This window comes from Vibrio sp. Vb1337 (assembly GCF_033338715.1).
Taxonomy (GTDB): Bacteria; Pseudomonadota; Gammaproteobacteria; order Enterobacterales; family Vibrionaceae; genus Vibrio; species Vibrio alginolyticus.
In genome coordinates this window covers 57,672-288,357 of record NZ_JAWOTD010000001.1, presented here as the reverse complement: position 1 = coordinate 288,357, position 230,686 = coordinate 57,672, and the positions used below count along the sequence as shown (strand labels likewise).

Here is a 230,686-nt window from a genome sequence, read left to right as displayed (position 1 = left end):
CAGCGAGTTCATTCGAGCGAAGTTACAGTCTCAGTAAAGTGACGAGATGAGTATATAAGTCGCTGGCTAACTCTAAGCTACCCCTAGAATGACAACAGATATCGCTTCTGTAGCCATAAAAAAACGCGCACTCTGCGCGTTTTTCAATAAGCCAACGACATTGTTATTAAAATACTGGTCAAGGTATGTGTTTAGCTCTTTCCACACTAAACAGACTGCATGACAAAACAACAATGGTTGGATGATTATTTAATTACAAGCTAGCTAGGTTCGAATAACTAAAACATGGTCAAAGCAAGCTTAGCTAAGTTGTATGCATCTACATAGCCAGAGTGTTGACGCCCTTCCCAGTCTATTCCTTTTGCTTCTTGAGCGGCTCGATGGCCTATACGTTTATCTTTAAGACGATTTTGAATACGGTAGAGTGTCGCTAAGTTGATGAACTCTGTGAACGGTGCTTCAATACCTTTTTGCTTACACTCTTCTAGAAGAATGAGGTCATCTCGCCCCCAAGATGCAAAGATTTTGTTGCGACCACCGAAGTTCTTAACCATGGATTTAAGCACTTCTTCTAGTGGGCGTCCTTGTTTTTCAATCTTACGTGGTGTGATGCCCGTTAACTCAGCGCAGAACAGAGACACTTCATCGTGTTCTGGTTTCACGTAGTATTGAGCACGCTTGACTATCTCACCTTTAGACAAATCTATTTCAGCTAACCCCACTTCGATAATTTCACCCGTGCTGCCGACGCCATTTTCGTTCCAGCAACACATTTCTAAATCGAAGCATACAATACGGTTATGGTTCATAGTTTGCCTTGGTTCCTAACATAAAAATTTAAAGCGTGCGATTCTATCGTAACACGGCGTAAAACTCGAATTTGTGCGCCCATTTAATCGCCGATCGACACATTATTACGGCCGTTTTTTTTACTCAAATAGAGTTGACTATCCATTTTGTGATACAAGCTCTCAGGATCTTCTTCTTTATGGATAACCGCACCGATACTCAACGTACAGATGATTGACGCATCACCATAATCAAAAGCCGTACTTGCCACAACACTCCGTAATTTTTCTAGGTAAGCTTCTAGCACTGCTCTATCAATGACTTTAGAAATAATACAAAACTCGTCACCACCAGCTCGGTAAAACTTATCTCCCGGTTTTAAATTAGCACTGACCAGCTTAGTAACATGTTGTAACGCTTCATCTCCACCTAAATGGCCGTGTTTGTCATTAATCACTTTGAAGTGGTCGATATCAAAACCAACCAAGGCGAAGTTAACACCTTTGTTTATCTGATTAAGCAAATGATCGTTGAATGCTCGGCGATTCAGTAGTTGAGTTAGAGGGTCTCGCTCTGCCATTCTTTTTAATTCAACGGTTTTGAGCTCCAACATGACCGCTAAGCGCTCTTTTTCTCGAGACTGTAAATTCACAATCCAACTGATCAAAAAGGCGATTACCAATCCGGCTAGCGTCGTGCCCGCTAAAATAGAACGCTCCCAAGCTGAGACTGCGTCAGAAAGCTTAAAGTCAATACGCCATTCACGGTTAGGCAGTTGAATGGTTCGGCTTATAACGGTTCCTCGAATGTTATCCCAGCTAGCACTTTGAAAGAGAACAGGGTCATCTGCTGCGTCGAATCCCAAGTCTTCTACGCGCACCGACATATCGAGCTCCGTCGCGGTTTTCGTAATCAAATCCTCAAAGTAAACCGTACTTCGGATAACGCCGGTCACTACTCCTAATAAATATTTGTTCTCGAAGTCGAACACTGGATGGAACACCAGCAACCCAGTCTTAGGTATGGACTTGTCATAACCATCTTGCAGTAAGCGAACTTTATCCGAGACATTCGCTCGCCCATTTTCGGAAATATCATCCAAGATTAAATCGAAGCGTTTGCGCGAAAAATAGAAACCCAATAGAGAAAGGTTTTCCGGTGTTCTTGGGTAGATATCCGACGCGATAAAAATTGGCTCATTGTGTTCAAAAATGTACCCGTAGGTTTTGGGACCATCTTTAGGAACGGTAAACGGTTGGAAGTTTGGAAATTTTTGACGGGTCTTTAAAATATGTTCATCAAGATCTTCGAATTCGACCTTTTGCATCCATTGAAGTCCAATGAGACTTCGCGAGCTATTAATCACTTGTTCCGCATACATGGGAAACGATGGCCAATAGCTTCGCTCAATCGAATGGAAAAAGTTTGCGCCCGCACCAATGAACTTTAGATCATTCTCGACGTTTGCTTTAAGTGATTCTGCTTGTCGGTCGGCTAAAGTATCAAACGTCGTCTGTGTATACCGTTGCTGCATTGTATAAGCAGCACCTACTACACCAGCAGTGACACATAAAGTCGCCAAAAAAGCTAAAATAGAGTCTGAATGTCGTTTTATAAAGCTCTTATGAGCGGTGCTTTGTGTCATATCGTAATTTTTGATACTTCCGTAAGTTAAACTTCGGGATCTATTGAAATACTGCGTTAGCAACGCACAAACATCAAGCAACAACCTATATTGGGGAGTCTGATCGTCGATTTTTCACGCTGTTCGTACGGTATAGTCACGAATTATTACAGCCTTAAGCCTTGAATATGCTACCATCCGTCATCATTTTAATGTCTAAACTTGGTGCAAGATCGCAAAGACGATCGTTTTAGTGAACAAATATGAGCCAATACTGAGCACCAATAAATCAATAGAAAGAGAAAAAACGTCATGAACATTGATTTGAACCTAATTCCTCAAACGTTCGATATGCTTCACGCTGGCCTAACCGCATCGAGCGTTTTGCTTCTTCTAGTTGCAGTGTCGCGCAAATCAAAAGTGGTCGAGAAAGTGGTAGAAAAACCAGTCGAGAAAATCGTCGAGGTTGAGAAACCAGTTGAGAAGATCGTTGAAGTAGAAAAAGTAGTAGAAGTAGAGAAAGTCGTAGAGCGTGTTGTAGAAGTTGAATCAAAACTTGCAACAGCATCAACGGACTCTGCAATGCAGCTGCTTTCTATCATGCAACAAGAAGCTCGTCTGATTGACTTCTTAAAAGAAGACCTAACGTCATTCTCTGATGAAGAAGTAGGCGCAGCCGCTCGCGTAATCCACACTGGTGGTCAGAAAGTACTGAACGACTACGTGACGCTAGCGCACGTTCGTAACGAAGACGAAGAAACTCGCATTACGGTTGAAGAAGGCTTCAACCCACAAGAAATCCGCCTAACTGGCAACGTAACAGGCAGCGCGCCATTTAACGGCACGCTAGTTCACAAAGGTTGGAAGGCAACATCAATGACGTTGCCTAAACTGGCTGAGAACTACGACGCATCTGTGATCGCTCCAGCTGAGGTTGAGCTGTAATGGAACACATGAACCAAGAAAACCATTCTCAAGAAGTGTCTGTTGAAACTCAACAGACGCCTAAATTCAGTGTTGGTATCGACTTAGGTACAACACACTGTGTGATGTCTTTTGTTGATACTCACGACGAAGACGCTCGCGTTGAAGTGATGCCTATCCCGCAGTTGACTGCGCCGGGTACGGTAGAGACTCGCAGCCAATTAGGCTCTTTCCTTTACCAACCACACGAACACGAAATGAACCCGCAATCACGCGTTCTTCCGTGGTCGAGCGAGCCAAAAGCTCTAGTTGGTGCAATTGCACGTAACCTAGGTTCAAAAACACCAATTCGTCTTGTTGCAAGTGCGAAATCTTGGCTTTGCCACGCAGGTGTGAACCGTCGTGATGCTTTCCTGCCAGCAGGTAGCCCAGAAGAAGTGGAAAAAGTATCCCCTCTTCGTGCGACAGAGCTTTACCTAGAGCACCTAAAAGACGCTTGGAATCACGCGAACCCAAATCACAACCTTGCCGATCAAGACGTAACCATTACGGTTCCTGCTTCTTTTGATCCTGCTGCTCGCGATCTAACTGCAGAAGCAGCACGCAACGTTGGTTTTGTGCACCTAACACTTCTAGAAGAGCCACAAGCTGCACTTTACAACTGGATCGATAACAGCAACGACAAATGGCGCGACGAAGTTGAAGTTGGCGACATCGTGCTTGTGGTCGATATCGGTGGTGGTACAACCGACCTTTCTTTGGTTGAAGTAACTGAAGACGACGGCAACCTAACTCTGAACCGTATTGCGGTAGGTGAACACATCCTACTTGGCGGTGACAACATGGACCTTGCACTTGCGTACCGCTTGAAGATGAAGCTAGCGCAAGAAGGCAAAGAGCTACAGCCATGGCAAGTTCAGGCAATGACGCACGCATGTCGTGACGCTAAAGAAGCGCTATTGAACGACAGCGAGCTTCAGTCAGTGCCAATCGTGGTACCAAGCCGTGGTTCTAAACTGCTTGGCGCAACGCTAAAAACAGAACTGACTCAAGAAGAAGTACAACAAACACTGGTTGACGGCTTCTTCCCTCAAGTTGCGATTACGGACCACCCTGTTCAACGTAGCCGTGGTGCACTAACGCAAATGGGTCTGCCTTACGCACAAGATGCGGGCATTACTCGTCACATTGCAGCGTTCTTGTCTAAGCAAGCTAATGCCCTTTCTACTTCAGGAAATGGCGCAGAAGCAGCAGCTCAAGATTTCAACCCATTCGCTAACATGCCTGGTATGCCAGGTTCGGATGCAGCGCAGTCAGCTGACTTCATCAAGCCAACAGCAATCCTATTCAACGGTGGTGTTCTGAAATCGAAACTTCTAGCAACTCGTCTAGAAGACACGATCAACGAATGGCTACTAGAAGCAGATGCTGAAATGGCGAAACGCCTAACAGGTGTGGATCTAGACCTTGCGGTTGCTAGCGGTGCGGCTTACTACGGCTCTGTGCGTCGTGGTCAAGGTGTTCGTATCCGTGGCGGTATTGCTTCAGCGTACTACGTGGGTATCGAGAGTGCGATGCCTGCGATTCCGGGCATGGCGCCTCCAATGGAAGCACTGTGTGTTGCACCATTTGGTATGGAAGAAGGTTCAAGCGTTGACGTACCAAGCCAAGAGTTTGGTTTGATCATCGGTCAGCCAGTTAACTTCCAGTTCTTCGGCTCAACGGTTCGTCGTGATGACCTAGCAGGTACTCACCTAGACTACTGGGCACCAGAAGAGCTTGAAGAGCTTCCAGAAATCCAAGTAACTCTGCCTGTATCTGAAGGTCGCCGTGAAGGTGAAGTGGTTCCTGTAACCCTAGCCTCTCGCGTCACAGAACTTGGTACGCTTTACTTAGAAGCCATTGCCGCTGATAACGGTCAAAAATGGCATGTTGAGTTCGATGTGCGCGAAGACGCGAAAAGCAACTCAAACGAAGAAGAATAAATAGAAATCAAACGGCATCCAATCGGGTGCCGTTTTTAAATACACGAAGGTTTGTATGGCATCTCCTCGTTTTCTTGTTGGTATTGACCTTGGCACCACAAACACTGTGGTGGCGTATTGTGAAATCACCGACAACCTTGAACAATCCGAAGTATCCCTATTCGACATAGACCAATTGATTGGTCCGGGTGAAGTGGTTCGTAAACCATTGCTGCCCTCTTTCCGCTATCACCCTGCAGTTGGTCAAATCTCCCCTTCTGACCTAACACTTCCTTGGGAAAACGAACCTGTCTCTGGCGACATTAGTAATGTGATCGTGGGTGAATGGGCTCGTGAATTAGGCGCTAAGGTGGAAGGACGTCAGGTATCCAGTGCTAAAAGCTGGCTATCGCACCAAGCAGTGGATCGTAGTTCAGACATTCTTCCTTGGGCTGGTGCGCAAGACGTAGATAAAGTCTCACCCGTTATTGCCAGCGCAAGCTACCTCAACCACATTCGTCAAGCATGGAACTACCGTCACCCTAGCAATAAGCTAGAAGACCAAGATGTGGTTGTGACCGTTCCAGCGTCGTTCGATGAAACCGCTCGTAAACTCACGCTTGAAGCCGCTGAGTTGGCAGGTTTGAAAAAAATCGTCCTGCTCGAAGAACCACAAGCCGTATGTTACGACTGGTACGCACGCCACCAGCAAACCGCAGCTGACGAATTAAAAGATCTGCCACTAATCCTTGTTTGCGATGTGGGTGGTGGTACAACAGACTTAAGCCTGATAGAAGCTAAGTTCACCAATAGCGACTTAGCACTTGATCGTATTGGCGTTGGTGAACACTTAATGCTAGGGGGTGATAACCTCGACTTAGCGTTAGCGCACCTTGCTGAAAGTCGCTTCAGTCAAAACAAAAAACTCACTGCAGCAAGCCTAACTAAGCTGATTCAGCAAACTCGCAAGGCGAAAGAAAGCCTACTTTCAGCAAGTGCACCTGAAGAAGTGAAGATCACCATGCTGGGTAGCGGCTCGAAACTTCTTGGCGGAACAAAGAGTATTGGGCTGAGCAAACAAGAAGTGCACCAAATCGCTTTAGATGGCTTCTTCCCGCTTTCTGATTTCAGTGAAGTACCAGACAAGCGCCGCAGCGCCGTCGTCGAGTTTGGTCTTCCATACGTTGCTGACCCAGCTGTGAGCAAACACGTTGCCGAGTTCTTAACTCAGCACCAACAAGTTGCTCGTGCCGCTCTTGGCATTGAAGACGACAAACAAAATGCCATTCCAGTCGGTTTGCTACTCAACGGTGGTGTGTTCAACAGTGAACTTGTGACTGAACGAGTCACTACCCTACTGTCCGATTGGCGAGGCGCTCCGGTTACGGTATTAGATAACCCACATCCAGATTGGTCTGTTGCACTGGGTGCCGTTGCGTTTGGTAAAGCGCGTCGTGGTGCACAGCTAAAAATTGGTGGTGGCGCAGCGCGTTCTTACTTCTTGCACCTTCAAGAGAAGAACAAGATGGGCAAAGCGCTCTGTTTGCTTGCAAAAGGTACAGAAGAAGGACACGAGATCCGCTTAAGTGGTCGTCGCTTCTCACTTACCCTAGGTGAGCCCGTTCGCTTTAACCTGCTGACTTCTACCCACGACACCTTAACCAATAACACTGCCATTCAAAACGGTGTGATGGTGGACGTTGATCCTGACTTATTTGCTCCTCTGCCGCCTTATATCACCACCCTTGAAGGTGAAGGTGCCGAACTGCAAGCCAACCAGAAAGAGCGCGTAGAAGTGCAACTGGCGTGTCAGTTGACCGAAGTCGGTACGCTTAAGATGGAATGTGTCAGCGCAGAAGACGAGAGCAAACGTTGGGAGCTGGAGTTCGAAGTTCGTAACAAGCAAACCGATGACAGCGAGCAAGTTAAGCTTCACCCTAAACTGAATGAATGTAAGGAGCTGATCGCTCGCCTTTACAGCGGTAATAAGAAAAGCGCGGAAAGCAAAGAGATCAAAACCTTAGCCAAAGATCTTGAGAAGAAACTGGGCAAACGTGACGAGTGGGATTTCACTACCCTACGTCAACTGTTTGATACCTTTGCGCAAGGTCGTAAGCGTCGCCGTCGTTCTGAACAACACGAGAAAAACTGGCTTCGTTTGGCGGGCTTTGCACTGCGTCCGGGCTTTGGCGATCCAACAGACTCTTGGCGTATTGAGCAAGTTTGGGGACTGTATCAACAAAATATTCAGTTCAAAAACCATCAAGGTTGGACAGACTGGTGGGTATTCTGGCGACGTATCGCGGGCGGTCTAAGCCAAGAACAACAAGAAACCATTTTGGCAGACATCGCAAAATATCTGCATCCCGGCGCGATGAAAAACCCACAATCCGCCAAAGCGGCACAAGACATGGGTTACGAATCCATGGTGCGTCTTTCAGCCTCTCTAGAGCATCTAGAAGTGGAAGATAAAGTTCTATTGGCAACGTGGTTCTTGAGTAAAGCGATCAACCAAAACCAGTTTGAACAAGCACACTGGTGGGCAATGGGTCGCTTGGCATCACGTACGCCTTTATATGGCAGTCAGCATAACGTCGTTCCTCGTGAACAAGCGGAACAGTGGCTGCCTAAACTGTTAGAGCAGAACTGGCAGAAAGAGCCAATGATCGCGTTTGCAGCCGTAATGATTTGTCGTAAAACAGGCGACCGACTATTTGATATCTCAGACGACTACCGTGAGCAGGTACTGGCTAAGTTGAAGCAAAGTAAAGTGCCTGAATCATGGGTATCATTGGTTGAAGAAGTCAAAGAGCTATCTGAGAGTGAATCGAAACGTATCTTCGGTGATGCACTGCCAAGCGGTTTGACGCTGGTAAACAACTAAGCTCCCATGCTCATAAACGCAACAAAGCCCTTCTCGTGAAGGGCTTTGTTTTATCTGATTCTAATAGCTCACGAAAAACGACTCGTTAGTTCATTTCCGTATTGATTACCACATCACGCGTTTCATTATCCATATCACTGATGCCGACCACTGAGATTTCACGGTCAGATAAATTCTCAATCATGCTGTCTTCCAACCCACCGTCCGTCATCCACGCATAGAATTTTTCCGCAATACGATCCGAACCTTCTCCGACAAACGTTAATGTGACCTTCTTCATTTGTGACACTCCATCAATTTACGATTCAGCCACTTAAGCGTAGTATGTTTCGCAAATATCGACATAAACTAGGACTAACTTCTTTTATGAGTATCGAAAAATTTGACGCGATTTATCAGCGTGCTGCAGAGCGTAAAGGTGGTGAAGATCAACTTGAAGCGCTTTTGTCTCATCCACTAAGCAAAGAGGAACTGGCTGCGATTCCCGATGACCGTTGGCTGGCCGCTTTTTCAATGAAGGTATTCCAAAGTGGGATTTCGTGGAGCGTGGTTCGCAACAAGTGGCCGAACTTCGAAGAAGTATTCTTCGGATTTAAGATTGAGCCGCTGTTGATGCTGTCAGACGAGCAATGGGAAACCAAAGCAACCGACAAACGCATCATTCGCCACCTCACTAAAGTCATGTCGATTCCTGCCAACGCACGTATGATCCACGAAGCAAAAATCGAATATGGCTCGTTTGGCAAAATGGTTGCCGATTGGCCGCAAGAGAAAATCACCGACCTGTGGGCGTATTTGAAGAAACGCGGTAATCGCCTAGGCGGAAATACAGGCCCTTACACACTGCGTCAAATGGGCGTTGATACCTTCATCTTGTCTAGCGACGTTGAAGCTTACCTGCGTAATTGCAAGATCATTGAAGGTGGCAAAGATACGAAAAAATCGCTCGATGCAACCAACAAAGCGTTTGTTCAATGGCAGCAAGAAAGTGGCAGAAGCCTGTCTGAGATCAGCCAAATCATTGCGTTCAGCACCGGCGATAATCGCATTTAATCCAGACTGAACACAAAATAAAAAAACGGCGCACCAAATATTGTATTTAGTGCGCCGTTTTTATGTTCATTGGTTCAAGTACACACTTACTTTGAAGCCAGTGATTCCCACTCAGTCAGTAGCTGCATAATACGGTGAGAGTCTTCCCATGTTGCACAAGGGTTTTCTAACGAGGTACGCCCTGCTTCAACCGCTTGGCGAATATTGCGCACTTGATAGAAGAAAGCGTCCCCTGCAGCCGGTACAGACACTTCACGCTTCGACGTCTCGTAAATTTCCACACTAAACTGGTTATCTTGCGTTGGTAGCCATGGGTTTGAATCTAGCGTAATACAGCCTTTGCTACCCAGGATGGTGAACTGGTGTTTCAATCCATGATCTTCGGCAGTATGTACGCTCACCGTTTGTTGCTCACCAAATTGCATCATCAAACTCGATTCACAGATATTCCCATCGTTACCTTGTCGACCAATCGCTGTCATTGAACGGTTCTCAAAGGTTTGCTGACCCAACATGGTTTTCACAACCAAATGCACCAATGACATTGGGTAACAACCTAAATTATACAAAGCACCTTTACTGTCTGGATTAACAAACTGCGCAATCGACGCAATATAAGACGTATGGATGGAGCGAAGTTCACCAACCTCTCCCGATTTAAGCACCGAAACCAACTCGCTGATCAACGGGTGATGCAAGTACATCAAACCTTCAGCAAAGAATACCTGGTGCGTTTCGACTGCTTTTAGTGCCAACTCGGTTTTTTCCATATCTACCGACAGTGACTTTTCACACAGGATCGCTTTTCCCTGCTCTGCCGCTTTAACGATAAAGTCATGATGAAGGTGATTTGGCAATGCGATGTAAATAATGTCGACTTGCTCATCGGCAATCAACGCATCGTAATCGTTGAACGTATTCTCGATGCCATATTGCTCAGCGAATGTCTTTAAGTTCTGCTCCGAACGCCCAGCAACAGCGTACAGTTCACTCTTGTCATCGCCTTGGATTGCCTCAGCCATGACACCTGAGATAAAGCTTGTGCCTAAAATGCCCCATTTCATGTTCACGTCTCCTATTGAGCTTGGGTTTCGAATGCTTGGACTAACTCTGCCATTTCAGCTGCAATGAACGCTTGTGTATGCGACATAGCAAAATGCGCTTCAATCGCGGTGCGGTTTTCATATCGCTCCCAAATAATCACACGTTGTGGATCTTTAGAATCGTAGGTCGCATTCGCTTGCAAGCACCCCGCTTCGCTTTGCATATCAAGGCAAAATTGTTCAATGGCTTCAACCACTTGTTGTCTTGGCTTATCGGCATTCATTTTCAGTTCGGCGGTAACAAAAATCGTCTCGCTCATGATGGATCTCTTTCTCCATTCTTAATCATACGCCCACTGTAATTAACCTCATTTGATTGATAAACTCTGCTTTAGTTATTTCTTTATCAACTCTGGGTGTGCAATGGATAAATTAACAAGCATGAAAGTTTTCGCTTACGTGGTCGAACACGGCAGCTTTCGTAATGCAGCACACCACTTTGATATTTCACCGACCATGGTTGGCAAGCACATGAGCTTTCTTGAGCAAAGCTTAGGTACGCAGCTGATTCATCGCACCACGCGCAAACAGTCCTTGACCGAAGCTGGCAGACTCTACTATCAAGAGTGCCACCGCATTATTGAAGACATCACCAACGCAGAGAACCTAATCCAGACGCTGATCAACCGCCCAACTGGAACAGTAAAAGTTAACTGCCCAGTTACCTATGGTAAAAAGGTGATTGCGCCCATCGTGGCTGACTTCTTAGCAGAATTTCCCGAACTGAACGTTGAGTTAATGTTGGATAACAGTTTGATTGACCCATATCGAAGCGAAGCAGACGTGATTATTCGTATTGGTGAGTTGGTCGATTCATCGTTAGTTGCAAGAAAACTCGGGCAATACGACATGACTTACTGCGCCTCACCCTCTTATCTTAAGCTGCATGCCCCTATCCAATCGCTTGATGACCTTGAACATCATCATTGTTTGGGATTTCAGTACCACCAAGGGGAAAGCCAACAGGTGGTGAACATGCCATCTAATACCTTTGGAAACAGCAACACCCGATTAACGTCTAATAATGGTGATGTGCTTAAGTTTGCCGCGTTAAAAGGCTCTGGTGTTCTTCTTCAACCAAAGATCTTAGTTGAACAGGAAATTCAATCTGGTGCCTTGGTAGAAATTCTCCAGCAACATACTCCCAAGCCAAAACCGATCCACCTGCTTTACCGTTCAAAACAGCTTTCCCTTAAAAACCGCACCTTGGTTGATTTTGTTCTTTCGCATGTGAATCCGTAACACCACCTCATAAAGCGGCGACAATTTAACCACTCAATCAACTTTTATTGTCGATATGACAAATATTATTTCTTGTTAATTGTCTTTATTTTTCAGGCCGTTAGTATAGAACGCTCATTTAGTGAACACTATTTGTTGATTCCCATCAATTGCATTGCTCTGACAAAGTGACTAGGATTGCCGCCTTTCCTGAGTGAACTATCAAAATAACATCGAGAAATTTCATCAAATTTCTCTTCCTGTTCGTGTGCAATCACAACATTTACACTCATTTCAAATTGCATAAGCACATTCCTTTGCTTATGAAAACGACATTGATTTCTCAACGCTTTTAGTCACGTATGTGGCTTTTTGGCTTGAGAGAGATTTTTATTCAAGGTAGGTCACAAGGACGCTACCCCTTGACTGCATTTACTGGAGGATAAGATGCCTAAAGGTCTAATGCTGACTGACTTAGCCATCGCTGGCTTACTATTGATTTTGGCAAAAGTCATTCGCGTTCACGCGCCATTACTACAGCGTATGTACATTCCATCGGCGGTTCTCGCAGGATTATTCGGTCTAATTTTTGGACCAGCCCTGTTAGACGTACTTCCTTGGACCGATACGTTTACCGCTAACGCAAGCCTATTAACTGCTGCACTTTTTTCTGCGTTAGGTCTGGCAACGGATGTTCCATCACCTAAAACCGTCGCACAGCGTGCTGGCTCATTGTGGGCGTTTAACCAAATCGCTTCTGTTTCTCAGTGGTTGTTTGCGGCAATGTTTGGTCTAGTTCTCACAACCTTCTTCTGGCCAGAGATTAATCCTGGCTTTGGTGTGACAATGTCTGCGGGTTTTATGGGCGGACATGGCTCTGCATCTGTTGTTGGTGAAATCTTCACGGGGCTTGGCTGGGAAGATGGCTTCACACTTGGCTTAACGTTCGCAACCGTGGGTATTTTCATCTCGATTTCTGTCGGCATGCTCATGCTGCAATTCGCATTGAAGATGGGTTGGATTCGTAGCTTTACGACCTTCGACAGCATGGACGAACACGAACGCAAAGGCCTTGTTAAGCCTGATGATCAAGAACCGGTAATGAAAGACACCATGTCTTCCCTGTCGGTTGATTCTTTTGCGATTCACGCGGCGTTGGTTGTAGTGGTAACAGCTTTCTCGTATGTAGCGGCTAACTACTTATCTTCTTTCCACGATAAGGTACAAATCCCTACGTTCGTAACTGGCTTCCTTGGCGGCATGCTCGTGCGAATCGTCGCGAAACAAACGAAAGCTTCACGCTATCTTTGTGACGGTGCATTCAAACACGCTGCGGGCATCAGTACCGATTATTTGATTATCTTTGGTATCTCAGCCATCAAGATTACCGTCCTAGCCCAGTATTTAATGCCGATGGTAGCGCTTGCAATCGGCGGTATCGCCTTCACACTATGGCTAATCTTCTGGGTTGCCCCACGTATCATGGGAGAAGATTGGTTCGAGAAAGGCATTTTCTCTTGGGGTTGGTTGACCGGTACGGTAGCTATGGGCATTGCTCTACTTCGTATTGTTGATCCAAAGATGCGTAGCAAGGTACTTGATGATTACGCCATCGCTTATGTCCCAGGCTCAATCACTGACATCTTCATCATCTCTTTGATGCCAATCGCAATGTATAACGGCATGCACTGGCAAGCGCTTGGTGTAGGATTAGGTTACATCGCAATTGTCTTATTTATTTGGCGATTCATTTTTAAACGTAACAGCAGTGCTCTGACACACGAATCTTAGTCGCTTTACTCGGGAGGATTTTATCCTCTCGAGTTCATTCCTTGGTTTTTATCAAAATCACTCCCCCACCACGAAAATAAGCAACTTGTTTTATATTTGAGATTTGCAATCCCGATCTCTTATTACCATTCTTTTTTAATACTTGACCTGAAAGTTTCTATATCAGAATAGCCGCCTATTCGTTTCTAAACATGGAGAAAGGCTGTGCGTCGCTCTCAAGGATTTACTCTTATTGAACTCATTGTGTGCATCATCATTCTTGGTATTGTAAGCGTCGTTGCATTTCCTAAATTTCTTGGCTTACAAAAAGATGCCAGAGTGGCGGTTCTATATGGAGCCAGAGAAGCACTCATGACCGCCAACAACTTTGTCTACACCAAAGCAGTGATTCAATCTCAAGAGACAGTTGATGGCGGCATACAATATAACATTGATCTAGATAATGACGGCCATAACGACCTAATTGGTTACTTTGGATTTATCAAAAATGTTATTCCAGCAAAAGAGCTAGCAGGCTTTGATCCGCAACTCACTATTAACACTTGGTATGGGGTAGATAGCCCAGACGAGCCCTACTTCCTTATTGGTTTTGCAAACAAGCCTGTTGGTCCAGAACATATGTGTTATGTCGAAGTTTACTACCCAGAAACTCCTGGTGGCCAAGTGAAATACAAAATACAAACTGACGATTGCTAATTCCCATAGAGAGTGGCAGTAACACTTTTACTTTTGGTGTCTTCATCGTTATTGCAAGGTAATGGCTCCAAAACCACCATTAACAACTATTTCACATAATGTCGTCGCACAGTTAGCTCATAGAGATAAAACCAGTAATTTGCGCCGACACATGGCTATAATTGAAACAATCTATCGTTTTTAAACCCGCCTATAACTTGTGCTTGTAAACTCATCATTTCGCTCAATAATAGTTCTATAACAAATTCAATAATTTAAAGCGGGAGGCGTAATGAGAATATTCTGGCAGCTACGTTGGTATTTCCAACAAAAGTGGAGGCACTATGTCGGATCCATTCTGCTTTTCGCTGTGATATCAGCACTACAGCTTGTTCCGCCCAAAGCAGTTGGCATCATAGTTGATGGCGTCGTAGACAACACTTTAGATACAAATACGCTGATTCTATGGCTCTCAGGGTTAACTGTACTGATCTTTACTATTTATGGGTGTCGCATCTTATGGCGAATTTGGCTTTTCGGCGCAAGCTGGGAGCTCGGGACCATTCTACGTAACCGTCTATATAGGCATTTATCGACACAGCCACCTCGTTTTTTTGAACGTTACAAGACGGGGGATCTGATGGCTCGTGGCACTAATGATGTGCGTAATATCGTTATGACAGCCGGCGAAGGGGTTTTAACCGCCGCAGACTCTTTGATCACTGGTATTGCGGTTTTAATCATTATGGTAACGCAAGTAAGCTGGAAGCTCACCGTAATGGCGCTTCTTCCAATGCCATTTCTTGCCATCATCATCTTCTTTATTGTGCGTATCCTACATCAACGCTTTCGTGTCGCTCAGGAAGCCTTTTCTACCATGTCAGACATGACACAAGAGTCACTTAATGGCGTGCGAATGCTGCGTGCTTTCGGATTAGAAAACCAAGAGCAGCAACGTTTTGAAGAGGTTGTGGATGATACTGGCGAAAAGAACATCGCTGTCGCAAGAGTCGATGCTAGATTTGACCCGGCAATTCAGTTAACCATCGGTCTTTCTTTCCTTCTTAGTGTCGCTGCTGGTGCTTACCTTGTTGATAAAGGTGAGATCACGCTTGGTGATCTGACCGCATTTACGATGTATTTAGGGTTGATGATATGGCCGATGCTGGCATTCGCATTCCTATTTAACATTTTAGAAAGAGGCTCTGCTGCATGGAATCGATTACAAGAGATCTTTGATGAAAAGCCAGAAATTATCAGTGGCAATAAGCCAATAGAAAATAAACCACTTCCGTTAAAAATTGATATCGCCGATTTCCATTGGTCTAGTGATTTACCGCCCGCTTTGACGGAAGTAAACATCGAACTGGAACCCGGAAAAATGTTGGGAGTTGCAGGGCCGGTAGGAAGCGGAAAATCGACCCTGTTAACACTACTTTTGCGTCAACATGATTTAGAAAACGGCTCAATTAAATTCGGTGATGTCGAGATCAAGGATGCCCTACTTCCACAGTGGCGAAACCGCTTTGCTGTCGTTAACCAAAGTCCGTTTCTATTCTCCAAATCTATCTTCGACAATATTGCCTTAGGCAACCCTAATGCAGAGAAAGAAGAAGTCTATAGAGCAGCAAAGTTAGCCTGTATACATGACGATATTGAAAAGTTTCCTGAAGGCTATCAAACAGAAGTTGGTGAAAAAGGCATTACACTCTCCGGCGGGCAAAAACAACGTATTGCGATAGCACGCGCTATGCTGCTGAATGCTCAAGTGTTGGTTTTGGACGATGCACTTTCCGCTGTTGATGGACGGACCGAACATCAAATCCTTAAGAATTTGGAAACATACTACCGTAATCAAGCCCTAATCGTTATTGCGCACCGCCTCACCGCTTTGGAAGCAGCAGACGAGATCATTGTATTGAATCACGGACACATTACTGAACGTGGGCAACATAGCGCTTTATTAGCGCATCAAGGCTGGTACGCCGAGATGTTCGAGTATCAGAAACTAGAGCAGGCGATGGAGGAATAATGAATGAACCAGACCAGCACGTTTAAACGGTTAATGTCTTACCCATTATCTCAACCAAAGCCAATGATTAAAGGACTCGCCTTGCTGTTTATTGCTGCGTTAGCCAGCGCCGGCGGCCCTTGGTTGATTCAATATTTCATTGATGAGCACATCGCTAAAGGTGACTATTCACAAAATGTTCTGATTTCGCTAGCAGTAGGTTATATCGCTTTTCAGATCGTATCGGCAACATTCCAGTATTTTCAGTCATTGCAATTTAGCATTGTCGCGGCTAACACGATCAAAGCGATTCGTAAGCAAGTATTTTCTGGCGTGATTAAGCAGCCGTTATCTGCGTTTGATTACACTCCTGCTGGAAAATTGGTGTCGCGAATCACCAACGATACGGAATCTTTACAGCAATTTTATGAGCTTTTGATCGCGACCGTGGTGAAAAACGTGGTCATGATTGTCGTAATGCTTGGAGTTATGTTTTTCATGAGTTGGAAGCTCACACTCGTTGTGCTTGTATTGCTGCCGATCGTCATCGGCTTTATGTACTTGTTTAAGCAGCTAAGTACAGAAAGCTACCGAAAGATGCGTGACCTATTGACCAATATAAATGCGAATCTGAGTGAATCCATTCAAGGGATGAGTGTCATCCAGTTAATGCAACAAGAAGAGCGTTTTAATAAACAGTTCAACGAGCTAACCGCAGAGCATCTGGTGGCATCTAAACGAGTGATTCGGCTAAACGGCTATCTGCTAAGACCATTAATGGACTTACTCGCTGGTCTTGCGTTGCTTTGCTTGGTTGCGATCTTTGGTTTTAATGGTATTGAGTTGATTGGTGTGGGGGTACTGTATGCATTTATCAGTTATCTTGCGCGAGTTACTGAACCACTAATTGAGATGACTCAGCAACTTGCTCTACTTCAGCAGGCGTTAGTATCAAGCGAACGTGTTTTTGAATTGATTGATGCGAAAGAACAAACTTACGGGGGCGATCATCAACCATTAAGGTCAGGTGCTATCGAACTTAAAGACCTCACATTTAGCTACGATGGTAAACAGGACGTCCTAAAAGACATTTCGTTGAAGGCCAACCACCAAGACTTTATCGCGCTTGTCGGGCATACAGGAAGCGGTAAAAGCACATTAGCGTCACTGTTAATGGGCTTTTATCCAACGCAATGTGGTGAACTGCTCATAGATGGTCGTCCACTTAAAACATTAGGGAAAGACGTACTTCGCAAAGATGTGGCAATGGTTCAACAAGATCCACATATTCTCCCTGCTTCAGTCAGAGAAAACATCTCTCTCAGTCGGGCGGTTGATGACAATCAAATATGGGATGCGTTAGACAAGGTAGGTTTGGCAGAACAAATTCATCGTTACCCTAACGGGCTAGACACGCAGTTAGGTCAAGGCGAAACTAATTTATCTGCAGGTCAGAAACAGCTTTTGGCGTTAGCACGTGTGCTTGTGGTAAAACCTAAGGTATTGATATTAGATGAAGCAACCGCAAATATTGACTCAGGAACAGAGGCTTTAATCCAAAAGAGCTTGGCGGTACTCAGACAAGACATGACGCTCGTTGTTATTGCTCATCGGCTTTCAACTATCCTAGATGCAGACCAAATCATTGTTCTTCATCATGGGGAGTTAGTCGAGAAAGGTACACACAGAGCACTCTTAACGCAAAATGGTCGTTATGCTCAAATGTATCAGTTACAGCAAGCAAACCGACACCTACAACAGATTGAAGAAGACACCAAGCAACTCGAAGAAGCGGTGTGATTTTATGCCCGTGCCTTCTTTTTATTTAGTCGGCATGGGCATAATTGGTGTAACTTCAAAATTTAGCCTTGTTAGCTTCCAATTTCTTCATAATGTGAACTAATTTTCTATTTCTTACCTATTATTGACATAACCCCTCGCTATATCACGCAAGGTCGTTGTAAAATCGTACGGTACTTAAGTCTACTGCCTGTGGCATTGGGCTGAATTCCGCTTTCTAATTATGCACATTAATCTCATGACACAAGTCCATGGACAAAGATAAGTTTACTAACATCTATCGCTTGCCTGGTTCGATTCAAATTCGTATCGGTAAATGGCAAAAGACGTTCCGCGGCACCTCTGATTTAGTTTTACATCAGGCGCTAATGGAGCGTAATAAGCAATTTAAGAAGCCAGACTTTTTACCTAAAGGCTGGTGTGTCACTCCTATTGATGAAAACGACATTACCATTACGCATCACGGTAAATATATCCAAACCGTTATGCGCACAATGCTGGACAGAAAGGTCTCATACAAGCGACTGTTCCTATCTCGAATGACTCTCGAAGAAGGTGAAAAAGTGCTCCACAATTACAAGCTGGAGTGGGTAAGAAAACATAACCAGATCGCCAAAAAGTACAATCAAATTAAAAAGAAACAATATATGAACTTTGCAAGAGAAGAAGAGGAAACCCTCTACCCTTCGATTCCAAAGGGTGAGTTTGACAAAACGTTATGGAACAAACTTGTCGTATCATCGTTTGGCCCGCAGAAAAAGTACAAAAACCCGCACTTTGTCCGTAAAGCCGATTTCTAAATAAACACCCCTAAAGTTAGGGGTGTTTATTTATACGTTAACTCACCAGTCGTAAGTTAAACTTGCAATAACATTTTGTCGGTCGCCATACCAACAAAAACCATCACATGTCGCTATGTACTTTTTATCCGCGATGTTTTTAGCTGCGACTTGTAGCTTGTAATCGCCGATTCGATAACTGACCGTCGCATCCATTAAGAAATAACTTGGTACTTTTAGTCTCTCTTCATTGTCTCCGTATGACTCACCTGTATAGCGCGCGCCTAAGCCAACAGCAAAGCCATCAAGAGGTCCATCAAAGAAACGATAATGTGCCCAAGCTGATGATACGGTATTCGCCACTTGGGAAGGTGTTTTGCCAACCCATGCCTTATTGATGTCTTCTTTTATCTCTGCATCAACGTACGCAATGTTCCCGATCAATGTTAAGGATGGTGTCACATTAGCTACAGCTTCAAACTCAACGCCGTTATTTTCTATTTTTCCTATTTGCGTTAATTCACTCAAGTAGATACGAGCCAAGTTTTCTTTTGTTGCCCGATACGTTGCAATATTGAAATAACCATCAAATGAATCCGGTTGGTATTTCATACCGATTTCAAATTGATCACCGCTTTCAGGCTTCGCTGGCTTACCATTGCTGTCTTCTTGAATAATTGGATCAAAGTACTGAGAGTAACTAAAGTATGGCGTGAAGCCAGAATCAGAAATATAAGCCGTTCCCACGCTAAACGTCCACTCTCCATTATCGACTTTCGTGCGAGCACCCGTGGTAACATTATGTACTTCATTACTTGTATCGTCGTAACGTGCGCCCAATAACATCGCCCATTTATCGTTGATCAGCATATGATCTTGAAAGTAGACGCCGAGCTGCTGATTATCGATTTTCGTTCTTTGCTTATCGGTTTCGCTCAATGGTTGTAGCGTATTCGGATCGAGTAACATTATGTTATCCGAATAAGTAGGATTAAATACATTAAACCTAGGATCGGGCAAAGCTCCCATTGGTGTGTTTAATAATGCATTACCATTAGCAACTATAGGGTCATTGGCAAAATCTTTACCATCGATACTGATCATTTGAAAATCTATGCCCAACATCAAGTTATGCTCAACACTTCCCCAATTTACTTGGTGCATCAAACGATTATCGATATTAAAAGCATCAGATGACCCATCTTCTGTTGAAGCACCCCGAAGTATGGTTTTGCGTTCATTTGATGGGTCCAAAGCCGGCCCCAACGCAGGCACGTCAGCCGAGTAAACGTACGAATACATTTGTCTTAGCTTAACATCCATTTCGCTGTAACGAGCTGCTTGAACAAATGAAGTGGTATCATTAAATGCATGAGAAAACTCATAGCCTAAAGACACCTGCTCACGCTCAAACGTCTCCCAGTTAGGATTGCCTATCGCTAAACTATCACTGATCTTTCCATTTTTGTTTGGCGTTAACGTTCCTTCAACTGGCAAAAATTGCAGATAAGGATCTGAGTCGTCTTTTTGATAGCTCGTTAGAAAGGTAATTTCAGACGTCTCATTAAATTTGTACGTCATCGATGGAGAGAGAAGAATGCGCTCTGCTTCTACCCCACTAATTCTCGTCCCATTTTTTCTCGCTAACCCTTGAAAGCGGAAAGCTAGCTGCTCACTCACCTCAGAGTTTACGTCAAGAGAAAGTTGTTTACGGTCTTCAGAACCGTACTCCAAAGATACAAGTCCTGACCCCCCATCAAATTGAGGTCGCTTACTGACAACATTGATAACCCCACCTGGAGGGTTTTGCCCATAAAGAACAGACGCTGCACCACGTAAAACTTCAACCCTCTCTAACGCAAACGGATCTATTTGCCAACTATAGAAGCCAGAAGAATATAAACGGGTACCATCTTGATACAACCCGCTGTTCGCCTGTTTAAAACCACGAATAATAAACCAATCTTGCTTGTTATCTTCGCCAAAATAGTTAGTTTGAATGCTTGGTGTGTACTGTAGCGCGTCAGAAATGCTAATAGAGGCACGATCATCCATTTGCTCTCGCGTAACAACAGACACCGCTCTTGGAGTCTCATTGATGGCAATATCAGTTTTCGTCGCTGCCCGACTCTTCGCTCCAAGATAACTAAAATCAGGACCAACTGCACTGTCTTGCTGCTGTCCAATCACAACTATATTTTCATCTTCCAGAGCCAAGACATTTGGCGTTGATAAAGCTAATACAACCGCTATCGACGTTGGTGTCAGCATAAACTGCCGAGTCATATTCTTCTCCTTTTTGTCGGCAGCCAAACCAACCCTTCATGACTTCAGCGACCGCTGAAAGAAAAGCGAGTTACGGCATCGCCAGTTGTTTCCGTAAAAGACAAACCAGAGGTTTTGCATAAAGCACTCGCATAGGTTACGAATGCCACTACGAGTGCTTATTTGTATAAGTACTTTCTTGGTTGAGGCTTAACTCATCTCTATAAACGGCGTAAACCCCACATTAAATACAAACCGCCAATGAGAGACGCCATAAGTCCTGTTGGTATTTCTTGCGGGTAAAGGACCTGTCGTCCCAACCAATCAGCCAACAACATCACCCCTGCCCCCAGTATCGCGGCGCATAACATGTGTTGTGACGCTTTGTTAAAACCAAATAAGCGAGCTAAATGCGGAGCCAACAACCCAACAAAGCTAATCGGGCCAACAACCAATGTCGCACTGACCGTGAGACAAGCAACTAAAAGAAGCAGTATTGCGCGTGAACGATCAACTCGAATTCCAAGTGCTTTAGAGGAAGCGGCACCGACAGGAAGAATATCTAGCCATCTTACGCAGAGAAAACTCAACCCTATAAAGACAAGCGCAGATAAAGACAATGGGAGTAACGTTTCAACCGAGACATAGTAGGTAGACCCAGACAACCAAGCCAATGCTTGATAACTTCTTGGGTCACCAGTGGCTAGAATAAAGCTCTGTATTGCATTCATCAGTGCGGTTATCGCAATACCAGTCAACAAAATACGCTCCGGCTGAAAGCCTGACTTACGGTTTAGCAGCACAATGACTAATACCGTCGCTAATGCGCCTACGAGCCCGCCTAGAGAAAGAGTGAAAATTGACGAACCAAACCCAGTAAACATCGCGATGATCAATCCCATCGCTGTCCCTGAACTGATACCGATCACTTCAGGACTTGCCATTGGGTTTCCACTTAGGCGTTGAATCATGGTTCCAGCAATCGCCAACATTGCCCCCGCAATTGCTGCTGCAAATAATCTAGGTGCGCGCCATTCCAAAAAAATCCAATTTTGGCTAGCAAATAAGTTTGTCCACCCTTCATTTTGCACAGCAACCGTGGCAAAAAGGACAACGGAAATTAACGTACCGATCAACGCCAATGAGATCGCTTTAGGGTTTAGCTTGTAAACATGTTGACGGTGTCGAGTTAACACTGTTTGAGTATGGCCCTGCGTCTTTTGTGATAAACGAGGTAACAGCCATAACAGTAACGGAGCGCCCAATGCAGCCGTTGCTGCTCCCGTTGGTATAAAACTCGCCATTAGCCCTGGCAGTTGCTGAATAACCAAATCGGTTAAAGTCAATAACATGGCACCAATTAGCATTGATACCCAAAGCTTATGCTGGACTTTATTGATACCTATCAATCGAGTAATCGCTGGCGCCGCTAACCCGATGAAACCGATGATTCCTACGGCAGAAACCACCCAAGAAGTGATTAACACCGCAAGCCCAAGACAGACAAAACGCAACTTAGCTAGCGAGACACCTAAACTCTTGGCACCTTGCTCGGAGAGTTCCAACAGACTTAACGGCTTTGCAATCACAAATGCAACGACCGTAGCAAGTGCGATTCGAGGGGCAAGATACGAGAAATCTCCCCATCCACTCTGAACAAGCGAACCGGCTCCCCATATCATTAACCCATTCAGCTTTTCGGTATTCATCATCAGAATAACCGTACTTAATGATGCAAAGTACAGGTTTATCACTAACCCAGAAACGACGACAACCGTTGGAGATAACGCTCGTCGCCATGACAACAGCATCACCAACCCCATCGATATCACACCGCCGATGAGAGCAACCAAATTAGGCGCGATATCCAACATCCAAGGTGCGAATAGCGTTGCTAACATCAAAGCAAAACTTGAACCGCTCGCCACACCAAGTGTCGTGGGTGAAGCGAGAGGGTTACGCAGCACTTGCTGCATCAATACCCCAGCAACCGCTAATCCAGCACCAGATATAATCGTGGTGAAGACTCGAGGCCACCAGCTAAAGTGAAGTAAAACAGAATCGATAGATTGAAAGTTAGGCTCCCATAAACTGCTTAGAGCTAACGAAAATGAGCTTACTTGGTACAATTGGAAAGCACCAATAGAAAAGGTAAATGCCGAAAGTAACACCACAAAGCTTAAAGGCATCGTTTTCATTGTGTTAACTCCTCGACCTTACTCGCCGTAACTAACTCTGCGAAACGGAGGGCTGAAGGCATAGAACCAAAACTCCAAACGGGCGCGACTTGCATGACCTTTTCACCAGATTGTTGAACAACATATTGCCAAAATGGGTCTTGAGAGAGCTGCTCCGCTCCACCGTAAGGTAATGGCTCTACGATAACAATTTGAGCTTTTATGCCAGCTAACTTGTCGATGCCAACTAGGCTAAAGCCCCAGCTATTCGTCTTTTCATTCCATGCATTACTCAGCCCAATCTTTTCGATAGCCTGAGAGTAAAGACTATTTTGACCAAAAACACGAACGTGCTTCGTATCCATAAACTGAATCATTAAAAGCGGCGGCTGGTCTTTGTTTATGCGCTGTTTTAATAAAGAGAAACGTTTTTCATATTGTTGGATAAGCGCCTCTGCTTCCGCTTCTCTTCCCAGCTCTTCACCAAACCTCCGAGTGAAACGAGTAAGTACCGACCAATCTGTGATCCCGCTTTCATATAAGTCAATCGTGGTAACGGGGGCAATATCGACTAAACGATGCTTCATTGAGGAGAAGTACGGGGCAATAAAAATACGGTCAGGTCTGAGCTCGTAAATACGCTCTATATTGGGTTGAGTTCTTAACCCTACATCCTTAGTTTGAGGTGGTAACGGTGGCGATTTTACCCAAGCATCGTAATCTTGCCCTTGAGCGACGCCTACGGGCACAACCCCTAACGCCAACATCGTTTCAGTTTGTGTCCAATCAACCGACATCACCCGAGGTGATGCGTCAGCTAGTGCTTGAAAAGAACTGACCAAAAGCGCACTAAGTGAGAGAGCGAAAGAGAAATGTTTAAGTCGAGTGTTTGTACTGCTCATTATTCCAACCTTTAGCTTGGCATCGCCACCGGGTAACCCGCAGGGTGGTCAGAGATCATCATCTCTATCCCATATATGTCCCTCAACTTAGGTTCAGTAAACACCTGTTCAACATTGCCTTGTGCAATCAAATCACCTTGATGTAATGCAACGATGTAGTCGCAAAATCGTGCAGCCAAGTTGATGTCGTGTAATACGATAATAACGCCCAAGCCCAGTTCTTGACTGAGTTTAGAGATAAGCTTCAACATATCGACTTGATGGCTGATATCTAGCGCAGACAAAGGCTCATCAAGAAGCAAATACTCGGTTTTTTGGGCTAACAGCATAGCTAGCCACACACGTTGACGCTCTCCTCCAGATAACGTGTCCACTAAGCGATCTGCGTATTTTAGTGTGCCTGTCATCGCCATTGCTTCTTCAACAATGTCGTGATCTTTCTTACTCAAACGTCCAAGTAAACCATGCCATGGATAACGACCAAAAACGACTAAATCTCGACCTAAAATACTGTCGGTCACTGGAAGATGCTGAGGCAAGTAGGCAATGTGTTGGGCGAATTTTTTCGCTGAGAGATCGTTAATGCTCGTTCCATGCAGAACCACGTCACCAGCGGTGTATGGCTGTTGCTGTGCCAGCAACTTTAACAATGTGGATTTTCCTGAACCATTGTGTCCAACAAGAGCGTATGTTTTTCCGGGTTCAAATGTCACATCAAACGCTTTTAGCAATGACTTGCCTTCAATCTCAAACTGGAGTGCTTTAGCTTCCAACATCCCTACTTCACCTAATAGCCATTTACGAATAACAGTTATTCAGAGCTCTCATTCGTTGATCACGTTTGCCGTTCTTATTCAACAGAACGATTAATAAGGGAGGTTTTATATAACAACAAAGATACAAATGCAAACCGTTGTCATTATCATTACATCAACAAGATCATTGAGAGAATTGCTAAGTGTTAGTGATAATTTGCTCTGCTGAACTTCATTAGTAAATTATAGGCAGGTCAACGAGAGCAGCGGTCTCCCACTGCTCTCGCATAAATTTGAACGAATACTGCAGCGTATGAAGAAATGAAAAATGCCGCAGTGAATACATTAATGACGAGCGTCAGCGCCAAACTCTACTTCTTTATAGATATCGGCCAGCGACTTTTTACCTTGTTTGTCTTTGGCTGAACGCTTTTTCTTAGTTTGATAATGGTATTCTTGCTCCTGAAGTGCTTGTTCGTGCTCTTTTGCTGACTCAACAAACTCAGGATTTGCAAGTGCTTGTTGGCGTAAGCGGTTTACTCTTTCAAGGGTTTCCCACAACATACTTCACCTCCAAACTCATTGCTGTATATAAAAACAGTATTGTTTAAATATTCCTCCTCGTCAACATTTCAACTTTGTTACTGCTCTTCACATTAACCCCAAGCCTGTATAGTGCTCGGGATATTTGTGGATGATTTGCTTTATATAACCTTGATGCTCTCGCAGAGCATCAACACATTCTCGAGATAACCATCCCTGATATACCCATTTTTCAAGTTCTAACAATGCGTATGGGATGGACCACGCTTGTCTATACGGATGGTGCGTTGTCATAAAATCAAAGGCATTTGCGGCAGCCGTAATTTGGGCGGCTATTGGTATATCATCACTGGTTAAACCATACGGATAACCAGTGCCATTTAAATTTTCGTACTGATAAATAATCATCTGCAAAAACAAAGTCACACTCGGGTGAACCGGATTTCCGATACGGGCAACTATGTCATCCGCTGAATCGATACAACGCTCAATATGTTGAATCAATATCGCCTCTTGTTCTTGAGAGTAATTTGTTCGGCGGCTAGCAATTTCAACTGGCAGCTGACTATCACCGAGCGCATGGAACTGAGCAAAAATACCAATATCTTCGACCATTTCGTCATTCAGGTGATAACGATCCGCTAACTGCGTTGCGATAATTTGACTGTAGTACTTCATGCGTTTGGTATGCGCGTAATACTCAGGTGAATAGCCTGGCATCATACATTGCATTCGGTTAGCTAGCGTTTCTATCGCATTGACTACTTGAGTTTCTGATTCAACCGCAAATCGAATCATTTCGAAATAAGGTTTAAGACCATTCAGCGCTTCTAAACTAAACGCATCACGTTGAGTGGAGTTCAAAAATACAAAACCAGTAAAAGCTTTATTGTCATAACAAGGAATAGCAGCCGACGACTGATATCCGTGTTTGAGTAAAATTTGAACCCGAGGACAGTGCTTAATATCATGAAGGTCTTCGACGATACGAGGAACCGCGTTTTTAGAGGCAATATTGAGGTGGTGGAGTTTACGGAATGCTGATTCGTGATGGGCTAAACACCAAGTGTCGAACTCACTTTCTGCAAATGATTTGAGCACATCTTGGTCTGGGTGATATTTTGCAAATGACACCCTATCAATACATGGCAAGTGCGCCTGCATCCTGCCTTTTAGCGTTTGCAGTTGCTCGTTAAGCGGTTTTGCAAACGGGTAAAAACTCCGGTGCGCCATGCTTCACCTCCACACCAAAGCAGAGAAACAAGAAAAGCTCATTGTGTTGCAAATTCAATGGTATTTTGAGCGGTTTTCTCCACTTAAATTATCGATATACCACAACTTAAGTGTACGAAATAAAAGCACATTTCTACCAATTTTTTCACCGGATATCTTACGGTAATTTGATCCAGATTAAAAAAGCCAACGAGCGAAACTCGTTGGCCTAACAATACTGATTGATTACGATGGATTCAGTAACTAGAAGTTATTCAAAGAACGTTCTAAACAACTAGCCTAGAGCAGGAAGCACACCCAGCGTAATTAACACCTGAGCGAATACGATGCCAGTGCCAGCGATGCCCGTTATCACTAACGCACCTTGACCACCTGCGACGCGGTACTCCCCAGTAAAATCATCCGATTTACGAACCTTGATCACCATAACCAAAGGCAAAAAGATGGCTAAAATCGCTAAGGCAATCGCTGCATAGCCCAAAGCCATAATAAAGCCTTGAGGATAGAAAAGTGCGAAGCCTAGCGGTGGAGTAAACGTCACTAGTGCCGCAATCAAACGATTAGGCTTATCGTTACTTCCTTTGATGGTATCACCCAAAAATTCGAATAGACCCAAACTCACGCCAAGGAACGATGTCAACAATGCCAAGTCAGCAAACACACCAACAATGCTACCCAAATTTGATTGGTGTACTGTCTGAGATAGTTGACCAATCAGTGCGCTCAACCCTCCGTTCTCAACAAGCGTACTTTGGCTAACCACACCCAACGTCACGATTTGCCAAAAGATATAAATAACGAGTGGAATCGTCGAACCAATAATAACGGCTTTGCGTAAAGAAGAAGTGTCACCGTCTAAGTAATTCACAATTGCAGGTATACTTCCGTGGAAACCAAACGAAGTAAAGATCACCGGAATCGCCGCTACAACAAGGCCTTGTTCGATTGGCATACTTAACAAGTAAGATTCCGTAACGTTTGGAGCAAGAAAAGAAAGCACCGCAACCATCGCAATGAGCTTCATCGCGAACAGAACTCGGTTTACTTTATCGACCGTACCGGTACCCACTGTCACAACTAAAGTCACAATCAAGGTAAAGATTATCGTTGATGTAGGCCCTGAAATATCGAGGTCAAACCATTGTGCAAGGCGGTCTCCGAACTGAGCACCACCGCCAGCGATATACGCTGCACATAATGAGTAGAAAAGAAACAACATCGCAAAACTTGCCACCCACTTGCCTTTTTGACCTAGGATCTGTTTCGCCAAAGTATGAAGTGTAGCACTACTCTCCGCATGTTGATGAAGCTCAAGCATAAGCAAGGCAGTGAAAGCCATCAGAGCCCATAAGCCTAGCATGATGATAATAGAAGTTGAAAAACCAATGCCGGCAGAGGCAAGTGGAAGCGCTAGCATACCAGCGCCTATTGTAGTGCCCGCAATAATTAGCGTACTACCGAATACTTTAGAACGACTCATTGTATATTAATCTTTACACTTTATTAGAAATTATCAGTATTAGATCGGGCAACGGCGGACCGAAACCAACACCATATTTGTATTGCCGTCGATATTGTAGGATCTTTAGCAGAAGATCAAGCAAAGTGTAAGGATAAAAAACCACACATGTAAACTGTAATTTACACCTTACTGATATTTAACAATAACTGTGTGCATTCTTCCCTGTTCATGAACTTGGGAACAGGGTAATTCCAGTGCGCCTCTTTCAGAATTAAATCAACAAGCGCATCAGCATCTTCACGTTGAATGAGCGCACTGGTTTGCTCAATATCAATAGTTGAAAACAAGGACTCCAGATTCGCCAAAAAATGCTGAGCACTTGCGTTACCTAACTGCCCCTCGGCCGTCAACTCATCGAGCTTTCTTAGTTGAGGCGCAATCTCTGATAATGAAAAGCGCAGCACAGGCAACAAGGCTAATCCGTTTGCCATACCATGAGGTATTCCATATCTCGCACCGAATGTGTGAGCAAAGGCATGAACATAACCCAAACTCGCTTTGGTAAATGCTAAACCCGCGTAATAGGATGCCATAGCCATTTTATGACGAGCTTCGACATCATCCCCTTGCATCACAGCCCTAGGAAGATATTTAAAAATGAGTTTAATAGCGGCAACCGAATGAGCCATCGTTTCTTGAGTAGCGTTTTTCGATACATAGGCCTCAATAGCATGGGTTAATGCATCAACGCCAGTATCAGCCGTGATCTTAGGAGGTAAACCAATCATTAAATTCGCATCTAAAGCTGCCATTAGTGGCACCAACTTTGGATCCATTAAAGGGGTTTTAATGTGTGAGGAGGGATCTGACACGACCGCAGCGATAGTAACTTCACTTCCGGTTCCAGCCGTTGTTGGAATAGCAAAAAGCGGCGCTGGCATTCGCCATACCTTCAATAGTCCAGCTAATTTTTTGATTGGCCGTTTATTGGTAACTTTCGCAGCGATGACTTTTGCACAATCCATTGCAGAGCCGCCACCCAAAGCTAATATGCCCTCACAATGAAAACGATGATAAGCCTCTAGACCGCTCTCAACCTGATCATAGGTAGGATCGGGCTTAACTTGCGAGAAAACATCTAACTGTAAATCGAGTTGTGCTGCTGCCTCAAGCACCTTATCTACAATACCGACTTGGACTAACCCTTCGTCGGTAACTAACAAGACGCGTTTAAATCCCAGCTCGGTCATCGATTCTAATAGCTCATTCATCGAACCAGGGCCGGAAAACAAGGTTGGTCTCGGCATAGGAAGGATAAGGGCTGCTATTTTTAACCCTGCGGTGTAACTCCGATATAAACGATGCTTCAACATACGAAATCCTTTTCATTTAGAGCTATCATTCTAGCTACTTTTACTACCTATGCTTACTTTGCAATCACACATTTTCAATAAACTTATCTCACTAAAAGGGCTAGCATCGCTGGGAAACCGTACCATTTTATTATCTTTCCTCAACAACATGAGCTACAGAGAAAATATTTTCAACGACGCTCTATTGTCATGTTGTTAACAAGCTGCTTTACCTAATACTCTGTTAGTTACAGAGCAAGCCTCGAAGAAGTCTTCTTATTTTTTGCCTTCAAGAACAACAATATAAATTCTTTTAATCACACATCAATACCGTGTGTCTCTGGTTGAGCCCGAACACGATTTACAAAAATAAAAATAAGAATGCGTTACATCATGATTTATTGTCGTTTTCAAATAAGTCAACAAGAGCAACAATAATCTTTCAAAACTTATACTTAGTTCAAATATCTGACTCTTAACCATGAGCTTCAGGTGATATTATTATGCAACTAGGATTATTATCCCGCCCATAATCAAAACTATGTCTAAACGCCCACCTTTTTGGGGTCTATTCGCTGTCGTACCCAATTTTTCCTATCACCTTCTGATTTGGGTTTAGCGTGGGCTAATTAGCAATGTCGGTATAAACCATGAATCATTCTTGCCATTCCCATACGGACATGGGCTTTGAAGTCGATCTGAAACAAGCACTTATCTGGGTTGCTCGAGCACTCGACTATGTCGGTGTTGATGATACGCACCATAGCCATCGTGTCGCTTACATCGCTTACCAATGTGCTCGGGTCATGAACTGGGAACCAGAAAAAGCGGAGTTTTGCTACTTCGCAGGGATGATCCACGATTGTGGGGTCTCCGAAACACAAGAACATAAAATGTTACTTGAGGAGTTGGTGCCACAAGATGTAAAAACACATTGCTTAAGAGGATACCGAAGCCTCAAGCAGTGTCGTTTGTTGCGTCAGTTTGCTACACCTGTTCTTTACCACCATACACATTGGAGTGAACTAAAATATCTTGATTTACCGCCTTTTGAAAAAGAGGTCGCTGCCCTACTCTATTTAGCCGACCGTCTCGATTTTATGCGTTCCAAATACGTCATGAACTGCCACTGTGACATTGTCACACTTCATGAAGAACTAATTGCAGAGTGCATCATGGCAAACGCTGGAACTTTGTTTAATCCAGACATGGCTAAGGCAATGGTTAAGCTCGTTATGACCGACGCATTTTGGTTCGCGATGGAGTCTGAAAATATAGAAACCATCGGATTAAACTTTAAAAGCATTGATTGGCTTCAAAAACAGCTCACCATCCAAGATATGAATAGTTTGGGCATGTTTATCGCTCGAATTGTTGACGCAAAAAGCCCATTTACTTATCAACATTCGCAAAAAGTGGCGGAGTTATCTCGGTATCTAGCCATCAAGCTTGGGCTCTGTGAGCACGACCAAGAGATGTTATTTATTGCTGGGTTGGTGCATGATATCGGAAAGTTAAAAACACCAGATGAGATTCTTCATAAAGAAGGCTCTCTTAATAAACAAGAGTATACGCGTATTAAACGCCATACAATTGATACTCAGCTCGCATTACACAAAGTGTTTCCCAACGCTAAAATAGCGGAGTGGGCCTCTAATCATCACGAGCGTTTGGACGGTTCTGGCTATCCTTATCATAAAACAGGAGACGAACTCGATGTACCTTCGCGTATTGTCGCGGTTGCCGATGTTTTTCAAGCTCTGTCTCAGGACCGTCCCTACCGAGGACGAATGGCTCAAGCACAAATCGCCGCGATTATGGGCGAGCAAGTCGCTAAACAAGAACTTTGTTCTGACGTCTATGCAGTGCTAGAGCGAAACATGACCGAGTGTTACGAGCTATCAACTAATGTTTAATCGATAAAGGGCGTATCTACGCCCTTTGCTGATTTTGTGCAGGTTGCAAACCAATCATTTTGCAATATCAAGTACATTGTCTCGCACACCATTGATTCTGAACCAACCTGCAATACTGAAACGCTCAGCATTGGTCGGTAAAACCTCATGCGGGAATTGCTCAGATAAGAATAAAAGTAAGCGTCCCGATTGAGGAGAGATGGTTGCTATCTTATTATCATTTAGATCGTAAACCACCAATTCACCTGCATCCTTTTCCGTCCAAGATTCGTTCATGTAAAAAACGGTTGTCAATCGACGGTTTTCATTGCCCTTAAAACAATCTAGATGCTTTTGGTAGAAATCCCCTTCCTCGTACTTGGCAAAGTGAGCTTCATACTCAAAAAGTCCTAGAAACAAGTGACGGTTCACTTCTTGGCGTATTTCTTCCATCTTATCTAAGTAAGAAGTAACCGCGTGCCCCATATTGGGCGATAACCATTGAATTTTGTCACTTCGAATTGACTCAATACGAGTCACATCGTCATTACGACCAATACGCGCTTTTTTCCAGTTACTTGGAATGCAGTCTCGTAATTGAGCCACTTCTTGTTCAGAAAGAAAATCATCCCAGATGTAGTAGCCATGGGTTGCTAACGCATCGATCATTTTATCCATTATTGTCGTTCACTCATATTAGTTGGGCGGTCTATATAAAAAATCTTCAACCCCACAACAAATGCGATTTTTTGTCGAAACGACAACAAAATAAAAAGAGAGTAAAAATAGGTGATGACGAATATAAAAATGCCGCTCATATGAGCGGCAATATCTTTTATTATTGACGAGCTTCTAATCTGGTTGGATGAACTCGCAACGGACTAAGACGTTTAATAGTCGGGCGTTGTTTGTTTTTTAACTGGATATGGCAAAGTTCCAGAATTAAGCCGAATGCCATCGCAAAGTACACATAACCTTTGTTGATATGAATTTCGAAGCCTTCTGCCATCAATAAACCACCTAACAAAACGAGGAATAACAAAGCAAGTGTCTTAAAACCAGGGTAACACGACACCAGGTTATTGATTTTTTCTGCTGTCATGACCATCACGATAGCAGAAGAAACAATCGCTGCGACCATAAGTGGGACATCACTTGTCAAACCAACGGCGGTTATCACCGAGTCCATCGAGAATACAGCATCCACGGCAACAATCTGCAACAGAACTACCGCTAAACCAGTACGGGCGTGAGTTGAGTGAGCCGACTCGTTGTGATTTAACCAACTCCACAACTCTTTCAGGCTTTTAGCCAAGAGGAATGCACCACCCGCAATCATGATAACGTCTCTTCCGGTAAACGCTTGGTTCGCCAAAGAAAATAGCGGTTGAGTCAATTGCATGATCCAAGAGATTGAAAACACTAAACCAATACGAGCAATAACAGCAAGACCAATACCAAGGTTTCTTGCCAGTTTACGTTGGTGCAGCGGCAGTCTTTCACATAAGACAGAGATAAAAACGACGTTATCAACGCCTAAGACAACTTCAAGCGCAAACAAAGTGGCGAAAATAGCCCAAGCTTCTGGTTGCATAAAAAGTTCTAGCATGAGCATGTCTCCAATAATAAGAAGACATATGGTGAAGGGTTTTGTCGACTAAAGGGGTCGTCCATTAATTATTTATACCTTTGTTACTGAGGGATCATGAGTAAATCACCAAACAATCAACAAAACAATATCTATTTTAATTAACAAGGAACAAGTTTAATTCGTGTACAAATCAATCAACTCCTCCAAATTGATTAAAATTACATAGAAGCTTTAGAATTGAATAAATGAAAGCATTAAAGTCCAACAAAACTAAGATAAATTTCTAGACTTATAAGCACCATCAATCCTTATGCAACCCATTAAATGCATTGAGCTCAAAGAGAAACAGGCGTGTTTCCGAGATAAACAATAGTAAAAATTTGTTTCATGCTGATATACTGCCAAAAATCATAAGAAACCATGCTATTTATGGACTACATTGCTCTTTCGCGTATAAGCCTTAAACATCTAACTGTTTTACATATGTTGTTAACCACTCACAGCGTCACACTTGCGGCAGAACGCTTGTGTGTAACACCATCGAGCGTCAGTAAAACGCTCGGACAGTTGCGCGAAACGCTAAAGGATGACCTTTTTTACCGTGATGGCACTCGCTTAGTGCCGACAGCATTTGCGCTGCATATAGGCCCGTCAATCCATGGCATACTCTCCAGTATGAATGGGTTATTACATCAAGGCTCTTTTAATCCGGCTTACTATCAAGGTAGTTTTTCATTAGCAATGCGTGAAAGTTCATTTGAGCTCTTTGCGCCAGTTCTACAGCACTTGTCCCAGCAACTGAGCAATCACGCGCACTTGAATGTCCATGCGAAAGAGGAAATGAGCTTCGATGCATTAGCAAGAGGTCAAGTAGATTTTTTGTTGCTTCCTCACGATCTCAGCCAACCACCCACACAAAATAAAGACTTGGTCTGGAAAACCATTTTGAAAGACGAAATGGTTTGCTTAATGAGAGCATCGAACCCACTCGCTGAGCAACCCTTATCTGTTGAAAGTTACCTTTGTGCAAGACACATCGGTATTCATGATAAAGATCTGTCACAACCTTATTTTGAGCAAAATCTCACCCAAAGGCATTCAAAACGAAACTTGGCCATGCGTGTAGCCGACTTTGGTTCAGCTGCGGTGATGTGTCAGCACTCGGATTACTTGTTCACATGCTCCAAGCTTTGGGCAAGAGCGGCAATGCAAGCAAAAGGTTTGGTAGAGCAAGCTCTTCCATTCGATTACGGGCAAGTAGCCTACAGCCTCGTTTGGAACAAAGCGAGCTTAAACGATCCCGCTTTAAAATGGTTACAGCAACAATTACTCGACGCCTGCGCCATGTTAGATGCCTGTGATGCTTAAGCATAGGTAAACAACGGTACTACGTGAGTACTGTCGGCACTGTGATAGGGTTACTCACGTAGCGTCGGAGCTCTGACTTTAAGCGTTCGATATCATGATGAGAGCACGTATCCCAAGTTAACGCCTCCCCCACAACTCCGTGATGTTGAAAGGCATTTAAACGGATAAGCACCGATTTAGGAAGAGTACTCAAGTAACGTCCAATTGCTACGATTTCTATATCTAAATCACTTTTTTGGGGAATATGCAGTAAGCGGACCTCGTACAATTTTTCGTGTTCAGCTAGGTATTGAAGGGTTTTAAATACACGATGATTATCACGCCCAGTTAGCCACTGATGCGTCTCCGTCTGCCACGCTTTCAAATCGATCATTGCGCCATCCAGAAAAGGTAGAATACGCTGCCAACCAGCAACCGCTAAAGAACCGTTACTGTCGATGAAACAAGAGAGGTGCCGTAATTCAGGATCTTGTTTTATCCCTTTAAACAGCTCAATAATGAAAGGAAGTTGTAAGGTAGATTCCCCACCGGATACAGTAACACCACTGATGAAAAAGCGATGTTTGCGTATCAAATCGAGCATTGTTACTACAGAGTAGTCAGTAATTTTTGGATTAGATTGGTTCTGACATATCTCTATACAATGATCGCAGTGGGTGCACTCCTCTTTAAGCCAAACAACGTTGTTGTTTTCGTCGAACTTCAATGCGCCTTCTGAACATTCACTCACACACTCACCACAATGATTACAATGGTTTATCGTGTGAGGATTGTGGCAGTTCAAACACTGATAGTTACAACCCTGTAGAAAGATGACTAGACGATTTCCTGGCCCATCAACACAAGAGAAAGGAAGGATACGAGTGACTTTTGCCAAAAGGCTTCCACTTCGTCTAGACATCTTGTTCTTTCCTAAACCGAACTTATGCCTGCGTGTAAGTCGGTGTTACTTCATGACTCACCACACGTGGCGAGCGTTCTAAAATTTTGGTATTTTTTGCTGCTTCTGCACCTAGAAACGTCGTGTTGGTTCTCGAACCTTCTTTATCATATTTCGCGACATCTGAAAGTTTGATCATGTAGCCTGTCACGCGAATTAAGTCATTTGAAGTGACATTCGCGGTAAACTCACGATAACCAGCATTTAGTGCCCCTTTACATAAATTGAACATCGCTTCTGGGTTAGATTTCACCGTTTCATCAATCGTCAAAATATCGCTGATACCCGCACGATAATACTGATGATGCTTCGCCGTTGCTTGTACATAAGTGACAGGGTCTGGCTCTGCACCATAAGGCAGACGTACACCTGGCGTAACATCATGATCTAAGCTAATGCCGCCTTGTGCATGTAAGAGCGCTTTACCATCTAAACCATATTTCACCGGGGTTGAGTCCACCAGTTTAGCCAGTGTTGCTGAAACATCATGAGCAAAAGTATTTGCTCGATCATTTTTTCCGTATCGCCCTATTTGCCCTTCTTTTTCAAATAGAAGGTTTACCGCTTCGGCCATGCCGTAAACGCCATACATTGGCGCGAAATAGGACTCTTTTATCAACCCTTCTTGCGTCAAAAAGCCTTGAAAGAAGTTCGATTTTTCATGCAAGTGCGTGCTTCTTGCGTTTATGAGCTCGACCATTAATCGATGGTAAGAAGGCAACGCACTGTTTAAGAAGTCGTTACAGTCTGATGCTCGTTTTGCAACTTCTTTTAAATTCATTCGCACCAATGTGTTCGAGCCACCTGCTAATGGAAGCGAGTTGTAGCAACTTACAATACCAAAGCGTGAGCCGTTGTAGGCTTTCGTGTGCATTGGGTAATTGGCGATATGCGGTTTACTGCATTCACAAATGTTCTGTGTCGCTTGACGAAGTAAATCATCAGGTGTAACTGTCTCGTCGTACATAAAGGTGAGATTCGGTGCGATCTGCTTGAGCTCCGCATCTACTTTTAAAACAGTGCGACAAATAATGTTGTCTGTCGGTCCGACATTCACATGCATAAACGCATCTGGCAATGTGCGATCCAGCATGATCCAAAAATGTTTTAACTTTTTGTAAATCTGGCTCTCTGTTAGGTCGCCTATGTAAGGCAACAAGACATCATCTAACTGGCCTAAGTAAACCGGAATGTTCGTTACCGAAGGAACATGATGGTAAATGATGGTCAGCATGTTCAACGCATCATCGAAATCATCAGCCGGAGACAACTCTAAATAGTCTGAGCCTTGCGATAGAAATTTAGCGTAATCAGGCAACACATAGCGAGGTTTAAACGGTGCATGACCTTCAAACATATCGCAGATGATGCCTTCATCCATTGCTTGTCTCAGTGATGGAGATACGGTCATGTAAGGAATGCACGCTTCAGCCTCTAAAGCTAAAAAACTCGACTTCTGTTTTGGAGAAAGACGGACGTCGGTCGCGATATCTAGAAAACGTTGTTGTAGTTTAGAAAGGCTTGTCATCTAAGATATTCCTACAAAGTAACCACAAGCCCACAAGACAAAATACGAGCTCTACCCCTAAAGAGTAACGTGATTTTACTCCTGCTTGGCTGTTGCCACTAATGAAAATAAACAAAACGTCTATTTCCATTCTGGAAATAAGACAAAGCTAAATTAGCGCATTCCAACTTACTATATGGGAAAACCTAACTGCGTACCGAAGTCTGTCTTATTTATCGGTTTGCCGTCGACAACATCACGCCTGCACCAATAAATACTCCCCCAGTCAAACGATTAAACAACTTCGCTCTTCCAGCGACAAACAACCAATCGGAGGCTTTTACCCCTAACAATGCATAAAATGTTAGCCAGCTAAGCTCAAAAACCACAAATGTAGACGCGAAAATCGCGAATTGAGACAGTAGCGGTGCGGAAGGTTCAATGAATTGAGGAAACAAAGCGGTGAAAAAGACTATCGCTTTGGGGTTACTAGCGCCAACAATGAAACCACTAGTGAACGCGCTGAACGCTGTCGCGGAACTTTGAGTCGTTGCCGTTTTATTAAAATCTGTCTGAGATGAGCGCAACGCTTGAATACCTAACCAGATTAAATAAGCGGCACCACACCATTTGATAATATTAAAAACTAACTCAGATGAAGCAATGACAACTCCCAGCCCGGTAAATGAGAGCGTAAGGATGATCGTAATCGCAGACAAACTGCCAAGTGCAGTCATGAAAGCAATACGAAACCCACTACTCACTCCTTTACTTAAACACAACAGTGAGCTTGGTCCTGGTGAAGCTGTGAGCACGAGAATGGCAAGAGTGTAAAAAATCCATGTATCTATTTGCATTGGCATCCCTTCCAGCAAAATGAGGTTTATAGCCCATTGTGTATAGAACTATTTTATCGCCCGGTTTCTATCCATGAAGCCGAGGTCTTAATAACCATCTTGCATCTAAATAACTTAGAAAAAATTAATAGATAGTTATGCAAATAAAATACGATCTACATGCAAGGATGTAAAGCCTGTTGTATAAGCTTATCTATTTCTCTTAATCATAAAAAGGCTTAGGATCGATCTCTAACGATGAAGGCGCTATCGCTCTTTCAATTTTGTACGCACTCGTTTTTAAGTCCACCATCGTGACATCAATGTATCGTTTATACTTGCGGGAGTAAAAACATTTCACTTCTGGCTTTAATGCTTGAGATTCATTTGAAGACCAAACAATACCAACACGCCCATCGTTCAACTCGACAATGGAGCCTACGGGATACATCCCAATGCAATTAATGAATTTGTAAACTAAGTCGGCGTCTAAATGAAATGGCGTTAGACTCAACAAGATTTTAAACGCTTCCGCAGAACTCATGCCTTTTTTGTAACAGCGATCAGCCGTTAGCGCATCGTAGATATCTACAATACAGCTCATACGGCCGTGAATTGGAATCTCCTCCCCCTTCAAGCCTCTAGGATAACCATTGCCATCTAACTTCTCGTGGTGCATCAAACAAACATCACGGCTTACGTCACTAAGTCCTTTTACGTGAAGGATAATCTCACCTGCGAACACTTGATGTAGCTTCATATGTTCAAATTCTTCAGGCGTTAGCTTCGCTGGCTTGTGCAAGATCTTATCATCGACTTTAATTTTACCTACATCATGAATAATGCCACCTACAGCAAGCTGTTTTAGCGTTGGCTTATCCAAGCCCAAGTACTTACCGAATGACACTAAAAGACAAGCGACATTGACGGAGTGTTCCAATAAATAAGAGTCTTTTTTTCGGAGTGCAGAGACACACTGCAACGCATCTGAGTCAATCAAAACACTTTCAATGACATCGTCAGCCCAAGCTTCTACTTCATCAACTTCAATGATTTTTCCTTCAAAAGTTTGATTCAATAGTTTCTGCGCCAAATCTTTTGCTTCGGCGATCAGCTTTTTGGCTCGCTTGTGTTGGATGTCTCTCGAACGATAAGTTCGTTGACCCCTCTTAAAATCTGAGTGTTTCTGCTCTCTCGTCTCTTTAGTGGCATCAGTTGATTCATCTACAGGCTTGAAGACACACTGCTGCGAAGATAATGTTTGATCTACCCAAACATACTTTACGCCACTTGTAGCAAGCTTCTTAATGCCTTCAGGGCTAGATATTCGCCCCGCATTGGCTAAATTGACGCGCTTGTTGTGCTCTATCGCGGTGACAAACATACCAACGCCGATATCAGCGAGCGCAATTTTGATTGAATTTTTCGGATCGTACTGCATATAAAGAAGGCTTACTCGATATTAACGTCCGCATTATAAGAGATTTGATTACTTGGCGTGATAATAAATTTGAATTGATTACAATTAATGAGCATCCTGTCAATTAATAATCGGTCGCGCTCATTAAGTCCTTTTTGTTATTATGGTTTTATCCAAGATAACATATATACAAATGACGTTAGAAAACAGCACATTGATACCGACACAACTGAAAATAACTTTAGGATAATTATTCATAAATATTTATAGATTGCGGACGGCATCAATAACTGTATTTTATAAATGATTTTTACTGTTGACTATTTTTTATAAATGTCGATGATTAGCCGCCTAATCTTAGTATGTTATTAACCTAGTAGCGCATAAAATGATAGCCAAACAATTTGAACTGACACTTTTGTGATTGTAATGTACGCCAGCAGATCAACTCTATGTTATCAACCCCAACACTCATCTCTGATGCTAAAAGGCTCGAGGAGGAAATATCTTGACCACCATATTTGACCAACAAGTCTCAGATAGTGACCGAGAGTTCCTAAAAATCGTCGAAGAACGATTCATTCATATCTTCGATGTATTTAACGAAGGCCTCTTTTACATGGATGAGTTTGGCACCATGGTATTTTATAACAAGGGCTTTTATGAGCAGCTTGGTATCAACGCTGGTCGAATCAGCTTAGAGCAATGGTTAGACCTTGTTCACCCTCTCGATCGAGAAAGACTCTCCACTCGGGTCGATGCTCACATCATTACCAACAACACGAGGGTCACAACGACCTACCGCGTGCGTAAACCCAATGGACAGTACGTCTGGATTGAAGGCGTAGCCATGACCAAAGAAACAGAACATGGTCATTATATGGTTGGTAGCCACCGTGATATTTCTGAACGCAAGCTGATGGAAAGCTACATTCATCAAGTCGCATTTCATGACAATGCGTCAGGTATGGCTAATCGCGCCCATCTCTTGCTGGATATTGAAGATAGTGTGCGAGCCACCGATTCTTGTGCATCTATCTGTTACATTCAGATAGAAGAGATTAAATCTTACTTAAATCAATATGGCAGCGAGTTGGTCGATGGGTTAGTGGAAAAATTGCTACAAACTCTCAGTCACCTACCTTCTCCAAATAGTTCTGTATATCGCGTACATGATGATGACTTTGCGATTTTGATTCACGATGAATGCTCGGTAGAAACGCTGCAAAGTTATGCCGAAAGTTTAAAGGAAACCTACCACGAGGCAGTGATTGAAGAGGGCCAATACTTAGGAAGTAACATTAGTATTGGTTTGTATCCTTGCATAGATCCAAGTCACTCAGCAGAGGAAATATTGCGTAAAGCAGCACGAACTTGTCAGTACGCAAGCGAGCAGAATAAAGACCGTGTTGCGGTTTACAGTGAGAAAACTCAGCATGCCGTAGACCGTTATTTCTTTATTGAACAAGGTCTAAAAAGTGCACTAGAAAAACAGACATTAAGCGTTAAGTTTCAGCCAATTATTGACGCCAAAAGCTCAAAAGTAGTGAGCTTCGAATCTCTGGTTCGCTGGCGTAGCAAAGAGTTTGGCGAAATTTATCCAGACGAATTCATCCCCGTGGCAGAGAACAAAGGTTTGATTGTCGAACTCGGATATCAAGTCTTTGCCAAAGCGTGTGAATTTATCAAAAACTACCGTGAGCGTTACCAAAACCAAGTTCGTGTCAACGTGAATGTTTCTGTACTTCAGTTAATGAACAGTGAATTCCCTGCGCGAATTAAAGCCATGGCGGATGAGGTTGGTGTCGATCCTGAGTCTATTGTGTTGGAACTAACAGAAACGTTTATTTTGGATAATAATCAGACAGCCATTGCCCCTCTGAATACCCTCAGGGAACTAGGATTTGCACTCTCTCTGGATGACTTTGGATCTGGTTACAGTTCATTAAATAGCTTCTTCGACCTCCCGATGACACAAATCAAAATTGATAGGTCGATGGCGTGGAAAACACTAACCAACCGCTCTTCACAAGAATATCTGAAGTTTCTTATCACTATGTGCCAGGAAAATAATATTGAAGTAGTGATTGAGGGAATTGAAGACGCCAAAATGTGTGAATTTTTTACCGAAATGGGCGTCGATTATCTGCAAGGTTATTGGTTCTCTAAGCCACTTTCTGTTGCCAGTGCAAGCCGCTATTCGTTGAGTTAAGCATACTAGAGCAATATTCCCGCACGGCCACGTTAAACATGCTGAACTATTCACTATAGATTTCAGACACTAACTGGCCGTGACGAAAACAAGCTTAATGTCCCCCGATTAACGTAGACGTTCAAACACCACACTCTGATCTAAATGCTCGTGATACTGAGTGTAATCTAAGCCCACATCAAAGATATATTGGGTCACCAAGTTTCTAACACACTCTATTAATTGGCTTGCTTGCCATGGTTTTTCAAAGTAGCGGTCAATGCCTGCGGAGTTGATCGCATTAATCGTATCGGTGTGCGTCGCTTGCCCGGTAAGAAGCACTTTCCTCGTAAAGCCAAAACGACCGTCTTTTGATACATCGGTCAGCAGTTCTACTCCCGTTTTACCTGGCATCACATGATCGGAAATAATCAATGCGATCATCTCGCCTTCTGCATCAAATTCATCCATCAGTTCTAGAGCCTCACCTGCTGATTCGCAGTCTTCGACATTCAACCATTGATTTAACGACTCTAAATCTTGTAGAACCGCGCTTAGTACCTCTCGTTGGTCATCAACGCAAATTACATTAAGCTTCTCCATGTTCACCCTCTACTGGTAACTTGATTCTAAAAATCGTTTTTTCACTGTCGCTCTTTACCACAATAGAGCCGTTATATCCGGCGATAATGCGCTTTACAATCGACAGACCTAACCCTAAACCAAACGACAAGCCCCCCTTTTTAGTGGTGAAGTTTGGCCGGAAAATTTTTCTACGTGTCGCTTCATCAATTTCTGGTCCGTTGTTAGCAATCGTGACCAAAATTTTACCCTTACTCTCCCGAGTATGTATTTCGATACCGGGTTTCTCCGTTTCACCAAGTGCATCGCACGCATTCTTTAAGATATTTACCCAAACTTGGACGAGTTCGGTTTGAGAACCAATAAAAGCAGGTAAATCCGCAGGGCTAAAACGAACACTCACTCGTCTTAAGTCACTTTGCAATAGAGCCAAGGCGCGATTGATTGAATCATTGATGTTAATCGCTTCATCCAAGTCGATATCCGTGCGCCCCAATTGTTTTACGGATCGCACAATGCCAACGGTATGTTTAGAAGCGATGCGTAAGTCATGGAGATCTCGCCCCATTTGCCAGAAACGTATCGCTTCTTCTGGTCTTTTTAGCCAATGTTCTGAAAGGAAGTTATTTGGAACGGCACGTGCAAGATCACGAGCAACCTCCTTGGTTAAACCGTAGTATTTTTCGAAGTGACGCCCCCGCTTTCTCGCTTCGCTAGAAGAGACTTTCTGCCCTTGCATTAAACCAAAATCAAAAAATTGACTCGCTTCCGGATGAACTTCTTCAAGCAGTTCCATGATAACTGTCTCTAGCCGTTCTGATTTACTGCTTACAACGCCTATCGCATTGTTCAACTCATGAGCAATACCCGCTGCAAGCTGCCCCAACGTTGTCATTTGCTCTGCGGTATGAAGCTTTTGTAGTGCTTTTTCTTTAGCCAATGCCTCTTGCATTGCGCGCCGTTGACGACGAGATAATTCGTTAACCATCACAGGCATAAATTGTGTCGTCAATGGTCCGTATGTCGCCTCTTCCACGGCAGGCGTATCACGCTGTATCCAAGCCAATTCAACATCGGTTTGAGCAATCACTGTCGAAGAGGCAGTCCACGTACCAGAAAAGAAACTATGTACGCCAATAAACGCACCTTGAGACGCAGAAAATACCTGAATCGGTTTCTTGTCATCTTCCGCGTAATAGCCCGCCAGTTCTCCCGACAGCACATAGTACAAGCGATCGTTGTAGCCAGCTTGCTCAATAAGCACCGACCCGGATAAAACCGTTAATCGGCGTTCAAGGTGATTAAAGTAGCGTTGTACTAACGCGTCTAACTTCGTTTCGTACATGGGTTATCCAATATGCCCAACAGTATGTAAAATCCACACCATCACAAAGCTGAGTAATACGCCAATCACGCCTAGCACGGCACCGATACGAGCCATTTGGCCGCTCTCGACATGCCCTGTTGCATGAGCTAACGCGTTTGGTGGCGTACTGATTGGTAACGACATACCGAGTGAAGCAGCAAATGTCACGACCAAGATCAGAGTAACTTCACCGCCGAGAGGCGTTAGCGAAGCCATAGAAGTACCCAGCGCAGCCATAATCGGCATCAGCAAGTTTGCGGTGGCTGTATGCGACATAAAGTTTGCCATTAACAAGCACAAGAAAGCCGCACCAAACAAGACAACATATGGCGAGAACTGATCAAACGGAATGCTGTGTACCACCAGCTTCGCAAGCCCGGTTTTATCTAGAGCAAGGCCCAGAGCAATACCGCCTGACACCAACCAAAGCACATCCCAAGAGATTTTCTTCAAGTCTTCTTTGTTGATGATGCCCGTCAATGAGAACACTGCGACCGGAATTAATGCTACTGTGTAAGAATTCATTCCATGTGCAGACCCCATCAACCAAAGAATAATCGTGCCGGCAAAGGTGACGTAAACCATTATTGCTTTGGGTGTTTTCAAAAACTTGCTTTTAATGTTCAGATCGATGGTGGTTTGTTCGGCTTTATATAAAAAGCCAATCAGAAACCAGGCTAACGCCATCATCACAATAACGAATGGCACACCAAATACCATCCATTCACCAAACGTAATTAAGTTGTCACCAACCAAATATTTTAGGGCGATGGCATTCGGTGGCGTGCCGATTGGAGTACCAATGCCACCAATGTTGGCTGCAACAGGAATACACAAGGCGAATGCAATTCGACCTGGGTCTTTAGGCCCGAAAACCGCTATCACAGGGGTTAAAATGGACAACATCATCGCTGTTGTTGCGGTGTTTGACATAAACATGGAAAAAACAGCGGTGATCAGCATCAACCCCAGCATAACGAACTTTGGTTTTTGTCCAAATGGTTTGAGTAACACTCGGGCTAAGTTGACATCTAACCTGTACTTTGTCGCCGCCATAGCCAAAAAGAAACCGCCGAGGAAGAGCATGATAATCGGACTAGCGAAGGTCGCCATTATCTCGTTGTATTGTAATAGCTCACCAAAATGTGGCTGCCCTTCTTGCAAACGAAAGAGCACAATACCTTTATTTGATACAAGCAATAGCTCTAGGACAATGATCACAACCGAAGTGGCGTAGATTGGAATTGGCTCGAATACCCAGCAAAGTGCGGCAAGCAAGAAGATTGCAATCACTCTTTGCTGGACGATAGTAATGCCATCAAATGGGAACGCAGAGAGAGGCATCAACCAAACAAGCAATGGTATCAATGTTGGAACAACGTATTTGAGATAAGGGCGCATAGTACTACTTCTCTTCCTGAGATGGTTAGCCAGACACATTTGGCGTTTGGAACGCTATTACCCGCCGCAAAACCAAAACTTTCAGACTGTTTTTAAGCCTTCAGAGACGAAATGCGGTAATGGCGTTCCAGAGAAGATTATGTACACTGTTTTCAAACAAAACGTTGGTGCGAGATCAATGAACTCGTTTTCACATTGGAAAACATTTTATATCTGTGTTCAAGCTCACTAAATGCTCACTATTTAAGTTAAATATACTTTTCCATCATAAAGTTAGTTAAGGTTTCTCCCCTAACCTCAACACGTTGTCGAGACTTAACTGTGAAACCCATTTTCTCGTAAAAAGGTCGGGCGGTAATACTCACTTCAGAATACAGTCGCTTTATCCCCTGTACTTTCGCCTGTGAAAAAAGAAAAGACATCAAATCACGACCAACACCTTGTCCTTGGTATTCATGATGGCAAAAGAAATGATCAATCAAGCCGTCACCTTGCAAATCACAATAGCCAACGACCTGCCCTTCTATCTCCGCGACGTAGGGTTGAATATCGTCCATTTTTCGTTGCCACACATCGAGGTCAAAATCTGATGGTGCCCAAGCGGAAACTTGTGATTCCGTATAATCACGACGATTAATGATTCGCACAGTATGGTAAAAGAGTGCCCACAGTGTTGGGGCATCCTCGGTGCGATAGCAGCGTATTGAGAGCATCAATTTCCTCATTCCTATTCAATAAATACTAAGTATTAACGCAAAGTGATACTAGTGAACTCATCATTTTCAATGCCAATCACTAAAGGCTTCCCAATCTGATCACTGTTCATCAATACGGTTGTATTCAGTTCTCGGCTTGATCTGCGTATTTTGCTTTTTCTTATGATATGAACATTCACAATATAATCGGAATACTCCTTTATGATTCCGCCGGAAAATTCTACGTGCTCACTTTCATTGTCTCGGACAACATGAAATTTTCGATTGGCTTGAATATCAGTACTGATGGAAGAGTCACCGTAGTCCAGCACAACGGACGTTGGTTCGCTATCTTGATTGGCAAAACAGCCAAATGCGAACACGCTTAATGCGAGTATACTTTTTGATTTAAACATTAATTATTCTATTTCTAGTTATTTTTCTGCTATTTACATGACCAAACAGCACTTGTTCTGTGAGCGCCTATTGTGCCATAGCTGAACGCTGACTCTAAATGCGCAAAAAGATGAACGATGAAAATTCCGCCCAAAACAAGCAAACGTGAGACAAAGTGAGGGTCCCAAACTCACCCAACCAGCAATGACTCACTGTAAATGTCTGTTTTGTAATGCTTTTAATTCATGTAACCGTGTAAGGAATACATACAACCTCTTACTTTTTCATACGCAACTAGACGAATCGTTCGAGAAATACGGCATCGTCTATGCCACATGTTACAAATCGGCTTACCTTATTATTACGTATGAACTGGGGTTATGGCACTAACCTTCCCTCTCTCTTTTAATAAGGAGAGGATTTCAACAATCAGGCTTGCCACGTTTTTATAGCTAAAATCAGTAGAGCGTTACCAACATCGGTTGGTCTAGGAGCAATAAATGAAAGACCTTCTCAACTTTACTCACCTTGTAAAAATTGGGTTCATGTCAATCGCGGTTATGCTGGGTGGATGCACTCAAGGAGATTGGCATACCGCTAGCAGAGAACCTGCGGGTATCGCACCCGATCCTTCCAATGTTAAGCATGCTGTGATTGAGTTTTATGCCGCAGATGCGTTTGGTTGGCGAGGCTGGTTTGCTGTTCATACATGGTTTGCAATAAAGCCTGAAAATGCGAACGAATATACAGTGTATGAAGTAGTCGGCTGGAGAGTGAATCGCGGACAACCCGCTCTATATCAGTACCAAACTGGGACGCCAGATCGATATTGGTATGGTGCAAAACCAGAAAAGATCCTCTCCATACAAGGTGAAAAGGCCCGCCAGCTTATCCCTAAAATACAAAGTGTTATTAACCAATACCCTTGGGCTGAAGAATATACGCTGTTTCCAGGGCCAAATAGCAATACATTTCCGGCTTGGGTGGGTAAACAAATTCCAGAATTAGAGCTGAGCTTGCCGTTTCGCGCAATTGGTAGTGGTTACGCCAGCGATTAACAGCAAAGGTTAGTCACTGGCTCGTTTTATGTTCAGCATAAAGCGCAATATCTATTGTGCGTCGTCACCCAACTCCGTTCTATTTCTTCCATTATGTTTCGCTTTATAAAGTGCATTATCGGCGTCTTTCATTACCGCTTCAATTGGTGTGTCATTGCCTTTCCAGTGAGAAACGCCCAACGAAACCGTGACTTTACCAACCACCTGGAAGTCATGTTGTTCCACGTTGTGTCTAATACGCTCTGCAACATCCATAGCGTGGTTTACGTCTGTTTTTTCCAAAAACATCATAAATTCTTCACCGCCAGAACGACACAGGTGATCATTAGAGCGAGCTTGGTCTTTCATTAACTGCGCAAACTCTCTAAGTAAATTGTCACCCACGTCATGGCCATAGTTATCGTTTACGCTCTTAAAGTGGTCAATATCTAGCGCCAAAACAGAGAACGCGGTATTTTCCTGCTTAAACAAACCAAGAACTTTATCTAATCCACGTCGATTCAATAATCCAGTCATCGAATCTGTTAATGTATCCAGTTGCAGCTTATCAATGGTTTTTGACACGATACCAAATGCTTTAAGAAAGCTAAGCTTCAAATGTGAGACCTCAAAATACCAAGACTTAACCAGTTTGAGATCATCGATAGATGATGAATGTTCTTCGACACCTCGCACAGCACCAGCTAACTGCCAAAGTGGTCTAGAAATAAGAAGGGACAAGAACCAAATTAGCAGCAAAGTTAATAAACCAATTGGAATCGACTTAAGGAAAACATTCCACATCTGTTCATCTAGCACAGATAACGTCATCGATTTCGGGCGCTGAGCAACAATTCCCCACCCTGATGACTTTACTGGTGCATAACCAGCAAGCATTTCGACGCCGCGAGAGTTAACAATTTCTTTGTTACCGCTCTGCCCCATCGTCACCGCTTTGATTGCCTCATTATCGTCGATTACTTCACCAACTCTCGATTGATCTGGGTGATAAATCAGAGTGTTACTCTCATCGACAACGTAAAGGAAAGAACCATCTTTGTATGCGTGCTGGCTGAGTAACTCTGCGAGAATATTTTCTTTTTCTAGATAAATAGTGCCGCCGATATAACCTAAATATTCATTAGATTGAGAAAATATAGGGTATGAGATGGTTAACAAGTAATTTCCAGCGGGCGATATAAATGGTTCAGTAACAACCGGTGCTTGAGCGTTTAAAGACTGGCGTTTTCTTTCACCCACTAACCTTACACCTTTCACCTGAAGTGTTTCAGGGGATACAGAAATAATAACCCCTTTTGCATTAACGACAACCACGGAGTTAAATGATTTGGTTTGCGTTCTTAATCTCTCAGCCTCTTTATCAAGAAGCTGAGCGTCATGCATCTTGTCTTTTAGCACGTTCGCACTGTATTTTAGCTGCGACATTGAGCTTTCTATGAAAGAGTCTGTCATTTCAGACATTTTTTGGGCGTAAACACGGTTTGATTCTAACGTGTTATTGATGATGAGATCCCTTTGAACACGATAAATCGAGTAGAATGCGTTGATCAAAGTGACAAGCACACTGAACACACATAGGGTGACAATAAGATTTCTAAGATTGAGTTTTTCTTTTCTTCTAAAAGACATTGCCAATGGCCAACTTTGAAGGCTTTCTATATGAATGAGCGTATAGGTTATATGAAATTGATTTGATTTTCAGGTAGTAAGTTGGGATCAATGTTAATATTTGCTCACATTAAAGAACACTTTATGAGCTAAAAAGAGAATTCAGTAGCACGATAAAGAAACCGTGCTACTTTCATATTTGGCGTTTAAGAGGGTTTTGTCTCTGTCATCGTTTTTAATATCTCCACAACTAGCTGATGATCATCTAACTGCGGTAAACCCGATACCGTCACAACCCCAACCAAACCAGACCCAGAAAGCCGAATTGGGAACGCGCCACCATGAGCACAGTACTCACGAGCATCGAGATGAGGCTGGTTTTCGAAATCACGTTGCTTTTGCTTGTTGTACAGAGAAAGATAGTAAGAGCTGTGGCCATACCTTAACACTGAGTTTCGCTTCCTACGGACCCAATCTACATGATCAGCGCAGGTTCCTGCCATCGCGTATTGAAATAGCGTTTGTCCAAAGCCGTAAACCTCAATAGCAACAGCCGCGCCGCGAGCTTCAGCCTCTTCTTTTAGAGCGAGGCCGATAGACCACGCAATATGGTGATTAAATTCCGCCAACTGAAGTTCATGCTCTTGCAGGGCCACGAGTTCAAGCGTCAAACTCATGGTTTCACCTGAATCGTTTTACCCGTTTTACTGCTTTCCAATGCCATCTCAATCAGAGCGATATTCTGTACTGCTTGAGCGGCAGGAACCGGGTTATCAGTGCCCAAACGAATGGCGTCTGCCACACCAACAAAGTAAGCTTGGTACGCGCCTCTCTCCGTTTTGATAGTTTGCGCACCGTCTTCGTCGTAACGGACGCCGTATAACGCCTCATCTTCTTCCGACCAAGCATCGTTTTCCGGCAAACGGCCTTCTTTTAAGTAGCCCTCTTGAGGATCTAATCCGAACTTTTCATATTTAGCTTCCGTACCCAATACTTTGTATCGGAGATTCGGCTCTGGGCTATACAAGTTTGAATGCAAGTGCACAATATGCTCAGGGTAATGAAGTATCAAGTTGTAATAATCAATCGTCGTCGCGCCCGGACGCATCATTCGACATTGTGCGTCTATCGCATCTGGCAAGCCAAACAACACCAATGCTTGATCGAGAAGATGAGGAGCAAGGTCGAATAGAATACCACCACCATCTTGAGCTAGCTCTCGCCATCGTTGACGAACTTCAGGGCGGTAACGGTCAAAGTGTGACTCAAACAGCTTTATATCACCTAACTTACCTTGTTCGATAAGAGATTTAACCGTGAGAAAATCTCCATCCCAACGTCTATTGTGAAAAACGCTCAGCACTAGACCTTTCTCTTCCGCCAAGGCGATAAGTTCATTACCGTCTTCTATACGAGTAACAAACGGTTTCTCGACGATGACGTGTTTCCCATTGTTCAACGCACGCTTTGCAAGTTCGTAATGTACGTCATTTGGCGCAGTAATGATTACGAGCTCTGCATCACTATCATCGAGTAAAGTATTCGCATCAGAAAACCACTTGGCATCTGGCCAATCATTTTGAACCGCCTCCTGTTGACGAGAGCTTATCGCGCTCAGCGTTAAATTTGGTAGCGCTTTAATGAAGGGTAAATGAAACGTTTTTGCTGAATATCCGTAACCAATCACAGCGGTTTTTACGGGATCGTAAGCCATTCTAAGATTCCTTATTTCGGTGACACAACAATACATTCAATATCATTGTGATCGAGGAGTTGTTGAAAATCTGATTGAGGGGGATGATCGGTAATAATGATGTCGATCTTTGACAAGTCACATACGTGGTGGAAATTGTCGCTACCAATTTTTCGGGATTCACAAACGACGATGACCTGCTGAGCTTGAGCAATCATCGCTTGTTTCATTGTAGCTTCTAACAAACTATTTGTTGTCAGCCCTCGGGATGTCAATGCACACACGCCAATGAACGCTTTGTTCACGTGATACTGCTGCATTTGCTGCTCTGCTTGCGCCCCTAAAACTGCTCTGGCATAAGGGTCAAAGTGTCCGCCTAAGAAATGAACGTCCATTGTGTCGTTTGTTTCAGCAGCGGTCAGTACATCAATGCTGTTAGTAACGACGTTGAGCTTGTTTTCTCCACAACGCGCTTTTCCTGCATAGAGTGGGAGCAGAGACAAAATGGTGCTGGTATCAATAACAAGATGGTCGCGCTCATCCAACAACGCTGCGGCAGCTTGAGCTAGTCGATGTTTAACGTCACTCACGGGTCGACTCGCGTATGCCTCGGTATGGGAAGAGATCGGCGCAAGCATGACACCACCTCGTATTCTTTGTAACCCAGGTTGCTGACTCAACTTAACTAAGTCTCGACGAGCTGAATCTCGCGAGATACCAAAGTACTCACAAACTTCAGACAACGTTACTTTATTTTGCTGATCCAGCTTCGCTCTGAGCGCTACGAGTCTTTCTTCTTGTGTCACAACTTAAATTCACTTAAGTGATTTTAAGTAAACTTGCCACAATGATAGAAAAATTACCAACAAAACCACTTACAACCAACTCAATTGACCAAAGGTTAACCAAAGATAAATGAGCAGCAAGGCAAAACTTCCTAGGACGGTACGTTCACTCAAGCCCACATAGTTAGGCGTATGAAGTTTATTTATACCCGTTTAAAACAACTGGCTCATCTAGCCCTAACTTCACTCTATTTCTTTTAATAAGCGCTTTTGGTAGTGGAATAAACCCAGCATTTCGTACCTGTTGTGTATTGTGGTCGGTTGTAAGGAGTTCAAATAGCTTTGATTTTTTGATCTTCTGATTAGTGTCGAATTGTTTATTTATATAAACGTAATAGACCACGGAAAATGGATAGCGAAGAGAATAGATGCAATCTGTGCTCAAAGAGCATGAGTCATCGTTATGATGAACAGAGAGAGCCTTGTAGCTCGACCACTGTTCTGAGTATTTAAAATCGGAGTATCGCATATAAGCTTTGGCTGAAAAGTCGTCGCTTAAAGCCCGTTTCAATCGGTCTTCATCAAGCATTTGAATCGATGATTGACAACCATTAGAGCTCACATCTGGGTTACTTAAACGCATCTCCCCGAAAGCATACGTATTTGCATCACAGCGTTTCAATTCACTAACGGAAACACTATCTACCGTACTCTTTTGACTATTGATTACGACAATAGCGTTTGCCATTAAAAACAAACGTGTAGGCCTGTGGCCTCTTTCTCGTTGAAATCGGGAGATGTTTTCATCTGACCATTTCTTAGATGTGATCGCAATAGAGGCTCCGTCATTTAGCATGTCGTTAAAACCACCAGACTGAGATGCAAGCGCTACATTTACACTTGGCTCATCTATCAATGTTTCTATCGTTTCTAATATTTCTGGTTCGACAAAAATCGATGTTCGAGCCTCAGAGTCAGCAAATGCCAGCGGTGAAATCAAACATGAAGCTAGAGCAAAGAAAGGCAATACTTTAATTTTCATAATTCAACTCCAACTTCGAATTAGGTGTCAACTCGCTGTCCGAACTAAATATAGTCCACGCTTGTTCAGTACTTTCAGCTTTCGTGTTTACAACAGCAATTGTGCGCCTTTCCCGTTTTTTTAGTTGTACCGTCAATGCCGTATTCTGATAAAACTCTTGCTCTTCAATTCGATTATCTTGAATGCCGTTTCTCACTAGCAATTCTCGTATAGCTGCCGTCCTTTTCTTTGCCAACGCTTTGTTGTATTCGAGTGACGCTTCAGGGCTTGTGTCTCCTATCAGTATGACTTGCGCATTTGGGTTACTCTGAAGCAGTGCTTTCAACTCGCTTAGCGGCATATCATGAGATGGCGTTACCTGATGCTCATCCATCGCAAAGAAAAAGCTGATCAGGTGTGTCTGCGAGTCGTTGACCCAATTCGCACAGCCTTCACTGTCAACAACCACACCTTTTGGCGTATCTGCGCAGTTATCTCGTTGGTTTATCACGCCATCACTATCATTGTCTTTAAGGTCGTTGTACTGGTAAGTGGTCAACGTCGTATTCGGTGATTCAGCACAGCCTGCTAACATGAAAACTAGAAGACTCGTCACTGCGAATTTATCCATTATTGTTCTCCTTCCAGTTCTCTGGATACTCAACTCGCAACGCATAAGTCAGAATCCCCATCGAGTTGAATAAACGGTAAGTGGCAACCAAATGATCGTACTTTGTTCGGGTATAGTTCCGTCTCGCAACAAACGTTTCAACTTTGGCATCTAATACATCTAACAAACTGCGTCGCCCTACATTGAACTGCTGGATGTACCCTAATTCAGTTACTTTCGCCGCATCAACGTTGACTTTTAAATACTCCATTTGCTGTTGAAGCAATGTATGTGCGTCCCATGCTAGCCTTACACCTTCATTCGCATCTAGTTCTGCATTTGCTCGAATAGCCCTCGCCTCCTCAACTCTCCAGGCGGATGACTCCACTCGGGAGTCTGTAGAAAAGCCGTTAAAAAGATCGTAGTTGACCGTCAGCATAACCTTTGCATCTTCGTTAATGCCTTCAATATTATCAACGTTGTCTGTTTTGTTGGCTGACAGCTCAAGCTTGAGCTCTGGGTAGTAATCCCCCTTTTCTCTTTTTACTTCATGTCGAGCCGCCTCTAAATCTTTCATCGCTGACTGTATGGATGGGTGCAACCTAACCGCTTGTTTGAGTGCTTCGTCAAGCTTATTCGGAAGCAACTCCTGCGGGTAAACAGGTTCAACTAAGTTTTGCGGCGCTCGACCAACTAAACGTACAAATCTTGTTCTAGCATCGGAAAGATTGTTTTGGGCGGCAATCAATGAGGACTGTGTTGTCGCGACACGCGAAGAAACCTGTGCTAAATCGGAGTTGCTGGTTAAACCTTTTTCTTTTTTATCTAGAATGAAACGGTAGATCTCTTGGTGTTCACTTAGGTTTCTTTCTGTCAGTTTCATCAACTCTCGGGCATGTAAAACATCCACATACGCTCTGACAGTATCTAATGCAACATTTTCCGCAGATGCCAATAAGTCCAAGCGTTCAGCTTCAGCCTCGTAAGATAGGCGATCAACATCAGCACTTGTTTTAAATCCATCAAATAACAGTTGGGAGATTCTTACGCCCATCTCCGTTCTTTCTAATGTTCTATCTTCACTGTCGATGTAGTTTCCGTTGTTATATCGAGTACCTTCGTACCCTGCTGCTGCATACAAATTAACCTGAGGAAGAAATGAACCATTTATGGCATTTCGGTCTCGTACCATCGACTCATAGCGAGAATAGCGAGCAAGCAAACTGGGGGAGCTATCGAGAGATAACGTAACTGACTCTTCTAAAGTCAAAGCGTTTGGCGACGATGATACTGCAAACAAGACCAATAACGTTGATTTAAGCCGCATCTTATATCCTTATGTCTATCTTTCTCTGAGCGAATTCTCTTTCGCACGTAATATAGGTTTTAACCAATAATTCAGTACTGTTTTTTCTCCTGTAAGAATGTCTACCACAACCTGCATTCCCGGGATGATCGTAAACTTATCATCAACCTTGAAAGTAACGTTGGCACGGTAGTAGGCATTGCCCTCTTCATTTTGAAGTGCATCGGCGCTTACGTAGGTCACTTCTCCTTCTAGGCCTCCGTAAATGACAAAGTCATAGGCAGACAACTTTACCGTTGCCGGCAGGCCAGGCCTTATGAAGGCGATATTCTGAGGAGAAATTCTCGCTTCAACGATTAACGTGCTATTACGAGGGACTATTTCTAAAATAGGCTCACCCGGCTTAACCACACCTCCGATGGTTCTGACAAAAACATCTTTGATGGTTCCATCGACCGGAGAAAGTAACTGCGTTCGATTCAACTGATCCGCAATCGCCTGACGACTTTCATTGAGCTGCGCTAGTTGCGTCACAACTTCATTGAGCTGCCCTTGTGCCTCTGCCCTAAAAGCAAGCGCAGTACCACGATAATCTGCGATGGATTCAGAATACACAGCCCTTTGCTTTTGGGCAGCAGCTTGTGAACTCGCGATGTCTCCTTTGAGCTTTATAACGTCTCTATTCAGTTTTAATAATTCCACTTCAGCTACCGCGCCACTAGAAACCACCTCTCTCAGCATATCTCGCTCTTTCGAGACAATAACCAGACTGCTTTTTAGTGTTTGAATGGTATTCAAGGTATCTAGATAAGCTTGCGATTGTTGCTCAATTCGCAATTTAGCCTCCTCCAGCTCAGACTCCAGTTGGCTCAACCGCTCAAGATAGTTTGCTTTGGCATTCAGATAGGCAGAGTGGCCGGTCATCGAAATATCAAATGTCTGAGGCTCGATACTCACTTGTTGTTTCCAATCCAGTTGGAGGCTATTCACTTTTACCGTTTCTAATTCAATTTGAAGCCTCTGCTTTCTGGCGAGCAAAGATTCAACTTGTTCAGAGGTCTCCGAATAGGTCGACTTAAACCTTGTATCATCCAGAATAGCGATGGTTTGCCCCTTAGTGACGCTTTCACCAGGCATGACAAGTAACTCCTTTAGAATGCCTCCCTCTAAGCTCTGAATCGTCTGAACAGACAAAGTAGGAACAACCTTTCCTTCGCCGACAACCACTTCGTCTAACCTCGCCCACGAGGCCCAAATAATCACACTTAGCACTAACGCGGCAGACAACCAAATCAACGTTCTCGAACGGTTTGCTAAATGAGCATTACTCCAACGAACTGTGCTCATCATTGACCTCCTTCGCGTACAATTGATACTGCGCGTACTCTGTTCGTTTTCGCGTTAGACTGTTGTTTAGCAAAAATTTCTTGGGGCGATCCTTCCCTCAAAATTGTGCCTTTATCAAGCACAACAATTCGATCACAAAGCGATAATAAGGAATGTTTATGAGAGCTAATAATCATCGTCGTCGAGTGCGGCAACGATTTGAGAGCATTAAACAATGCATTCTCAGCAGGCTGGTCTAAGGAACTGGTTGGCTCGTCTAAAATTAATGCTGCTGGGTTTCGATAAAAAGCTCTTGAAATCGCTACAGCTTGCCTTTGCCCCCCCGACAAATAACGCCCTCCTTCTCCGACTTGCGTTTCTAGACCATGAGGAAGGCGACTCATGTACTGGTTCAAACCCGATAATTCTATCGCACGGCGTAAACGTTCTTGATCAATAACATGATGTCCTAATACTATGTTTTCCATAATGCTGCCGTATATAAGATGCGAATCTTGGCCAACCCAACCCGTTTTCTCTCTTATCAATTCGGCGGGCCAAAGCTGACTGTCAATGTCATCAAAATAAACGCTACCCTGTAAGGTACTGAGTTGATTGGTAATAATAGAAAGGAGTGTAGACTTTCCGGCTCCTGCACTACCAATAACGCCAACGCGTTCGCCTTGCTTGATAGTAAGATTAATATCTCTCAAACATGGCATATCAACATCTGGGTATTGGAAGCTCACGTTTTCTAAACGTATATTCCCTGTAAATTCGGCAGACGTAATGACCTGACTGCGTTGCGCCTCCTGAGGTAAAGACATGATAGAATTTAAGCCTTCAACCGCTGTTTTTGTCTGTTGATAGCGAAGTAACAGCATAGCTAACTGGTTAATCGCCCCTGCAGCACGACCGCTAAGCATGACAATAGCAATGAGCCCCCCCATGCTGAGCAATCCCTCAGAAATTCTGTACACGCCTGTTACAAGTAACATTACGGTAATTATCTGCTGGCTAGATTGAATGGAGTAAGCAACGATATTCGAATAGTTTCGCGATTGATTTTGCCAATCAGAAAGCATGGATACCGTTTGCTCCCAACGCTTTTGTGCTTCTCCCGTAGCGTTATTTTGCTTAATCTCTTTTAAAGAGGACAATGAATCAAACAAGTGAGCTTGTCGCTTCATGGATAGTGCAGCACTTTCCGTATGTGATTGTTCTATTTTTGCTTTTACCGCAAAGCCAAGGATCAGCAGGGTAAACATGACGGCAATAGGTATGAACATCATTGCCCCACCTAGCCAACCTATTAAGACTAAAAATAACAACGTAAATGGGAGATCAACTAAGGTCACAAGAGATGCAGAAGTAAAAAAATCGCGAACACTATCAAAATCTTGTAGTTGTCGAGCGAATGCACCGACTGATGCAGGACGGTGTTCAAGTTTCATCCCCATAACTTTAGAAAAAAGTATCGAAGAAAGCTTGTTATCGATGTACTTACCCGCGGTATCAGTGACAACTCCCCTTGCTTTACGCAATAGCCAATCAAAAATAATGATGACGGAGACACCAGCGACCAAAACCCATAATGTACTGAAAGCTTGATTAGGCACTACACGATCGTAAACGTTCATAGTGAAAAGCGGAATAACTAGCGCTAGCGTATTGATAAGGAAAGAGGCAATCAAAAGATCTCGATACCACGGAGACATTTCTTTCACTACGGCGAAAAGCCAATGTTCATTATAATCCGCTTGAATAGAACTTATCCGTTTGTCCAGCTCTGGACGCATAGAAACTTGCCATGCTTGAGGCTGGAATTGATTATGCAGTTCCTCGCTCGTGACGTATTGCGTTTCACCTTGATCTTCACTAAATAACGTGACTTGATAATCGCTGTTATGTCGCTCAGATATAATAGCGGGTTGTAACGTCTTCCTATTGATTACCACCAATGGAAAGCTCAACATTGCGGTGGATTTTAAATCGATTAATGTGAGTTCAAGATCGGCTCGCTCAGCGGCTCTGATGAATAAGTCACTATCCAATCTACCCTCAACAAGAGGTAATCCAGAAAGCACCTTTTTTGTATGGTGTCTAACCTCAAAATAACGCATCAACCAAGTTAACGATTGCCCCCAAGGATCGTTAGTTAGCTCACTTGATGAGGATGAGTGATGCTTCATGACATACCACCTACTAGCAAGTTGTTGTCATCAATCATCTTCTGTAAGACATTTTCTTCGGCTACGCCAGTCGAGTCACCTTTGTAAAGCTGATCGAGAGTGACGCCCTGCATAAGAATCTGTTGTTTTGTCCCCGTCTCTTCTGGTTTTATGTGAAGCGTTACGCCATCATCATTCTCTGTTAAATCGAGCTTATTATCGACTTCTGTTATCGAGGTAGCGGTGATTATCGAGGCGATGTCAATTGTGTCATTATCATCACCAATAACGGATATTTGGAAATCGTTGATCACATCGTACGAGGGCTTTAACTCGTTACCGAGCCCTGAACTGTCAAACTGGAATACATCGCTGCCACTTCCTCCAATAAGCAAATCATTAGCATCTGTCGCAAGTAATGTTTGGCCCCCCTCTTCCACTAAGGCAACATTGACTACCTGAGCAGAACCTTCTGCGACAGTGGCGCCCAGTGTTGCAATCGGTTTTATCGACAACGTAAAATCACTTGCACCGCTAAACCCGCCAACGATGGAAAGATCAGCGACATCCTCTTGATCAACAGCATAAATGCCGTTCAATCTTTCACCATGACTCAACTCTAGATCTGTTGGTAATCCGCGAATCTCCACACTTCCAAACTCTTCGGGTGCAGGGTTGACTAAATTCATGCTCAACCCTAAAGGAATACTCCCAGACGCTTCAGACACAATAGACTGATAATCGGCCGTTAGTGTTGGCTCATCAGCTTCAGGGGTAACAACAATGGTTAGATCGGTGGTTTGCACATCTCCAAAATCGGTTTCGAGTCTCCCTGACACTATCGCTTGATCAAACGTTCTAACATTGAGAGCAACATCCATCGTTCCAAATGCATCCTTCGGAACGAACTCCAAACCTGACACTTCATTTGCTCGCACTAATACCGTCGCCACGGCATTGCCCGCATCATCGAAGGTAAAGGATGAGAATTGAGTTCCAATACGAATCCTACCTAAGCCTTCCAATGCAGAGGGCTCAGAGCTTGCTTTGATCAACATCGACACTTCTATATATTCGTTGCTATTTGTTTCAAAACCGCTCGCTAAAAAGTCAATCGAAATGGAATCACCTTCATCTCCAGTGAACGTGTTAGAGGTTGTATTCAACGATACATCATCGCCAATCGGTTTTACGCCGACGTTGAACTGAGAAGTGGTATAGTTATAGTCGTTTGATCCAGACTCTTGGGTAATAGCTTGCAGTGTTAGTGAAATATCCCCACTAAAATCTAGTGGCGGTAGAAAGTAAACCTTATCACGTTGTGCTTGAGTTAGCTGCCACTCCTTGCTCTCACCATCCGTTGAACCGTTATCAGGGAGTAATTCGAACGTCCCATTATTGTCCCAAACCAACACGGCTCCGTCTGGCACTCCTGTCATGACCAAAGACATCGACTCAGAACCATCTTGATCGATTAATGATGCAGATAAGTTTCCTAAATAAATATAATTATCTTCATCACCAACTACGTCTTCTGTTTCCAGAACCGCTTTATCAACCACTGGGGCAACGGTAACGGTAACTTCTGTTGATTTAGTTTGAGTATCTTTCGCACTGTCAGTACTTAAACAACTTCCCGTGACTTCATCAGTAATGTTTGCGTCAACGGAAATAACAAGCTCTCCACTGTAGTTTTCAGGTGGGATTAGCTGAATTTCGTTTAGACGCGTAACATCTGTCACTACCCATGTTCCATCACCGTTGTCAATGAGTAGGCTCGGGTCCACGGCAGTAAACCGCGCATTCTCGTCAGACACAGATAAAGAAACCCAATTGACACTTTCAAGGCCAGTCGCTGCGTCACCTTCTCCAGTAATGGACTGCATTGGCCCTTCACTATCGCCCAATACAAGAGCAAGATTCAGGTTGGTTATAGTATCTTCTTGAACCGTAACTTGGCTTGGTGCTATCGCGATATCATCGACAGCAGGAGAGATTTGTACCGTAATGGTCTGAGCGGTTGTTTTCGAGTCACCATCGCATGGGGCCGTTTCTGTCACTTCTAAATTGAAAGTAATGCATCCAGCAAAGTCCTCATCCACGCCAGTAAGCGTCAAGGAAGACAATCCAGCGCTAGAAATTGAATAACCCAACAGATTGCCCGCATTATCATAAGCAGGTATCACCCCTTCGCCAGTAAGCTCGACTCCTTCAGGTAAAGAATCTGCGGCGACAAAGAAGGAAACTAAGTTATCATCACTACTCGCCACATCAGGGTTTAAAAACGCCCCAATTGAGACATCTTCACCTTCTTTACCTACAATATCCCCACTTTGAACGCTTCCTGGTTCACCAGGATCAGCACACTGGTCTCCATCTCCTTCATGGCCAGTAATTTGAATTTGGAACTGACCTGTGATGTATTGAGCATCCGTTCCATCTCGAACATACGCTAACACATTCACATCAAGTATCTCTGTGTTAGATGGGCTATAAATCGATGCGCTAGCAAGCAAATCTTGAGCGGTTTCCAACACGCTATCACTTGTGATTCCTTCCATTGGAATCAGCCAGTTCCCATCGGCATCTTGAGAAGCACCATTCGGATGAGTAACAATGAGGTCTTGACCCTGCGGTATCTGTAAAACGATGTAATCGAGATACTCTGAACCATCAATATCCGCTTCTGTAAATGTAATGCCTCCACTCACGTCGACAGCAGACCCATCGGTACTTGTGAATACTTCAGTCGCACCTTCTAAACGTGTTTTGTCAATATCTTCATTACCAATATCCACTTTGCCAGAAACCACGACGCTCAAAGAGCCATTGATTGCCTTTACATCAGTCTCCATCGTCGGAGACGTGTCTGTCACTTCGTACTGAACTTCCAGGCTAAATGTCCCACTTAGGTCTTCATTAGCTTTTACAGTGATTCGTCCACTGTTTAACAACTCAGATAATGTTGCCGAGCTACCATCAAGTAGTTCATTGAGTTCTAACGGTAAGTTACTTTCCTCTACTGCATTACCATCAAAGTAAAGCGTTAAGCCATCTGGAATGGATACAATGGTGTATCCTGTCAAGGACTCACTAGAATCTATATCTTGATTAACGACAGGCTCAAGATTTAGTGTGATGAAATTGTCCTCAATACCATTGCTTTGTAATTCTTGACCGTCAGTTTGATCAACAATAGGTGAGATTTCCATTTCCACTTTAAGAGGGGTTTCAGCAGAATCACCATCCGGCTCTGTTGAAACGACGATAACATCCATGCTCAGTGTTCCACTAAAATCTTGCTCTGTTTTGAGGTAAGTGTTTTCAAGAACAGCGTTTGAGACCTGATAAACTGGCCCCGTTATTGGGTCCACGTAAGCAACTGGAAGAACAATAGGGTCACCATTTACATCTGTCAGTTGTGTTCCCAAAGGGATGTTCTGAAGCAAGATATTAATTTCTTCTGATAGATCGTCGTCTGATGTCTGGATGATAAAATCCAGTTGTATCAGGTTATCTTCGTCTAACGTAGAGAGATTACTAATTACTTTAGTCGCTTGATCATATTGCCAATTCCCCTGTCCACCATCTAGGACAATTGGTTCATCTACCACACCTTTTAGCTTAATGGCAATGGTTGCAGATTGGCTCTCGGCGCTTTCATTAAGAGGTGCTAAGCCATCAATAGTCGACTCTGTTGAAATGGCCGTTACTTGAAGGGATAGAGATTCAGTAAATGAGCTGATATCCGATTTTGGTTGAAGTAACGCCTCCGAATTGGCTAGGGCATTGGAGGTCACTAGGTAGGTATTAATACCGATAAGCGTAATCCCAGCTCCGACAGGCAGTGTCCAACCATCTTGAACTTCTATGCGATAAGACAGAGACTCCGAGCCATCTGTGTCAGTGAGCCGCCCTAGGATGTACTCTTTTAAGTCAATCGCTTGGTCTTCAAGCCCCTGAATGTTTTTAACGGTCAGCGTAGGCACATCGGCATCTGGAGATATATCGATAACAACTTGCTCAGTGATCTCCGCTGTTTTATCTTGCTCATCGGCAAACACACTACCCGACTCAGTCGTTACTGCCGTCACATCAAAAGTAAATCTTCCGGCTAAGTTTTCGTTAGATGTGATTTCAATTTGATCTAACTCGGATTGGCTATACGCTTTACCTTCCTCAATAGCACTTCCATTAAGTGTTAATATAAGTCCATCTGGAATATTCGAAATTTGGTAGTGGAGCGTTTCAGAACCGTCTTGGTCAAACTTTTCAGCAACAATATTGAGTGAAAGTGATTCAGCGGAATCTTCAACACTTTGATAAGAAAAGTCCGAATCACTAGACCACTCTGGCAAATCTGCAACCGGTAAAACGTTAACATTTAACGTGTTATTGCCTTGTAATACAAAACCATCTGGTTCGACATCAGATACGATTAATGCAGACACTGCTAACGAAACTTTGATAGTGTTGCCCGACAGGTTTAGCGCTGGTTGATAAGTGAGATCACCATTTGGAACGGTGAATATACCCACCCCCATTAGCTCTGTACCAGAAAGACTAATAAATCCGTCATTATCATCATCTTCAAGGCGCACTCCGTCTAAAAACAGAGCCCCTCCTTGTAGAGATTCAACAGAGATCCTTATCGCTTCAACACGCTCATTATTCTCCGTATCCCCAGGAGAAACTCTAATCGGTAACGCGACTGGCGTGGGGTCTCCACTGTTATTCGCGCCATTATCTTCTAACGTATCTACATTAACGGTTCGAATAAAGCCCCTGGCATCATCAAGAATTAATTGAGCTTCACTGCTTGCTTGGTCACCGTCTGCATCCGTCACAGTTATCGTTAGATCATCAAGCAAACCACCTACAGGCGTATTAACAATAAGCTCGGTAGTTAGCGTAAATGTCCCATCTTGAGCAATAGTCAGCGTTCCATATTTTAAGTTACCATCACTACTATTGATTAAATCGATGGTCCAAGCATCATTGCTAAATACCGAACTCGCCGTATCGTATGTTTCACCTGCATAGGTCAAACTTGAAATCAACGTGCCATCTGAACTGATTAAGTCGGCATTATTGCTAAACCAGTTTCCCGAAAACTCATCCCCCTCGGTAAGTTCAATTTCTATTGGTGAGCTTGTGTCTTCAGGGATATCATCTACTACACTAACGGTATATGTCTCAGCTTCAGACTGGTCGCCATCCTTATCAACGGCATAAATTGAAAAACTGAGTTCTAATATGTTCTCGTCCGCTGGAACACCGTCAGGTTCATCGTGTTCAAGTGCACGGTATAGATCAAACTCGACAGTCCCATCGGTATTAAATCTAATTCTAAAGACGTCTTGCTCGCTTTCATCTCTTGCATATAACCAACCATTCGAGTCCGGTGAATCAAGCGCAACCAGGCTGCCACTACTTGTTTTATAGCCGAGCGCATTGAACATATCGATATTCACGCTCACACTGGCGATAGAGTCTGAACCTTGTACTAGCGTAATGGATGGTGACGAGCCCTCGATGCCAGAATCAAGCGAATCATCATTCAGCCCGCTTTCATTGACTGTGATTCCCTCTGTAATTACTAGTTCCGGAAACAAGCCATCATAGACCAGTATGTTGGACTCCGTAGAGATCTCGCTTCCATCAGAATCTCTCGCCACGATAGGCATAGAGATCGACAATTGCGTCCCATCACCTAAAACATGGTCAAGCGAGTGATAAAGCTCTACAGTTACATTAACCGTAGACGTATCATTTGATGGCAAAGAGAAGTCACTAGGTAACGTGACCCTAAATATAACGTCTCCATTGTCTGAAATTGCGTCAAAGCTTCCATCATTGTTATCGTACCAAGTGACAGCCTCTCCGTTGTAAGTAACTGCATCACCAAGTGTAGTTTTGACAGTATCTCCATCATTTATGTCAACACCCAGATACACAATCGGATCGAATGATGACGTAACTATCACATCCGTATTCGCTATGGCTGAAACCCCATCAGAAGCAATGTTTGTATCGACAGGTGTTTCAGTCAACTCGACATTGCCACTATTGATTAGCGCTTGTCCATTGTCGTTATCTATCACATTAATGTCTAAAACGACCGACGTGTTATCTTGGTCTGAGTCCATTGCAGTAACAACGAGAGGTACGTTTGGATCAGTATTTTCTTGTTGGTCGAGAGCCTGAAAAAGCTCAAAGGAGTAGGTAATGTCGCTATTTGCATCAATAGGTAATGAAGCATTGAGGGTAGCTTGAAAGATGGGAATCTGAGTTTGCCCATCTTCGTCAAGAATATAACCATCAAGTGTTTTGCCATCCGCAGAGACTTGATAAAGCACGACTTGTTCACCACTCGTCAACAAGGGTTGTTCAGAGACGATGAACGACAAAGATTCGAGGTAATCACTGCCAACCTCAACTTGAAAATTCCCTGAGCTCAACACACTTCCATTTGCGAGATCAAATTCTTTTGCTTCTACCCCATTCAAATTATTTAAAGTTGGGTCTGTGCCATCCTTTAGAACATAATCAATTTCATTCTCTACAAGCGGTGTGGCATCTAAATCTACGCCACCAATGGTCAACGGGAAGGTTACCGTATCACTGCTATTGAATTGATCGATAGGGTGCTCAAGAGTAAGTGAAATTGAAGCTAATACATCGTTACCCGACTCAACGCCACTCAATGTTAACGTAAATACAGTGACACCATTCGCAAATGCTGTAATTTGCTTTCCACTGGAACTTAACGTGTAGCTAAGCTCACTATCAGAGACTGAGCTTGTAAGCCCTAATGCTTCTAACTTAGTAATAGATGACCCACCGAAATACAAACTACTCGGATCCGGATTGTCAGATCCCGCGACAATATTGACAGTTCCTTCAAAGTTCAATATCGGGCCATCCAAAGGGACTTCTGTTACGTCTATAGTCGCATTGCCTACGTAACCTGCTTGTCCATCAGTAATGTCAATGGTCGCGTTAGCCAAGCCATAGTCTTGGGAGTCATCTGCAGCTAAATAGCTGAAAGAAACACTTTGCTCGACCGAATGATCTAGGTTTCGACCTGCATCAAACTGCCAAGAGCCATCAGAAAATACGGTTAATTCGCCTTTTTCTAAACTAAAACTTACGGATCCCCCCTCTAGAATTGACTTCTGCTCCCCGCCAGCCTCTACAAATTTCACATAAAGTGTTCCATCAAGATCAATATCATTTTCAAGTAGATTGCCCGTAATTGTTTGATCTTCTAAGACTGAGTATGTGTCATCTCTAATCACCGGATCAGAGTCATAAATAGTAATCGTTAACGGTGCCACAACCGTCTCTTGTGTACCGTCAGCATCACTTTGAATGCTTTCAACCAATACGTTAGTCACCAGCTCATCTTGACCTACACCATGATCAATCGCTTCATAAAAAGTAATTTGAACCGTACCATCATCATTGACTTCTGCTGAGAAAACTAATCGGTCGTCAGTCGATGTTCCTTGTAAGCTCAACCCATCTTCTGCAACAACAAGATTTATAGATTGACCGACCGATGTAAGCGCGCTCAAACTTGGTTGCTCTGCATGCAGTGCTGGCACACCATTTTCTATGTTGATGGCTGCCGAGCTGCTTTGCTCACCAAAAAATCCAACGATGTTTTCAGAAAATACCGTTGAACCGGGTAGCACTATTGTCGGCATGGTATCGACCACGTGGTTGCCGGCGGCATCCAACACTTCTGCTTCAATGGTCCACGTGTTGTTTAGATTGAGAGTGTTTACGTCAATTCCGGTTACTGTCCACGAACCTGATGCATCAACGAGGCCAGTAAAATTCAGCGTGCTGTCTCCGTCACTGACCCGAATCGTCACTGCCAGACCTTGCTCTACACCACTGGTTGTCCCTCTCATTTCCGTGACTATACCCTCACGGAAATCATCAATGGCAAGACCACCGCTAATATAAAAATCCGTATCGATATCAATGGTGGGAGCAGTGGCATCTATGGTCGTAGCCTCATCCATCGCTTTCGCTTGGTTGCCCGCCACATCATTCACGGAGGCAGATACGGTTAACGCCCCATCGGCTAACGTGGATAAGTTCGCCCCTTCGACTTGCCACATACCATCAACGACAACGGCATTGAACGAGAGCATCGCCCCCAAGCTGTCTTGAACCGTGACAGAAACCGTCTGACCATTTTCAACATCACTGACTTGCCCTGACAAAGTGACAGATTGGCGCTCTTCAATGTTTAAATAGCCGTCTCCGCCATCGTCAACGTCCACCGTCACACTTGCGAGCGTATCTTTGATGATGGTGTTTTCACTGGTTGCAGGGTTGCCCGCTATATCTATACTCTCAGCAACAACGGTCAGCGTACCTTCAGACAATCCAGAAAGGTCAACGTCGTCCAGAGACCAACTTCCACCAGTCACCACCGTTTCTAAGTTTATGACCGCTCCTAACGAGTCGGTTACCGTAACTTGGATACGCTGGCCATCTTCAATGTTTTCAATCGTCCCTTCGAGGCGAGTAGTCGCGATTTCGTACTGATTTAAATACTCATCCCCTCCACCATCAAAATTGACGTTCACCGTTGCAAGCGTATCTTTAATGGTCGTATCGACGGCGTTCAGGTTATTGCCATAAATGTCAGAAACCACAGAAGTCACCGTAAGCGGCCCTTCAGCAAGAGAAGACAGATCAACGCCTGATAGGGTATAAGCCTCATTCTCTACGGTCGTTGTAACAGTAATGGAATTATTGAGGCTGTCGGTAATGGTGATAGTAACAAGCCACTCATCGCTTATCTTGAGTGCGTCACCTTGAGTCGTGACACTAGGAACTTCAAACTGGTTTTCGTATCCATCGCCGCCATCAAGAATATCCACCGTTAAAGAGGCATCATCGTTCAAACCTTCAATTGCCTCTAAGGTAATATCCAATGTTACGGAGGTGGTGTCACCGTCTGAATCTGTTGCATTAACTAACAATGGTATATCCAGGATTTGATCTTTTGACAGATCGAAAGAGCGATATAATTCAAAGGAATACTCTATTTCACTACTCGACTCTACAGGTAATGTGGATAATAGTTTCGATTGAAAAATATTTACTTCCACCCCACCTTCTAAGATATAGCCAGTAATTGTCGTACCGTCATCAGACAGACGGTAAAGCAACTCACTTTCACTACTCACTAATGTGGGCTGGTTTAATTCGCTAAATCGAAGAGAGTCAACATAATCACTCCCGATATCGAGTTGAAGGCTCCCAGTCTTAAAGATTGCCCCACTTTCTAGATTAATCTCTTCCATTGCAACAACAGTCAAGTTGCTCAACGTAGGATCAACACCATCTTTCAACACGAAATCAATTTCATTCTCTACAAGCGGTGTGGAGTCTAGATCTGTCCCTCCAATGGTCAGCGGGAAAGTGACCGTATCACTACTATTGAATTGATCGATAGGATGATCAAGAGTAAGCGAGATTGAAGCTAGTACATCGTTACCCGACTCAATGCCACTCAATGTTAACGTAAATACAGTGACACCATTAGCAAATGCTGTGATTTGCTTTCCACTGGAACTTAACGTGTAGCTAAGCTCATTATCAGAGACTGAGCTTGTAAGCCCTAATGCCTCTAACTTAGTAATGGATGCCCCACCAAAATACAAACTAGTCGGATCAGGGTTATCAGAGCCAGCAATCACATTAACACTGCCTTCGGTGGTTAATAATGCCTCTCCCAGAGGTACTTCTGCTGCGTTTATAGTAGCGCTGCCTACATAACCCGCTTGGCCATCTATAATGTCGATAGTTGCGGTTGCTACACCGTAATCTTTTGAATCATCGGCTGCGAGATAATCAAAAACGAGACTTTGCTCAACCGTGTGATCTAAGTTGCGACTGGCATTCAACTGCCAAGAGCCATCTGAAAATACGGTTAATTCACCCTTCTCTAGACTAAAACTTACTGAGCCACCATCAGGGACAGACTGGATCTCTCCTCCGGCTCTGACATATCGAATGTACAAGTCACCATCAATATCAATGTCATTCTCCAGTACATTGCCAGAAATGACTTGGCCTTCGGTTACACTATATGACTCATTTTCGATCACTGGATCGGCATCAAGGATGGCGATTTCTAGGGGAGCCACAACAGCCTCTTGTGTGCCGTCAGCATCACTTTGAATGCTTTCAACCAATACGTTAGTCACCAGCTCATCTTGACCTACACCATGATCAATCGCTTCATAAAAAGTAATTTGAACCGTACCATCATCATTGACTTCTGCTGAGAAAACTAATCGGTCGTCAGTCGATGTTCCTTGTAAGCTCAACCCATCTTCTGCAACAACAAGATTTATAGATTGACCGACCGATGTAAGCGCGCTCAAACTTGGTTGCTCTGCATGCAGTGCTGGCACACCATTTTCTATGTTGATGGCTGCCGAGCTGCTTTGCTCACCAAAAAATCCAACGATGTTTTCAGAAAATACCGTTGAACCGGGTAGCACTATTGTCGGCATGGTATCGACCACGTGGTTGCCGGCGGCATCCAACACTTCTGCTTCAATGGTCCACGTGTTGTTTAGATTGAGAGTGTTTACGTCAATTCCGGTTACTGTCCACGAACCTGATGCATCAACGAGGCCAGTAAAATTCAGCGTGCTGTCTCCGTCACTGACCCGAATCGTCACTGCCAGACCTTGCTCTACACCACTGGTTGTCCCTCTCATTTCCGTGACTATACCCTCACGGAAATCATCAATGGCAAGACCACCGCTAATATAAAAATCCGTATCGATATCAATGGTGGGAGCAGTGGCATCTATGGTCGTAGCCTCATCCATCGCTTTCGCTTGGTTGCCCGCCACATCATTCACGGAGGCAGATACGGTTAACGCCCCATCGGCTAACGTGGATAAGTTCGCCCCTTCGACTTGCCACATACCATCAACGACAACGGCATTGAACGAGAGCATCGCCCCCAAGCTGTCTTGAACCGTGACAGAAACCGTCTGACCATTTTCAACATCACTGACTTGCCCTGACAAAGTGACAGATTGGCGCTCTTCAATGTTTAAATAGCCGTCTCCGCCATCGTCAACGTCCACCGTCACACTTGCGAGCGTATCTTTGATGATGGTGTTTTCACTGGTTGCAGGGTTGCCCGCTATATCTATACTCTCAGCAACAACGGTCAGCGTACCTTCAGACAATCCAGAAAGGTCAACGTCGTCCAGAGACCAACTTCCACCAGTCACCACCGTTTCTAAGTTTATGACCGCTCCTAACGAGTCGGTTACCGTAACTTGGATACGCTGGCCATCTTCAATGTTTTCAATCGTCCCTTCGAGGCGAGTAGTCGCGATTTCGTACTGATTTAAATACTCATCCCCTCCACCATCAAAATTGACGTTCACCGTTGCAAGCGTATCTTTAATGGTCGTATCGACGGCGTTCAGGTTATTGCCATAAATGTCAGAAACCACAGAAGTCACCGTAAGCGGCCCTTCAGCAAGAGAAGACAGATCAACGCCTGATAGGGTATAAGCCTCATTCTCTACGGTCGTTGTAACAGTAATGGAATTATTGAGGCTGTCGGTAATGGTGATAGTAACAAGCCACTCATCGCTTATCTTGAGTGCGTCACCTTGAATCGTGACACTAGGAACTTCAAACTGGTTTTCGTATCCATCGCCGCCATCAAGAATATCCACCGTTAATATAGCATCGGGATTCAACCGCTCAGGAGCCTGAGTCTCAGAAGTTGGGTTTTCTCTTTCTTGCACTGCTGGCCTGGTAACATAGCCATTAGAAACGAGTTGCTCAGGTAAAACAGCGCGAATATAGGCAACAAAACTTAACCCACCAGAAGACTCACTAAAATCTCGAACGCTCTGATTAAAAGTGGATTCAATACCGTTTTGAGAAGCAATTAAAAGATCATTCGAACTCGATTCATCCTCACTTGTTGTATCTTCATTAAATGCAATATCGAGAATGTCAGTATTAAGAACAACCACCTCTACTTCTGGAACTAATTGTTCGTTAGGCAACATTTGGATCCAAGAACCGTCACTTAAAACCGCCCAAAGAACATTACCGACTTGAATGTAGAGTATTGGCTGCATAATTCGCCCCATATGAAACAACGAACTTTAAGTATGGTCGACGAATGTGACTGTTCAAATGAAACTAGAAAAAACATGGCCCTAAATGGCTCTAATGAGATATTGAACCAAAAACATACCTCATGTATGCGAGAAAGAGCCATTGGGGTAAACTACTTCTGGCGTAACCCATCCACTGGAAATTGATTGAAATTCCCCTTGCTACAATCGGGCTTATATCCAAATGGAGCAGGGAAAGGAATCGTATCGCAGCTTGTTGCAACGGAAGATTCAAACTTTACTCTCTTTCCTATCATGATAGGAAATAACCATGTGGCATTATTTCTTAAATCAAACTCCTCTTTAGGGTCATCAATCAAATTGTATATTTCAGGGATCTGTAATGGGCGCCCTTTCTCCGGCATGATATCTTGATCAATAAAGTGCATCTTGTAATTTTCCCACTTATAAGCGTAGGTTTCAGATCCATTGTTAACGATGAAACCATCTCGATTAGACTTTTCACTATCTCCCTTTAAAAAGGCCCACTGATCAATACTATCTATTGTTCTATCGCTTGGTAATTTGTATCCACCGACATGAGAAAGTGAGGCAAATAGATCCACAACATGGATAATTTCATCACTCACTCTACCCGGTTTGATGTGGTTAGGCCAAGAGGCAATAAATGGTGTTCGGAGAGACCCTTCAAGAGCCGTAAAGTACGCACCACGCCATGGCCCGCTAGAGCCTTGGTATGGCATATGCCACTCTGGACCGTTGTCAGAAAACCAAATCACTAGTGTATTGTCTTTAATTCCTGCTTTTTCTATTGCACCAATAACTTGCCCAGCTCGAAAATCTATCTCAGCTAACACATCTGAGTAATTTCCTTTGCCTGTTTTACCAATAAAATCAGGATGAGGTAGCGTCGGTAAATGTGGTTGAGTAAAAGTAATTACAGAGAAAAATGGCTTATTCTCTTTCACATTTCGATTTATAAAATCTGTGGCATGTTCAACTAGCTCACTGTCAATCGTTCTACGTGAGTCCAAATTATATTCTTTGACCCCTTTAGGGTCCTGCCCTGCTCTAGCTGAAAGGATTTGAGGTTTAGGTAATATAGCTTTATAACCGGGTTGAGAGCTATATTCTGACTCATCCGTCGTATTTGCAATGCCATACCATTCATCAAAGCCTTGATCCGTTGGAAAGCGCCCTTTTTGGTCTCCCAAATGCCATTTCCCGTAAAGGCTCGTGTTATATCCTTGTTCCTTAAACTTCTCTGCAATGGTTATCTCCCAGTTCACCATACCGTAAGGTACTCCCCAAACAACCTTATCTGTCCCAGATCTAAGCGCTCGCCTCCCCGTCATGAATGAGGAGCGAGTTGGCGTGCATTGCGGTTCCACATTAAAATTAGTAAGGCGTACACCTTCTCTAGCAAGTTGATCTAAGTTTTTAGTTTCAACACCTCTGGTACTCCCATAGGAACTTAGTTCCCCCCACCCAAGGTTATCAACCAACATTACCACGACATTTGGTGCCTCTTCCGCAGCCACTTCTAACGGGATACATAGAAACAGGATAGTTGCTAGTTTATTTTTCATAGTGTCGCCTTTCATTGAAATTCAATCCTGTAAGTGCGTCTTATCACACTTAAAACACACTAAAGTCTAGTCCATGTTAGTTAACATTTTTGAAAAACAGGGATTACTTGGAAGCAACAAAAAACCTCTACTATATTCAACTGACTACATTGTCTCATTTGGTGTCATCTCACTCGACTTCGCCATGATGAACACAATTAGTAACGTTATATAACGATAATGGATTCATTTATCGCGGAGGATTTTCATGCGAAACTCGATTAAAAAGGTAATGGCATTGGTCGGTACATTAGCTGCGTCCACAGCCTTTGCTGCCGATAAGCCCAACATCCTTGTGTTCTGGGGTGACGATGTAGGTGTATACAACATTAGTGCATATCACAATGGTATGATGGGAGGGAAGACTCCTAACATTGATAAAATCGCCAATGAAGGTGCCATTTTCACAGACGCTTACGCACAACAGAGTTGTACTGCCGGACGAGCCTCATTTATTCTGGGTCAACATCCGTTTCGTACCGGTCTATTGACTATTGGTATGCCCGGCGCAAAAGAGGGTATTCAATCGAAAGATCCTACTATCGCAGAGTTACTTAAAAATCACGGCTATGTGTCTGGTCAGTTTGGTAAAAACCACCTTGGTGATCAAGATGAGCACCTACCAACTAACCATGGGTTTGATGAGTTCTTTGGTAACCTATACCATTTAAACGCGGAAGAAGAGCCTGAGTCTGAGTTTTATCCAAAAGATCCAGAGTTTCGTAAAAAATTCGGACCTCGAGGCGTGTTGAAGGCGACTGCGGATGGCAAAATCGAGGACACAGGTCCCCTTACTCGTAAGCGTATGGAAAACGTAGACCGAGAGTTCATGGATGCTAGCTTGGCCTTTATGGAAAAAGCAGTAAAAGAAGACAAACCATTCTTTATTTGGCATAACTCAACCCGTATGCACGTCTGGACACATTTGAGTGAAGAATATCAAGGGAAGTCAGGTTACGGCTTATACGCCGATGGCATGATGGACCTAGATGATCAAGTAGGTGTCATGCTTGATAAACTTGAAGAGCTAGGCGTAGCAGATAACACCATTGTTGTTTTTAGTACTGATAATGGCGCTGAGAAATTTACCTGGCCAGATGGTGGTACTACACCGTTCAAGGGCGAAAAAGGTACGACTTGGGAAGGCGGATTCCGCGTTCCGATGATGGTACGCTGGCCTGGAAACATTAAACCAGGAACGGTTATCAACGATATCTTTTCACAAGAAGACTGGATGCCAACTCTACTCGCAGCTGTGGGCGAACCTGATGTGAAAGAAAAACTATTGAAGGGTCATAAAGCAGCGGGCAAAACCTTTAAAGCACATTTAGATGGCTACAACCAACTTGATCTGCTGACTGGTAAAGCTGATGAAGGCGCACGCAAAGAAATCTTTTACTTCGATGCTGGTGGTAATTTAAACGCCGTTCGTTATAAAGACTGGAAGATCCACTTCAGTATTATGGAGGGTGCCATTAATGAGGCATACCGCAAAACACCTAGTTGGCCTTTGATTGTAAACCTTCGTATGGATCCATTTGAGGTCGGTCCAGATGCAGCACTTTACGTCAGACATTTTTACGCTGATCAAATGTGGATGTTCGTTCCTGCTCAAGCTATCGTGCGTAAGTTCCTAGAGACATTTAAGGAGTTCCCTGCAACGAAAGGTAGCTCGTTAAGTATTGAAAAAGTGGTAGAAACAATGACACAGCAACCTAGAAACTAGACCCTAGGTATCGAAGCTATTGTGGAATTAACTAAGGCCTCAATTGTGAGGCCTTTTATTTCGTTGCAATTGTTTGGTTGCAGCAAGTTATGGTCAAACAAAGATTATCATTTAGTGCTCTCTTTAAACACTTGATTCCAATCTTGTTTCATATCGACAAATAGCCAACCTTGCTCTTCACCTACTTTAAACGATTTATCTAACTTACCAACATGCGAATCTTTATCATACGCCCATTCACGCTTGTCATCCGTGTGATGGATAATCGCAGAAAATCTTGGACCTGAACCTGCTTTCGTCCACTCTAACATCTGTAAATCACCATCAGAATTACCAAACGCCATTACCGGACGTTTGCCAATGAAGTTTTGAATCGTCACAGGCTTTACTGCTTTGTCATTGACAAAGTCTATTTCCGGCATGCGTTGGATGGTAGGTTTTCCATCAACACTTTGATATTCCGCCTTTAACGTCGTTCCCACGATGTTTTGCGTTGGAATGCCGTATACTTCCGGCGCCCAAACGCGCATAAATTCAATTCCGCCTCCAGAAACGATGTAGGTCTGATAGTCGTTCGCTCTTAAATAGTCGAGCAGTTCGAGCATAGGTTGATAGACCATTTCAGTGTATGGTCTACCCGTTGTTGGATGGACAGCCGTTTTCAACCATTCCTTAACTTCTTGATGAAACTGTTCAGTAGACATTCCAGAATGGGTTGCCATAACAAGCTTCATTACACCTTCGAGTCCTTGTTTACCAATCCCCTCCATGTCACCTTTTAATGCGGAAGCAAAGGGTTCGGTTGTCTTCCAATCAGGATGCTCAGAGGCCATTTCTTTTACTCTATCGATCGCAAAAAACAACTGTAGATAAACAGGCTTTTCTGCCCAAAGTGTTCCATCATTATCAAACGTCGCGATTCGTTGGCTTTCAGGAACATAGGAATCCGAACCTTGGGTCGTTGTTTTCGTAACAAACGCCATAATAGCTTGCTTAGCGTCAGTGTTGTTCCATGACGGAAGTGGATCTTGCATATCAGCAGCAACAGCGTAACTAGACAGAGCAAAACCTGTTGCTAAGACAATCGTCTTTAACTTTATAGCCATCTTAATTCCTTATATTGAGGTGCTAGGTGCGAATCCAATCAAAAGTATAGTTCAATTGAAACAGGCGCATATTGAACTGAAATATGCAACGGCCACCAAAAAGTGACAACGTCACTAATCTAGTCCACTATTTTATTAAAATAGAAACATGGAATTTAACGATTAGAGTTTAAATTCATTGGCTTCAACTGATGTAGGGGCACTTTTACGTCCCTTTTTCTGATTGAGCTCTTCAATAACATAGTCGGGAGCGACCTTCGTTAGCTCTGTTAAACAGTCATCCGTTTTAGGGTTGCCGTATCTAACATAGATGTCACACACGGCATACAATTGTTCTGGAGCACCGGATATCAAATACGCTTGCTCAAAAGCGTTGACAGACTTCTTCAAGTCTAACTCTTCTTGCAGAACACCATTTAAGTACCAAAAGTAACTGTTCGTCTTTGCCATCGTCGCAGCTTTGTCTATTTCAAACGCCGCTTCTTTCTTTTTGTCTAATCTAACCAAAGCGAGAGATTTAGAATAATGCAGCGAGGCATCTTCTGAATTTAGCTTGATACCCTCGTCAAGCACGTTGATAGCTTTTTGGTCTAGCTGTTGCGCTCGGAAGTTGTCTGCATAGCTTAACCAAACTTGAGGGTTGTTTGGCTCAAGCTTAGTTAACTCTGGGTATATCAGCGCCGCTTTATCCCAATCACGATGCCAACGGTAAACGTCTGCAAGTAATAACTTGGAAACATTATCGTTCTTACTGGACAAGTGTGCTGTCAGCTCTGAAACAGGCCCCTCAAGTGACTGCTGTTGCTCCGAACTCAAATTGGCGTAATCTCGAACGAGGTTAATCGCTGCTGTAATTCGCACCATGGCGGCGTCATCACTCAATAATGGTGAAATCAAACGCCAACGGTGCTCAATCATATATGGCTGTGCTCCCACGATCGCAGCTTCGCGAATACCTGCATCTTCATCCTGCAACCCACGGGCAACTGCAACCAATGCATTTTGGCTTGGATAGTTGGCTAACTCACGTAAAGCATCAATACGTTTTTCTGAAGACAACTTTTTATTTTGCGCATCATAAGACAGCTTTTCGACTCGTTGCGCCGGTGTCATTTGAGCTTCTTGTGGAGTGACAACCGTTGTCGGCGATACCTGGTCTGGGTCTAGCAATGTTGTTTCTTGTGCCACTGCTGTTTGACTCGCAGCAATGCCGATCGAGATCACGAGTAATGATTTAGAGAGCAGCTTAATTTTTTGCATTCAATAACCTATATTCTTTCATTTCCGGGCCTGTAGCAGGCGTAGTGACTATCTTAAAACTTCGTTTCAAACACAGTCTGTGTTTGAGTAGCTTGCTGGCGTAGAATCTGGTCACTGTATTTACCGTGAACCACTGGGTTACCTGTCGCTCGTAAGATGTACGCCATCGACTGATCAACATGGGTAAAAAACTTCTTCCAACCCGCGCAGAGATAATTAAGACCAGGCTCACCTTGCCTAGTACGGATAAAACGGTTTTTGGGACATTCTCCAAAACATGCAAATTGATAATCACATTGAAGGCACTGTTGGGGCAGCGTACGACTTTTAGCAAACCCAAATTTCTGCTGCTCAGAGCTATAAGCGAGCGTATCGAGCTTTTCGTGATGAATGTTTCCAACCTTATATTCTGGGTACACGTAATGATCACACGCAAACACATCACCATTAGGCTCCATTGCTAAGCCCTTCCCGCAGATTTCACCTAACGTACACAGTGGGTTTTTTCTGCCCATCCAGGTTTCGATACTGGCTTCAAAGTACTGCACAAACACGTTGCCGATATCGTGTAAAACCCATTCATTGAAAATCGCGATCAGAAAATTTCCCCATGCTTCATCCGCAACGCAAAAAGGCTCAATAACGGCATCTTTATGACCTGGGATCAACCGTTTATCTCCTTGCTTTAGTTGCTCGTTTGGCTCCCAAGTTTGAGGGGCGGTTGTTCTGAATGTTTTCTGCTCAACTATTGGAATAAACTGCATTTGAGGGGAGCGTACTTCATCTCGCAAGAATCGGTACACTTCAAGTGGGTTACGTCCGGTCAAGTTGTTAACACAAGTGAGCGTAGCAAACTTTACTTCGTGCTTATGTAATAATTCAACCGCATTCATAACTTGCCGGAATGTGCCTCTACCAGCTCGGTTTGTTCGGTAAGCGTTGTGCATCATTTCTGGGCCATCAATGCTTAAACCGACGAGAAAGTTGTTCGCCTTTAAAAACTCACACCATTCATCGTTAAGCAGTGTGCCATTAGTCTGGAGATCATTGGAGATCGTAATGCCATCGGGACGGTATTTATTCTGTAGCTCAACAATTGTCTTGAAATAATCCAAACCTAGCATTGTCGGCTCACCACCCTGCCAAGAGAAAATGATTTCAGGTGTATTCTGTCCCGCTATATATTGACGGATATAGGTCTCGAGCGTTTCCTCATCCATGACTGGTGAGCAGCCTGGCTTGTACTCAAGTAAATCTTGTTTGCTTAGGTAATAACAATAGGTGCAATCGATATTGCACACTGCACCGATAGGTTTCGCCATGACATGTAATCGCTTGGATGCTTTTCCATTGAACTGCGGACCTTGAGTTATGTGCATTCATCACCTTCTTAGTTGCTAGCCTGTGCCCAACGGCGTTAAGACTAATCATTAAGTTAATCGCCTAGTGTGATGATAATGTTCAATTATTCGTGGCGCTTGTTATAGTGTGTATAACTGTTTTTCATAGACTTGCCTGATAAAATTCTTTGATCATAAATGTTGATGGAGCTCCCCTATGAAGCATTCCAAAAGTAATACTCTTTACCTTGGTGCCGCTATTTCGATTTCGCTAATTATGACTGGATGTGCAACAACACAACCTAGCCCTCTTGCTCAAAAAATCGATCAAGATATGGTTCTTATTGAAGGCGGACAATTTACGATGGGCTCGGATAATCCATCAGCAAATAAATCCGAGCGCCCGGCCCGCACCGTTCGCGTGGATGATTTCTATTTGGCAAAATTTGAGGTAACCCAAGAGTTATTCGAATCGGTTACAGGATCTTCTCTGAGCTATTTTAGAAACCCAAATACGCCCGTAAATAACATTAGCTGGCAACAAGCCAATTATTTTATAAAGAAATTGAATGAAAAAACGGGAGAGCACTATCGTTTACCCACCGAAGCAGAATGGGAGTTTGCAGCGAAAGGGGGGAATCTAAGTCAAGGATTCACTTACGCGGGGTCTGATGATATTAACGACGTTGCCTGGTATGCCAGTAACTCAAACAACAAAGCACACAAGGTAGGTCAGAAAAAACCGAATGAGCTTGGCTTATACGATATGACGGGTAATGTTGGTGAGTTTGTTATTGATGCCTTTGATGAAGGCTATTACAAATCGGCACCAAGTGATAATCCGGTAAACGCAAAAGATGAAAAAGAAAGCCTTGCACACAAGTCTGTACGAGGTGGTAGCTTTGCCTATGATGCTGACGAATCCGAAAACTATCGTCGCGATTTTGCTAGCCAGTCAGTCATCATGTCCGACATGGGGCTGAGATTAGCGAAAGACGCTGATTAAACTAAGTAAGAAAAAAAATGGAGCGATAAAAGCTCCACTTTTGGTAATTAGCTCCTATTGACCCCAACAATAGAGGCTTTAAGCTGATCAATAGCTTGTTTAGGTGCATAGTGACTAAGCTCTTGTATGCACCTATCGAAAGCAAAAGCGACAGCACCTTTTTTATGATTTCTCGCTAGAACCTCGCATTGAGCAAACAAGTGTTGTGGATTGCCTCCGACTTCAAATGCTGTATGCAACGCTTTACTGGCTTCTAGAACATCGCTTTTTTCTAAAGCTAGACCGTACACGTACCAATAATGCGCATTAGTTTCACCAATTTCTGCGGCGCGTTTAAGTAGCTGTTTCGCATCATCAGCTTTGCCTTGACGTAACAAAGAAAGACCTGCGCTGTATGGTAATGTGCTGGATTTAGGTTGAGCTTTCATCCCTTGTTGTAGCACCGTGAGCGCAGCTTCTTCTTCACCTAGGTGGCGATACAAATCTGCTAGGTTAACGTAGCTATTTTCGAAATAGGGTTCGATACTGATCGCTTGTTTATACAGCTCGGCCGCTTTGTCGATTTCACCTAAGCTGCGGTACACATTCGCCAAATTGGTTCTTCCGAAACCACGATCGGCATTAAACTCTTGAATTTCCATGTACTCTTCTAAAGGCGATTTAATGATATCTTTTTGTAAAGGGGTCATTTGTGCGTAGTTCGCTACCAGCACCGAGGCAGCTTCCGCTCTCACTGAAAGCACCGGGTCACCAAGCAATGGCTCTAGAATCCGCCACCGATCATGAAATTCATAACCAGACGAGCCTGAAATTGCCCCTAATCGAACCATTTCATTCTCATTCTTAACGGCCCTAGCCAAAGATACTGTTGTATTTTGGTCAGTATTGCCCCCCATTCTCTCCAGGGCTGAAGCACGAATAATGTCTTTTAACGACGAATCCTGAGCAGAGTATGCCAACGCATTTGCTGCTCCTTGATGACCAATTGAATCCGCATAAAATGCGACAGCAAAATGTTGCTGATTACGATACTTCGAATTCGGGTACCATTTTGCTATCTGTTCATCGGCCCATTGATTGCTTTTATCTTCATGGCATGACATGCAAACATTGGGCGTTCCAATATGTTTGCTCAAATCCGGTCGTGGAATATGCCAACTGTGGTCTCTACGAGGATCGACTTGCATGTAAGTCGTTTCTGGCATGTGACAAGTCGTACATTGCGATGCTTCAGATCCAGCCTTATGAAAGGTATGCTTTTCAGGTGTATATTCCGATGCAATATGGCATTGCGAACATACTGCCTCTTCTGGGATCGTTAACTCTGCCGTGTGTGGATCATGGCAATTAGTGCACGTGACCCCCTTCTCCGCCATTTCAGATTGAAGAAACGAACCATAAACATAATCTTCGTCGTAAATCTGTCCATCATGATAGTAGAGTTCAGGTGTTATAAGACTTAAGCGATATTTATCAAAAAAGGAACCTTTAACATGATCACCTGTTTCATTTAACTGGGTTCGGCGACTATGGCATTGAGCGCATGTTTGCACTTGATTGGTTGCTTCAATTGATTTCGGCTGTAACGTACTATGGCCTTCCTCAAACACCCAATCCGACACTGCTTTAGACAAATTTCGATCAAAGCCATAATGGCTGTCATGCTCAAAAGACGTGCCAGCATTTTTGTATTTCTTGGCCAGTTCTATGTGCTGACTAGCAGGACCATGGCATGCTTCGCATCCCACATTAATCTCTGACCATGAGCTGTTGTAAGTGTTTTTGTCTGCGTCGTAATTCTTCTTTAGGTTCGTTGAATGGCAATCAGCACACATGAAGTTCCAATTTTGCCCGGTATTGGTCCAATAGAATTCATCCGTTGTTGTCGTTTCTGGATAAAGATGAAACCAACGCTGTCCCCCTTCAACTTTAGCTCTTGTGTCCCAAGCAAAAGGAATAAGCTGCACGCGTCCATCTTCAAACTCGACCATGTACTGCTGTAATGGCTCCCAGCCAAATGTATAGCTGATCTTATAGTCATGCCATTGCCCATCAGCACCTTGAATATTGACCCAAAATTCGTCGCCTTTTTTAAAAAAACGATTAGGCATTCCTTTGTGCGTTACAACATGGTTATCAAAATCACCACGTACAGAGGTTGTACTTGCATGCTTCATGGCCATATCGTGATGTGACCCTTTCCAGGCCGCTACCTCGTTTTGGTGGCAATCTATACAAGCTTGTGTGCCAGCATATTCTGGATTTAAGCCTGAAGGAATATTTGGTTTCTCTATTAATAACTCTTGAGAAAAAGCCATAAAACTGACAACAACGTTGACCAGCAATAAAATACGAAACCGGCCTGCCCACTGACTCATAGATATCCTTATATTTATAATGTACAACCTAAATCAATATAGACACTAAATCACTGGTTATACAAATAATTACAAGCAATACATAACGACTTTAGTATTGCTTTAGGACCGTAAAACAAGCGAGCATCCTATTGTTTTTCATTTCCATCCCCTCTTCTACTACGCAATAAAAATAAGGCTCTTCAGTGATCTAAATCTACTTTACGAATCTCTACAAACTAACAGGACAATCCTATTTCTTCTTAATTAACAAATAGTTACCACCCAGCAATAACTTATGGTTATATCGAGTATAAGAGGATTTTTCTATATACATCATTAACTTATGCAGCAACTAAGCATAAGGCTCACTTGTGCTTATCTTTACTCTCAACAATCTGGAGTTTTTATGGCAAATCAATTGAGCAAAATCGCTGTGGGCGCAGGACTGTTAGCGGCGTCCAGTGCTGCTATGGCAGCCGACAAACCGAATATTCTGGCAATTTTTGGTGACGATATCGGCTACTGGAATATCAGCGCATACAACCAAGGTATGATGAGTTACAAAACGCCAAACATCGACCGTATCGCGAATGAAGGTGCGTTGTTCACAGATCACTACGGACAACAGTCTTGTACTGCTGGTCGCGCTGCCTTTATTACGGGTGAAGAGCCATTTCGTACGGGTTTGTTAACAATTGGTATGCCAGGCTCTGACCACGGCATACCTGATTGGGCGCCAACCATTGCAGACCTGTTAAAAGAACAAGGTTACATGACGGGTCAATTTGGTAAAAACCACTTAGGTGACCAAGATAAGCACTTACCGACAAAACACGGCTTTGACGAATTCTTCGGTAACTTATATCACCTAAACGCAGAAGAAGAACCTGAAACTTATTACTACCCTAAAGACCCAGAGTTTCGTAAAAACTATGGCCCTCGTGGTGTCATTAAGTCTTATGCCGACGGTAAGATTGAAGACACTGGCCCGATGACACGAAAACGTATGGAGCACGCAGATGAAGAGTTCCTAGAGAGCTCTTTGGCATTTATGGAAAAAGCAGTTAAGGCGGATAAACCCTTCTTTATTTGGCATAACGCCACTCGTATGCACGTTTGGACTCGCTTGCAGGAAAAATACCAAGGTAAATCAGGCGTAAGCATTTATGCCGATGGTATGCTGGAACACGATGATCATGTAGGTGTTTTACTCGACAAGCTGGATGAGCTAGGTGTTGCAGACAACACTATCGTTATCTACTCAACGGACAACGGCGCAGAAACCATGACTTGGCCAGATGGTGGCGCAACACCATTCCATGGTGAAAAAGGTACAACTTGGGAAGGCGGTATGCGTGTTCCTCAACTGGTTCGTTGGCCAGGCGTAATTAAGCCAGGAACCAAGATCAATGAAATGATGGCACACCAAGACTGGTTGCCTACATTATTGGCAGCTGCTGGCGTACCTGATGTAAAAGAAAAACTGGCAGAAGGCTACAAAGCAAATGGCAAAGAGTGGCGTGTACATTTAGATGGTTATAACTTCATGCCATACTTTGAAGGTAAGGAAGAAAAAGGCCCTCGTGAGTCGCTGCTTTACTTTACGTCTAATGGTGAATTAAACGCTGTCCGCTGGAATGACTGGAAACTTCACTTTGCAACGCTTGAAGGGAACCTAAGTAACGCAGTTCGTTTTGCTCCGAACTGGCCTAAAATCATCCACCTACGCGCTGACCCATTCGAAAAAGGCCCAAGCGAATCACAAATGTACTTGCGTTGGATGGCTGACAACATGTGGCTATTTGTACCTGTTCAAGACGTTGTGGGAGAGTTCTTTAAAACACTTCCAGAATACCCAATGCAACGTGGCACAGCGATGAACCCTGCTTCACTAAACTACGACTCTCTAAAAATGCAAGAGAAGCTGCAACAACTAGACAAAGTTGAACAAGAAATCAGCAAGTTTAAGTAAACTAAGTTAACGTTAGTTAATCAGTAACATTAATCCAGCAGACCATTCTGCTGGCTTATGTGTATCGCTACATAGGAACTTACTTAAATCGCCTGTTTAGCCTATACAAAGTGGGCATTGTGAGTACAAACTGAAAAACAAAAAAGGAGAGCTAACCTGCTCTCCTTTGTATTTTAACCGTGGATAAACTAAGCCACATTAACCGATTTAGCTAAACTGCTACTTTGGAAAAACTCATCATGCAATGCGCAAATCGCGTGCTGGTATTCCTTATCACCGACAACAAATTGAACATTTACATTTCTCAATGATGAGTGCAGTGCAACTGGCGTAACGCCATTATTCATCAATGCAAGCACACCTTTCGCCAACGTCTTGTTGGTATCAATTTGAGAACCGATGGCTGAGATAAGCGCGACCATACGACCTTTAATCGAGGCATTAGGATAACGTTTCTCGGCTTTATACAATACTTTGTTTAAGCTATCTGTACTGCCACCTAGATAGTAAGTAATAGAGTTAGCGTTCATCTCTTTACCAACCAAACTTACACGAGCATCGGAGATGATTTCCATCAATTCGTAACTAACGTTATCGGCTTTTCCTACCATTGCTTGGTCAAACAAATGCAGTGCAAATACTTTCTCTTTACCTGCGATGATCTCGACTTTGTCTTCTTCTGGGCGGTAGCTTGAAGAGATCAAAGTACCTTCGTGTTCAGGTTCGAATGTATTTTTAATCTGTAGCTCAATACCACTTTCACGCAAACCCGCAGCGGCATTTGGGTGAATCGCTTCCATGCCAAGGTTGGCAAGTTGGTCTGCTACGTCATAGTTTGTACTACCAATTGGTAATACTTTTTCAGGGCCAACAACGCGTGGGTCCGCTGAGCTCAAGTGGTACTCTTTGTGAATTACTGCTAAATCCGCTTTTGTTATTGCTGCAATTCGGCTAAATGTCATCTCACTATAACCTCGGTCATAAGTGTGCATTAGGCCCTCTTTACAGTAAGCATAACCTGTCACGATTGGCAGTTCTTTTGATACATCGATATCAGCAAACGCGTCACTGATCGACTCATCAAGGCTTCTTGGCGCTTGATTATCCCAACCAGACAGGTCAACGAACTTAGCGTTAATACCCATATTTTTTAGTTTTAGTGCTGTGTTGTAAGCACTATGTGCCTCACCGATAGACGAGAGAAACTCTCGAATTTGAGGCAAGTACTGGCGCAACGAAAATTGACCGTACTGACAGGTTTCTAAAATATTCGCGATACAGTTTTTCGCTTCAGCAATGCGGGAGCGAATGAATTTATCCGCACGGATACGATTCATTGGGTCCGCAAAAATATTTTCATTGGTCAGCAACATACGGCTTTCAACGTACGCTAACGCTTCTTCCCATTTGTCGTCGCGTTTCGCGATAAGCTGATAAACGCCTGGTTTACTGGTTTTTTTACACTCAAGCAGCGCATCGGTCATACCACCGTATGCAGATACGACAAAAATACGATTGTATGGTGTTTTGGGACGAAGAATAATATTGTCGAGAACAGCATCAAATGCTGTCATTGATGTACCGCCGATTTTTTCTACGGTAAATGTCATGATAAGCCTTTTTTGATTGGTAACTTTAAAAAGAAAAAAGAAGAGATAGTAAAGTGTGGGGTGGCAAAGCACCCCACCATCATCTTTTAGTCAACGAGAGGATAAACACCGTTTTCATCGTGCACTTCAGCGCCAGTAATCGGTGGGTTAAACACACACGCCATTACCATTTCTTTATTCTTATAAGCTCTCAAGTAGTGCTCATCGTGTTTATCAAGGATGTATAATGTACCTGGTTTGATTGGGTACGTTTCTCCACCTACAACTTCAATCTCACCTTCACCACTCATACAAAACACCGATTCAAGGTGGTTTTGATAGTGAATATGAGTTTCTGTATCTTCATAAATCGTTGTGATGTGGAAAGAGAAACCCATGTTGTCGTCTTTCAACAACATGCGGACACTTTCCCAGTTATCTGAAACAACACGTCGTTCGCTGTTGCGGCATTCATCTAGAGTTCTGACGATCATAATTAAAATCCTTATTAAGATGCTTGTTTGAAATGTTTCGCAGCGATAGTCTCTACTGCATTTTCAAAGATGCTTAGTCCTTGATCTAGCTCTGATTCGCTGATGGTTAGTGGACAAAAGAACTTCACAACTTCATCGTCTGGACCCGCTGTCTCTATCACCATTCCATTCTCGAAACAGTTTTTCGCAATTTCAGATGCCATGTCGCCATTGATACATTCAATACCAACCATCATGCCGCGGCCTTTTTTCTGCACAAACATTTGTGGAAAGCGACGAACACAACGGTCAATAACAGCACTTACCTTGTCTGAACACTGCTTGATGTGTGTTTCAAAATCATCGTTTGCCCAGTAAATTTCTAGTGCTTTTGCAGCAGTAATAAAGGCGTGATTATTGCCACGGAACGTACCGTTATGCTCGCCTGGCTTCCACTGGTCAAGCTCAGGCTTAAGTAATACGACAGCCATCGGCAAACCGTAACCACCGATCGACTTCGATAGCGTCACGATATCCGGTTGGATACCAGACGGCTCGAAACTAAAGAAAGTACCGGTACGTCCACAACCTGCTTGAATGTCATCGACAATCACAAGAATGTCATTGGCTTTACAGATTTTGCTCAAACGTTGTAACCACTCGTTTGAAGCAGCATTTAAACCACCTTCACCCTGCACAGTTTCAAGAAGTACAGCGGCTGGTTTATCCATACCTGCAGAGTTATCATTTAGCATGGTTTCGAACAGCGCAAGACCATCTACGCCAGCGTAACCTTCAAATGGAATACGAGTGACGTTACTTAGACTAGAACCGTTACCTTGTCTGTGATGCTGGTTACCCGTTGCAGCCAGTGCGCCAGCAGTACAACCATGGAAACCGTTAGTAAACGCAACGACGCTGTCGCGGCCTTTTACTTTTTTAGCCAGCTTCAATGCCGCCTCAACAGCGTTAGTACCTGTTGGGCCCGTAAACTGAACCTTGTAATCCAAGTTTCTTGGTTTAAGGATGTAAGTATCCAACGCTTCCAGAAACGATGCTTTCGCTTCTGAGTGCATATCCAAACCGTGAGTAATACCGTCCATTTCAATGTACTCAAGCAACGCTTGTTTTAGTACTGGATTGTTATGGCCGTAATTTAGAGATCCCGCTCCAGCAAGGAAGTCTAAGTATCGTTCACCTTGTTCTGTTTCTAGCCAGCAGCCTTTCGCTTTACGAAAAACGACCGGGAAATTGTTTGAATATGAGCGTACGTTGGATTCCTGCTTTTTGAAAATATCCATGATGAGACCGTTTTTAATTCCTATTGTTTGAGGATTATTTGAGAGGAATGCGATACAAATATTCTGTATCGTGTTTGCCTTTAAAGTGGGCTTCTTCATCCAAAAATGTGCTTACTTGGCCAGAATTGCCGTTCATCGCATCTAACTTTTTGAACAGTGCCCAAGAGGCTTTATTATCTTCCGTGATGGTAGTTTCTACCGATTTAACACCGCCTAATTCCTCTCGGGTGAGAAGTTCTTTCAACATGCGGAATGCTAAACCATGACCTCTAAAGCGAGGTGAGACTGCAACTTGCCAGACAAATAAAACGTCTTGCTCGTCTGGTTTCTGATAACCGGAAATGAAACCTGCGATTTCGCCTTTTTGCTCAACCAAAATACTGGTTTTGCTGAAATGCGTAGACTGTAGGAAATTGCAATAAGATGAGTTCATGTCCAATGGAGGACAGTCTGCAATCAAGCTGTAAATGTCGTCACCATCAGAGATTTTAGGCTCACGAAAAATCCATTTTTTACTTGAGTCTTCTCCAATCTCTGGATAAAGGACCCAAGGTGCTGATGTGATCATGTGAAAATACATATCCTTTGAGGTCTAATTAAATTTCCTTTTTATTATGGGCATCCCTCGCGACTAAAAATCAAATAATCCGCCTTTTTATCGGTATTTTTGTGATTCAAATCACAAAAATAAACCTATTAACCAAAAGTTAAAATAGTTCGAGGTCTAATTTATTAAATAGTCACCTAAATGCACAGTACAAAAAACAACCAGAATAAGACCGTTTTCCATGCTGTTCATTTCTCAGAGAAAAATAGAAATCCAAAAAAAAGCGGCATGCTTTCGCATACCGCTTTTATCAATAATTTAACTGCTGATACTAGTTATTTTGATTTCTTAGAAACCGCCTTTGGACGAGGTTCATCCATCAAACCTTTTATCAAAGATACCGTTGCAACAAGTAAAACAATAGTAAACGGTAAACCAGTCGTCACCGCCATTGCTTGAGCAGCAGCTAGACCACCACCCAACATCAATGCAATCGCAACCAAACCTTCAAACGTACACCAGAACACGCGTTGTGGCGTTGGTGCATCGACCTTACCGCCCGCAGCAATAGTATCAATAACCAGTGATCCTGAGTCAGAAGAGGTAATGAAGAACACCACGACTAAGATAATGCCGACAAAAGATGTTATCTCAGCCAATGGCATAACATCTAACATGGCAAAAAGTTTTAAAGGTAGTTCTGCGTTAAACACCGCCTCGTAGCCATCATTAACGTATTGGCTAATTGCGTTACCGCCAAAAGCCGTCATCCATAACACACAAACTGAAGATGGGATAAGAATAACGCAAATAATAAACTCACGAACTGAACGACCGCGAGACACACGTGCGATGAACATACCCACAAATGGTGACCAAGAAATCCACCACGCCCAGTAAAACGCCGTCCAGCCTTGAGAGTAATTCACATCCTCTCGTCCAAATGGCATAGATAAGGCAGGGATATTAGCCACATAGGAAACGATGTTCTCGAAGAAACCAGTTAAAATCGCAATCGTCGGGCCAACAACAATAACAAATAGCAATAGCAGCGCTGCAAGACCCATGTTGATTTCAGATAAGATTTTCACGCCCTTATCGAGTCCAGCCACAACAGAGATTAAAGCGAGCGCAGTAATACCAATAATCAATATAACCTGCGTGGTATTGGTCATTGGGACATCAAACAGGAAGTTCAAACCCGTTGCGGCTTGAGACGCACCGTAGCCTAGCGATGTTGCTAAACCAAAAACCGTCGCTACCACTGCAAGAATATCGATAATATGACCAGTCCAACCCCATACACGCTCACCAAACAAAGGGTAAAAAATTGAGCGCATGGTGAGTGGCAAACCTTTGTTAAATGAAAAGATAGCCAGTCCAAGAGCCAAGAGCGCGTATATTGACCACGGATGAAGTGCCCAGTGGTAAATCGTCGCAGCCATCCCTAATGCCGAAGCTGCAGTTGCATCACCCTCTGCACCACCTAGCGGTGCCCAGTCAGTACGTACACCATTCTCAACGCTCACGCCACCAATCGCAGAACTAAAATGGGACATCGGTTCTGATACACCGAAGAATACGAGACCAATGCCCATACCTGCAGCAAATAGCATTGCCAACCATCCGGCATAGGAGTAATCCGGTGTTGCTTCAGTACCACCGATTCGCACACGGCCCAATGGTGTGAAGATCAATCCGACACAGACAATGACAAAAATATTACCTGAAGCGAGAAAAAACCAGTCTAAATTGTGTAACAAACCCGCTCGTAGGTCTGCAAAAAACGGCTCTACCTGTTCTCGGAATAATAGTGTTATCACAACAAACATGACGATTGCTAAGCCAGAAATTGCAAAAACACGGTTGTGAATATCAAGGCCAAATGGGCCTACCTTTAGCGCAACGTTATCCTGACCAATTTGATAGTCAGTATCTATTGCGTTTACTTTTCCATCGGTGCGTTGAATGCCACCGTTATTATCGGTGCTCACGGATAATCTCCTTAAAAATACGTGACCAAGTTTAAATTACTTTCGTCGGAGTTCGAGTAATGAAACGTCTTCATCACTACCAAGCACATGTTCATAAAACATTGTTCTTATAAGCGGTTACTCAATCCGCCATCATAATCTTAAAGCCCCCTATCTCTCATTGCATTTTATTGTTTTCACCATAAATAACGCCTATTGCCAAACCGAAGATATTGGCATGTTTCGATTAAAGTGATACTGCAGTTGTGCTTGAAACAGCTCCGCAGTTGCTAACGCATCCGTCAGGGCATGGTGAGGTTGATAAGCAGGGAGGCCATATCTTTCACGAGCGTGCCCTAATCGTACAGAACCGGGTTTCTTGCCTTTCAACTTATTGATAAAACCTCTGCATTCACGGCGTTGTATCGCATACTCAATATCTAACGTATCAACAACAGGAAACTGTATCCCCTCTCCGATGCTATTTAGCAAGGCGTTATTAAAGAACTGCCTTTCAATGTTCTTGTAGTGAACAAGTACCACTTTGCCTGACAACGCATCCAATATTTCACCCAAGATCTGAGACAGCTGCGGCGCGTTTTTAACCTCAGAGTCAGTGATACCGTGAATAATGACAGACTCGTGGTTTAACCCTCTGTTTGGGTTAACGACCCAATGAGCAGAACCATTACATTGAACACGATCAATAGTGAACGGCACAAGTCCGATCGTGAGAATGACATCCTCTTCCGAGTTCAATCCTGTTGTCTCAAAGTCTACCGAGACAAATGGCACTTGTTCAATTGGTGTTTTCCCATTAACCATCGGTGTTGAATAGTAGCGTTTGAGCCTCTCGTCTTTCGCTTCTTTAGCGAGTTGTTTGAACAACATTGACCACTCTGGCGTCTGGGATGTATCCAACAACGGCTGTTCTTTTTCTACTTTTTTTGAGAACCACATTATTTGCTACTTCTCTGGTATCGAAACTTAATGAAGTTCTGAGCGTTACTTAGAATTTGAAATGCTGCTTTTAAGTTTCGACGTTCAAATTCAGACATGTTCTCCGGCTCAATATTGTTGTCTGGCTCTTCTCCATTTTCTATATCAAGGGCTTGGTGACGAATTCGAACCATGTAGATTAGCTCCATCGCATCCCTTAAATCCAAACCTCGACCTTTCGGTAAAATGCCAGCATCATTAATGTCATCTAAACGGTCGAAAGAGTTTTGCGATCGCGAACCGATTGCCAGAGAATGCACCCGTATTAAATCGGCCAACGGAGCCGTCCCCCTTCGCTTCAAGTTAATCGAGTTGCGATGACGACCATCTTTCTCCATCACAAAGTCTTTGAAAAAGCCCAGTGGAGGCGTCCTACGTATTGCGTTATACGCCATACAAGCAAGAAAGCGGTTATTTCTTTTCGCTCGTCTCACAATAAAGCTGCTTAATTGCTCCGCCCATTTCACTCGCCCATGCACACCGAGGAGATCAAAAAAGATATTACTATTTAACAATCTCTCAGGGGTTGGATTGTCTATCCAGTTTCCAAAGCATTCTTCCCATTCTGCACGAGTTTTTCGCCATTCTGGGTTGGTAGCCATAATGTCTCCAGTACAATAAGCATAGCCGCATGCCGCTAAACCATCACAAACAAATTTAGCAAACTTTTCAAAGTACTCTCCGTGAATCTCAACGTCATAACTGTTATCGAGAATAAGGGCGTTATCTTGATCCGTTACAATTAGCTGCTCATCCCTCGCCATTGAACCCATTGCGACTAAACAATAAGGAATGGGCGCTGGGCCGAACTCTTGCTCAGCTAATTCAGCGAGGCGTTGTTTGAAACTACTGCCTATAACCGACATGGCTCGACCAATCATGTGCGCGTTGGCATCTTCATTGACCATTCTTACGAAACAGTCTTTTACTTGTTCAGAAACCTGCTTGAGATCCTCGACACTGGTTTGCTGAAAAATAGAGCTCACTAGCAATAGGCTGTTCTGAGATTCGTAACGAACGATGTCCGTCATGCCAATAATTCCTATCGGCTTTTTATCTTTTAAAATTGGTAAATGATGCACGTTGTAACGCAACATGGTTAACATGGCCTCAAACACATAGGCGTTATAATCCAATGAAACCACGTCATAACTCATGACCTCACTCACTGAAATATTGGTATCAATACCTTGAGCTAGTACGCGAATGCAAAGATCGCGATCAGTCAATATTCCAAGCAGCTGTTCATCATCTTCTTCTGTGAGCTCCTCTGTCGGGCGAATAATGAGCAGAGAGGTGACATTTTCCTCTGCCATTAGTATCGCAGCTTCCTGAATTGAAGCCGTTGCCTCCAGAGTTACTGGATCTCTTGCTAAGATTTTACGTGCCTTAGCGGTGGTAAAGTCATTGCTTTCGGAGCGGCTAGATATTGCGCTTCGCAAACGCGCGCTATCTTCCAGTTCCATGTAGTCCGCAAAGTTTTCAAACTCATCACAAAGTTCATTGAAGATGTTTTCCGGAATACAGTAAACGAGAGTGTCTTCTATCGCTTTGGCTGGCATACGTACGCGGTTGTTCATCAACAACCCCATCTGACCAAACAGTCCACCAGCATCAATCCTGTTGTAAAGTTCACCTTTACGTCGATAAATCTCTACCGCCCCACTTCTCACCATATACAAGTCGCGGATCGTATCTCCGAAGTTAAGAATTTTTGTTCCTTGCCGAAAGTATGCAACCTCGGCATTGAGAGCAATTTTTCTAAGCTGCTCTTCAGGTAGGTCATCAAAAGGTGGGTACTGGCTAATGAAATTGAGCACTTCTAACTGTTCGGCTTCCATTTTTTATTCCATACGTTGCCTAAACTACAGCGATAAATATCACCCTGAGTGAAATCAAGCAATAAATAAATCTAAGGATAACAGTACCTAACCGATTTCACAGGACCAAGCCTTAACCAAAAATTAGAGCTCTAACCTTTTTATATGTAGAGTTCTAAGCTATCACAGCTTATATCTATGCAAGCGAGTTGAGTTGAAATGTACAAAAAAATTCAAAATAAATTCAACCCTACGTCAGGGCAACGTTATGGCGGATAAAAACACATCACAAGCAATTGTTTTAAATATAAAAAATAAGAATTGAACATACCTTGCTCAACGAATTCTCTATGCACGGCAGAACTAGTTAACCAACCCCCTTTCGTTGAAAGTTGAACTAAAATTAATTAGAGTACAAATCGTTAAACAGTTATAAACACACGAAAAAGGACAGATAACATGGATCCCATACTGGAAGTTAAGGGACTGTATAAAGTGTTTGGAGAAGACCCAGATAGAGCCTTCTCGCTTATCGACAAAGGCGTCGATAAAGACGGTATTTTTGAACAGACAGGTTTAACAGTCGGCGTAAACGATGTATCTCTCACCATAAATGAAGGGGAAATTTTCGTAATCATGGGCCTTTCTGGCTCCGGGAAATCCACCCTTGTTCGACTTCTTAACCGGCTCATTGAGCCGACTAAAGGTAGTGTTTATCTCAAAGGAAGAGATATCGCCCACATCTCCGAGAATGAACTTCGAGAAGTTCGTCGTAATAATATCTCAATGGTGTTTCAAAGTTTCGCACTCATGCCACACATGACGGTGATTGAAAATGCCGCCTTTGGTTTAGAACTTGCCGGCATCGATGTTAATGAGCGTCAGAAAAGTGCCCTTTCCGCCTTAGAAAGAGTGGGTTTAGACCCTTATGCAGAATCTTTCCCTGACGAATTATCCGGTGGTATGAAACAGCGCGTTGGTTTAGCGAGAGCGTTAGCCTGTGATCCTGACATCCTATTAATGGACGAGGCGTTTTCCGCTTTAGACCCATTGATCCGTTCTGAGATGCAAGATGAGCTTATTCGTCTACAGAACGATGACAAACGCACAATTGTCTTCATTTCTCATGATTTGGATGAAGCAATGCGCATTGGCGACCGTATCGCCATCATGCAAAACGGTGAGGTTGTTCAGGTTGGTACACCTGATGAAATATTACACAGTCCAGCAAATGATTATGTCGAAGCGTTTTTCCGCGGCGTAAACATCGCAAGTGTCTTGACAGCAAAAGATATCGCGCGCAAGAAGCCAGCGGCTGTTTTTAAGAAATCGGAAAATGACGGTCCAGGCTCTGCGATGCAGATTCTGATGGATCACGACCGTGATTACGGTATTGTCGTCGATAAATCTAGCCGATATTCCGGCATCGTATCTCTTGATTCACTACGTTTGGCTCATAAAGAAAACCGTTCGTTAGCCAGTGCTCAATTACCGGATGAAGTTACTCTTCAGCCTGATCAGTCAATTAATGACATTTTGGGTCTGGTTGCTGGTGTTCCTTATGCCGTGCCTGTCGTAGATGAGCAAGGAACTTACTTTGGTGTCGTGACTAAATCACGTCTTCTACAAACACTAGATAAGGATTAACACGATGTCTTCAGAGCAAACTAACAATGATCCCTGGTCAAATACTGCTCCTGCGCAAGATGATCCTTGGTCGCAAGGTACAGAGGCCGCGCCAAGTAATGATTGGCTCAACTCAGAAACTGTAGAGCAAGCACCATTCGATATTATGAACCCATTCCAAGATGCGGTTTTACCCCTCGATAGCTGGGTAGAGTCCGGTTTGAACTGGCTGGTGGAACATGGTCGACCTGTTTTCCAAGCAATACGAGTTCCAATCGACTTTATTCTAACGTCGTTTGAAACTGCTTTGGTGTCTACACCTGCGCCTATAATGGTACTCATTTTATTTTTGCTAGCGTGGCAGTTTTCCAATGTAAAACTTGGTTTTTCTACTCTTGTATCCCTTGTTTTCATTGGCCTAATTGGTGCGTGGTCACAAGCGATGACAACGCTAGCACTGGTGTTAACCGCCGTTTTCTTCTGTTTGCTTATAGGGCTACCAATGGGGATATGGTTGGCAAGGAGCCAAACCGCTGCCAAATTTGTTAGGCCAATATTAGATGCAATGCAAACGACTCCCGCGTTCGTTTACCTTGTACCAATTGTTATGTTGTTTGGTATTGGTAACGTTCCTGGCGTAGTAGTAACGATCATTTTCGCCCTGCCTCCCGTTGTGCGCCTGACTATTTTGGGTATTCAGCAAGTACCTGAAGAGCTTATCGAAGCTGGCCACTCTTTCGGGGCAAACAAAAAACAGATGCTTTATCGCATCCAGTTACCGTTGGCGTTACCAACCATCATGGCAGGTGTAAACCAAACCTTAATGCTGTCACTTTCTATGGTAGTGATTGCTTCAATGATTGCTGTTGGCGGCTTAGGCCAAATGGTACTTCGTGGTATTGGCCGACTTGATATGGGTCTTGCTGCCGTTGGTGGCTTAGGCATCGTTATTCTTGCGATTTTGTTAGACCGTATCACCCAGGTTTTAGGGGTTAATGCGGGCAACACTAAACTTCGCTGGTATCACACAGGTCCTGTTTCATACCTATTAAAACTGAAAACAAAGACGAACCAAGACGATCTAAAACTTAGGAGAAACATCAATGAATAATTCATGGAAGAAAGCGCTCTCTGTTGGAGCTCTAAGTACTATCGCTTTTTCAACTTATGGTGTGGCAAGTGAACTACCGGGTGAAGGTGTCACTGTTCAGCCTGTTCAATCAACCGTTGCAGAAGAAACATTTCAAACGTTGATCGTAAACCGCGCACTTGAAGAGCTTGGTTACGATGTTAAACCGACCAAAGAAGTGGACTACAACGTAGGCTACACCTCTATTGCTAAAGGTGATGCTACTTTCTTAGCGGTTGGTTGGTTCCCTCTTCACGCCGATAAGTACACGATGTCGGGCGGTGATGATAAGTTCTTCCGTAAAGGCCAATACGTAAGTGGTGCTGCGCAAGGTTATTTGATCGATAAGAAAACCGCGGAAAAATATAACATCACTAACATTGGTCAGTTAAAAGATCCAAAATTGGCGAAGCTATTCGATGCAAACGGCGATGGCAAAGCGGACTTAACTGGTTGTAACCCAGGTTGGGGGTGTGAAATGGTTGTTGAGCATCAGTTGGATGCTTTCAAACTTCGTGACACAGTAACACACAACCAAGGTAACTACGCGGCGATTATCGCTGATACGATCTCACGTTACAAAAAAGGCGATCCGATTCTTTACTACACTTGGACACCGTACTGGGTAAGTGGCGTTTTAGTTCCAGGGAAAGATGTTGTGTGGTTAGAAGTGCCATTCTCTTCACTTCCTGGTGAGCGTAAGGACATTGATACGACACTAGAGAACGGTAAGAACTACGGCTTCGAGATGAACTCTATGCGCATCGTTGCCAATAAAGAGTTTACGGAAAAAAACCCTGCTGCTGCGAAGCTATTTGAAATCATCAAACTAAATATCAATGATGTTAGTGCTCAGAATATGATGATGAGCCAAGGTAAGAACAGCTCAGCGGACATCGAGTCTCATGTAAATGGTTGGATCAAAGCGAACCAGAAAAAGTTCGACGCATGGGTCGAAGAAGCGAAGAAAGCCGCAATGTAATCATGCCTTTATCAACCTCTAGAGCCAGTTGGTGTTATCAACTGGCTCTTTTTTTACACAAACGCCCCTCCCCCTTACATAGACATACCAACACTTACACTACTCGACCATAAACCCACATTATAATTCACGTTTATTTCACGCTTGCTTTGCTAAAAACAACACAACATAACAATTAAACTATTCGAATAAATATGAAAAACTTATCAAAGAGCTCTGTGTGGGGGCCTTTGCAGCCAATTGCTGCCTTTTCTTTGTTTTCGCTTCTATTTCTGTCTATCTCAAGAGTTTTGCTAGCTTTTTGGCAGATTGACCGTATTGACTCTCTAAACGACTTAATTTACATCCTAGGTCAAGGTTTGCGCGTAGATATTGCAACGCTTTGCTGGTTATTTATTCTTCCAGTACTGTTTTCAACCTTCATGCCATTAACCGGTAAGATGGGAGAGTGTTGGAAGCGAATATTACGCATATGGATGGTTTTAGGGCTTTGGGTGCTTGTATACATGGAGCTAGCAACAGCGCCATTCATTCAGGAATACGACCTACGTCCAAACCGCCTGTTTGTGGAATACTTAATCTACCCAAAAGAAGTCTTGAGTATGCTCTGGACTGGCTACAAATTAGAACTGTTTATTGGTGCGTTAGGTACAGTTTTAACCATCACTTTAGGTTGGAAGTGGAGTAAGAAACTGACCGATAAGGCGCAGCAGGTCAACTGGAAATGGCGACCACTATTGGCACTTTTCGTTGTTCTTTTTGGGGTTGCAGGTGCTCGCTCATCTTTAGGGCACCGCCCGCTAAATCCTGCTATGGTCGCCTTTTCTAACGATCCACTGCTTAACGACTTAGCACTGAACTCATCTTACTCATTGTTGTTTGCGGTTAATAGCATGAAGTCAGAAAAGAATGCTGAGCAGTTCTACGGAAAAATGGACACTCAAAAGATGTTGGAATTAGTTCGCACTTCATCAACAAAGTCCGACTTCACCCCTTCATTACTCCCAACCATGAACAGTAACCCCGCGACTTACCAGGGTAAACATAAAAACTTAGTGATTTTGCTACAAGAAAGCTTAGGCGCCCAATTTGTCGGTGCTTTGGGTGGTTTGCCTCTAACACCAAACCTTGATGAACTCATGAAGGAAGGTTGGCAGTTCACACAAATGTACGCCACTGGTACTCGTTCTGTTCGTGGAATTGAAGCCGTAACCACGGGCTTTCCTCCATCTCCGTCTCGCGCGGTAGTGAAGCTGAGTAAAAGCCAAACGGGTTTCTTTACCATCGCGGACTTACTGAAAGCTCAAGGCTATCACACGCAATTTATTTACGGCGGTGAAGCCAACTTTGACAACATGAAAACTTTCTTCTTTGGTAACGGTTTTGATCAAATAGTAGAAGAAGACGATTATAACAACCCAAGCTTTGTTGGCTCTTGGGGTGTTAGTGATGAAGATCTATATAACAAAGCAAACGAAGAGTTTGAACGCCTTTCAAAAAGCGACAAACCTTTTTTTAGCTTAGTTTTTACGTCAAGTAATCATAGCCCTTATGAGTATCCAAAAGGCAAAATTGAGCCATACGATTCAGAATATATGACGCGTAACAACGCCGTTAAATATTCCGATTACGCTTTGGGCACTTTCTTTGAAAAGGCGAAAAAGTCATCTTATTGGGATGATACCATTTTCATTGTAATTGCAGATCATGATGCACGTGTTTCTGGCGCTAACCTTGTTCCAGTTAAGCACTTTCACATTCCAGCATTGATCCTTGGTAAAGGCATTCAACCACGTAAAGATGACCGCATAGCAAACAACATAGACATGCCGCCTACACTGTTATCTCTGATTGGGGTAGATGCTAAAACACCGATGATTGGTCGTGATTTAACGAAGCCACTGGCTCGCGAAGATGAACGCGCAATGATGCAATACGACAAAAACTTTGGTTATTTAACGCGCGACAATCTCGTTGTGCTTTCCCCTGGTGAAAAGATATCGACCCTGGCGTACGACTTTAAAGACCAAACCATGAAGCCGCTAGAGGTGGACGAGTCTATTATCGAGCGTGCAAAAGCAAACGCATTATTTGCATCTAAAGCGTATCAAAACAACTGGTATTCTTCCAAACACACTCATTAATACCAATGATTCCGCTGATAAAAAGGAGCTAAACGGCTCCTTTTTCTTATTCTGTCACTTACCTTCGAGAATGTTCTACTGACAACTCCTGTCGTTCCTTTCCGTTAGATTGCCCCTACTATTTCTAATTGATTAAGGAACAAACCATGCTGACTATCAATTCATTCGTTCTCTACGTTGAGGACATCCACATAAGCCAAGTTTTTTATTCGAAACTGTTCGAACGCAAAGTCACGCAGTTGTCTCCAACCTTCGCCGCTATTCCACTGACCGAAGGCTTAACGTTGACACTCAAGCAAAGAGATAATCTTTCACCCTACAGCGGAATTAGAGGTGGTGGCACCGAGTTGTCTTTATCGGTGCCCAATAGTCATATGCTAGAGCGCATTTACAAGCGCTGGAAAGACCTAGGTGTTGAGTTTGTTCAACCACCAGCGACATCAGTGTATGGGTTAAATTTTATGGCTATCGATCCAGATAAGCATCGCATTCGTGTTTTCATAAATGAATAAAAATGCGTTAAAAATGCTTTTTACCCATTCCCAATGTGACTTCAATAAATTAGACTCAAGGAAACATCAAAAGCGGCGTAGTAATAAGAAGGAATGCCCATGAGCTCAAGTATGATCCTTAGCGAATCCCTAATCGAGAGCGGAAGAGATATCCCCCTCAAAGAACTGCTTTATGCAAAGCGCGTGCTGGATAACTACATGGCAGTAGCCAAAGAAAGTAGCCCGCTTGAGCTATTAACTGAGATGAAATCGGCAGCAAAGCAAGTAGAATACTTTACAACGACGAGTAACCCGTGTGAGGCTCGTAATGTCATCAGTCAGATGATTGATAAAATCGACACCGCGGAATCTTTTGCTTCGTTCAAAGCATTAGCAGGTAAGCCATCTCAAGCACTCAATGAACTAATTGAAGATCGAGCTCAGCTGATTAAACACGAACGAGAGCTCCTGCTCGCCTCAGGCTATGACGCCTCACGAATCTAATATACGCGACAGGCTAAAAGTCATAGCTAACAACGAAAAAGGAGCTCTTAAAGAGCTCCTTTTGCTTTTCAAAACCGGATACAAAAGACTTAAAGGCCGATATCTTCCGTTATTGCTTTGATTTGTTTGAGGTCCATTTTATAGACTTCAATCATTTGATCGACCTGACTTAGTCGTGAATTAGCTTCATCATGTTTATCACACGCGTCCGACTTCACGTCCCAAGATTTGCCTTCTAAAAATACGTCACACTCTTTCTTGAGTTTCTCAATCTTAGGTAATAATTTCGACCGTTCTTTCTCGAGAGACTCTAATTCTTGCGAAATTTTTAGCTCTTTCTGGAATACTTCGCGGGACCGCTCAAACATAGTCGCTTGCATATCCGCTTGACGACTCAACTTCTCATTTTCTGACTTCGTCGTGTTGATCTTATCTGCCTGCTGCTTCAATTGAGACTCTAGTGACAAGTTGACCTTCTCGACCTCAGTCAACTGCTTTTGCAACTTCTTAAGTGCTTTCTGATGAGCTTCATCTTTCGCGGCGAGTAACTCACTAACTTGGTTTTGTATTTCTTGGTCGATCGCCTCTTCACGCACTTTTACTTGAGATGCCAACTGGGTTTTATCTTGCGTTAGTGCTTGATACTTTTCTTCTAATACGTGGTAAGTCGATTCCCACTTGTTCGCAGTGACAACCGATCCAACAAGGCCACCAAATGCCAAACCTAACACCGCAGCGATTGCGATATAGATATGCGTACGTTTGTCACGCTCTTCAATGACAACTACGTCGTCTTGCTCTTCCATTTTGTTCTGAGAACTCACCGTATACTACTCCAAGGACTCTTTTACTTTGCTAGCGGATCAATTCCGCAAACATAATTGATGCTGTATAAATCAGAAATGCGCCAATTAATGTTATAACGGTCGCTTTTTGGACTTTTTCATTGGTTCGATAACGAAACAACACAAATGCTACTGCAATCAACACCGCAATGGCTAATAATCTGGTCATACCGCCTCCTTGTCCACTCATGAAAAACTGCCTAGGTCCGTAGACTGTTTCACAAAGGTTCATTGTAACCCATTTATACGTACCATAAGGTCAACTTAGCGTAGATTTTAAAATAAGTGCTCCGATTTTAATCAATTTTGTGTCCTTAATTGAATAACTTATGTCGTAACAATCGAAACACATTTATCGTTCTGAAGTGTTTTTGGGTTCCATTCCCTAACCCAATAAATTTTATTTATGCCGTGACTCGCACAAAAAGATTGGCAAACATACCTTCATGAAAATTGATGAGGTTATTTCATTAAGAATAAATTGACATAGGGTGTTGAAATGGACCAAAAACATGATAAAGTTCACACGTTAATGATGACCAGCATCATTAACTAACCTTTACTCATTTAATTGAGTAATTGTTCCGATGAAGACTGCAGGAGAGTGGTTATTAATCAAATTTTAACATTTGATTAGCATAACTCGCCGAAGAATTAACTATTTCAGGTGCTACCTAGGTAGCGGGGACTGTAGTTGGAGGAACCTCTGGAGAGAACCGTTAAATCGGTCGCCGAAGGAGCAAGTCTTGCACTCACGCAAGGTGAAACTCTCAGGCAAAAGGACAGAGGAGTGGAAAGTTACAACCTAACTATTTTGCTTGGCCTTCCCGCCTACAACCAATAGCTTAGTTCTTTTAGAGATCGTTGATCTCGTCCTTTCCCTCTTCTCCTTATTAGTTGTTTTATTAAGGGGAAATCATGAACAACCTACAATCTTTACTACAAACCATCGATAATTTTGTCTGGGGTCCACCGCTGCTTATTTTGCTAGTGGGTACAGGTGTTTACTTCACTTTTAGCCTTGGCTTGATCCAGTTTAAACACCTCCCAACAGCGCTAGCGATGGTATTCAGTAAAGATAAGTCATCTAATACTCAAGGTGACGTTTCTAGCTTTGCAGCTCTTTGTACTGCACTCTCAGCAACAATTGGTACTGGTAACATTGTTGGTGTTGCCACAGCAATCAAACTCGGTGGACCAGGCGCTCTATTCTGGATGTGGCTCGCTGCCCTTTTCGGAATGGCGACTAAATACGCCGAATGTTTGTTGGCGGTTAAGTATCGAAGAGTCGATGATAAAGGCCAAATGATTGGTGGCCCAATGTATTACTTGCAATACGGTGTTGGCTCAAAAGCTCTCGCGATCATGTTTGCAGTGTTTGCTTTGGGTGTTGCTTGTTTTGGTATCGGTACGTTTCCACAAGTAAACGCGATTCTGGATGCAAGTGAGATATCTCTTGGTGTTAACCGTGAGCTATCTGCCTTTGTACTAACTCTTTTGGTTGCTTTCGTAACTTTGGGTGGCATCAAATCCATTGCTAACGTTGCAGGAAAAGTGGTTCCTACCATGGCTGTATTTTATGTGTTGGCGTGTTTAAGCGTGATCATCATGAATGCAGACCAATTGTTCAATGCCGTTGAATTAGTGCTGGTTTCAGCCTTTACATCAACAGCAGCGACTGGTGGTTTTCTAGGTGCAAGCATCATGTTGGCAATCCAATCAGGTATCGCTCGCGGTGTGTTCTCAAATGAATCAGGTTTGGGTAGCGCGCCTATGGCAGCAGCAGCAGCGAAGACAGACTCTTGTGTTAAACAAGGCCTAATTTCAATGACGGGTACCTTTTTCGATACCATCATTATTTGTACCATGACAGGCCTTGCTCTAATCCTGACCGGTGCATGGCAAAGTGACCTTGCAGGTGCCGCGATGACGACTCATGCTTTTGCGGTGGGTTTAAATGCAGATACATTTGGCCCTATGCTCGTCTCAATCGGTTTGATGTTCTTCGCTTTTACCACCATTCTTGGTTGGAACTACTACGGTGAGCGTTGCGTTGTGTTCCTGTTCGGAACTAAAGCTGTGCTTCCATACAAACTGATTTTCGTCGGCTTGGTGGCATCTGGTGCATTCCTTCACCTCGATATGATTTGGCTACTGGCTGATATCGTAAACGGTCTGATGGCAATTCCTAACTTAATTGGTTTGATCGCACTGCGTCACGTCGTACTGGCAGAAACCAAACTGTTCTTTAGCTCAACATCGCAATCAGGTGAAGTTGAAGCAGTGAAAGCTTAGTGAAACGGCAGGTTTGCGGTCACAAACTGTCAGTCACAGAGAGCAAAGCACATTAGAAATGGTAAAAACATAAAGCCCGCTATTATTTAGCGGGCTTTATTTATCTTCGGTTAAATGGTTAATCTCTCAACCATTGATGCTCAACGTTTTCTCCACGTTCTTCAAAAAACTTCGCATTTTTTTGCTTGAATTGATCCGCTTTCAACTCTGATAGCGGCCAGTCTAAAAATGCTTCTGTTACAAACGAGTCGCCGACACCAACCTCAATCGATTCCAGATGTTTCCCGATGTAGCGATAAAAGTAGCCTTGCCCAAACGCATCGCACACCATAGGTACATGCCTGACACGTTGATGATTGACAGAGACCGAAGCCCAAGTCGTCGTTTTAGGTTCACAGGTTTGCTCTTTTACAACGTCGACCTCAAATTTATTGTCCATAGTTGTCGAAACAAAAACGACAATAGCGTCATGCAAATACACACGCCTGAGCAATAACTGTTTAGTGTCTTGAGTTCGCGTTTGTTGTATTCCATTAGCAAAAGGCTCGAAGTAGCCCCAGTGCCAAGACCAGATCATGCCGCGTTGCGCAAACTGTACTTGTGGCCACGTATGCCAAGCGACAGCGGCACCTATCCCCACAATAAATACAGCGAGTAGTATCAACAATCGATAAATATTACGCATTAAACGGGTTTTTCAATTAATAACTTCACACCAAGTGCGACTAATACTGCGCCCGTCGCGCCTTCCATCCACTTCATAAAGCTTGCATTCTTTAGTAGATTTTTAGCCGAGTTAAGCGCGCCAGCTAAACCACACTGCCAAACCATCGCAATAGCAAAGTGTACAGATGCCATCATCATTGATTGAAGCAAGGGTGAACCTTCTGGATTCACAAACTGTGGCAAGAAAGCCAAATAGAAGACCGCCGTTTTCGGGTTCAAGACGTTAGAAAGAAAGCCCTCTCTAAAAGAGCGCTTACCATTAAACACTTCGTGAATCTGCTCGGTCACGGTCAATCCATCTTTCGACGACATTAGCGCTTTTAAACTGCTCAAACCAAGCCAGATAAGATAAGCTGCGCCAATCATTTTTACGATTTGGAACAACTCTGCTGATTGCGCAAGAATCGCCGAGATACCAACCGCAGAAAAAAAAGCATGTACGAATAAGCCAAAGCAAATCCCTAGACTGGTTGTACATCCATCTTTTAGGCCCGATCGGCTAGTGTTACGGATAACAAGTGCAGTATCTAAACCTGGCGTTAACGTTAAAATCGTAATGGCAATAATAAATGCCTCGAAATTCAAAATATCCATATTATCGTGATAATTAATTGTCAATCCTTCATCAATACCGCCAATCCACAAGATTCGCAAGCTTCTTTTTTAAGAGAGCTATACAACTGGGTGAGTTTATGGACAATGGGTTGGAGTTAATTGTTAATTATTAGTAAATTAACGCAGGTTGCTTAGTGCAACACCATATGAAGGACCCGTTATCGGGTGTTTAGGGAAAGAACAAAAGAATAAGAGTAGTCACATGAACGCATTTACAAAACTCGTTGAACATTCCAAAAAAGTGGCAAATTTTGAGCATCTATCAGCCATCATAGATTGGGATCAAGCGGCGGTCATGCCACCTGGTGGCGCTGAAGCACGCTCGAATGCCACGGCAGAGCTCGATGTACATATCCATTCTTTAATGACTCAACCGCACTTGGGAGAGCTTTTCGCTCAGGCAGAAGAAGAGACGCTGTCTACAAAAGAAAAATCTATCCTAAGAGAAATGAAGCGTGGGTGGCAGCAAGCTAACTTACTACCAGAATCATTAGTTCAAGCTCAATCTCTTGCTGGCTCCAAATGTGAACATGCATGGCGTACGCAACGTGGAGAAAATGACTGGGCTGGTTTTGAAAAGAACTGGGCTGAAGTCGTAAAGCTATCGCAGGAAGAAGCGCAAATTAGAGCCGAAGCAAATGGCACGACTCCTTATGATGCCATGCTCGATGTTTATGAACCTGGCACAACGTCTGCGTCGTTAGACATTCTTTTTGCTGACGTGAAAACCTGGCTTCCTACTTTGATCGATGAAGCGCTTGAAAAACAACAATCAGACAACATCTTATTGCCAACTGCACACTACCCTGCGGAAAAGCAAAAAGCGCTCGGTTTGGAAGTCATGAAGCTACTTCAATTCGATTTTGAACACGGTCGACTTGATGAGAGTACCCACCCATTTTGTGGCGGTGTACCGACAGATGTGCGTATTACGACACGTTATAATGAAAACGAGTTTGTCCAATCATTGATGGGAATTGTCCACGAAACTGGCCATGCTCGATACGAGCAAGGGCTACCAAAAGATTTATCAGGAACACCCGCGGGAGAAGCTCGCTCTATGGGTATTCATGAATCACAATCACTCTTCTTTGAAATGCAAATAGGACGAAGCAGCGCGTTTATCGATCACCTCGCTCGACTGGCTTCTAACCATTTTTCTGGTAGTGAATTCGAAAAAGACAATTTAGCCAAAATTTACACTCGCGTAGAAAAAGGCTTTATTCGCGTAGATGCTGACGAACTAACATATCCTGCTCACGTTATTCTTCGATATGAAATTGAGCGAGATCTCATGAACGGCGTCATCAAACATACAGATGTACCAGAACTCTGGAACGAAAAGATGAAAGCGTACTTGGGGCTATCAACCGAAGGAAACTTCAAAAATGGCTGTATGCAAGATATCCATTGGACAGACGGAAGTTTTGGCTATTTCCCGTCCTACACGCTCGGTGCGATGTACGCTGCACAATTTATGGCAGCAATGAAACAAACCGTCGATGTAGATGCGGTTATTCGTTCTGGCGACTTAGCTCCGATATTCAATTGGCTCTCGGAAAACATCTGGAGTAAAGGTAGCTTATTCACCACTGATGAGTTGGTAAAACAAGCCACGGGTGAAACACTGAATGCTAAACACTTTCAAGCTCACCTAAAAGATCGCTACTTATAAAGCGAAACGAATAGAAAGTAAAAGCCCAAGGTTCGTATGTTCCTTGGGCTTTTTTAGTCTCTACATGCTATGCCAAGCTAGGGATGAGCCTAGGCTTGTACAAACAGTCCTCACCCTCTGGTCTAGTTTTAAACCGACGATGAAGCCACATATACTGGCTCGGACTTGCCATGATTGATGTTTCAACTATTTGATTCACGAATGCGGCGGCGCGTTGATGATCCTCTTTCGGGAAACCTTCGACGGGCGCACTAATGGTTAGGGTATAGTGTCCGTCTTTTCCTCTTACCATCGTAAAAGGCACAATGGCGCAATCTGTAGAATCAACCAACAAACTTGTACCTGTCGTAGTACAAGCATTTTTAACGGCAAATAACGGTGCAAATGTCGAGCGTCGGTTACCATAATCGTGGTCCGGTGCATACCAAACCCGCTCACCCGTTTTAAGTGCTTCAAGCATGGCTTTGACGTTTTTACGATCAATCAGTGTACGATTAGAGCGAGAGCGTCCCTTATACTGAAAATAATCAAAGCACGGATTATTGTTTGGGCGATAAACACCAGTTCCAGACTTTTTAATGCCAAAAGCTCGAGCACCTAACTCTAGATTCATTGAGTGTACGGCCAACATTAATGCACCTTTGCCTGACTTCTCTAAAGCCTCTAGATGCTCCATGCCTTTTATCGTGACGTGTTTGTTTACCCGTTTATCTGACCAAAACCATGCCATTGCGGTCTCAAAAAGTGCGATGCCAGTATTGTCGATGTTGTCTTTTAGAATTGCTTCGCGTTGGCATTTTTCCATATGAGGGAAGCAAAGCTCAAGATTGCGTCTGATCGTAACTTGACGTTTTCTCATGAATCGCATAGCTAAACGACCAATGTTGCGTCCCAAAGCTAGTTGAACTTTAAAAGGAAGGAGGCTAAGTAAGTACATCACGCTAATGATAATTAACGTTCCCCAGTAACGAGGCAAAAGAAATTCGGCCTTGAAAGCAGGCTTTTTGTATTTGTTCATGTAAGTATTGTCAGATGTGCCCATATATAAGTGATAAAAACAATGATAATGGACTGCACTTTTATCATTGATAACGCTAATAACATAAATTAAAGCGCGCGGATTCTATGGTTCTTCGACACACTACACAATAAGAACTTTGCAGAAATATGTAGGGAATGAAAAAGCAGTAAAGATGAGTCGCCACGTTAACATCTATCGGAGTGATTTATCTACTGCCCTTTCCTAAAGTTTGAAGAAACATAACTTTGTATTTTCAATGCGCTAAATAATGTCTATTTTTCAATCACATAATGCGACCGTTATGAATACAACAATAAGACGTCATATCAATACTCGCCATTAGCGATTGAATTTGCACTAAAAAGCCGCAGCAATTTCTCGCTGCGGCTTCTTATTCACTTAACAAGTAGAGTGGCGTTATTCGTGCCCTACTGTTTTGGATAATAAATTTACGATCAACACACCAGCGATGATAAACCCAATACCAACTAGGGCTGGTAAGTCTAGACGCTGTCCGTAAACAAAGTAACCAACCGTCGCAACCAAAACGATCCCAGCACCACTCCATATGGCATAAACAACCCCAACAGGCATTGTTTGCACTGTGACGGAAAGCAAGAAGAAAGCGATGCCGTAACCAATCAAAACGACTGTGCTCGGCATTACTTTCGTAAATTGCTCTGTTTTGGGAATATAAGAAGTGGCAATCACTTCACATACAATCGCGATCGACAGCGCCAACATTGGTGGCATAGAGACAAGCATTTTGAACATAAGGCATTAACGCTCAACAGAAATGTAACCGACAACATGTCCGGATAATTAGGCCGCGCATTATACCCAACTCATCTCACGATGGAATACCACTAACGATGTTTACACACCATCACTTTCGCTTACTTTTTGATGACCAGGTGAAAGGCTGACGTTTTGGTGCTGACGAGAAATTTCAAAGTAGATATGCATATCAATCGGCTCAGGTGTATTGAGTAGCATCTTACCTACTTCACGTTGGAAATGACCATAATTACCTAGCTCATCCGTTAGTTCTAGGAGCTCGTAAGAGGCTTCATCGGCAAACATTCCATACGCATACTGATAATGACTGATATCCTTGCTCTTATCATAACCCAGCTTTTGAAGAGCTTGATCAATCTCTTCCGGCGTATAAATGTCTTTATCACCAAACGAATGCAGTAGCACGCAAGGAGCTTCTTGAGCGATGCCCTGAATCTTTGTCTTTCTCTTGAAAATACCGAACATAATGCCCTCCACTGACGATGTTTCCAAATATGCACATTAATGCAAAATGGTGAGCTGATTGTTTTTAGTATGGCTCATTAATTTGAGACTTCCTTACTACGAAGTCACCTTCACATATTAACGTGATCGCATAATTACCAGCAAATAGTACACACTGCGTTTCAAACCTATCTCATCAGAAACTCTGCTTTAGTCACAATTGTGTGACAACCCCGAGTACGGTTTACCATAATGTAAAGAGTAGATTGAAAAGTCGGATTTCGTATCGACATCTAAACTTAATTAAGTTAGCTTTAGAAGTATAGACGTCTAGATTGACTATACTTAGGGAGAGAAAGTCGTGCCAATTAGAATTCCAGATCAATTACCAGCTACCGATGTATTAAGGACAGAAAACATCTTCGTGATGAGTGAAACGCGTGCAGCGAGTCAGGAAATACGTCCTTTAAGAGTGCTGATCCTTAATCTGATGCCAAAAAAAATAGAGACTGAAACTCAGTTTCTGCGTCTACTCTCAAACAGCCCACTACAGGTTAACGTCGAATTACTGCGCATTGATAACCGCCCGAGTAAAAATACGCCAACTGAACATTTAGACACGTTTTATCGCCAATTTGAAATGGTGCGAGATAAAAACTTCGATGGCATGATCATTACTGGGGCTCCATTAGGTTTGGTGCAATTTGAAGATGTCATTTATTGGGATCATCTCAAAACCATCATGGAGTGGGCAAAAGATCATGTGACATCCACTCTTTATGTTTGCTGGGCTGCGCAAGCAGGGTTAAAGCTACTCTACGATCTACCTAAAAAAACGCGTAAAGAAAAACTTTCAGGCGTGTATCATCATCAAATCCATCATCAGTTTCACCCTATCTTACGCGGATTTGATGACACGTTTTTGGCTCCTCACTCGCGTTACGCAGATTTTTCGCCTCACTTTCTAGAAGAGCATACTGACTTAGACATTTTAGCGACATCGGATGTCGCAGGTGTGTACTTGGCCACCACAAAAGACAAACGCAATGTCTTTGTCACAGGACACCCTGAGTATGATTCTCACACCTTACATAATGAATATATCCGAGATTTAAGCGAAGGTATGGAGCCCGCTATTCCTGTCAACTATTACCCAAACAACAACCCAGATAACCCACCAATTGCAAGCTGGAGAAGCCATGGACACCTCCTCTTTTTAAACTGGCTGAACTACTGTGTTTATCAGCAAACACCGTACGATCTCGATCACTTCAGTGAAGATGCTTTCACTAAAGACGATTAGCTTCAAAATAAGCAAACAAAGCACTCATCATTACCGAAATGTAATATGTGAACCAAGCCGCCATATGGCGGCTTTTTCATAACAGTTTGCAAACCTGATCGCATAGTGTTTTTTCCTCAATAGGTTTTTGCTAAGTAATTCATATCATGCAGAAAGATTCAGGGATGTAGGGATAAAGAATGAAAACAGCAAAGCTCGGTGCACTAATATTATTGTCTCAGTTTGCACTCGTGGGTTGCGTGACGGTGAAAGAAGATGGAAGCCCTGTCGTTAAAGCCGATCCTGTGGCAATGGCAGAATCACGTATCGCACTTGGCTTAGGTTATTTAGACGGCGGTAACATGATTCGCGCGCATGATAACTTACAACAAGCCTTAAACCACGCACCTCAATACTATCGCGCGCAATTATCTATGGCTCACTACTACGAAACGGTTGGTGAAGATATTAAAGCCGAACAGATGTATAAACGCTCTCTACGCCAACACACTAAAAACGGAAATGTGCTCAATAACTACGGTACTTTTCTTTGCAAGCGAGGTGACTTCGAAAAAGCCGATCAGATGTTTAATCGAGCCATTGAGCAGCCTTATTACTACCTTATTCCAGCAAGCTATGAGAATGCAGCTTTTTGTGCGCTAAAATCACAAGATAAAGACAAAGCGAGATACTACTTTACTAGAGCTATCGATCATGACCCTCATAGACCAAAATCGATTTTGCAACTCGCTAAAATAGAAATTGATAGCGGTGATTATACTGAAGCTAGAATTCGATTAATGAGATTCAATCAAATGTATGGCGTGAAGAAGCCCTCTTTGCAACTCATGATTCAACTTGAACGTGCAGCAGGCAATGAAGCTCTCGAGAAAAAGTATCAAAAACAATTGGAAAAATTTTCTTAGTACAAAATAGCGATACATAAGGCGCATTAGCTCACAGCCAATACAGCGCTTGACCAAGAATCCAGTGAATTCAGACTCACGGTGATACATTCATCCTGTACATAAACGTCAAATTCGGTACTATTTGAACGGAATAAGTGACCAAGTCACATTATAAAAAGTGCGCACACAACGAAATTTGTACATCATACTGTTTTTAAGATTGATTTCGGCACATTGATAAATACTAAATATTACTGACATGCACCAGAAGGAAGTTGAAGCCGGATGAAACCTGCCTGCACTCTGTTATTACTCACTTTGCTGAGTTCACCTTTTGTTGTCAGTGCACAAGAAAATATTGAGAAAACATTCACATTTGGCATTGTGTCCAATAAAGCCCAAAGCAAAATCAAAAAAGCGACGCCCCTTACTCAGTATGTAACTGAAAATATGACTGAATATGGTTACGCAAAAGGGGTGGTAAAGGTATTTAAAAATTATCGTCAGCTCGCGGTTGCGCTTGAAAATGGCACCGTTCAAATTGCAACGGCGACCCCCTTTAATGCGATGACCTTAGAAAAGGAGTCTAATAGCCAAGTTCTTGCTATACGATGGAAAAAAGGCCTGCAAAAATATCATACGGTGTTCTTTACTAATAAAGAGAGTGGCATTGAGTCACTTTCTGACCTGCGCGGAAAAACGCTTGTTTTCGAAAAGCGCACGTCTACCAGCAGCTATTACCTACCTGCGATTACATTGCTGAATCACGGAGAAAAACTGCAATACCTTCCCTCTCCTGATGACAAACCGGCCAAAGACAGTATTGGTTATTTATTCCTTGATGAGCAACTCGCTCAGTCAAATGAAATCAACCTATCTGTATGGGTATATAAACAGAGAGTTGCAGCAGGAGCATTCAGTAACTTCAACTGGAACAATCCCAAAGATTTGCCAGAAAACATGAAAGACAAACTAGCGATTTTTTCTCGTTCTGTTGAAATACCCAGGGATTTAATTCTCGCTTCTCCAAGCATGAGCCTAGAGCAACAGCGTAAAATCACGTCCATACTGCTTGATATGGATACAACTCACGAAGGCTCTCTCGCACTTAAAAAGTTTCAGAACACCAAAAAATTCAGCGCGCTTACTCCAGAAATGCGAGCCTCCTTAAGTACAGTGCGCAAGTCAGTTCACTTATTACCGAAGGTGGATTGATGTTTCAAAAGCTCTCACTCGAAACCAAATACATTTGCTCGACAATGTTCGTTGTCTTGTTTGTTGTGGTGATAAATCTTGCGTTATACATGCACGGTTACGATGCGTATTCAAATAGCTTAACTCAACAAATCACGAACAACTCTCAAGAAAAAACAGAATCTTACGTTAAGCAAAAAGGGTTGGTTTATGCAGAGCTATTATCAAAACAGCTTTTTGATCCACTCTATACAGACAATATCAGTCAAGCGTATGAGCAAATTAAGGCAACATTGAGCCAGCCAGATGTCTCGAAAATACATGTTGTTGACAATGAAGGGCTAATCTTTCACGACGGCACTACTCAGCTAAGGATGTTTGCCCAACCTCATTACCGCTCTCCTTTTATTTTGAAAGCAATAGAAGAATCTAGAACTCTCGTTTCCTTTTCCAAGCATCAGTTGGAGATCGCAGCGCCGATTCAGCAATCAAACATTACTCTTGGGGCGGTGTATCTTGAGCTTAACTTGATACACCTACTGGAAGAGAAAGAACAGAACATTGAACAAGTCCAAGCGATTACCTCAAACGATAAACAGAAGATGTTTAACTTGCTGCTAACGATCAGTGGGATATCCGTTCTATTCGGTAGCATCATCGCTTATGCTTTGGGGCGGTCGTTAACTAAGCCACTCAAGCAACTAAAAGATCAATTTTCAGAGTCAAATACCCAAGCGCTGCCAGTCACCGACATACAAAGCAAAGATGAAGTGGGAGAACTTATTTCAGCGTACAACAAAATGTCAAACAAAGTGAACCGATACACCAGCCGAGTTGAGTTCATGGCATACCACGATATTCTGACTTCCCTGCCAAACCGAGAAAAGTTACTCATTGATATTCAAACGCAAATAACTGACCACAAATCCCCCTCACTCGCGGTTGTGTTTATTGACTTGGATGACTTTAAGCACATTAACGATAACTATGGACATAACATTGGGGATAAATTGCTAGGCCATCTTGCCTCAGAGCTTCAAGGCCGTTTGCCGAGTTATTTTAAGCCGCTTTACCGCCTTTCTACCATCGTAAGTCGAGTAGGTGCGGATGAATTTGTACTGGCCTTTCCGTGCTCGGACAATCATGAAGCTAGAGAAAAAGCGAACGATATTCATCGCCAACTACTCTCTCCCTTTAGTTTGGAAGAGAACGATATTCAAATTACGGCAAGCCTCGGAATTGCCGTGTATCCAGAATTTGGTTCAAACGCTGAGTCTCTTTTACAGCTTTCCTCTCTTGCGGCGCAGGAATCTAAAAGACGCGGTAAAGACATTATGACGATATACGATTCCACGTTTGATGAAACGATTAAACAACGTTTATACATAGAACGAGAACTGCGTCGTTCAGTACGTGACTTGTCTCAATTCGAGCTGTGGTATCAACCACAATTTGATCTAAAAACCTATCGCCTAATTGGGGTCGAAGCATTGGTTAGGTGGAATCATCCCGAGAAAGGTTATATCAGTCCAGAATCGTTTATCCCGATCGCAGAACAAAGTGATTTAATATTGGAGCTTGGAGAACATATCATTGAGACGGCAGTTGCTCAGCGGGCAATGTGGGCAGAACATTTCGGTACTGATTTTCACATCGCACTAAACTTGTCCCCAAGACAAATCTATCGCCAAGATTTAAGTCAATTATTTTCTAAGTATTTACGACGACATGATGTCGCCCCTCAAACCATTCATGTTGAAGTGACAGAGTCACTTTTTATTGATGATACAGAGAAAGCTCAATATGTGCTTAAAAAACTACAAAGTATCGGAGTGGAAGTTTGGCTAGATGACTTTGGTACGGGGTATTCAGCCCTTGCCTACCTACAACATATGGCTTTTGACGGGCTCAAGATTGATCGTTCATTTATCGCTCAAATCCGAAAAAGCGATCAAGACGATTCATTAGTTCGCGCGATTGTATCCATGGCTCACAACCTAAGAATGAAAGTAGTAGCCGAAGGCGTAGAAACTCAAACTCAACTCACACGAATGGAGTCTCTCCACTGTGACATCGTACAAGGTTTTTTCTTAGGTAGACCTGTACCTGCCGAGGAATTGATTGCATTTGAATACCAACGAGGGAGTGGCGCTCAAAACGTCAATCACTTTGCTTAGAACGCCGTTTTGTTAACTATTGCCGCTTAGCGCGTTAGTACTCGTAATGCAATATCGGTCACACTTCCCCCACCTCATTAATATGAATTTTCTCTTAAAATCTAACATCTGAGATAAATAAACTACACTTTTCATATCAACTTCTTGGATATGGAAATGCGCGTGGTAGGAATCTTTTCTTGGAACAACCTGTCGGTAAAACAAAAGCTATTTGGGTTGGTTTTGCTGCCAATTTTATTGTTGCTTGTCCTCGCGGGTAAACATGTACAAAGCCTTTCTATCCAGGCTCAGGAACTACAAAAAGCACAGTTATTCTCTGTCTACATAGACCGCGTATCTTCGCTTTATCACCTACCGAATAACCCTGATGTAATAGATAAGCAACTAAAAACTCAGCAGATATCTCAATTGTTACGCGACACCGCTGCACCAGTATTCGGTGAAAACGCTGAGATACTAAACCAGTTGACAAGCTTTGAGGAAGCAACCCTCTCGATGCTCTCTTCGCAAAATCAAGAAGAAAAGTTAGATGCGGCAGAGTGGCGCGCTGATACGTTCAAAGAAATCCTCATGAGCTTAGACAAAGTCTATTTTAGAAATGTGAGTTATGAAACAAACACTCACCTTTCTTCTTTGATGCAACTTGAATGGTTGATGTTTTGGTCCACTGAAGAGCATAGATTAAGCGAATATTTGATTCGATCTTCAGAGGAAAATAACGAGTACGACCTCACAACACAGGCTTCTATCCAATCTTTAATCCAGAACCAACAACTATTTCTAGAGCGTTTTGTGACGCTAAATGCCAATCAACAACAAGTAGATCTGCTCATTGAGACGTTTACGGGTGAAGTCTTTATCAAAAGCCAAGAGTTTCGTGCTTATTTATTGCAACCAGCTCAACTCAAATCATTAACCCCGGATGAGATTGATGCGGGGTTATCTGCACTCAACAAACGCTTATCGTTATTACAAAGTGTTGACGACAAAATGGAACAACAGCTGAGTGATGATATATCAAAGACAATCAACACGACGACACAGCACCGCTTTACCTTTATCGCAATGATGAGCCTTTTAACGCTGTTGGTCGTAAGTTTAACGCTAAGATTGGTGCGAAAAGTTACTGGAAACTTGAATCTAGTCCTCAAATTTCTCAGTAACGAAAGCAATGAACAAAGTAACACTGAAAATTCACCTCTTGCTCAACTAATAAAGGGTAAAGACGAGCTGAGTAAGTTTGCTCGAGAGGTAAAAAAGCTTAGTGATGAGCGGATGTTGTCCAGACTAAAGCTCACACAAGCTAAAGAAGATGCAGAACAAGCAAAAGATGATGCAATTAAGGCGAGTAAAGCCAAAAGTAGCTTTTTGGCCAACATGTCCCACGAGATCCGCACGCCGCTAAATGGCGTTATTGGTATCTCTGAAGTCTTATCCGATACTTCCCTGACTGCCACACAACGCGATTACGTCGACACGATTGAAACCTCCTCCCAACTGCTTTTGAGTTTAATTAATGACGTTCTAGACTTCTCAAAAATTGAATCTGGGATGTTGCTCATTAGCCCACATTCAACTTGTGTTCGAGAGTCTATCTATGACATTGCTTCTATCATTTCACCGAAAGCAAAGGAAAAAGGCATCGATGTGCAAGTCAACATTAGCCGTAACACGCCTTACCACGTAATGTTGGATGACCATCGTATACGCCAAGTTGTCATGAACTTCATGTCTAACGCGGTAAAATTTACCGAACAAGGCAGTGTTGAGCTATCGGTCATCACCCGCGAAATAAAAAATGGTGAAGCGGTCATCGAGTTTTCCGTTAAAGATTCTGGGATTGGTATTGATGCCCAGCAGCAAAAGAAAATATTTGCTCCATTTGCCCAAGAGGATAACTCTACTACCCGACAATTTGGGGGAACTGGACTTGGGCTTGCCATTAGCACGCAATTAGTTGAGCTAATGGGTGGAGAAATTCAACTTGAATCCGAGAAAGGTAAAGGCAGTCGCTTCTTCTTTGAACTAACTGCTCCTGTTGTGACGCAAGAGTTTAACGCTTATCACGCTCTGAATCACAACGATATATGGATTGTATGCAGCAGTACTCAACTAGAACAAAAACTGCGTAACGAGTTAAGTTTTTTCAACATCAATATAACGCAGTCAGTAGATACCTTAAGTGCGTTGCCAACGTGGATTGATAACGAGCGCGTTATCGTTATTCATGTAGAAGCATCACCAAATGCAGCGGCGATGCATATCGATGAGATAGAAAGCCTTTGTAAACGAAACATTCGTGTCTGCCTTATCAAGCACCTTCATAGCCCACAATTCGACTTTAGAAACAGTATCAGCGCCTTGGTCACTCAGCCACTACTAGGGCAGCGCTTAATTAAAGCACTTGAAAGTTGTGCGGCAAATTTCTCGCACGCACAACAAGAGAGCACTTCAGCGCAACATGTTAAATCTCTGCCGAAAATTTTGGTCGTTGATGACAATACGGTCAATCAAAAAATCGCGGGGCTACACGTCACAAAAGCTGGCTTCGACTTTGATGTCGCTGTAAACGGACAAGAAGCGGTTGAGAAATTTCAACAGAATCAATACAGCCTAATTTTAATGGACTGCATGATGCCCGTAATGGATGGATTTGAAGCCACCCAAATAATTCGTCAAATAGAAGTAAAAGAAAAACGCGCTTTCAGAATTCCGATTATTGCTCTAACGGCAAGTGTGGTCGATGACGATATACAAAAATGCTTTGACGTTGGAATGGATGACTATGTGCCCAAACCGTTTAAAGCAGGGTTGCTTAAAGAGAAGTTAGATAAGGCAATTGGGTTACGTGTTTCCAACACGACGCCTGCTGAACCACACCAAGAGAACACCACCCCCGATAAAACTCATGAACTACCTGCAAGTTCTGAGCAACCAGAAGCAACGGTAACGCCTATTCGCTCCGAACGTATCTTGCTTGTCGAAGACAATAGAGTGAACCAGAAAGTGGCTTCTCTATTGCTATCTAAAGCAGGCTATCAATTCGAAGTCGCTGAAAACGGACAAATTGCAGTCGAGATGTTCCAAAAAGATGGAAAGTTTGATGTTATTTTGATGGATTGCATGATGCCCATAATGGATGGGTTTGAAGCTTCTAGGCAAATTAGAGCTTATGAAGCGAGTAAAGGATTAGCTAAGACGCCCATTATCGCATTAACAGCAAGCGTCGTAGATGATGACATTCAACGCTGCTTTGATTCAGGAATGGATGCCTACGTACCAAAGCCTGTGCGCAAAGAAAAACTGTTGTATCAAATTGAACAAGCAATGTAGGTGGATTCTATGAGTAGAAATCATTCTCGCGTTGCTTTTCCTTTGCGTTACATAAAACGCTATCTGTTTATTCTGATTGTCCTTCTTTCATTAAATTGCCAAGCTCTCGCTGCAGAGAGCTACGCCGTTTTCTCATTTAATGACGAATTCTCTCCGCTCACTGTCAATAAAGCGCGAAAGTTGTACAGAGGGAAGACGCAACTTTTACAAGGCCAGCGAATTGAACTCTCTGACTGGCCTGCGACATCAACAGAAAGAGCTGAGTTCTATCGTTATCTTCTCAACAAAAATTTAGCGCAAATGAACGCGCATTGGGCAAGCTTGTCTTTTTCAGGTAAAGCTAGACCGCCAAAAGTGATTGCACGCTCCAGCATTGATGACCTCATAGCATGGATGCAAGAGAAGCCGAATAGAATTGGTTATGCCCCAACATCGAGCGTCCCTAGTAATGCTCATGTTTTATGTGTGGTTAGCTCGGAGAATTGATATGAAAAAATATTTAACCATGTTATCGCTGAGTATCGCGACCTTTCCGAGCTCAGCCACGATTGAACTAACAGAACAACTTTCTTTAAGTGGTTTTGGCTCTACTTCGTGGGCAAAATCCGATAACCCAACTACGTTACTAGTTAACCGCTTTATTGGCGATGAATCTTGTTTCGATTGCGATACCACTTTCGGCATGCAGCTCGATTATTTTCACAAGGCATTTCGGGCATCCGCACAAGTCGTAAAGCGCCCGCAAGACCATTGGAGCTCGCCTCAGCTCGAGTGGGCGTATTTGGCTTATACCTATCAAAACATAGAAATACGAGGAGGACGCTTAAGACTGCCACTGTTTTTGATGTCTGAGTACAACTATGTCGGCCACGCTTTTACCCAAGCCCGCCCACCGAATGAGGTATATGACAGCATTCTAGGTATCACGGCTTATAACGGCCTATCTGCACGCTGGATTCATGACCTCAATGAGCAAGTCGTACTTACCGCCATGCCGTTTGTCGGGTTTAAAGACAATAGTGACGTAACCATCAATGAACGTACTGAATTGGAAATTGAGTCAAACAACACTGCAGGGATGAACTTAACGCTAAGCGGAGAGAGTTATCGTTGGAATTTTTCCTACCTCCACGGCGATTATGATCAAACAACGACGCTCTCTAACATTGAGCAGTCCACTCCCGGTGGCGGAACCACAATCATTGACCGTCTAGTTGAAACAGAAAAAAACAACACGATCGATCTGTTCTCTCTAGGGTTAAGATACGAGCTCGATAACATTGTGATTATGGCAGAAGGACAGACCAGCAATCTTTCCTCATCTTGGTACGCGACAACAAGTTATAATGTAAACAAGCTGACTCCTTATATTGTTTACGGTCAGCAGTTTAATAGTCGGGATAAAAAAAGTGGAGACAGTTTCTTACTCGGGTTGAGATATGACCTAGATTACAACGTTTCCCTGAATGCAGAATGGCAAAGGTTCAACGCCTACAATAATAGCTCTGGCGCGTTTTCATCAGCCCCAAAGGATGACAGTGCGAGCCTTTATACGCTAATGCTCAACTTCGTTTTTTAATGTTTCTTACAGTACCAATTTCCACAACACTGGGGGCTGTTGTATTAAGAAGGCTTTTTGCAACACGTAACTAAACGCTAAACGACTGGAAGGGATAGAATCGATCAGATAGGTAAGTGGCAATCCAAACAGAGACAAAGGTTACTCTATTTCGGTTTGTTTTGATTGCCTTTTAACCGCTTTTCTTTGCGTCGCAGTGCCCGGAAAAACTTTGACTCTTCGTGGTACCAACCAAGGACACTAATTGGGAAGCCCACGAGCATCATAATAAAAACATCCGCAGGGAGTTGTTCCCAAATGTCGCTTAAAGAATGCAGCTCTCCAAAAATGAACAAACCGATGACTTTACCAAGCAGTAATGCACAACAAATCATAAAGAAGGACTTTAATATATAGTGCCATTTGCCTTTTTTACGCTCTTCTCTCCAATAGGCATATTTATATTGTCGGTCGTACATTCATCCCCCTAAAGTAAACTTGCCGTAAGTTTAAGTATCTCGATAGCGTAAAGTGCGTTGGCACCTCTTTAATCATAGTGCGTATCTAAAGTGAATGCTTGTCGTGGCAATAAGAAGGTGAGGTATTCTGTAGTAAGAGCTACATAATCTCTGAACGTTATATGTCTTGTGTAATTCGGATGATGCGTGATTTTGCTTATCGCTAGTGTTTTCTGAACACCCAAATCGGGCCGATGAGTAGAAACTGTAAATCCTCAAAAAACGACGGTTTTTTACCTTCAATCTTGTGACCGATAAATTGCAATATCCACAATACACCAAACAAGAGCATAGAAATATGCAGAACGGGCAACATCAATACCTCTAGAGACCAAATAAGGCCAATGCACGCTAATGTGTAGCCGATCATCATCATGAATACGCTCAGAGACAAACGAAAATAGAAAACCCAAGTGGGGATCACCGCTACCCAAACCCAATTAAGTTCGAAGCCTAATAATGAAATCTGGGGAATCGACCAAATAAGTCCAACCACAGAAAGGTAAATACCTGGAACTGCGATTGTGTGAATCTTTTGGTTGATAGGGTTTTGGTGACTCTCCCCGTATTCTTTTAGCCATTCAGATAATGCTCGCATATCATTCCCCTTTTCCACCTTCTTATTCTTATATAGCCCGAGGATGAAAAAGGTGCGAATTTTTCCGTAAAGGCTACGAGCAACGAGCGACAAAACAACAGAGGCCAGTGCGTTGCCGATTACTCACCAAGCAACGCTCGTTGTGCTTTCGGCAGCTTGGCAACGACAAGAGCATAAGAGCGTTCACACAAGTCTTGAATCAACCCATCCTCGACATCACCGTTAAAATAAACCGTTATCCAATGACGCTTATTTAAGTGATAACCCGGGATAATATCCGTAAACTGCGACGTTAAGACTTCTCCATCTTCTGGTTTTACTTTTACGCTGACATACTCCCGACCGTTTCTCTCTGCAATGATGGCAAACATCTTGCCTTTGATTTTGTATACAAGCGCTTCAGGCCCAAATGGGAAATCGCTTTCTGCACACATGAAGGTACTTAAGTATTGTTCTAGTTCTTTGCTTTTCATATCCCCTGCCTCCTTCTGCGTTCTCATTCAAATTGTGGCAATAGCAATTTTAACGCCTGGTTAACCTGCTCTTTTTCATTGCCTTCTAAACCATGCAATAACGATTGCTGAACGTCTACATGCTCCAAAATTAGCTTGTCAATTAAGGTTAAGCCTTGCCCTGTTAGTTCAACGGTGACGCTACGTCGGTCTTCTTTACTATGGGTTCTGGTGATAAACCCTTTCTTCTCTAGTTTATCTAAGCGATTAGTCATCGCACCCGAAGTGAGCATCATCGACTCTATTAACGCTGAGGGAGTAAGACAATATGGTGAACCAGCTCGACGCAGTGTCGCTAACACATCAAATTCACCCATTTTCAGATCGTACTTCTTATGTAGCTCGGCGACCCTAGATTCCATGTGTTTTGCAATTCGCATTAGTCGACCCATTATTGCCATCGGTTCAGTGTCGAGGTCTGGCTTCTCCCTAGCCCACTGCTCTACCACTCTATCAATTGCATCCATTATTTCTCTCCAAACATCATATATTTTTTATTTTAACATAAAGATACTTTACAAAAAGCCACCTTACCGATATCGTTACATTTAATTATCTCTACATAAAGATATTTAACATGAACATTTTACTTGCGATGATTCCTGCCTTTTTTTGGGGGACGACTTACGCTGTTACTCAGTTTACTCTACCGGATTGGCCTCCCGTTTTACTTGGCGCTCTAAGGGCACTGCCTGCGGGTCTTTTGTTGCTGGCAATAAAGCCGTCGTTTCCGAAAAGAAGTGAGTGGAAGGTGCTGCTTGTTTTAGGAACCATCAACATCGCTTGCTTCTTTGGTCTCATTTTTGTCATGGCGTTGACGCTTCCTTCTGCCATCTCTGGTGTTGGTATGGTTTCGGTCCCCGTTTTTGCGATGCTGTTTGGTTGGGCGGTCTACAAACGCCAGCCTAGTGGCATCCAAGCTATAAGCGGCGCAACTTTGATTGCTTTAGCTTGGTTCTTATTTGATCCTAGCTCTATTTCTCTCGACCCCGTGGGATTACTTGCGATGATCTCCGCCATTATGTGCATCGTGATAGGAAGTAGCGTAACAAAGTCACTAGGTACAAAAATGCACTGGTGGACAGTGTTAACATGGCAGCTCATTTTGGGTGGCGTGATTATGTCTATCGCAACAAGTGTGCTGGCGATAAACAATCCAGAGCCATATGTTACTGTCGTTCAGGACGTATCCATGACGAATATTCTAGGGTTACTTTGGGTAATTATTCTGAACACCGCATTAGGGTATGGCATGTATGTATGGTTATTACAGCGGATGTCGGTCGTAGATTTTACCTTTGGTGGTATTGCAAACCCAGTCGCAGGCATTGTTTCGGGCCTACTGCTATTGGGGGAAACGTTCACTCCTCTGCAATACAGCTTAATGCTAGGAATGATCGTAATGTCATTACTACCTCAGCTCATTACGTCAATCAAAACGAAAAGAGCCGCGCTAACCTAGGAAACTGGCACCTTTAAAGCGGGATGTTATGACGTTATGGCTGTTAAGCGCTTGCAAGGTTAGTCAGGGGCTCTGGTTTAGCGTAAACATAACCTTGAATAAGGTAAATCGCATGCTGAGCCAGATATTCGACTTGAGCCTGGCTCTCTACACCTTCTGCAATCATCTCACATTCCGCTTTGTTCGCTGCAGACACAATTGAGTCCAGCACTTTCAACTTTTGATCGTCAGATCCTATTGGATCAATGAACATCTTATCCACTTTTACACACCGGATGCCCAAATCTTGTAGGTAAGAAAAGCCACCATATCCGGTACCAAAATCGTCAATTTTGAACTTGTAGCCTTTATTCGTTAAATACAAAATCTCTTTTTTCGCGGCCTCAGTGTCTTTTACTGGTATTCTCTCGGTCAACTCAAAATGAATTCTATTCGAGATTGGCCAATTTAACTCCGACAGCAACTTCGTTAATACGCCTGACTCTAAATGGGAGGAAACAATATTGATGCTGACCCACGTATGCTCGGGCAAGTCACTTAAGTCTTGTATGATTTTACGAATGAGCTGATTGGTCATCGGGATAATCAGGCCACTTTCTTCTGCAGCACCAATAAACATATTTGGTGGCACCATTCCATCACGTCGCGACCATCGAATCAGAGCTTCATATCCTACTGTCTTACCATCGCGACTATCGACAATCGCCTGGTAGTAAGGAATAAATTCTGTATTACTAATCCCATTTTCAATTAGACCTGTAATGGATTTTCTCAAGCTTTTACCAGATATGTATGCAAAGGCAGTCACAAGACCAGCAAGCACACTTACAAGACCGCCCCACAAAAGTACTCTTTCCTGAGCATAATGTTTAAGTTTTTCACCGCTGTATATCTTTATGAGCATGTTGGCTTGAGAATCTCCTGAAAAGAAAAACTCTTTTGACAGTGCGTTTTCTTCTCCTGCAATATTCGCTTTGCCACGGCTTATCGTTAAATCACCAAATATTGGTTCATCATACTTAAACTCTACAAATAGGCAGTCTTTGCAAGGCGTTTTTATTACCTCGTTAACCCAACTGTTATCAAGTACCCAGAAGACTTCAACGTGTTCATTATCATAAATGACCATCCACTCTATTTGGTCATTCTGTTGCGGCAAAATAAGTGATGCGAAAAAGTTTTCATCCATCTGAAATCGTTCACTACTAGATGGGCGAGACACTTCACTACCAACCGTGGAACACGTTTTTCCGCCTTCTGTGGTCATCGCAATAAAACGAATGTAACGGTTATAAAAACGTGGGTCGCGTAAAGTTCTTACATCACTATCACTACAAGTAAAATCTAACTGAGCAATCTGCTTCACTATTGCTCCGTCCAAATAGGCAGACCTTTGATTTAAATAATCTACGTAAGCATCTATTTTCGACGCTTTTACCGAGTTGACGTAAAAGTTGGTTATCGAATGAAAGGCCACTACAAATATGGCGATGGGAACTAAGCCGAGTAAAATGGCATACCTTGTATTCTTTGTTATCAAAGTTCGTCCTGCTAATCTGTCAAGCAACCTAAGTGGGATATGAATACTATCTCATTTTTATAGTCCAAAAAGTGAGGAATGACGCTCAATAAAATTATAGACTCAAGTGGCTTTCAGATGTCGGGATTTAGAATGTGAGCACCAAACCACATTCGAGGAGAACAAAGTAGCGACTAAGTGGAAAGTAAGAACGAGCCCAATTGTTAAGTCATCCGTAATAAAAGTGACGACTTGGAGCTTGAGCAATACTTTTTAGATAGGCAGCAGATACGCTAAAAAACAAAAAGGAAACGATTGATACCAACCGCTTCCTTGATTTGTTATTGCTATTTAAAAGCGCGTGAATTACGCCACTTCAAGAATCACTTTTTCCAACTTATCTAAACCTTCACTAAGCACTTCAGGCTCAATGGTTAGCGGCGGCAACAAGCGAATCACGTTCGCTTTTACCCCACAAGAAAGCAAAATCAGACCATTTTCTTGCGCTTTAGAAATCACCGCTTTGGTCATCTCTTGTAGCGGCTCACCCGTTTCAGGATCAGTAAATTCAATCGCCATCATCGCACCTGTAGTACGGATTTCACCGATAGCAGGCACTGACTGTTGCAGTTTTGTCATACGAGCATTGACCACTTCACCGATACCCATTGCTTTAGCACACAAGTCTTCTTCTTCGATAATTTTCAGTACTTCAAGACCAGCAACACAGCCAAGTGGCGAGCCCGCATAAGTGCCACCTAAACCACCAGGTAGTGCAGAATCCATCACATCCGCTTTCCCAACTACCGCTGAGATTGGGAAACCACCAGCAATGCCTTTCGCCATTGTCATTAGGTCAGGTTCAATGCCTAGGTATTCTGTTGCAAACATTTTACCGGTACGAGCAAAACCCGTTTGGATTTCATCGGCAATCAGCATAATACCGTGCTTATCACACAGCTGACGCAAGCCTTGTGCAAACGCTTCAGGTGCTTTGTAGAAGCCGCCCTCGCCTTGTACTGGCTCGAAGATGATCGCCGCAACGCGTGAAGGTTCAATATCGCACGCAAATAGGTCGTCGATCGCTTGTAAGCTTTGCTCAATGCTGATGCCGTGGAACGCATTTGGGTACGGCGCGTGGTAGATTTCATTCGGGAAAGGACCAAAACCTGCTTTGTACGGCGCTACTTTACCGGTTAACCCCATCGTCATATTTGTGCGACCGTGAAAGCCGCCTTTGAACGCTATCACGCCGCTACGACCAGTATGAGCGCGCGCTACTTTCACTGCGTTTTCGACCGCCTCGGCGCCAGTGGTTAGAAAGATCGCTTTCTTCTTAGTCTCACCCGGTGCAAGTTCTGTCAGCTTTTCAGCCAGCTCTACGAATGACGCGTATGGCGTAACCATCGCACACGTGTGTGAGAAATTGTCCAGCTGAGCTTTTACCGCTTCGCTAATGCGCTTGTGAGAATGCCCGGTGTTAGTTACCGCGATGCCCGCTGCAAAGTCGATGTATTTATTGCCTTCAATATCCCATACGTAAGCGTTTTCTGCTTTCTCGACGTAAAGTGGGTACAGTGCGCCCATACCTTGAGCGATAACTTGGCTTCTTCTTTCGTGTAGTTGTTGGTTTGTCATTGTTTTGTCCTTAATTAGTTGCCGCCAAAGCAGAGATATTTCACGTCCATGTATTCATCGATACCTTGTTTTGCACCTTCACGTCCGATACCGGACTGCTTAACACCACCGAAAGGAGCCACTTCAGTAGAGATCATACCTTCGTTAATGCCGACCATGCCGTATTCGAGCGCTTCTGCGATTTTCCAAACACGGTGAATGTTTTGGCTGTAGAAGTACGACGCGAGACCGTAGATGGTGTCGTTCGCCATTTCGACTAGCTGTTCGTCGCTGTCAAAACGAATCACTGGCGCGACAGGGCCAAAGATTTCCTCGGAAACAATCTTCATGTCGTGAGTAACGTCTTTGAGAACCACTGGCTGCATAAATAGACCATCGAGCTTTTTAAGCTCTGAAACCGGCTTCGCGCCTTGCTCGATAGCACCATCAATAAGCGTCTGAATGCCTTGCTTCGCTGACTCGCTGATCACTGGACCAATGTTGACCCCCTCTTCCAATCCGTTACCAACTTTGAGCTGCTGAACCGCAGCGTCAAACTTAGCAACGAATTCGTCATACACTTTGCTGTGTACATAGAAACGGTTCGCACAAACACACGTTTGACCTGCGTTACGGAATTTCGACGCCATCGCGCCTGCCACAGCTGCATCAATATCCGCATCATCGAATACGATAAATGGCGCGTTGCCACCGAGCTCCATTGAGGTACGTTTGATGTCAGCCGCGCTTTGCTGCATCAGCACGCTACCGACTTGAGTAGAGCCAGTGAAAGACAACTTACGAATCAACGGGTGTGAAGTGAAGATAGCACCGACCTGACGGGAGTTTTCCCCCAATACCACTTGCAGCACATCGCGTGGGATACCCGCTTGATAGGCAAGCTCTGCAACCGCAAACGCAGACAGCGGCGTAGATTCAGATGGTTTTACCACAAAGCTACAGCCTGCTGCTAAAGCTGGCCCTGCTTTGCGCGTGATCATCGCAATTGGGAAGTTCCAAGGTGTAATCGCACAGGCGACACCAATTGGCTGTTTGATGGTCACCAAACGCTTGTCCGCACTTGGCGCAGGAATCGTCTCACCGTAGGTACGCTTCGCTTCTTCAGCAAACCATTCGATAAAGCTCGCGCCGTAAAGCACTTCACCTTGAGCTTCCGCTAGCGGCTTACCTTGCTCTAACGTCATCAAACGGCCAAGGTCGGCTTTGTTTTCTAACAGGAGTTGGAACCAACGATTGAGCATGCCAGCACGCATTTTTGCTGGCAGTGCCGCCCACTCTTTCTGCGCCACACTGGCACGTTCAATGCCATTTAAAATGTCGTTTTCGGTTGAAACTGGTGCGTACCCGAGGAGTTCTCCGGTCGCCGGATTAGTCACTGCAATGCCCTGTTGTGGATTCGCTACCATAAACGAAACAAGGCTTTGGTTTTGTATCTGTTGCATGGTCATTCCTTTTGACAACTCATCATCGCCGCTAAGCCAGCGGCGAGTTCATGTTTAAGCAGGGATCTGCTGCGTAATACAGTGAATGTTCCCTCCGCCGAGTAGAACCTCTCTCGACGGTATCGCGATGATTTGGTATTCCGGCATCGCGTTTTGCAAAATATCGATCGCCATAGCGTCGGTCTCTTCGTCCAGCATCGGCAAGAACACATGCTCGTTGACGATAAGAAAGTTCGCATAAGAGGCACTTAGGCGTTCGCCAGCTTGTCGACTCATTCCCGAACTGGCGTCAATGCCATTGGCTTCGCGCTCGCTGTAATGCAACGGACCCGGTAATGGCAAACGGACAATTTCAATATTGCGCCCTTTCGCATCGTGCTGAGATTTCAGTACTTGTTCCGCTTGACGAGATAACGCGTATTGCGGATCACTTGGGTCATCGGTCCAACTCAGTACCACCTTACCCGGAGCGATAACGTGCATCAGGTTGTCAACATGGCCGTCTGTTTCGTCATTGAATAAACCATTTGGCAACCAAATGACTTTTTCGATACCGAGATACGCCTTTAACTGCTCTTCAATTTGCGCTTTGCTCAACTGTGGATTTCGCCCCGGACTAAGTAAGCACTCTTCTGTGGTGTAAAGGGTGCCTTCACCATCGGTGTGAATCGCCCCACCTTCAAGTACAAACGGTGCGCGGTAATGATCAATACCGATGATGTCGCACACCGAACCAGCGACAAGATCGTCCTGCTGCCAGTTGTCGTAAAGGCCGTTGTATTCGCCGCCCCACGCGTTGAATTGCCAACTAATCCCACGGCGCTCGCCCGCTTGGTTAACAAGCACGGTCGGCCCGATGTCTCGCATCCACGCATCGTTAAATGGGATTTCCACCAAACGTACATCTGAGTGAAGCATTTGACGCGCTCGGTCAAAGTTGTGCGAGCACACCGCCACACACACTTTGGTCACTTCCGCGATTAAGTTCGCGATTCTGGCGAAGGTTTCTTGCGCGGGTAATGCGTCATCACGCCAATTGTCTTTCCTTTCTGGCCACGCTAGCCAAACTTCACTAACCGGCTGAAACTCAGCCGGAAAATAGAAGCCATCCTGCGCTGGTGTTGTCGATAACTTCATTTTAACGCCTCTTTAAACGGCTAGTTTGCCAACGCTGGTGTAAAGGTCTGGACGACGGTCGCGGAACAAGCCCCATGCGTGACGCGCTTTCGCTGTCGTAGCTAGGTCGATTTCTGCGTAAATGATGGTTTCACCTTGACGCGGTGCTTCGGCAATTTTTGCACCAGTGTGGTCAGTGATAAAAGAAGAGCCGTAGAACGTCGTCTCGATACCATCATCGACTTCAGTGCCCACTCGGTTTGACGCAATCACTGGAACGAGGTTTGCTGCCGAGTGACCTTGCATTGTACGTTGCCAGTGGTCACGTGAATCCAGTGTCGGATCTTGAGGCTCAGAACCGATTGCAGTTGGGTAAAAAATCGCTTCCGCGCCGTGCAGAGCCAAGCTGCGCGCAAGCTCTGGGAACCATTGGTCCCAACAAATGCCAGCACCGAACTTACCGAACTTGGTTTGCCACACTTTGAAACCGGTATCGCCAGGGCTAAAATAGTACTTTTCGCTGTAGCCCGGGCCATCAGGAATGTGTGACTTGCGGTAGTTATCTAGTACCGTACCATCGGCATCAATCATCACTAGCGAGTTAAAAAACGTGTTGCCCGCTTTTTCAAAGTAACTGACTGGAATAACGACGCCGAGCTCTTTAGCCAACGCACTCATCTCTTTAATAAGACGACAATTCTCCGTTTCTTCTGCAAGCTCGAAATACTTTGCTTCCTGTTTTTTGCAGAAGTAAGGCGCAGCGAACAGCTCTTGCGGAAGAATCACGTTCGCACCGCTTTGTGCTGCTTCACGAATCGCCTTTTTTGCTTTGGCTAGGTTATCTTCCAGATCCCAGCTTTTCGTCAGTTGAAGGGCTGCAAATTTCACCACTTTGCTCATTGGATATTCCTTATCTCTTAAATCGCCAGTTTGTCACGTAGGTTGTAGTAAGCCGCGCCCATTGCCGTAAACGGAATTTGGAAGTGGCGGCCACCCGGGAAGGAGTAATGTTTCAGTGCAGCAAACGCGTCGAAACGTTCAGCGTGTCCGGTCAGAGCTTCGGCCAGCAACTTACCTGCTAGGTGAGTACACGTTACACCGTGACCGCTGTAGCCTTGTAGGTAGTAAATGTTGTCTGCAAACGAGCCAAATTGCGGCATGCGTGAGTAAGTCAGCAAGAAGTTACCTGTCCAGGTGTAATCAATCTTGATGCCTTTCAATTGTGGGAAGACTTTCTCCATCTTCGGACGAATCAATGCTTCAATGTTTTCTGGGTCACGTGCGCCGTAAACCACGCCACCTCCGAACAACAAACGCTTGTCGGCGGTTAAGCGGAAGTAGTCAAGCAAGTAGTTACAGTCCTCAACGCAGTAGTCACTGGTCAGCACTTGTTTTAGCTGCTCATCACTCAAAGGCTGAGTCGCCACCACTTGTGTGCCACACGGAATCGCTTTGTTGCTGATGTTTGGTGCCAAACCACCAAGGTAGGCGTTACCTGCCAGTACCACGTACTTGCTCTTCACGCTGCCTTTCGCCGTTTTCACTACTGGGTTAATCCCTTTGTCAATCGACACGACCGCCGACTGCTCAAAGATTTGACCACCTAGAGACGTAAACGCAGCAGCTTCACCCAATGCCAGTTTAAGCGGGTGAATGTGACCACCGCGCATATCCAGTAAGCCGCCAGTGTATACTTTAGTGCCTACCGCTTGTTCTACCTCTCCTGCGTCAAGCAGAGTCAGTTGGTCGTTGCCGTAACGCTCCCAGTTCTTCTTATGTTCTTCTAGCCCTTTGAGTTGTTTACTGTTCAGTGCCGTGAACAAGCCACCTTGCTTGTAATCACAGTTGATGTCGTATTTGTCAATCAGGCCACGGATGATATCGCCGCCTTCAAAAATCATATCGCACAGAGCTTTGGCTTGGTTTTGGTCGTAACGGCTTTCAATCACGTCAACATCTCGGCTGTAGCTGTTAACGATTTGGCCACCGTTACGACCAGTTGCTCCAAAGCCCACTTTTGCGCTTTCTAGTACAACAACTTTAAAACCTTTTTCTGCAAGGTGTAGTGCAGAAGAAAGACCAGAGAATCCCGCACCGACTACACACACATCGCACTCGATGTTGTCTTGCAGTTGTGGGTATTCCGGCATGTTTGGCACAGAGTGCGCGTAGAACGAATCCGTATGCTTGTTCATAGAACTATTCCTTTATTTATCGTAATCGTCAGCAGGCTTAAGGATGGAGGCGAATCCAAGTGGTTTTGGTTTCGGTGAATTTTGCAATCGCGTGGAGAGACTTGTCTCGACCATTTCCGCTCATTTTGAATCCGCCAAATGGGACCGTCATATCACCTTCGTTGTAGTTGTTGACCCAAACCGAGCCGGCTTGCAGTCGTTTTGCTACGCGATGAACGCGGTTGATATTGCTGCTCCAAAGTGCAGCACCTAAGCCGTACTTCGAATCGTTAGCGATCTCAATTGCTTGCGCTTCATCTTTGAATGGAATGACACACAGCACCGGACCAAAAATTTCCTCTTTGGCGACACGCATCTTGTTGTCGACGTTGTCTAAAATGGTTGGGGAAACAAATGCGCCCTGCCCATCGACATCACCGCCACAACGTACGTTTGCACCTTCTGATTCACCTAACGAGATGTATTCCAATACTTTTGATTTATGATCTTGGTCGATGAGTGCACCCATGGATGAACTTGGGTCCATTGGGTCTTTTGGCGTGAACGCTTTCGACGCTTGAATAACTTTTTCTATAAACTGATCTTTGATGCTTTCGTGAACAAGCAGGCGGGTTGCCGCGACGCACACCTCACCTTGGTTGTAGAAACACCCTGCGGCGGTGTCTGCTGCTGCGCGGTCTAAATCATCACAATCTTCAAACACGATGTTCGCGTTCTTGCCGCCCGCTTCTGCAAACACACGCTTTAGGTTGCTCTCACCCGATCTGACCATCAGTTGACCTGCAATGCGCGTCGAGCCTGTGAAGGCGATGCAGTCTACGTCTTGGTGTTTCGCCAGCGCGTCGCCAGCTTCATGACCAAAACCCGTAACGACTTGGAAAACGCCTGTTGGTAAGCCCGCTTGAGAAGCAAGTTGACCTAGGAATATCGCGGTGAGAGAAGATTTTTCTGACGGTTTTAGAATCACGCTATTACCAGCCGCTAAAGCAGGGCCAAGCTTCCAGCACGCAAGCCAAAGTGGGAAGTTCCACGGTACAACCGCAGCAACCACACCAATTGGTTGATGAGAAATAAAAGCGTGTACATCTTTTTCGGTTGGGGCAACTTCGCCGTATACTTTGTCGATTGCTTCTGCGTACCAGCGTAATGCACTCGCCGCACCAGGAATATCGGTAGAGAAGCTGTGAGAAATAGGCTTACCGGTATCAAGCGTTTCTAGCAGAGCCAATTCTTCTTGGTTTTGATCAATCAAGTCAGCAAACTGTTTAAGCACTGCTTTGCGATGAGCTGGGCTGCTCTCGCTCCACTGACCGGATTGAAATGCTTGGCGAGCGTATGAAACCGCGAGATCAACATCTTCATTTTGGCAACGGGCGATTTCGGTGAATATCTCATCTGTTGCTGGGTTAACTACCGGGATGGTTTGCCCTGTTAAAGCGGCACTGTATTCACCGTTAATGTACGCCCTGTTTTCGATGTTTAGATTGTTTTTTAGTTCAATCCATTGCTCTTGGGTTTTCATACGCTCTCCTTGTGATCACACAAGGCAAGCCCCCACTAAAATGTGGTTGGCGTATGCGCACTTATCATTCGACAAGCCTTGTCTGTGTGATTAGTAAATCGATGGGGCTTCGTCGTATCAATAATGTACGACTCGCCCGCTGTTATGACATGAGATTGCCCTTTATATTCCAGAGTGATTTCACCCTCTAATACGGTGCCAATCTCTTCGCCTTCGTGTTTGATTTCTGCCGCACCAGTGGTTCCATAAGGTGCATATTCCTCGATCAAGAATCCGATGACTTGATCTTTGTCGCCATTCGTTACCAGTTTCATGGACACCGTCTCGCTCCCGATTTCCACAAGATCTGACGGCTTGATGACTACTTTCACTTCATCGTTCGAAGGTTGTTCAAAAGTGAAAAACTCTGATAACGATAAAGAAAATACATTAACGATTTTTTGTAGTGAGCTGACCGACGGGCTCACTTTGCCATTTTCAATGGATGAGATTGCACTGTGGGTAATACCAGCGCGCTCGGCTAGTTCCCTTTGTGACAATCCATGTTTTTTTCGTAACTGAACAATATTTTTACCAATCTCTTGATTGTCCATTCATACAGCTCCAAACGTTTAACGAGAGGTAGCCATCATAAATTCATTGAACAAAATTTGAGAGAAATGATTGGTTTTTGCTTCCCATTCTGGGTGCCACTGCACGCCAACGAAAAATTTTTGATTAGGAAGACTAAATGCTTCTACCAAGCCATCCGGGGCTTTAGCTTCTACTTGTAATAGAGGAGCAAGCTGATCGACGCCTTGGTTGTGTAGTGTGTTCACTTCAAAGAAGGTGGTATTTTCCCAATGATTTTGCACTAGCCATTGTTCAAATAAGCTCTGCTTTTGAACTAGCACAGCGTGTGCTGGCGCGTATTTTTGTTCGAAATCTTCAACAGGCGCTTCACGATGGTCATTGAAGCCGGAGTCATGAACGGCTGGGTTTAACGAGCCACCAAGTGCGACATTCATCTCTTGAAAGCCGCGGCAAATACCAAGGCACGGAATGTTTTGGTCAACCGCATGACGAATTAACGTGAATGAGAGCTCATCACGAGCTTCATCTTTGTAGCTCTCTTCGTGCGTTGCATTGTATCGATGTGGCGCAACGTTAGAGTGGCTGCCAGGAAAAAGAAAACCATCACATATGTCTAGGATGGTGGTTACGTCATCGCCCGACATGTCGGGAGCCAACATAATCGGTAGTCCTCCAAAATCCTTTATGGCGCGAAGGTAAAAGTCGTTGACCGCTTGTATCTGATAGCCACCCAACTCTTTAGCGCAGCTAACCACACCAATGATGGGTTTGTGTGTATCTGCCATGATATGTCCATGTTCAATTTATTTAACACAAACCCTACAAACCATGTACAAAATTATCAACACAGATGACCATTATTATCGTCACAACGTGATCTGACGCACTTTTTAGGCTTCAAAACTGAATATTTATGCTCATTATATTGAACAAAATAAAACCAACTGTTACAAAATGGTTAACAGAAAGACATAAAAACCAGCCGTTAAACATCAAAAGCACAGTGTAAGTGCATGTTTAAATTAAAAATAACCTGAAAAACAAACAACTCGTTCAGAGTGCTGTAATTTATTTGTTAATTTGGTTATTTCTAATTTCTACTCGTCAGGCTATTTGGAGAAGAAAATGGAATCGTATCTACAGGAAGTACAAAATTTTAAACAAAAATGGCCCGATATTGAATTTATCGATCTCATCTTTACCGATATAAATGCCACCCCAAGAGGAAAACGCATCCCGATAGATGCTCTAGAAAAACTGAATAAAGGTGTTGCCCTCCCCCTTTCGACCATCACCCTAGATACCAAAGGTAACGTCGTTGAAACGGCCGGGTTGGGAGAAGATCTCGGAGAACCAGATAACCTCTGCTATCCAATCAGCGGCACCTTAATGCCGACGGCAAAAGAACAAGTTGGTCAGCTACTGCTTAGTATGATGGATGAAACCGGGCAGCACCCTAACCCACTGTTCATCCGAAACATTCTCGCTTCTATATTGCAAACACTGCATGCTAAAGACCAATATCCTTGTGTCGCGCTCGAGCTGGAGTTCTATTTAATAGACAAAACCCGCGGCGAAAATGGCGAACCATTAACGGCAATTAACCCCACGAAAAAAACTCGAGAAAAAGATACCGAGGTTTACGACCTTGATGGACTAGATGACTACGCTGATTTCTTGGCCGACCTTAATCGAATTGCATTAGAACAAGGTTTAAACACTTCCGGAGCCCTATCTGAATCGGCCCCAGGGCAGTTCGAAATCAACTTCAACCATTCTAAAGATGTACTTCGAGCATGTGATGAAATCATCATCGCAAAACGCCTGATTCGCCAGGTCGCTCATCAGCACGGATTTGACGCCACATTTATGGCGAAACCTTTTAGTGAGCAAGCGGGTAATGGCATGCACATTCATCTCAGCTTGGTTGATACAGATGGTAACAACCACTTTAGCCAATCAGACGGTCAAGCGAGCGCCTTCTTCTATCAAACCATGGCAGCGATGCTGTCACAAACATCCGATGCCATGGCTCTAATCTGTCCTAACGTTAACTCTTACCGTCGCTTTGTTCCTGGCGCTTACGTCCCGACCAAAGCCGATTGGGGAGAAAACCACCGCGGTGTTGCGTTGCGTGTGCCTATCAGCGATAGCAAAAATCGCCGTATAGAGCATCGTATAGCAGGCGCTGACGTTAACCCATACATTCTCGCTGCAGTAGTACTTTCCGCAGTATTAGCGAGTGAAAGCTACACCAAAGATCAATGTCCACCGACTCTCAGTGATGATGCAATTGAGTTACCTCTGCGTATGTCAGAAGCTCTAGAGCGACTGGAGCACAGTGAGCTAGCTCAATACATCTCAAGAGATTTTATCGATTTGTATCTAGCTTGCAAACAGAGTGAACTCGCAGAATTTGAGCGAGCGATTACTCCATTGGAAATCGACTGGATGTTGCACTCGGCATAAACAAAGGAAATGAACTTTATGACTACGCAGACCAAGGCGCTGGATGCGCCTCTTAAAATCAACTCTCAACACATTATTGTTTCTTTAATCTCGGTTGCGACGTTTGTCTTTTTTACCACAATCGGTTTGAACCATGAGGAAGGCGAAGCCTACGGATGGATGAGTCTTTTACCAACGGCGTTGGTATTGGTCTTTGCGCTGACAACACACCGAACTGTGGAAGCCCTCTTTAGCGGCGCTATTGCCGGTGTTCTTCTGCTTAACCCAACTGAAGCGGTGGAACAGATTGTTGATATTTCCATGAGTGTAATGATGGATGAAACTATTGCTTGGATCATCCTCGTTTGTGGTTTGATGGGCGGCCTAATTGCTATTTTGGAGAAAGGCGGCAGTATCTTAAGCTTCTCCGACATGCTGGTCACGAAAGTAAAAAGCCGTAAGCAATCGATGCTGATGACCTTTGCTTTAGGTATTCTGATCTTTATCGACGATTATTTGAATGCGATTGCAATTTCTTCCTCAATGAAAAAAGTTACGGACGGCTACCAAATCTCGCGTGAAAAGCTCTCATATCTTGTGGATTCAACCGCCGCGCCTATCTGTATCCTCGTACCGATTTCCACTTGGGCAATTTTCTTCAGTTCGTTGCTAGAAGCAAACGGAGTAGCAGAAGCGGGAGATGGTATCAAAGCATACATTGAAGCTATTCCATACATGGCTTACGGCTGGGTAACGCTGGTGATTGTTTTGCTGGTTGCAATGGAAAAGATCCCAGATCTAGGTGCGATGAAAAAGGCAGAAAAGCGTGCGAAGAATGGTCAAGTTCGTCCAGACGGTGCAACAGATGTCGACTTTGGTCCCGATGTATCTGCACATACCAACCCAACCATGGGCCTTGTCAACTTCTTGTTACCAATGATCGTACTTGTTGCCGCAAGTTGGTATTTTGGTATCGATCTACTTGCTGGTGTTTTCGTCGCGTTAATCTTTACTATTAGCTTTTACGGCGCACAAAAACTGATCTCGATGAACGACATGTTCGAAGCTGTTTATGATGGCATTAAAGTTATGCTACTGCCGCTTGCGACCGTTATTGGTGGTTTCATGTTGAAATCGGTCAACGACTCATTGGGCGTCACGCAGTATGTCATTGAGACCGTCAGCCCTTACCTGTCAGCGTCTTACTTCCCTGCGATTATCTTTATGATTACGGGCGCGTTGGTATTTGCAACGGCATCGTCTTGGGGAACGTTTGCAGTAGCGATGCCAATTGTTCTACCTTTGGGCGAACAGCTTGGTGTGCCTCTACACTTAACCGTTGCAGCGCTGCTTTCAGCATCAGCGGCAGGGAGCCACTCTTGTTTCTTTAGTGACTCAACCGTGTTATCTGCACAAGGTTCAGGCTGTACAGCAATGCAACACGCAACCACACAGTTTCCTTATGCGTTGATTGGTATTGTTGCAACCGCGATTTTCTTCTTCATCATCGGTTAGCCCCTTTATCTAATTGCAAAACCCTGCTCAAAAATAGCGGGGTTTTGTTCTATCAAGTCAAATGATCCTCTTAAAACGACTTTACGCCCGTTCAGTATAAAAATACTCAAAGATATACAGCTGCACTCAATAAGGGTTTGGTAAACCTAATATTCTTGGTTTACGCTTAGCGAAGCGTTTACTGCGCAGCAAGGCAGCTTTTGAGTAACTTAAATGCCGCCTTAATACAGTGTTAACGGTTGGAGAGACATGAAAAAGTTAGCCCAAGAGATATGGATATTTGACGGAGATCCCGTCCAATTCTTAGGACTCCCATACACCACTCGTATGACTATTGTTAGGCTTTCTGATGGTGGCCTTTGGGTTCATAGTCCAATTCAGTTCTCAAATTCGATTAGAGAGCAAATCAACAATCTAGGCCAAGTGAAATACTTAATCGCTCCTAATCATTTACACCACTTGTTCTTATCTGAATGGGTATCTGCCTATCCTAGCGCAGAAGTTTATGGCACAAATGAAGTCATTAAGAAGTGCCGTGATATACACTTTCACGCTTCACTTAACCAAGGCGGTAATGCTTGGAACTCTGAGATTGAACAAGAACTATTTTCTGGCTCTCCATTAATGGAAGAGTGTGTGTTTTATCATCGACTTTCAAAGACCTTAATTGTTACTGACCTCGTCGAGAATTTTTCTGGCCAGGACTTTAACTACTGGCAGCGGTTTGTGGCTAAAGGGGCCGGTATTCTTGCTCCGAATGGAAAAATGCCTTTGGATTGGCGCCTAAGTTTTATGTTTAGCAAACAAGAGGCTCGAAAACACTTAAATAAATTGCTGTCTTGGAAACCTAATATATTGGTTATGGCTCACGGCGAAATCGTCCTTGATAATGCAGACGAGTTCTTACAGCGCTCTTTTAAGTGGCTAGTATGAGACAGCATTGAAAACTCACACAACAGAATAGACAAGAAGCTATTTTAAAACATTAGGCCCTTTTAGCTTAGTCTTAGGGACGAATTTACAGCACTACACGTTATGTTTAACGATAAGATCCCCTGTTCCTCTTAATTGAGCATTATGCAGCAATTTAAAATTCCGTTAGAATTGCACTTCAAAAACTTCAATGCGAAGAATTCTGGACATTGATACGGACATAAGTTCAAGAGTTAACATAACGCTATAGCAATCTCTTACTAATAATTTGCTTCGAGACATTGGCATACTCCCGAAACAAACCCTTCTACTCTATAGGTTTTGTTAATAACAGTTGCCATGCTTGTTAGTTATTCTCGTTGAACTCAGTATCTTGAAGTTGTTTGAATATATAAATTTAAAAAAAGAGACATAAGATGCACAAAAAACTCATCATTCTAAGCTTGCCTATTCTATTAGCTGCATGTGCGGCACCAAAGTATACGGTAGAAACAATCTCGAAAGAAAATCAGAGCAAGGAAATCACCATCGTAAAAGACAACGCCACGCGAGATGTTTTCTTAGATTCGATGCAAGACTGGTGTTTGGATACAGCCCATAAATGCACAGTCGTAAGCGACGGCACGCCTCCTGTTAGCTCTGAGCTAACACTTACTTACGTATCACGCTGGAGCTGGGATTTTAGAACATTTATCGCTGATGCTCAGATCAAAGCCTACAAAAATAACGAAAAAGTAGGACAAGTTGAATTTAAAGCACCAAACAGCGCGAATCCAGATAAATGGGGTAAAGACAACAAACGAATCATTTCGATGATGGATTTGTTATTCGGTAAACAAACCGTGAGTGAGGCTCAATCCAAGATTAAGCTGGGCGAAATGTAATGAGCCGAACAATTGCCCATTTAACAAGCATCATATATTTGTAGAGAAAGATAGGAATGTTTAAGTGACTGAAGTCAAAACCATTGGGCTTTTCTTTATAACCGCCATTGCAGAAATATTAGGCTGCTACTTACCTTATCTCTGGTTAAAGGAAGATAAGTCAGTTTGGCTTTTGGTACCAGCAGCGCTATGCCTTGCTATGTTTGCTTGGCTTCTATCTTTACATCCTACCGCAACTGGCAGAGTTTATGCCGCTTACGGTGGTGTCTATATTTTTGTCGCAATTCTATGGTTGTGGTGTATCGACGGCGTTCGACCAACGCTCTGGGACATAGTGGGGGTTTCTGTCGCTATGCTTGGCATGTCAATCATCATGTTTTCACCCAGAGCATCCTAAACGTAACCGAGGGAAACCCTTACGCTTAGTATTTTGGCTATGTGCTAGATTTATTGATTAATAACATTATGACGTAATTGCTACATAGCCAAAGTACGCTTGGGCTTCACCCCAAAACAGCGCTATTTATAGGAGATACTAATGAACCATGCAGTGAAGGCAAGATTTGATGAGTATCCAAAACATGTGCGTATTCGGATAGAAGAGCTACGAAATATCGTCTTAACTATCGCTTCTGAATTAAAACTGGGGGAAGTTGAAGAATCTCTAAAATGGGGAGAGCCAAGCTACAGTGTGAAAACAGGTAGCCCGGTAAGGATGGATTGGAAACAGAAAACGCCTAGTCGTTATTATCTGTTCTTTAATTGCCAAACTAAGCTCTTCGACACATTCCGCGAACTGTATAGTGACTCACTTGAGTTTCAGGGTAATCGAGCAATAATTCTATCTTTATCAGCACCTTTGCCAGAAGCTTCAATCAAGACCTGTTTAGAATTAGCATTAACCTATCAAAAGCGAAAGAACTTACCTCTTTTAGGTATGTAAAATCGCTTAATAAAACTATTTACGGCCGATTAACCATATTCAACTACTCTACCTTTGTATCCTTTTTAATGCTTCCACAGTAAAGTTTTAGATTAAGTGGTCACGTTAATAGCGCCGTAACCAAACTAGTAATATCGAAATAAAGAAGAGTTTATGAAATCAAAAATCTTGTTCTTACTTATGCTTGGAGCTCATTTCAATGCTTTTTCAGCGACGAACTATCAAGTCAATGTGGTAGTAACAGAGCCTCAATCAACATTCATTTTTCCGACTTTTGAAATATCCTCTAAAGGAAAAAGCAAAACCAGTTTTGTCGACGGCTGCACGTACTTAGGAACCCTTTCAGAACCGAGCAAAAATAGCATACAGCTTGAAGCTACCATGTCATGCAACCGAGATGGCGCTACGTCAAGGATGGAAATGCCGGTATTTGTACTCAACTCCGAGGGTCAAAGCGCGAGTTATGATCTTGTAGAAAACGGGATCGTGATGTGGAAATATTCTGTAGAAGTTAAGCCGTCACTTAAAAAGTGATATATCAGAAATACTAAAGTAACAATCAGCACTATTAACCGCCGTTTAAGTGTAATAGGTATATTCTTTACGACTTAATGACGTTACTTGTTGCCGCAAGTCTCCAACTCATGTACAAAACAGCCCTAATTTTAATAGGAGCTAAGTGGCATGAATTTAATTGTACGTCAGGTAACTTTAGGTGATGCTGAAGGCATTACAAACGTCCTCAATCCCATCATTATTGAAGGTTTATACACTGTATTAGATACGCCTTTCACACCTGAAGAAGAAAAAGAGTTCATTACTCATTTCCCAGAACGGGGCGTGTTTACAGTCGCTTTATCCGAAAATAGCTCACAAGTCATTGGTTTCCAAAATATCGAGCCCTTTGCACAATATACAAAAGCTTTTGACCATGTTGGCATAATTGGTACGTTTGTTAGTGACGGTGCTCGTGGCCAAGGTGTGTCTAAACAGCTTTTCAAATCGACATTCGAAGTAGCCAAACAAAAGGGTTACGAAAAACTATTTGCGTACGTTCGCAGCGATAATGAGCGAGCGTTATCAGCCTATCTCAAACAAGGCTTCGAAATCGTAGGGACCGCGAAGAAGCATGCAAAAGTTCGTGGGAAATACGTAGACGAAGTCCTCATTGAGAAGTTTTTGTAGGTGTTAAGTCGCTAAACACTAAGCACGCATATAAGAACATTTGAACCAAGACTCAATTTCCGTCGTAACAATGTCTTTTCTAAAATAGGTTATTTGAAATGAAACTGACCTCGGAAACTGAGTCAAGAATAATAGAAATGGCATGGGAAGACCGCACCCCATTTGAGGCTATCGAATTTCAATTTGGTTTGAATGAATCCGACGTGATTCAGTTTATGCGTAGCCGGCTCAAATCAAGTAGCTTTAAATTGTGGCGTAAAAGGGTTTCGGGGCGCAATACAAAACACAACAAGCTACGAAACTCAGACATCATTAGAGGTTATTGCCCAACTCAATATAAGCCGCGATAGCGAACTGCACTTGGCATAAATTTTTATTACGAATCGCAACATTTATCGCCCTACCTTTGAACCAACTTCATGATTGGAGGGGAATAGTCACCACTTAATTCAACCTAGGTGTTTCAGGGCGATAATAAATTCAATGGGAGTCATATTAACATCCTCAGACGCCATCAAACTAATGATTCCACAGAAAAGATTGATACAAAACGCCCACTAAAAGTAACTCAGATTAAGGCGTCATTTAACCCGTGTATCAATCTCTTTTACCTTCTATTTAGGCACTAGAATCACTAACCTTCTATTTTATCTTTGAAGGCACAGACAAAAAGCTGCATGATTAAAAAGGAAAAATAGCGGATAACGGTTTAACAAGCACTCGGAGCTTGGAGGCAATTTTGAACAAATTACTTATGATATTTGCGTTGGTTTCTTTACCTTGCTTGGCTTCTGCTGATGTTGAAGATCCCTGCAAAGTAAAAGGCGGTGGCGTTATGGCTGGTTATCAGTGTGTAGAAAAGAAGATGGAATCTGCAGATAAAGAGCTTAACGAAAGTTACAAGGAAGCAATCGCTAGAATAGGTGAGGAAGAAAAAGCACTAAGGGAAACATGGTCTCAGACCGAACTGGTAGAGCCATTTCGAAAGGCCCAAAGAGCTTGGCTAAAATACAGAGACGCCGAATGTGAATTTACGGGCCTGTCTTCCACACCCTCACCCTGGCAAGGTGTCCAGATTGAAGAGTGTAAGTTAAGAATGACGTTAGAACGCGTCGAGTACTTCAATGGTGTATACGTAGGCTAAACGGATTACATCTAACAAGGCACTTCAATAAGATTCGCAACTCTTGGCAATTTCAGTTTAAATGTACTCTGTGTTTAAGATGCAAGCGTTCAGGTTGTGCGTAAAGCTAATATGGGTGTGAAATAATTATGGAAAAAGACGATTTAGTTGGGCTAGTAGTTAAGTATTTCGAGAAAATAGATGCCGGTGATCCTAGCTATCTGGATCTATTCTCAGAGGATGTTGATTTTTTCTTTCCTAAATTTGGGCAAGCGAAAGGAAAGAGTGCCTTAGTGGAGTTTGGCAATAGGATTGGTAGCTCGTTGATTAGTATCTGGCACGACATAGACGGCTTTCAAATAACGACTGCTGGAAACAAGGTCATTGTTGAAGGACAGGAAGGCGGCGTAATGAGTGATGGTACCTCTTGGCCGGACAACAAAGTTTCCACAGGGCGTTTTTGTAGTGTATTTGAGTTTGAAGGAAAAATGATAAGTCGTATGTTTGTGTACGTAGATCCTGACTTCCCGAGTCGAGATTTTGAGAGAATTTCCGTGCTGTCAGGCGAGAGCAACGTGCGACAAACTGTTCAAGCCTGAATACTACCGTTACCGCATAGCATCTTTGTCATACGGTAGTATTCGTAGTTAAGGTGTGTTGAGGGCTTTGATATCGCTTTACTCACACCTTATCAGTGCGTTAGCCACATTCCCTTACTGATAGAAATGCTACTTTCTTCAATCGTCCTGTATTATGATAATGAAAAAGATTGCATTAATTTTAAGATTAAAATGAACCAAAAATTTTTTCTAAAACTACTCCCTGTCCCTTTTCTTCTAGCCGGCTGCCAGTCTACGCAAAGCCAGCTACAGCCTATACCTGAAAACGTATTATCAAACCTATCGACTCAATGGGCAGTGGTAGAGGCCTGTTTTCATTCCGATGCTTATAGCTTAGAGCAATCGGTAAACTATCGAGAGGCCATTAACTATTCTTTTTCTACTTGGCTAGTCGATCAGTCCGATATCGATCAGTCGGTAAATGAAGCTCGTGTAGCGTTATCAGAATATCAGTCTCAGAATGATGGTTTAGGAACAACATGTAAGGATTGGCACCTACCCCTAGAATCTGGATTGCGAGAAGTTAACAATCATAAGAATCAAGTGGCGATAGACCAACAGCGAGCACATGAAATACATAAAGCCAACGCTTCTAAACCTGTGACGTATTCAACACCAGCATCTACTTCGACTAGTAATGTTGTTCACTGTTACAAATTGGAAGACGTTAGCTTGAATAAGAACATTCAAACCTTTAATGGAATGATATGCCCTATAGGCTGGCTTAAATATTATGGCTATTAATGTATTTGATTAATACAGGACTTAAGAATGAACTCTAAGTTTAATTTTTAGTTCAAGATTGGGTTTCTTGTTTACAATGTTATGTTTCCAGTTGGATTACCGTATTTGAATAGATTGACGAAGTTAATCAATATATGTGTATTGATGCTTACTTTTTATCGAGTTATCTTTGTTTGATAGCCATTAAAACGAGTAAGGAAACAAAGTGACTGTGTTAACAAAAGGCATACACCACGTAGGTTTAACCGTATCTAACCTAGAAGCAAGCGCGAAGTTTTTCACTGAACAATTAGGTTGGAGTGAAGTAAAAAGAAATCCAGACTACCCGGCAATATTTGTGAGTGATGGGCATATCATGCTTACACTATGGGCGGCTAAGGCTGATGCCGCCACTCCATTTGACAGAAAAACGAATATTGGTTTGCATCACTTAGCTTTACTGGTAGAGACTGAGAAGCAACTCTATGAGTTGCGTGATCAATTTATGGCGTCGGGAATCGAAATTGAGTTTGGTCCCGAGCTTGTTAAAACAGGACCCGCAAAACATTTAATGTGTTACGACCCAAGTGGTATTAGGGTTGAGTTTTTCTGGGCGGGCTCATAAAACAAACATAACAAAGTTTTATAATAGGGATTTGGTACACATGGCATTGTTAGTTTGCACCGCCTTTGGTGTTTAAGGTGCTCAGCAGAAGCTTGTGTATTGAATGCCCTCCCCTCCTACTACACATTTTGCGACTTACGAGTAAGTCCAAAAGGATAAATGTTATGTATAAAATCGGCGTTGTTTTATTTGATGATTTCACGGATGTCGATTTCTTTCTTATGTATGACTTGCTAGGGCGCACAACCGACAGTTGGACAGTAAGTATACTTGGAACTAAATCTGAACATCATTCCCACCTCGGTATGAAAGTTAAAACAGACGGACACCTTTCTGAGGTGACGAATCAAGATGTCGTTCTTATTACAAGCGGCAAACGGGGTATTCCAGCCGCTTTAAAAGATGCTGAATTTATGTCAGCGTTGAATCTTGATCCAAATAGGCAGCTAATAGGTTCGATTTGTGCGGGATCATTCATCCTCCATGAACTCGGTTTACTAAAAGGCAAGCGATTAACAACAAACCCAGATGCAAAGGATGTTCTACAAAGTATGGGAGGAGATGTTAAGGATCTGCCTCTCGTGATAGACGGTAATGTAGCGACGGCCGGTGGCTGTCTTTCACTGATGTATCTAATTGGTTGGTTAACAGAGCGGCTATTTGACTCAAACAAACGAAAAGCTATACAAAATCAATTGATACCTGCTGGGCAATTAGATCTATTTGAAGAGCTTATTGCCACAACTATTCAATCAGCAGAGTTAGCAAGCTCGGATAACAAGGCGTTAAATAATCATTCATAACATGTGGTGTTTTACATGACATTAGTTTTAGTGTTTAGGGTAAGTCACACATCAGTCTTGTGTGACTTACCCTTGAACATAACGCCACTTGGGGAAATTAACTTACAGGGAGTAAATCAATTGGTAAAAATGTACGGTTCTGAAGAGACAAGAGCGTTTTGCTGTAACTGTAAAGAAGTAACGCTACATCGGTACGAAAGCTTCTCTAAAGCGCAGGAAAAGACCGAGAAAAAAGCTAAAGGTTTCTTCTCTAGTCTATTTGCAGCAATAATTGGCTCATTAATGGAAGGCGAAGCGACTGGTGACTACAAATGTACAATATGCGGCACTAATCTTCACACGCCAGATAATTTAGATTAATAGTCATTGTCTCTAATGCCACAGCAAGTGGCACGCAACATGATTTATAGACGGCTCTAGTGGGTTTGAAGCGTATGCACCTTATGCATTGCATTTAGGGTTTTGAGGTTGTGTTGCGGATCAAGTAGTGCGCTTTTATCTCTGACAAGGGGCTAAAGCAGAGCAAAAACAAGGGACAAGAAAAGAAGTAGTTTTACTTGAGTATCAATGAATTACAGACACAAAAAAGCCCACCAAAAGGTGGGCTTTTTTAAAATTTGGTGGGTCCGGGCGAACTCGAATCGCCGACCCCTACCATGTCAAGGTAGTACTCTAACCAACTGAGCTACGGACCCAAATTTTTATGTTCCTAACCATTCAATTCAGAATGGTGCGTCCGAGTGGACTCGAACCACCGACCCCCGCCATGTCAAGGCGATACTCTAACCAGCTGAGCTACGGACGCATTTCTCTGGAACGACGAGGATATTAGCTATAAGCGAACGGTGGTGCAAGCACAAATTTACCAACTTTGAACCGTTTGGCGAAAATGTAAACTCAACACGCGTTTTCAGATGATTTTATCAGCAAAGCTGAATCCTTCATGGATTAAAAGTGTGATCTATATAACTTTTATTATCTCACTTAATTGTCGTAAGGCACTTCACTGAGCATCCAAATCTGTAAGGTTTGCGATACCTTAGGGCAAGTGCCGAACAAAATCTGATATTTAGGTTTAAATGGTTCGCCGATATAGGTTGTACGGATCAACTCTCCTGTTTTGACGTCTACTTGAGTGCTCACCCTGCCTTTGAAGTTTTGAAATATGACAAACTGCTCACTGTGGTAAACCATTTGCTCTCGGTAAAACAAGAAATGATCTTGGGGTGTCTCTGTCAATTCACACTCCAGTGGTTTCAAATTAGGTATCGCACTAACATTCGATGCGATGAACAACGCCGATAAAATCCATCCGTATCGCATATGGCTGCCCTATTCTGCCCTCTTTTTCAAAGTATAGGCCCTGCCTTGATGACTGATACAAAAAAGGCTTTGATCATCTCTAATCAAAGCCCCTTGTTTCTGCTGGTTAATTGTCGTGTTTAGTCGTCCGCCTCAAACACAACGTTATAATTTTCGGTGTATGTACAATTCGGCTGACGGCTACAAGTAAAGAAACGTCTCCCTTTGAACTCACCTTGGCTTGCGGTTTTAATGATCATCGGACTGCCGCATTTTTTACAAAAACGCACTTCTTTATCGGGCTCAATCAAATCAATGTGTGCCGCAAGCAAACGACGTAATCGCCCAACTTGATAACTGTGCTTTATCGAAGCGCCAATTAAAGGCAGGTTGGCCGTCTTACAAACATGAATCAATAACTTTTGTCTTTCTATCTTACCCTTGTTTAGCTCCTGCCCATTATCCAATTCAACGATAACGCGCGGCTCTAGTGTCCTTGGGTCACAAATAACGTAATCAAAATAGCTTCGAGATATACGGTTGTTCGCGACAAAAAACTGCTTCTTATTTTTGATTTCTTTTGGCGTAACCAAACTGGACATGTTTACTTTCGCGAATACTACGGCATGCTCCCCTACCGCCGCTCTTAACGCATTATAGAACGCACCCTCTTGACCTCTGAGCAGAGGGCCTTTCGAGCGATAAGGATAATCACGCGTGTCATCGTGCTTAATCACGTACTTTTGAATAACAAAGAAGAATAAAACCAGAAGAACAACAATGATAAAAATGTTGGTCATAAATAAAGTGCATCCAAAACAACTCGTTGCTCAAAGCGTAAATGGAAATGTTATGCAGAGCAACAAAACCTCGCAATTTTGAGGCGCCACGACGATAGCGAGAAACAGAAAATTTTGCTCACCAATAAAAACGAGCCAATCACACACTTGGATTGGCTCGTTTAAATTTTGTTAATACATTATGTATGCTAAGAATCAACTATTAGCGTCTGGCTGATTCTCTGGCATCGCATCAATAAAAGCTGGCAGTTGATTGCATGACTGCACAACAGCGTTAATGGTTGGATAAAGAGAGGTATCTACACCAAAGCGTTGTGCGTTATAAAATTGTGGTACCAGACAAATATCGACAATAGATGGCGAGCTTGTCAGGCTAAACTTGCAATCACCATTTAGTTTACGATGCTTCTGAAGTTTCTCTTCTAATGCTGTAAAACCTTTGTGGATCCAGTGATGAATCCAAGCGACTTTGCGCTCTGGTTCGCAAGCTAGCTCCCCCTCTAAATACTGTAGAACTCTTAAGTTATTCAGGGGATGAATCTCCATTGCAATATCCTGAGCCAAAGCTAGCGCTTGGTATCGAAGCGGCGTTTGCTCGGGGATCACAGTGACATCCGGGTAGTGTTCTTCTAAGTATTGAATGATCGCCAGTGACTGGGTTAACTGAACCTCCCCATCCACCAGCAAAGGAACCAGTTCAGAAGCGTTTAACTCATGGTACTCGTCACTGTGTTGTTCGCCACCATTGCGCACCAAGTGTACCGATTTTGAATCATACGATAACTCTTTAAGATTCAAGCAAATACGCACACGATACGCCGCCGATGATCGCCAGTATCCGTATAAAATCATGCTATCGCTCATATCGTCTCCCAACCAGCATTGTTAGTGCTTGAGATATTGGCTAACTTGTTGGTCAATCGAGCCGAATATGTTGTTGCCATCCGCATCGAACATTTCCAATCTGATTGAATCTCCAAACGACATGAAGTTAGTCGACGGCTTACCATCACGAATGGTTTCAATCATGCGAACTTCCGCGATACATGAATAGCCAACGCCACCTTCTTCAATAGAAGTGCCATGTTCCGTTCCCTGCTTGTTGGATACCGTACCTGAGCCTATAATCGCCCCAGCAGATAGCGGGCGCGTTTTAGTCGCGTGAATAATTAAGTCTGCGAAATCAAACGTCATATCGATACCTGCATTCGGGCGACCAAACGGCTTGTGGTTGTAGGTCGAGACCAATGGTAAATGCACTTTGTTTTCGTACCACGCATCGCCTAGTTCGTCTGGTGTTACTGCCACAGGAGAAAACGCAGAAGAAGGTTTAGATTGGAAAAAACCAAACCCTTTAGCTAATTCTGCGGGAATTAGCCCACGCAGTGAGACATCATTCACCAGCATGATCAAACGAATCGACTCCTGAGCCTCTGCAACACTCGCGCCCATTGGTACGTCACCAGTTACCACAGCCACTTCACCTTCGAAATCAATACCCCATTCATCACTCGCAAACTCGATGTTGTCACAAGGACCAATAAAGGCATCAGAGCCTCCTTGGTACATCAACGGATCGGTCCAAAAACTCTCTGGCATTTCAGCGCCGCGAGCTTTTCGAACCAACTCAACGTGGTTTACGTAAGCACTGCCATCAGCCCACTGATAAGCGCGAGGAAGCGGCGACTCGCAGTAGTGCGCTTCAAACTCTTCATACCCTGCAACCGTGCCATTGTTCAGTGCAACGTATAGCTCTTCCAGTTGCGGTGCTAGCGTATCCCAGTTATCAAGTGCCACCTGCATCGTCGGTGCTAAGTTCATGGGGTGGAAAATTTCTGTCGCTGGTACGCAGCGCGTTAAGTCTTTGCTCACGACCATCAACAAACCGTCACGAGTGCCATTTTTCTTGGTTGCTAATTTCATCCTTGCCTCTTACTTCTCTTGCCAGCTATAGACGTATTCTTTGTTTTCTACTTTTTCCAGCTCATCCGAAAACTGAAGTGCGTGACGCGTATCAATCATGACCGCAACTTCGTCGGTGAAAGTCTTCTTATGCTCTCGCCCTGCTTTGAATGCTTTCGGGTGAGGACCATGCGTAAATCCTGCTGGATGGAATGTCACCATGCCTGCTTCAATGTTGTCACGGCTGAAAAAATCACCTGCATGGTAGAACAAGACTTCGTCATAATCGTCATTGTTGTGGTAGAACGGTACTTTGAGCGCTCCAGGATCACTTTCAATTGGACGAGGAACGAAGGTACACACCACAAATCCTGCTCCTACAAATGTAGTATGTGCCGAAGGCGGTAAATGGTAACGATGTGACATAAGTGGACGAATATCACGCCAGTTCACTTTTACTACCGCCAAATCACCATGCCAGCCAATCGCATCCAGCGGGTTGAATGGGTAAGTGATAACACTGACTTTATCGTGGCGTTTCACCTGAACCTGTGTTTGATTCTCAGAATATTGAGCACGGAACTGATCGTTGATCGACGGCGTTTCTAAAACCGCCGGATCAAACACCGCGTGGTTTCCAACCATGCCTTTTTCGGGCAATGTATAAGCCGCATCGGTGTTTTCGATCATCAGAATGAACATCGGCTCGCTTGGTTCTAAACGCCAGCTCGTTGAGCGCGGGATCATGACATAATCCCCTTCGCTCACTTTCAAATGACCATAATCACAGTAGAGATCTGCCGTACCTTGGTGGATGAATAGCAGTTCGTCGCCATCTGCATTTCTTACCAAGAAGTCCATTTTTTCATCCATACGCCAAACACGAACTTTACAATTCGCGTTGTGTAATAGATGCGGGACTGCCCACGGGGTAATATGGCTGGCTTTCTCGACTAGATTAAAATCGAACGCTCGTGGACGTAGCTCTCCCTCCCACTCAGACCACCCCGTTGGGGCATGTTGATGATGAAAATGTGTTGCGGGGCCGAAGAAGCCACTTCGACCTGCCTCACGTTCATAAATTGCCTCTTCCGGGAAGTCAGCATGCGCTTGTTTAGAGCACACTCCCTCCCGGTGAGGGAATGTGATCCATTTATGCATCACTCAATACTCCTCGACGAATTTGGTCTTCTTCTATCGATTCAAACAACGCTTTGAAGTTACCCTCGCCAAAGCCTTCATTGCCTTTACGTTGGATGATTTCGAAGAACACAGGGCCGATAACGGTTTGAGTAAAGATTTGTAGCAAGATGCCATCTTTCGTTGGTGCACCATCAATAAGAATCTGCAAATCACGAAGCTTGCTTACATCTTCACCGTGACCTTCAACACGCTGATCGACTTTCTCGTAATAAGTATCTGGCGTTGGCATAAAGTCCATGCCTCGCTCACGCAAGGTTTTGACCGTTTCGTAGATGTCGTCAGTGGTCAATGCGATGTGTTGAATACCTTCGCCATTGTATTCACGGATAAACTCTTCAATCTGTGATTTATCATCTGACGACTCATTGATAGGAATTCGGATTTTGCCGCAAGGTGCGGTCATCGCACGGCTGACAAGACCAGTCAGCTTACCTTCGATATCGAAATAACGAATTTCGCGGAAGTTACCAATGCGCTCATAGAAACCAGACCAGACATCCATGTTGCCTTGCTTAACGTTGTGCGTTAAGTGGTCGATTTCGTAAAGACCAACATTCGCTTTTGATAAACGCTCATCAGCATCATTATAAAAACGAAAATCGACATCATAGATGCTCTGCTTTCCATAACGGTCGACAAAATAAAGCAAGCTTTCACCGATGCCATAAATAGCAGGAATGCTTAGCTCCATCGGCCCAATTTCCGTTTTATATTCTTTACCGCCATTCTCTAACGCATGCGCCAGAGCAACGGTGGCGTCTTTCACACGAAATGCCATGCCACAAACCGACGGACCGTGAACTTTGGCGAATCCCTCAGCTTGGCTATGCGGCTGCGCATTCACAATAAAGCTAATATCACCTTGTCGATATAACCACGCTTCTTTTGAGCGATGCTTTGCAATCTCCGCAAAACCTAACGATATAAACAGATCTTTAAGCTGTTGAATGCCTTTGTTGTCAGCAGCGGTATATTCAACAAACTCAAATCCGTCTGTTCCTAGAGGGTTATATGCATCAACCATGACTTTCTCCTTGTCTCAGTAGCTTTTGTTTGGACTTATTTTTCTAACTTGGCGCAGGTCTTGAGAAATTGGAATACGTGGGGAGAAATCTTTATCTTGGCGATTTTTACGCATAATTGTAAAATATATGTTACACACAGAGAGCGCATCGAACCCACTTTCGTAAACATCAAACAAACTGCTTATTTTCAATATATTAGATTGATATTTTCGGCTTTACGCCAACACACAAAATGTAAACAAGTTGTTACCTTGGCATTTTATCTTGGCAACGTAGCTCAAAAAGTAAAAGGGGATGGAAAGTCTATTGCACCCTATCTCTATCCGATTTATTCATTTGATCCTGCAAAACATCAAAAGTAATGTTTCGTGACGCTTCATACAGTTCGAAAGACTCATCGGTCAGAATCGTGTCATGGATACCCCTTTATTGATTCACCTCAGTTTTATTCAAAAGTAACTGTGCCATAAGTGGTGCTCTGTTCCCTATCGAGCCGAGCCACAAGGCTTCACGCTCGATCAGAAAAAGAGACATCTAATGACACACATTAATCAAGAACGCCTAGTTAAACACTTTTGCCAACTAGTACGTATCGACAGCGAATCAAAAAACGAAAAACAAATTGCAGAAACACTGGCAGAACAGCTAGGCGAGCTAGGCTTTACCGTACGCAAACTTCCAGTGCCTGAGCACATTTCTAACGGTTTTAACGTGTACGCCCGTTTAGACGGCAAAAAAGACGGCTCTATTCTAATGAGCTGTCATATGGATACGGTCACTCCAGGTATTGGCATTGAGCCAATCATCGAAGACGGCATTATCCGTTCAAAAGGCAATACGATTCTCGGTGGCGATGATAAATCTGGTATTGCCGCCATCATGGAAGCCGTTCGTTGTATTCAAGCGGAAAACCGTGAGCACAAAACGTTAGAACTTGCTTTCACCGTGTATGAAGAAGGCGGTTTATTCGGTTCACAATACTTCGATATGTCACACGTCACTTCAACGGAAGCAGTCGTGTTAGATACGGGTGGTCCTATTGGCACTATTGTGACCGCAGCCCCAGGCCAGCAAAAAATCGTGGCAACAATCAAAGGTCGACCAGCACATGCAGGGCTTGCGCCAGAAGAAGGCATCAGTGCGATCATGGTGGCGGCAGATGCCATCAACCAAATGAAGCTGCTTCGCATCGACGAAGAAACGACAGCCAACATCGGTATAGTGAATGGCGGTCAGGCCACAAACATTGTTATGCCTGAATTAAAAATCGTGGCAGAAGCACGCTCCCTGAATGGCGATAAACTAGATGCTCAGGTCAATCATATGATCTCAACATTAGAGTCTGTCTGTGAAAAACACGGTGCAGAAGTCGACATTGAATCTAGCCGAGCCTACGACGCTTTTGTTATTGAAGAAAACCACCCGCACGTAAACGCTATAAAAGCAGCGTTTTCAGAGTTGGGAATTGACGCCTTCACAAAAGGCACTGGCGGCGGTAGCGATGCCAACAACTTTAACAAGAAAGGTCTCACAACGGTCAATCTTTCAACTGGCATGGCAAAAGTACACACGACAGAAGAGTTTATCGCGGTAAGTGATATGGTCAAAATCACTGAGTTCGTGAAACATTTCCTAGTCAGTTAACGTCATGCCTTTTGAAGAGCAGACTGACTATCTTCCCCTTCTAGCCTGTGCTTGAAGGGGATTTTAATTTGTATCGAAGCAAAATTACTTCCCGTCATGCCAACTTGATATCAGATCTTCAAAGAAATTCCCCTAGCTCACTTTTTGAGACCAGACAGCTCAACACCTGACACCCTGTTACAGTAATGTTAAAACTCGATTGTGTAGACAATTTATACAATATACATTTTTGACATCTTTCAGGATGAAAAGAGTGAGACAAGGATGAAATTACCTAAGTTGCTTTTATTAGCGTCGATGATGAGTCCAATACTGGCAACATCAAGCTATGCCGCACCGTATCCCGCAGGTGTGACCCTCGATGAGATACAAGAAATTACGCTAAACAATGGAGCTGAAGTTACTTCTATTGACCCAGCCAAGCAAGCCGCAGAGCCCGCTTTTAATCTCGGTCGAGACCTGTTTGAAGGTCTGGTCATTCAAGATAAGCAAGGTAAAACCATTCCTGGTGTTGCTGAGTCTTGGTCAGTCAATGACAACAATACGGTTTATACCTTCCACTTACGTGATGCAAAATGGTCAAATGGCGAAACGGTCACTGCACAAGATTTTGTCTACAGCTGGCAACGCTTACTGAATCCAAGCACTGCTTCACCCTACGCTTGGTTTGCGGCCATTCCAAATATCGAAAACTCGCAAGCGATTATGAAGGGCGAAGCCGAACCCGAGTCCTTGGGCGTGAAGACGCTGGATGAAAAAACATTCCAGGTAACACTCGAAGAGCCTATTCCCTTCTTTACGAAACTATTAAGTCATCCAGTGCTTGCCCCCGTTCACAAAGCGACCATTGAAAAACATGGCAACCGCTGGACCCAGCCTGAGCATATCGTTACAAATGGTGCGTTTACTGTCTCTGAATGGAAAGTTAACGAAAAACTGGTGATGGTTAAAAATCCACATTATTGGGACGCAAGCAATGTAGTGCTGGAAAAAGTCACTTGGCTACCAATTGGTGATGCAAACGTAGTGCTAAACCGCTACCTAGCTGGTGAGATAGACCAAGCGGTTTCCATTCCTGCCGCCCAGAAGAAAAAGTTAATTCAACAACGCCCACAAGAAGTGGCAAGCACCAGTGCGTCTCTTGGCTCCACATTCTATTACCTCAACACTCAACAAGGGCCAACAAAAGACGTGCGGGTTCGTAAAGCCCTCTCATATGCCATTGACCGTCAACTGTTAACGAGTGCTATTTTGAGAAACGGTGGGGTTCCAATGTATACCCTTGTGCCACCTCAAACAGATGGTTTTAAATCTCACACTCCTGAGTTCGCAACTTGGAACCGCCATAAACGTATCGAAAAAGCGCAGCAATTACTGTCAGAAGCTGGATACGATAAAAGCAATCCGCTTAAGTTAACGTTTACCGTACCAACTTTCTCGATGGACGTAAAAATGGCAACCACCATGGCAGGCATGTGGAAAAGCCGATTGGGTGCGCAAGTCACGATAAAACAGCTAGAACCGAAAGTGTTCTACGCACTTAAAGAGCCGACCGAAATTACTCGCGGCGGCTGGACGGCCGACTACAATGAAGCCTCTACATGGTTGGATATCTTCGTTTCTAGTGGCGAGTACAACGATTCTCGTTATAACAACCCGCAATACGACGAGTTAATGGCTCGCTCAAAGACCATGAGCAACCCATCAGAACTGTATTTACAAGCAGAAAGCATGCTGATTGAAGACATGGCCATTATTCCTATTTATCGTCCGGGTAACGATCAATACCTCATCAAGCCTTACGTGGGCGGCTACGAACTGACAAACCCTGAGTCGTCGTACTACCGCAAGAATGTCTATGTAAAAGCCCACTAAAAGCATGTTTTCGGTCTGAGTCGGCAAGTTCAATGTTTACTTGCCGTTCCTCATATCTCTCGGTGGAGAAGGCAACCTGAGCTCAGACCATTTTTTATTCATAACCGTTCGAAGTGATTTCGGATGACCAAAGGATGATGGATCATGATTTGGTACATTGTTAAGCGATTAGCTATCGCTATCCCCACGCTTCTATTCATCGCACTCGTATCATTTTGGCTGATGCACATTGCACCAGGGGGGCCATTTGATATGGAACGGCCTATGCCAGAGGTGGTACGTGCGAATATCGAAGCAAAATTCCATTTGGACCAGCCCTTCCTTACTCAGTTTTGGATTTACATTGGTAATTTCATACAAGGAGATCTCGGTCCGAGCTTCGTTTATCAAGACTTCAGTGTTACACAGCTCGTCGCACAATCATGGCCAGTTTCAGCAGTATTAGGCGTACTCTCCTTTTGTATTTCCGTTCCACTTGGCATGTTGCTTGGCACCATTGCGGCATTGAACCGAAATAGCCGCCTAGATTACGGCCTGATGACACTTTCGATGACTGGAGTTGTAGTTCCGGCTTTCGTGCTTGCTCCAGTTTTAGTCATGATCTTCGCTATTCAGCTCGGCTGGTTCCCTGCTGGTGGTTGGGAAGGAGGAAAGCTGGCTTTTCTTGTTCTTCCCGTGCTCAGCCTAGCGATTGGCTCCATTGCGAGTATTGCACGCGTCATGCGTGGCGCAATGATTGAAACGCTCAACCAACCATACATTCGAACGGCAAAAGCCAAAGGTTTGTCCACAACCTACATTTTATTCCATCACGCTTTGCGACCATCCCTGATTCCCGTCGTTGCGATGCTCGGTCCTGCGTTTGTGTCTGTCGTGACAGGCTCGGTAATTATCGACATTTTCTTTGGTACAGGTGGCATGGGACAACACTTTGTGTCTGGGGCTCTCAACCGCGACTACGGCCTAGTAATGGGCATTACTCTGATTGTCGCTTCACTCACTATCTTCTTTAACCTTGTGGTCGACTTGCTATATACGATTATCGACCCTCGTATACGCGTTTAGGAGTCCGGCATGTTAACGATCAAAAAACTGGATACACAAGCTCTTCAAGATCAAGTCGTCGACAATATTGAAGCCGTCGAAGGTCGCAGTCTTTGGCAGGATGCATGGACTCGATTTCGTAAAAACAGAGCCGCGATGACATCAGTGTATGTTTTGGCGTTCATTACCTTATGCATCACCTTCGGCCCCTCTCTTGCCGCTTTTGGCCATGATGAAATTGACTGGGAAGTGCTCATCGATCCATACGAGCTAGGGAGACCTTCACTGAGCAGTGGCCATTACTTTGGTACTGATGACCTCGGGCAAGATGTCTTTGCTCGCACGATGCAAGGCGGCAGGCTCTCTATTTTGGTGGGCTTTGTCGGGGCCTTAGTTGCCGTTGTTATTGGTACGATTTGGGGAAGTATTTCCGGCTATCTTGGTGGCGTTGTCGACAGCGTAATGATGCGCATTATTGAGGTGCTCGATTCGGTGCCATTTATGTTTATGGTTATCCTGTTTGTTACCCTTTTTGGCAACAACATCTACCTGATTTTTATCGTGATCGGAATGGTATCTTGGCTGGGCATTGCCCGTGTTGTACGTGGTGTCACCTTCGGTCTAAAAAAGCGAGAGTTCATCGAAGCCGCACACTCTATTGGGGTTTCTAAATTGACAATTGTCCGACGCCATGTTCTGCCTAATGTGCTTGGGATCGTGATGGTTTATTCCTCCTTAATGGTACCAGGATTCATTATGTTCGAATCGTTTTTAAGCTTCTTAGGGCTTGGTGTTCAACCACCAGACACGAGCTGGGGAATCCTAATTTCCGAAGGCGCAAAAACGATTGACGTTGCATTGTGGATGCTGCTTTTTCCCTCTCTGTTTTTAGTTGCCACCCTCTTTTGTTTTAACTTCATCGGCGATGGCTTGCGTGATGCTCTTGACCCGAAAGACCGATAAGGACAAACCCATGCTATCTATTGAAAACATGAACGTGCGCTTCGATACGCCAGATGGGCAAGTGCAAGCGGTCAGTAATCTCTCCTACTCGATTAAAGCGGGCGAAACTCTTGGGATTGTTGGGGAATCAGGTTCGGGAAAAAGCCAATCTGTTTTCGCATTAATGGGGTTAACCGCGGATAACGGCGCCGTGTCTGGAAGCGCAATGTTCCACGGTGATGATTTACTCGCGATGTCTAAAAAGCAGCTCAACCGCATCCGTGCAGAGAAAATCGGAATGATCTTTCAAGATCCGATGACGTCACTCAACCCATTTATGAAAATTGGCAAACAGCTTTGTGAAGTTCTCATGATTCATAAAGGAATGACCCGAAAACAAGCAAAAATTGAATCGATTCACATGTTGGATGCGGTGCGTATTCCCTCTCCCGAAACTAGGATGAATCAATACCCTCACGAATTATCTGGCGGAATGCGTCAGCGAATCATGATAGCGATGGCCTTGTTGTGTAAGCCCGAGTTGTTAATTGCAGACGAACCAACCACCGCGTTAGATGTAACCGTTCAAGCTCAAATTTTGACGCTATTACGAGACTTACAACAAGAGTTCAATACGGCTATTTTACTGATCACTCACGATATGGGCGTCGTCGCCGAGATGTGTGATCGCGTATTGGTCATGTATGGTGGTCAAAAAATGGAGCAATCAGATACCGAGACATTGTTCGCTCAACCTGCGCACCCCTACACTCAAGGCCTGCTAAAGGCGATTCCTTCCATCACTGAAGATATGCCACGTTTACCAACCATCCCAGGTAACCCACCAAGTGCGTTGATTAACCATCAAGGGTGTCCGTTTAGAGAGCGGTGCGAGCATCGAGAGACGCGTTGCCAATACGAACCCCCACGGCTTTCTCCATTAAACACGAGCCAGTCCATTGCCTGTCACGTTAACGCACCCAGTGTTATCACTCCTATTCAAATAAAAGCTTAAGGAGGCGTTATGAATAAAAAAGAAGTCCTCATGTCTGCTCGTGATTTAAACGTCCACTTTCCTGTGTCGCGTCACCTTATTCCAAGTCGACGTAAAATCGTGAAAGCGGTCAATGGTATCGACTTAGATGTTTATCGAGGCGAAACACTTGGCATTGTGGGGGAATCAGGCTGCGGAAAATCAACGCTTGCACGCGCCTTACTTCGCTTAATTGAACCTACACATGGCGAGTTGACTTGGAAAGGTCAAGACATGCTCGGGTTTAGTAAAAAAGAGCTTTCCTCTCGACGCAGAGAATTTCAGATGGTGTTTCAAGACCCATCCGCTTGTTTGAATCCGAGATTAACCATCTCAGAATGCATCGCCGAACCACTGCTCACCCACGAGCCGCAACTTAAACGGGCAGAGGTAGAAAAGCGTGTCATCGCTATGATGGATAAAGTGGGTCTCTTGGCGAGCCAGCGAAACCGCTATCCACATGAATTTTCCGGAGGTCAATGCCAGCGTGTGGGCATTGCTAGAGCGTTAATTCTCAATCCAGATTTGGTCGTGTGTGATGAACCTGTTAGTGCGCTAGATGTCTCCATACAAGCTCAGGTCATCAATCTTCTAGACGATCTTAAACAAGAAATGGGGTTAACACTGGTGATGATTGCGCACGACTTAAGCGTGGTGCGCCATATCAGCGACCGCGTTATGGTGATGTATCTTGGTAAACCTATGGAAGTAGGACGTTACGATAAAGTATTTGATGATGCACAACACCCCTACACCAAAGCACTGTTATCTGCTGTCCCGATAGCTAATCCGCAATTAGCACGTGACCGTGAAATACAACTATTGCCCGGCGATCTTCCTTCTCCACTTAACCCACCGAGCGGTTGCGTTTTTCGTACTCGATGCCCAGAAGCCACCGAAGTATGCGGGCAACAGAACCCAATAAAAACAGGCTCGGAGCAGCATCATATCTATTGCTCAAATATGACTTTAGGAACCATTTAATGAACAATACTAACTCAGTAAACCAACGCCTTACGTTATTGCGTGAGGCAATGTCCTTTCACAACGTGTCTGCATATATCGTGACCAACAATGACCCACATAACAGTGAATACTCAGCGGATCATTGGTTAGCGCGAAGCTGGATTTCAGGTTTTACCGGTTCTGCAGGCGATGTCGTCATTACCCAACAAGGTGGTGGCCTGTGGACTGATGGTCGTTACTATATTCAAGCTGAAGAACAGTTACACGGCACAGGACTTGAACTGTTTAAAGCCAAACAACCAGAAACACCGACAATTGCCAAATGGCTGGCTACCACGCTCCCAGAAAACAGTATTGTCGCGGTTGACGGGCGCGCCATCAGTTACGCTTTTTATCAAGGCCTCAAACAAGCCTTTGAAACGAAAAACATTAAGATCATTGTCGACCTGGATTTACTCACACCGATTTGGCTTGAAAGACCACCTCGCCCAAGTGCACCCGTATTCGAGCACCCCACCGCTTTTGCTGGCGTTGACACTGAAAATAAGTTAGCGAGAATCCGTTCTTGGTTAACCGAGAACCAAGTAGATAGCTTATTAGTGTCAACGCTAGATGATGTCATGTGGACAATGAATATTCGAGGTGGTGATACGAATTACTGCCCAGTTTCTGAAGCCTATCTAGTCGTAGAGCAATCACTTGCGACACTGTTTATTGATAAAGCCAAACTGCCTCAAGACGTTGAAAGAGCGCTGACCGAGCAGAGTGTACACATTCGCCATTACAACTACGTAAGTCAGTATTTGAATCAGCAATGTGAGGGATTATCGCTCGCTTTTAACCCGACCCACACAGACAGCTTATTGGTGAGTTCGATTGAACAGAATGTGAATCTAAAGCCAATGGCTTGCCCTGTAACGGCAATGAAGGCCATAAAAAATGCGACCGAGCTAACTAGCCTAGAACAGGTATTAACAGATGATGGTGTGGCAATCGTAAGGTTTATGAACTGGCTCGAAGAGCAAGTTCCAAGCGGACTCGTTACAGAATTGTCTGCTGAGGCACAACTGAATCACTATCGCCGTCAAACCCGACATTATGTGAGTGACAGTTTCCGCACTATCGCAGGCTTCGCAGCTCACGGGGCAAAAATGCATTATGCCGCCGATGAAGAAAGCAATGCGGCAGTCAATGAAAGCAACTTCTTTCTCGTCGATTCTGGTGGCCAATACCTTGGCGGGACAACAGACATCACCCGTACTTTCCACTTCGGGTCACCGACCATTAAGCAGCGCAAAGATTATACCTTGGTGCTCAAAGCGGTCATCCGACTGACTCAGACTCGATTCATGAAAGGCTCTACGGGTGCCAATCTTGATATAATGGCGCGTGGCGTCTTATGGCAACATGGTATTGATTACAAGTGCGGCACTGGACACGGCGTGGGCATTTGCTTGAATGTTCACGAAGGCCCACAAAATTTCTCGCAAAGCCACCATGAGGTTGAGCTAAAACCGGGTATGGTCATTACTAATGAACCAGGCGTTTATCGCGAAGGTGAGTACGGGGTAAGAATAGAGAACATTCTTAAAGTTGTAGAAGTAGAACAAAATGAGTTCGGCACGTTCTACGGTTTTGAGACCATCACTCTTGCTCCAATTGCGACCAACGCCCTTGATTTATCAATGCTAGATCAAGCAGAGCTAGACTGGCTCAATCATTACCATTCACGAGTCTATCAAGCACTTAGCCCTTTTCTTGATACGCAAGATAAAAACTGGCTTCAACGCACAACCCAACTTATTGAGAAATAGGATATCAGCAAGCTTTATAACGTTTTCATTTTCATCTCAAACTCCTTGTTTGCCAGCCTTCGGGCTGGTTTTTTTTATAGAGATAACGGCGTGAAAAACAAAAACGCCCCGCAATGTTAGCGAGGCGATCAATTAAATTAAAATGATGCAGTTAAAATGCCCTATTGACGACACTTCTGAGCATCAAAATCAACGACGATGGCGGCATTCTCAAAGTCACCAGATACTTTAACATAGCCCTAGTAGTTACTCTGATTTGACAACGTAATACACTCTCCATTACCAATATTATCTGACCACCCGTGAAGATTAGTACCATCCGGCCAACCAGAGTTACTGTATTCAAGCTTTAGGTTGCCCGTACCGTTTCCCGTCGTTATCGCCAGATTTGAGCTCTCATTCACCGCTGGCACGCTCAGCCAAATGGCTTGTTGATTTGCCAAGCAAACGGGCTCTCCTGCTGTTAGGCGTCCACCGCTTACTTTACTTTGCACCGCGCAGTCTTGTGGCAATGTGTCATTACCGCCCAACGCTGAGATAACAACAGTATGAGTGGCGGTTGCCGTCAAGCCTTCACTGTCTGTCACACTTAGGCTGACCGAATACTCCCCTTCACTCCCATATTGGTGCGTCGGCTTGGTTTGTGTACTTGTCGAGCCATCACCGAAGTCCCATAAGACGCTGACGATCTTCCCGTTTGGGTCTGTACTGTTTTCACTGCTAAATGTAAAGCTTTCACCGACTTTCCCCTTACTGTTTGCGGTTATGACTGCATTAGGTGCACCATTTGAGACAAGGGCTTGCTGCCACTGCTCAAACTCACTTTGATATAAATTCGCCCATTGGGTGATCGTTGCTTTGTAATTGCTCCAATTCCCCTGGCGTGTTTCCACCAGCATTTGGTTTACGTCATCTTTATGATTTTCAAACATAAAACGTACAGCTAAGTACCCCCAACGATAAATTCGATCGACATCAAACCCATCATAAGTAGTCTCGAAAATCTCACTTAAGGTATATGTCGAGCCGTCTAGAATCGTCTCAAGTGCTGCTTGGTTGTCATTTTCTTGAGCGACATACTCTGCAATGCCTTCACTCCACCACACTATTTTTTCAGTTGGATGACTAAACCCTCCATAGAGATCAAATCGACCATCTAAGTAATGCACGTATTCGTGCTCTAAGTTCCAGACAAAGTGATCCGCGTTCGCATAAGAGGCTTCATAAGCAATAAAGTTGGGAATATTCCCCGGCTGGGAAGGATCGCCCTCCAAGTACATACCGCCATTGTCAGTACTAATATCGAAAATTGGCCCTGCGTACTTACCATAATCGGTGCTTGAATCGAAGATATTGACTTGGAGCTGAGTATTGTGGTCATCTTTTACTGGCTGTTCACCAGTTTCTAAAGACTGATGAAAGTAACCCTCTTCGTAACCCATTTTAGAACATGCGGCCGCGTGTTGCTCTTGCGTCATATTCTGGGACAATATTCGAATTGTCGGACTACAGGTATAAGTTTGCGATAGCACCAAGCCTTTTAGCTCAGTTTCGAAATTACAAATTCCGAACTCACTACAATCTGCGTAATATGAGGCGGTGTCCGCCGCCGCAAGCCAAACCGAGTCACCCCGACCATACATTTCATACTGTTCAAAGATTCGACTCAGCTGACTCTTCACAACAGAACTCGCGTTACCCGTATACTTGGTCAGACGCCCGAGCTCTCGCCCCGCATTCGCGGCCATAAACTCATCTTCAGCACCGATTGATGACGCCCTTAGAGCGAAATCGCCTAAAGCTTTGGCAAGGTCCGTTTGGTTGCCAATTATTTGCACAAATTGCTCGTTCCACTGCCCACCAAACAAAATAGTAAAAACACCGTTAACCGCATTGCGCATATACCAGTGCTGGGCGTATTGATCATTCCAACGAGTAAGCCACTGGGTCACTTGTGGTAAGTACGCGTGCTGCAAGCCCGCACTATCCATAGTGATGATGACTTCACTAAGCACTTTGCCGTGACGGTCGCTGTTCTCGTAGAAATTTGCGTTGTTAACAAACGCATCCACTGATTCTTTCACCGCTGGGGTGACCCATTCAATAAATGAGATGTTGTCATTGTAAAACTCGGCGTAATAACCCGCGCGCAAGTATAAGAACAACGTTTCTAGTTCATCGCTCCCGCCACCTGTATACCCCTTCGCCAATGTCGTAGTACGCTTCGCAATGTTGTACATATGATCGGAGCTAAATACCGACTCTTGAATCCGACTTTCAGCAGAGAATAGCTGGTTCACACACGTCGCGCCCTGACTTAAAATTTCGCCGATCAATTGGTTACTGCTTTCGGTAACCAATGCTTCCAAATCACAAGCAGTGCTCGACTCATCAAGGCTTTCAAGTGACTGTACTCGAGTTGCCTTGGAAGGCTGAATAGGGAGAGTTGCGGTTGGTTGGTATTCAACTCGATTGGATTCAACACCGTGTGTATGAGCCGAATGTGCATGTTGCTCTGTAACTTGAGAAACTGGCTCGCTTAACGCAAATACGCCAGTGCTGGTTAATGTTGTCGCAATCGCGACACTCAAAGTCTTCAGTTCCATCTAATTTCTTCTATATTGAGTTTTCCTTAGATGCATTACGTCTTTTGCATCGCCACTGCCCTTATTACTGCAAGAGCATCTCCATATAATCTACTCGCAAGACAAGAAGAAACATTTTGTTAACAACTAGATGTGGCGGTATCAGTTTTTGGTACTCGAGTTGCCGTTGCACGGGCTTGCCAGAAATCGATTTGCTTTAGTAATATTGATCAACTAGTTGTTTATCTTTCCATTCAAATATCTTTTATTGCTCCTCACAAAAGCTATAAAATGGTTTCTTTTCTTTTTGCTAAACAACTCCTATGACCGACGCTGATATTGAGCTACAACACCTTTGGTTAGAAGTCCAAGCCGAACGCTGGCAAAACCTGCCACGCTTTTTATTCAGTTACTACTGCTACAAGCACAACCTTGTCAGTAAAACCAACAAAGTTTGCTGGGAGACGGCACGTGCAAGACTGCCCGCTTCAACATCAATAAAAGAGCGAAAAAACGCGGTGGTTGAACCGTTAGTCTCTGAGGAAACCGTCGTTGGGTTATTGAAAACCATCAGCAAAGATGGGGAAATGACGTTTGACGTGATGGTAACCACACTTAATACGTTTTTGCACTATGTTGTGATTAGCAAGGAAGAAAAAGCGCAACTTAAATCAAACATGCCAGCTAGTTGGTATCAGCAATCGAACAAGTCGCCTTTGGCACGTTTCGAGCAAGCTGGCATTAAGCTACAAGAGTGATATGTCAGTCATCGCTGAAGATAAACACAAAAGACAAGCGCCTACAATGAGGCGCATTTGATCAAAAATTGAGGTGCCCCTAAACAAAAGTGCAAAGTGACCAACAAAGCAAAAGTTTGGTTATTCTTGAATGCCTCGAATGCGTACATTACGTCTACGTAAAACTTCTAATGTCACGAGCAAACACACCGACATAAAAATCAACAACGTAGCGACCGCCAATATGGTCGGACTAATTTGCTCTCGAATTCCTGACCACATCTGCCTCGGAACGGTTTTTTGTTCTGCCCCAGTCAGGAATAACGCTACCACAACCTCGTCGAACGAAGTGCCAAAAGCAAACAAGCCGCCAGATATCATCCCCGGACGAATCAGCGGAAAGGTAATGTGTCTGAAAGTATAAACAGGGTTTGCTCCTAAGCTAGCCGCCGCTTTTACCAAGCTATGGTCAAAGCCGCTTAACGTCGCAGTAACGGTAATGACGACAAAAGGCGTACCTAAAGCAGCGTGTGCCAAAATGACGCCTAGATAAGTTTGTGACAAGCCAAGGCGCGTGTAGAAAAAGTACATCGCAGCAGCAGAGATAATGACTGGTACGATCATGGGTGAGATCAACAGCGCCATAATCGTATTGCGAAAAGGCAAATTACTACTGGCTAAACCCAACGCCGCCAGAGTTCCTAGCCCTGTTGCAACGAGTGTCGCCACAAAAGCAATAAACGTGCTGTTTTTCAGCGCCAACAGCCACTGTTCACTAGTAAACATTTCTTGATACCAGCGAGTAGAATACGCTTCCGAATCAAGGTTTAACATCCCCTCGGTAAAAGTAAAGTAAGGCGTTGCATTAAACGATAACGGGATGATGGTCAGAATTGGAGCGATTAAAAAGAACAGCACCACCCCACAAAAAGCTAAGTAACCTGCGTAAGCAACTCGCTCTACTTTTGATGCATAGTTTGGTAATGCCATGGTTATCCTCCTACCTTAAGGTTATTCATGCCAACCACACGGTTGAATATATAAAACAGAACCAGTACAACGAACAAAAGCAGTCCACCCAATGCGCCAGCCATCCCCCAGTTCAGTGATGTCTGCATATGATAGGCAATCATATTGGAGATCATCTGTCCGCTTCTTCCACCAACCAAAGCGGGCGTAATGTAGAAGCCAATAGAAAGAATGAAAGTAAGCAAGGCCCCCGCACCTATCCCCGGTAACGTAAGCGGCATATAAACTTTGATGAACGCAATGAAAGGCGTCGCGCCTAGAGAACGAGCGGCACGGAAATAAGTTGGGCTAATTCCTTTCATTACGCTATACAGAGGCAGGATCATAAAAGGCAACAGAATGTGCACCATAGACACCACCGTTCCGAAGGTATTGTGAATCATCTGAATTCGCTCAGAAGTAAAACCCGACCAAATAAGGAGATCATTAATGACCCCTTGGTTTTGCAGCAGAACAATCCAAGACGTGGTTCTGACTAACAATGATGTCCAAAATGGCAGCAGCACAATAATTAAAAGTAAGTTCGCGCGCTTATCAGGTAAATTGGCAAGCAGGTAAGCAACGGGGTACGCCATCACCAAACAAATTAAGGTGATTGAAATAGACATCCAAAAAGTTTTAAAGAAAAGATCGACGTATATTTGGCGTTTTTCTGGTTGGGGCTCAATGTCTCCAAACTCATTCACTTGCAAGTCTAGCGCAGCAAGATAATGACTGAATGTTAATGCGCCACTAAGATTCTTAAACGCCGCCCAATATTTAGGATTAGCCCAACGCTTATCCAGCTTAGCCAACTGTGTCACCGAGATCGGCAGCGACGTCAACCGAGACAACTTTCTGCCGGTTTTCATGAGTAAACTGCGCATACCAGACTCTTCAATATTCATCCGGTTGGCTATTTTCGGTAGCTCTTTGCTTTGATAAAGCGCAAGTACCTCAACAGAGAATGCCTCAATGACTTCTTGATGAGGCTGACCTTGATAATCCCAACTTTCTAAAGCTTGAATAGTTTGTGGGAGTGACTGGGATATTTCTCGGTTATCCACGCTTCGAAAAAGCATGTCGAGGATAGGAAAAGCAAACGTAAGCAGAATAAAACACACCAATGGCGTTGTGAGCATAATGGAGCGAAGCTTTTTTCGGCGCTCTGCCTTTTGCAGCTGCGCTTTCAGATTGGTTTCTTGCTCATGAACTTGGCGTTCGATTTCCAATACAGAATCTAATGCGGTTAGCTCTCGACTCATGCTGCTACCTCGCTACTTTGAGTTTGTGTCCCATCAAGAGCATGGCAATCGTCACTTTGCCAACCAATACGACAAATTGAGCCAGGCGTTAACTGCAAGTGTTTACGATTATCGTTAGGTACTTTAACGATGAAGTGACCAACGCTCTCTACTTCGACGACCAGACGATAATGATCACCGTGATAAATCAATTCTCGTAGGACGCCCGAGACTTGGTTCTCACAAGACGCTTTCTCTGGTTGAATAACAATCTTTTCTGGTCGAATGGAAAGTGTTGTTCTCTGCCCTTGCTCAGAGACTCTGACAGGTTTCGCAGTAAATAACTCTTTCCCAACGAGCACTTGGCAATACTTTCCGTCCCACTCTTTGACTAAACCTGAGAGTTGGTTGTTTTCTCCGATAAACTGCGCAACAAACGTATTACTCGGAGATTCATAAAGCTCGGTTGGTGTCGCGAGTTGTTGCACTTCGCCGTGATTAAAAACCGCAATACGGTCGGACATAGTGAGAGCTTCGTCTTGATCGTGCGTCACATACAAAATGGTAATGCCAAGCTTTTCATGCAAATGTTTAATTTCCATCTGCATTTGCTCACGCAGCTGCTTATCTAACGCGCCTAGTGGTTCATCCATCAACACGAGTTTAGGCTCAAACACTAATGCTCGCGCTAACGCAACACGCTGTTGTTGACCACCTGATAACTGCTTCGGGTATCGAGTCGCAACATGCTCAAGCTCGACCATTTCTAATACACTCTGAACTTTGCTTTGAATCGTGTCACTGTCGAGTTTTCGCACCTTTAAAGGAAACGCAAGATTCTCAGCAATGGTCATATGTGGAAACAACGCATAGTTTTGAAACACCATACCAATATCGCGCTTGTGCGGCGCGAGATGATTGACAGGAACGCCATCGATATAAATGTCTCCACCGGTCGCAGTTTCAAAGCCTGCTAGCATCATCAAGCAAGTGGTCTTGCCCGATCCTGACGGCCCCAACATAGTAACGAACTCTCCAGGAGCAATATCTAAGTTGAAGTCTTTCACCACCAAATTCGTGCCATCGTAGGTTTTCTTAACGTGTTGAAAGCTGACATAGTCCTTGTTTTCCGTGCTCATGACTTCCCTCTTCTCATTTTTTGAATATTACGAATGAGTAGAGCGTCAGTTAACGCTCTACTAAACAGCACAATTACAGATTGTATTTGGATAGGTCTAAGCGGGTTTCTAACGCATGTTCAACCATTTGAATGACTTGTTGACGCTCTTCACCTTGTAAGAGTTGGCGTGGCGCACGAACTTGTTCAGAGCCACGTCCGCAGACTTGCTCGGCCAATTTTATGCACTGAACCAGCGTAGGAATGGTGTCTAAACGCAGTAGCGGTAAGAACCAACGGTAGATTTCTAACGCTTCAGCATAACGACCTTGGCTTGCCAGTTTATAAATCGCGACGGATTCTTCTGGGAATGCGTTGGTTAAACCAGAAATCCAGCCGGTCGCACCTAGCATCAATGATTCAAGAGCGATGTCATCAACACCGCTGAACACGGTAAAGCGGTCATCAAATTTATTGTAAAGCTCAGTGATACGACGAGTATCAGTGGTCGACTCTTTGATAGCTACAATGCTTTCAAACTCAGCCAGTTTCGCCATGATGTCGAGGTTTACATCGACACCATAAGCAACCGGGTTGTTGTAAATCATGATTGGCATTTCTGGCGTTGCTTCCGCTAGCGTGCGGTAATATTCGAACGTTTCGCTCTCAGACGTGCGGTAAACCATGGCAGGCATCACCATACAACCATCGATACCAATTTTGTACGCATCCTGCATGTAATCAACAGCTGCTGTGGTAATAGACTCTGCTGTACCAGCAATCAAAGGCACACGGCCATTTACGACTTCTTTTGCCGCTTGCAAGACCTGGCGTTTCTCCTCCGGGTACAACGCACAGTTCTCACCGACAGTACCCAAGCAGATAATGCCATTCACACCATCTTTAATTTGGTTATCTATAACAGTTTGCGTTGCGTCTAAGTCGATTGACTGATCTTGACGAAATTGCGTACTGACCGCCGGATAAACACCTTTCCAATCAATTTTCATGAACTACTTTCCTTATATATATATTGTATGCAATTTAAATGAACGAGCAAAAATGCTCAGGCATGGCTATCTATGCCATTTTCTAACAACACCGCCTTTACAGCGGCCAAATCAGCCAAAGCACTGCCAACTGATTTGTATAAAGTAATGACCTCATCGTTTTGACGTCCTGAGATTTGTTGGGCGCAAAGCTGCGGTAATTCCCCTCTAATATCGTCTGACGTGAACACGCCCTCTTGAATTGGAATGAGAAGATCGCCCGCTTCGGCTAATACATTAATACGGCTATCAACATACACCTGTGCTCGTTGCACTGCTTCGGAGTCGCATTCACGCTTATCCAAGTCATGATTACCGACCAAATCAATATGGGTGCCCGGCTGCACGTCTGCGCCATTAAACAAAGGCTCTGCTGATGCAGTAATACAGCTGATGATGTCAACGTGTTTGATAACGTGGTCCACTTTTTCTACGACTGAAACGCGAAACCGACGCTCATCAGGAAGCGACTGATACTCTGAAGATGACACAATGGCATCTACCGTCGCCTCGGCTTTATCTGAGTTACGCCCCCAAATATAAACCTGCTTAAGTGGGCGAACCGCAGCGTATGCCCACGCAAAATAAGGCGCAAGATTGCCCGTTCCGCAGATCAACAGACGATCAGCATCGGGACGCGCCAAATAGTCCGCTGCCAACGCAGAAGCTGCGGCGGTGCGCCAAAACGTTAAAACTTTACCGTCCACGAGTGCGAGCGGCTCACCATCGTTTCGTCTAAAAACAAGCAGCTTAGATGCAAGCGTATCTTTGCCTTGCTCAGGGTTATGCGGGAAATACGTAAAGGCTTTCACCGCAATTAACTCCTGGTTCCAAGCTGGAAGTAGCGCAAACGCCTCGTATTCTCCCTCTTCTAAGGGCATGACTCGGCGTTGAGGTATTGTTGCTGGCCGCGAGTACATTTCACGCATCGTTTCAATAAGAGACTTCATTGTTAAACATTGCGCGACTTGCTGTGCTTCGATGACTTTCATCATTTCTCCGAAAACATAAATACAGTTGAGGAAAAGTACGGAACCTCGCTTATGGATGAAAACTCGGTCCCATACAAAAATTAACGCCTAGTTAAGCAGCCAGGTGTTGAACTCTTCATTGAGTTCATCAGCGTAGTCTGACCACCATTCATCGTTAATCAGGAAGGCGGTTTGGAAGTTTTGAGGTGCGGTAGGAAGGTTCGCTAAAATGTCTGGGTTCACCTCCGCCGAAGACGACTTACGCGTAGGCCCATAGGCAACGTACTTAGCTTGATCAGCTAATGGTTTTGTTCCTGAAGAAAAAGCAATGAAGTCCAATGCAAGCTTTGTGTTCTCACTCCCTTTAGGTATCGCCCATCCATTCATGTAACCCATTTGACGGTCCCATATAATCCGAAATGGTTGACCCTCATCTTTACGGGCATTGTGAATTCGGCCGTTAAACGCCGAGGCGATCACCACTTCTTTGTCAGCAAGCATTTGAGGTGGCTGGGCACCTGTTGTCCACCACAGCACTTCTGATTTGATCGTATCCAACTTAGCAAAAGCACGCTCACGCCCCGCTTCGGTTTCGAGCAGGCTGTAGACCTCTTTTGGCTTTACACCATCAGCCAATAGTGCCCACTCAAGATTACCCTGAGGCTGTTTTTGCAATGCACGTCGACCTGGAAAAGTTTTTAGGTCAAAGAGATCGGTCAACTTGCTAGGCAAAGCCTTACCTTTAAACGCGTCTTCGTTCACCGCTAATACAGTGGACACTACGATGGTATTGATTGCGCACTCGTGAATCGCACCATCAATAAAATCCTCTTGTGCTGGTGTTCCATCTGCGCCCGGAGGCAAAATACTTGGGTTCACTGGTTCTAGTAACCCTTCGGCGCAACCACGAACAATGTCTGGCTTGTCGAGAGAAACCAAATCCCAGCGCACGTTGTTCGCTTCCACCTGTGCTTTAATTTCGGCTAATCCGCCGCTGAAATCCTCGGATACGATCTCGACACCTGTTTTTTTAATGAAAGGCTTGTGATATGCCTCCACTTGGCTCTTGGTGAATGCACCACCCCAAGACACGACCGTCAATTTGTCTTCAGCATAAGCAGAGGTCCCCAACAGCATTCCTGAAATCAACAGCGCCAATGGTGCTTTGGTCATTCGTGACATGTTTTACTCCTTTTGGTTGTTTTTCTGGAGGCATCCGAGTACGGCTGTTGGACACCATTTTTGTTAAAATTAAGTTAACATTAGCATTTAATATATTTTATACAATATTTAATATTAAGTTTTTTCAGGCGAATCGTTGTAATGAAAAAGGTGAAAGATCAATCGATGTCGGCTTTCCTTCGATAAGCTCTAAAAGGAGATCTGCCGTAATCGCCGCTTGAGTTAATCCAAGGTGTTGGTGGCCAAATGCCAGTAATACATTTCCATCCCAAATGCTATCAATAACCGGTAACGAGTCGACTGTTGAAGGCCGATTCCCCATCCACTTTTCTCCTTGCTTGAGTGGATGTAACCTCGATTCAAACATCTCATCACCTAACTGAAAAAGCATTTCTGAACGTTTCATATTGGGTGGTGACTCTACATCGGCATACTCAACAGTGCCTGCCAAGCGTAGCCCGCCAGACATCGGAGTCATGATGAATTTTCTATCGGCAGAGCTAATAGGAAATGGCAATACATCACGCTTGTCATCCACCATTAGGTGATAACCACGCTCGGCTTGAATAGGCACTTTGACTCCGGTTAGCTGCCGTATCAAAGGCTTAGAATGTACACCAGCGGCAACAATGATTCGGTCAAATGAATACGTTTGAGACTCAACCAGCACCTCGCCATTTTTCGCCAACGCAGATACACCTTTTTGTAAAACCATACCGCCAAGAACTTCAAAAGCTTCACTTAGCTCAACACAGAGCTGATAAGGGTCTAGCGTATGACCTGTATCGGGAAAAAAGACGCCGACAAAAACCTTATGGCTGAGATCAGGTATCCTCTCTCGAATCGCCTCTTGTGTCCAAACTTGATACGCCACACCGTTTTTAGCCAGTGAGTTAAGCGTACTTTGGTAGTCTTTAAACAGTTTCTCGTTTTCAAAAGTGAGCAATGAACCATTCATTTTTATTAGATGCGCTTTTCCGATTGAATCAAGCATGCCACGCCAACTTGCCACTGACCGCTCGTTAAGAGTTTTAATCGCGTTTTTTGCCTGCTCCGCGGCTGATGGCTTTGTTTGTAATAGAAAACGAATCATCCACCCGATAGTGCTTGGAATATCTTGCCAACGGATCGAAACCGGACTTTTGGGATCTAGCAGCATTTTAGGTAATTGTGAAAGCAGCGCTGGCGTTGCAAGAGGGAAGATTTGCTCAGTCGCGATATGGCCTGCATTTCCCTTAGAGCATCCATTCCCCACGCCATTGGGATCAAAAATCGTGACTTGATAACCTTGCTGCTGCAACTTCAATCCAATTGATAAGCCGATAATTCCCGCACCTATCACGGCGATCCTTTCCTTTTTGGTTTCATCCTTGACCAACATAAATATGCTCCGAGTCACACTTGAAAACGTAGATTGTATACAATATATTTTACATTACGTTAACATCGTTATTGTTTAATTCAACCATTTTTTCAGCAAGGAGCGAAAAATGAGACAAGGAACTTTTTTCTGTATTGATGCCCACACCTGCGGCAACCCAGTTAGGCTGGTCGCAGTCGGTGTGCCTCCACTCGAAGGCAATACCATGAGCGAAAAGCGCCAATACTTTCTTGAGCATTATGATTGGATTCGTCAGGCACTCATGTTTGAGCCTCGCGGACACTCAATGATGTCGGGGTCAGTTGTCTTGCCTCCTTGCAGCGATAACGCAGACGCTTCAATTCTGTTTATTGAAACCAGTGGCTGCTTACCAATGTGTGGCCACGGCACCATTGGAACCGTCACTACCGCTATCGAGAATCGCCTTATCACTCCCAAAAAAGAAGGCCGTTTGATACTTGATGTCCCAGCAGGACAAATCGAAGTGCACTACCAAACAAAAGGTGACAAGGTCACGTCAGTGAGGATATTTAACGTACCAGCTTACCTTGCCCACCAAGACGTAACCGTGGACATAGAGGGCTTAGGTGAGCTCACTGTCGATGTTGCTTATGGCGGAAACTATTACGTAATCGTCGATCCTCAAGAAAACTATGCCGGACTTGAACACTACTCTCCAGATGAAATTTTGATGCTTTCACCAAAAGTTCGCGAAGCGGTATCTCGAGCGGTTGAGTGCGTACATCCAGAAGATCCAACAGTGTGCGGTGTTTCTCACGTGCTATGGACCGGAGAGCCCACTCAAGAAAACGCTACCGCTCGAAATGCTGTGTTTTACGGCGACAAAGCGTTGGATCGCTCGCCATGTGGTACGGGAACAAGTGCGCGCATGGCGCAATGGCATGCAAGAGGCAAACTCAATCAAGGAGAAGACTTTGTTCACGAAAGTATCATCGGCAGCCTATTTCAAGGACGTATAGAAGGCATTACCGAAGTGAATGGCAAAGCGGCTATTTTGCCAAGTATTGAAGGATGGGCACAAGTATACGGTCACAACACAATATGGGTAGACGATGAAGACCCATATGCGTACGGATTTGAAGTGAAGTAATAAGGATAGTAAGGAAGAATGATGAACCCACAAGAACCAACCACTTTTTACGCAGTCAACGCCTTTACTGGTGAGCCTCTACCTATAGCGTTTCCGGTACATGGAGAGCAAGAAGTTAATCAAGCCTCCTCAGCCGCCCAAAGCGTAGCGCGTGAGTTTCGCCAACTAAGCAATGCAAAACGAGCGAGCTTACTTTGTTCTATCGCCTCTGAATTGGAAGTGAAGAGTGAAGAAATCGTTGCTCGTGCTCATTTAGAAACTGCCCTTCCCGAAGCACGTTTAAGCGGTGAAATAGGACGTACCGCGAGCCAATTAAGACTATTTGCCGAGGTTGTGAGATCGGGTAATCACCATCAAGCAATTTTCGATACGCCAAACCCAAACCGTCAACCACTGCCAAAACCAGATATTCGCCGTCAACAAATCGCAATTGGCCCTGTAGCCGTGTTTGGTGCGTCTAATTTTCCGCTCGCATTTTCTACGGCAGGTGGTGATACGGCTTCGGCACTGGCAGCTGGCTGTCCTGTGATTGTAAAAGGCCATACCGCCCACCCTGGCACCAGTCAACTTGTTGCAGAGTGTATTGAGGCTGCACTTGAGAAAGAGTGCTTACCGCAAGCCATCTTCACGCTATTGCAAGGTAACAAACGTGCACTTGGCCAAGCACTCGTTACCCATCCAAAAATTAAAGGGGTTGGGTTTACAGGTTCAGTCGGTGGTGGCCGTGCGCTGTTCAATCTAGCCCAGCAAAGACCAGAGCCAATCCCCTTCTATGGCGAACTAGGGGCGATTAATCCAACATTTATTCTCCCTTCAGCCATACGGGCAAACGCATCATTGGCTGAAGAATTTGTGGCTTCTATGACTTTGGGCTGTGGACAATTTTGTACAAAACCAGGCGTTGTATTTGTCTTGAATAGCCCAGAAACGCAAGCCTTTATCGAAATCGCTCAAGGGTTAATTCGACAACAATCAACGGCCACTTTGCTAACGCAAGGAATCCGAGAAACGTATGAATCCGAAGTGGATAAGCGAGCTTCCGAAACAGGCATTAACGTCACTCGTTCTGAACAAGCAGAAGCGACCAATGTCTCACCAGCACTGTTCGTGACGGACAGTAAAAACTGGCGTGAAAACCCGCAATGGGAAGAAGAAATATTCGGTCCTCAATCGTTGATCGTAATCTGTGAAGATTTCGATGACATGTTGAAACTGAGTGATTCACTGACTGGCTCGCTCACCGCAACCCTCCACGCTACCGCTGAAGACGAAGAACAAGCCAAGCAACTGCTTCCAAGTTTGGAAGAAATCGCCGGACGCCTTGTATTCAACGGTTGGCCAACTGGCGTCGAGGTTGGTTACGCTATGGTTCATGGTGGACCATATCCGGCTTCAACCAATTCTGCCTCAACATCTGTCGGGGCAGAGGCTATTCATCGTTGGTTGCGTCCCGTCGCTTATCAAGCTTTACCAGAATCTTTATTGCCGGATTCATTAAAAGCGTCGAACCCACTGGGTATTCAACGCGCCATAGATGGCAGTGTGTCCCAATAAAATCACCAAATGGCTCAAAAAGGCATCAACTGATGCCTTTTATTTCACTCTACTTCTCAAAACCTTCTTTCCTAGTTGGTTTGTGCCAGAAAAACAATAAACTACTAAAGTAAAATGGATTGGATACAATATTAATTTCACGGGAGACTTCAATGTCACAGAAACCTGTTTTTAAAACGCGTACTCAGCTCGTTGAGGAAGCAATTCGAACTCAGATCTTGAAGGGCGAGTTAAAAACTGGTCAACCTTTACGTCAAGATGCGTTAGCAAAAGAGTTTAATGTTAGCCGAATTCCTGTGCGTGAAGCGTTAGTTCAATTGGAAGCACAAGGACTCGTTAGCTTTGAACCTCACAAAGGTGCGACGGTCACTGAACTATCTCCAGAGAAAATCAATGAGCTATTTGAACTGCGCGCTGTCGTGGAATGCCACATTTTAGAGCGCGCGATTCAAAATATGACAGACGCTGACCTTGAACGCGCGCGCGAAGTTCGCGAACGTTTCGAGTCAGTAGTGAACAGTGGCGACGAAGTAGAAGAATGGAGCAACTACAACTACGAGTTCCACAAAGCCCTATATGCGCCAGCCAACATGCCTGAAACTATGGACGTCATTTACAACCTGAACACAAAGTGTGACCGATACATACGCATGCAGCTATTGTTTACTACAGGCATTAAAAAGGCAGAAGAAGAGCACTTAAACTTGTTTGAAATGTGCCAAAATCGCGATATCGAAGGCGCCAAGTACCTGCTGAAAAAACACATTCTAGAAGCGGGCACAGCGATTCGAAACCTGCTGCTTGAAAGGCAAAATATCAGCCAGTAAACGGAATAACGAATAAGGTGATATTCAAGGATGAATGTTGGACCAAAGTTTTTACTCGCAGCGCTACGACAAAAGATTAAAGAAGAAGGGCTTTGCTACAATTCCTTGTCAGAGAAAAGTGGCATCCCTTTATCTAGTATTAAACGCCACCTACATAATCCAGCTTTAGGTTTGGATAAAGTACTTATTTATCTGAACTACCTGAATACCGATCTCATCGAACTCGCAACCTTAGCCAACGAGCTTCAGCACCAAAACGAGCAAATGCTAACAGATGAAGAGAGCGCCCTTTTCGTTGAGCATCCTTATTTACTTGATTTTATTTATATGCTGACTTCTCGTGATATTAAACCGCAAGAGATAGCCCAAACTTACGGGCTTTCTGATACAAGCTTACGATTCTATTTACGTATCGCGGAAATTCTAGGATATGTCGAAAACTTCGGAGACGGCTTGTTTTACCGTTCTGGTCGTCGATTTATTATGGAAGAAGGTACGGCATTAGACACCTTATTCAAAGAGCGATTTCAACAAGATTCGCTTTCTCATGATATCAACCCAGGCGTATGTATAGGTCGCATTAGGCTCACCGAAGAGCAGAAAGTGCAAATAGAGAACGAGCTTTGTAATAAATTAGCGAAACTTAACGCAGTTAACACTTCCAACAATGAAGGTGAACTAACAAATATATTAATGCGCTGCACTCCCGGTGCTCAGATATTTTTCGCTGATGATTTACCTAACATTGACGGAAGCCTATTAAAGCACGTCGCTCAACTCACTAAATTAAGTTAAAGCATCAGACAAATAAATCAAACAAATCCCAGATAACATCATATACCCCTACCAAACTATTGATTCAAAGCGTTTCCTGAATCTAATTCTGATTTTTATTTAGCAAGCATCGCTTAGTCAACTAAGAACTTGTCTTAATTTCACACTTATTAATTGTCTTGTTAGCTCTTTTGAAATAGACAGAAAACTTAAGTAATGACTAATTTAGCTTAAGTATAAAAGACAACTTTTTTACGTTATTTACCTCACACTATTTAACTATAAATTTGCAGACGAACAAATTAAATTAATACATTCACCTAGCTAATAAAAACAAAAGCAAAACACATAATTATAATTCTATTATTTATAAGGACATAGAAAAGTGAAATTTAAGTATTCTTTAGCAACGGCAGTCACTCTCGCATTATTACAAGGCTGTGGCGGTGGCGGCGGTGATGGTTCATCACCTACTCCGTCCACTAGCAGTGCAAACGGTCCAACATGGAAAGCCGGTGATTTTAGCCAACCGTCGAAAACGTTTATCAACCAATGTGAAACGCCCCGCGTCGGACTGGACCCATATGACAACTATGCCGCCTATCCAGATAAATTGGGCTCTGCATTACACGAAAAACTCTTTTTAAGAGCTTTTACTAACGAAACGTATCTATGGTATGACGAGGTTCCTGATAATAATCCAGCAAACTACAAAACTGTTACTGATTACTTCAATACGCTGGTCACCTCTGCTACTACCGCGACGGGTAAACCAAAAGATCGCTTCCATTTTACCGTCCCTTATGAAGATGATATGAAATCATCGCAATCCGGTTTAGTTGCTGGATTTGGTTTTAACTGGGCATTCCTACGTGGCGTACAACCTCGAGACGTTCGTATTTCCTACACTGAAGAAGCCTCGCCAGCTGATAGAAGCGGCATTGCTCGTGGTGATAAGCTTCTGAAAATCAATAATATTGATGTGGTTAACACCGGTAGTCAGTCCGACATTGATTTTATTAACAAAACGCTCTTTAACCCTGACATCAATCAAGATTACACCTTCACATTTGAGAGTGTTGACGGTCTAGAGAAAACCGTGACGCTTACCGCCTCTGATGTCATGACCTCTCCAGTTAAAAATGCCAAAGTGATTACACACAATGGTATGCGGATCGGCTATCTGCAATACAACTCCTTTGAACCAAGCGCTCAAGCCCCGCTTATTGAGGCGTTCAGTATGCTCTCAGCAGAGAATGTTGACGAGATCGTCGTTGATTTACGTTACAACGGCGGTGGCTTAGTCCTTCAGTCCTCGCAAGTAGGCTACATGCTAAGCGGTGCTGGTCAGAACCGAGTCTTCAGTGAGTTGATTCATAATGACAAAGTGATGCGTACCATTAAAGATGGGGATAACATCTATCGCTTTACGAATCTAGCAATAGACTGGGCAGCACAGAAATATTCGGATCAAGTGCTTCCGACACTGAACAAAAAGCGCGTATATGTGCTGACTTCAGGAGGCACGGCTTCCTCAAGTGAACTGTTAATCAACGCTTTGCGCGGCATTGATGTGGAGGTTATCCAAATAGGTTCAACAACCACAGGTAAACCGTATGGGTTCTCACCAGAACAAAACTGCGGCACTATGTACTACACTATTCAGTTCAAGTCGGCGAACGAGAAAAAATTTGGCGACTTCGCTGATGGTTTTATTCCTACTCCAAAGAGCCAAATCAATACCGAGCTAGGCTTAAACAATAGAGTGGAAGGTTGCTGGGTCAATGACGACCTAACAAAACCATTGGGCGATCCGTCTGAAGGTATGCTTTCTGCGGCACTAAACTACATGGAAACTGGAACCTGTCCGCCAGTATCCCCTTCAAGTTTCAACGCCATGCCGCGTAACATTTCATCTCCGGAGTTAAGCGATCTTCGCTCTCCGCTACGAACAGAGGCAATTCATGTTGAGATCAACTAACTTTTTACGAATGCTGATTCGGGTTGTGCTTTTCTTAGGCACTTCGATTTCTTTGATAGGATGCCAAGCTATGTCACAAGAACCCGTTGAAGCATTGAGTAAAAAGAACTCTCCGGAAACAGTCATAGAGATTCAAAACGCGATCGCAGAAATCCAAGGGACACCAGCACCTAGAGTCGCAAATAACGTATTTGAATCCTCACCGCATTTGTTGATTGAAAAAGGACGAGTAAAAGGGAACAACAATCAACTGTTGGATGGCAGCTATACGGATCTTCCAGACCAATATACGTTGCAGATAAGAGGTGAAACCTGTGGCTTGTACTATGCCAAAACAGATACTTTTGTCTCTCTCAGTTCACTAGATTGTGAGCCCATCATTAAGTTTTAGATCTCCCAAAATAGAAGCCCGCTGATATCAGCGGGCTTCCTACTTTATTGTTCAGTGTGAAACGGTCAACGTTACTTTAGTTCAATCCATGCTTTGCGCTGTTGCTTATCCATGTATGACCAAGCTACAAAGCGGCTCACTTTCTGCCCTTGACTCATTTCAACCACACGAATGGCTTTCACACCCAATTTTTCAAGCTGCTTGCGCATCGGGCGAACGTTGTCTTTTTTGGATATAAGTGTTGTAAACCACAAGACCTGTGCGGCAAAAGCTTGGCTTTCATTCGCCATTTTTCGGATAAACGCCGCTTCTCCGCCTTCACACCACAATTCAGCGTTTTGACCGCCAAAATTCAACGCAGGCTTACTTGTCTTTACTGGTGCGGTTTGAGGTTTTAGCCCTTTCTTGCGCTGGTTTGCTTTTAGATTATCGATTTTACGCTGGCTGCCCATAGCGGCATCTTCCGCCGAACGGTGGAATGGCGGATTACATGTCGTCACATCATAACGATCATTCGGTTGAATGATACCTCGATAAATATTGGTATCATTGTATTGCTGTACCAGTGCAATTTTTCCCTTCAAAACACGATTGTGCTCTACGATCGTTTGAGCCGATTGGATGGATTTTGGATCGACATCGCTGCCCGTATAGTGCCAACCGTATTTTGTTACACCAACAATCGGATAAATACAGTTTGCTCCCACGCCAATGTCCAACGCTTTCACTTTTTGGTGCGCGTACTGACCTTTTACTTCACCATCAAGAAGTTCTGCCACTCGGTGAATGTAATCAGCGCGGCCCGGAATCGGTGGGCAAAGGTAGGTGTCGGGAATGCCCCAGAACTCGATACCATAATACGCAGCAAGCAATGCTTTATTGAGAATTTTAACAGCGTTAGGATCAGAGAAGTTTATGGAGTCTTCCCCTTTCGGATTTTTGATAACGAATGGCTTTAACTGTGGTTCACTTTCCACGAGTTTTTTAAAATCGTAACGACCTCGATGAACATTACGCTCATGCAAACCATTCTTCGCTATTTTTATGAACTCGACTTCGCTCTTTCCTGCAGGCTGCGAGGATTTGCGCGCAACTTTGTCTTTAACACGCTTCGGCTTGGCTTTATTCGCGTCTTTATTCTGACCCGCCATTGAAGTCTTTGGCTTTGCTTGCTTCGCGTTGTGATTATTGTTCTTCATTCAAATTCGCTTTTAAATCGAGGTAAATCATAAACAAACGAGCATCAAATTCGAGTTGGTGATACTCAGGCTCCATGTAGCAACATAGCTGATAGAACGCCTTGTCGTGGTTTTTCTCACGAGTATGCGCCAACTCATGTACCACCAGCATTCTTAATAGTGGCTCGGGCGCATCCTTAAATACATTGGCAATGCGAATCTCGTTTTTCGACTTCAGCTTACCGCCATGGTTTCTACTGATAACACTGTGCAAACCAAGCGCACTGTTTACCGCATGAATTTTCTTATCGTAGACGACTTTACTGATTGGCGCGGCTTTCTTCATGTAGCAGTTTTTGATTGCCATGGCGTACTCATAGAGCGCCCTTTCGCTTTTGATTTGGTGCCTATCGGGATAACGCTTTTCGAACCAAGGAACAAACTTGCCACTCGTTATCAATGAGCTCACCTGCTCTACGATGTTTTGTGGGTAGCCTTGAATGTATCGAAGTGACGGATGCATAGAATTAACGTCTGTTATGACAAAATAAAGGCGCTCAATATACCTGAGATAAAGGACAGTTTCACCTTAGCTTTCGCCTTTCATTTATTGTGAAAGGCCGTTAAACTTCGCCTCCCAATGATAATGGAGAGAAATTCAATGAAACGTGTCGTTCTTTATGTCAAAGACAAATGCCCTCACTGCAAAGATGCTCAACGTTATCTGGATTCGAAAAATATTAACTATCGTTTGTGCAATGCTAAGATGCAACGCGGTCGCAAAGAACTTGATGCGCTTGGTGCTCGTTCAGTGCCAGTTTTAAAAATTGGTGATCGGGTAATGATTGGCTGGAACCCAAAGAACTTCGAGAAGATGTACAAAGGCGACTAGTGCTCGGACGATGAATCTGCGCTGCGTTTAAACGTAGCGCTTGATAAAGTCGATAAACGTTCGATCTGCTATTGATAAGTACCCCTGCTTGCGCCAAGCAAGTGCCAGATCCAGCGTCACTGGTGGTTCAAACGGTAAGCCAACAACGCCCGACTCATGTTGAGTCACCAATTCCAGTAACGCGGTAATCGCAAACTCTTGTTTTACAATACTCAAAATCAAAGGCAGTAAGTTGGTCTCGAATGATGACTTCATGGTAAACCCATGCTCCTCACTCACCTGATCCAAAAATTCGCGGTGAAAATAGCCATGCTGAAACATAACCAAATCGTGTTCAAAGAACTCATCAAAAGTAAGAGCGTGTCGCTGGGCTAACTCATGCTCAGGTGAAACAACTGCGACCATTTGGCTAGTAAACAAATGGTCAGTTTCTAGGTCATCAGGCACGTTATCACAACTGATCACACCGATATCGAGTTGACCATTGAGCAGCATACGACGAATCGATTGAGTCCCAGCTTCGACCAAGGTCAATTTTAACTCCGGGAACTGGCTTTTAAACGCCATCACAATTCGTGGAAAGAAATAACTGCCCATCATTGATGGCGTCCCGAGCCTTACTTCGCCTTTCGCTAAGCCTTTCAACTCATCAATCGCGAGCTGCGCGTCGTGCAACTGTTGAATCACCCGCTTGGCATGTATAAGTAGCGTTTCGCCCTCTTTCGTTAAGCTGATTTTTTTATCATCACGGCGAAATAGGGTAACGCCCAAAGACTGCTCAAACTTTTTGATAGAAATGCTTAATGCGGGCTGGGCAATATGCAGGGCTTTCGCCGCATGGGTAATATTTCCATGTTCAGCGACCGCCAGAAAATGTTTAAGTTGTTTCGATTCCATTAGATCATAAATATATGGTGTCCATATTTTTAATATATTTTTTTAATTTATAACGAACTGATAGATTGATCACAGTCTCTCCATTTGCTCACATTAGGCAGGATTCATGGTCAGTTTTGGCACACCGGAATACAAACGCATTACGCTCTCGCTAGCGCTTGGTTCCTTCTTGGTTTTTTCAAATTTATACCTACTACAGCCAATGCTGCCCACTTTTGCCCAAATTTTCACGATCTCAGAAACGCAAGTGAACTGGTTATTTGCGGCCTCAACACTCGCTCTCTCTTTTAGCCTCGTTCCAATGGCTGTGTTGTCAGAATCAGTGGGACGAAAGCCAGTCATGATGGCTGGTCTGTTTTCGATTCCTACCCTTTCTGCTTTGATGCTGTTTGGTGACTCATTCCTGTTTTTGGTGGTATGTCGAGCACTGATCGGTGTCGCGCTCGCCGCTTTTGCTGCGGTCGCCGTGGCTTACATGGCAGAAGAGCTCGACAAGCACGCTTTCTCGATGGCAATTGGAACGTACATTGCGGCTAACTCATTAGGCGGTATTGCAGGACGTATTAGCGGCGGCTTATTGGCGGACAATTTCAATGTTGATGTTGCCATTGAAGTTATGATGGTGTTCACTCTTCTTGGTGTCATTGGCGTTCACTATTTATTGCCAACACAGCGCAACTTCACCCCGTCATCAAGCAGCTTGCGCCATCAAAATCGTGCGCTTATTGGTCATTTTAAAAACCAACGCGTGTGGTTCGCGATGCTGATAGGAGGACTCAACTTTGCTTTGTTCGTCAACCTTTACTCCGTAATGGGGTTCCGTCTGGTGAGTGAACCTCACAATGTGCCCGTCGGGTTGGCCTCACTGATCTTTATTTGTTACTTGGGAGGAACTTTCTCCTCTCGTTGCGCAGGCCACTGGAGTAAACGTTATTCATCAATCCTCGGCATGTTCTTGGGCGCGATAGTGAGCATGACGGGGATGTGGATTGCGGCGGTTGAAAGCTTGACTGCAATGCTATTTGGGTTGTTGCTGATAAGTTTTGGTGCCTTCTTTACTCATACCCTCGCCTACGGTTGGGTCGGTCAGAATGCCACTCGCGCCAAAGCCACCGCGACTGCGCTCTACTTAGTACACTACTATGTAGGCGGTAGTTTGGGAGGATTCTTACTTCTTTATTGTTGGCAACATGGTGGTTGGTCGAGTGTTCTTATGGGGGGAAGCGCAGTCTACCTAGCAATGTTTGCTGCAATTGCGTATTTGAAACACATTGCCGAAAGAAAGCACACTGACCAAACACCTGACGCGGCGAGTTTAAAGAGTAGCTAAGGTACGCTCATTTACGTAATACCTCTCTGGTTACTTGGATAACCAACTCTGTTATGCTTGCGCTACTTTAATAAAACCAGAAAGTCGTATGTCAACGCGTTCAACACAAAACACAGATATCGAAGCGATCACTCAACAGGTCAACCAATGGCTCAACGATGTGGTAATCGGGCTCAACCTTTGTCCGTTTGCTGCCAAGCCGCAACGTAATAAACAAATCAAAATCTTTGTTAGTGAAGCGACTCAAGAAGAAACGCTTCTTGAAGATATTTTATTGCAACTGATTGAGCTGAGTAACACAGAGCCCGAACAGCTTGAGACCACGTTGGTTGTGGTTCCCAACATGCTACAAGATTTCTGGGACTACAACTTTTGCATAGATTGGGTTGAAGGATTAATTAAGCAGCAGAACTGGGAAGGTATTTTCCAAGTAGCGACTTTCCATCCTGATTACTGTTTTGGTGGCGCAAGGCCTGAAGACGACGAAAACCTGACCAATCGTTCTCCTTACCCGATCTTCCATTTGATTCGCGAAGAGAGTATGGAAAAGGTACTAAAACACTATCCTGATCCTGAATCCATTCCCGATACGAACATCGCTCGTGTTTCCGCCCTTTCAGAGGAAGAACGTAAAAAGCTGTTCCCTTACCTATTTCGTTAAGCACCACTATTCCCCAAAGGCAGATTTATCACCAGTTAGATGCAATGCCCTTGGGGTTCAAAGTGCGGTTTGGTATCATTGCCGCTTCAATCGATTCAATGGAAATTAGAATGCAACTGTCAAAGCTAACCCAAGAGATTTTTGATCACTTATACCGTGATATCACCGAGTTCCGTAGTACGTTCGACTTACCAGTCGCAGACGCTGCAAGCCTTGATACGCAAGCAGACACACTACACACCTCTTTGGCGATCGAAGAGCTAACAGAGCTAGCAGAAGCAGATTGTAAAACTGAGCAAGCAGATGCCATCGTAGACAGCGTGTATGTATTAATGGGCCGTCTCGTTCATCTTGGCCACAGCAAAGTAGAAGACAACCTGGCGATCAGCTACTTAATTGATCTTCTATTAAACGTTGCGGTAAACCGTGGTATCGAGTTTATTCCTTGCTGGGATGAAGTGCACTCAAGCAACATGAGCAAAGTATGCCGTAACGAGCAAGAGTACTCAGAAACAGAAGCATTCTACGCAGAACAAGGCATCAAGTTGATGGCGGTGCAGAAAGGTGAATACATCATCGCGAAATGCGCCGAAGATTTCGTATCGGAAGGTAAAACCATTCGCAAAGGCAAAGTACTCAAATCTGTTTACTACCGCCCAGCAGATCTAAAACCGTTAACTCAATAAGCGTTGAGTTTGGCTATCTCGATTAAAAAAACGACCTCAAGTAGGTCGTTTTTTATTGTCCCTAAATACTAATCAAAGATTAAATAAGGTTGCTCATCTACAATGACCTTTTTGACTTGAGTATTGAACACTTCCCCGAGAGCTTCTTCCGTTAGCACAGTATCGGCACTTCCTGATGAGTGCAGCACACCGTTGTTAAGCAGCAATACTTTATCTGCGTGCTTTAATGTGCGATTGAGATCGTGATTAGCAACCAATACTCCAATTCCCTGCGCCGCCATAGCGCTAATCAATTGATAGAGCAGACCCTCTTGCGCAATATCTAACGGTGCTGCTGGCTCATCCAAAATTAAAAACTGCGAAAAAGGATTAATGGTACGCCACACCTGCAAACATACACCTGCTAATCGGACACGCTGCCACTCACCACCGGATAATGTTTGAATACTGCGATGAAGCTTATCTTGCAGTTGTACCAGCTCCACCACCATATTGACGGCATCACGCACTTTGATATCCGCAATCTCAGCACCACTTGGCAGAGATAAAGCGAGATACTGAAACACATCAACATTAAACGCTGGGCGCGATTGCTGACACAAATAACCTCGAACATGAGCTTGCTCTGACAACGGTAAAGTAAGCAAGTTTTTGTTGCCAACGTACACTTCACCACTCATACCCTCTCGGTGACTTAACGTACCAGAAATCGCAGCCAATAAAGTGCTCTTACCGGAACCATTAGGCCCAACTACATGTACGATTTCGCCAGCTTTGCATTCAAAAGAAAGAGGCAATAATCGACTACCAACCGACATATGTTTAACGTGCATCATGACTCTTCACCAGCATCCAGATGAAAATAGGTGCGCCAATCGATGTTGTCATGACACCTAAAGGTAACTCTGCGGAGTCCAATAACAGTCTTGCGCCGATGTCAGCAAATACAAGCAACGCAGCACCAGATATTGCAGAAAGTGGCAATAAATAACGGTTTTCCGTACCAAAAGCCAAACGCAACAAGTGCGGCACCACCAAACCAACAAAACTGATGATGCCACCCAAAGCGACTGAACTCCCCACCAAAACAGAAATGGCGAGGATCAGTTTCCAACGCATTTGATGTACATCGACTCCCAATTGGGTCGCATGAATCTCACCCAGCATCAATTTATCAAGCGATTTGCCTTTACAACATAACCAGATGAGCACCGGTAACATCACCAAGGTAACGGTATGTTGATACCAACTCGCACCGCCAATACTGCCCATTAACCAATACATCAGTTGGCGTAAACTGAGATCATCACTAAAGTAAAATGCCCAGGTCACAATCGCGCTCGATAAAATACCCAATGCGACCCCAACTAAAAGCAATCGAGCCGTCGTCAGGTGCATTGCCCTTGCTATCGCCACCAAAACAAACGTGAATAACATCGAGCCTGCAATCGCTGCCAACATAAAAACAATCGGGGTAGGAAGAACAGGTGACGCGAACATGATTAAGACCATTGCTAAGCTTGCACCACCAGAGATACCAAGCACGCCAGGTTCAGCCAACACGTTCCCAAGCAACACTTGTAACGTCGCGCCAGATACCGCTAACGCAGCACCAATAATTGCCGCAGACACTAACCTCGGTAAACGCAAGTCCACCAATAACTTCTGTTCAAATGCAGATAAGGATTGAAAAGGAGAAAGGAAAATTTCTCCGACCATCAAGTGAATGGCAGAGAGTACAACGAGCACGATCGACATAACCATCAGGTTACGTTGCCAGCGTCGTTCCTTGTTCAGGATAAGTTGTTGAAAATCCATAGCGACCGATAAAAACAAACGAGGCTTAACCTTACAGTTAAGCCTCGGTAAATTGCAATTAACTTCTCAAAGCAATGTTGGATTAATCGTAAACCAACTCACCCTCTTCAAAACGGGTTTTCACTTCACAAACCATCAGAGCTGCACGTTGACCTATTGCGACGTGGCGGTTCGGGAAGACAATCGCTTCGTTTTCATTCTTCGCCATTAATGGTTTGTCGCCATCATGACCAAACACTTCGCCGTGAACAAATGAGGTGAAGTTTTCAACATTGTCGTCGAACATAAAGTCAAAGTCTTCGTTCAAACGAACGATTGTGCGACTTACGCGATACTTAATGCATGGTTTTGGTAGGTGTTCTGGCTTCGTTTCCGCAATCAAATTACGTAAAGACAAATCAAACGCGGTCAGTTTATCGAGGTCATTTTCACCGATACGAGCCACACGGCCAAGCTCCATTGTGAGAGCCTGCGCACCAAAGTTCTCGGCACTGTACCAGCTAAACGTGCTCGATGGTGAGTTTGACAGGAGCACTGCTTCAATGTGTGCACTGTCCAAGAAATCGATCAATGCTTTGCTGCGCACAGGATGACGAGTCTTGGGACTTACTGCAAACGTATAGTGCTTCGAGCCTCTAATCGCGCAGTGTAAATCAAGGTGCCAGCGTGTTGTCGGGTCGGTATCCTGATAAAAATCTCGAACAAGCAGCTTAAGCGTATCGGCGATAACAAGCTCTTTTGTCTGTTTGTGTTCTTTTTCGTCAAACAAACGGTTGAGGTTTTCTTCAAGGAATCGCGTGTGCGCCAGAGTGGACTCTGGGTGAGCGATAATGAACAGACAACGGGTATCGACCGTCTGGAACCCAGATTCTATGTCTTGAATAATGGAATCCACCAGCTCCATCGGTGCGGTTTCATCTCCGTGAACCCCACAAGAGATGATGATGTTCTTCGTATCCTGAGTATAATTCGCAGGGATTACTTCTAATACACCACGCTGATAGAGTTTAAGTTTTACACCGTTAGAAAGCACCTGCTCCGCTGGTGCGACATCAATATGAACATCTAACGTGTCAGTTAAAAACGATTGGCGAAAGAGAGACTTCGTCATGCGTTACTCCTTAATAGCACGGCGGATATGTTAATAAATTGTACAAAGGATTTTTGTTGCTGCGATCTCACTTATGAGTAGAAATCACTATTTCCCTCGAAAATCCGATGCCTTTTCGCGCCAGGCACTCAAATCAAGCATTGAGGCGTTTAATTTTCAAACAATTACAAAGTGTTAGGGCTGTGAACTTTACCACAGCCCTGATTAAGATCATTATGATTTGATCAAATTTTTGTAGCTATAAAGCAGATTATGCATCAACACTGCGAAAAACTTAGCCGCGCTGTGCGAGCAAACGCTCAAACTCATCGACTTTTTCACGCACTAGCTCAACACTCTGCTGCCAAAACGTTGGCTGGGTTAAATCCATCGACAGGTGCTTTTCGACGACATCTTCCGCCATCATGCAGCCTGTATCGCGCAGCAAATTGATGTAATCGGTGTAAAACGCTTCGCCTTTGGTTTCTCGCTGTGCATAGATACCCTTGCTAAACAAGAAACCAAATAGGTATGGGTAGTTATAAAAGCTCACGCTATCAATAGAAAAGTGCAGCTTGCTTGCCCAGAAGTACGGATCCGGTTCGCTCATTACGTCGCCATACCATTCTTTCCAAGTTTCTGACATCAACTCACAAAATTCATCTGCGGTTAACTCTCCATCCTGGCGGCGTTCATAGAACGATTTTTCAAACTCGTAGCGAACCGGAATGTTGATCATTAAAGCTAGCGCAGATGACAACTCTTCCCACAACATTTCGAGCTTTTCATCAACGCTCTCCGCTTTCGAAATCAAATGATCACGAACGATGTTTTCTGCAAAGATAGAGGCGGTTTCTGCTAACGTCATTGGGTAGTAAGTTTGGCAAAGTGGCAAATCACGAATAACCCAGTTATGGAACGCATGGCCAAGTTCATGTGCCAGAGTCATAAGGTCTGAACGGCTGCCACTCCAAGTCATAAACACAAGTGGTGTTCGCGTTGCTGGCAGTTTGGTGCAGTATGCGCCAAGACGCTTGTTAGCATTTGGCGCGGCATCAATCCAACCATTTTGTACCATCAAACGGACAAACTCCGACATCTCAGGGTTTACTGTTTCAAATGCTTCACAAATAACATCAATCGCTTCATCAAAGTCGTAAACCTTCGCTTCACCGCTCAAAGCAGGCATAGCCGCCAGATGATTCCAAGGCTTCATCTCATCCAGACCATGTACTTGCGCCATCAATAAACCTGCTTTCTGACCAATAGTTCGACTGTCTTTGGCTACTGTCATCATCGCATTTAAAGTTTCAGCTTGGATTCGGCTACCATGCAAACTCGGCTCTAGGAAGTGAACTTCACGCTTCGTAGAACGCTTTTTGTTTTCAGTTAAGCGCCATCCTGCTAACGCATTCAAAATCGCAGCGAATGATTCTTGGTGCGTTTGCATTGCATCTTGTACGCCACGCCACGCGGCTTCTTGACGCTCGAATTCAGAACCATAAAGAATGCTTGCCGCTTGAGAAAACCCAAGCTCTTCACTATTACCATCTGTGTACTCAAGCTTCACTTTCAATGAGCCAGTCAGGTTATCGTATAGGTTACCCCAAGCCGATTTGCCATCCACACTCATCGCAGCCAGTAACTGTTCTTCTGCGTTGCTAAGACGAGTATCCGCCAACTTTCTAGAATTCAAGATAGAAAAAGCTTGCCCACTGATATCAGGATTTTCATGGTCTAACACGCGCAAGATAAACTCTTCGTCGGCATGAGTTAATGTCAAATCAAAGGGACTGAACGCTTGGGAAAGCTCCGAAAAGATGCGGGTCATTTTACCAAGTAACGATTTCGCTTCGGCGTTTGTTGCATCAACAGAAGCATAACAACTCGCAAAATTTGCAACTGTACCCGCTAAACGACTCGCAGCTTCATTGGTCAAAATCGCATTTTGCATGATCTCTACGTTGCCACAATCTACTGATTGTTTATTCAAAAGATCAATACATTGTTCCACAAGAGCAATATCGTCTTGAATTCGTGGGTCAGAAAGGTCGTTATAAACGATGGACAAATCCCAACTCGGCGTTGTCATTTCTATATTTCCTTTTTATGTAACTGAGTCAATTTTCGCTTCCTGCACCTAGCAGATGGGCTTCCACTGACATCTTCCGTGACTATGCCCGTAAGCAATATCGTTCTGGGCATTTTAATATTTATAAGTTAACGAGTTAAAAGAGGTATGCCAATCGAACGCACCGAGGCGTAAATTTGCTCATCTATGGTAATTGTTATATGCGTGACAGAAGCGTTTCCTATCGACAACGTCGAATACCACCTTGGATTACGCCAATCTAACTCCAATACATGAGCAAGAATCATACGAATGACGCCACCATGCGTGACGATAAGGAGATTGTCATTGATATCGTTGATGATTTGAGACCAAACGCGACATATGCGCTCAGAAAATGTGCTTAAGCTCTCAGCATTCGGCAACGTATGTTGTGCTGGCGATTGCCAAAAAGCATCTAGCTTTTTCCACTGCTCAGTGAGCCGATCAAAAGGCATACCATCAAAATCACCAAATGCCATCTCTTGTAAAGATTCATCCGTCATTACTGGTAATAATTGCTGTTCAGCAATGATGTTTGCCAGTTCTTGACAGCGTGAAAGTGGAGAAGAAATTATTCCACCCACACCTCGTCCACTCTCAGCCCAAGCCCGAGCAATACTCTCTTGATCAGCAGGCGTAACTTTTACATCTGTTTGGCCATGGAGTCCTGGTGGAGCGTCTACTTTTCCATGACGCACAAGATAGATATTGAGTGTTTTCATTTTGTTCCATCCTACTCTTTAAGAACCAACGGCAAACCAGCAGCAACAAAGGTAACGCGATGGCAAACACTGGCTAGTTTTTGATTCATCCGTCCTGCATTATCCACAAAATAACGACTAACCGCCCCCAAAGGTACAATGCCCATTCCAACCTCGTTAGAGACGAATATTAACGTCGCATCTGAGCCACGTACCATCTTTATAAGCTTTTCAATTTCTGCTTCTAGCTTCTCATGGGAACATTCATCACCTAACTCAAATATCCAATTGTTGAGCCACAAGGTTAAACAGTCGACCAATACAACATCGGTGGTAGCGAAATTTGTCAGTAACTCAGATAAATGAAGGGGGCATTCATGCTCTTGCCACTCGCCCCCGCGTTGCTTTTGATGATGCGCTATTCGCTCTCGCATTTCTTGGTCAAATGGCAGCGCGGTTGCAACATAGTGTAATGATCGATGAGAAGCGACCGATAATTGCTTAGCTGTTTTTTCTGCCAAATGCGACTTCCCAGAGCGCGCGCCACCGAGTATCAATTGCTTCATGAGGAGTGATACAACCCAATCATAGTGAGATAAATAAGCAGTTCCGACAACTGTTGCGCTGCGCCAAGGCAATCCCCCGTAAAGCCGCCAATTCTCTTGGTTAACCAACGTTTGAACATCAAACGAAATACCACGAGAACAAGCGATATCAAGATCGCATCCGCGAAACCAAGCACAAGCAATGTTACGCCACCAGTAAACAACAAAATGGAGACTTCTAGAGAAGACTGGCGACTTGCTAGCGGTTTACTTTTCGACGTATCACTGTCACTGACATAAGGCATGTCATAAATAAGCGTCGCTGCTAGTGCTCGGCTTGCGGTGTAAGCGACGACAATGACCAACCAAAAGTGCGGCAAGTTAGCCAGTTCACTCCAAAAAACATACTTAGCCAATAACGCCATAATGAGAGTGGCGGCACCATAAGTGCCAATACGACTGTCTTTCATAATAGAGAGGCGTCGCTCTACGGTCATGCCACCGCCAATGCCATCCGCCATATCGGTCAAGCCGTCTTCGTGAAAAGCCCCAGTTAACAATAAGCTAAACACCATCGTTAATACTATGGCAACCGACTCTGGGAAAAGAATTGAGGTGAGCGAGAATACCAAAGCGCAAAGCGCTCCAAGCACGAGACCAACTAACGCAAAGTAACGGCCTGCCTGATTCATGCGTTCTTCACTGTAAGGCAACGCTTGGGGCACGGGTAAGCGGCTAAAAAAACTGGTAGCTAATAGAAATAACTCCCACTGGTATCTTAACGATGACGGCATGACTTTCTCAGAATTATCAGGGACTGACACTAAACTGTAACTCCTGCACTCTCAAAGCTCGCCATTTTGTTGTAAAACTGGGCAGCAGCTTTTAACAGAGGCAAGGCAAGAGCGGCTCCTGTTCCCTCCCCTAGCCGTAAACCAAGGTCGAGCAGAGGTTCTGCTTTTAGATGTTCCAATACAAATTTATGTCCATTTTCTTCAGAGCGATGGGCAAACAACATGTATTCACGCGTTTCTTCGTCTAACAACGTCGCAATATAAGCCGCTACCGATACGATAAACCCATCCACTAAAACTGGAGTTTTAAGCCGCTTGGCTTCTAAAAAAGCGCCCACCATTTGTACGATTTCAAAGCCCCCAACCTGTGCGAGAATCGCTTTGGTATCAAGACCTCGACATCGGTTTACCCCCTGTGCTACCAGTTTATATTTGCGGCTCAACTGCTGTTGATTGATTCCGGTGCCAACGCCAACACAATAATCAATATCTAATGAGCTCAGCGCCGATAACAGTGCTGAGGCCGAACTGGTATTACCGATGCCCATCTCGCCGAACATTAAGAGGTTTGAACCATGCAAAATGGTATGCTCAGCAATCTTCGCACCATATTCTAAACCTAACGCCACTTGTTCTGGGGACATCGCGGATTGTTTAGAAAAATTAGCCGTACCGTTACCCAGCCGTTGTTCAACCAAGTTGGGATGGGATTTAAATTCTGGAACCAGCACATCAATAGGAGCCAACATGCCGCAATCTATTACTTTGAGTTGAATGCCATTGATGTCGCAAAAACAGTTGATGGCTGCGCCGCCGGCGAGAAAGTTAGCCACCATTTGTTGAGTGACTTCGCTTGGCGCAATGCTCACACCCTCCTCTGCAACGCCGTGATCTCCAGCAAATACCAGCATGCTCGGTTTGCAGATAGCGATGGAATCAACTGGCTGAGGTTTATCCTGGCTTTGAATAAGAGCTAACTGCAGTGCCACCTTTTCCAATAAGCCTAAAGAACCGACGGGTTTGGTTTTGTTATCTATGCGTGCTTGTATCTCCGCAGCAAAAGAGTCATCCATTTTTTACGTTCCTTTGATGTTGTCTGGGTGAGAGGTGTTCTGTTGTTCAAGAGGTCTTGTTCAGCGACAGTTTTTGCGCGCCCACTATTGTATACACTTGCATCCAATTGGGGCAGCGCTAATCAAGTTTATCTCAGGATAGTCTGCCGAGTTCGCAGAGCGTCTCACCTTTCTTGCACGAGATTATAAGTAACTCGTTGAAATCCGCTACAATAGCTTAGACTATGTTCCCATATAGGAGAAAAGATATGGATAACAACACCTGCGCAATCATCGCCGGTGCAACTGGCTTAGTAGGCTCAAAAGTCATTGCAAACCTCATAAATCAATCAGGTGTTGGAACATTATATTATCTTTCTCGCCGCCCACTCGATGGCGTCCTAGATGTGGACAACAAGCTTATTCCTCTCATTGATGCAGACCTTTCTATCCACCAATGGGATGAGAACCAACCAACACCAACCATCGGCTTTATCTGTTTAGGCACGACCCTTAAGCAAGCAGGCAGTAAGGATAATTTGCGTAGAGTAGATGTTGATCTGGTGTGTAAAGTCGCCCAACAAATGAAAACAATCGGAGTCAAACGCCTTGCGGTTGTTTCTAGCCTCGGTGCAAATAGTAAATCGCCATCCCATTACTTAGCTTGTAAAGGACAAATGGAACAACGAATCGAAGCTATGGATTTTGAGGAAATCGTATTTGTTCGCCCAGGCCCGCTTGTTGGTCAACGTCAAAACCCAAGAATGGACGAGAAGTTAGTACAAACTCTGTTTAAGGTAATTCGCCCACTTATGCTTGGCAAATTGTCCAACTTTTTACCTATTCGAGCAGAAGATGTCGCTAAAGCGATGATTTATCAACTTTTCAGTTATCAAGAAGACTCGGTGGTTTACTTACAAAGGAAAGAAATGCGTGACTTACTGCATCACTACGAATAACCATTTTGTACAATTAACGTGCTAATTCACGCTCTCACGCGACTTAGATCTCGTTTTTATATTCATTTTAGATCTAGCTAATACCCGTTTGTCATTTTTAAAGTTATATCACGAGCGTTATCTTACGCTCCATAAATAAATCCGTATAAAACCCCGTATAAAAAACAACCGCCACTTCGGCTGGTTGATAAGGTCAAATTATGAATTTTGCAGTGATAGCCTCTCTAGCCGTCTTTGTTGGCATATTGTTCTTTCTATTTAATCAACAACAAAAGAAACACACTCTTTCACGTCTCGTTTTGATCGGTCTTGTTACCGGTTCTCTTTTTGGTCTTGCTTTGCAACTCATTCACGGTGAAGGCAACAGCGCAATTGCTCAAACACTTGAATGGGTAGGCATTGTAGGCAGTGGCTACGTTGGTCTACTGAAAATGGTCATCATGCCACTAGTATTGGTATCGATGATCTCTGCAGTTGTTAAATTGGAGAAAGGTGGCTCTTTAGGTAAAATTTCTGGCCTGACCATCTCTGTTCTTCTAGTAACGACTGCAATTGCTGCACTTATCGGTATCTTGGTGACAACAACATTTGGCCTGTCAGCAGAAGGGTTAACTGAAGGTGCGCGTGAAACCGCTCGTATCGCCGTTTTAGAAAGCCGTGCCGGTACAGTAAGTGACCTAACTATTCCTCAAATGCTAGTTAGCTTCATTCCAACCAACCCATTTGCTGATCTAACAGGTGCTCGCTCGACATCGATTATCGCTGTAGTGATTTTTGGCGTGTTAACTGGTATCGCCGCTCGTAAAGTGATGATGGAAAAAGCAGAGTTGGAATCACCGATTCGTACTTTGGTAGAAGCTGCTCAATCTATCGTTATGCGACTAGTGAAGATGATCATGGCCCTAACGCCATACGGCATCGCAGCACTGATGGCAAAAGTGGTAGCGACATCAAGCGCAGGCGACATCCTAAACCTACTTGGCTTTATTGTGGCGTCTTATGTTGCTATCGCACTGATGTTTGTTGTTCATGGCGTATTGGTCTCTTTTGTTGGCGTTAGCCCTGCGGAATACTTTAAGAAAATCTGGCCTGTACTGACCTTCGCGTTTACATCTCGTAGCTCAGCAGCAACAATTCCACTAAACGTAGAAGCGCAAATCACGAAGCTTAACGTACCACCAGCGATTGCAAACCTATCAGCATCGTTTGGTGCCACTATCGGCCAAAACGGCTGTGCGGGTATCTATCCTGCAATGCTTGCAGTGATGGTAGCTCCGACAATGGGCATCAACCCACTTGATCTACACTTTATCCTGTCATTGATTGCGATTATCACCATCAGCTCATTTGGTATTGCAGGTGTCGGCGGCGGTGCGACGTTTGCAGCCTTGATTGTTCTTCCTGCAATGGGCTTGCCTGTAACCATCGCGGCACTGCTTATCTCTATTGAACCACTGATTGACATGGCACGTACCGCACTAAACGTTTCAGGTTCAATGACTGCGGGTACAATTGCTAGCCGAGTGCTGAAGTCACCAGGAAGTGAAGCAACATTGGAAGAAACACGAGCATAGAACTCAAATTCCTTCCAAAGCGATAAAACATAAAATATCAAGCCGATGGTTCGCCATCGGCTTTTTTCATTTTCAAAAATTCAACTTGCATCTTTCGTTGCTAGTCAAGGCGTTGAATGGTCTAATACTGTCATCGGTTTTGTAAACGGTAAGCAGAATGCACCAAGATAATCAGCCCACTTTTTTCTTCTTTGATTATGAGACATGGGGAACCAACCCCGCGAAAGATCGCCCAAGCCAGTTTGCTGGTGTTCGTACAGATGAAAACTTTAATATCATCGGCGAGCCTTTAGTCATGTACTGTCAACCACCGGCTGATTATCTTCCGTCTCCTGAAGCTGCGCTTATTACTGGTATTACTCCGCAAAAAACGGTTCAAGAAGGCCTTTCTGAGCCAGAGTTTATCGCTAAGATTCACACTGAACTCGCGAGACCAAATACCACCAGTTTAGGCTACAACAGCATTCGCTTTGATGACGAAGTGACCCGTTATACTTGTTATCGCAACTTTATCGATCCATACGCATGGAGTTGGCAAAACGGTAACTCACGTTGGGATTTACTCGATGTACTACGCGCGTGCCATGCCCTTCGCCCAGAAGGCGTAGAATGGCCAGAAAACGAAGATGGCTTCACTAGCTTTAAATTAGAACATTTGTCCGTGGCTAACGGCATAGAACATAGTAACGCGCACGATGCCATGGCAGATGTGGTTGCGACTATCGAAATGGCAAAGAAAGTAAAAGCAGCGCAACCAAAATTGTTTGATTACTTTTTTTCTATGCGCCAAAAGCGCAAGCTCAATGATTTAGTCGACATCGTCAACATGACACCGTTGATGCACGTTTCAGGCATGCTAGGGCGCGAATGCCAGTACACTAGCTGGATTGTGCCTGTTGCTTGGCATCCAACCAATAATAACGCCGTTATCACCATCGATTTAGCGAAAGACCCTCAACCTATTCTTGAGCTATCCGCAGAAGAGCTGCACGAAAGACTCTACACGAAGCGCGAAGATCTTGGTGAATTGCTACCAGTGCCAGTTAAACTAGTTCATTTGAACAAATGCCCTATTCTCGCCCCTGCAAAAACGTTAACGGCTGAAAATGCAGAGTCTATTGGCATTGATCGCCAACAATGTCTCGCCAATCTCGCTTTGTTGCGCCAACATCCTGAAATTAGAGAAAAGCTGATTAGCCTCTTTTCAGTCGAGCGCAAATTCGATAAAAGTGATGACGTCGATACACAACTTTACGACGGGTTCTTTTCTCCAGCCGATCGCGCAGCTATGGATATCATTCGCGAAACCGATCCGAATAATCTTGCTGCATTAGACATTGAATTTGATGACAAGCGCATTAAACCTCTATTGTTCCGCTATCGTGCGCGTAACTTCCCAGGCACATTAGACGAGCAAGAACAAAGACGCTGGGCACTACACTGTCGAGAAGTGTTTGAAAGCCAAATTGAAGAGTACATGCTGAATTTAGAAAACTTAGTTCACGAACATGAAAGTGACGAAAAGAAGATTGCGATATTAAAATCCGTGTACCGTTATGTAGAGAGCTTAGCTTCCTAACTCCTCCTAATACAAGCGCACCTTATGGTGTGCTTGTTGTTTATATACTGTCAAAATGATTAAAGAACGATTCTTACAACTGATCCAACTGCTCATTTCAATCTTCCTCATCATGGGAGCACTTGGCATCGGAATTACCATTCAAAAGTTCACTGGCGTTTCCGTTCCAGGAAGTGTCATCGGTATGCTCGTACTGTTTTTCTCCATGACTCTTGGGCTTGTAAAAGTCGACTGGGTCAAACCGGGCGCCACGCTATTTATCCGCTATATGATCTTATTGTTCGTTCCTATCAGCGTCGGATTAATGCAGCATTTCGACCTACTACTCGCCAATGCGCTCCCTATCATCGCTAGCGCGGTTGGCGGTTCACTCATTGTACTGGTCAGCCTCGCTTGGCTGCTGGACTACTTGCTAAAGGAGAAACACTGATATGTGGTTAGTTGTTACCATTGCGGTTTTTCTTATCGCTCGTCAAATGGCAATCAAAGTGAACAATCCTCTAGCAAACCCTTTGCTGATCAGTATCGCAGTGCTCATTCCTTTGCTTACTTACTTAAATGTGCCATTTGAAACGTATTATGCGGATAACGAAGGAATTAGCTTTTTGCTTCAACCTGCTGTAGTTGCTCTGGCTTATCCACTATATGAACAACTACCACAAATTAAAGCAAACTGGCGAATCATCACTTTCGCTTGCACAGTAGGCAGTGTGATGTCGATGATGACAACCACCTTGATCGCAGTCGCTTTCAAAGCGGATATCAGTTTAATCGCAAGTCTAGTGGGTAAATCCGTCACTACGCCAATAGCAATGGAAATTTCGAGTCACCTCGGTGGTGAAGCTGCCGTTGCGGCGATCTTGGTTCTGATTGTTGGTTTATTGGGCGCGATTTTGGCATACCCAATTTACAACTTAATTGGAATTAAACACCCGATTGCACGTGGCCTAACAATGGGTACCGTGTCTCATGCCTTAGGCACCGCGACATGTGCAGAGAAACAGCCCATTGATGCCGCGTTCTCATCACTCGCATTGGTTTTATGTGGGATCATAACTTCTATTTTGGCTCCAAGTTTTTTTGCTTTGGCGGTCTGGCTATATCAATAGTTAAGCGCTCTCGGTCTGCCCTCCTTCCGGCAGGCCGTAGCCTTTCCGCTTCTTCCTTACCCTTTTCAAAACCCTATCTTATCTATCAACCTCACCCAGTAATATCGTGAAGGGACTTGATCGAGATATACATTCATAGCGTTAGCATTCTAGCTGCTACCACTCGCTCTAGATTACGTAGGTATAAAGTAGCATAGCGGTAAAAGTCGCGTTGGTAACATACTCCTGCTCCTTGGTCATATGAATATATACTGATATGGTTAATTGTGAGACGGAGATAACGCTTCACACCTGTGCAATCGAATACATGTGTGAGCTCACTCTAATTATGTAACAGAATTATCAATTGCATTATTTATCGTGATCTAACGCACGGAACATTTCTATCTTTCACATAGAATAACTGTCCATGCAATAACAAGGATTCAACATGAAAAGTCGCATTGAACAGGCGCTAGCAGGCGCTCCAGAAGCACTTTCCAAACAACTTGCTCCTATCATCCAAGCTGATGATTTTGATGCTACGCTTTCAGTTCAACAATTTGAGCAGTTGCTTTCAGCTACCGGTCTATCAGACAAAGAGCTTCGTGTTGCGCTACTTCCTTTTGCCGCAGCGTACTCCTATGCTCCCCTTTCTGACTTTTATGTCGGCGCTATCGTTCGTGGTCTTTCAGGTCGCCTTTACTTCGGTGCCAACATGGAATTCTTTGGTGTACAGTTGGGTCAAACGGTTCACGCAGAGCAGTCTGCGATTAGCCATGCTTGGATGAAAGGCGAACGTGGTGTTAAGGATATCACTATCAACTTCAGCCCATGTGGTCACTGCCGCCAGTTCATGAATGAGTTATCTACCGCAAACGAGCTTAAAATCCAGCTCCCAGAACGTGAAGAAAAGTCACTTCATGAATACCTGCCTGAAGCCTTTGGACCAAACGATCTCGGTATCGAGTCCGGCTTAATGGCAGAAGTTAAACACCAATTCTCATGTGATGATGAAGACGCACTCATCCAAAGTGCAGTTGAAGCGATGAACATGAGCCACTCTCCATACACCAACAACTTGAGTGGTTTAGCATTAGAGATGACTAGCGGCCGTGTATTCCAAGGTGCTTATGCAGAAAATGCAGCGTTTAATCCTAGCTTGCCACCGCTACAAGTTGCGCTAATCCAAGTTTTACTTGCGGGTGAAACCTTTGACAGCATCAAAGCCGCTGCATTGGTAGAAAACTCTGAAGGTAAGATCAGTCACTTAGCCGATACGCAATCAACGTTGGAAGCGTTGAATCCAGATATTCCGCTTAGTTTTGTCAACGTATAAACGACAAATTCAACAAAGAGCTCTACAACATGTAGAGCTTTTTTATTACCTAAAAACCAAAAGCAAACGTTTGCTTTGTCATAAAACTTCAGTATGATCTCCTGCAATTTCTGTCTCATGACTCTATTTTGTAAGGGAACACTATGTTTGGCACTGCAACTAGCGCAAATGCTACCCGTGTATTACTTTTAGGCTCTGGCGAACTCGGTAAAGAAGTCGCCATTGAATGCCAGAGACTTGGTTTAGAAGTGATTGCTTGTGATCGCTATGCCAATGCTCCAGCGATGCAAGTCGCTCACCGTAGTTATGTTATCGACATGTTAGATGGGAACGCCTTAGAAGAAGTTATTACGAAGGAACAACCTACTTACGTCGTACCAGAAATTGAAGCCATCGCAACCGGCAAACTGGTAGAGCTTGAAGAGAAAGGACTGAATGTTGTTCCAACCGCTAAGGCAACCAGGCTAACAATGAATCGTGAAGGTATCCGACGTTTGGCAGCAGAAGAACTGGAATTGACGACTTCACCTTATCGTTTTGCAGATAACTTTGAAGACTTCAAAGCCGCGGTTGAGCATGTGGGTATTCCGTGCGTGGTGAAGCCTGTGATGAGCTCTTCAGGTAAAGGGCAAAGTGTTATCAAGACCGAAGACGACGTTACAAAAGCATGGGATTACGCTCAGGAAGGCGGGCGTACGGGTGCAGGTCGCGTTATCGTGGAAGGTTTTATCGACTTCGATTACGAAATCACTTTATTGACCATCAGAGCCGTTGACGGTGTGCATTTCTGTGCTCCAATTGGTCATCGTCAGGAAGATGGCGACTACCGCGAATCATGGCAACCGCAAACTATGTCAGAAAACGCAGTAAAAGCAGCTGAATACACGGCTGAGAAAGTGGTAAACGCGCTCGGTGGCTACGGCATCTTTGGTGTAGAGCTATTTGTTAAAGGCGATAAAGTCATTTTCAATGAGGTCTCTCCTCGCCCTCACGATACGGGTATGGTTACAATGATTTCACAGGAAATGTCTGAGTTTGCTCTCCACGTGCGCGCGTTTACCGGAATGCCAATTAATAATATTGTGCAATATGGCCCATCTGCGTCTGCTGTTATTCTTGGACAAGGGACTTCCACAAACATTCGCTTTGAAAACCTAAGCAAAGCTTTAGCTCAACCTCAAACACAAGTTCGTCTATTCGGTAAGCCAGAAATCGATGGTCGCCGCCGTTTAGGTGTTGTCCTTACGCGACGAAAAACCACCGAAGAAGCCGTTCAAGATGCTGTTGAAAGTGCTTCAAAAGTGAATATCATTTATTAAATACGAACCACTCATACAAAAATAGCGCAGCTCAAATTGCTGCGCTATTTCGTGTTCCAAACCGAAGAGAGCCTATTCACTCTCGATTAAGTACACTTCTTCAGAGAAGCGACTTAAGCCTTTTTTCGCAATTTTAGGATGATTCTCGTCAGCTTCATCTACGTTCAAACAAGTAACTTTGTAACCTGAAAATAACTGCTCTATCTCTTCGACCGGCACGCTAAATGGAGGCCCCGCCATCTCTTCTTGAGGATAGTTGAGTGTGACAAGCAAAATACGACCGCCTGGGTTCAGCAGTTGCTTGAGACGCTCTACATACTCCTCTCGCATATCTTGCGGTAAAGCAACCAACGCGGCGCGATCATAAATGATATCGGCTTGAGATACTGGTGCAGTGAAAAAGTCCCCAGTATAAATAGAGAGCTCATCAAATTGATAAAGCTCGTGCATGCCATTAAGAGGCGTTACCGTTGGCGTGTAAAAATGTTCAGCAAAAAAGGCACGCACAGCAATATGGCTTAGCTCAACACCTTCAACCGAATCATGCTTCATCGCTAGCCAAATCAAGTCTTCTGACTTTCCACATAAAGGAACTAACACTTTATCTTCACGCTTTGGATTAGTGTGTTTCCAATATACTGGTAATAGCGGGTTTACATCTTCCAAGTGAAATCCGATTTGATTGCTGGCCCATTTGTTATGCCAAAATTCTTGGTCTCTCATTTTACTTTCTACTTGTCGGCTGTTTTCATTTTGAGAGGTAAGACTAACGTTTTTTTTCAATTTGTCTATGCCGTTCATCTTTGGTTAATACTGCGGTGATAGGATGTAATCGGTCTCATAGGAGACGCGCCTTTATCTGATAATCAGAATAAAGAAAAGAGAAATGGTGATCTAACGCACGATTCTACTTCAAGATAAAACTGAAACCTTGGAATCTTTCGTAATGGCCCCATTTATAAGTTAGTACCTGATTTGCCGAACTTAGCGACCTTTATGTTCCCTATTTTCTAAGTACAAGCAAGTTAAGGAGAGTGAATGAGCTTATTTCTTCGTACTACAGCATTGATGCTTTTGGTACTTAGCCGTGCACCGGCATTTGCCGCACTTCCAATTACCCCTGCACCTAGTGGCGAACAAAATCGTTCAACCAGCCAAAACGAAGTTTGTTCGAAACTTTTTAAACACAGCCTTAGCGGTTTATACGGCATTCAGTCAATCGACACCACGCCAACTCAGCCATATTCTGACTTCGACATTCTTTACAGCAAAGCACACCAAGCACAATTTGAACTTGAAACTATCTGTAAAAGTACCGCACTTCTTAATGACGCTCAGCCATACTTCGCAGGTGTAAAATCCAAACAACGAGCAGAAGAAAAGATAGCTTTAGAATTAGGTGGGAAAGTTGAACGTATTACTGACCTAGCACGTGCAACGATTGTAGCTGAAGACGTCGCCAGCTTAGTCTCCATTTATGAAACGTTAGAGCGTGAAACAACGATTGTGAAAGTAAAAAATCGATTCAAAAAACCTGGCCCTTCAGGATATAGAGACTTGAACTTGCTCGTTCGTTTACCAAAAACAAACCTAGTAGCCGAAGTTCAACTGCACTTGAAAGCAATCGCAGATGTAAAAAGCGGTCCCGAACACGACCTATACGAAAAAATCCAGAAACTAGAACGTCAAGCGATGTTGGAAAAACGTGAGCTAAGCGAAATAGAGCTTGCTTCTATTCGCAACATGCGTACACAGTCTAAGAACTTGTACCAACAAGCATGGCAACCATACTTAACAACGCATCTAGAAGCGGCGTAACCGATATCATTAGGCGTCTCTCATAAACAGAAAAACCACCGCATTGCGGTGGTTTTCATTTGTATGCACACGAATTTTACGCAAAAAAAAGACCACGCCTTAGCGTGATCCATTTATTCGGCTTACTGTACTTTCTTCAGGTTTTCTACACGAGCTTTTAACTTCTGACCCGGGCGAAAAGTCACTACACGTCGAGCAGTAATTGGAATATCTTCACCAGTTTTCGGGTTACGACCAGGTCGTTCATTCTTGTCACGAAGATCAAAGTTACCAAAACCTGACAGTTTTACCTGTTCGCCACTTTCCAGTGCCTTACGAATCTCTTCAAAGAACACTTCCACCGTTTCCTTGGCGTCCCGCTTACTAAATCCTAATTTATCAAACAGGTTTTCTGCCAGTTCGGCTTTTGTGAGCGCCATAAAACTTTCCTCAAAGCTATGTTAAACAATGCTACGTTAGTGTAGCGCCAGAGCAGTTTTACCCTACCAATTCAACAACATATCGGGGTTACATCAGGAAGTGTATGACAAGCTTATGATTTTCGCCAACTTTTTTCTTGGCGAACAAAAGGAATAGCACTACGTAAATTATTGTTAAACGCCAGGAATTTGATATTTTTGTTTTTGTTTCATCTTTATCAGGAAAAACATCCAGATTATAAAACTAAAAGTAGTTTAAATATCAACATTAAACACTATTTAATAAAAATATCAGATATTGGTTATTTAACAGACACTTGACATAGAACTTGTCGTAAATTCAGTGATTTGTATGTAACTCGATACGTAACAATTAGATTAAAAGGTATGACCACCTGTACTTTGCAACTGTGCTTAGAAAGCTTGATTAAACCCACGCTTCTCGCTGTTTAACGATGACGCCATATATAAAGATTGATAATGTGGAAGTTCGTGTATTTCCTCATTAGCTTCTTACACTGCTTCTAGGCGACCATGATTAATCAAATCATAAATATTCTTTTCCCTGTTTTTGCTCTTGTCGGAGTTGGCTATTTGGTCGGTCGTTACATCAAGCCTGACTTTCGCCCAATAAACCGCATTAATATTGAGGTATTTACGCCAGCACTGGTATTTTCGTCACTCGTTAGCATGCCGCTCGATTCAAATCAGGGGCCGCTTCTTTTGGCGGCAATTGTCGCGGTTTTAATTCCCGCACTACTCATGATCCCGGTATGTCGATGGACGTCACTCTCGTTTAAAACCTGGGCGCCACCACATATGTTTCGCAATAGCGGAAATCTAGCTATTCCTTTGTTTACCTATACGTTTGGAGAAATTGCGCTGTCGTCAGCAGTGCTTTTATTTGTCGTGTCAGCATGCTTGCATATCAGCTTAGGCGTAATGCTGCTTAGTCATGGCAACCCTTTTAAGCAAATAGTCAAGATGCCAATCTTTTTAGCAGCGTCGCTGGCTCTGTTTCTCAACGTGTCAAATGTGGGTGCATGGGCGCCTTTATACGAAGCCACGGCTCTACTTGGGCAAGCGGCCGTACCCGTGATGCTTTTATCTCTGGGGGCACAAATGTGTCATTTAAGGTTGGACGGTTTAAAGATTGGTGTGTTGTGTACCGTGCAGTCACTGGCAACTGGTGCTGTCGCTTTTGCACTTATTTATTGGTTAATTCCCCTTCCAACGATGCAATTGCAAATGATGGTGCTCTTCACAATGCTGCCGCCAGCCGTCATGAATTACCTATTTGCGGAAAGGCTGAATATAGAACCCATGAAAGTGGCGTCAATGGTACTATTTGGCAACTTTTTCAGCATTCTTACGCTGCCTCTTCTGCTTAGCTATACCCTCTCACTCGCTGCCTAACCGCCAATAAGCTATCGTTAGCGTGTATTAGCTGAAAAACAATACGTTCCTAATCTCGGGTAAGGGCCATCCCTAGTTTGGTCTAGTATTTTAAAGTAATGAGGGATGGTGCGAGCAGTAAGGAACTTGAACAACGATAAGGTAATCCTAAAAATAAAAAACCCTGCCAAACTGGCAGGGTTTTCATTTCTTAAGAAGATACGTTACGCGAGATTAGTCACGCAGAGACGCACCAAACTTCTCAGAAACGTGAGCAACGATAGCGTCAACCGCACCAGCGATATCTGCATCTTCAAGCGTACGCTCAAGTGACTGTAGAGTCAGAGCGATTGCTAGGCTCTTCTTACCATCTTCAACGCCTTTACCTACGTAAACGTCGAACAGTTTCGCATCTTTAAGGAACTCGCCACCTTGCTCTAGACAAGCGTTAACAATGTCACCAGATGCAACAGCTTCATCCACTACTACCGCGATATCACGACGGTTTGAAGGGAATTTAGAAAGTGCTACCGCTTCTGGGATCACTTTGCTGTTGATTGCAGACCATTCGATTTCGAATACGATAGTACGACCGTTTAGCCCGAACTTACGCTCAAGCTCAGGGTGAACTGTACCGATCACGCCCACTTCTTTGCCGTCTACGATGATTGCCGCAGATTGACCTGGGTGAAGTGCTGGGTTAGCTTTTTTGCTTTCAGGTGACAGTGCAGCGAAAGAGTACGCTTTTTCGTTCGCAGATAGCTCTAGAATCGCTTCTAGATCGCCCTTAAGGTCGAAGAAATCAACAGTGTTGGTTTCGATATCCCAGTGCTCTTCACCACGAGTACCAGCAATAACACCTGCAAGCATAGGCTCTTGACGCATGCCGTTTTCTGCAGATTCACATGGGATGAAACGTAGGCCATATTCGAATAGACGAACGCGTGGCTGTTGACGCTTCTGGTTGTGAACAACCGTGTTCAACAGACCTTGGATAAGACCAAGACGCATTGCTGACATGTCTGCAGAAATTGGGTTTGGAAGTACGAGAGGCTCAACACCAGGTACAACTAGCTTTTGCTGCTCAGGCTCAACGAAGCTGTATGTGATTGCTTCGTGATAACCACGGTCAACAAGAAGATCACGAACGCGTTTCAGTGGAAGATCCGCTTCAACGTGGTTGTGCATCTTAAGTGCTGCTGCTGGGTTTTGGTTAGGAATGTTGTCGTAACCGTAGATACGGCCAACTTCTTCAATCAGGTCTTGCTCGATAGCGATATCGAAACGCCATGTTGGCGCTACTGCCACCCAACCTTCTTCAGAAGCTTCAACAGTCAAACCTAGGCGCTCTAGGATTTCTACTACGTCAGCATCAGCGATGTGGTGACCTAGTAGGTTGTCTAGTTTAGTACGACGTAGAGCAACTTTGTTTGGCTTAGGTAGGTCTGCTTCAGACTCTACTGCAACAACAGGTGCTACTTCACCACCACAGATCTCAACTAGAAGCTGAGTTGCACGCTCCATTGCGCTCACTTGTAGTGCGTAATCCACACCACGCTCGAAACGCATTGAAGAATCAGTGTGCAGACCGTAGCTACGAGCGCGACCACGGATGTGGTCAGGTGCAAAGAATGCACACTCTAGTAAAACGTCTTTAGTCTCAGTTGTTACACCTGACTCTTCACCACCAAAGATACCTGCGATTGCAAGTGCTTTGTTGTGGTCCGCTACTACTAGTGTATCTGCGTTTAGTTCTGCTTCGCTGCCGTCAAGAAGTGTTAGCTTCTCACCTTGCTCAGCCATACGAACTACGATGCCACCTTCGATCTTCGCTAGATCGAATGCGTGCATTGGTTGGCCTTGCTCTAGAAGAACGTAGTTAGTGATATCTACCACAGGGTCGATAGAGCGAATACCACAACGACGCAGTTTCTCTTGCATCCATAGTGGCGTTTCAGCTTGAACGTTTACGTTCTTAACTACACGACCTAGGTAACGTGGACACGCAGCTGGCGCTTTCACTTCGATAGACACTTTATCGTCGATTGAAGGGGCAACTGCTTCTACTAATGGCTCTGTCACGTCAGCACGGTTTAGTACGCCAACTTCACGAGCTAGACCACGAATGCTGAAACAGTCAGCGCGGTTTGCTGTTAGGTCTACGTCTACTGTTACGTCGTCTAGACCTAGGAATTCACGGAAATCAGTACCGATTACTGCGTCTTCTGCTAGTTCCATGATGCCGTCTGACTCAACGTCGATACCTAGTTCAGTGAACGAACAAAGCATGCCGTGAGAAGGCTGGCCACGTAGTTTCGCTTTTTTGATTTTGAAATCACCTGGAAGAACAGCACCAACTGTTGCGACTGCTACTTTCAGACCTTGGCGACAGTTAGGTGCGCCACAAACAATGTCTAGAAGCTCTTCTTCACCCACGTCAACTTTAGTTACGCGCAGTTTGTCTGCATCTGGGTGTTGGCCACATTCAACAACGTGACCGACTTTAACGCCAGTAAAAGAACCAGCAACAGGAAGAACGTCGTCTACCTCTAGGCCGGCCATTGTAATTTGGTGAGTTAGCTCGTCAGTAGTAACCGCAGGGTTTACCCACTCACGAAGCCATGATTCGCTGAATTTCATGTTGATGAACCCTCTGGATTACTTGAACTGTTTTAGGAAACGAAGATCGTTCTCGAAGAACGCACGTAGGTCGTTCACGCCGTAACGAAGCATTGTTAGACGCTCAACACCCATACCGAATGCGAAACCAGAGTATTTTTCAGGATCGATACCTACGCTACGTAGCACGTTCGGGTGAACCATACCGCAGCCTAGTACTTCTAACCATTTACCGTTTTTGCCTTTCACGTCTACTTCAGCTGAAGGCTCAGTGAATGGGAAGTAAGATGGACGGAAACGTACTTCTACTTCTTCTTCGAAGAAGTTACATAGGAAATCGTGCAGGATGCCTTTCAGCTGAGCAAAGTTTACGTTCTCATCAACCAGCATGCCTTCCACTTGGTGGAACATTGGCGTGTGCGTTTGGTCGTAGTCGTTACGGTATACACGGCCTGGTGCGATGAAACGGAATGGTGGTTTACCATTTTCCATCGTACGGATCTGTACGCCTGACGTATGAGTACGAAGCATCAAGTCTGGGTTGAAGAAGAAAGTATCGTGGTCAGTACGCGCTGGGTGATCAGCTGCGATGTTTAGCGCATCGAAGTTGTGGAATGCATCTTCGATCTCTGGGCCAGCCTCGGTGTTAAAACCAAGTTCGCCAAAGAACTTCTCAATACGCTCTACAGTACGAGTTACTGGGTGTAAACCACCGTTTTCAATACGACGACCTGGTAGTGTTACGTCGATTGTTTCTGCTGCTAGTTTCGCTTCAAGCTCAGCATGTTGTAGTGCATCTTTACGAGCTGCGATAGCTTGCTGAACTACGCCTTTCGCTTTGTTGATCTCTTGACCAGCTTCACGGCGTTCTTCTGGTGGTAGTTTGCCTAGGCTTTGAAGTTGAGCAGTTAGCTCACCTTTTTTACCCAGATACTGAACACGCACTTCATCAAGTGCGACTAGCGATTCGGCAGCTTCAATTGCAGTGCTCGCGCTAGCAATGATCTCTTCTAGATGTTGCATCGTTTCCTCATCTACCTGTAGGTAGTGTCCATAAGGGAGTGATTGGTTTTTTGATAGCTGTACATAGTAGCCAAACCGGGCACCAATGCCAAATTGAATTACGAAAAGAAGAGGTTATTGAATAAAAAGAGCACAAAAACGTCAAAAATGTCATCTTTAGTTAATCTGCCGTTTAGTTGTGCCCTTTTGTTTTAGAAATAGTATTGAATAGATAGCTCGATAAAATCGTCATCTCTAGCGAAGTAGAGCAAATCATTTGGTGTTTCATTTTTAAACAACCAAGCATCAATTTGCCACTTAACGTGATTCGATATTCGGCTCGATGCTTCTAACTTAGCATTGTAAACATCATCGTTATCTAAATCCTTCGTTATTCCCGTCAATACTTCCGTTCCGTCCTCATCATTGAGCGCCCAACGAATACCTGCAAACACATCATTTTGACCGATAGTTTGTGCGTTGTTCCCACGACTGTCATAGAGGTACTCACCAATAACTCCCACATCCCAAACCGTGTCAAATGCACCGACGAAGGTATACTCAAAACCCGTCACAAGACCGACATGATTATCAGCGCTATCTCGATAAACACTTTCTAGTTTCCATAACCAATCGCCAACAATTCCTTGCACATCCAGACCGACATGACTCATCAGAGCGTAGTAAGGCTTTAATTCTCCGTACTCTAAACGAAAGTAAGGATCCCGGTTTGTTCCATATAAATAGCTTAGGCCTACGTCCCAATCGCCAAGCATTTTCGAATATCGAAAAGCCACATCTACGTGCTTCTCTTCTCTGCTTGATTCATAGATAGCATCATCAGAGACAACGGGTTCGGTTCGCAAGCGGCCATCTGTACCCGCAAACGTTCGTTCCCTAAAGTAAGGTAACAACATTGCGTGGACGGTGCCCCAGTCTTTGAAAGAGGTAAAATGTAACATCGGCTGACCGAGTTTATCTTCACCATCGACGGCTTCAATGGCATCTGTTTGGTTTACTACATCAACTAAATGGGCTGATTCAGTCACTCCCCAAAAGACCTTACTAATCCCAACTCGAAGCTCATAATCATCCCAATAAGTCAGATAAAGTGCCTCTCGTATGTCACCATGACTTCGCTCATCGTCTAGACCATCCAGACGATAGAAAGGTGTGAAAGTAAAGTTTGCATCACCATTTTGCATCTCCCAGTAAAATTCTGGCTGCAAAACCAATGACGTTTGCGCTTTGCTCTGACCCTGAGAGCCCGTTTTAAAAAACTGACGATGCTCAATATTGACTTGTCCTGCAAGCTCGACGGCAGTCAGAGGCATCGAGTAAAAAAAGGCTGCTGCACTAAGCAACAACCCAGCATTTAATCGCTTCATTTTTCCTCCACTACCTCACTCGCTTCAACACATTCTTATGAAAGTCATTGTCTTGTAATCCAGTGTTAAAACGCATTTCGCTAGTCGTTAGCTCAGTACTTTTTCCTGTTTGATGGTTTGTCATCGCCATAGTATGCGCTCGCCAATATTGGTTGAGATATTGCTTGTAATCGGAAAAAGAAAGCGTTTTTAACAAAGAGCCTTTGCGGTCGTAAAACTCAACTTTAAGTGGACGATAATGCGCTTTATCTAACCATACCGTTTGCTTGGTATAACCTGAGTTCTTATCGGTCGGAATTTGCTCTACGACGAAAACATCTTGCCCGTTTATGCTGTCATCTTTTAGGTAGTTGAAACGGTATTTTTCAATCTCAAAGGAACTGAGATCCTCATACGCGAATTCACTGCCCATAAAAGGACCTGATTTGTTACGCGAGGAAATACGTTTCACACGTTTCAGTGCAGGAAGGTAAAGCCATTGGTCATCGGCACCCTCCGTATGAGAATGGTTAAGAAACGCCGTGCCTTTTACATCTCTCGGTTCATCAAATATCGTGAGCCCTTTGTCACCATCGCCATCAACTTCGAGTGATTGTAAGCGCATTAAACGTGTGCTGCTTTCTCCTTGCGCGTTTCGCAGAATCATTTGCATCGTAGCAACAGAATCCCCCCACCCTTCATCACGGGCTTTGCGCTCTTGGGCAATTTCTAGTCCTTTGGCTTCATCCGCCAACACCGCATGACTCATAATAAGCGAGACAGAAAGTACTGATACTTTTAAGGCATTTTTTACTAAATTCATGTTCGATCCTTTAATTCGTTATGACTGAGTAACAGTCTTGGTTTGAGAGCCAGTTGATTTAAGCTTATTTCGGCGCTCCACCTCGTCGTAAACGCCTTTGTCAAACAACATCAGTAGAGTCGGTAGGAAGATGAAATCCACAACAAGGGCAATAAAGATGACAATGGCACTCAGCTTTCCCATATCGGCATTTAAACGGAAGCTCGACATCGCCAGAACAGAGAAACCAGCAACAAGCACGACCGTCGTAATCCAAAGTGCGCGCCCCACGGTACGAAAGGCGTAGCGAACCGCTTGCTCCGCACTGTGGCCATCTTTACGAGCGTGTTGATATTTAGAAAGAAAGTGAACGGCGTCATCGACAACAACACCAAGCGTTAATGTCACAACGACAGACAATCCCAAGTTAATCTCGCCAGAAACCAGCGCCCAAATACCAAAACCAATAAGCGCAGGAGCAATATTCGGGACAAGACTAATTAAGCCAAGCTTGAACGAACGCAAGGCAAAGATCAGTAATGCAGAGATTAAGACAAGAGTAATGGGCAAGGTTGACAGCATGCTGGCCATATTCGTTTCACCAATATGCGCAAACATCAATGAAGGACTAGACGCAACAACATCATATTGAGGCGCGTTTTCGTTAAACCATTGGTAAATGCGATTTTCCAAATCAACAAGCTCGACGCTGCCCAAGTTCTCCACGGTGAGAACCATCTTGATCGACGACTTATCTACATTGATTTGGTTGTTCAAATCTAAACCATACGGTAGTGACATTTCATAAAGCAGCAGATATTGAGCCGCTAATTCTCTGTCTTGAGGGAGCGAGTAATAAGCCTGATCATCTCCATGCATGTTCTTGTTTAGGCGCTTATAAACATCGCTCAAGGTCGCAACATGGTCCGTTTCTGGCTGCAACCTTAGCCAGTCAGTAAATTTACCCACGGAATTGAGAAAATTAGGATCGGCAATGCCCTGCGATTCGTTGGTTTTTATCGCGATACTGATGTTCGCCATGCCACTGATTCGCTCTTCCATAAAATCAGCCGCTCGGCGAAATTCATTGCTATGGCCAAAGTACTCGACGGATTCATCATTGACTTTGTTCAGCGGAATCAAGCTCGCACTCGCGACAATAACAAGCACCGACAACGGCAATAACGCATGTCGCTTTGACACCACGAAATCTCCTAAATGATCCATAAAGTGCTTTCTTTCATCAGAAGTATCCGACTTCACCGTAACCGGAAGGATATTAAGCAAGGCGGGAAGTAACGTGATGGAAAGGAAACAAGCAACCATGACGCCAAGGGCTGATAGGTTGCCGAAATCTCTCAGGATTGGAGAATCCGACATATTCATCATTAAAAAGCCGATCGCGGTGGTAATGGAGGTAATCAAGATAGGCATGAAATTGAGCGCAATACTTCGCTCAATAGAGTGGGCTTTACTAAAGCCGTTTTGCATAGACTGACGCATTGTCGCGATGATGTGTACACAGTCTGCGACGGCAAGCGTCATCACCAAGGTAGGCACATTAACAGTCGCCGTGCTTAAGAACATACCAGCCCATCCTGACAAGCCCATTGTAACCATAACCGAGCCGATAATAACGATGAGCGTCGCGATGACGCTAAGCAATGAGCGCAACATGATGGTCAGAAACACCAATATCACTAGTAACATAGTAGGCACTAATGTTGCACTATCATCTTGGGCTGCGGTCATAAACGCGTAGTTCATTGCAATAATACCAGCCTTGTGGAATTCGGTGTCTGGGTACACTTGCTGATAACGCTCAATCATTCCGTTTATGTAAGCAACCACCTCTTGTACTTCAGCAGTTTTATCTATTTCAGGGAGTTGGACCGTAATGTTTACGACCGTGACATCTCCTTTTTCAGAAATCAGTGAACTTTTCAAAACCGGCTCACTCAACGCAATACTTTTGACTTTCTCTATTCGTTGAGGTGTCAATTCATATTCGCTATACAGTAAGTCTTCGACAAGAAGATCATCTTCAAACGCTTCGGTATGCTGGTAGTTGGCGAGGGAATCAACGCGGGTGGAGTATGGAACTTGCCACGCCTCGTCAGTGATCTGCTGAATAAGAGATAATGTGCTAGGAGTAAAAACAGTGCCGCTCTTTGGCGCTATAACCAAAGCAAGACTGTCAGAATTTGCAAAGGTGGTTTGAATTTCATCAAACGCAAGTAACTGCTCATTTGTTCCATCAAAGAAGATGTCGTAATCTCCTCTAAAGTAAAGATTTTTTCCTCCAATGGTTGCTATGACAATCAATAAAACGGTAGCAAGCATCACCAATACACTGTAATTCGTTGGTAGCTTACCCCACCCTGAACGGGCGTATTGTTGAACGTTGTGATGTGGCATCACACTCTCCTTTTGTGACGTTTCGTCAAATTTAAAAACTAAAAAAACAGCAAATGCTGTAAATAACCAGACAAACTCGACATGCAAACTTTAGATCGAATGAATTTGGCTACATAAGTCAGTTTTTAGTAACTTCCTATGCTTCTCGTGATCATTGGCTGAACGCCAACCTTCGAGATTTAATGACGATTCGTCACAATAGTGCGATAAAAAAGCCAACCATAACGTCAGATTGGCCTTTCCAGTTTATTAGCGATTCACTGACTCTAAATAAGCAAGCTCTTCACTAAATAACTCCTGCTCCACTCGACGCCAGGTTTTACGGTAGTCCCATTCTGTAGATAAAGGCGACCAACCTAAACCATCAAGTAACATATTCGCGTTGTGCAGTACTGAGAATGGGTCTTGAATTCGCTGAATACATCGACTGTTCGATGCATTTTGCGCCAAAGCGTTTGAACCGAATGCAATAGACCAGTTGGCGAATACAATAGCATCAGAACCAATTGCGGGAGAAAACTTAAGATCACCACATTCTACCGCATTGTTCACCAGCGCATCAGCACCATCTATTACTTGTTCTTCCAAGTTATTCAGTTCATTCACACGTTTAGGCGAAGCCTTCTCTAGAACCCAAGGCGTCTTTGCAACAATCGCACAAGTTGATAGTACTGGCTCCATACGAGCGTAAATACGATAACCTACATGCATCGCAATGATTTTTTCTCTGGTATTGCCATTAAATTTGGCGGTACGTTCGAAAAATATTGCTTCGCTTTTCAGCGAATGAATACAAAGCGCAAGAATCACATCTTCTTTGCTGCAAAAATGATTGTAGATCGTCCCTTTAGAATAAGGGCTTGACGCTGTAAGCTTGTCCATCGTTAAGTTGGCAAAGCCTTGCTCTTGAACTAAAGACTTAGCCAATTGAATAAGCTCTATCTCACGATCAGCAATCGCCTGTTGCTTTTTTGTTAGCCCTGAAGACACACGACATCCGTCTTGCTTGCTATATTTTTTACAGCGAAAGTTAAACATAATCCTTTGATCCGTATACCAACACACTCCCAATAATTGTAACACGATTCTTTAATACAGGAACGCAACTAAAGTTGACGAACCGTCATAAATGACACTTCGTCATAATAGATCAAAAAACAAACATTTCAAGTATGAATTTATAATTAGAAGATAAATAGCTACCAATTATGCATACCCAAGTAGCTACAGGATGCTTGGTTCAACGAGAATGGTTTCTTTGTAGAGGAAGCGAGAGAGGCTTTGGGAGGAACAACGAAGGAAATCAGCATGTTAAAAATAACGAAAGTAGATGCTGAACAGGTATTATTCGAAATAAGCCCAACACACTTTAAGTCTGAATTAAGAGCAAACACCGCTGAATGCCCTACTTACAAAGTATTTGCTGTCTTAGGCTTTTTCTTTTGCAACGCCCTTTCAGAAACTCTCTTCAAAAAAGGCTCAAAATCTATATAGATAGGCTTGGCTTATCACCTGCAGCTGCGATGGCATAACGAATATCATCAATAAATCGCCCCTCTGTCTCAATAATGCCGTCAGAGAATGTGACTGGCTGATGTGGCCCAGCAAGTAGAACAATATTAGTAAAATCAGAGACATTAAAGTTCTCTGCTACAACATTTTTGGAATGAAAATCAATGACGGTCTTTGCAACTTGATCTTCCAGTAACAAAAGCTGTTCTTCAGTAATTTTCATACGCGCCAAAGCAACGCGAACACACTTATCGTGGGTAGTCGTCTGCTCTTTTATGATTTCGGTATATTTGTCGTTGAGCTTGGAGTTCTCTGCATAGCTATAATATAAAGGCCCGTGCAGCGTTATATTTTTATCTTCATCAACGTAAACGAGATCCAACAACTCTAATGCTTTTAAGTAATCAGACATGCTCTGCTCAGACAAGTCATACTTTTTCTTTAAAATAGAATAACCATCTTTACCTCGTAGCATTCTCAATTCACGATAAAAGTCGTAAAGGTGAGGGAATTGAAAGAATACCTCATCCTGCGTACGACTAAAGTAATCCTCGTCTTCACCTTGCAATTGATTTGCGAGCTTTTGTAGTTCATCTAACGTGCAATCAACCGCTCTACAATATTCCAGCAACTTATCTAAAGCGAGATTCGTGCTTGTAAGATGTCTCTTAAAGGTAGATAGTGGCATACCCATTTTCTCAGATAGCTCTCGATATGTTAGCCCTTTTGTTTTAATCGCTTGGCGTAATGCGGCTAGCAAGTATTCGGGAGTCAGATCTCTCATCTACAATTCCTTTTGGCAATGTTACAGCTGTATAGTATTTGTAACAATTTAGAACCGCTTGGCAAGGTATAAGTTCATATTTTTATAAGAAAAACATGAATTAATATACTGAAAGGAGAATTCACACAACAAATGAAAAATTCAATATGAATTCAATTTCATTATAGGTATAAAATAATATGCAAAATAAAAGTAAAGCAATCACTCTAAATTATCATGATTAATTTTAATAGTAACGTAAAGTTGAGAATATAAATCTATTCGCTCTGCAAAAATCTAGAATAATTAACCTAAAAGGAACAGAACGGTAAATGCATAATAATTCACCGCTCTCTATTAGCATTTTTGCAATGCTATTCAAGTAGACTAGTCCGCTAGTTTCACTGCAGTACCAAATGCCAAAATTTCCGAAGAACCATCTACGATTGAGCTTGTGGTAAATCGAATCCCTACAATTGCATCGGCACCTTTAGATTCAGCGTCCGCCACCATGCGCTGTATAGCAATATCACGCGCGTCGGTCATCATTTCCGTGTAACCACGAATTTCGCCGCCAACAATGCTCTTGATACCCGCCATGAGGTCACGGCCAATATGCTTTGATTGAACAACATTACCAGTTACAACCCCTCTGATTTCAGAGATCTGCTTGCCAGGAATGCTTTCGGTCGTTGTGTAGATCATTTTTAATCCCTTATAAACGTAAAAATTTATACCCAAGCTACCTTATAACTAACATAAGATGCTAACCAATAAATTGAGAAGACTGATAAACAATACTCTAAATAGCCAAGCTAAAAGTCATTTGGGTATAAATTTTAGCAATAAAAAAGGAGAGCTAATGCTCTCCTTCTCTTAATCCTAAACTGCTAATTAAAGAGCAGCTTTCGCTTTTTCAACTAGAACTGCAAATGCAGCTTTGTCGAATACTGCGATGTCCGCAAGGATCTTACGGTCGATCTCGATAGATGCTTTCTTAAGACCGTTGATGAAACGGCTGTAAGATAGACCATTTTGACGAGATGCCGCATTGATACGTGCAATCCATAGTTGACGGAATTGACGTTTCTTAGCGCGACGGTCACGGTAAGCGTATTGACCAGCTTTAGTAACTGCTTGGAAAGCTACGCGGTAAACACGTGAACGCGCACCGTAGTAACCTTTAGCTTGTTTTAGAACTTTCTTATGACGTGCACGAGCTTGTACACCACGTTTTACGCGAGGCATTATGCTTCTCCTAAACTAAACGATTGATAACTAAAAAGAATTAAGCGTATGGCAACATACGGATTACTGCAGCCACTTCACATTTTGGAAGGATTGCATTTGGACGTAGTTGACGCTTGTTCTTAGTAGTACGCTTAGTCAGGATGTGACGTTTTGTAGCGTGCTTGTACTTAATACCACCAGCAGTTTTCTTAAAACGCTTAGCAGCACCTTTGTTGGTTTTCATCTTAGGCATGATGAATAACTCCGCATTGAGTAGGTTTAATAAACAACGTAATTAGGGCGAACAAAACCCAGCCATATACCTTTATATAAAGGAAAGCGGCTAGGTTTTAATTACTTGATGAGCCGTTAATTACTTCTTTTTAGGGGCTAGCACCATGATCATCTGGCGACCTTCAATCTTCTTAGGGAAAGATTCAACTACAGCAATTTCTGCAGTATCTTCCTTAAGACGATTTAGAACGTCAACACCGATGTCTTGGTGTGCCATCTCTCGGCCACGGAAGCGAATTGTTACTTTCACTTTGTTGCCTTCTTCAAGGAAACGCGTCAGGTTGCGTAGTTTTACCTGATAGTCTCCAATATCAGTTCCAGGACGGAATTTTACTTCCTTGATCTGGACCTGCTTTTGCTTCTTCTTCTGCTCTTTAGCAGTTTTGCTCTTCTCGAAGAGGAACTTACCATAGTCCATCACACGACAAACAGGTGGCTCGGCGTTAGGACTGATCTCAACGAGATCCATACCAGCTTCTTCAGCAGCTGCAATGGCTTCTTGAATCGATACAACACCAACTGATTCACCGTCAGCGCCTGTTAGTCGAACTTCACGAATACCACGAATTTCACCGTTGATACGGTGCGGGTTTTGTTTTACCGGCTGTTGGCCACGTCTTCCGCCTTTAATAGCTTATTCCTCCAGATTGAGCTTACGGCTAGAGATCTCGTCTTGGATGTATGCAATAAAATCATCCACTTTAAATTTACCAAGATCTTTACCTTTACGAGTACGCACTGCAATTTCGCCAGCTTCCATTTCTTGGTCACCAACAACAAGCATATACGGTACACGCTTCAAAGTATGTTCGCGGATTTTAAAGCCAATCTTCTCATTTCTCAAGTCCGCTTTAGCTCTAATTCCACTTTTTTGTAGTTTTTGTACTATTTCTTGAACATAACCTGACTGTTTATCAGTAATGTTCATAAGAACTGCTTGTTCTGGCGCCAACCAAGTTGGGAAGAAACCAGCATATTCTTCGATAAGGATACCGATGAAGCGCTCTAGTGAACCTAGAATCGCACGGTGAATCATTACCGGTACAAGACGTTCATTGTTTTCACCTACATAAGTTGCACCTAAGCGACCTGGTAGGTTGAAGTCTAGCTGGACAGTACCACACTGCCACGCACGGTCTAGACAATCGTATAGTGTGAATTCAATCTTAGGACCGTAGAACGCACCCTCGCCTTCTTGAATTTCGTATGGGATATCCATCGATTCAAGAGACTGCTTCAATGCTTCTTCAGATTGATCCCAGATTTCATCTGAACCTACACGTTTCTCTGGACGAGTAGACAGTTTCACTACGATGTTGTCGAAACCAAATGTTTGGTACGTATCGTACACCATCTTGATACAGTTTGTTACTTCTTCTTGGATTTGGCTCTCAGTACAGAAAATGTGAGCGTCATCCTGAGTAAAGCCACGTACACGCATAATACCGTGTAGTGCACCAGATGGTTCGTTACGGTGACATGAGCCAAACTCAGCCATACGTAGCGGTAGGTCGCGGTACGATTTTAGACCTTGGTTGAAGATCTGTACGTGACCTGGACAGTTCATTGGCTTAATTGCGTATTCACGGTTCTCAGAAGAAGTTGTGAACATTGCATCAGCGTATTTATCCCAGTGACCTGAGCGTTCCCAAAGAACACGGTCCATCATAAGTGGACCTTTCACTTCTTGGTAACCGTACTCATCTAGCTTAGCGCGGATGAATACTTCTAGATCACGGAAGATAGACCAACCATTGTGATGCCAGAACACCATACCCGGTGCTTCTTGCTGCATGTGGAATAGGTCTAGTTGCTTACCAATCTTACGGTGATCACGCTTCGCCGCTTCTTCTAGGCGAGTTAGGTGCGCTTTCAGTGCTTTCTTGTCGTGGAAAGCCGTACCGTAGATACGTTGAAGCATTTTGTTGTCGCTGTTACCACGCCAGTAAGCACCTGCAACATTCAGCAAAGTGAAGTGTTGACAGAAGCTCATGTTAGGAACGTGAGGACCACGACACATGTCGATGTATTCTTCATGGTGGTAAAGGCCTGGACGGTCATCACGAGATACGTTTTCGTCTAGGATTTCCACTTTGTATGGTTCGCCACGTGATTCAAACGTATCACGCGCTTCCTGCCAGCTTACTTTTTTCTTAACCACTTCGTACTTGGTTTTCGCTAGCTCTTTCATACGCTTTTCAATCTTTTCAAGATCTTCTTGCGTTAGAGATTCGTCTAAGTCGATATCGTAGTAGAAGCCATTGTCGATGGTTGGACCGATCGCCATTTTAGCTTGAGGGTAAAGCTGCTTAAGAGCGTGACCAAGAAGGTGAGCACAAGAGTGACGAACGATTTCTAGACCGTCTACTTCATCTTTAACTGTGATGATTTCAAGGCTTGCGTCTTCTTCAATTAGATCACACGCATCAACGCGGTTACCGTTTACACGACCAGCGATAGTTGCTTTTGCAAGACCAGGACCGATCGATTGCGCAACTTCCATAGTAGAAACTGGGTTGTCAAATTGACGCTGACTGCCGTCAGGAAGAGTAATAATAGGCATGCTATGTCCTTTACAGTGGTGTTGCACACCAAGCAACACATGTTATTCAAATTAGAAGCTATTTGTTGAAAATAGTTGAGAGTCAATAAAGGCCTCTCGGTAACACGAATACCGGACCGTTATCGAAAATGGGATTGTACCTAGCTCACATTTAGAATGCAAAGCGCGATTTTGTTTTGTCATAAGAACTTAACCGCAGACCCATCACGACAATCTGATCATGCTTTTTAAGAGACCGCATAACTTGTAAACGGAATTGCCCCTCAATGAACTTACACAACAAATTACAATATCGCCTATTACGTTTGAACCGATACAAAGCCTAACACGCTTGGCGAGAGCTCAACGTGCGATTTAGGTATATAGTTGTTTTATAGAGTAGTTTGTATGTAGGTATTCATCATGGTCTATTTCAAATCGCGCTTTATGGTGCTTCTAAGCACCTCGATATGTTCTTTGCAAGCCTTCGCATCAAATGACTTATATGGCCCGCTGCGTTCTTACGCACAATCCCCAATGCAAGTGGTTAGTCACACCAACATACTACGTTCAGGACACAGTCTGCCCTCTGGTTTTGTCGAAGCCTATGGTTCGGGAACCGTGGCAAGTGTTTGGGCTCATACTGATGAATACGCACTGGATTATTACCACAATCAAATCGAATTAGGCAGCAAATGGCAAGTCAGCAACCGTTGGCAGTGGGAGCTCAACTATCGATGGGTCTTTGCCGCTGACAACCATTTAGATGGACTGACGAAAAGCTTCCATAAACTTTTCGGTATCGGACAAAATGGGCGGGATAAAGTAGACAGAGATCGTTTTTACATTTCAATGCCGCAATATGATGTGCTTGAAGATGATTTCGAAGGACAAACACTGGCCAATAACCTATCTACTTACTTACAGTATCAAGTGTTCCAAAATGAACATCACGGCCTATCGATTGGCGGCAGTTTGTATTTTAACGATGTGGCTCACGGCACTTTTCAAGGTAGCAGTTTCGAGCAAGGCTTCCAATTAAACTACAGCTACTTAAGTGATGCTCATGCATTTTATTCGATGATTGGCATGACTTTTCGCTCGGATGACCGTGCCTTACTCGATCTGCCCTATCGACATAATACGATTGCCATTGCGGGTGGGTACCGTTATGCCTTAGAAGATAACCATCACCTGATGTTGGAATATCATTGGTATCAAGGCTCAACAGAAGGGCCCACAGAGTTTGCTGATGCCTCTAATGAACTGGTATTAGGCTATCGATATCTAATGGAAAATTCAGCGCTTGAGTTTTTAGCCGTAGAGAACGCAAGAAACATGGATAACAGTACCGATATCGCTTTTACAATAGGATATCGGTACATATTTTCATCAAGTTGATGAGAGCTATAGATTTAGCGTTGGTGCAACTGCGGCAGCGACTTGAGCATCGGTTGCATTGATCGGCAACGTAAACGAGCGATATTGGTCACCAGCCAAGCTGAGCGAACGGTCAATCTCTGCCAAACAATGCATGACCTGCCCTTCCAGAATAAAAGAGAGCTCAATTTCTTTTGATGAGATAAAGCCGCTGTTACGGAATTCTAGCTCTTGATAAATACCAGAGCGAGAGGCAAACGAGCCACCGCGCAAAAAGCCTTTTTCAACATCGGCTTTAACCATAGTGAAGCCAGCTTGCTCGATCGCTTGAATAACCCGAGATGCTACTGGTAGTGGTTTCACTTCAATATAATCACGGTCACGCGGATCAATTGCAAAATCAATATCTAACGTCGTCTCGACCCAAACATGACATTGATTCTTAAGTGCGCTAACCGCAGTAATTGGCGTTTCATCATGCAATTTTAGCTCAAACGGAACCTGCTTTTCTTCATTAGGTCGAATCACAAAAGGGTCAACTGCTTTCAATTGATCAATAGTGAAGGTTTGGTAACTTACGCTATCATCCACTTCGACTTTCATTTCCGTGTTCAATTTAATCGTAATAGCATCAATTTGTTGTTCGACGTCTCCGCCTTTGATATGAACATGCCCTTTCAGCGTCGCTCCTTGAAACACGCTCATTTCGTCCAAAGTGGTATCTACTTTTGCAGAGCCGATCCCCAGTGATGCTTTCAATTTTTTAAACATATTTTTCCTTTTTTAGCGATTTTTCTTCTAATAATCGTTTGTTTACACAATTGTTTTCTGCTGTGCAAGCAATAGACCACAAGAAAATGTTTGAATTCAATCATCAATCCAAATAATGCTCAGCAGCAAGAGTCATTCAGCTCTGCAATAGGATTGCTCGGTCACTAAGCGGTACATTCGTCGAGAAATGTTTGCAATTTGTACCTAAATTAAGCAGTATTTGTATAGTCAAATAAAGGGAGATCATTATGTCTGCACCACTCTACATTCAAATTAAACAATTTATCCTGGATAAAATTGATGCTGGAGAGTGGGTAGTTGGTCATCGCATCGCCACCGAGATTGAGCTTACCGAGCAATTTGGTGTCAGTAGAATGACAGTGAACAAAGCAATTCGGGATTTAGTTAATGAGGGCCGATTACAACGTCGCCCACGCTTAGGCACGTTCGTGTGTGATCCTGGTGAAAAGTCAGAATCTCCCCTGCTAGACATTCGAAACATTGCCGAAGAAGTCAGCGATAGAGGGCGAAAGTATGGCAGTAAAGTGCTCAAACAGATTGCCATAAAAGCAGATGACAACATTGCGACAAAACTCGGCGTTATGCTAGGCACGACAGTGTTTTACAGTGAAATTATTCACTATGAAGACCAAACGCCGATTCAATTGGAGCTCCGCTGGGTGAATAGCCAATATGCCCCGAGTTATTTAAATCAAGACTTCACACAAATCACTCCAAATCAATACCTGTCAGATAATTGCCCACTCAGCGCGATAGAACATACTGTAGAGGCAATTGTGCCTGAAAGCCGTATTAAGCAAGACTTAAAAATGCAAGCCAATGAACCTTGCCTTCTCTTGAATCGCAGAACGTGGAGCCAAGATAAGTTAGTCAGTACCGCCCTACTTTATCACCCTGGTAACAAATATAAGCTGAGCTCAAAAGTGCTCATTTAAGGACAAGATTTGTCCTCTAGATCTACGTTTTGATCACATTTTAGCAACATCAATCTTGTCAGTGTTCTTATTTTGCTCTATTTATTTGTATATACATTTAATGATACAAATAAACACAGGGACACAAACATGGATTTGCTGATTGAAAACGCACGTCTAGTTACCATGCAATCGGGAGAGTGCGGATACCTTCCAACGCCTCCAGCGCGCATTGGTATTCAATCTGGAAAAATCGTTGCGATCAGTACTTGTGCCATTGGTGAAGACGCACCGCAAACCGAGTCTCTGCTGTCTGCCCAACATTACGCTCAGAGTATCGACCTTCAAGGCAAGTTAGTTCTGCCAGGTTTGATCGACTGCCACACTCATCTTATTTACGCGGGCAATCGTGCCAACGAATTTGAAATGCGCTTAAACGGCGTGCCATATCAAGAAATTTCCAAACAAGGCGGTGGGATACTTTCAACGGTGCATGCGACGCGTTCAGCAACCGAAGCGCAATTAGTTGAGTTAGCGTTGCCACGTTTAGACGGGCTACTCGCGAGCGGCGTCACTTCTGTCGAAGTGAAATCAGGCTACGGATTGACACTGAATGATGAAATAAAAATGCTCCGTGCAGCCAAAATGCTTGAACAAGAGCGCAAAGTTAAAATCACCACTACACTTCTCGCCGCTCACGCCATTCCGCCAGAGTTCCAAGGTCGTGCAGATGATTATATTGAGCACATTTGTCAGGACATAATCCCTGTTGTCGCAAAGGAAGAATTAGCTACGAGTGTCGATGTTTTTTGTGAATCGATTGGTTTCAATCTTGAACAAACAGAAAAAGTGTTTGTAGCTGCAAAACGCCACGGCTTAAAGGTTAAAGGGCATACTGAGCAACTTTCCAATCTCGGTGGTACAGCCCTCACTGCACAATACAACGGTCTGTCAGCGGATCACATCGAGTTTTTAGATGAGCAAGGTGTTAAAGCACTTGCTCGATCAAACACCGTCGCCACTCTATTGCCTGGCGCTTTTTATTTTCTAAGAGAAACTCAGTTACCACCGATTGAGTTGTTGAGAGAGCATAACGTGCCGATGGCAATTGCTACGGACGTCAACCCAGGTACATCACCATTTTCTGATCTCACACTCATGCTGAATATGGCGTGCACGCTATTTCGCCTTACACCGCAAGAAGCACTGCGTGGTGTAACGCAACATGCAGCCAAAGCTCTGGGTTATCAAAACTTACGTGGCGAAATCAAAGTAGGGTTTGATGCGGACTTCTCTATCTGGGATATCGAAAGCCCTGCGGATTTAAGCTATCAAGTCGGAGCAAAACGTCTGGTAGGTCGTATAGTAAATGGTGAATACATTTCACACGGAGGCCAATAATATGTCTCAATTCGACCTACACTCTCCCCTATTTCATTGGCAAGGCCGTCATGATACCGAGGACGGCAAGCTTGGTCAGCGAATTCATCACGTTGTTCAACGCCAAAAAGCAGATGAGTTGAGTGCCGTTGCGCATGGCGTCTCATTACTCGGTTTTGCTACCGACGCTGGCGTTGCGAGAAACAAAGGACGCATTGGCGCGAAAAAAGCGCCAGACTTAATCCGACGAGCACTCGCTAATTTAGCATGGCACCAAGACGCCCCACTATATGACTTAGGTACTGTGGTGTGTGAAGACGACTTACTGGAAGAGAGCCAAGCTCTATGTGCAGCAACCATTTCAAGCGCACTGCCCCATACGCCAGTCATCGTGCTAGGTGGTGGGCATGAGATTGCGTGGGCCTCGTTTTCCGGCTTAGCGGAATATTTTAAAGCGCACCATCCAGAGAAGAAGCCTAAAATCGGCATTATTAATTTCGATGCGCATTTCGATTTGCGCGCATTTGAGAGCAACCTCACCGACATAAGACCGAGCTCTGGTACACCCTTCAACCAAATTCATCATTTTTGTCAACGTAACGATTGGGACTTTCATTACGCTTGTATTGGTGTAAGCCGTAGTAGCAACACTAAAGCGCTATTTGAAAAAGCAGATGCGTTAAATGTTTGGTATGTAGAGGACAATCAGCTCTGCTACTTAAACCACAGTTATCACTTAACTCAGCTTCAGCATTTTATTGACGACTGTGACTACCTCTATTTGACCATTGATCTAGATGTATTTCCTGCCGCAACCGCACCTGGAGTCAGCGCACCAGCAGCTCGGGGAGTGAGTTACGACACTATTGCACCCTTTTTAGAGCGAATTCTTCATTACAAAAATAAGCTAATGCTGGCTGATATCGCCGAATACAACCCAAATTATGACGTCGATAGTCAAACTGCACGATTAGCTGCCCGTTTGTGTTGGGATATCGCCAACGCAATGGCGGAAAAACAGCACAAACCATAATGCATCCCAGATGCCACTGATTATTACGACCAAGCAAGTACTTGGTCATCACGAGAAACTAAAGGAGTCTGAAATGACACAGCGCCAGGGACAAGATCCACGACTTGATACAAGCAGAACAATTCGTGCACCTCACGGAGATAAACTGCGCGCAAAATCTTGGCTAACCGAAGCCCCTCTTCGTATGCTGATGAACAACCTTGATCCTGATGTTGCAGAACATCCACATTCACTGGTTGTATATGGCGGCATTGGCCGAGCAGCGCGAAACTGGGAATGTTACGACAAGATTGTTGAAGTACTTGAAAGACTCGAAGATGACCAAACGCTTTTAGTTCAATCAGGCAAGCCTGTTGGTGTTTTCCCTACTCATAAAAATGCCCCACGCGTGCTTATCGCAAACTCAAACCTTGTTCCGCATTGGGCAAACTGGGAACACTTCAACGAGCTCGATAAACAAGGCTTGATGATGTACGGCCAAATGACCGCTGGCAGCTGGATATACATTGGCTCGCAAGGTATCGTACAAGGCACATACGAAACGTTCGTATCTGTTGCAAAAAAACACTTTGACGGTGAAGCAAAGGGCCGTTGGATTCTAACAGGTGGTCTTGGTGGCATGGGTGGTGCTCAACCTCTCGCTGGTACAATGGCGGGCTTCTCCATGATTGCAGTAGAGTGTGATGAATCACGTATCGATTACCGCCTACGTACAGGCTATGTCGATAAGAAAGCGACTTCTTTAGATGAAGCGCTAGCTATCATTAAAGAGTCAGACACACCAGTATCGGTTGGTCTACTAGGTAATGCAGCAGACGTTTTCTCTGAGCTGGTAGAACGTAATATCACGCCTGATGTCGTAACAGACCAAACGTCTGCACACGACCCGCTCAATGGCTATTTACCACAAGGCTGGAGCATGTCTCACGCAGCAGAAATGCGTTTGCAAGATGAAGCAATGGTCGTAAAAGCAGCGAAAAAATCCATGGCTGTGCAAGTTCAAGCGATGTTAGAGCTGCAAAATCGCGGCGCCGCAACACTCGACTACGGTAACAACATCCGCCAGATGGCCTTGGAAGAAGGCGTAGAAAACGCATTCGATTTTCCTGGCTTCGTTCCAGCCTACATTCGTCCTCTATTCTGTGAAGGTATCGGTCCTTTCCGTTGGGCTGCTCTCTCTGGCGATCCTGAGGACATTTATAAAACCGACCAAAAAGTAAAAGAGCTAATTCCAGATAATCCGCACTTACATAACTGGCTAGATATGGCTCGCGAACGCATCCAGTTCCAAGGTTTACCTGCGCGTATTTGCTGGGTTGGTCTTAAAGATCGTGAGCGTCTTGGTCAAGCATTCAACGAAATGGTGAAAAATGGCGAACTTAAAGCGCCCGTTGTCATTGGTCGAGATCACTTAGATTCTGGCTCTGTAGCAAGCCCGAACCGTGAAACCGAAGGTATGATGGACGGTTCTGACGCCGTATCAGACTGGCCATTATTAAACGCGCTACTCAACACGGCGGGCGGCGCAACTTGGGTTTCACTACACCACGGTGGTGGCGTAGGTATGGGCTTCTCGCAACACTCAGGTATGGTTATCTGCTGTGACGGCAGTGAAGATGCCTCACAACGTATTGCCCGCGTGCTGCATAACGACCCAGCAACAGGCGTGATGCGTCATGCTGATGCGGGATACGATATCGCTAAACAATGTGCAGCAGAGCAAGGGCTAGATTTGCCAATGCTCAACGAAGAACTGAAGAAGCTCAAGTAAGGATGAAAGAGATGTTAAATTTAACGCTAAAGCCAGGTCATATTAGCTTAAACGAACTACGCCAAGTGAGCCGTTCACCAGTCAACCTTACTTTGGATCCTGAAGCCATTCCGGCCATTGAAGAAAGCACACAGGTCGTAGACCGAGTCATCGCGGAAGATAGAACGGTTTACGGAATTAACACTGGTTTTGGGCTATTGGCTAACACACGAATAGCACCAGAAGATTTAGAAACACTGCAACGCAGTATCGTTCTTTCTCATGCGGCAGGTATCGGTGAGTTTATGTCAGATGAAACGGTTCGTCTGATGATGGTATTAAAAATCAATAGTCTGTCTCGTGGCTTTTCTGGGATTCGCCTAAAAGTCATTAATATGCTGACCGACCTAGTCAACGCACAAGTTTACCCTTGCGTACCTAAAAAGGGCTCTGTTGGCGCATCAGGTGACTTAGCTCCTCTAGCCCATATGAGCACTGTATTACTGGGAGAAGGACAAGCTCGCCACAACGGTAAAATCATTTCCGGGCAAGAAGCATTAAAAATCGCAGGTCTAGAGCCTATCACTCTGGCGCCAAAAGAAGGCTTAGCGCTACTAAATGGGACTCAGGCATCCACAGCGTTCGCATTGGAAGGCCTGTTTATCGCGGAAGACCTTTTCGCGTCAGCAACCGTTTGTGGTGCAATGTCTGTTGAAGCCGCTCTCGGCAGCCGACGTCCATTCGATCCGCGCATTCACCGTGTACGTGGTCATCGCAGCCAAATGGACGCAGCACTCGCATACCGTCATTTGTTAGACACATCGAGTGAAATAGGTGATTCGCACACTAACTGTGAAAAAGTACAAGACCCGTATTCTTTGCGCTGTCAGCCTCAAGTGATGGGTGCGTGTTTACAGCAAATCCGCAATGCGGCGGAAGTATTACAAGTAGAAGCGAACTCCGTATCAGATAATCCGTTGGTGTTTGCTGAAGATGGTGACATCATCTCTGGCGGTAACTTCCACGCGGAGCCTGTTGCAATGGCAGCCGACAACCTAGCACTTGCGATTGCCGAGATCGGCAGCTTGTCTGAACGTCGTATGGCATTACTTATCGATAGCGCGCTATCAAAACTGCCACCGTTCTTAGTCGACAATGGTGGTGTGAACTCTGGTTTCATGATTGCTCAGGTTACCTCCGCTGCGTTAGCAAGTGAAAACAAAACACTCGCTCACCCAGCGTCAGTAGACAGCTTGCCAACATCTGCAAACCAAGAAGATCACGTCTCAATGGCAACATTCGCGGCTCGCAGATTGAAAGAAATGGGCGAAAACACTCGCGGTATTCTGGCTGTCGAATACCTCTCAGCAGCACAAGGCCTAGACTTTAGAGCGCCAAACAAGTCCTCTGAGCGTATTGAGATTGCGAAACAAATGTTGCGTGAAAAAGTATCGTTCTACGATAAAGATCGCTACTTTGCTCCAGACATTGAACAGGCAAATACTCTGCTTAAGCTGGCTATTCACAACACGCTCATGCCAGAGAGCTTGTTACCAAGTGTTCAATAACCAAGCATAACTGGATTTCATCGAATAAACAGATAATGACTTGAAGGCTCTACGTTCTGCGTGGAGCCTTTTTATATACGATTAAACATATTGATGGCACTATTTATGAACGCCTGTCTACTTTGATGGCTATACTTTACAAGATAGACGAGCGAAAAGGTCGTTGTTTATTGTTTTCACAAATAAAAGCGTTGCTAAAGTATGCGTTTTTAACGGTTTATCCGCCGAAATAGTGTCTTATTGTTAGGATACGGTGAAGTTTTCACTGGATGGACCATTGCTACGCAGATATTCGCATATAATCCCACACAGTTTTGGTTACTACGTAAAAATTATGTTTCTAACACCTTATTTTTCAAACACTAATCACCAGTTTCAGTTCACTCGCGAACAAGCAAGCCACTTTGCAAAACGTGTCGCAGGTGACTACAACCCAATTCATGATGAAGACAACAAACGCTTTTGTGTCCCTGGGGATTTACTTTTCGCTGTGCTTCTCAGTAAAGAAGGCGTTAGCCAAAAGATGCGTTTTAACTTCTCTGGCATGGTAAACGATGGTGTAGCACTTCATATTGAAAATAAGTGTGACAAAGAAAGCGCTGTTGTTGACGAGGCAGGTAAAGAATACTTACACATGTCCCGTGAAGGTGAAACTAACCACGATCCGGCATTTATTGAGCATGTAGTGACAAATTACGTGCAATTTTCTGGTATGAACTTCCCTCACATCATGGTTCCTCTTATGGAAGAGAAGCAAATGATGATCAACTGCCAGCGTCCATTAGTTATTTATGAAAGCATGGAAGTCGAATTTTCACGCTTAGACCTTACGCATCCAGAGGTGGATTTCACTGGCGCAACATTCGACGTAGAAGGAAAACGAGGTGTAGTCACCTTAAACTTTGCGTTTAAAGAAGACGGTGAAGTCGTTGGTAAAGGTATTAAGCGCATGGTTGCAAGTGGCTTGAAGCCATATGACCAAGAAGCGGTTGATGACCTTGTACGCCGCTTTAATGAACGTAAGGATGCATTCCTAGCAAAGTTCGTTAAGGCAGCCTAGTAGACTGCCCTATCAGAAGCGCACAAAAAACGTGTTTACTAAAAGAAAGCCCAACGTCGACCGTTGGGCTTTCTTTTTATGTCTCATCCAAACAAAACTAAACGCAATGCTTAGAGCCAACGACGAACATGGTTTTTATAATCCACATACTCTTCACCAAACAATCGCTCTAAAACGCGTTCCTCAGGCTTGATTTGAAACCGATTCATATAACTGACAAATATCACGCCACAAAGCACCACACTCAAGTGCTGCCACCACAAACCAGTTGCTATGATTAGAAGCAATAATGCCATGTACATAGGGTTGCGTGAAAAGGCAAACACACCAGTTCTTACAACAGAAGATGCCGCTTCAGGTTTTACTGGGTTCACTGTGGTTTTTACTTTGCGAAATTCATACACGCCAGCAATGCCCATGTAGCCAGACAACAAAGTTAATACACCTACTACAAATTCAACAAAGGGTACTCGAATGTTCATGCTCGGCGTCAAAACTTTAAGTCCGTACATCAAAAGTATGACTAGCAAAAACACCACAACAGGTGGGACTTTGAGTTCAAGTTTTCTCAAGATTCATATCCTTTGAAAGGGTCTAAATACGGTTTCTAAAAAGCCCAGTAAAACTGGGCTTGATCTAGTCCGATTACAACAAAGTTAACAATGCCTGAACGGGATGCTTGGGCTTCGTTCCTTCAAAGCGTTTCACTTGGCTGCGGCAAGAATAGCCTGTAATCAAACATCTCTCGTTATCCAACTTATCTAAGCTCGGCTTCCAGCTTAAATTGTAAATGTCTTTCGACATCGACAACTTATCAACCTCATGACCAAACGTACCCGCCATACCACAACAACCAACAGGTACCGTATTCAAAACTGCACCAAAGTGAGCAAAAATAGCGCCCCACTCTTTTTCCGCATTTGGCATTTTGGTTTTCTCAGTACAGTGCGCAAACAGATACCAAGGTTCCTGCGCCTTATGCTCTCCGCTTTCAAACGCTTCTAATCTTGGGTAAAGCCATTCGTGGGCCGTCAGTACATCGAAATCACCTCGCTTACTGCCAAGCACTTCAGCGTATTCATCTCGATAACACAGCACCAATGCAGGGTCGACACCAACTAATGGGATATCCAAATCCGCTACCATCGCCAAGAACTTCGCTGTGTCGGCTGCTGTGCCCTTAAACTGACGTAAAAACCCTTTAATGTGTTGTGCTTTACCATTCGGCTTAAACGGCAGAAGTACCGGATGCATACCCAGCTTTTTCAATAACTTAACGAAGTCTTCAACGACATCAGCGTCGTAGTAGCTAGTGAATGGGTCTTGAACAATTAAAACATGCTTGCTCTTTTCAGACGAAGACAAACCACTGAGCGCTTGCAGATCATAAGGCGTTGTCAGCGACTCTACTCGTTGTTTCAAGGTGGGTACTGATAACAACGGCGCATCGACATACCCGACCGTAGATGCCGTTAAACTTTTCACCCACGACTGCTTCAAAACACCATTTACGACACCTGGCGCTTTTGCCATCATCGGCAGCATAGTCTCAATGTTGGCAACCAGATAGTCTTTTGCAGGACGTTGATAACGAGAGTGATAGATGTTTAAAAAGCGTGAGCGAAAGCTCGGAACATCGACTTTAATCGGACACTGACTCGCACACGCTTTACACGCCAAACAACCATTCATCGCTTCATACACTTCGTGAGAGAAGTCATACTCGTGACGACGATTGATAGAATGACGTACGCGGTCAATCATGGTTTTGATTGATGTTTTGTTTTCTAGTGTTTGCTTTTCTAAGTCAAGGATATCAATGCCTTGCTCTGTGAGCTGACGCAACCACTCGCGAACCAAACCCGCACGACCTTTCGGTGAATGACGACGATCGGCTGTTACTTTCATCGATGGACACATTGGCGAGCTAGTATCGTAGTTAAAACACAAACCGTTACCGTTACATTCCATCGCTTGTTTAAAGCTGTCACGTACTTGAACGTCAATCTGACGGTCATAGTAACCACGTTTGGTATCGGTAACTTTTACTAACTCTGCATCACTATCAAGCGGCGTACAGATTTTGCCCGGGTTCATTTTGTTGTGTGGATCGAATGCCGCCTTCACACGTCTCAGCTCAGTAAACAACTCATCACCGAAAAACTCAGGGCCATATTCTGAACGGAAACCTTTGCCGTGTTCACCCCACATCAAACCGCCGTATTTCGCCACCAGCTTAACCACTTCATCAGAAACTTCGTGCATCAATGCTTCTTGGTGCGGGTCACACAAATCCAACGCAGGACGTACGTGAAGCACCCCGGCATCGACGTGACCAAACATGCCGTAATTCAGAGACTTGCTGTCTAACAGCTCTCGAAACTCTACAATGAAGTCCGCCAGATTTTCTGGTGGCACACAGGTATCTTCAGCAAATGCGACCGGTTTAGCGCGGCCTTTTGCTGCGCCTAACAAACCCACCGCTTTTTTACGCATGTTGTAAATACGCCCGATACTCGCTACATCGTTACAGACTTGGTAACCGATGATGCCCGCTTCTTCTGTTTCCAGCATGGTATCGAGCTTGGCGGTCAGCGATGCAACCTGCGCTGCAACTTCTTCTTCGTCCTGACCTGCATATTCCACCATATTGATGCCAAGCATCTCTTTATTTGGAACATCGGTAAGCAAATCACTCACGGTGTGCCAGACGATATCTTGCTTCGCGAGATTAAGCACTTTCGAGTCAACGGTTTCTACAGACAGCGCTTTCGCCTCTACCATAAACGGTGCATTACGCAGTGCAGAATCAAAGCTGTTGTATTTAACGTTAACCAAAGTACGTGCTTTCGGAATTGGCGTCAGGTTAAGCTTTGCTTCGGTAATAAATGCCAATGAACCTTCCGCGCCGCACAGTACTCGTGTGATATCGAAACGGTCGTCGTCTTCATTCAAGGCATTTTTTAAATCGTAGCCCGTTAAAAATCGGTTAAGAGGAGGAAACTTATCTACGATCTGCTGGCGTTTTTCACGACATACGGATTCCGTTACTCGTAGCGCCTTGGCAGCAAACTCGCCTTCTTTTGGGTAGCCGTTGGACAGATCTGATTCTAAAACTGAGCCATCAGCAAACACCGCTTGTAGCGACAAAACATGATCGGATGTTTTCCCGTATTTCAGAGAACCTTGACCAGAAGCATCGGTGTTGACCATGCCGCCAATCGTTGCACGGTTACTGGTAGATAAGTCTGGAGAGAAGAAGTAGCCATAAGGGCGAACTGCGTCATTTAACTGGTCTTTCACTACACCAGTTTGTACACGAACCCAGCCTTCTTTCTCATTAATCTCAAGCACTTTGTTCATGTGGCGAGACATATCCACCACAATACCTTTGGTTAGCGACTGACCATTGGTCCCCGTGCCGCCACCACGAGGTGAAAAGGTAATTCGTTCGTACTTTTCTTTATTGCTCAGTTTCCCGAGGAGAGAAACATCTTCTGTCGTTTTGGGATGAACGACAGACTGAGGAAGTTGCTGGTAAACACTGTTGTCAGTGGCAACCGCTAGTCGACTTGAATATTGGCTTTCGATATCACCAGTGAATCCGGCGTGCTCAAGCTCTTTCAGAAAACTAAGAACAAGAGGATCGACATCAGTTTGCGAGTGTAATCTTGGTAACATTTGCTTCCTGCCCCTACGACGCTGATCCGATCAGCTGCGGGTTGTGTAATTATTTGCTCACTTCTCATACAAATTGGCGCTAAGCGAAAAAACACCACAAAAGAGTTAGTGAAGTAATATTCTTTGAATTTCGTCACTTTACAACATTTAAAAAGACGAGCAAATCAGAATCTCGATACAATAATTAAACTTATGCTTTATTTTTTCACGCTTGATGCCTTACATTGGGGAACGAATCGCGTTTCTAGATGAGTTTTCAGAATGAAAAAAAATAAAATTGTGACCACTGAAGATATCCTTCTCAAACTTTGCCAGTCTGTTTCTGGCGTACTTACTTCGGCGACATCTTCTCAAGTAAATTATTCAGCAATGGTGCAAAAAATCCACAAGACTAGCCTCAAACCAGATTTTGGCTGTTTTGTTCTGTTTGATGGCGGATTTACCGGGCTAGTTGTGATTAATTTTACGGCAAAAGCCGCACTGGAGATCTACACCAACTACATGCGTAATATGGGCATGCCAGAAGAAGAACTGGCAATATCTCATACTTCTGACGAGGTAGGCGATGTTCTGGGTGAACTCATGAATCAACTGGTCGGAGACTTCACTAATAAAATTCGTAAAGACCTGCAAACGAACATCACACAAAACCAACCAAAAATGCTGGCGCTGAATAAGCAAGTTATCTTACAAGTTGATACCAACCTTGACCGCCCTCAAGCGCGCAGAGTGACGTTCTCCACCGAAAACAACAATATTTTCTATCTCGAGCTAGCAATGGATAAAACTGAGTTCATCCAACTGGAAGAGTTTGAAGTTGCTGAAGACGAAAACCCAGACGACATTTTAGAGGCAACACGTAAACAGTTGGCTGAGAAAGAATCTAAATCGTCGGGATCAAACGATGATGCCGATGACTTGCTCAACCAGCTCGGGTTGTAATTCTAACGAATCTTAATGAAGAATGGCTTCTTAGACACAAGTACGGCTTCATACTGATTACGACGAACTAAAACGCCAGCCTCGCTTAATGCGAGGCTTCTTTTTATGTGCAGAAATTATCTTCAGTCCCACCTTGTATTTCGTTTTTATGTCAAAAAAGGTAATATATCTGACTTCATAAATTTTCTGCTTTCGTTACTGGTTGTCGATGGATAAACAAAAAGCTCTGAAAAAAATCGCCAAGTGCTTAGAACTGGGCAATTCCGCTAATGTTAATGAGGCTGCCAATGCTATCAAAATGGCACATCGCCTCATGCTTAAATATGGTCTCGATAAAGACGATATTGAGTTCATCAGAATGGGAAAAACACAATCTTCTCATCTGCTACCAGCGAACATCAGTTCTACCATATTGCGAGTGATTCGCGGCATTAACACAAAATTCGGTGTCGAAGCAGTATTGTTGAATCACAAAGGGCTCAAACGTGTCGAATTTATCGGTGAAGCAGATCGCGCTATTTTTGCTGCATTTGCTTTCGATATTGTTTATCGCGAGATGAACGAAAGTACCGGACAATTCCGAAACAGCTTTGCTGGCACCGGCACCTCTTCTCAGGAAGTGACTCGCCGTGTGAACTCATTTGTATCTGGCTGGGTGGAAGGCGCGATTGAAAAATTGCCAATTATTTCTCCAGATGAAGAGTCGGCCAATAAAATTAATGACTATATTGATAAAGAATTCCAAAACATTGACCGCGAAACGTTCAAGAAGCAATTGAAAGAAGCGATGAAAAACCTAACTGAAGACTACGAAGTGGGCTTAAAGAAAGGTAGAAAGGTTTCAGTTAACCGTGGAGTGGGCGGCGAACAAGCACGCAAAATGTTGGGCGATTCATCGAAATAGCCAGAATAGTAAAGGATTCACATAAGCAGCAATGACTTCGATGTCGATGGGGCTTACTTTGAGAGCTTTGGCAGTATTGATAGGAATTTTCTTACAGAAACTCTTATCAATCTTACTTTCTCATAACAAATATCAATGCTTGTTTATTCATAATTCGCATCCCATTATGAGGCATGGTTTCGCCTCAGTTTTATACGGAGATTTTCCCTTGAAAAAGATGCCTATTGCACTAGCTCTAGTGCTAGCTCTTACTGGCTGTCAAGCCACTCAACGCCAAAATGCAACAACGGGTGAATACGAAACTAACTCCACCACGCAAGGCGCGCTTATTGGTGCGATCGCTGGCGCAGCAATCGGCCTAGCAACGGGTGATGATGCTAAAGAACGTCGTCAGCATGCACTCATTGGTGCAGCCGCAGGCGGAGCGACTGGCGCTGGCGTTGGTTACTACTTTGACCAACAAGAAGCGGAATTACGTCGCGCTTTGCTAAACTCTGGCGTACAAGTTCAGCGTGTTGGTGAAAATCAGCTTTTACTGCGTATGGAAAACGGTATCGGCTTCTCTTCAAGCTCTTACCAGCTTGATGCTAGTATCCATAACACTCTACGCGGTGTTGCTCGCATCCTAGTTGAGTACCCAGATACCAGTCTCGTTATTGACGGTTACACGGATAGCACAGGTAGTGAGTCATACAACCAAACGTTGTCAGAGCGCCGTGCAGAGTCCGTACGTCAATTCCTAGTATCTCAAAACGTTGCACCTGGTCGTGCAATTGCACGCGGCTACGGCGAACGTAACCCAATTTGCTCAAACCAAACTTCTGAAGGTCGTGCGTGCAACCGTCGTGTTGAAATCCAGATCTTGCCACTGAAGTAATTTGGTTGCACCATAACGGTAATAATAAAAAATTACCGGAGCAGGCCTAACCATTATCGTTAGGCCTGACATATTAATGTCTGTCAAAACGTCTGCCCTACTCTGCTTATTTAGCCTCAGCTTTTCTGGCTACTCACTTGCCTCTCAAGCTCCAAATGACCCCATCGAACAA

Annotated in this window: 196 protein-coding genes, 2 tRNA genes, 1 pseudogene and 1 riboswitch (2 of these 200 only partly in view); of the genes and pseudogenes, 88 read left to right on the top strand and 111 right to left on the bottom strand. The window is 44.0% G+C overall.

What is annotated here, in order from left to right; all coding sequences use genetic code 11:
- Positions 1–37 carry the 3' portion of a TerB family tellurite resistance protein gene (locus R7E42_RS01210; protein WP_017820644.1) on the top strand. It extends 404 nt beyond the left edge of the window, so the window shows 37 of its 441 coding nt (coding positions 405–441); its start codon lies beyond the left edge, outside the window; its stop codon occupies positions 35–37.
- Between the two features lie 241 nt (positions 38–278).
- Here the strand turns inward: R7E42_RS01210 and R7E42_RS01205 are convergent, their stop codons facing one another.
- Together R7E42_RS01205 and R7E42_RS01200 are read right to left on the bottom strand one after the other, a co-directional pair.
- Positions 279–809, bottom strand: coding sequence for a 3'-5' exonuclease (locus tag R7E42_RS01205; RefSeq protein ID WP_005377684.1), 531 nt, complete (start codon positions 807–809; stop codon positions 279–281).
- Between the two features lie 83 nt (positions 810–892).
- Complete coding sequence (locus R7E42_RS01200) at positions 893–2,434, bottom strand: sensor domain-containing diguanylate cyclase (protein ID WP_005377686.1); 1,542 nt, start codon at positions 2,432–2,434, stop codon at positions 893–895.
- 291 nt (positions 2,435–2,725) lie between these two features.
- On the opposite strand from R7E42_RS01200, the gene R7E42_RS01195 reads away from it, so the two are divergent.
- The 3 genes from R7E42_RS01195 to R7E42_RS01185 are packed head-to-tail and all read left to right on the top strand — an operon-like array spanning position 2,726 to position 8,185.
- Positions 2,726–3,358 (top strand): DUF2760 domain-containing protein, encoded by a 633-nt coding sequence (locus tag R7E42_RS01195; protein ID WP_017634945.1) that lies wholly within the window; start codon positions 2,726–2,728, stop codon positions 3,356–3,358.
- Positions 3,358–5,322, top strand: a complete 1,965-nt coding sequence (locus R7E42_RS01190; protein ID WP_253656894.1) for an Hsp70 family protein — start codon at positions 3,358–3,360, stop codon at positions 5,320–5,322. Before R7E42_RS01195 ends, R7E42_RS01190 begins: the two co-directional genes overlap by 1 nt.
- Before the next feature lie 55 nt (positions 5,323–5,377).
- On the top strand, positions 5,378–8,185 hold the full coding sequence (locus R7E42_RS01185) for an Hsp70 family protein (protein ID WP_318070730.1): 2,808 nt from the start codon (positions 5,378–5,380) through the stop codon (positions 8,183–8,185).
- 85 nt (positions 8,186–8,270) lie between these two features.
- On the opposite strand, the gene R7E42_RS01180 is transcribed toward R7E42_RS01185, so the two are convergent.
- Positions 8,271–8,465 carry a hypothetical protein gene (locus R7E42_RS01180; protein ID WP_005377692.1) on the bottom strand — a complete coding sequence of 65 codons (195 nt, stop codon included), beginning with the start codon at positions 8,463–8,465 and terminating at the stop codon, positions 8,271–8,273.
- A gap of 86 nt (positions 8,466–8,551) precedes the next feature.
- On the opposite strand from R7E42_RS01180, the gene R7E42_RS01175 reads away from it, so the two are divergent.
- Positions 8,552–9,238 carry a DNA-3-methyladenine glycosylase I gene (locus R7E42_RS01175; protein ID WP_005377694.1) on the top strand — a complete coding sequence of 229 codons (687 nt, stop codon included), beginning with the start codon at positions 8,552–8,554 and terminating at the stop codon, positions 9,236–9,238.
- An 86-nt stretch (positions 9,239–9,324) separates the two neighbouring features.
- On the opposite strand, the gene R7E42_RS01170 is transcribed toward R7E42_RS01175, so the two are convergent.
- Together R7E42_RS01170 and R7E42_RS01165 are read right to left on the bottom strand one after the other, a co-directional pair.
- Entirely contained in the window at positions 9,325–10,302 is a 978-nt protein-coding gene (locus tag R7E42_RS01170) for a Gfo/Idh/MocA family protein (protein WP_262644202.1), read from the bottom strand.
- Positions 10,303–10,313: 11 nt separating this feature from the next.
- Positions 10,314–10,601 carry a putative quinol monooxygenase gene (locus tag R7E42_RS01165; RefSeq protein ID WP_318070729.1) on the bottom strand — a complete coding sequence of 96 codons (288 nt, stop codon included), beginning with the start codon at positions 10,599–10,601 and terminating at the stop codon, positions 10,314–10,316.
- Between the two features lie 103 nt (positions 10,602–10,704).
- On the opposite strand from R7E42_RS01165, the gene R7E42_RS01160 reads away from it, so the two are divergent.
- Positions 10,705–11,583: a LysR family transcriptional regulator gene (locus tag R7E42_RS01160; RefSeq protein WP_054579469.1), complete on the top strand. Its 879-nt coding sequence runs from the start codon at positions 10,705–10,707 to the stop codon at positions 11,581–11,583.
- 128 nt (positions 11,584–11,711) lie between these two features.
- Here R7E42_RS01160 and R7E42_RS01155 read toward each other — a convergent pair whose 3' ends face one another.
- Positions 11,712–11,867: a hypothetical protein gene (locus R7E42_RS01155; protein WP_154204611.1), complete on the bottom strand. Its 156-nt coding sequence runs from the start codon at positions 11,865–11,867 to the stop codon at positions 11,712–11,714.
- A gap of 142 nt (positions 11,868–12,009) precedes the next feature.
- Between R7E42_RS01155 and R7E42_RS01150 the strand changes: the two genes are divergently transcribed.
- The 5 genes from R7E42_RS01150 to R7E42_RS01130 all read left to right on the top strand — a co-directional run bounded on the left by R7E42_RS01150 (position 12,010) and on the right by R7E42_RS01130 (position 18,639).
- The gene (locus tag R7E42_RS01150) at positions 12,010–13,353 is read left to right on the top strand and encodes a sodium/glutamate symporter (RefSeq protein ID WP_047102220.1); all 1,344 of its coding nucleotides are present in this window, start codon (positions 12,010–12,012) and stop codon (positions 13,351–13,353) included.
- A 204-nt stretch (positions 13,354–13,557) separates the two neighbouring features.
- Positions 13,558–14,049: a type II secretion system protein gene (locus tag R7E42_RS01145; protein ID WP_005377704.1), complete on the top strand. Its 492-nt coding sequence runs from the start codon at positions 13,558–13,560 to the stop codon at positions 14,047–14,049.
- Between the two features lie 271 nt (positions 14,050–14,320).
- A complete protein-coding gene (locus R7E42_RS01140; RefSeq protein ID WP_318070727.1) occupies positions 14,321–16,060 on the top strand; it encodes an ABC transporter transmembrane domain-containing protein in 1,740 nt (579 codons plus the stop codon).
- Between the two features lie 3 nt (positions 16,061–16,063).
- Positions 16,064–17,839 carry an ABC transporter transmembrane domain-containing protein gene (locus tag R7E42_RS01135; RefSeq protein ID WP_318072270.1) on the top strand — a complete coding sequence of 592 codons (1,776 nt, stop codon included), beginning with the start codon at positions 16,064–16,066 and terminating at the stop codon, positions 17,837–17,839.
- Positions 17,840–18,090: 251 nt separating this feature from the next.
- Complete coding sequence (locus R7E42_RS01130) at positions 18,091–18,639, top strand: hypothetical protein (protein ID WP_054576911.1); 549 nt, start codon at positions 18,091–18,093, stop codon at positions 18,637–18,639.
- A 42-nt stretch (positions 18,640–18,681) separates the two neighbouring features.
- Here the strand turns inward: R7E42_RS01130 and R7E42_RS01125 are convergent, their stop codons facing one another.
- The 8 genes from R7E42_RS01125 to R7E42_RS01090 all read right to left on the bottom strand — a co-directional run bounded on the left by R7E42_RS01125 (position 18,682) and on the right by R7E42_RS01090 (position 29,328).
- A complete protein-coding gene (locus R7E42_RS01125; protein WP_213970445.1) occupies positions 18,682–20,904 on the bottom strand; it encodes a TonB-dependent siderophore receptor in 2,223 nt (740 codons plus the stop codon).
- Between the two features lie 200 nt (positions 20,905–21,104).
- Complete coding sequence (fhuB, locus tag R7E42_RS01120; protein WP_170893809.1) at positions 21,105–23,081, bottom strand: Fe(3+)-hydroxamate ABC transporter permease FhuB; 1,977 nt, start codon at positions 23,079–23,081, stop codon at positions 21,105–21,107.
- A complete protein-coding gene (locus R7E42_RS01115) occupies positions 23,078–23,962 on the bottom strand; it encodes an iron-siderophore ABC transporter substrate-binding protein (RefSeq protein ID WP_054574124.1) in 885 nt (294 codons plus the stop codon). Before R7E42_RS01115 ends, fhuB begins: the two co-directional genes overlap by 4 nt.
- 11 nt (positions 23,963–23,973) lie before the next feature.
- Positions 23,974–24,738 (bottom strand): ABC transporter ATP-binding protein, encoded by a 765-nt coding sequence (locus R7E42_RS01110; RefSeq protein WP_213970446.1) that lies wholly within the window; start codon positions 24,736–24,738, stop codon positions 23,974–23,976.
- Positions 24,739–25,062: 324 nt separating this feature from the next.
- Entirely contained in the window at positions 25,063–25,281 is a 219-nt protein-coding gene (locus R7E42_RS01105) for a hypothetical protein (RefSeq protein ID WP_005377723.1), read from the bottom strand.
- A gap of 87 nt (positions 25,282–25,368) precedes the next feature.
- Positions 25,369–26,493, bottom strand: a complete 1,125-nt coding sequence (locus R7E42_RS01100; RefSeq protein WP_064368381.1) for an HD-GYP domain-containing protein — start codon at positions 26,491–26,493, stop codon at positions 25,369–25,371.
- A 274-nt stretch (positions 26,494–26,767) separates the two neighbouring features.
- Entirely contained in the window at positions 26,768–27,973 is a 1,206-nt protein-coding gene (locus R7E42_RS01095) for an aromatic amino acid transport family protein (protein ID WP_033905238.1), read from the bottom strand.
- A 161-nt stretch (positions 27,974–28,134) separates the two neighbouring features.
- A complete protein-coding gene (locus R7E42_RS01090; protein ID WP_258652563.1) occupies positions 28,135–29,328 on the bottom strand; it encodes an iron-containing alcohol dehydrogenase in 1,194 nt (397 codons plus the stop codon).
- 629 nt (positions 29,329–29,957) lie between these two features.
- Between R7E42_RS01090 and R7E42_RS01085 the strand changes: the two genes are divergently transcribed.
- Positions 29,958–31,223 (top strand): HD domain-containing phosphohydrolase, encoded by a 1,266-nt coding sequence (locus R7E42_RS01085; protein WP_213893821.1) that lies wholly within the window; start codon positions 29,958–29,960, stop codon positions 31,221–31,223.
- 54 nt (positions 31,224–31,277) lie between these two features.
- On the opposite strand, the gene R7E42_RS01080 is transcribed toward R7E42_RS01085, so the two are convergent.
- Positions 31,278–31,880 (bottom strand): 2OG-Fe(II) oxygenase, encoded by a 603-nt coding sequence (locus R7E42_RS01080; RefSeq protein WP_104975288.1) that lies wholly within the window; start codon positions 31,878–31,880, stop codon positions 31,278–31,280.
- A 160-nt stretch (positions 31,881–32,040) separates the two neighbouring features.
- Positions 32,041–32,811: a TerC family protein gene (locus tag R7E42_RS01075; RefSeq protein ID WP_005377734.1), complete on the bottom strand. Its 771-nt coding sequence runs from the start codon at positions 32,809–32,811 to the stop codon at positions 32,041–32,043.
- A gap of 411 nt (positions 32,812–33,222) precedes the next feature.
- On the opposite strand from R7E42_RS01075, the gene R7E42_RS01070 reads away from it, so the two are divergent.
- Complete coding sequence (locus R7E42_RS01070; RefSeq protein WP_005377737.1) at positions 33,223–34,161, top strand: LysR family transcriptional regulator; 939 nt, start codon at positions 33,223–33,225, stop codon at positions 34,159–34,161.
- 19 nt (positions 34,162–34,180) lie between these two features.
- Here the strand turns inward: R7E42_RS01070 and R7E42_RS01065 are convergent, their stop codons facing one another.
- From R7E42_RS01065 to R7E42_RS01050, 4 genes are all read right to left on the bottom strand, one after another.
- Entirely contained in the window at positions 34,181–35,062 is an 882-nt protein-coding gene (locus R7E42_RS01065) for a YjjW family glycine radical enzyme activase (protein ID WP_213886717.1), read from the bottom strand.
- A gap of 22 nt (positions 35,063–35,084) precedes the next feature.
- Entirely contained in the window at positions 35,085–36,629 is a 1,545-nt protein-coding gene (locus R7E42_RS01060; RefSeq protein WP_053350580.1) for a YjjI family glycine radical enzyme, read from the bottom strand.
- A gap of 212 nt (positions 36,630–36,841) precedes the next feature.
- Positions 36,842–37,465 carry a LysE family translocator gene (locus tag R7E42_RS01055; RefSeq protein WP_017634019.1) on the bottom strand — a complete coding sequence of 208 codons (624 nt, stop codon included), beginning with the start codon at positions 37,463–37,465 and terminating at the stop codon, positions 36,842–36,844.
- A 202-nt stretch (positions 37,466–37,667) separates the two neighbouring features.
- Entirely contained in the window at positions 37,668–38,885 is a 1,218-nt protein-coding gene (locus R7E42_RS01050; RefSeq protein WP_025766705.1) for an HD-GYP domain-containing protein, read from the bottom strand.
- A gap of 487 nt (positions 38,886–39,372) precedes the next feature.
- Between R7E42_RS01050 and R7E42_RS01045 the strand changes: the two genes are divergently transcribed.
- On the top strand, positions 39,373–41,076 hold the full coding sequence (locus R7E42_RS01045; protein ID WP_005377743.1) for a putative bifunctional diguanylate cyclase/phosphodiesterase: 1,704 nt from the start codon (positions 39,373–39,375) through the stop codon (positions 41,074–41,076).
- Positions 41,077–41,184: 108 nt separating this feature from the next.
- On the opposite strand, the gene R7E42_RS01040 is transcribed toward R7E42_RS01045, so the two are convergent.
- From R7E42_RS01040 to R7E42_RS01020, 5 genes are all read right to left on the bottom strand, one after another.
- The gene (locus R7E42_RS01040) at positions 41,185–41,658 is read right to left on the bottom strand and encodes a response regulator (protein WP_213886716.1); all 474 of its coding nucleotides are present in this window, start codon (positions 41,656–41,658) and stop codon (positions 41,185–41,187) included.
- Positions 41,645–42,982: an ATP-binding protein gene (locus tag R7E42_RS01035; RefSeq protein ID WP_005389108.1), complete on the bottom strand. Its 1,338-nt coding sequence runs from the start codon at positions 42,980–42,982 to the stop codon at positions 41,645–41,647. Before R7E42_RS01035 ends, R7E42_RS01040 begins: the two co-directional genes overlap by 14 nt.
- 3 nt (positions 42,983–42,985) lie before the next feature.
- The gene (locus R7E42_RS01030; RefSeq protein ID WP_017634015.1) at positions 42,986–44,404 is read right to left on the bottom strand and encodes an SLC13 family permease; all 1,419 of its coding nucleotides are present in this window, start codon (positions 44,402–44,404) and stop codon (positions 42,986–42,988) included.
- A 248-nt stretch (positions 44,405–44,652) separates the two neighbouring features.
- Positions 44,653–45,117: a GNAT family N-acetyltransferase gene (locus tag R7E42_RS01025; protein WP_017820619.1), complete on the bottom strand. Its 465-nt coding sequence runs from the start codon at positions 45,115–45,117 to the stop codon at positions 44,653–44,655.
- A gap of 35 nt (positions 45,118–45,152) precedes the next feature.
- Complete coding sequence (locus tag R7E42_RS01020) at positions 45,153–45,515, bottom strand: hypothetical protein (RefSeq protein ID WP_054730822.1); 363 nt, start codon at positions 45,513–45,515, stop codon at positions 45,153–45,155.
- A 480-nt stretch (positions 45,516–45,995) separates the two neighbouring features.
- Between R7E42_RS01020 and R7E42_RS01015 the strand changes: the two genes are divergently transcribed.
- Complete coding sequence (locus R7E42_RS01015) at positions 45,996–46,553, top strand: DUF3750 domain-containing protein (RefSeq protein WP_318072269.1); 558 nt, start codon at positions 45,996–45,998, stop codon at positions 46,551–46,553.
- A gap of 51 nt (positions 46,554–46,604) precedes the next feature.
- On the opposite strand, the gene R7E42_RS01010 is transcribed toward R7E42_RS01015, so the two are convergent.
- From R7E42_RS01010 to R7E42_RS00960, 11 genes are all read right to left on the bottom strand, one after another.
- On the bottom strand, positions 46,605–48,182 hold the full coding sequence (locus R7E42_RS01010) for a sensor domain-containing diguanylate cyclase (RefSeq protein ID WP_005389121.1): 1,578 nt from the start codon (positions 48,180–48,182) through the stop codon (positions 46,605–46,607).
- 185 nt (positions 48,183–48,367) lie between these two features.
- The gene (locus tag R7E42_RS01005) at positions 48,368–48,838 is read right to left on the bottom strand and encodes a heme-degrading domain-containing protein (RefSeq protein ID WP_005377751.1); all 471 of its coding nucleotides are present in this window, start codon (positions 48,836–48,838) and stop codon (positions 48,368–48,370) included.
- A complete protein-coding gene (locus tag R7E42_RS01000; protein WP_005377752.1) occupies positions 48,835–49,875 on the bottom strand; it encodes an oxidoreductase in 1,041 nt (346 codons plus the stop codon). The genes R7E42_RS01005 and R7E42_RS01000 overlap by 4 nt, the downstream gene beginning before the upstream one ends.
- A gap of 11 nt (positions 49,876–49,886) precedes the next feature.
- Entirely contained in the window at positions 49,887–50,660 is a 774-nt protein-coding gene (locus R7E42_RS00995; RefSeq protein WP_253656898.1) for a DeoR/GlpR family DNA-binding transcription regulator, read from the bottom strand.
- A 178-nt stretch (positions 50,661–50,838) separates the two neighbouring features.
- Positions 50,839–51,681, bottom strand: a complete 843-nt coding sequence (locus tag R7E42_RS00990) for a hypothetical protein (protein WP_005390219.1) — start codon at positions 51,679–51,681, stop codon at positions 50,839–50,841.
- Positions 51,671–52,291, bottom strand: coding sequence for an OmpA family protein (locus tag R7E42_RS00985; protein ID WP_053303115.1), 621 nt, complete (start codon positions 52,289–52,291; stop codon positions 51,671–51,673). Before R7E42_RS00985 ends, R7E42_RS00990 begins: the two co-directional genes overlap by 11 nt.
- Positions 52,284–53,597: a TolC family outer membrane protein gene (locus R7E42_RS00980; protein WP_172563287.1), complete on the bottom strand. Its 1,314-nt coding sequence runs from the start codon at positions 53,595–53,597 to the stop codon at positions 52,284–52,286. Before R7E42_RS00980 ends, R7E42_RS00985 begins: the two co-directional genes overlap by 8 nt.
- 15 nt (positions 53,598–53,612) lie before the next feature.
- Positions 53,613–54,926, bottom strand: a complete 1,314-nt coding sequence (locus R7E42_RS00975; RefSeq protein WP_047102180.1) for an HlyD family type I secretion periplasmic adaptor subunit — start codon at positions 54,924–54,926, stop codon at positions 53,613–53,615.
- Positions 54,923–57,094: a type I secretion system permease/ATPase gene (locus R7E42_RS00970; protein WP_256903192.1), complete on the bottom strand. Its 2,172-nt coding sequence runs from the start codon at positions 57,092–57,094 to the stop codon at positions 54,923–54,925. Before R7E42_RS00970 ends, R7E42_RS00975 begins: the two co-directional genes overlap by 4 nt.
- Positions 57,091–69,231 carry an Ig-like domain-containing protein gene (locus R7E42_RS00965; RefSeq protein ID WP_318072268.1) on the bottom strand — a complete coding sequence of 4,047 codons (12,141 nt, stop codon included), beginning with the start codon at positions 69,229–69,231 and terminating at the stop codon, positions 57,091–57,093. The genes R7E42_RS00970 and R7E42_RS00965 overlap by 4 nt, the downstream gene beginning before the upstream one ends.
- A gap of 152 nt (positions 69,232–69,383) precedes the next feature.
- Complete coding sequence (locus R7E42_RS00960) at positions 69,384–70,820, bottom strand: arylsulfatase (protein ID WP_256902891.1); 1,437 nt, start codon at positions 70,818–70,820, stop codon at positions 69,384–69,386.
- Positions 70,821–71,067: 247 nt separating this feature from the next.
- Between R7E42_RS00960 and R7E42_RS00955 the strand changes: the two genes are divergently transcribed.
- Positions 71,068–72,585 (top strand): arylsulfatase, encoded by a 1,518-nt coding sequence (locus R7E42_RS00955; RefSeq protein ID WP_005377761.1) that lies wholly within the window; start codon positions 71,068–71,070, stop codon positions 72,583–72,585.
- A gap of 107 nt (positions 72,586–72,692) precedes the next feature.
- Here the strand turns inward: R7E42_RS00955 and R7E42_RS00950 are convergent, their stop codons facing one another.
- The 3 genes from R7E42_RS00950 to R7E42_RS00940 all read right to left on the bottom strand — a co-directional run bounded on the left by R7E42_RS00950 (position 72,693) and on the right by R7E42_RS00940 (position 76,330).
- A complete protein-coding gene (locus tag R7E42_RS00950; protein WP_005385672.1) occupies positions 72,693–73,691 on the bottom strand; it encodes an HAD family hydrolase in 999 nt (332 codons plus the stop codon).
- A gap of 162 nt (positions 73,692–73,853) precedes the next feature.
- A complete protein-coding gene (locus tag R7E42_RS00945) occupies positions 73,854–74,951 on the bottom strand; it encodes a hypothetical protein (protein WP_065274487.1) in 1,098 nt (365 codons plus the stop codon).
- A 53-nt stretch (positions 74,952–75,004) separates the two neighbouring features.
- Positions 75,005–76,330, bottom strand: a complete 1,326-nt coding sequence (locus R7E42_RS00940) for an anaerobic sulfatase maturase (protein WP_213961774.1) — start codon at positions 76,328–76,330, stop codon at positions 75,005–75,007.
- Between the two features lie 238 nt (positions 76,331–76,568).
- Here R7E42_RS00940 and R7E42_RS00935 point away from each other — a divergent pair, with 238 nt between their 5' ends.
- Positions 76,569–77,297, top strand: coding sequence for a formylglycine-generating enzyme family protein (locus R7E42_RS00935; protein WP_411913114.1), 729 nt, complete (start codon positions 76,569–76,571; stop codon positions 77,295–77,297).
- 47 nt (positions 77,298–77,344) lie between these two features.
- Here the strand turns inward: R7E42_RS00935 and R7E42_RS00930 are convergent, their stop codons facing one another.
- Complete coding sequence (locus R7E42_RS00930) at positions 77,345–79,675, bottom strand: tetratricopeptide repeat protein (protein ID WP_318071294.1); 2,331 nt, start codon at positions 79,673–79,675, stop codon at positions 77,345–77,347.
- 388 nt (positions 79,676–80,063) lie between these two features.
- Here R7E42_RS00930 and R7E42_RS00925 point away from each other — a divergent pair, with 388 nt between their 5' ends.
- Positions 80,064–81,629, top strand: a complete 1,566-nt coding sequence (locus R7E42_RS00925; RefSeq protein ID WP_005377767.1) for an arylsulfatase — start codon at positions 80,064–80,066, stop codon at positions 81,627–81,629.
- A gap of 188 nt (positions 81,630–81,817) precedes the next feature.
- Here R7E42_RS00925 and R7E42_RS00920 read toward each other — a convergent pair whose 3' ends face one another.
- The 7 genes from R7E42_RS00920 to R7E42_RS00890 form a co-directional block, all read right to left on the bottom strand.
- Positions 81,818–83,239: an aspartate kinase gene (locus R7E42_RS00920; protein WP_005377768.1), complete on the bottom strand. Its 1,422-nt coding sequence runs from the start codon at positions 83,237–83,239 to the stop codon at positions 81,818–81,820.
- 86 nt (positions 83,240–83,325) lie between these two features.
- Entirely contained in the window at positions 83,326–83,712 is a 387-nt protein-coding gene (locus R7E42_RS00915; protein WP_005377769.1) for an ectoine synthase, read from the bottom strand.
- Positions 83,713–83,726: 14 nt separating this feature from the next.
- Positions 83,727–84,992 carry a diaminobutyrate--2-oxoglutarate transaminase gene (gene ectB, locus R7E42_RS00910; RefSeq protein ID WP_017820939.1) on the bottom strand — a complete coding sequence of 422 codons (1,266 nt, stop codon included), beginning with the start codon at positions 84,990–84,992 and terminating at the stop codon, positions 83,727–83,729.
- 34 nt (positions 84,993–85,026) lie between these two features.
- Entirely contained in the window at positions 85,027–85,560 is a 534-nt protein-coding gene (gene ectA, locus R7E42_RS00905; RefSeq protein WP_005393379.1) for a diaminobutyrate acetyltransferase, read from the bottom strand.
- Positions 85,561–85,874: 314 nt separating this feature from the next.
- Positions 85,875–87,533: a BCCT family transporter gene (locus R7E42_RS00900; protein WP_318072265.1), complete on the bottom strand. Its 1,659-nt coding sequence runs from the start codon at positions 87,531–87,533 to the stop codon at positions 85,875–85,877.
- A gap of 192 nt (positions 87,534–87,725) precedes the next feature.
- Positions 87,726–88,472 carry a 3'-5' exonuclease gene (locus tag R7E42_RS00895; RefSeq protein WP_318072264.1) on the bottom strand — a complete coding sequence of 249 codons (747 nt, stop codon included), beginning with the start codon at positions 88,470–88,472 and terminating at the stop codon, positions 87,726–87,728.
- Entirely contained in the window at positions 88,472–90,352 is a 1,881-nt protein-coding gene (locus tag R7E42_RS00890; RefSeq protein WP_132936624.1) for a DUF294 nucleotidyltransferase-like domain-containing protein, read from the bottom strand. Before R7E42_RS00890 ends, R7E42_RS00895 begins: the two co-directional genes overlap by 1 nt.
- Positions 90,353–90,790: 438 nt before the next feature.
- Here R7E42_RS00890 and proV point away from each other — a divergent pair, with 438 nt between their 5' ends.
- The 6 genes from proV (at position 90,791) to R7E42_RS00860 (ending at position 97,207) form a co-directional block, all read left to right on the top strand.
- Complete coding sequence (proV, locus tag R7E42_RS00885; RefSeq protein ID WP_258497300.1) at positions 90,791–91,978, top strand: glycine betaine/L-proline ABC transporter ATP-binding protein ProV; 1,188 nt, start codon at positions 90,791–90,793, stop codon at positions 91,976–91,978.
- 4 nt (positions 91,979–91,982) lie between these two features.
- On the top strand, positions 91,983–93,068 hold the full coding sequence (gene proW / locus R7E42_RS00880; protein WP_005377778.1) for a glycine betaine/L-proline ABC transporter permease ProW: 1,086 nt from the start codon (positions 91,983–91,985) through the stop codon (positions 93,066–93,068).
- On the top strand, positions 93,061–94,068 hold the full coding sequence (gene proX / locus R7E42_RS00875) for a glycine betaine/L-proline ABC transporter substrate-binding protein ProX (protein ID WP_054865582.1): 1,008 nt from the start codon (positions 93,061–93,063) through the stop codon (positions 94,066–94,068). Before proW ends, proX begins: the two co-directional genes overlap by 8 nt.
- Before the next feature lie 194 nt (positions 94,069–94,262).
- Positions 94,263–96,212 (top strand): LTA synthase family protein, encoded by a 1,950-nt coding sequence (locus R7E42_RS00870; protein WP_318072262.1) that lies wholly within the window; start codon positions 94,263–94,265, stop codon positions 96,210–96,212.
- 146 nt (positions 96,213–96,358) lie between these two features.
- Positions 96,359–96,724: a VOC family protein gene (locus tag R7E42_RS00865; RefSeq protein WP_005377781.1), complete on the top strand. Its 366-nt coding sequence runs from the start codon at positions 96,359–96,361 to the stop codon at positions 96,722–96,724.
- 99 nt (positions 96,725–96,823) lie between these two features.
- Positions 96,824–97,207 carry a hypothetical protein gene (locus R7E42_RS00860; protein ID WP_005377782.1) on the top strand — a complete coding sequence of 128 codons (384 nt, stop codon included), beginning with the start codon at positions 96,824–96,826 and terminating at the stop codon, positions 97,205–97,207.
- A gap of 89 nt (positions 97,208–97,296) precedes the next feature.
- Here R7E42_RS00860 and R7E42_RS00855 read toward each other — a convergent pair whose 3' ends face one another.
- Both R7E42_RS00855 and R7E42_RS00850 read right to left on the bottom strand, forming a co-directional pair.
- On the bottom strand, positions 97,297–98,031 hold the full coding sequence (locus tag R7E42_RS00855) for a chromosome partitioning protein ParA (protein ID WP_025998562.1): 735 nt from the start codon (positions 98,029–98,031) through the stop codon (positions 97,297–97,299).
- A gap of 31 nt (positions 98,032–98,062) precedes the next feature.
- Positions 98,063–98,221, bottom strand: coding sequence for a hypothetical protein (locus tag R7E42_RS00850; RefSeq protein WP_005377784.1), 159 nt, complete (start codon positions 98,219–98,221; stop codon positions 98,063–98,065).
- A 527-nt stretch (positions 98,222–98,748) separates the two neighbouring features.
- Positions 98,749–98,848: riboswitch (glycine riboswitch) on the top strand.
- Positions 98,849–98,970: 122 nt separating this feature from the next.
- On the opposite strand from R7E42_RS00850, the gene R7E42_RS00845 reads away from it, so the two are divergent.
- Entirely contained in the window at positions 98,971–100,347 is a 1,377-nt protein-coding gene (locus tag R7E42_RS00845; RefSeq protein ID WP_005377785.1) for an alanine/glycine:cation symporter family protein, read from the top strand.
- A gap of 118 nt (positions 100,348–100,465) precedes the next feature.
- Here the strand turns inward: R7E42_RS00845 and R7E42_RS00840 are convergent, their stop codons facing one another.
- Both R7E42_RS00840 and R7E42_RS00835 read right to left on the bottom strand, forming a co-directional pair.
- Positions 100,466–101,032, bottom strand: a complete 567-nt coding sequence (locus tag R7E42_RS00840) for a hypothetical protein (RefSeq protein ID WP_005385713.1) — start codon at positions 101,030–101,032, stop codon at positions 100,466–100,468.
- Positions 101,032–101,667, bottom strand: coding sequence for a LysE family translocator (locus R7E42_RS00835; RefSeq protein ID WP_017820932.1), 636 nt, complete (start codon positions 101,665–101,667; stop codon positions 101,032–101,034). The genes R7E42_RS00840 and R7E42_RS00835 overlap by 1 nt, the downstream gene beginning before the upstream one ends.
- Positions 101,668–101,890: 223 nt before the next feature.
- Here R7E42_RS00835 and R7E42_RS00830 point away from each other — a divergent pair, with 223 nt between their 5' ends.
- Positions 101,891–103,363, top strand: a complete 1,473-nt coding sequence (locus tag R7E42_RS00830; RefSeq protein WP_005377788.1) for a carboxypeptidase M32 — start codon at positions 101,891–101,893, stop codon at positions 103,361–103,363.
- A gap of 67 nt (positions 103,364–103,430) precedes the next feature.
- On the opposite strand, the gene R7E42_RS00825 is transcribed toward R7E42_RS00830, so the two are convergent.
- The 3 genes from R7E42_RS00825 to R7E42_RS00815 all read right to left on the bottom strand — a co-directional run bounded on the left by R7E42_RS00825 (position 103,431) and on the right by R7E42_RS00815 (position 105,647).
- Positions 103,431–104,381 (bottom strand): LpxL/LpxP family Kdo(2)-lipid IV(A) lauroyl/palmitoleoyl acyltransferase, encoded by a 951-nt coding sequence (locus R7E42_RS00825; RefSeq protein ID WP_137281935.1) that lies wholly within the window; start codon positions 104,379–104,381, stop codon positions 103,431–103,433.
- A gap of 420 nt (positions 104,382–104,801) precedes the next feature.
- On the bottom strand, positions 104,802–105,137 hold the full coding sequence (locus tag R7E42_RS00820) for a DMT family transporter (protein ID WP_069593657.1): 336 nt from the start codon (positions 105,135–105,137) through the stop codon (positions 104,802–104,804).
- A gap of 123 nt (positions 105,138–105,260) precedes the next feature.
- Positions 105,261–105,647, bottom strand: a complete 387-nt coding sequence (locus R7E42_RS00815; RefSeq protein ID WP_318072260.1) for a hypothetical protein — start codon at positions 105,645–105,647, stop codon at positions 105,261–105,263.
- Positions 105,648–105,987: 340 nt separating this feature from the next.
- Here R7E42_RS00815 and metA point away from each other — a divergent pair, with 340 nt between their 5' ends.
- The 7 genes from metA (at position 105,988) to R7E42_RS00780 (ending at position 116,099) form a co-directional block, all read left to right on the top strand.
- Positions 105,988–106,929 (top strand): homoserine O-acetyltransferase MetA, encoded by a 942-nt coding sequence (gene metA / locus R7E42_RS00810; protein ID WP_005377792.1) that lies wholly within the window; start codon positions 105,988–105,990, stop codon positions 106,927–106,929.
- Positions 106,930–107,108: 179 nt separating this feature from the next.
- Positions 107,109–107,834, top strand: a complete 726-nt coding sequence (gene pilW / locus R7E42_RS00805; RefSeq protein ID WP_017820928.1) for a type IV pilus biogenesis/stability protein PilW — start codon at positions 107,109–107,111, stop codon at positions 107,832–107,834.
- 267 nt (positions 107,835–108,101) lie between these two features.
- Complete coding sequence (locus R7E42_RS00800) at positions 108,102–109,031, top strand: phosphate/phosphite/phosphonate ABC transporter substrate-binding protein (protein ID WP_186584303.1); 930 nt, start codon at positions 108,102–108,104, stop codon at positions 109,029–109,031.
- On the top strand, positions 109,031–111,187 hold the full coding sequence (locus R7E42_RS00795) for a GGDEF domain-containing phosphodiesterase (protein ID WP_186584304.1): 2,157 nt from the start codon (positions 109,031–109,033) through the stop codon (positions 111,185–111,187). The genes R7E42_RS00800 and R7E42_RS00795 overlap by 1 nt, the downstream gene beginning before the upstream one ends.
- A gap of 156 nt (positions 111,188–111,343) precedes the next feature.
- A complete protein-coding gene (locus tag R7E42_RS00790) occupies positions 111,344–114,520 on the top strand; it encodes a response regulator (RefSeq protein ID WP_080276910.1) in 3,177 nt (1,058 codons plus the stop codon).
- Between the two features lie 9 nt (positions 114,521–114,529).
- Positions 114,530–115,006, top strand: a complete 477-nt coding sequence (locus tag R7E42_RS00785; RefSeq protein ID WP_025766726.1) for a hypothetical protein — start codon at positions 114,530–114,532, stop codon at positions 115,004–115,006.
- A gap of 1 nt (position 115,007) precedes the next feature.
- Entirely contained in the window at positions 115,008–116,099 is a 1,092-nt protein-coding gene (locus R7E42_RS00780) for a hypothetical protein (RefSeq protein ID WP_025766727.1), read from the top strand.
- Between the two features lie 146 nt (positions 116,100–116,245).
- On the opposite strand, the gene R7E42_RS00775 is transcribed toward R7E42_RS00780, so the two are convergent.
- The 4 genes from R7E42_RS00775 to R7E42_RS00760 form a co-directional block, all read right to left on the bottom strand.
- On the bottom strand, positions 116,246–116,557 hold the full coding sequence (locus R7E42_RS00775; RefSeq protein WP_005377799.1) for a hypothetical protein: 312 nt from the start codon (positions 116,555–116,557) through the stop codon (positions 116,246–116,248).
- Between the two features lie 202 nt (positions 116,558–116,759).
- The gene (locus R7E42_RS00770) at positions 116,760–117,194 is read right to left on the bottom strand and encodes a DUF962 domain-containing protein (RefSeq protein ID WP_005377800.1); all 435 of its coding nucleotides are present in this window, start codon (positions 117,192–117,194) and stop codon (positions 116,760–116,762) included.
- 119 nt (positions 117,195–117,313) lie between these two features.
- Positions 117,314–117,667, bottom strand: a complete 354-nt coding sequence (locus R7E42_RS00765) for an MmcQ/YjbR family DNA-binding protein (protein ID WP_017633985.1) — start codon at positions 117,665–117,667, stop codon at positions 117,314–117,316.
- Between the two features lie 23 nt (positions 117,668–117,690).
- Positions 117,691–118,173 (bottom strand): MarR family winged helix-turn-helix transcriptional regulator, encoded by a 483-nt coding sequence (locus tag R7E42_RS00760; RefSeq protein WP_005377802.1) that lies wholly within the window; start codon positions 118,171–118,173, stop codon positions 117,691–117,693.
- A 110-nt stretch (positions 118,174–118,283) separates the two neighbouring features.
- On the opposite strand from R7E42_RS00760, the gene R7E42_RS00755 reads away from it, so the two are divergent.
- Positions 118,284–119,168: a DMT family transporter gene (locus R7E42_RS00755; RefSeq protein WP_025766728.1), complete on the top strand. Its 885-nt coding sequence runs from the start codon at positions 118,284–118,286 to the stop codon at positions 119,166–119,168.
- A gap of 43 nt (positions 119,169–119,211) precedes the next feature.
- Here R7E42_RS00755 and R7E42_RS00750 read toward each other — a convergent pair whose 3' ends face one another.
- The 9 genes from R7E42_RS00750 to R7E42_RS00710 form a co-directional block, all read right to left on the bottom strand.
- Positions 119,212–120,534, bottom strand: coding sequence for an EAL domain-containing protein (locus tag R7E42_RS00750; RefSeq protein WP_080276911.1), 1,323 nt, complete (start codon positions 120,532–120,534; stop codon positions 119,212–119,214).
- A 519-nt stretch (positions 120,535–121,053) separates the two neighbouring features.
- A complete protein-coding gene (gabT, locus tag R7E42_RS00745; protein ID WP_025766730.1) occupies positions 121,054–122,325 on the bottom strand; it encodes a 4-aminobutyrate--2-oxoglutarate transaminase in 1,272 nt (423 codons plus the stop codon).
- A 14-nt stretch (positions 122,326–122,339) separates the two neighbouring features.
- On the bottom strand, positions 122,340–123,767 hold the full coding sequence (locus R7E42_RS00740) for an NAD-dependent succinate-semialdehyde dehydrogenase (RefSeq protein WP_017633980.1): 1,428 nt from the start codon (positions 123,765–123,767) through the stop codon (positions 122,340–122,342).
- Between the two features lie 54 nt (positions 123,768–123,821).
- On the bottom strand, positions 123,822–124,904 hold the full coding sequence (gene aguA / locus R7E42_RS00735; RefSeq protein WP_017633979.1) for an agmatine deiminase: 1,083 nt from the start codon (positions 124,902–124,904) through the stop codon (positions 123,822–123,824).
- Between the two features lie 12 nt (positions 124,905–124,916).
- Positions 124,917–125,783: an N-carbamoylputrescine amidase gene (gene aguB, locus R7E42_RS00730; RefSeq protein ID WP_025766731.1), complete on the bottom strand. Its 867-nt coding sequence runs from the start codon at positions 125,781–125,783 to the stop codon at positions 124,917–124,919.
- Between the two features lie 17 nt (positions 125,784–125,800).
- Entirely contained in the window at positions 125,801–127,078 is a 1,278-nt protein-coding gene (locus R7E42_RS00725; RefSeq protein WP_025766732.1) for an NAD(P)/FAD-dependent oxidoreductase, read from the bottom strand.
- Between the two features lie 37 nt (positions 127,079–127,115).
- Entirely contained in the window at positions 127,116–128,600 is a 1,485-nt protein-coding gene (locus R7E42_RS00720) for an aldehyde dehydrogenase (protein ID WP_025766733.1), read from the bottom strand.
- Between the two features lie 35 nt (positions 128,601–128,635).
- The gene (puuR, locus tag R7E42_RS00715; RefSeq protein WP_005377813.1) at positions 128,636–129,193 is read right to left on the bottom strand and encodes an HTH-type transcriptional regulator PuuR; all 558 of its coding nucleotides are present in this window, start codon (positions 129,191–129,193) and stop codon (positions 128,636–128,638) included.
- 18 nt (positions 129,194–129,211) lie between these two features.
- On the bottom strand, positions 129,212–129,958 hold the full coding sequence (locus R7E42_RS00710; protein ID WP_005377814.1) for a gamma-glutamyl-gamma-aminobutyrate hydrolase family protein: 747 nt from the start codon (positions 129,956–129,958) through the stop codon (positions 129,212–129,214).
- Between the two features lie 340 nt (positions 129,959–130,298).
- Here R7E42_RS00710 and R7E42_RS00705 point away from each other — a divergent pair, with 340 nt between their 5' ends.
- From R7E42_RS00705 to R7E42_RS00635, 15 genes are all read left to right on the top strand, one after another.
- A complete protein-coding gene (locus R7E42_RS00705; protein WP_005377815.1) occupies positions 130,299–131,642 on the top strand; it encodes a glutamine synthetase family protein in 1,344 nt (447 codons plus the stop codon).
- Positions 131,643–131,660: 18 nt separating this feature from the next.
- On the top strand, positions 131,661–133,136 hold the full coding sequence (locus tag R7E42_RS00700) for a Na+/H+ antiporter NhaC family protein (RefSeq protein ID WP_005377816.1): 1,476 nt from the start codon (positions 131,661–131,663) through the stop codon (positions 133,134–133,136).
- Between the two features lie 249 nt (positions 133,137–133,385).
- Entirely contained in the window at positions 133,386–134,069 is a 684-nt protein-coding gene (locus R7E42_RS00695; protein WP_025766735.1) for a DUF4336 domain-containing protein, read from the top strand.
- Positions 134,070–134,485: 416 nt separating this feature from the next.
- Positions 134,486–134,953: an Sbal_3080 family lipoprotein gene (locus R7E42_RS00690; protein ID WP_005385757.1), complete on the top strand. Its 468-nt coding sequence runs from the start codon at positions 134,486–134,488 to the stop codon at positions 134,951–134,953.
- Positions 134,954–135,017: 64 nt separating this feature from the next.
- Positions 135,018–135,350 (top strand): YnfA family protein, encoded by a 333-nt coding sequence (locus R7E42_RS00685; RefSeq protein WP_005377819.1) that lies wholly within the window; start codon positions 135,018–135,020, stop codon positions 135,348–135,350.
- 141 nt (positions 135,351–135,491) lie between these two features.
- On the top strand, positions 135,492–135,896 hold the full coding sequence (locus tag R7E42_RS00680; RefSeq protein WP_318072259.1) for a DUF1801 domain-containing protein: 405 nt from the start codon (positions 135,492–135,494) through the stop codon (positions 135,894–135,896).
- A gap of 153 nt (positions 135,897–136,049) precedes the next feature.
- Complete coding sequence (locus R7E42_RS00675; RefSeq protein WP_033905190.1) at positions 136,050–136,430, top strand: hypothetical protein; 381 nt, start codon at positions 136,050–136,052, stop codon at positions 136,428–136,430.
- 150 nt (positions 136,431–136,580) lie between these two features.
- Complete coding sequence (locus tag R7E42_RS00670) at positions 136,581–137,081, top strand: GNAT family N-acetyltransferase (protein WP_017633971.1); 501 nt, start codon at positions 136,581–136,583, stop codon at positions 137,079–137,081.
- A 98-nt stretch (positions 137,082–137,179) separates the two neighbouring features.
- Entirely contained in the window at positions 137,180–137,431 is a 252-nt protein-coding gene (locus R7E42_RS00665; RefSeq protein WP_005377824.1) for a TIGR03643 family protein, read from the top strand.
- Positions 137,432–137,835: 404 nt separating this feature from the next.
- On the top strand, positions 137,836–138,225 hold the full coding sequence (locus tag R7E42_RS00660; protein ID WP_054865629.1) for a lysozyme inhibitor LprI family protein: 390 nt from the start codon (positions 137,836–137,838) through the stop codon (positions 138,223–138,225).
- Between the two features lie 128 nt (positions 138,226–138,353).
- Positions 138,354–138,803: a nuclear transport factor 2 family protein gene (locus R7E42_RS00655; RefSeq protein WP_005377826.1), complete on the top strand. Its 450-nt coding sequence runs from the start codon at positions 138,354–138,356 to the stop codon at positions 138,801–138,803.
- A gap of 192 nt (positions 138,804–138,995) precedes the next feature.
- A complete protein-coding gene (locus R7E42_RS00650; RefSeq protein WP_225466652.1) occupies positions 138,996–139,568 on the top strand; it encodes a hypothetical protein in 573 nt (190 codons plus the stop codon).
- Positions 139,569–139,773: 205 nt separating this feature from the next.
- Positions 139,774–140,172: a VOC family protein gene (locus R7E42_RS00645; protein ID WP_031780991.1), complete on the top strand. Its 399-nt coding sequence runs from the start codon at positions 139,774–139,776 to the stop codon at positions 140,170–140,172.
- Positions 140,173–140,336: 164 nt separating this feature from the next.
- On the top strand, positions 140,337–140,975 hold the full coding sequence (locus R7E42_RS00640; protein WP_206953252.1) for a DJ-1/PfpI family protein: 639 nt from the start codon (positions 140,337–140,339) through the stop codon (positions 140,973–140,975).
- A gap of 129 nt (positions 140,976–141,104) precedes the next feature.
- The gene (locus R7E42_RS00635; RefSeq protein ID WP_318070549.1) at positions 141,105–141,335 is read left to right on the top strand and encodes a hypothetical protein; all 231 of its coding nucleotides are present in this window, start codon (positions 141,105–141,107) and stop codon (positions 141,333–141,335) included.
- Positions 141,336–141,593: 258 nt separating this feature from the next.
- On the opposite strand, the gene R7E42_RS00630 is transcribed toward R7E42_RS00635, so the two are convergent.
- The 8 genes from R7E42_RS00630 to hppD form a co-directional block, all read right to left on the bottom strand.
- Positions 141,594–141,670 (bottom strand) — tRNA-Val (locus tag R7E42_RS00630).
- A 33-nt stretch (positions 141,671–141,703) separates the two neighbouring features.
- Positions 141,704–141,780: transfer RNA gene (locus tag R7E42_RS00625), tRNA-Val, on the bottom strand.
- Positions 141,781–141,959: 179 nt separating this feature from the next.
- On the bottom strand, positions 141,960–142,298 hold the full coding sequence (locus tag R7E42_RS00620) for a hypothetical protein (protein ID WP_005377830.1): 339 nt from the start codon (positions 142,296–142,298) through the stop codon (positions 141,960–141,962).
- 119 nt (positions 142,299–142,417) lie between these two features.
- Positions 142,418–143,077, bottom strand: a complete 660-nt coding sequence (locus R7E42_RS00615) for a DUF2726 domain-containing protein (RefSeq protein ID WP_005377831.1) — start codon at positions 143,075–143,077, stop codon at positions 142,418–142,420.
- A 195-nt stretch (positions 143,078–143,272) separates the two neighbouring features.
- Positions 143,273–143,941: a maleylacetoacetate isomerase gene (maiA, locus tag R7E42_RS00610; protein ID WP_005377832.1), complete on the bottom strand. Its 669-nt coding sequence runs from the start codon at positions 143,939–143,941 to the stop codon at positions 143,273–143,275.
- A gap of 21 nt (positions 143,942–143,962) precedes the next feature.
- Complete coding sequence (locus R7E42_RS00605) at positions 143,963–145,000, bottom strand: fumarylacetoacetate hydrolase family protein (protein ID WP_005377833.1); 1,038 nt, start codon at positions 144,998–145,000, stop codon at positions 143,963–143,965.
- 9 nt (positions 145,001–145,009) lie between these two features.
- The gene (locus R7E42_RS00600) at positions 145,010–146,140 is read right to left on the bottom strand and encodes a homogentisate 1,2-dioxygenase (RefSeq protein ID WP_005388948.1); all 1,131 of its coding nucleotides are present in this window, start codon (positions 146,138–146,140) and stop codon (positions 145,010–145,012) included.
- Positions 146,133–147,206, bottom strand: a complete 1,074-nt coding sequence (hppD, locus tag R7E42_RS00595) for a 4-hydroxyphenylpyruvate dioxygenase (RefSeq protein WP_130546050.1) — start codon at positions 147,204–147,206, stop codon at positions 146,133–146,135. The genes R7E42_RS00600 and hppD overlap by 8 nt, the downstream gene beginning before the upstream one ends.
- Positions 147,207–147,744: 538 nt before the next feature.
- Between hppD and R7E42_RS00590 the strand changes: the two genes are divergently transcribed.
- The 7 genes from R7E42_RS00590 to R7E42_RS00560 all read left to right on the top strand — a co-directional run bounded on the left by R7E42_RS00590 (position 147,745) and on the right by R7E42_RS00560 (position 156,525).
- The gene (locus R7E42_RS00590) at positions 147,745–148,851 is read left to right on the top strand and encodes a M20/M25/M40 family metallo-hydrolase (RefSeq protein ID WP_167415164.1); all 1,107 of its coding nucleotides are present in this window, start codon (positions 147,745–147,747) and stop codon (positions 148,849–148,851) included.
- A gap of 264 nt (positions 148,852–149,115) precedes the next feature.
- A complete protein-coding gene (locus R7E42_RS00585) occupies positions 149,116–150,726 on the top strand; it encodes a peptide ABC transporter substrate-binding protein (protein ID WP_258657716.1) in 1,611 nt (536 codons plus the stop codon).
- Between the two features lie 144 nt (positions 150,727–150,870).
- The gene (oppB, locus tag R7E42_RS00580) at positions 150,871–151,791 is read left to right on the top strand and encodes an oligopeptide ABC transporter permease OppB (protein ID WP_005377838.1); all 921 of its coding nucleotides are present in this window, start codon (positions 150,871–150,873) and stop codon (positions 151,789–151,791) included.
- 9 nt (positions 151,792–151,800) lie between these two features.
- Entirely contained in the window at positions 151,801–152,733 is a 933-nt protein-coding gene (locus R7E42_RS00575; protein WP_074191232.1) for an ABC transporter permease subunit, read from the top strand.
- A gap of 10 nt (positions 152,734–152,743) precedes the next feature.
- Positions 152,744–153,727: an oligopeptide/dipeptide ABC transporter ATP-binding protein gene (locus R7E42_RS00570; protein ID WP_318072258.1), complete on the top strand. Its 984-nt coding sequence runs from the start codon at positions 152,744–152,746 to the stop codon at positions 153,725–153,727.
- Between the two features lie 9 nt (positions 153,728–153,736).
- Complete coding sequence (locus tag R7E42_RS00565) at positions 153,737–154,729, top strand: ABC transporter ATP-binding protein (protein WP_053306923.1); 993 nt, start codon at positions 153,737–153,739, stop codon at positions 154,727–154,729.
- Positions 154,729–156,525 carry an aminopeptidase P family protein gene (locus R7E42_RS00560; protein ID WP_151514720.1) on the top strand — a complete coding sequence of 599 codons (1,797 nt, stop codon included), beginning with the start codon at positions 154,729–154,731 and terminating at the stop codon, positions 156,523–156,525. The genes R7E42_RS00565 and R7E42_RS00560 overlap by 1 nt, the downstream gene beginning before the upstream one ends.
- Positions 156,526–156,686: 161 nt before the next feature.
- Here R7E42_RS00560 and R7E42_RS00555 read toward each other — a convergent pair.
- Positions 156,687–159,131 (bottom strand): annotated as a pseudogene (locus tag R7E42_RS00555) (collagenase).
- Between the two features lie 302 nt (positions 159,132–159,433).
- On the opposite strand from R7E42_RS00555, the gene R7E42_RS00550 reads away from it, so the two are divergent.
- Positions 159,434–159,868 carry a hypothetical protein gene (locus R7E42_RS00550; protein WP_262590709.1) on the top strand — a complete coding sequence of 145 codons (435 nt, stop codon included), beginning with the start codon at positions 159,434–159,436 and terminating at the stop codon, positions 159,866–159,868.
- A 120-nt stretch (positions 159,869–159,988) separates the two neighbouring features.
- On the opposite strand, the gene R7E42_RS00545 is transcribed toward R7E42_RS00550, so the two are convergent.
- The 7 genes from R7E42_RS00545 to R7E42_RS00515 form a co-directional block, all read right to left on the bottom strand.
- The gene (locus R7E42_RS00545) at positions 159,989–160,837 is read right to left on the bottom strand and encodes an ABC transporter permease (protein WP_213968899.1); all 849 of its coding nucleotides are present in this window, start codon (positions 160,835–160,837) and stop codon (positions 159,989–159,991) included.
- Between the two features lie 2 nt (positions 160,838–160,839).
- Positions 160,840–162,120 carry an ABC transporter permease gene (locus R7E42_RS00540; RefSeq protein ID WP_017633958.1) on the bottom strand — a complete coding sequence of 427 codons (1,281 nt, stop codon included), beginning with the start codon at positions 162,118–162,120 and terminating at the stop codon, positions 160,840–160,842.
- A complete protein-coding gene (locus R7E42_RS00535) occupies positions 162,117–163,238 on the bottom strand; it encodes an ABC transporter ATP-binding protein (RefSeq protein WP_054866064.1) in 1,122 nt (373 codons plus the stop codon). Before R7E42_RS00535 ends, R7E42_RS00540 begins: the two co-directional genes overlap by 4 nt.
- A 73-nt stretch (positions 163,239–163,311) precedes the next feature.
- Positions 163,312–164,226, bottom strand: a complete 915-nt coding sequence (locus R7E42_RS00530; RefSeq protein WP_005377851.1) for a dihydrodipicolinate synthase family protein — start codon at positions 164,224–164,226, stop codon at positions 163,312–163,314.
- A 56-nt stretch (positions 164,227–164,282) separates the two neighbouring features.
- Positions 164,283–165,257: an ornithine cyclodeaminase family protein gene (locus R7E42_RS00525; RefSeq protein ID WP_170890649.1), complete on the bottom strand. Its 975-nt coding sequence runs from the start codon at positions 165,255–165,257 to the stop codon at positions 164,283–164,285.
- A gap of 87 nt (positions 165,258–165,344) precedes the next feature.
- Positions 165,345–166,418: a polyamine ABC transporter substrate-binding protein gene (locus R7E42_RS00520; RefSeq protein WP_170890587.1), complete on the bottom strand. Its 1,074-nt coding sequence runs from the start codon at positions 166,416–166,418 to the stop codon at positions 165,345–165,347.
- 124 nt (positions 166,419–166,542) lie between these two features.
- A complete protein-coding gene (locus tag R7E42_RS00515; RefSeq protein WP_170890586.1) occupies positions 166,543–167,799 on the bottom strand; it encodes an NAD(P)/FAD-dependent oxidoreductase in 1,257 nt (418 codons plus the stop codon).
- 109 nt (positions 167,800–167,908) lie between these two features.
- Between R7E42_RS00515 and R7E42_RS00510 the strand changes: the two genes are divergently transcribed.
- From R7E42_RS00510 to R7E42_RS00485, 6 genes are all read left to right on the top strand, one after another.
- Positions 167,909–168,910, top strand: a complete 1,002-nt coding sequence (locus tag R7E42_RS00510) for a 4-hydroxyproline epimerase (RefSeq protein ID WP_318072257.1) — start codon at positions 167,909–167,911, stop codon at positions 168,908–168,910.
- A gap of 21 nt (positions 168,911–168,931) precedes the next feature.
- Complete coding sequence (locus tag R7E42_RS00505) at positions 168,932–170,464, top strand: aldehyde dehydrogenase (NADP(+)) (RefSeq protein WP_262662147.1); 1,533 nt, start codon at positions 168,932–168,934, stop codon at positions 170,462–170,464.
- A gap of 152 nt (positions 170,465–170,616) precedes the next feature.
- Positions 170,617–171,291, top strand: coding sequence for a GntR family transcriptional regulator (locus tag R7E42_RS00500; protein WP_053303155.1), 675 nt, complete (start codon positions 170,617–170,619; stop codon positions 171,289–171,291).
- 30 nt (positions 171,292–171,321) lie between these two features.
- Complete coding sequence (locus tag R7E42_RS00495) at positions 171,322–172,086, top strand: transcriptional regulator (RefSeq protein WP_167415160.1); 765 nt, start codon at positions 171,322–171,324, stop codon at positions 172,084–172,086.
- A gap of 364 nt (positions 172,087–172,450) precedes the next feature.
- Positions 172,451–174,046 carry a S41 family peptidase gene (locus tag R7E42_RS00490; RefSeq protein ID WP_115385900.1) on the top strand — a complete coding sequence of 532 codons (1,596 nt, stop codon included), beginning with the start codon at positions 172,451–172,453 and terminating at the stop codon, positions 174,044–174,046.
- 70 nt (positions 174,047–174,116) lie between these two features.
- Complete coding sequence (locus R7E42_RS00485; RefSeq protein ID WP_137281910.1) at positions 174,117–174,437, top strand: hypothetical protein; 321 nt, start codon at positions 174,117–174,119, stop codon at positions 174,435–174,437.
- Positions 174,438–174,508: 71 nt separating this feature from the next.
- On the opposite strand, the gene rlmF is transcribed toward R7E42_RS00485, so the two are convergent.
- A complete protein-coding gene (gene rlmF / locus R7E42_RS00480) occupies positions 174,509–175,636 on the bottom strand; it encodes a 23S rRNA (adenine(1618)-N(6))-methyltransferase RlmF (protein WP_318072256.1) in 1,128 nt (375 codons plus the stop codon).
- Positions 175,623–176,138, bottom strand: coding sequence for a M48 family metallopeptidase (locus R7E42_RS00475; protein WP_318072255.1), 516 nt, complete (start codon positions 176,136–176,138; stop codon positions 175,623–175,625). The genes rlmF and R7E42_RS00475 overlap by 14 nt, the downstream gene beginning before the upstream one ends.
- A 138-nt stretch (positions 176,139–176,276) precedes the next feature.
- On the opposite strand from R7E42_RS00475, the gene R7E42_RS00470 reads away from it, so the two are divergent.
- A complete protein-coding gene (locus R7E42_RS00470; RefSeq protein WP_005377871.1) occupies positions 176,277–176,507 on the top strand; it encodes a glutaredoxin family protein in 231 nt (76 codons plus the stop codon).
- Between the two features lie 27 nt (positions 176,508–176,534).
- On the opposite strand, the gene R7E42_RS00465 is transcribed toward R7E42_RS00470, so the two are convergent.
- On the bottom strand, positions 176,535–177,404 hold the full coding sequence (locus R7E42_RS00465) for a LysR family transcriptional regulator (protein WP_017820887.1): 870 nt from the start codon (positions 177,402–177,404) through the stop codon (positions 176,535–176,537).
- A gap of 106 nt (positions 177,405–177,510) precedes the next feature.
- Between R7E42_RS00465 and R7E42_RS00460 the strand changes: the two genes are divergently transcribed.
- From R7E42_RS00460 to R7E42_RS00450, 3 genes are all read left to right on the top strand, one after another.
- Positions 177,511–178,734 carry an MFS transporter gene (locus R7E42_RS00460; RefSeq protein ID WP_005377873.1) on the top strand — a complete coding sequence of 408 codons (1,224 nt, stop codon included), beginning with the start codon at positions 177,511–177,513 and terminating at the stop codon, positions 178,732–178,734.
- A gap of 88 nt (positions 178,735–178,822) precedes the next feature.
- Positions 178,823–179,395, top strand: a complete 573-nt coding sequence (locus tag R7E42_RS00455) for a DUF1415 domain-containing protein (protein ID WP_206969989.1) — start codon at positions 178,823–178,825, stop codon at positions 179,393–179,395.
- 110 nt (positions 179,396–179,505) lie between these two features.
- The gene (locus R7E42_RS00450) at positions 179,506–180,081 is read left to right on the top strand and encodes a nucleoside triphosphate pyrophosphohydrolase family protein (RefSeq protein ID WP_005377875.1); all 576 of its coding nucleotides are present in this window, start codon (positions 179,506–179,508) and stop codon (positions 180,079–180,081) included.
- A gap of 68 nt (positions 180,082–180,149) precedes the next feature.
- Here the strand turns inward: R7E42_RS00450 and btuD are convergent, their stop codons facing one another.
- The 8 genes from btuD to cobT all read right to left on the bottom strand — a co-directional run bounded on the left by btuD (position 180,150) and on the right by cobT (position 188,215).
- Complete coding sequence (gene btuD / locus R7E42_RS00445) at positions 180,150–180,917, bottom strand: vitamin B12 ABC transporter ATP-binding protein BtuD (protein ID WP_262596409.1); 768 nt, start codon at positions 180,915–180,917, stop codon at positions 180,150–180,152.
- Positions 180,904–181,899 (bottom strand): vitamin B12 ABC transporter permease BtuC, encoded by a 996-nt coding sequence (gene btuC / locus R7E42_RS00440; protein ID WP_318072254.1) that lies wholly within the window; start codon positions 181,897–181,899, stop codon positions 180,904–180,906. Before btuC ends, btuD begins: the two co-directional genes overlap by 14 nt.
- An 82-nt stretch (positions 181,900–181,981) precedes the next feature.
- Positions 181,982–183,010 carry a succinylglutamate desuccinylase gene (locus R7E42_RS00435; protein WP_005377878.1) on the bottom strand — a complete coding sequence of 343 codons (1,029 nt, stop codon included), beginning with the start codon at positions 183,008–183,010 and terminating at the stop codon, positions 181,982–181,984.
- 274 nt (positions 183,011–183,284) lie between these two features.
- Positions 183,285–185,081, bottom strand: a complete 1,797-nt coding sequence (locus R7E42_RS00430; protein WP_213871596.1) for a M3 family oligoendopeptidase — start codon at positions 185,079–185,081, stop codon at positions 183,285–183,287.
- A gap of 128 nt (positions 185,082–185,209) precedes the next feature.
- Entirely contained in the window at positions 185,210–185,824 is a 615-nt protein-coding gene (cobC, locus tag R7E42_RS00425; protein WP_262639675.1) for an alpha-ribazole phosphatase, read from the bottom strand.
- Positions 185,825–185,835: 11 nt separating this feature from the next.
- Entirely contained in the window at positions 185,836–186,369 is a 534-nt protein-coding gene (gene cobU / locus R7E42_RS00420) for a bifunctional adenosylcobinamide kinase/adenosylcobinamide-phosphate guanylyltransferase (protein ID WP_025766771.1), read from the bottom strand.
- Positions 186,366–187,142 (bottom strand): adenosylcobinamide-GDP ribazoletransferase, encoded by a 777-nt coding sequence (locus R7E42_RS00415; RefSeq protein ID WP_262639713.1) that lies wholly within the window; start codon positions 187,140–187,142, stop codon positions 186,366–186,368. Before R7E42_RS00415 ends, cobU begins: the two co-directional genes overlap by 4 nt.
- A 29-nt stretch (positions 187,143–187,171) precedes the next feature.
- Positions 187,172–188,215: a nicotinate-nucleotide--dimethylbenzimidazole phosphoribosyltransferase gene (gene cobT / locus R7E42_RS00410; RefSeq protein WP_085569560.1), complete on the bottom strand. Its 1,044-nt coding sequence runs from the start codon at positions 188,213–188,215 to the stop codon at positions 187,172–187,174.
- A gap of 248 nt (positions 188,216–188,463) precedes the next feature.
- Between cobT and R7E42_RS00405 the strand changes: the two genes are divergently transcribed.
- From R7E42_RS00405 to purT, 7 genes are all read left to right on the top strand, one after another.
- The gene (locus R7E42_RS00405) at positions 188,464–189,153 is read left to right on the top strand and encodes an NAD(P)H-binding protein (RefSeq protein WP_053350419.1); all 690 of its coding nucleotides are present in this window, start codon (positions 188,464–188,466) and stop codon (positions 189,151–189,153) included.
- A 200-nt stretch (positions 189,154–189,353) separates the two neighbouring features.
- Positions 189,354–190,727 (top strand): L-cystine transporter, encoded by a 1,374-nt coding sequence (locus R7E42_RS00400; protein ID WP_318072253.1) that lies wholly within the window; start codon positions 189,354–189,356, stop codon positions 190,725–190,727.
- 157 nt (positions 190,728–190,884) lie between these two features.
- Positions 190,885–192,306 (top strand): exodeoxyribonuclease I, encoded by a 1,422-nt coding sequence (gene sbcB, locus R7E42_RS00395; protein WP_017820876.1) that lies wholly within the window; start codon positions 190,885–190,887, stop codon positions 192,304–192,306.
- Positions 192,307–192,361: 55 nt separating this feature from the next.
- Positions 192,362–192,736 carry a CidA/LrgA family protein gene (locus R7E42_RS00390; protein ID WP_213903530.1) on the top strand — a complete coding sequence of 125 codons (375 nt, stop codon included), beginning with the start codon at positions 192,362–192,364 and terminating at the stop codon, positions 192,734–192,736.
- 1 nt (position 192,737) lies between these two features.
- Complete coding sequence (locus R7E42_RS00385; protein ID WP_213903531.1) at positions 192,738–193,415, top strand: LrgB family protein; 678 nt, start codon at positions 192,738–192,740, stop codon at positions 193,413–193,415.
- Positions 193,416–193,845: 430 nt separating this feature from the next.
- Positions 193,846–194,733 (top strand): cytidine deaminase, encoded by an 888-nt coding sequence (cdd, locus tag R7E42_RS00380; protein WP_005377892.1) that lies wholly within the window; start codon positions 193,846–193,848, stop codon positions 194,731–194,733.
- A 143-nt stretch (positions 194,734–194,876) separates the two neighbouring features.
- On the top strand, positions 194,877–196,052 hold the full coding sequence (gene purT, locus R7E42_RS00375) for a formate-dependent phosphoribosylglycinamide formyltransferase (protein ID WP_017633939.1): 1,176 nt from the start codon (positions 194,877–194,879) through the stop codon (positions 196,050–196,052).
- A 72-nt stretch (positions 196,053–196,124) separates the two neighbouring features.
- Here the strand turns inward: purT and R7E42_RS00370 are convergent, their stop codons facing one another.
- A complete protein-coding gene (locus tag R7E42_RS00370) occupies positions 196,125–196,775 on the bottom strand; it encodes a thiopurine S-methyltransferase (protein WP_021707633.1) in 651 nt (216 codons plus the stop codon).
- 315 nt (positions 196,776–197,090) lie between these two features.
- Here R7E42_RS00370 and R7E42_RS00365 point away from each other — a divergent pair, with 315 nt between their 5' ends.
- Positions 197,091–197,870 (top strand): phosphoribosylglycinamide formyltransferase, encoded by a 780-nt coding sequence (locus R7E42_RS00365; RefSeq protein WP_017821825.1) that lies wholly within the window; start codon positions 197,091–197,093, stop codon positions 197,868–197,870.
- Between the two features lie 122 nt (positions 197,871–197,992).
- Here the strand turns inward: R7E42_RS00365 and ihfA are convergent, their stop codons facing one another.
- Positions 197,993–198,289 (bottom strand): integration host factor subunit alpha, encoded by a 297-nt coding sequence (ihfA, locus tag R7E42_RS00360; protein ID WP_005377899.1) that lies wholly within the window; start codon positions 198,287–198,289, stop codon positions 197,993–197,995.
- A gap of 534 nt (positions 198,290–198,823) precedes the next feature.
- Here ihfA and R7E42_RS00355 point away from each other — a divergent pair.
- Complete coding sequence (locus R7E42_RS00355; protein ID WP_005377901.1) at positions 198,824–199,705, top strand: AEC family transporter; 882 nt, start codon at positions 198,824–198,826, stop codon at positions 199,703–199,705.
- Positions 199,706–199,918: 213 nt separating this feature from the next.
- Here the strand turns inward: R7E42_RS00355 and pheT are convergent, their stop codons facing one another.
- The 6 genes from pheT to R7E42_RS00325 all read right to left on the bottom strand — a co-directional run bounded on the left by pheT (position 199,919) and on the right by R7E42_RS00325 (position 208,930).
- Positions 199,919–202,324: a phenylalanine--tRNA ligase subunit beta gene (gene pheT, locus R7E42_RS00350; RefSeq protein ID WP_065274407.1), complete on the bottom strand. Its 2,406-nt coding sequence runs from the start codon at positions 202,322–202,324 to the stop codon at positions 199,919–199,921.
- An 18-nt stretch (positions 202,325–202,342) separates the two neighbouring features.
- Positions 202,343–203,326, bottom strand: coding sequence for a phenylalanine--tRNA ligase subunit alpha (pheS, locus tag R7E42_RS00345; RefSeq protein ID WP_318072252.1), 984 nt, complete (start codon positions 203,324–203,326; stop codon positions 202,343–202,345).
- Positions 203,327–203,517: 191 nt separating this feature from the next.
- Complete coding sequence (locus R7E42_RS00340) at positions 203,518–204,693, bottom strand: hypothetical protein (RefSeq protein ID WP_054574059.1); 1,176 nt, start codon at positions 204,691–204,693, stop codon at positions 203,518–203,520.
- A gap of 10 nt (positions 204,694–204,703) precedes the next feature.
- Entirely contained in the window at positions 204,704–205,495 is a 792-nt protein-coding gene (locus tag R7E42_RS00335) for an outer membrane lipoprotein-sorting protein (RefSeq protein WP_137281896.1), read from the bottom strand.
- An 18-nt stretch (positions 205,496–205,513) separates the two neighbouring features.
- Entirely contained in the window at positions 205,514–207,892 is a 2,379-nt protein-coding gene (locus tag R7E42_RS00330) for an efflux RND transporter permease subunit (protein ID WP_318072251.1), read from the bottom strand.
- A 249-nt stretch (positions 207,893–208,141) separates the two neighbouring features.
- Positions 208,142–208,930 (bottom strand): TetR/AcrR family transcriptional regulator, encoded by a 789-nt coding sequence (locus R7E42_RS00325; RefSeq protein WP_005377913.1) that lies wholly within the window; start codon positions 208,928–208,930, stop codon positions 208,142–208,144.
- Between the two features lie 270 nt (positions 208,931–209,200).
- On the opposite strand from R7E42_RS00325, the gene R7E42_RS00320 reads away from it, so the two are divergent.
- Positions 209,201–209,386 (top strand): hypothetical protein, encoded by a 186-nt coding sequence (locus R7E42_RS00320; protein ID WP_031780965.1) that lies wholly within the window; start codon positions 209,201–209,203, stop codon positions 209,384–209,386.
- Here R7E42_RS00320 and R7E42_RS00315 read toward each other — a convergent pair.
- The 6 genes from R7E42_RS00315 to thrS all read right to left on the bottom strand — a co-directional run bounded on the left by R7E42_RS00315 (position 209,379) and on the right by thrS (position 214,254).
- Positions 209,379–210,188 (bottom strand): helix-turn-helix domain-containing protein, encoded by an 810-nt coding sequence (locus R7E42_RS00315; protein WP_005385480.1) that lies wholly within the window; start codon positions 210,186–210,188, stop codon positions 209,379–209,381. The genes R7E42_RS00320 and R7E42_RS00315 overlap by 8 nt on opposite strands.
- A 366-nt stretch (positions 210,189–210,554) precedes the next feature.
- Complete coding sequence (locus R7E42_RS00310) at positions 210,555–210,872, bottom strand: heavy metal-binding domain-containing protein (protein ID WP_005377919.1); 318 nt, start codon at positions 210,870–210,872, stop codon at positions 210,555–210,557.
- 189 nt (positions 210,873–211,061) lie between these two features.
- The gene (gene rplT / locus R7E42_RS00305; protein WP_004727974.1) at positions 211,062–211,415 is read right to left on the bottom strand and encodes a 50S ribosomal protein L20; all 354 of its coding nucleotides are present in this window, start codon (positions 211,413–211,415) and stop codon (positions 211,062–211,064) included.
- 40 nt (positions 211,416–211,455) lie between these two features.
- Entirely contained in the window at positions 211,456–211,650 is a 195-nt protein-coding gene (gene rpmI / locus R7E42_RS00300; RefSeq protein ID WP_005377932.1) for a 50S ribosomal protein L35, read from the bottom strand.
- Positions 211,651–211,770: 120 nt separating this feature from the next.
- Positions 211,771–212,322 (bottom strand): translation initiation factor IF-3, encoded by a 552-nt coding sequence (gene infC / locus R7E42_RS00295; protein WP_080276913.1) that lies wholly within the window; start codon positions 212,320–212,322, stop codon positions 211,771–211,773.
- A gap of 3 nt (positions 212,323–212,325) precedes the next feature.
- Positions 212,326–214,254: a threonine--tRNA ligase gene (gene thrS / locus R7E42_RS00290; protein WP_005395892.1), complete on the bottom strand. Its 1,929-nt coding sequence runs from the start codon at positions 214,252–214,254 to the stop codon at positions 212,326–212,328.
- A gap of 402 nt (positions 214,255–214,656) precedes the next feature.
- Here thrS and R7E42_RS00285 point away from each other — a divergent pair, with 402 nt between their 5' ends.
- Complete coding sequence (locus tag R7E42_RS00285) at positions 214,657–215,634, top strand: DUF3187 family protein (RefSeq protein WP_005377942.1); 978 nt, start codon at positions 214,657–214,659, stop codon at positions 215,632–215,634.
- Between the two features lie 6 nt (positions 215,635–215,640).
- On the opposite strand, the gene R7E42_RS00280 is transcribed toward R7E42_RS00285, so the two are convergent.
- Entirely contained in the window at positions 215,641–216,384 is a 744-nt protein-coding gene (locus R7E42_RS00280) for a sporulation protein (protein ID WP_258473554.1), read from the bottom strand.
- Positions 216,385–216,632: 248 nt separating this feature from the next.
- Here R7E42_RS00280 and hutC point away from each other — a divergent pair, with 248 nt between their 5' ends.
- From hutC to R7E42_RS00250, 6 genes are all read left to right on the top strand, one after another.
- On the top strand, positions 216,633–217,340 hold the full coding sequence (gene hutC, locus R7E42_RS00275; protein ID WP_005385493.1) for a histidine utilization repressor: 708 nt from the start codon (positions 216,633–216,635) through the stop codon (positions 217,338–217,340).
- 129 nt (positions 217,341–217,469) lie between these two features.
- Positions 217,470–218,720, top strand: coding sequence for an imidazolonepropionase (hutI, locus tag R7E42_RS00270; RefSeq protein ID WP_047100716.1), 1,251 nt, complete (start codon positions 217,470–217,472; stop codon positions 218,718–218,720).
- A gap of 1 nt (position 218,721) precedes the next feature.
- Positions 218,722–219,732 carry a formimidoylglutamase gene (gene hutG / locus R7E42_RS00265; protein ID WP_318072250.1) on the top strand — a complete coding sequence of 337 codons (1,011 nt, stop codon included), beginning with the start codon at positions 218,722–218,724 and terminating at the stop codon, positions 219,730–219,732.
- 73 nt (positions 219,733–219,805) lie between these two features.
- Positions 219,806–221,503: a urocanate hydratase gene (hutU, locus tag R7E42_RS00260; RefSeq protein WP_054578031.1), complete on the top strand. Its 1,698-nt coding sequence runs from the start codon at positions 219,806–219,808 to the stop codon at positions 221,501–221,503.
- Between the two features lie 11 nt (positions 221,504–221,514).
- Positions 221,515–223,050 carry a histidine ammonia-lyase gene (gene hutH / locus R7E42_RS00255; RefSeq protein WP_017821814.1) on the top strand — a complete coding sequence of 512 codons (1,536 nt, stop codon included), beginning with the start codon at positions 221,515–221,517 and terminating at the stop codon, positions 223,048–223,050.
- A gap of 334 nt (positions 223,051–223,384) precedes the next feature.
- Positions 223,385–224,110 carry a DUF3581 domain-containing protein gene (locus R7E42_RS00250; RefSeq protein WP_017821813.1) on the top strand — a complete coding sequence of 242 codons (726 nt, stop codon included), beginning with the start codon at positions 223,385–223,387 and terminating at the stop codon, positions 224,108–224,110.
- 110 nt (positions 224,111–224,220) lie between these two features.
- Here the strand turns inward: R7E42_RS00250 and R7E42_RS00245 are convergent, their stop codons facing one another.
- The gene (locus tag R7E42_RS00245) at positions 224,221–224,682 is read right to left on the bottom strand and encodes a methyltransferase family protein (RefSeq protein ID WP_054576439.1); all 462 of its coding nucleotides are present in this window, start codon (positions 224,680–224,682) and stop codon (positions 224,221–224,223) included.
- 73 nt (positions 224,683–224,755) lie between these two features.
- Complete coding sequence (locus R7E42_RS00240; protein WP_258494139.1) at positions 224,756–227,791, bottom strand: FAD-binding and (Fe-S)-binding domain-containing protein; 3,036 nt, start codon at positions 227,789–227,791, stop codon at positions 224,756–224,758.
- A gap of 261 nt (positions 227,792–228,052) precedes the next feature.
- On the opposite strand from R7E42_RS00240, the gene R7E42_RS00235 reads away from it, so the two are divergent.
- From R7E42_RS00235 to R7E42_RS00220, 4 genes are all read left to right on the top strand, one after another.
- Positions 228,053–228,733, top strand: coding sequence for a DUF3334 family protein (locus R7E42_RS00235; protein ID WP_005388843.1), 681 nt, complete (start codon positions 228,053–228,055; stop codon positions 228,731–228,733).
- Between the two features lie 208 nt (positions 228,734–228,941).
- Complete coding sequence (locus R7E42_RS00230) at positions 228,942–229,637, top strand: DUF2786 domain-containing protein (protein ID WP_005377954.1); 696 nt, start codon at positions 228,942–228,944, stop codon at positions 229,635–229,637.
- Positions 229,638–229,854: 217 nt separating this feature from the next.
- Positions 229,855–230,514 carry an OmpA family protein gene (locus R7E42_RS00225; RefSeq protein ID WP_005377956.1) on the top strand — a complete coding sequence of 220 codons (660 nt, stop codon included), beginning with the start codon at positions 229,855–229,857 and terminating at the stop codon, positions 230,512–230,514.
- A gap of 76 nt (positions 230,515–230,590) precedes the next feature.
- Positions 230,591–230,686 carry the 5' end (the start) of a J domain-containing protein gene (locus R7E42_RS00220; RefSeq protein ID WP_318072249.1) on the top strand. The gene runs 879 nt beyond the window's last position, so 96 of the gene's 975 nt are visible here — the first part of the coding sequence; it begins with the start codon at positions 230,591–230,593; its stop codon lies off the right edge, out of view.

Bases quoted from the DNA above. Each gene is read 5' to 3' on its own strand.
- R7E42_RS01205 (WP_005377684.1), bottom strand. From the start codon at position 809: ATGAACCATAACCGTATTGTATGCTTCGATTTAGAAATGTGTTGCTGG.
- R7E42_RS01200 (WP_005377686.1), bottom strand. From the start codon at position 2,434: ATGACACAAAGCACCGCTCATAAGAGCTTTATAAAACGACATTCAGAC.
- R7E42_RS01195 (WP_017634945.1), top strand. From the start codon at position 2,726: ATGAACATTGATTTGAACCTAATTCCTCAAACGTTCGATATGCTTCAC.
- R7E42_RS01190 (WP_253656894.1), top strand. From the start codon at position 3,358: ATGGAACACATGAACCAAGAAAACCATTCTCAAGAAGTGTCTGTTGAA.
- R7E42_RS01185 (WP_318070730.1), top strand. From the start codon at position 5,378: ATGGCATCTCCTCGTTTTCTTGTTGGTATTGACCTTGGCACCACAAAC.
- R7E42_RS01180 (WP_005377692.1), bottom strand. From the start codon at position 8,465: ATGAAGAAGGTCACATTAACGTTTGTCGGAGAAGGTTCGGATCGTATT.
- R7E42_RS01175 (WP_005377694.1), top strand. From the start codon at position 8,552: ATGAGTATCGAAAAATTTGACGCGATTTATCAGCGTGCTGCAGAGCGT.
- R7E42_RS01170 (WP_262644202.1), bottom strand. From the start codon at position 10,302: ATGAAATGGGGCATTTTAGGCACAAGCTTTATCTCAGGTGTCATGGCT.
- R7E42_RS01165 (WP_318070729.1), bottom strand. From the start codon at position 10,601: ATGAGCGAGACGATTTTTGTTACCGCCGAACTGAAAATGAATGCCGAT.
- R7E42_RS01160 (WP_054579469.1), top strand. From the start codon at position 10,705: ATGGATAAATTAACAAGCATGAAAGTTTTCGCTTACGTGGTCGAACAC.
- R7E42_RS01155 (WP_154204611.1), bottom strand. From the start codon at position 11,867: ATGCAATTTGAAATGAGTGTAAATGTTGTGATTGCACACGAACAGGAA.
- R7E42_RS01150 (WP_047102220.1), top strand. From the start codon at position 12,010: ATGCCTAAAGGTCTAATGCTGACTGACTTAGCCATCGCTGGCTTACTA.
- R7E42_RS01140 (WP_318070727.1), top strand. From the start codon at position 14,321: ATGAGAATATTCTGGCAGCTACGTTGGTATTTCCAACAAAAGTGGAGG.
- R7E42_RS01135 (WP_318072270.1), top strand. From the start codon at position 16,064: ATGAACCAGACCAGCACGTTTAAACGGTTAATGTCTTACCCATTATCT.
- R7E42_RS01130 (WP_054576911.1), top strand. From the start codon at position 18,091: ATGGACAAAGATAAGTTTACTAACATCTATCGCTTGCCTGGTTCGATT.
- R7E42_RS01125 (WP_213970445.1), bottom strand. From the start codon at position 20,904: ATGACTCGGCAGTTTATGCTGACACCAACGTCGATAGCGGTTGTATTA.
- fhuB (WP_170893809.1), bottom strand. From the start codon at position 23,081: ATGAAAACGATGCCTTTAAGCTTTGTGGTGTTACTTTCGGCATTTACC.
- R7E42_RS01115 (WP_054574124.1), bottom strand. From the start codon at position 23,962: ATGAGCAGTACAAACACTCGACTTAAACATTTCTCTTTCGCTCTCTCA.
- R7E42_RS01110 (WP_213970446.1), bottom strand. From the start codon at position 24,738: ATGTTGGAAGCTAAAGCACTCCAGTTTGAGATTGAAGGCAAGTCATTG.
- R7E42_RS01105 (WP_005377723.1), bottom strand. From the start codon at position 25,281: ATGTTGTGGGAAACCCTTGAAAGAGTAAACCGCTTACGCCAACAAGCA.
- R7E42_RS01100 (WP_064368381.1), bottom strand. From the start codon at position 26,493: ATGGCGCACCGGAGTTTTTACCCGTTTGCAAAACCGCTTAACGAGCAA.
- R7E42_RS01095 (WP_033905238.1), bottom strand. From the start codon at position 27,973: ATGAGTCGTTCTAAAGTATTCGGTAGTACGCTAATTATTGCGGGCACT.
- R7E42_RS01090 (WP_258652563.1), bottom strand. From the start codon at position 29,328: ATGTTGAAGCATCGTTTATATCGGAGTTACACCGCAGGGTTAAAAATA.
- R7E42_RS01085 (WP_213893821.1), top strand. From the start codon at position 29,958: ATGAATCATTCTTGCCATTCCCATACGGACATGGGCTTTGAAGTCGAT.
- R7E42_RS01080 (WP_104975288.1), bottom strand. From the start codon at position 31,880: ATGGATAAAATGATCGATGCGTTAGCAACCCATGGCTACTACATCTGG.
- R7E42_RS01075 (WP_005377734.1), bottom strand. From the start codon at position 32,811: ATGCTAGAACTTTTTATGCAACCAGAAGCTTGGGCTATTTTCGCCACT.
- R7E42_RS01070 (WP_005377737.1), top strand. From the start codon at position 33,223: ATGGACTACATTGCTCTTTCGCGTATAAGCCTTAAACATCTAACTGTT.
- R7E42_RS01065 (WP_213886717.1), bottom strand. From the start codon at position 35,062: ATGTCTAGACGAAGTGGAAGCCTTTTGGCAAAAGTCACTCGTATCCTT.
- R7E42_RS01060 (WP_053350580.1), bottom strand. From the start codon at position 36,629: ATGACAAGCCTTTCTAAACTACAACAACGTTTTCTAGATATCGCGACC.
- R7E42_RS01055 (WP_017634019.1), bottom strand. From the start codon at position 37,465: ATGCAAATAGATACATGGATTTTTTACACTCTTGCCATTCTCGTGCTC.
- R7E42_RS01050 (WP_025766705.1), bottom strand. From the start codon at position 38,885: ATGCAGTACGATCCGAAAAATTCAATCAAAATTGCGCTCGCTGATATC.
- R7E42_RS01040 (WP_213886716.1), bottom strand. From the start codon at position 41,658: ATGGAGAAGCTTAATGTAATTTGCGTTGATGACCAACGAGAGGTACTA.
- R7E42_RS01035 (WP_005389108.1), bottom strand. From the start codon at position 42,982: ATGTACGAAACGAAGTTAGACGCGTTAGTACAACGCTACTTTAATCAC.
- R7E42_RS01030 (WP_017634015.1), bottom strand. From the start codon at position 44,404: ATGCGCCCTTATCTCAAATACGTTGTTCCAACATTGATACCATTGCTT.
- R7E42_RS01025 (WP_017820619.1), bottom strand. From the start codon at position 45,117: ATGCTCTCAATACGCTGCTATCGCACCGAGGATGCCCCAACACTGTGG.
- R7E42_RS01020 (WP_054730822.1), bottom strand. From the start codon at position 45,515: ATGTTTAAATCAAAAAGTATACTCGCATTAAGCGTGTTCGCATTTGGC.
- R7E42_RS01015 (WP_318072269.1), top strand. From the start codon at position 45,996: ATGAAAGACCTTCTCAACTTTACTCACCTTGTAAAAATTGGGTTCATG.
- R7E42_RS01010 (WP_005389121.1), bottom strand. From the start codon at position 48,182: ATGTCTTTTAGAAGAAAAGAAAAACTCAATCTTAGAAATCTTATTGTC.
- R7E42_RS01005 (WP_005377751.1), bottom strand. From the start codon at position 48,838: ATGAGTTTGACGCTTGAACTCGTGGCCCTGCAAGAGCATGAACTTCAG.
- R7E42_RS01000 (WP_005377752.1), bottom strand. From the start codon at position 49,875: ATGGCTTACGATCCCGTAAAAACCGCTGTGATTGGTTACGGATATTCA.
- R7E42_RS00990 (WP_005390219.1), bottom strand. From the start codon at position 51,681: ATGAAAATTAAAGTATTGCCTTTCTTTGCTCTAGCTTCATGTTTGATT.
- R7E42_RS00985 (WP_053303115.1), bottom strand. From the start codon at position 52,291: ATGGATAAATTCGCAGTGACGAGTCTTCTAGTTTTCATGTTAGCAGGC.
- R7E42_RS00980 (WP_172563287.1), bottom strand. From the start codon at position 53,597: ATGCGGCTTAAATCAACGTTATTGGTCTTGTTTGCAGTATCATCGTCG.
- R7E42_RS00975 (WP_047102180.1), bottom strand. From the start codon at position 54,926: ATGATGAGCACAGTTCGTTGGAGTAATGCTCATTTAGCAAACCGTTCG.
- R7E42_RS00970 (WP_256903192.1), bottom strand. From the start codon at position 57,094: ATGAAGCATCACTCATCCTCATCAAGTGAGCTAACTAACGATCCTTGG.
- R7E42_RS00965 (WP_318072268.1), bottom strand. From the start codon at position 69,231: ATGCAGCCAATACTCTACATTCAAGTCGGTAATGTTCTTTGGGCGGTT.
- R7E42_RS00960 (WP_256902891.1), bottom strand. From the start codon at position 70,820: ATGAAAAATAAACTAGCAACTATCCTGTTTCTATGTATCCCGTTAGAA.
- R7E42_RS00955 (WP_005377761.1), top strand. From the start codon at position 71,068: ATGCGAAACTCGATTAAAAAGGTAATGGCATTGGTCGGTACATTAGCT.
- R7E42_RS00950 (WP_005385672.1), bottom strand. From the start codon at position 73,691: ATGGCTATAAAGTTAAAGACGATTGTCTTAGCAACAGGTTTTGCTCTG.
- R7E42_RS00945 (WP_065274487.1), bottom strand. From the start codon at position 74,951: ATGCAAAAAATTAAGCTGCTCTCTAAATCATTACTCGTGATCTCGATC.
- R7E42_RS00940 (WP_213961774.1), bottom strand. From the start codon at position 76,330: ATGCACATAACTCAAGGTCCGCAGTTCAATGGAAAAGCATCCAAGCGA.
- R7E42_RS00935 (WP_411913114.1), top strand. From the start codon at position 76,569: ATGACTGGATGTGCAACAACACAACCTAGCCCTCTTGCTCAAAAAATC.
- R7E42_RS00930 (WP_318071294.1), bottom strand. From the start codon at position 79,675: ATGAGTCAGTGGGCAGGCCGGTTTCGTATTTTATTGCTGGTCAACGTT.
- R7E42_RS00925 (WP_005377767.1), top strand. From the start codon at position 80,064: ATGGCAAATCAATTGAGCAAAATCGCTGTGGGCGCAGGACTGTTAGCG.
- R7E42_RS00920 (WP_005377768.1), bottom strand. From the start codon at position 83,239: ATGACATTTACCGTAGAAAAAATCGGCGGTACATCAATGACAGCATTT.
- R7E42_RS00915 (WP_005377769.1), bottom strand. From the start codon at position 83,712: ATGATCGTCAGAACTCTAGATGAATGCCGCAACAGCGAACGACGTGTT.
- ectB (WP_017820939.1), bottom strand. From the start codon at position 84,992: ATGGATATTTTCAAAAAGCAGGAATCCAACGTACGCTCATATTCAAAC.
- ectA (WP_005393379.1), bottom strand. From the start codon at position 85,560: ATGATCACATCAGCACCTTGGGTCCTTTATCCAGAGATTGGAGAAGAC.
- R7E42_RS00895 (WP_318072264.1), bottom strand. From the start codon at position 88,472: ATGTGGTTCTCAAAAAAAGTAGAAAAAGAACAGCCGTTGTTGGATACA.
- R7E42_RS00890 (WP_132936624.1), bottom strand. From the start codon at position 90,352: ATGGAAGCCGAACAGTTAGAAGTGCTCAATTTCATTAGCCAGTACCCA.
- proV (WP_258497300.1), top strand. From the start codon at position 90,791: ATGGATCCCATACTGGAAGTTAAGGGACTGTATAAAGTGTTTGGAGAA.
- proW (WP_005377778.1), top strand. From the start codon at position 91,983: ATGTCTTCAGAGCAAACTAACAATGATCCCTGGTCAAATACTGCTCCT.
- proX (WP_054865582.1), top strand. From the start codon at position 93,061: ATGAATAATTCATGGAAGAAAGCGCTCTCTGTTGGAGCTCTAAGTACT.
- R7E42_RS00870 (WP_318072262.1), top strand. From the start codon at position 94,263: ATGAAAAACTTATCAAAGAGCTCTGTGTGGGGGCCTTTGCAGCCAATT.
- R7E42_RS00865 (WP_005377781.1), top strand. From the start codon at position 96,359: ATGCTGACTATCAATTCATTCGTTCTCTACGTTGAGGACATCCACATA.
- R7E42_RS00860 (WP_005377782.1), top strand. From the start codon at position 96,824: ATGAGCTCAAGTATGATCCTTAGCGAATCCCTAATCGAGAGCGGAAGA.
- R7E42_RS00850 (WP_005377784.1), bottom strand. From the start codon at position 98,221: ATGACCAGATTATTAGCCATTGCGGTGTTGATTGCAGTAGCATTTGTG.
- R7E42_RS00845 (WP_005377785.1), top strand. From the start codon at position 98,971: ATGAACAACCTACAATCTTTACTACAAACCATCGATAATTTTGTCTGG.
- R7E42_RS00840 (WP_005385713.1), bottom strand. From the start codon at position 101,032: ATGCGTAATATTTATCGATTGTTGATACTACTCGCTGTATTTATTGTG.
- R7E42_RS00835 (WP_017820932.1), bottom strand. From the start codon at position 101,667: ATGGATATTTTGAATTTCGAGGCATTTATTATTGCCATTACGATTTTA.
- R7E42_RS00830 (WP_005377788.1), top strand. From the start codon at position 101,891: ATGAACGCATTTACAAAACTCGTTGAACATTCCAAAAAAGTGGCAAAT.
- R7E42_RS00825 (WP_137281935.1), bottom strand. From the start codon at position 104,381: ATGAACAAATACAAAAAGCCTGCTTTCAAGGCCGAATTTCTTTTGCCT.
- R7E42_RS00820 (WP_069593657.1), bottom strand. From the start codon at position 105,137: ATGCCACCAATGTTGGCGCTGTCGATCGCGATTGTATGTGAAGTGATT.
- R7E42_RS00815 (WP_318072260.1), bottom strand. From the start codon at position 105,647: ATGTTCGGTATTTTCAAGAGAAAGACAAAGATTCAGGGCATCGCTCAA.
- pilW (WP_017820928.1), top strand. From the start codon at position 107,109: ATGAAAACAGCAAAGCTCGGTGCACTAATATTATTGTCTCAGTTTGCA.
- R7E42_RS00800 (WP_186584303.1), top strand. From the start codon at position 108,102: ATGAAACCTGCCTGCACTCTGTTATTACTCACTTTGCTGAGTTCACCT.
- R7E42_RS00795 (WP_186584304.1), top strand. From the start codon at position 109,031: ATGTTTCAAAAGCTCTCACTCGAAACCAAATACATTTGCTCGACAATG.
- R7E42_RS00790 (WP_080276910.1), top strand. From the start codon at position 111,344: ATGCGCGTGGTAGGAATCTTTTCTTGGAACAACCTGTCGGTAAAACAA.
- R7E42_RS00785 (WP_025766726.1), top strand. From the start codon at position 114,530: ATGAGTAGAAATCATTCTCGCGTTGCTTTTCCTTTGCGTTACATAAAA.
- R7E42_RS00780 (WP_025766727.1), top strand. From the start codon at position 115,008: ATGAAAAAATATTTAACCATGTTATCGCTGAGTATCGCGACCTTTCCG.
- R7E42_RS00775 (WP_005377799.1), bottom strand. From the start codon at position 116,557: ATGTACGACCGACAATATAAATATGCCTATTGGAGAGAAGAGCGTAAA.
- R7E42_RS00770 (WP_005377800.1), bottom strand. From the start codon at position 117,194: ATGCGAGCATTATCTGAATGGCTAAAAGAATACGGGGAGAGTCACCAA.
- R7E42_RS00765 (WP_017633985.1), bottom strand. From the start codon at position 117,667: ATGAAAAGCAAAGAACTAGAACAATACTTAAGTACCTTCATGTGTGCA.
- R7E42_RS00760 (WP_005377802.1), bottom strand. From the start codon at position 118,173: ATGGATGCAATTGATAGAGTGGTAGAGCAGTGGGCTAGGGAGAAGCCA.
- R7E42_RS00755 (WP_025766728.1), top strand. From the start codon at position 118,284: ATGAACATTTTACTTGCGATGATTCCTGCCTTTTTTTGGGGGACGACT.
- gabT (WP_025766730.1), bottom strand. From the start codon at position 122,325: ATGACAAACCAACAACTACACGAAAGAAGAAGCCAAGTTATCGCTCAA.
- R7E42_RS00740 (WP_017633980.1), bottom strand. From the start codon at position 123,767: ATGCAACAGATACAAAACCAAAGCCTTGTTTCGTTTATGGTAGCGAAT.
- aguA (WP_017633979.1), bottom strand. From the start codon at position 124,904: ATGAAGTTATCGACAACACCAGCGCAGGATGGCTTCTATTTTCCGGCT.
- aguB (WP_025766731.1), bottom strand. From the start codon at position 125,783: ATGAGCAAAGTGGTGAAATTTGCAGCCCTTCAACTGACGAAAAGCTGG.
- R7E42_RS00725 (WP_025766732.1), bottom strand. From the start codon at position 127,078: ATGAACAAGCATACGGATTCGTTCTACGCGCACTCTGTGCCAAACATG.
- R7E42_RS00720 (WP_025766733.1), bottom strand. From the start codon at position 128,600: ATGAAAACCCAAGAGCAATGGATTGAACTAAAAAACAATCTAAACATC.
- puuR (WP_005377813.1), bottom strand. From the start codon at position 129,193: ATGGACAATCAAGAGATTGGTAAAAATATTGTTCAGTTACGAAAAAAA.
- R7E42_RS00710 (WP_005377814.1), bottom strand. From the start codon at position 129,958: ATGGCAGATACACACAAACCCATCATTGGTGTGGTTAGCTGCGCTAAA.
- R7E42_RS00705 (WP_005377815.1), top strand. From the start codon at position 130,299: ATGGAATCGTATCTACAGGAAGTACAAAATTTTAAACAAAAATGGCCC.
- R7E42_RS00700 (WP_005377816.1), top strand. From the start codon at position 131,661: ATGACTACGCAGACCAAGGCGCTGGATGCGCCTCTTAAAATCAACTCT.
- R7E42_RS00695 (WP_025766735.1), top strand. From the start codon at position 133,386: ATGAAAAAGTTAGCCCAAGAGATATGGATATTTGACGGAGATCCCGTC.
- R7E42_RS00690 (WP_005385757.1), top strand. From the start codon at position 134,486: ATGCACAAAAAACTCATCATTCTAAGCTTGCCTATTCTATTAGCTGCA.
- R7E42_RS00680 (WP_318072259.1), top strand. From the start codon at position 135,492: ATGAACCATGCAGTGAAGGCAAGATTTGATGAGTATCCAAAACATGTG.
- R7E42_RS00675 (WP_033905190.1), top strand. From the start codon at position 136,050: ATGAAATCAAAAATCTTGTTCTTACTTATGCTTGGAGCTCATTTCAAT.
- R7E42_RS00670 (WP_017633971.1), top strand. From the start codon at position 136,581: ATGAATTTAATTGTACGTCAGGTAACTTTAGGTGATGCTGAAGGCATT.
- R7E42_RS00665 (WP_005377824.1), top strand. From the start codon at position 137,180: ATGAAACTGACCTCGGAAACTGAGTCAAGAATAATAGAAATGGCATGG.
- R7E42_RS00660 (WP_054865629.1), top strand. From the start codon at position 137,836: ATGATATTTGCGTTGGTTTCTTTACCTTGCTTGGCTTCTGCTGATGTT.
- R7E42_RS00655 (WP_005377826.1), top strand. From the start codon at position 138,354: ATGGAAAAAGACGATTTAGTTGGGCTAGTAGTTAAGTATTTCGAGAAA.
- R7E42_RS00650 (WP_225466652.1), top strand. From the start codon at position 138,996: ATGAACCAAAAATTTTTTCTAAAACTACTCCCTGTCCCTTTTCTTCTA.
- R7E42_RS00640 (WP_206953252.1), top strand. From the start codon at position 140,337: ATGTATAAAATCGGCGTTGTTTTATTTGATGATTTCACGGATGTCGAT.
- R7E42_RS00635 (WP_318070549.1), top strand. From the start codon at position 141,105: ATGTACGGTTCTGAAGAGACAAGAGCGTTTTGCTGTAACTGTAAAGAA.
- R7E42_RS00620 (WP_005377830.1), bottom strand. From the start codon at position 142,298: ATGCGATACGGATGGATTTTATCGGCGTTGTTCATCGCATCGAATGTT.
- R7E42_RS00615 (WP_005377831.1), bottom strand. From the start codon at position 143,077: ATGACCAACATTTTTATCATTGTTGTTCTTCTGGTTTTATTCTTCTTT.
- maiA (WP_005377832.1), bottom strand. From the start codon at position 143,941: ATGAGCGATAGCATGATTTTATACGGATACTGGCGATCATCGGCGGCG.
- R7E42_RS00605 (WP_005377833.1), bottom strand. From the start codon at position 145,000: ATGAAATTAGCAACCAAGAAAAATGGCACTCGTGACGGTTTGTTGATG.
- R7E42_RS00600 (WP_005388948.1), bottom strand. From the start codon at position 146,140: ATGCATAAATGGATCACATTCCCTCACCGGGAGGGAGTGTGCTCTAAA.
- hppD (WP_130546050.1), bottom strand. From the start codon at position 147,206: ATGGTTGATGCATATAACCCTCTAGGAACAGACGGATTTGAGTTTGTT.
- R7E42_RS00590 (WP_167415164.1), top strand. From the start codon at position 147,745: ATGACACACATTAATCAAGAACGCCTAGTTAAACACTTTTGCCAACTA.
- R7E42_RS00585 (WP_258657716.1), top strand. From the start codon at position 149,116: ATGAAATTACCTAAGTTGCTTTTATTAGCGTCGATGATGAGTCCAATA.
- oppB (WP_005377838.1), top strand. From the start codon at position 150,871: ATGATTTGGTACATTGTTAAGCGATTAGCTATCGCTATCCCCACGCTT.
- R7E42_RS00575 (WP_074191232.1), top strand. From the start codon at position 151,801: ATGTTAACGATCAAAAAACTGGATACACAAGCTCTTCAAGATCAAGTC.
- R7E42_RS00570 (WP_318072258.1), top strand. From the start codon at position 152,744: ATGCTATCTATTGAAAACATGAACGTGCGCTTCGATACGCCAGATGGG.
- R7E42_RS00565 (WP_053306923.1), top strand. From the start codon at position 153,737: ATGAATAAAAAAGAAGTCCTCATGTCTGCTCGTGATTTAAACGTCCAC.
- R7E42_RS00560 (WP_151514720.1), top strand. From the start codon at position 154,729: ATGAACAATACTAACTCAGTAAACCAACGCCTTACGTTATTGCGTGAG.
- R7E42_RS00550 (WP_262590709.1), top strand. From the start codon at position 159,434: ATGACCGACGCTGATATTGAGCTACAACACCTTTGGTTAGAAGTCCAA.
- R7E42_RS00545 (WP_213968899.1), bottom strand. From the start codon at position 160,837: ATGGCATTACCAAACTATGCATCAAAAGTAGAGCGAGTTGCTTACGCA.
- R7E42_RS00540 (WP_017633958.1), bottom strand. From the start codon at position 162,120: ATGAGTCGAGAGCTAACCGCATTAGATTCTGTATTGGAAATCGAACGC.
- R7E42_RS00535 (WP_054866064.1), bottom strand. From the start codon at position 163,238: ATGAGCACGGAAAACAAGGACTATGTCAGCTTTCAACACGTTAAGAAA.
- R7E42_RS00530 (WP_005377851.1), bottom strand. From the start codon at position 164,226: ATGAAAATTGATTGGAAAGGTGTTTATCCGGCGGTCAGTACGCAATTT.
- R7E42_RS00525 (WP_170890649.1), bottom strand. From the start codon at position 165,257: ATGAAAGTCATCGAAGCACAGCAAGTCGCGCAATGTTTAACAATGAAG.
- R7E42_RS00520 (WP_170890587.1), bottom strand. From the start codon at position 166,418: ATGTCACGAATGACCAAAGCACCATTGGCGCTGTTGATTTCAGGAATG.
- R7E42_RS00515 (WP_170890586.1), bottom strand. From the start codon at position 167,799: ATGTTGGTCAAGGATGAAACCAAAAAGGAAAGGATCGCCGTGATAGGT.
- R7E42_RS00510 (WP_318072257.1), top strand. From the start codon at position 167,909: ATGAGACAAGGAACTTTTTTCTGTATTGATGCCCACACCTGCGGCAAC.
- R7E42_RS00505 (WP_262662147.1), top strand. From the start codon at position 168,932: ATGAACCCACAAGAACCAACCACTTTTTACGCAGTCAACGCCTTTACT.
- R7E42_RS00500 (WP_053303155.1), top strand. From the start codon at position 170,617: ATGTCACAGAAACCTGTTTTTAAAACGCGTACTCAGCTCGTTGAGGAA.
- R7E42_RS00495 (WP_167415160.1), top strand. From the start codon at position 171,322: ATGAATGTTGGACCAAAGTTTTTACTCGCAGCGCTACGACAAAAGATT.
- R7E42_RS00485 (WP_137281910.1), top strand. From the start codon at position 174,117: ATGTCACAAGAACCCGTTGAAGCATTGAGTAAAAAGAACTCTCCGGAA.
- rlmF (WP_318072256.1), bottom strand. From the start codon at position 175,636: ATGAAGAACAATAATCACAACGCGAAGCAAGCAAAGCCAAAGACTTCA.
- R7E42_RS00475 (WP_318072255.1), bottom strand. From the start codon at position 176,138: ATGCATCCGTCACTTCGATACATTCAAGGCTACCCACAAAACATCGTA.
- R7E42_RS00470 (WP_005377871.1), top strand. From the start codon at position 176,277: ATGAAACGTGTCGTTCTTTATGTCAAAGACAAATGCCCTCACTGCAAA.
- R7E42_RS00465 (WP_017820887.1), bottom strand. From the start codon at position 177,404: ATGGAATCGAAACAACTTAAACATTTTCTGGCGGTCGCTGAACATGGA.
- R7E42_RS00460 (WP_005377873.1), top strand. From the start codon at position 177,511: ATGGTCAGTTTTGGCACACCGGAATACAAACGCATTACGCTCTCGCTA.
- R7E42_RS00455 (WP_206969989.1), top strand. From the start codon at position 178,823: ATGTCAACGCGTTCAACACAAAACACAGATATCGAAGCGATCACTCAA.
- R7E42_RS00450 (WP_005377875.1), top strand. From the start codon at position 179,506: ATGCAACTGTCAAAGCTAACCCAAGAGATTTTTGATCACTTATACCGT.
- btuD (WP_262596409.1), bottom strand. From the start codon at position 180,917: ATGATGCACGTTAAACATATGTCGGTTGGTAGTCGATTATTGCCTCTT.
- btuC (WP_318072254.1), bottom strand. From the start codon at position 181,899: ATGGATTTTCAACAACTTATCCTGAACAAGGAACGACGCTGGCAACGT.
- R7E42_RS00435 (WP_005377878.1), bottom strand. From the start codon at position 183,010: ATGACGAAGTCTCTCTTTCGCCAATCGTTTTTAACTGACACGTTAGAT.
- R7E42_RS00430 (WP_213871596.1), bottom strand. From the start codon at position 185,081: ATGACAACGCCGAGTTGGGATTTGTCCATCGTTTATAACGACCTTTCT.
- cobC (WP_262639675.1), bottom strand. From the start codon at position 185,824: ATGAAAACACTCAATATCTATCTTGTGCGTCATGGAAAAGTAGACGCT.
- cobU (WP_025766771.1), bottom strand. From the start codon at position 186,369: ATGAAGCAATTGATACTCGGTGGCGCGCGCTCTGGGAAGTCGCATTTG.
- R7E42_RS00415 (WP_262639713.1), bottom strand. From the start codon at position 187,142: ATGCCGTCATCGTTAAGATACCAGTGGGAGTTATTTCTATTAGCTACC.
- cobT (WP_085569560.1), bottom strand. From the start codon at position 188,215: ATGGATGACTCTTTTGCTGCGGAGATACAAGCACGCATAGATAACAAA.
- R7E42_RS00405 (WP_053350419.1), top strand. From the start codon at position 188,464: ATGGATAACAACACCTGCGCAATCATCGCCGGTGCAACTGGCTTAGTA.
- R7E42_RS00400 (WP_318072253.1), top strand. From the start codon at position 189,354: ATGAATTTTGCAGTGATAGCCTCTCTAGCCGTCTTTGTTGGCATATTG.
- sbcB (WP_017820876.1), top strand. From the start codon at position 190,885: ATGCACCAAGATAATCAGCCCACTTTTTTCTTCTTTGATTATGAGACA.
- R7E42_RS00390 (WP_213903530.1), top strand. From the start codon at position 192,362: ATGATTAAAGAACGATTCTTACAACTGATCCAACTGCTCATTTCAATC.
- R7E42_RS00385 (WP_213903531.1), top strand. From the start codon at position 192,738: ATGTGGTTAGTTGTTACCATTGCGGTTTTTCTTATCGCTCGTCAAATG.
- cdd (WP_005377892.1), top strand. From the start codon at position 193,846: ATGAAAAGTCGCATTGAACAGGCGCTAGCAGGCGCTCCAGAAGCACTT.
- purT (WP_017633939.1), top strand. From the start codon at position 194,877: ATGTTTGGCACTGCAACTAGCGCAAATGCTACCCGTGTATTACTTTTA.
- R7E42_RS00370 (WP_021707633.1), bottom strand. From the start codon at position 196,775: ATGAGAGACCAAGAATTTTGGCATAACAAATGGGCCAGCAATCAAATC.
- R7E42_RS00365 (WP_017821825.1), top strand. From the start codon at position 197,091: ATGAGCTTATTTCTTCGTACTACAGCATTGATGCTTTTGGTACTTAGC.
- ihfA (WP_005377899.1), bottom strand. From the start codon at position 198,289: ATGGCGCTCACAAAAGCCGAACTGGCAGAAAACCTGTTTGATAAATTA.
- R7E42_RS00355 (WP_005377901.1), top strand. From the start codon at position 198,824: ATGATTAATCAAATCATAAATATTCTTTTCCCTGTTTTTGCTCTTGTC.
- pheT (WP_065274407.1), bottom strand. From the start codon at position 202,324: ATGAAATTCAGCGAATCATGGCTTCGTGAGTGGGTAAACCCTGCGGTT.
- pheS (WP_318072252.1), bottom strand. From the start codon at position 203,326: ATGCAACATCTAGAAGAGATCATTGCTAGCGCGAGCACTGCAATTGAA.
- R7E42_RS00340 (WP_054574059.1), bottom strand. From the start codon at position 204,693: ATGAAGCGATTAAATGCTGGGTTGTTGCTTAGTGCAGCAGCCTTTTTT.
- R7E42_RS00335 (WP_137281896.1), bottom strand. From the start codon at position 205,495: ATGAATTTAGTAAAAAATGCCTTAAAAGTATCAGTACTTTCTGTCTCG.
- R7E42_RS00330 (WP_318072251.1), bottom strand. From the start codon at position 207,892: ATGCCACATCACAACGTTCAACAATACGCCCGTTCAGGGTGGGGTAAG.
- R7E42_RS00325 (WP_005377913.1), bottom strand. From the start codon at position 208,930: ATGTTTAACTTTCGCTGTAAAAAATATAGCAAGCAAGACGGATGTCGT.
- R7E42_RS00320 (WP_031780965.1), top strand. From the start codon at position 209,201: ATGTTAAAAATAACGAAAGTAGATGCTGAACAGGTATTATTCGAAATA.
- R7E42_RS00315 (WP_005385480.1), bottom strand. From the start codon at position 210,188: ATGAGAGATCTGACTCCCGAATACTTGCTAGCCGCATTACGCCAAGCG.
- R7E42_RS00310 (WP_005377919.1), bottom strand. From the start codon at position 210,872: ATGATCTACACAACGACCGAAAGCATTCCTGGCAAGCAGATCTCTGAA.
- rplT (WP_004727974.1), bottom strand. From the start codon at position 211,415: ATGCCTCGCGTAAAACGTGGTGTACAAGCTCGTGCACGTCATAAGAAA.
- rpmI (WP_005377932.1), bottom strand. From the start codon at position 211,650: ATGCCTAAGATGAAAACCAACAAAGGTGCTGCTAAGCGTTTTAAGAAA.
- thrS (WP_005395892.1), bottom strand. From the start codon at position 214,254: ATGCCTATTATTACTCTTCCTGACGGCAGTCAGCGTCAATTTGACAAC.
- R7E42_RS00285 (WP_005377942.1), top strand. From the start codon at position 214,657: ATGGTCTATTTCAAATCGCGCTTTATGGTGCTTCTAAGCACCTCGATA.
- R7E42_RS00280 (WP_258473554.1), bottom strand. From the start codon at position 216,384: ATGTTTAAAAAATTGAAAGCATCACTGGGGATCGGCTCTGCAAAAGTA.
- hutC (WP_005385493.1), top strand. From the start codon at position 216,633: ATGTCTGCACCACTCTACATTCAAATTAAACAATTTATCCTGGATAAA.
- hutI (WP_047100716.1), top strand. From the start codon at position 217,470: ATGGATTTGCTGATTGAAAACGCACGTCTAGTTACCATGCAATCGGGA.
- hutG (WP_318072250.1), top strand. From the start codon at position 218,722: ATGTCTCAATTCGACCTACACTCTCCCCTATTTCATTGGCAAGGCCGT.
- hutU (WP_054578031.1), top strand. From the start codon at position 219,806: ATGACACAGCGCCAGGGACAAGATCCACGACTTGATACAAGCAGAACA.
- hutH (WP_017821814.1), top strand. From the start codon at position 221,515: ATGTTAAATTTAACGCTAAAGCCAGGTCATATTAGCTTAAACGAACTA.
- R7E42_RS00250 (WP_017821813.1), top strand. From the start codon at position 223,385: ATGTTTCTAACACCTTATTTTTCAAACACTAATCACCAGTTTCAGTTC.
- R7E42_RS00240 (WP_258494139.1), bottom strand. From the start codon at position 227,791: ATGTTACCAAGATTACACTCGCAAACTGATGTCGATCCTCTTGTTCTT.
- R7E42_RS00235 (WP_005388843.1), top strand. From the start codon at position 228,053: ATGAAAAAAAATAAAATTGTGACCACTGAAGATATCCTTCTCAAACTT.
- R7E42_RS00230 (WP_005377954.1), top strand. From the start codon at position 228,942: ATGGATAAACAAAAAGCTCTGAAAAAAATCGCCAAGTGCTTAGAACTG.
- R7E42_RS00225 (WP_005377956.1), top strand. From the start codon at position 229,855: ATGCCTATTGCACTAGCTCTAGTGCTAGCTCTTACTGGCTGTCAAGCC.